At 71.3% G+C, this 230686-nt stretch carries 206 protein-coding genes and 2 pseudogenes (1 of these 208 cut by a window edge); 120 read left to right on the top strand and 88 right to left on the bottom strand.

The genetic code is table 11. The features are described from left to right. The 11 genes from fabG to ACFY9V_RS24130 all read left to right on the top strand — a co-directional run. On the top strand, positions 1-151 hold the final stretch of the coding sequence (gene fabG / locus ACFY9V_RS24180; protein ID WP_355335464.1) for a 3-oxoacyl-ACP reductase FabG. 635 nt of this gene lie to the left of the window's left edge; the window shows 151 of its 786 coding nt (coding positions 636-786); the start codon falls outside the window, past its left edge; it ends in the stop codon at positions 149-151. A 131-nt stretch (positions 152-282) separates the two neighbouring features. Further along, positions 283-1221, top strand: a complete 939-nt coding sequence (locus tag ACFY9V_RS24175; protein ID WP_355335462.1) for an aromatase/cyclase — start codon at positions 283-285, stop codon at positions 1219-1221. A gap of 2 nt (positions 1222-1223) precedes the next feature. Beyond that, positions 1224-2591, top strand: a complete 1368-nt coding sequence (locus tag ACFY9V_RS24170; protein WP_391162868.1) for an FAD-dependent monooxygenase — start codon at positions 1224-1226, stop codon at positions 2589-2591. After that, positions 2588-3355, top strand: a complete 768-nt coding sequence (locus tag ACFY9V_RS24165) for an SDR family oxidoreductase (RefSeq protein WP_391162867.1) — start codon at positions 2588-2590, stop codon at positions 3353-3355. The genes ACFY9V_RS24170 and ACFY9V_RS24165 overlap by 4 nt, the downstream gene beginning before the upstream one ends. Before the next feature lie 54 nt (positions 3356-3409). Next, a complete protein-coding gene (locus tag ACFY9V_RS24160) occupies positions 3410-4978 on the top strand; it encodes a carboxyl transferase domain-containing protein (protein WP_391051274.1) in 1569 nt (522 codons plus the stop codon). A gap of 13 nt (positions 4979-4991) precedes the next feature. Continuing rightward, a complete protein-coding gene (locus tag ACFY9V_RS24155; RefSeq protein ID WP_355335457.1) occupies positions 4992-5954 on the top strand; it encodes an LLM class flavin-dependent oxidoreductase in 963 nt (320 codons plus the stop codon). A 61-nt stretch (positions 5955-6015) separates the two neighbouring features. Next, on the top strand, positions 6016-7311 hold the full coding sequence (locus ACFY9V_RS24150; protein WP_391162866.1) for an MFS transporter: 1296 nt from the start codon (positions 6016-6018) through the stop codon (positions 7309-7311). Then, positions 7308-7901 (top strand): NAD(P)H-dependent oxidoreductase, encoded by a 594-nt coding sequence (locus ACFY9V_RS24145; protein ID WP_355335452.1) that lies wholly within the window; start codon positions 7308-7310, stop codon positions 7899-7901. The genes ACFY9V_RS24150 and ACFY9V_RS24145 overlap by 4 nt, the downstream gene beginning before the upstream one ends. Positions 7902-8071: 170 nt before the next feature. After that, positions 8072-8716 carry a hypothetical protein gene (locus tag ACFY9V_RS24140; protein WP_355335450.1) on the top strand — a complete coding sequence of 215 codons (645 nt, stop codon included), beginning with the start codon at positions 8072-8074 and terminating at the stop codon, positions 8714-8716. A 65-nt stretch (positions 8717-8781) separates the two neighbouring features. Beyond that, positions 8782-10143, top strand: coding sequence for a LuxR C-terminal-related transcriptional regulator (locus ACFY9V_RS24135; protein ID WP_391162865.1), 1362 nt, complete (start codon positions 8782-8784; stop codon positions 10141-10143). A gap of 196 nt (positions 10144-10339) precedes the next feature. Next, positions 10340-11518: an acyl-CoA dehydrogenase family protein gene (locus ACFY9V_RS24130; protein WP_355335444.1), complete on the top strand. Its 1179-nt coding sequence runs from the start codon at positions 10340-10342 to the stop codon at positions 11516-11518. Between the two features lie 114 nt (positions 11519-11632). On the opposite strand, the gene ACFY9V_RS24125 is transcribed toward ACFY9V_RS24130, so the two are convergent. Both ACFY9V_RS24125 and ACFY9V_RS24120 read right to left on the bottom strand, forming a co-directional pair. Beyond that, positions 11633-12316, bottom strand: coding sequence for a response regulator transcription factor (locus tag ACFY9V_RS24125; RefSeq protein ID WP_355335441.1), 684 nt, complete (start codon positions 12314-12316; stop codon positions 11633-11635). 235 nt (positions 12317-12551) lie between these two features. After that, entirely contained in the window at positions 12552-13295 is a 744-nt protein-coding gene (locus tag ACFY9V_RS24120) for a TetR/AcrR family transcriptional regulator C-terminal domain-containing protein (RefSeq protein WP_391162864.1), read from the bottom strand. Between the two features lie 198 nt (positions 13296-13493). Here ACFY9V_RS24120 and ACFY9V_RS24115 point away from each other — a divergent pair, with 198 nt between their 5' ends. The 3 genes from ACFY9V_RS24115 to ACFY9V_RS24105 all read left to right on the top strand — a co-directional run bounded on the left by ACFY9V_RS24115 (position 13494) and on the right by ACFY9V_RS24105 (position 16710). Then, the gene (locus tag ACFY9V_RS24115) at positions 13494-15041 is read left to right on the top strand and encodes a DHA2 family efflux MFS transporter permease subunit (protein WP_391162863.1); all 1548 of its coding nucleotides are present in this window, start codon (positions 13494-13496) and stop codon (positions 15039-15041) included. Beyond that, a complete protein-coding gene (locus tag ACFY9V_RS24110; RefSeq protein WP_355335433.1) occupies positions 15038-15895 on the top strand; it encodes an SDR family NAD(P)-dependent oxidoreductase in 858 nt (285 codons plus the stop codon). Before ACFY9V_RS24115 ends, ACFY9V_RS24110 begins: the two co-directional genes overlap by 4 nt. A 155-nt stretch (positions 15896-16050) precedes the next feature. After that, positions 16051-16710, top strand: coding sequence for a hypothetical protein (locus ACFY9V_RS24105; protein ID WP_355335430.1), 660 nt, complete (start codon positions 16051-16053; stop codon positions 16708-16710). A 71-nt stretch (positions 16711-16781) separates the two neighbouring features. Here the strand turns inward: ACFY9V_RS24105 and ACFY9V_RS24100 are convergent, their stop codons facing one another. Next, entirely contained in the window at positions 16782-17012 is a 231-nt protein-coding gene (locus ACFY9V_RS24100) for an acyl-CoA carboxylase subunit epsilon (protein WP_355335427.1), read from the bottom strand. Positions 17013-17443: 431 nt separating this feature from the next. Between ACFY9V_RS24100 and ACFY9V_RS24095 the strand changes: the two genes are divergently transcribed. Next, the gene (locus ACFY9V_RS24095) at positions 17444-18514 is read left to right on the top strand and encodes a WYL domain-containing protein (RefSeq protein WP_391162861.1); all 1071 of its coding nucleotides are present in this window, start codon (positions 17444-17446) and stop codon (positions 18512-18514) included. Here the strand turns inward: ACFY9V_RS24095 and ACFY9V_RS24090 are convergent. The 4 genes and pseudogenes from ACFY9V_RS24090 to ACFY9V_RS24075 all read right to left on the bottom strand — a co-directional run. Continuing rightward, positions 18430-19521: pseudogene (locus ACFY9V_RS24090) on the bottom strand (MFS transporter); the annotation flags it as partial. The gene ACFY9V_RS24095 and the pseudogene ACFY9V_RS24090 sit on opposite strands and share 85 nt — an antisense overlap. A gap of 203 nt (positions 19522-19724) precedes the next feature. Next, on the bottom strand, positions 19725-20390 hold the full coding sequence (locus tag ACFY9V_RS24085; protein WP_391162860.1) for a dihydrofolate reductase family protein: 666 nt from the start codon (positions 20388-20390) through the stop codon (positions 19725-19727). Next, a complete protein-coding gene (locus ACFY9V_RS24080; protein ID WP_391162859.1) occupies positions 20390-20902 on the bottom strand; it encodes an SRPBCC domain-containing protein in 513 nt (170 codons plus the stop codon). Before ACFY9V_RS24080 ends, ACFY9V_RS24085 begins: the two co-directional genes overlap by 1 nt. Further along, positions 20886-21248, bottom strand: coding sequence for a metalloregulator ArsR/SmtB family transcription factor (locus tag ACFY9V_RS24075; RefSeq protein WP_391048195.1), 363 nt, complete (start codon positions 21246-21248; stop codon positions 20886-20888). The genes ACFY9V_RS24080 and ACFY9V_RS24075 overlap by 17 nt, the downstream gene beginning before the upstream one ends. 151 nt (positions 21249-21399) lie before the next feature. Between ACFY9V_RS24075 and ACFY9V_RS24070 the strand changes: the two genes are divergently transcribed. From ACFY9V_RS24070 to ACFY9V_RS24060, 3 genes are all read left to right on the top strand, one after another. After that, positions 21400-22293, top strand: a complete 894-nt coding sequence (locus ACFY9V_RS24070) for an oxygenase MpaB family protein (protein ID WP_391162858.1) — start codon at positions 21400-21402, stop codon at positions 22291-22293. A gap of 79 nt (positions 22294-22372) precedes the next feature. Beyond that, on the top strand, positions 22373-22660 hold the full coding sequence (locus ACFY9V_RS24065) for a hypothetical protein (RefSeq protein ID WP_355335413.1): 288 nt from the start codon (positions 22373-22375) through the stop codon (positions 22658-22660). Between the two features lie 120 nt (positions 22661-22780). Continuing rightward, positions 22781-23935, top strand: coding sequence for a glutamate--cysteine ligase (locus ACFY9V_RS24060; protein WP_391048190.1), 1155 nt, complete (start codon positions 22781-22783; stop codon positions 23933-23935). 57 nt (positions 23936-23992) lie between these two features. Here ACFY9V_RS24060 and ACFY9V_RS24055 read toward each other — a convergent pair whose 3' ends face one another. The 5 genes from ACFY9V_RS24055 to ACFY9V_RS24035 all read right to left on the bottom strand — a co-directional run bounded on the left by ACFY9V_RS24055 (position 23993) and on the right by ACFY9V_RS24035 (position 29687). Beyond that, entirely contained in the window at positions 23993-26920 is a 2928-nt protein-coding gene (locus ACFY9V_RS24055) for a tetratricopeptide repeat protein (RefSeq protein ID WP_391162857.1), read from the bottom strand. 34 nt (positions 26921-26954) lie between these two features. Beyond that, a complete protein-coding gene (locus ACFY9V_RS24050; RefSeq protein ID WP_391162856.1) occupies positions 26955-27320 on the bottom strand; it encodes a hypothetical protein in 366 nt (121 codons plus the stop codon). 161 nt (positions 27321-27481) lie between these two features. After that, entirely contained in the window at positions 27482-28135 is a 654-nt protein-coding gene (locus ACFY9V_RS24045) for a DJ-1/PfpI/YhbO family deglycase/protease (RefSeq protein ID WP_391162854.1), read from the bottom strand. Between the two features lie 39 nt (positions 28136-28174). Further along, complete coding sequence (locus ACFY9V_RS24040) at positions 28175-29215, bottom strand: phosphotriesterase (RefSeq protein ID WP_391162853.1); 1041 nt, start codon at positions 29213-29215, stop codon at positions 28175-28177. Positions 29216-29249: 34 nt separating this feature from the next. After that, positions 29250-29687: a DJ-1/PfpI family protein gene (locus tag ACFY9V_RS24035; protein WP_391162851.1), complete on the bottom strand. Its 438-nt coding sequence runs from the start codon at positions 29685-29687 to the stop codon at positions 29250-29252. A gap of 178 nt (positions 29688-29865) precedes the next feature. Between ACFY9V_RS24035 and ACFY9V_RS24030 the strand changes: the two genes are divergently transcribed. The 5 genes from ACFY9V_RS24030 to ACFY9V_RS24010 all read left to right on the top strand — a co-directional run bounded on the left by ACFY9V_RS24030 (position 29866) and on the right by ACFY9V_RS24010 (position 34863). Further along, a complete protein-coding gene (locus tag ACFY9V_RS24030; RefSeq protein ID WP_391048182.1) occupies positions 29866-30621 on the top strand; it encodes an FCD domain-containing protein in 756 nt (251 codons plus the stop codon). 359 nt (positions 30622-30980) lie between these two features. Beyond that, complete coding sequence (otnK, locus tag ACFY9V_RS24025; protein ID WP_391162850.1) at positions 30981-32297, top strand: 3-oxo-tetronate kinase; 1317 nt, start codon at positions 30981-30983, stop codon at positions 32295-32297. Then, the gene (locus ACFY9V_RS24020; RefSeq protein WP_391162849.1) at positions 32294-32926 is read left to right on the top strand and encodes a class II aldolase/adducin family protein; all 633 of its coding nucleotides are present in this window, start codon (positions 32294-32296) and stop codon (positions 32924-32926) included. Before otnK ends, ACFY9V_RS24020 begins: the two co-directional genes overlap by 4 nt. A 3-nt stretch (positions 32927-32929) precedes the next feature. Next, positions 32930-33601, top strand: coding sequence for an aspartate/glutamate racemase family protein (locus ACFY9V_RS24015; protein ID WP_391162848.1), 672 nt, complete (start codon positions 32930-32932; stop codon positions 33599-33601). Then, the gene (locus ACFY9V_RS24010) at positions 33598-34863 is read left to right on the top strand and encodes an amidohydrolase family protein (protein ID WP_391162846.1); all 1266 of its coding nucleotides are present in this window, start codon (positions 33598-33600) and stop codon (positions 34861-34863) included. The genes ACFY9V_RS24015 and ACFY9V_RS24010 overlap by 4 nt, the downstream gene beginning before the upstream one ends. 100 nt (positions 34864-34963) lie before the next feature. Here the strand turns inward: ACFY9V_RS24010 and ACFY9V_RS24005 are convergent, their stop codons facing one another. Beyond that, a complete protein-coding gene (locus ACFY9V_RS24005) occupies positions 34964-35812 on the bottom strand; it encodes a cupin domain-containing protein (protein WP_355335383.1) in 849 nt (282 codons plus the stop codon). 293 nt (positions 35813-36105) lie between these two features. On the opposite strand from ACFY9V_RS24005, the gene ACFY9V_RS24000 reads away from it, so the two are divergent. The 8 genes from ACFY9V_RS24000 to ACFY9V_RS23965 all read left to right on the top strand — a co-directional run bounded on the left by ACFY9V_RS24000 (position 36106) and on the right by ACFY9V_RS23965 (position 45166). Then, positions 36106-37230, top strand: coding sequence for a C45 family autoproteolytic acyltransferase/hydolase (locus ACFY9V_RS24000; protein ID WP_391162844.1), 1125 nt, complete (start codon positions 36106-36108; stop codon positions 37228-37230). A gap of 153 nt (positions 37231-37383) precedes the next feature. Next, complete coding sequence (locus ACFY9V_RS23995; RefSeq protein WP_355335377.1) at positions 37384-38604, top strand: extracellular solute-binding protein; 1221 nt, start codon at positions 37384-37386, stop codon at positions 38602-38604. Positions 38605-38698: 94 nt separating this feature from the next. Further along, positions 38699-39763 carry an ATP-binding cassette domain-containing protein gene (locus tag ACFY9V_RS23990; RefSeq protein WP_391162842.1) on the top strand — a complete coding sequence of 355 codons (1065 nt, stop codon included), beginning with the start codon at positions 38699-38701 and terminating at the stop codon, positions 39761-39763. Beyond that, positions 39760-40701, top strand: a complete 942-nt coding sequence (locus ACFY9V_RS23985) for an ABC transporter permease (protein WP_355335372.1) — start codon at positions 39760-39762, stop codon at positions 40699-40701. The genes ACFY9V_RS23990 and ACFY9V_RS23985 overlap by 4 nt, the downstream gene beginning before the upstream one ends. 41 nt (positions 40702-40742) lie before the next feature. Beyond that, the gene (locus ACFY9V_RS23980; protein ID WP_391048170.1) at positions 40743-41573 is read left to right on the top strand and encodes an ABC transporter permease subunit; all 831 of its coding nucleotides are present in this window, start codon (positions 40743-40745) and stop codon (positions 41571-41573) included. Between the two features lie 111 nt (positions 41574-41684). Next, positions 41685-42428, top strand: coding sequence for an SDR family oxidoreductase (locus tag ACFY9V_RS23975; protein ID WP_355335370.1), 744 nt, complete (start codon positions 41685-41687; stop codon positions 42426-42428). 73 nt (positions 42429-42501) lie between these two features. Further along, complete coding sequence (locus ACFY9V_RS23970) at positions 42502-43461, top strand: fumarylacetoacetate hydrolase family protein (RefSeq protein WP_391162839.1); 960 nt, start codon at positions 42502-42504, stop codon at positions 43459-43461. 241 nt (positions 43462-43702) lie between these two features. Continuing rightward, positions 43703-45166, top strand: coding sequence for a DHA2 family efflux MFS transporter permease subunit (locus ACFY9V_RS23965; RefSeq protein ID WP_391162838.1), 1464 nt, complete (start codon positions 43703-43705; stop codon positions 45164-45166). A gap of 63 nt (positions 45167-45229) precedes the next feature. Here ACFY9V_RS23965 and ACFY9V_RS23960 read toward each other — a convergent pair whose 3' ends face one another. Further along, positions 45230-45856, bottom strand: coding sequence for a TetR family transcriptional regulator (locus ACFY9V_RS23960; protein WP_391162837.1), 627 nt, complete (start codon positions 45854-45856; stop codon positions 45230-45232). A 110-nt stretch (positions 45857-45966) separates the two neighbouring features. On the opposite strand from ACFY9V_RS23960, the gene ACFY9V_RS23955 reads away from it, so the two are divergent. The 15 genes from ACFY9V_RS23955 to ACFY9V_RS23885 all read left to right on the top strand — a co-directional run bounded on the left by ACFY9V_RS23955 (position 45967) and on the right by ACFY9V_RS23885 (position 62000). After that, complete coding sequence (locus ACFY9V_RS23955) at positions 45967-46767, top strand: IclR family transcriptional regulator (protein ID WP_355335360.1); 801 nt, start codon at positions 45967-45969, stop codon at positions 46765-46767. A gap of 152 nt (positions 46768-46919) precedes the next feature. Beyond that, positions 46920-47810, top strand: coding sequence for a VOC family protein (locus ACFY9V_RS23950; protein WP_391048161.1), 891 nt, complete (start codon positions 46920-46922; stop codon positions 47808-47810). 28 nt (positions 47811-47838) lie between these two features. Beyond that, entirely contained in the window at positions 47839-49197 is a 1359-nt protein-coding gene (locus tag ACFY9V_RS23945; protein WP_391162835.1) for a Rieske 2Fe-2S domain-containing protein, read from the top strand. Positions 49198-49212: 15 nt separating this feature from the next. Further along, positions 49213-49776, top strand: coding sequence for a 3-phenylpropionate/cinnamic acid dioxygenase subunit beta (locus ACFY9V_RS23940; RefSeq protein WP_391162834.1), 564 nt, complete (start codon positions 49213-49215; stop codon positions 49774-49776). A gap of 48 nt (positions 49777-49824) precedes the next feature. Next, a complete protein-coding gene (locus tag ACFY9V_RS23935) occupies positions 49825-50139 on the top strand; it encodes a bifunctional 3-phenylpropionate/cinnamic acid dioxygenase ferredoxin subunit (RefSeq protein WP_355335349.1) in 315 nt (104 codons plus the stop codon). Then, a complete protein-coding gene (locus ACFY9V_RS23930; protein ID WP_391162833.1) occupies positions 50136-51401 on the top strand; it encodes an FAD-dependent oxidoreductase in 1266 nt (421 codons plus the stop codon). Before ACFY9V_RS23935 ends, ACFY9V_RS23930 begins: the two co-directional genes overlap by 4 nt. Further along, positions 51398-52255, top strand: a complete 858-nt coding sequence (locus ACFY9V_RS23925; protein ID WP_355335344.1) for an alpha/beta hydrolase — start codon at positions 51398-51400, stop codon at positions 52253-52255. Before ACFY9V_RS23930 ends, ACFY9V_RS23925 begins: the two co-directional genes overlap by 4 nt. Next, a complete protein-coding gene (gene hcaB / locus ACFY9V_RS23920; protein WP_391162832.1) occupies positions 52255-53067 on the top strand; it encodes a 3-(cis-5,6-dihydroxycyclohexa-1,3-dien-1-yl)propanoate dehydrogenase in 813 nt (270 codons plus the stop codon). The genes ACFY9V_RS23925 and hcaB overlap by 1 nt, the downstream gene beginning before the upstream one ends. A 210-nt stretch (positions 53068-53277) precedes the next feature. Continuing rightward, positions 53278-54765, top strand: a complete 1488-nt coding sequence (locus ACFY9V_RS23915; RefSeq protein ID WP_391162830.1) for an MFS transporter — start codon at positions 53278-53280, stop codon at positions 54763-54765. Positions 54766-54952: 187 nt separating this feature from the next. Beyond that, positions 54953-55813, top strand: a complete 861-nt coding sequence (locus ACFY9V_RS23910; RefSeq protein WP_391162828.1) for a fumarylacetoacetate hydrolase family protein — start codon at positions 54953-54955, stop codon at positions 55811-55813. Beyond that, complete coding sequence (locus ACFY9V_RS23905) at positions 55810-56898, top strand: acetaldehyde dehydrogenase (acetylating) (RefSeq protein ID WP_391162827.1); 1089 nt, start codon at positions 55810-55812, stop codon at positions 56896-56898. The genes ACFY9V_RS23910 and ACFY9V_RS23905 overlap by 4 nt, the downstream gene beginning before the upstream one ends. A gap of 1 nt (position 56899) precedes the next feature. After that, entirely contained in the window at positions 56900-57922 is a 1023-nt protein-coding gene (gene dmpG / locus ACFY9V_RS23900) for a 4-hydroxy-2-oxovalerate aldolase (RefSeq protein WP_391162824.1), read from the top strand. Between the two features lie 366 nt (positions 57923-58288). Then, entirely contained in the window at positions 58289-59572 is a 1284-nt protein-coding gene (locus tag ACFY9V_RS23895; RefSeq protein ID WP_391162822.1) for a lycopene cyclase family protein, read from the top strand. A 59-nt stretch (positions 59573-59631) separates the two neighbouring features. Beyond that, the gene (locus ACFY9V_RS23890; protein WP_391162821.1) at positions 59632-60456 is read left to right on the top strand and encodes a class I SAM-dependent methyltransferase; all 825 of its coding nucleotides are present in this window, start codon (positions 59632-59634) and stop codon (positions 60454-60456) included. Next, entirely contained in the window at positions 60453-62000 is a 1548-nt protein-coding gene (locus ACFY9V_RS23885; protein ID WP_391162820.1) for an FAD-dependent oxidoreductase, read from the top strand. The genes ACFY9V_RS23890 and ACFY9V_RS23885 overlap by 4 nt, the downstream gene beginning before the upstream one ends. A 14-nt stretch (positions 62001-62014) precedes the next feature. Here ACFY9V_RS23885 and ACFY9V_RS23880 read toward each other — a convergent pair whose 3' ends face one another. The 4 genes from ACFY9V_RS23880 to ACFY9V_RS23865 are packed head-to-tail and all read right to left on the bottom strand — an operon-like array spanning position 62015 to position 66913. Beyond that, positions 62015-63022 (bottom strand): DUF5914 domain-containing protein, encoded by a 1008-nt coding sequence (locus ACFY9V_RS23880; RefSeq protein WP_391162819.1) that lies wholly within the window; start codon positions 63020-63022, stop codon positions 62015-62017. Continuing rightward, a complete protein-coding gene (locus tag ACFY9V_RS23875; protein ID WP_391048134.1) occupies positions 63019-64089 on the bottom strand; it encodes a squalene/phytoene synthase family protein in 1071 nt (356 codons plus the stop codon). Before ACFY9V_RS23875 ends, ACFY9V_RS23880 begins: the two co-directional genes overlap by 4 nt. Next, on the bottom strand, positions 64086-65624 hold the full coding sequence (locus tag ACFY9V_RS23870; RefSeq protein WP_391162818.1) for a phytoene desaturase family protein: 1539 nt from the start codon (positions 65622-65624) through the stop codon (positions 64086-64088). The genes ACFY9V_RS23875 and ACFY9V_RS23870 overlap by 4 nt, the downstream gene beginning before the upstream one ends. Further along, positions 65621-66913 carry a polyprenyl synthetase family protein gene (locus tag ACFY9V_RS23865; RefSeq protein ID WP_355335318.1) on the bottom strand — a complete coding sequence of 431 codons (1293 nt, stop codon included), beginning with the start codon at positions 66911-66913 and terminating at the stop codon, positions 65621-65623. The genes ACFY9V_RS23870 and ACFY9V_RS23865 overlap by 4 nt, the downstream gene beginning before the upstream one ends. Before the next feature lie 267 nt (positions 66914-67180). On the opposite strand from ACFY9V_RS23865, the gene ACFY9V_RS23860 reads away from it, so the two are divergent. Continuing rightward, a complete protein-coding gene (locus ACFY9V_RS23860) occupies positions 67181-68710 on the top strand; it encodes an SDR family NAD(P)-dependent oxidoreductase (RefSeq protein WP_391048129.1) in 1530 nt (509 codons plus the stop codon). A 3-nt stretch (positions 68711-68713) separates the two neighbouring features. On the opposite strand, the gene ACFY9V_RS23855 is transcribed toward ACFY9V_RS23860, so the two are convergent. Then, the gene (locus ACFY9V_RS23855) at positions 68714-70063 is read right to left on the bottom strand and encodes a nucleotide disphospho-sugar-binding domain-containing protein (protein ID WP_391162816.1); all 1350 of its coding nucleotides are present in this window, start codon (positions 70061-70063) and stop codon (positions 68714-68716) included. A gap of 217 nt (positions 70064-70280) precedes the next feature. Between ACFY9V_RS23855 and ACFY9V_RS23850 the strand changes: the two genes are divergently transcribed. Continuing rightward, positions 70281-72401, top strand: a complete 2121-nt coding sequence (locus ACFY9V_RS23850) for a glycosyltransferase (RefSeq protein WP_391162815.1) — start codon at positions 70281-70283, stop codon at positions 72399-72401. 140 nt (positions 72402-72541) lie between these two features. Here ACFY9V_RS23850 and ACFY9V_RS23845 read toward each other — a convergent pair whose 3' ends face one another. Continuing rightward, a complete protein-coding gene (locus ACFY9V_RS23845; RefSeq protein WP_391162814.1) occupies positions 72542-73567 on the bottom strand; it encodes a MerR family transcriptional regulator in 1026 nt (341 codons plus the stop codon). 168 nt (positions 73568-73735) lie between these two features. Between ACFY9V_RS23845 and ACFY9V_RS23840 the strand changes: the two genes are divergently transcribed. Both ACFY9V_RS23840 and ACFY9V_RS23835 read left to right on the top strand, forming a co-directional pair. Then, entirely contained in the window at positions 73736-74434 is a 699-nt protein-coding gene (locus ACFY9V_RS23840; protein WP_391162813.1) for a sigma-70 family RNA polymerase sigma factor, read from the top strand. Between the two features lie 153 nt (positions 74435-74587). Then, positions 74588-75136 (top strand): DUF4383 domain-containing protein, encoded by a 549-nt coding sequence (locus ACFY9V_RS23835; RefSeq protein ID WP_391162812.1) that lies wholly within the window; start codon positions 74588-74590, stop codon positions 75134-75136. Positions 75137-75139: 3 nt separating this feature from the next. On the opposite strand, the gene ACFY9V_RS23830 is transcribed toward ACFY9V_RS23835, so the two are convergent. Then, complete coding sequence (locus ACFY9V_RS23830) at positions 75140-75883, bottom strand: TetR/AcrR family transcriptional regulator C-terminal domain-containing protein (protein WP_391162811.1); 744 nt, start codon at positions 75881-75883, stop codon at positions 75140-75142. A gap of 106 nt (positions 75884-75989) precedes the next feature. Here ACFY9V_RS23830 and ACFY9V_RS23825 point away from each other — a divergent pair, with 106 nt between their 5' ends. Together ACFY9V_RS23825 and ACFY9V_RS23820 are read left to right on the top strand one after the other, a co-directional pair. Next, positions 75990-77678 carry a carboxylesterase family protein gene (locus tag ACFY9V_RS23825; RefSeq protein WP_391162809.1) on the top strand — a complete coding sequence of 563 codons (1689 nt, stop codon included), beginning with the start codon at positions 75990-75992 and terminating at the stop codon, positions 77676-77678. A 127-nt stretch (positions 77679-77805) separates the two neighbouring features. Further along, positions 77806-78516: a GntR family transcriptional regulator gene (locus tag ACFY9V_RS23820; RefSeq protein ID WP_355335293.1), complete on the top strand. Its 711-nt coding sequence runs from the start codon at positions 77806-77808 to the stop codon at positions 78514-78516. Between the two features lie 160 nt (positions 78517-78676). Here the strand turns inward: ACFY9V_RS23820 and ACFY9V_RS23815 are convergent, their stop codons facing one another. Further along, positions 78677-80131, bottom strand: coding sequence for an aminopeptidase P N-terminal domain-containing protein (locus ACFY9V_RS23815; protein ID WP_391162808.1), 1455 nt, complete (start codon positions 80129-80131; stop codon positions 78677-78679). Positions 80132-80355: 224 nt separating this feature from the next. Between ACFY9V_RS23815 and ACFY9V_RS23810 the strand changes: the two genes are divergently transcribed. From ACFY9V_RS23810 to ACFY9V_RS23785, 6 genes are all read left to right on the top strand, one after another. Beyond that, positions 80356-82092, top strand: coding sequence for an ABC transporter substrate-binding protein (locus ACFY9V_RS23810; RefSeq protein ID WP_391162807.1), 1737 nt, complete (start codon positions 80356-80358; stop codon positions 82090-82092). Between the two features lie 83 nt (positions 82093-82175). Continuing rightward, positions 82176-83153 (top strand): ABC transporter permease subunit, encoded by a 978-nt coding sequence (locus tag ACFY9V_RS23805; protein WP_391162940.1) that lies wholly within the window; start codon positions 82176-82178, stop codon positions 83151-83153. Continuing rightward, on the top strand, positions 83150-84136 hold the full coding sequence (locus ACFY9V_RS23800; RefSeq protein ID WP_355335283.1) for an ABC transporter permease: 987 nt from the start codon (positions 83150-83152) through the stop codon (positions 84134-84136). Before ACFY9V_RS23805 ends, ACFY9V_RS23800 begins: the two co-directional genes overlap by 4 nt. A 1-nt stretch (position 84137) precedes the next feature. Further along, positions 84138-85319: an oligopeptide/dipeptide ABC transporter ATP-binding protein gene (locus ACFY9V_RS23795; protein ID WP_391162806.1), complete on the top strand. Its 1182-nt coding sequence runs from the start codon at positions 84138-84140 to the stop codon at positions 85317-85319. Then, positions 85316-86455 (top strand): oligopeptide/dipeptide ABC transporter ATP-binding protein, encoded by a 1140-nt coding sequence (locus ACFY9V_RS23790; protein WP_391162805.1) that lies wholly within the window; start codon positions 85316-85318, stop codon positions 86453-86455. Before ACFY9V_RS23795 ends, ACFY9V_RS23790 begins: the two co-directional genes overlap by 4 nt. Before the next feature lie 565 nt (positions 86456-87020). Further along, entirely contained in the window at positions 87021-89561 is a 2541-nt protein-coding gene (locus ACFY9V_RS23785; protein WP_391162939.1) for a collagenase, read from the top strand. A gap of 181 nt (positions 89562-89742) precedes the next feature. Here ACFY9V_RS23785 and ACFY9V_RS23780 read toward each other — a convergent pair whose 3' ends face one another. After that, positions 89743-90732, bottom strand: coding sequence for an SUMF1/EgtB/PvdO family nonheme iron enzyme (locus ACFY9V_RS23780; RefSeq protein ID WP_391162804.1), 990 nt, complete (start codon positions 90730-90732; stop codon positions 89743-89745). Further along, positions 90729-92108 (bottom strand): ROK family protein, encoded by a 1380-nt coding sequence (locus ACFY9V_RS23775; protein WP_391162803.1) that lies wholly within the window; start codon positions 92106-92108, stop codon positions 90729-90731. The genes ACFY9V_RS23780 and ACFY9V_RS23775 overlap by 4 nt, the downstream gene beginning before the upstream one ends. Positions 92109-92330: 222 nt before the next feature. Between ACFY9V_RS23775 and ACFY9V_RS23770 the strand changes: the two genes are divergently transcribed. The 3 genes from ACFY9V_RS23770 to ACFY9V_RS23760 all read left to right on the top strand — a co-directional run bounded on the left by ACFY9V_RS23770 (position 92331) and on the right by ACFY9V_RS23760 (position 98719). Beyond that, positions 92331-93830 (top strand): sulfatase-like hydrolase/transferase, encoded by a 1500-nt coding sequence (locus ACFY9V_RS23770; RefSeq protein WP_391162802.1) that lies wholly within the window; start codon positions 92331-92333, stop codon positions 93828-93830. Between the two features lie 106 nt (positions 93831-93936). After that, a complete protein-coding gene (locus ACFY9V_RS23765; protein WP_391162801.1) occupies positions 93937-95418 on the top strand; it encodes a sulfatase-like hydrolase/transferase in 1482 nt (493 codons plus the stop codon). Between the two features lie 82 nt (positions 95419-95500). Then, a complete protein-coding gene (locus tag ACFY9V_RS23760; protein ID WP_391162800.1) occupies positions 95501-98719 on the top strand; it encodes a chondroitinase family polysaccharide lyase in 3219 nt (1072 codons plus the stop codon). A gap of 86 nt (positions 98720-98805) precedes the next feature. Here the strand turns inward: ACFY9V_RS23760 and ACFY9V_RS23755 are convergent, their stop codons facing one another. Then, positions 98806-99795 carry a Gfo/Idh/MocA family oxidoreductase gene (locus tag ACFY9V_RS23755; RefSeq protein ID WP_391162799.1) on the bottom strand — a complete coding sequence of 330 codons (990 nt, stop codon included), beginning with the start codon at positions 99793-99795 and terminating at the stop codon, positions 98806-98808. A gap of 21 nt (positions 99796-99816) precedes the next feature. After that, positions 99817-100992: a substrate-binding domain-containing protein gene (locus ACFY9V_RS23750; RefSeq protein ID WP_391162798.1), complete on the bottom strand. Its 1176-nt coding sequence runs from the start codon at positions 100990-100992 to the stop codon at positions 99817-99819. A gap of 246 nt (positions 100993-101238) precedes the next feature. Between ACFY9V_RS23750 and ACFY9V_RS23745 the strand changes: the two genes are divergently transcribed. The 6 genes from ACFY9V_RS23745 (at position 101239) to ACFY9V_RS23720 (ending at position 113385) form a co-directional block, all read left to right on the top strand. Further along, entirely contained in the window at positions 101239-102555 is a 1317-nt protein-coding gene (locus tag ACFY9V_RS23745) for an extracellular solute-binding protein (protein WP_355335257.1), read from the top strand. After that, positions 102552-103559: an ABC transporter permease subunit gene (locus ACFY9V_RS23740; protein ID WP_391162796.1), complete on the top strand. Its 1008-nt coding sequence runs from the start codon at positions 102552-102554 to the stop codon at positions 103557-103559. Before ACFY9V_RS23745 ends, ACFY9V_RS23740 begins: the two co-directional genes overlap by 4 nt. Before the next feature lie 14 nt (positions 103560-103573). After that, a complete protein-coding gene (locus tag ACFY9V_RS23735) occupies positions 103574-104461 on the top strand; it encodes a carbohydrate ABC transporter permease (RefSeq protein ID WP_355335253.1) in 888 nt (295 codons plus the stop codon). After that, the gene (locus ACFY9V_RS23730) at positions 104458-105948 is read left to right on the top strand and encodes a sulfatase-like hydrolase/transferase (protein WP_391162795.1); all 1491 of its coding nucleotides are present in this window, start codon (positions 104458-104460) and stop codon (positions 105946-105948) included. Before ACFY9V_RS23735 ends, ACFY9V_RS23730 begins: the two co-directional genes overlap by 4 nt. Next, positions 105945-107312: a sulfatase-like hydrolase/transferase gene (locus ACFY9V_RS23725; protein ID WP_391162794.1), complete on the top strand. Its 1368-nt coding sequence runs from the start codon at positions 105945-105947 to the stop codon at positions 107310-107312. Before ACFY9V_RS23730 ends, ACFY9V_RS23725 begins: the two co-directional genes overlap by 4 nt. A gap of 352 nt (positions 107313-107664) precedes the next feature. After that, positions 107665-113385, top strand: coding sequence for a family 78 glycoside hydrolase catalytic domain (locus ACFY9V_RS23720; RefSeq protein WP_391162792.1), 5721 nt, complete (start codon positions 107665-107667; stop codon positions 113383-113385). Between the two features lie 177 nt (positions 113386-113562). On the opposite strand, the gene htpX is transcribed toward ACFY9V_RS23720, so the two are convergent. Both htpX and ACFY9V_RS23710 read right to left on the bottom strand, forming a co-directional pair. Then, positions 113563-114465: a zinc metalloprotease HtpX gene (htpX, locus tag ACFY9V_RS23715; protein WP_391048225.1), complete on the bottom strand. Its 903-nt coding sequence runs from the start codon at positions 114463-114465 to the stop codon at positions 113563-113565. Between the two features lie 167 nt (positions 114466-114632). Then, positions 114633-115007, bottom strand: coding sequence for a MarR family transcriptional regulator (locus tag ACFY9V_RS23710; protein ID WP_391162791.1), 375 nt, complete (start codon positions 115005-115007; stop codon positions 114633-114635). 130 nt (positions 115008-115137) lie between these two features. On the opposite strand from ACFY9V_RS23710, the gene ACFY9V_RS23705 reads away from it, so the two are divergent. The 3 genes from ACFY9V_RS23705 to ACFY9V_RS23695 all read left to right on the top strand — a co-directional run bounded on the left by ACFY9V_RS23705 (position 115138) and on the right by ACFY9V_RS23695 (position 118520). Next, positions 115138-115806 carry an anti-sigma factor antagonist gene (locus tag ACFY9V_RS23705; protein WP_391162789.1) on the top strand — a complete coding sequence of 223 codons (669 nt, stop codon included), beginning with the start codon at positions 115138-115140 and terminating at the stop codon, positions 115804-115806. After that, on the top strand, positions 115706-116851 hold the full coding sequence (locus ACFY9V_RS23700; protein WP_391162788.1) for a permease: 1146 nt from the start codon (positions 115706-115708) through the stop codon (positions 116849-116851). Before ACFY9V_RS23705 ends, ACFY9V_RS23700 begins: the two co-directional genes overlap by 101 nt. A gap of 139 nt (positions 116852-116990) precedes the next feature. Continuing rightward, positions 116991-118520 carry a GDSL-type esterase/lipase family protein gene (locus tag ACFY9V_RS23695; RefSeq protein WP_391048066.1) on the top strand — a complete coding sequence of 510 codons (1530 nt, stop codon included), beginning with the start codon at positions 116991-116993 and terminating at the stop codon, positions 118518-118520. Here ACFY9V_RS23695 and ACFY9V_RS23690 read toward each other — a convergent pair. Beyond that, complete coding sequence (locus tag ACFY9V_RS23690; protein WP_391048064.1) at positions 118473-119297, bottom strand: helix-turn-helix domain-containing protein; 825 nt, start codon at positions 119295-119297, stop codon at positions 118473-118475. The two genes, ACFY9V_RS23695 and ACFY9V_RS23690, sit on opposite strands and share 48 nt — an antisense overlap. A 53-nt stretch (positions 119298-119350) precedes the next feature. Between ACFY9V_RS23690 and ACFY9V_RS23685 the strand changes: the two genes are divergently transcribed. Then, positions 119351-120595: an MFS transporter gene (locus tag ACFY9V_RS23685; RefSeq protein ID WP_355335231.1), complete on the top strand. Its 1245-nt coding sequence runs from the start codon at positions 119351-119353 to the stop codon at positions 120593-120595. A 96-nt stretch (positions 120596-120691) separates the two neighbouring features. On the opposite strand, the gene ACFY9V_RS23680 is transcribed toward ACFY9V_RS23685, so the two are convergent. Then, entirely contained in the window at positions 120692-121825 is a 1134-nt protein-coding gene (locus tag ACFY9V_RS23680; RefSeq protein WP_391162786.1) for a phosphatase PAP2 family protein, read from the bottom strand. Between the two features lie 84 nt (positions 121826-121909). On the opposite strand from ACFY9V_RS23680, the gene ACFY9V_RS23675 reads away from it, so the two are divergent. After that, entirely contained in the window at positions 121910-122089 is a 180-nt protein-coding gene (locus tag ACFY9V_RS23675) for a hypothetical protein (RefSeq protein ID WP_355335226.1), read from the top strand. Between the two features lie 15 nt (positions 122090-122104). Here the strand turns inward: ACFY9V_RS23675 and ACFY9V_RS23670 are convergent, their stop codons facing one another. Further along, positions 122105-122755 (bottom strand): CatB-related O-acetyltransferase, encoded by a 651-nt coding sequence (locus ACFY9V_RS23670; protein ID WP_355335223.1) that lies wholly within the window; start codon positions 122753-122755, stop codon positions 122105-122107. 97 nt (positions 122756-122852) lie between these two features. Between ACFY9V_RS23670 and ACFY9V_RS23665 the strand changes: the two genes are divergently transcribed. Further along, the gene (locus ACFY9V_RS23665; RefSeq protein WP_391162785.1) at positions 122853-123509 is read left to right on the top strand and encodes a TetR/AcrR family transcriptional regulator C-terminal ligand-binding domain-containing protein; all 657 of its coding nucleotides are present in this window, start codon (positions 122853-122855) and stop codon (positions 123507-123509) included. Between the two features lie 153 nt (positions 123510-123662). Further along, positions 123663-124025, top strand: coding sequence for a hypothetical protein (locus ACFY9V_RS23660; protein ID WP_391048055.1), 363 nt, complete (start codon positions 123663-123665; stop codon positions 124023-124025). A gap of 80 nt (positions 124026-124105) precedes the next feature. On the opposite strand, the gene ACFY9V_RS23655 is transcribed toward ACFY9V_RS23660, so the two are convergent. From ACFY9V_RS23655 to ACFY9V_RS23635, 5 genes are all read right to left on the bottom strand, one after another. After that, on the bottom strand, positions 124106-125077 hold the full coding sequence (locus tag ACFY9V_RS23655) for an aldo/keto reductase (protein WP_391162783.1): 972 nt from the start codon (positions 125075-125077) through the stop codon (positions 124106-124108). Positions 125078-125117: 40 nt separating this feature from the next. Beyond that, a complete protein-coding gene (locus ACFY9V_RS23650) occupies positions 125118-126209 on the bottom strand; it encodes an aldo/keto reductase (RefSeq protein WP_391162782.1) in 1092 nt (363 codons plus the stop codon). Positions 126210-126276: 67 nt separating this feature from the next. Next, the gene (locus ACFY9V_RS23645; protein ID WP_391162780.1) at positions 126277-127044 is read right to left on the bottom strand and encodes a glucose 1-dehydrogenase; all 768 of its coding nucleotides are present in this window, start codon (positions 127042-127044) and stop codon (positions 126277-126279) included. A 192-nt stretch (positions 127045-127236) separates the two neighbouring features. Then, entirely contained in the window at positions 127237-127641 is a 405-nt protein-coding gene (locus ACFY9V_RS23640) for a cupin domain-containing protein (protein ID WP_391162779.1), read from the bottom strand. Positions 127642-127826: 185 nt separating this feature from the next. After that, entirely contained in the window at positions 127827-128156 is a 330-nt protein-coding gene (locus ACFY9V_RS23635) for a carboxymuconolactone decarboxylase family protein (protein WP_391162778.1), read from the bottom strand. Positions 128157-128406: 250 nt separating this feature from the next. Between ACFY9V_RS23635 and ACFY9V_RS23630 the strand changes: the two genes are divergently transcribed. The 3 genes from ACFY9V_RS23630 to ACFY9V_RS23620 all read left to right on the top strand — a co-directional run bounded on the left by ACFY9V_RS23630 (position 128407) and on the right by ACFY9V_RS23620 (position 131167). Then, complete coding sequence (locus ACFY9V_RS23630) at positions 128407-129336, top strand: helix-turn-helix domain-containing protein (RefSeq protein ID WP_391162776.1); 930 nt, start codon at positions 128407-128409, stop codon at positions 129334-129336. Positions 129337-129429: 93 nt separating this feature from the next. Beyond that, complete coding sequence (locus ACFY9V_RS23625) at positions 129430-130479, top strand: NAD(P)-dependent oxidoreductase (protein WP_391162773.1); 1050 nt, start codon at positions 129430-129432, stop codon at positions 130477-130479. Between the two features lie 10 nt (positions 130480-130489). After that, the gene (locus ACFY9V_RS23620; protein ID WP_391162772.1) at positions 130490-131167 is read left to right on the top strand and encodes an HAD-IA family hydrolase; all 678 of its coding nucleotides are present in this window, start codon (positions 130490-130492) and stop codon (positions 131165-131167) included. Between the two features lie 387 nt (positions 131168-131554). Here the strand turns inward: ACFY9V_RS23620 and ACFY9V_RS23615 are convergent, their stop codons facing one another. From ACFY9V_RS23615 to ACFY9V_RS23605, 3 genes are all read right to left on the bottom strand, one after another. Beyond that, positions 131555-132088, bottom strand: a complete 534-nt coding sequence (locus tag ACFY9V_RS23615; protein ID WP_391162770.1) for a DUF2231 domain-containing protein — start codon at positions 132086-132088, stop codon at positions 131555-131557. Positions 132089-132243: 155 nt separating this feature from the next. After that, complete coding sequence (locus ACFY9V_RS23610) at positions 132244-134562, bottom strand: pyruvate dehydrogenase (protein WP_391162768.1); 2319 nt, start codon at positions 134560-134562, stop codon at positions 132244-132246. Between the two features lie 160 nt (positions 134563-134722). Beyond that, complete coding sequence (locus ACFY9V_RS23605) at positions 134723-136114, bottom strand: serine hydrolase (RefSeq protein WP_391162767.1); 1392 nt, start codon at positions 136112-136114, stop codon at positions 134723-134725. Between the two features lie 117 nt (positions 136115-136231). Between ACFY9V_RS23605 and ACFY9V_RS23600 the strand changes: the two genes are divergently transcribed. The 6 genes from ACFY9V_RS23600 to ACFY9V_RS23575 all read left to right on the top strand — a co-directional run bounded on the left by ACFY9V_RS23600 (position 136232) and on the right by ACFY9V_RS23575 (position 143838). After that, the gene (locus ACFY9V_RS23600) at positions 136232-137284 is read left to right on the top strand and encodes an alanine racemase (RefSeq protein WP_391162765.1); all 1053 of its coding nucleotides are present in this window, start codon (positions 136232-136234) and stop codon (positions 137282-137284) included. Positions 137285-137449: 165 nt separating this feature from the next. Continuing rightward, complete coding sequence (locus tag ACFY9V_RS23595; RefSeq protein WP_355335188.1) at positions 137450-138469, top strand: 1-aminocyclopropane-1-carboxylate deaminase; 1020 nt, start codon at positions 137450-137452, stop codon at positions 138467-138469. Next, entirely contained in the window at positions 138469-140145 is a 1677-nt protein-coding gene (locus tag ACFY9V_RS23590; protein WP_391162763.1) for a CocE/NonD family hydrolase, read from the top strand. The genes ACFY9V_RS23595 and ACFY9V_RS23590 overlap by 1 nt, the downstream gene beginning before the upstream one ends. Next, positions 140142-141833: a CocE/NonD family hydrolase gene (locus tag ACFY9V_RS23585; RefSeq protein ID WP_391162761.1), complete on the top strand. Its 1692-nt coding sequence runs from the start codon at positions 140142-140144 to the stop codon at positions 141831-141833. The genes ACFY9V_RS23590 and ACFY9V_RS23585 overlap by 4 nt, the downstream gene beginning before the upstream one ends. Next, on the top strand, positions 141817-142920 hold the full coding sequence (locus ACFY9V_RS23580) for a P1 family peptidase (RefSeq protein ID WP_391162760.1): 1104 nt from the start codon (positions 141817-141819) through the stop codon (positions 142918-142920). The genes ACFY9V_RS23585 and ACFY9V_RS23580 overlap by 17 nt, the downstream gene beginning before the upstream one ends. A 75-nt stretch (positions 142921-142995) precedes the next feature. Beyond that, positions 142996-143838: a M55 family metallopeptidase gene (locus ACFY9V_RS23575; RefSeq protein WP_391162758.1), complete on the top strand. Its 843-nt coding sequence runs from the start codon at positions 142996-142998 to the stop codon at positions 143836-143838. Between the two features lie 9 nt (positions 143839-143847). On the opposite strand, the gene ACFY9V_RS23570 is transcribed toward ACFY9V_RS23575, so the two are convergent. Continuing rightward, positions 143848-145488, bottom strand: coding sequence for a helix-turn-helix domain-containing protein (locus ACFY9V_RS23570; protein ID WP_355335176.1), 1641 nt, complete (start codon positions 145486-145488; stop codon positions 143848-143850). A gap of 320 nt (positions 145489-145808) precedes the next feature. Between ACFY9V_RS23570 and ACFY9V_RS23565 the strand changes: the two genes are divergently transcribed. The 8 genes from ACFY9V_RS23565 to ACFY9V_RS23530 all read left to right on the top strand — a co-directional run bounded on the left by ACFY9V_RS23565 (position 145809) and on the right by ACFY9V_RS23530 (position 156390). Then, on the top strand, positions 145809-147356 hold the full coding sequence (locus ACFY9V_RS23565; RefSeq protein ID WP_391048016.1) for an ABC transporter substrate-binding protein: 1548 nt from the start codon (positions 145809-145811) through the stop codon (positions 147354-147356). Positions 147357-147374: 18 nt separating this feature from the next. Beyond that, positions 147375-148388, top strand: a complete 1014-nt coding sequence (locus ACFY9V_RS23560; RefSeq protein ID WP_355335172.1) for an ABC transporter permease — start codon at positions 147375-147377, stop codon at positions 148386-148388. After that, positions 148385-149251: an ABC transporter permease subunit gene (locus ACFY9V_RS23555; protein ID WP_391162755.1), complete on the top strand. Its 867-nt coding sequence runs from the start codon at positions 148385-148387 to the stop codon at positions 149249-149251. Before ACFY9V_RS23560 ends, ACFY9V_RS23555 begins: the two co-directional genes overlap by 4 nt. A 35-nt stretch (positions 149252-149286) precedes the next feature. Then, the gene (locus ACFY9V_RS23550) at positions 149287-151137 is read left to right on the top strand and encodes a dipeptide ABC transporter ATP-binding protein (RefSeq protein WP_391162753.1); all 1851 of its coding nucleotides are present in this window, start codon (positions 149287-149289) and stop codon (positions 151135-151137) included. 170 nt (positions 151138-151307) lie between these two features. After that, complete coding sequence (locus ACFY9V_RS23545) at positions 151308-152606, top strand: FAD-dependent oxidoreductase (protein WP_391162751.1); 1299 nt, start codon at positions 151308-151310, stop codon at positions 152604-152606. Further along, positions 152599-154218 carry an amidohydrolase family protein gene (locus ACFY9V_RS23540; protein ID WP_391162749.1) on the top strand — a complete coding sequence of 540 codons (1620 nt, stop codon included), beginning with the start codon at positions 152599-152601 and terminating at the stop codon, positions 154216-154218. Before ACFY9V_RS23545 ends, ACFY9V_RS23540 begins: the two co-directional genes overlap by 8 nt. A gap of 28 nt (positions 154219-154246) precedes the next feature. Beyond that, a complete protein-coding gene (locus ACFY9V_RS23535; RefSeq protein WP_391162747.1) occupies positions 154247-155146 on the top strand; it encodes a dihydrodipicolinate synthase family protein in 900 nt (299 codons plus the stop codon). A 251-nt stretch (positions 155147-155397) separates the two neighbouring features. Beyond that, complete coding sequence (locus ACFY9V_RS23530; RefSeq protein ID WP_391162745.1) at positions 155398-156390, top strand: GNAT family N-acetyltransferase; 993 nt, start codon at positions 155398-155400, stop codon at positions 156388-156390. Positions 156391-156430: 40 nt separating this feature from the next. Here the strand turns inward: ACFY9V_RS23530 and ACFY9V_RS23525 are convergent, their stop codons facing one another. Further along, positions 156431-157339 carry an NAD(P)-binding domain-containing protein gene (locus ACFY9V_RS23525; RefSeq protein WP_391162743.1) on the bottom strand — a complete coding sequence of 303 codons (909 nt, stop codon included), beginning with the start codon at positions 157337-157339 and terminating at the stop codon, positions 156431-156433. Positions 157340-157422: 83 nt separating this feature from the next. Between ACFY9V_RS23525 and ACFY9V_RS23520 the strand changes: the two genes are divergently transcribed. Next, positions 157423-157794 (top strand): helix-turn-helix domain-containing protein, encoded by a 372-nt coding sequence (locus tag ACFY9V_RS23520; protein WP_355335155.1) that lies wholly within the window; start codon positions 157423-157425, stop codon positions 157792-157794. Here ACFY9V_RS23520 and ACFY9V_RS23515 read toward each other — a convergent pair. The 6 genes from ACFY9V_RS23515 to ACFY9V_RS23490 form a co-directional block, all read right to left on the bottom strand. Beyond that, entirely contained in the window at positions 157701-158438 is a 738-nt protein-coding gene (locus ACFY9V_RS23515; protein WP_391162938.1) for a hypothetical protein, read from the bottom strand. The genes ACFY9V_RS23520 and ACFY9V_RS23515 overlap by 94 nt on opposite strands. Before the next feature lie 46 nt (positions 158439-158484). After that, complete coding sequence (locus ACFY9V_RS23510; RefSeq protein ID WP_391162739.1) at positions 158485-159009, bottom strand: hypothetical protein; 525 nt, start codon at positions 159007-159009, stop codon at positions 158485-158487. 264 nt (positions 159010-159273) lie between these two features. Further along, positions 159274-159996: a glycosyltransferase gene (locus ACFY9V_RS23505; RefSeq protein ID WP_391162737.1), complete on the bottom strand. Its 723-nt coding sequence runs from the start codon at positions 159994-159996 to the stop codon at positions 159274-159276. Then, complete coding sequence (locus ACFY9V_RS23500) at positions 159993-160580, bottom strand: methyltransferase domain-containing protein (RefSeq protein ID WP_391162937.1); 588 nt, start codon at positions 160578-160580, stop codon at positions 159993-159995. Before ACFY9V_RS23500 ends, ACFY9V_RS23505 begins: the two co-directional genes overlap by 4 nt. 44 nt (positions 160581-160624) lie before the next feature. Continuing rightward, entirely contained in the window at positions 160625-161395 is a 771-nt protein-coding gene (locus tag ACFY9V_RS23495; RefSeq protein WP_391162736.1) for a PIG-L family deacetylase, read from the bottom strand. Further along, positions 161392-162459, bottom strand: coding sequence for an acyl-CoA dehydrogenase (locus ACFY9V_RS23490; protein WP_391162734.1), 1068 nt, complete (start codon positions 162457-162459; stop codon positions 161392-161394). Before ACFY9V_RS23490 ends, ACFY9V_RS23495 begins: the two co-directional genes overlap by 4 nt. 227 nt (positions 162460-162686) lie before the next feature. Between ACFY9V_RS23490 and ACFY9V_RS23485 the strand changes: the two genes are divergently transcribed. Then, positions 162687-162815 carry an LPFR motif small protein gene (locus tag ACFY9V_RS23485; RefSeq protein ID WP_355335140.1) on the top strand — a complete coding sequence of 43 codons (129 nt, stop codon included), beginning with the start codon at positions 162687-162689 and terminating at the stop codon, positions 162813-162815. A gap of 347 nt (positions 162816-163162) precedes the next feature. Next, positions 163163-163795 carry an NAD(P)-binding domain-containing protein gene (locus ACFY9V_RS23480; RefSeq protein ID WP_391162733.1) on the top strand — a complete coding sequence of 211 codons (633 nt, stop codon included), beginning with the start codon at positions 163163-163165 and terminating at the stop codon, positions 163793-163795. Positions 163796-163866: 71 nt separating this feature from the next. Here ACFY9V_RS23480 and ACFY9V_RS23475 read toward each other — a convergent pair whose 3' ends face one another. Next, entirely contained in the window at positions 163867-164820 is a 954-nt protein-coding gene (locus ACFY9V_RS23475) for a DUF5996 family protein (RefSeq protein ID WP_391162732.1), read from the bottom strand. Between the two features lie 401 nt (positions 164821-165221). Between ACFY9V_RS23475 and ACFY9V_RS23470 the strand changes: the two genes are divergently transcribed. Beyond that, positions 165222-166520: an amidohydrolase gene (locus ACFY9V_RS23470; protein WP_391162731.1), complete on the top strand. Its 1299-nt coding sequence runs from the start codon at positions 165222-165224 to the stop codon at positions 166518-166520. Positions 166521-166550: 30 nt separating this feature from the next. Here the strand turns inward: ACFY9V_RS23470 and uvrA are convergent, their stop codons facing one another. The 8 genes from uvrA to ACFY9V_RS23430 form a co-directional block, all read right to left on the bottom strand. Next, positions 166551-169019, bottom strand: a complete 2469-nt coding sequence (gene uvrA, locus ACFY9V_RS23465) for an excinuclease ABC subunit UvrA (RefSeq protein ID WP_391162730.1) — start codon at positions 169017-169019, stop codon at positions 166551-166553. A 209-nt stretch (positions 169020-169228) separates the two neighbouring features. Then, a complete protein-coding gene (locus ACFY9V_RS23460) occupies positions 169229-170743 on the bottom strand; it encodes an endo-1,4-beta-xylanase (RefSeq protein WP_391162729.1) in 1515 nt (504 codons plus the stop codon). 673 nt (positions 170744-171416) lie between these two features. Then, positions 171417-171905, bottom strand: coding sequence for a universal stress protein (locus tag ACFY9V_RS23455; RefSeq protein ID WP_391162728.1), 489 nt, complete (start codon positions 171903-171905; stop codon positions 171417-171419). A gap of 125 nt (positions 171906-172030) precedes the next feature. Then, a complete protein-coding gene (locus ACFY9V_RS23450) occupies positions 172031-173008 on the bottom strand; it encodes a carbamate kinase (protein WP_391162727.1) in 978 nt (325 codons plus the stop codon). After that, positions 173001-174023: an ornithine carbamoyltransferase gene (gene argF, locus ACFY9V_RS23445; RefSeq protein ID WP_355335120.1), complete on the bottom strand. Its 1023-nt coding sequence runs from the start codon at positions 174021-174023 to the stop codon at positions 173001-173003. The genes ACFY9V_RS23450 and argF overlap by 8 nt, the downstream gene beginning before the upstream one ends. Positions 174024-174078: 55 nt before the next feature. Continuing rightward, positions 174079-175398: an arginine deiminase gene (locus tag ACFY9V_RS23440; protein WP_391162725.1), complete on the bottom strand. Its 1320-nt coding sequence runs from the start codon at positions 175396-175398 to the stop codon at positions 174079-174081. After that, positions 175395-176882 (bottom strand): amino acid permease, encoded by a 1488-nt coding sequence (locus ACFY9V_RS23435; RefSeq protein ID WP_391047956.1) that lies wholly within the window; start codon positions 176880-176882, stop codon positions 175395-175397. The genes ACFY9V_RS23440 and ACFY9V_RS23435 overlap by 4 nt, the downstream gene beginning before the upstream one ends. A gap of 94 nt (positions 176883-176976) precedes the next feature. Next, entirely contained in the window at positions 176977-177834 is an 858-nt protein-coding gene (locus ACFY9V_RS23430; RefSeq protein WP_391162724.1) for an SPFH domain-containing protein, read from the bottom strand. Positions 177835-178171: 337 nt separating this feature from the next. Between ACFY9V_RS23430 and ACFY9V_RS23425 the strand changes: the two genes are divergently transcribed. Next, positions 178172-178723 carry a universal stress protein gene (locus ACFY9V_RS23425; RefSeq protein WP_391162723.1) on the top strand — a complete coding sequence of 184 codons (552 nt, stop codon included), beginning with the start codon at positions 178172-178174 and terminating at the stop codon, positions 178721-178723. Next, on the top strand, positions 178611-179231 hold the full coding sequence (locus ACFY9V_RS23420; RefSeq protein ID WP_391162936.1) for a helix-turn-helix domain-containing protein: 621 nt from the start codon (positions 178611-178613) through the stop codon (positions 179229-179231). The genes ACFY9V_RS23425 and ACFY9V_RS23420 overlap by 113 nt, the downstream gene beginning before the upstream one ends. Here ACFY9V_RS23420 and ACFY9V_RS23415 read toward each other — a convergent pair. Then, complete coding sequence (locus tag ACFY9V_RS23415; RefSeq protein ID WP_391162722.1) at positions 179122-179607, bottom strand: hypothetical protein; 486 nt, start codon at positions 179605-179607, stop codon at positions 179122-179124. The genes ACFY9V_RS23420 and ACFY9V_RS23415 overlap by 110 nt on opposite strands. 594 nt (positions 179608-180201) lie before the next feature. Between ACFY9V_RS23415 and ACFY9V_RS23410 the strand changes: the two genes are divergently transcribed. From ACFY9V_RS23410 to ACFY9V_RS23395, 4 genes are all read left to right on the top strand, one after another. Continuing rightward, positions 180202-180894, top strand: coding sequence for a PRC-barrel domain-containing protein (locus ACFY9V_RS23410; protein WP_391162721.1), 693 nt, complete (start codon positions 180202-180204; stop codon positions 180892-180894). Positions 180895-181176: 282 nt separating this feature from the next. Further along, positions 181177-181980 carry an alpha/beta hydrolase gene (locus ACFY9V_RS23405; protein WP_355335103.1) on the top strand — a complete coding sequence of 268 codons (804 nt, stop codon included), beginning with the start codon at positions 181177-181179 and terminating at the stop codon, positions 181978-181980. Then, entirely contained in the window at positions 181980-183284 is a 1305-nt protein-coding gene (locus ACFY9V_RS23400) for a SpoIIE family protein phosphatase (RefSeq protein WP_391162719.1), read from the top strand. Before ACFY9V_RS23405 ends, ACFY9V_RS23400 begins: the two co-directional genes overlap by 1 nt. Continuing rightward, a complete protein-coding gene (locus tag ACFY9V_RS23395) occupies positions 183281-183634 on the top strand; it encodes an anti-sigma factor antagonist (RefSeq protein ID WP_391162718.1) in 354 nt (117 codons plus the stop codon). Before ACFY9V_RS23400 ends, ACFY9V_RS23395 begins: the two co-directional genes overlap by 4 nt. A gap of 88 nt (positions 183635-183722) precedes the next feature. Here the strand turns inward: ACFY9V_RS23395 and ACFY9V_RS23390 are convergent, their stop codons facing one another. Both ACFY9V_RS23390 and ACFY9V_RS23385 read right to left on the bottom strand, forming a co-directional pair. After that, the gene (locus ACFY9V_RS23390) at positions 183723-183923 is read right to left on the bottom strand and encodes a hypothetical protein (protein WP_391162716.1); all 201 of its coding nucleotides are present in this window, start codon (positions 183921-183923) and stop codon (positions 183723-183725) included. 108 nt (positions 183924-184031) lie between these two features. Then, positions 184032-185222 carry an MFS transporter gene (locus tag ACFY9V_RS23385; protein WP_391162714.1) on the bottom strand — a complete coding sequence of 397 codons (1191 nt, stop codon included), beginning with the start codon at positions 185220-185222 and terminating at the stop codon, positions 184032-184034. 80 nt (positions 185223-185302) lie between these two features. Between ACFY9V_RS23385 and ACFY9V_RS23380 the strand changes: the two genes are divergently transcribed. The 5 genes from ACFY9V_RS23380 to ACFY9V_RS23360 all read left to right on the top strand — a co-directional run bounded on the left by ACFY9V_RS23380 (position 185303) and on the right by ACFY9V_RS23360 (position 187931). Beyond that, a complete protein-coding gene (locus ACFY9V_RS23380; RefSeq protein WP_266608394.1) occupies positions 185303-185692 on the top strand; it encodes a MerR family transcriptional regulator in 390 nt (129 codons plus the stop codon). Between the two features lie 703 nt (positions 185693-186395). Then, a complete protein-coding gene (locus ACFY9V_RS23375; protein ID WP_391162713.1) occupies positions 186396-186653 on the top strand; it encodes a hypothetical protein in 258 nt (85 codons plus the stop codon). 8 nt (positions 186654-186661) lie between these two features. Beyond that, positions 186662-186838: a toxin glutamine deamidase domain-containing protein gene (locus ACFY9V_RS23370; RefSeq protein ID WP_391162712.1), complete on the top strand. Its 177-nt coding sequence runs from the start codon at positions 186662-186664 to the stop codon at positions 186836-186838. Between the two features lie 21 nt (positions 186839-186859). Beyond that, positions 186860-187036, top strand: coding sequence for a hypothetical protein (locus tag ACFY9V_RS23365; RefSeq protein WP_391162711.1), 177 nt, complete (start codon positions 186860-186862; stop codon positions 187034-187036). Positions 187037-187418: 382 nt separating this feature from the next. Further along, positions 187419-187931 carry a hypothetical protein gene (locus ACFY9V_RS23360; RefSeq protein WP_391162710.1) on the top strand — a complete coding sequence of 171 codons (513 nt, stop codon included), beginning with the start codon at positions 187419-187421 and terminating at the stop codon, positions 187929-187931. 528 nt (positions 187932-188459) lie between these two features. Here the strand turns inward: ACFY9V_RS23360 and ACFY9V_RS23355 are convergent. Next, positions 188460-189221: pseudogene (locus ACFY9V_RS23355) on the bottom strand (transposase); the annotation flags it as partial. A gap of 11 nt (positions 189222-189232) precedes the next feature. On the opposite strand from ACFY9V_RS23355, the gene ACFY9V_RS23350 reads away from it, so the two are divergent. Together ACFY9V_RS23350 and ACFY9V_RS23345 are read left to right on the top strand one after the other, a co-directional pair. Beyond that, the gene (locus ACFY9V_RS23350) at positions 189233-189562 is read left to right on the top strand and encodes a substrate-binding domain-containing protein (protein ID WP_391162708.1); all 330 of its coding nucleotides are present in this window, start codon (positions 189233-189235) and stop codon (positions 189560-189562) included. 152 nt (positions 189563-189714) lie between these two features. Continuing rightward, positions 189715-191193: a glycoside hydrolase family 6 protein gene (locus tag ACFY9V_RS23345; protein WP_391162707.1), complete on the top strand. Its 1479-nt coding sequence runs from the start codon at positions 189715-189717 to the stop codon at positions 191191-191193. Between the two features lie 264 nt (positions 191194-191457). On the opposite strand, the gene ACFY9V_RS23340 is transcribed toward ACFY9V_RS23345, so the two are convergent. Further along, positions 191458-191865, bottom strand: a complete 408-nt coding sequence (locus ACFY9V_RS23340) for a copper chaperone PCu(A)C (protein WP_391162706.1) — start codon at positions 191863-191865, stop codon at positions 191458-191460. 122 nt (positions 191866-191987) lie between these two features. Between ACFY9V_RS23340 and ACFY9V_RS23335 the strand changes: the two genes are divergently transcribed. Then, positions 191988-192236, top strand: coding sequence for a hypothetical protein (locus ACFY9V_RS23335; RefSeq protein WP_391162705.1), 249 nt, complete (start codon positions 191988-191990; stop codon positions 192234-192236). A gap of 191 nt (positions 192237-192427) precedes the next feature. On the opposite strand, the gene ACFY9V_RS23330 is transcribed toward ACFY9V_RS23335, so the two are convergent. The 6 genes from ACFY9V_RS23330 to ACFY9V_RS23305 form a co-directional block, all read right to left on the bottom strand. Beyond that, positions 192428-192967 carry an EF-hand domain-containing protein gene (locus ACFY9V_RS23330; protein ID WP_391162704.1) on the bottom strand — a complete coding sequence of 180 codons (540 nt, stop codon included), beginning with the start codon at positions 192965-192967 and terminating at the stop codon, positions 192428-192430. A 789-nt stretch (positions 192968-193756) separates the two neighbouring features. Next, the gene (gene adh, locus ACFY9V_RS23325) at positions 193757-195274 is read right to left on the bottom strand and encodes an aldehyde dehydrogenase (protein ID WP_391162703.1); all 1518 of its coding nucleotides are present in this window, start codon (positions 195272-195274) and stop codon (positions 193757-193759) included. Positions 195275-195468: 194 nt separating this feature from the next. Beyond that, positions 195469-196701, bottom strand: coding sequence for a GAF domain-containing protein (locus ACFY9V_RS23320; RefSeq protein ID WP_391162701.1), 1233 nt, complete (start codon positions 196699-196701; stop codon positions 195469-195471). Between the two features lie 286 nt (positions 196702-196987). Continuing rightward, the gene (locus ACFY9V_RS23315; protein ID WP_391162700.1) at positions 196988-197434 is read right to left on the bottom strand and encodes a hypothetical protein; all 447 of its coding nucleotides are present in this window, start codon (positions 197432-197434) and stop codon (positions 196988-196990) included. Between the two features lie 177 nt (positions 197435-197611). Continuing rightward, complete coding sequence (locus tag ACFY9V_RS23310) at positions 197612-199510, bottom strand: coagulation factor 5/8 type domain-containing protein (RefSeq protein ID WP_391162698.1); 1899 nt, start codon at positions 199508-199510, stop codon at positions 197612-197614. 195 nt (positions 199511-199705) lie between these two features. Then, a complete protein-coding gene (locus ACFY9V_RS23305) occupies positions 199706-200125 on the bottom strand; it encodes a TOBE domain-containing protein (RefSeq protein WP_355335071.1) in 420 nt (139 codons plus the stop codon). 273 nt (positions 200126-200398) lie between these two features. Between ACFY9V_RS23305 and ACFY9V_RS23300 the strand changes: the two genes are divergently transcribed. After that, entirely contained in the window at positions 200399-200794 is a 396-nt protein-coding gene (locus tag ACFY9V_RS23300; RefSeq protein ID WP_188283203.1) for a molybdopterin-binding protein, read from the top strand. A gap of 60 nt (positions 200795-200854) precedes the next feature. Here ACFY9V_RS23300 and ACFY9V_RS23295 read toward each other — a convergent pair whose 3' ends face one another. The 4 genes from ACFY9V_RS23295 to ACFY9V_RS23280 form a co-directional block, all read right to left on the bottom strand. Continuing rightward, complete coding sequence (locus ACFY9V_RS23295; RefSeq protein WP_391162697.1) at positions 200855-202162, bottom strand: hypothetical protein; 1308 nt, start codon at positions 202160-202162, stop codon at positions 200855-200857. Positions 202163-202298: 136 nt separating this feature from the next. Beyond that, a complete protein-coding gene (locus tag ACFY9V_RS23290; RefSeq protein ID WP_391047884.1) occupies positions 202299-202646 on the bottom strand; it encodes a hypothetical protein in 348 nt (115 codons plus the stop codon). Continuing rightward, positions 202639-203172 (bottom strand): SigE family RNA polymerase sigma factor, encoded by a 534-nt coding sequence (locus tag ACFY9V_RS23285; RefSeq protein WP_391162695.1) that lies wholly within the window; start codon positions 203170-203172, stop codon positions 202639-202641. The genes ACFY9V_RS23290 and ACFY9V_RS23285 overlap by 8 nt, the downstream gene beginning before the upstream one ends. An 87-nt stretch (positions 203173-203259) precedes the next feature. Beyond that, a complete protein-coding gene (locus tag ACFY9V_RS23280; RefSeq protein ID WP_391162694.1) occupies positions 203260-203721 on the bottom strand; it encodes an SRPBCC family protein in 462 nt (153 codons plus the stop codon). 218 nt (positions 203722-203939) lie between these two features. On the opposite strand from ACFY9V_RS23280, the gene crcB (ACFY9V_RS23275) reads away from it, so the two are divergent. Both crcB (ACFY9V_RS23275) and crcB (ACFY9V_RS23270) read left to right on the top strand, forming a co-directional pair. Beyond that, positions 203940-204470 (top strand): fluoride efflux transporter CrcB, encoded by a 531-nt coding sequence (crcB, locus tag ACFY9V_RS23275; protein WP_391162692.1) that lies wholly within the window; start codon positions 203940-203942, stop codon positions 204468-204470. Next, on the top strand, positions 204467-204841 hold the full coding sequence (gene crcB / locus ACFY9V_RS23270) for a fluoride efflux transporter CrcB (RefSeq protein ID WP_391162691.1): 375 nt from the start codon (positions 204467-204469) through the stop codon (positions 204839-204841). Before crcB (ACFY9V_RS23275) ends, crcB (ACFY9V_RS23270) begins: the two co-directional genes overlap by 4 nt. Positions 204842-204854: 13 nt before the next feature. Here crcB (ACFY9V_RS23270) and ACFY9V_RS23265 read toward each other — a convergent pair whose 3' ends face one another. Then, positions 204855-205652: a hypothetical protein gene (locus ACFY9V_RS23265; protein ID WP_391162689.1), complete on the bottom strand. Its 798-nt coding sequence runs from the start codon at positions 205650-205652 to the stop codon at positions 204855-204857. Between the two features lie 75 nt (positions 205653-205727). Further along, complete coding sequence (locus tag ACFY9V_RS23260; RefSeq protein WP_355335053.1) at positions 205728-206603, bottom strand: LysR family transcriptional regulator; 876 nt, start codon at positions 206601-206603, stop codon at positions 205728-205730. A gap of 214 nt (positions 206604-206817) precedes the next feature. Here ACFY9V_RS23260 and ACFY9V_RS23255 point away from each other — a divergent pair, with 214 nt between their 5' ends. The 5 genes from ACFY9V_RS23255 to ACFY9V_RS23235 all read left to right on the top strand — a co-directional run bounded on the left by ACFY9V_RS23255 (position 206818) and on the right by ACFY9V_RS23235 (position 212399). Beyond that, positions 206818-208308 (top strand): FAD-linked oxidase C-terminal domain-containing protein, encoded by a 1491-nt coding sequence (locus tag ACFY9V_RS23255; RefSeq protein ID WP_391162688.1) that lies wholly within the window; start codon positions 206818-206820, stop codon positions 208306-208308. 1 nt (position 208309) lies between these two features. Beyond that, positions 208310-209536 (top strand): FAD-binding protein, encoded by a 1227-nt coding sequence (locus tag ACFY9V_RS23250; protein ID WP_391162687.1) that lies wholly within the window; start codon positions 208310-208312, stop codon positions 209534-209536. Further along, positions 209537-211219: a heterodisulfide reductase-related iron-sulfur binding cluster gene (locus ACFY9V_RS23245; protein ID WP_391162686.1), complete on the top strand. Its 1683-nt coding sequence runs from the start codon at positions 209537-209539 to the stop codon at positions 211217-211219. It begins immediately after the preceding gene. Between the two features lie 181 nt (positions 211220-211400). Further along, positions 211401-211757 carry a hypothetical protein gene (locus ACFY9V_RS23240; RefSeq protein WP_355335042.1) on the top strand — a complete coding sequence of 119 codons (357 nt, stop codon included), beginning with the start codon at positions 211401-211403 and terminating at the stop codon, positions 211755-211757. Positions 211758-212045: 288 nt separating this feature from the next. After that, the gene (locus tag ACFY9V_RS23235) at positions 212046-212399 is read left to right on the top strand and encodes a PRC-barrel domain-containing protein (protein ID WP_391162685.1); all 354 of its coding nucleotides are present in this window, start codon (positions 212046-212048) and stop codon (positions 212397-212399) included. A gap of 175 nt (positions 212400-212574) precedes the next feature. Here the strand turns inward: ACFY9V_RS23235 and ACFY9V_RS23230 are convergent, their stop codons facing one another. From ACFY9V_RS23230 to ACFY9V_RS23210, 5 genes are all read right to left on the bottom strand, one after another. After that, positions 212575-213855, bottom strand: a complete 1281-nt coding sequence (locus ACFY9V_RS23230; RefSeq protein WP_391162683.1) for an alpha/beta fold hydrolase — start codon at positions 213853-213855, stop codon at positions 212575-212577. Between the two features lie 10 nt (positions 213856-213865). Beyond that, the gene (locus ACFY9V_RS23225; RefSeq protein ID WP_391162682.1) at positions 213866-214618 is read right to left on the bottom strand and encodes a response regulator; all 753 of its coding nucleotides are present in this window, start codon (positions 214616-214618) and stop codon (positions 213866-213868) included. Continuing rightward, positions 214615-216846, bottom strand: coding sequence for a histidine kinase (locus ACFY9V_RS23220; protein WP_391162680.1), 2232 nt, complete (start codon positions 216844-216846; stop codon positions 214615-214617). The genes ACFY9V_RS23225 and ACFY9V_RS23220 overlap by 4 nt, the downstream gene beginning before the upstream one ends. A gap of 227 nt (positions 216847-217073) precedes the next feature. Beyond that, a complete protein-coding gene (locus tag ACFY9V_RS23215; RefSeq protein WP_391162679.1) occupies positions 217074-217280 on the bottom strand; it encodes a hypothetical protein in 207 nt (68 codons plus the stop codon). Positions 217281-217644: 364 nt separating this feature from the next. Further along, the gene (locus ACFY9V_RS23210) at positions 217645-218286 is read right to left on the bottom strand and encodes a GntR family transcriptional regulator (protein ID WP_355335028.1); all 642 of its coding nucleotides are present in this window, start codon (positions 218284-218286) and stop codon (positions 217645-217647) included. Between the two features lie 172 nt (positions 218287-218458). On the opposite strand from ACFY9V_RS23210, the gene ACFY9V_RS23205 reads away from it, so the two are divergent. After that, complete coding sequence (locus ACFY9V_RS23205; protein WP_391162678.1) at positions 218459-219319, top strand: MaoC family dehydratase N-terminal domain-containing protein; 861 nt, start codon at positions 218459-218461, stop codon at positions 219317-219319. Positions 219320-219369: 50 nt separating this feature from the next. Continuing rightward, on the top strand, positions 219370-220245 hold the full coding sequence (locus ACFY9V_RS23200; protein ID WP_391162677.1) for an aldolase/citrate lyase family protein: 876 nt from the start codon (positions 219370-219372) through the stop codon (positions 220243-220245). Between the two features lie 102 nt (positions 220246-220347). On the opposite strand, the gene ACFY9V_RS23195 is transcribed toward ACFY9V_RS23200, so the two are convergent. Both ACFY9V_RS23195 and ACFY9V_RS23190 read right to left on the bottom strand, forming a co-directional pair. Continuing rightward, positions 220348-221115 (bottom strand): enoyl-CoA hydratase family protein, encoded by a 768-nt coding sequence (locus ACFY9V_RS23195; protein WP_391162676.1) that lies wholly within the window; start codon positions 221113-221115, stop codon positions 220348-220350. 52 nt (positions 221116-221167) lie between these two features. Further along, entirely contained in the window at positions 221168-222106 is a 939-nt protein-coding gene (locus tag ACFY9V_RS23190) for a LysR substrate-binding domain-containing protein (protein ID WP_391162675.1), read from the bottom strand. Positions 222107-222193: 87 nt separating this feature from the next. Between ACFY9V_RS23190 and ACFY9V_RS23185 the strand changes: the two genes are divergently transcribed. Then, a complete protein-coding gene (locus tag ACFY9V_RS23185; RefSeq protein WP_391162674.1) occupies positions 222194-223636 on the top strand; it encodes an aminotransferase class III-fold pyridoxal phosphate-dependent enzyme in 1443 nt (480 codons plus the stop codon). Between the two features lie 123 nt (positions 223637-223759). Here the strand turns inward: ACFY9V_RS23185 and rpsR are convergent, their stop codons facing one another. The 8 genes from rpsR to ACFY9V_RS23145 all read right to left on the bottom strand — a co-directional run bounded on the left by rpsR (position 223760) and on the right by ACFY9V_RS23145 (position 230395). Beyond that, complete coding sequence (gene rpsR / locus ACFY9V_RS23180; RefSeq protein WP_391162673.1) at positions 223760-224023, bottom strand: 30S ribosomal protein S18; 264 nt, start codon at positions 224021-224023, stop codon at positions 223760-223762. Positions 224024-224082: 59 nt separating this feature from the next. Beyond that, the gene (locus tag ACFY9V_RS23175) at positions 224083-225243 is read right to left on the bottom strand and encodes a GTP-binding protein (protein WP_391162672.1); all 1161 of its coding nucleotides are present in this window, start codon (positions 225241-225243) and stop codon (positions 224083-224085) included. Next, positions 225240-225494, bottom strand: coding sequence for a type B 50S ribosomal protein L31 (locus ACFY9V_RS23170; RefSeq protein WP_355335009.1), 255 nt, complete (start codon positions 225492-225494; stop codon positions 225240-225242). Before ACFY9V_RS23170 ends, ACFY9V_RS23175 begins: the two co-directional genes overlap by 4 nt. A 62-nt stretch (positions 225495-225556) precedes the next feature. Continuing rightward, positions 225557-225727, bottom strand: coding sequence for a 50S ribosomal protein L32 (rpmF, locus tag ACFY9V_RS23165; RefSeq protein ID WP_391162671.1), 171 nt, complete (start codon positions 225725-225727; stop codon positions 225557-225559). Positions 225728-225900: 173 nt separating this feature from the next. Beyond that, the gene (locus ACFY9V_RS23160) at positions 225901-226260 is read right to left on the bottom strand and encodes a hypothetical protein (protein WP_391162670.1); all 360 of its coding nucleotides are present in this window, start codon (positions 226258-226260) and stop codon (positions 225901-225903) included. A gap of 526 nt (positions 226261-226786) precedes the next feature. Further along, the gene (locus tag ACFY9V_RS23155) at positions 226787-227395 is read right to left on the bottom strand and encodes a Fe-Mn family superoxide dismutase (protein WP_391047834.1); all 609 of its coding nucleotides are present in this window, start codon (positions 227393-227395) and stop codon (positions 226787-226789) included. 342 nt (positions 227396-227737) lie between these two features. Further along, complete coding sequence (locus tag ACFY9V_RS23150; RefSeq protein ID WP_391162669.1) at positions 227738-228517, bottom strand: FCD domain-containing protein; 780 nt, start codon at positions 228515-228517, stop codon at positions 227738-227740. 315 nt (positions 228518-228832) lie between these two features. Then, positions 228833-230395, bottom strand: coding sequence for an alkaline phosphatase family protein (locus tag ACFY9V_RS23145; RefSeq protein ID WP_391162668.1), 1563 nt, complete (start codon positions 230393-230395; stop codon positions 228833-228835). Positions 230396-230686 lie beyond the last annotated feature (291 nt).

Here is a 230686-nt window from a genome sequence, read left to right as displayed (position 1 = left end):
GATCCTCCAGAAGTTCCAGTCCAAGATCCCGCTCGGCCGATACTCCTCGCCCGAGGAAGTGGCGGGACTGGTCGGCTACCTCGCCTCCGACACCGCCGCCTCCATCACCTCGCAGGCGCTCAACGTGTGCGGCGGCCTCGGCAACTTCTGAGCCCTCGCCGATCTCCGGCCGATCTCCGGCCGATCCCGTTTGCCCTTTGCCCGACCCCTGACCGGCCCCTGACCGACCGCGGACGACCGCCCGGTCCCGCGGTCCTTTCCACCACCGATCGGAGCTGTGACATGACGACCCGTGAGGTCGAACACGAGATCACCGTGCGGGCCCCCGCCGCCGACGTCTACCGGCTGCTCGCCGAGGTCGAGAACTGGCCCCGGCTGTTCCCGCCGTCCGTCTACGTCGACTACCTCGAACGCGACGGGAACGAGGAGCGCATCCGGATCTGGGCCACCGCCAACGGCGAGGCCAAGAACTGGAGTTCGCGGCGGACGCTGGACCCCGAGGCCCTGCGTATCCGCTTCTGGCAGGAGGTCTCGGCGCCCCCGGTGGCCGAGATGACCGGCACCTGGATCATCGAGCGGCTGGGGGAGCGGGAGTCGCGGGTACGGCTGCTGCACAGCTACCGCGCGATCGACGACGACCCCGAGGGTCTGCGATGGATCGACGAGGCGGTCGACCGCAACAGCCGGGCCGAACTGCCGGGCCTGAAGACCAACTTGGAGCTGTCGGCGCAGGACGCCGGGCTGAGCCTGTCCTTCGAGGACAGTGTGCGGGTCGAGGGCGCGGCCAAGGACGTCTTCGACTTCGTCAACGAGGCCCACCTGTGGACCGAGCGGCTGCCGCACGTCGCCAAGGTCGAACTCACCGAGGACACCCCGGGCCTCCAGACCCTGCGGATGGACACGCTCACCAAGGACGGCTCGACCCACACCACCGAGTCGGTCCGGGTCTGCTTCCCGCACCACAAGATCGCCTACAAGCAGACCACGCTGCCCGCGCTGCTCGACCTGCACACCGGCTACTGGACCTTCGAGGAGGGCGAGGACGGGGTCACCACCGCCACCTCACAGCACACCGTCGTGCTCAACGCCGAGAACATCGGCAAGGTGCTCGGCCCCGAGGCGGGGGTGGAGGAAGCGCGCCGGTTCATCCGTGAGGCGCTCGGCAACAACAGCCGGGCCACGCTGAACCACGCCAAGGAGCACGCGGAAGCGCGGCGCTGAGCATGGCGGGCCCACTGGACACCGACGTCGTCGTGGTCGGAGCAGGCCCCGTCGGGCTGCTGCTCGCCGGTGAACTGCGCCTCGGCGGAGCGCGGGTGACCGTGCTGGAGCAGCTCACCGAACCGACCACCGAGTCCCGGGCGTCCACGCTGCACACCCGCACGATGGAGATCCTGGACGACCGCGGGCTGCTGACACGGCTGGGCACGCTGCCCAGCGGCGGCCCCGGGCACTTCGGCGGCCTGCGTCTCGACCTGACCGCGGCGGCTCCCGGCCACCGCTGGGCCGGGCAGTGGAAGTGCGCCCAGGCGCGTCTGGAGGCCGTGCTGTACGCCTGGGCCACGGAGTTGGGCGCGCGGGTGCTGCGCGGGCACGCGGTGACGGGCCTGCGTTCGCGTACCGACCGGGTGGAGGCCGGGTTCATCCAACTGGGCTCCCAACCGGGCGTCCTGACCGCCTCCTACGTGGTCGGTTGCGACGGCGAGCGCAGCACCGTACGGCAGTTGGCCGGATTCGAGGTGGACGGCGGGGACGGCACGCTGGAGATGCTCCGGGCCGACCTCGCGGGCATCGACATCCCCAACCGGCGCTTCGAGCGGCATCCGAACGGGCTCGCCACCGCCTTCCGCTGGCCCGACGGCAGCACGCGGGTGATGGTCCATGTGCACGACGAAGGCAGCGGTCCGTCCGCCGAAGCCGAAGCCGGCACCGGCACCGGCACCGGCACCGGCACCGGCACCGGAACTGGCACCGGCCCCGGACGGCGGACCGGCGCCCCGAGCCTGGACGAGGTCGTCCGGGCCTGGGCCCTGGTGACCGGCGAGGACATCGGCGCCGGCACCCCGGTCTGGCTCAACGCCTTCGACAACACCACGATCCAGGCCACCCGCTATGTGAAGGGCCGGGTGCTCCTCGCGGGCGACGCGGCTCACGTGCAGATGCCCGTCGGGGGCCAGGCGCTCAACCTCGGCCTCCAGGACGCCGCCGACCTCGGCCGCAAGCTCGCGGAACAGATCGCCAAGGGCGACGGGGGCAGCGAGGACAGCGGCTCTGCCCTGCTGGAGAGCTACCACGACACCCGCCACCGGATCGGCGCCGCGACGCTCACCAACATCCAGGCCCAGGCCCGGCTGCTGCTCGGCGGTCCCGAAGTGGACGGCCTGCGGTCGGTCTTCGGCCAACTGCTGGAGATCGACTCGGCCCGGCGCCATCTGGCCCGCGCGATCAGCGGCCTCGGCGCCGCCGCCCCCGACCCCGCCGAACCCGGTCCGGCCGACCCCGACCCCGTCGACCCCGACCCCGACCCGTCCGGCCCCGCGGCACCACACCAGACCACCACAGATGACGTCACCCCAGGAGAGGCATCATGAGCAGGCTTATCGGCAAGACGGCGCTCGTCACCGGCTCCAGCCGCGGCATCGGCCGCGCCATCGCCGTACGGCTGGCCAGGGAGGGCGCGCTGGTCGCCGTGCACTACGCCGCCAACGAGGCGGCGGCCCAGGAGACCGTCGAACTCATCGAGAAGGACGGTGGCCAGGCGTTCACCGTCCGCGCGGAGTTGGGCGCGCCCGGCGATGTGCACGAACTCTTCCTCGGCTTGGAGAAGGGCCTCAAGGAGCGGTCCGGCGGCACCACCCTCGACATCCTGGTGAACAACGCCGGTGCGACCAGCGCGAGCGGCATCGCCCCCGAGGACGTGACCCCGGAGCAACTCGACCTGTTCTTCGCGGTGAACGCCAAGGCCCCGTACCTCATCGTGCAGCGCGCCCTGGCGCAGATCCCCGAGGGCGGTCGCATCATCAACATCTCGTCCGGCCTGACCCGGGTCGCCAACCCCGACCAGGTCGCGTACGCGATGACCAAGGGCGCGATCGAGCAGCTCACCCTGCACCTCGCCCGCCACCTGGCGCCGCGCGGCATCACCATCAACAGCGTCGCGCCCGGGATCACCGACAACGGCAGCGCCGTCTTCGACATCCCCGAGGCGGTCGAGCAGATGGCTCAGCTCTCGGCCTTCAAGCGGGTCGGCAAGGCCGGTGACGTCGCGGACGTGGTCACCTTCCTCGCCACCGACGAGGCCCGGTGGATCACCGGCGCCTTCATCGACGCCACCGGCGGCACGCTGCTGGGCTGACCGCCCGGCGGAGCAGGAACCGACCGAATCGAACGGGAGAGGAGGTGGCCCGGCATGCCGACAGACGTCCCGGGAAGCATCGCGGACCGCACGTCCGAACTCGGCGCCCTGAAGGAACGGGTCCGGCAGGGACCCGATCCGCGGGCGACCGAACGACAGCACGCACGCGGCAAGCTCACCGCGCGGGAGCGGATCGAACTGCTCCTGGACAAGGGCAGCTTCACCGAGGTCGAAGGGCTGCGGCGGCACCGCGCCAGCGGCTTCGGCCTGGAGGCGAAGAAGCCGCACACCGACGGTGTGGTCACCGGCTGGGGCACGGTCGAGGGCCGGACGGTCTTCGTGTACGCCCATGACTTCCGGATCTTCGGCGGCGCGCTGGGAGAGGCGCACGCCGAGAAGATCCACAAGATCATGGACCTGGCCATCGCGGCCGGCGCCCCGCTGGTCTCGCTCAACGACGGGGCGGGCGCCCGTATCCAGGAGGGCGTCTCGGCGCTCGCCGGTTACGGCGGGATCTTCCGGCGCAACACCAGCGCCTCCGGGGTGATCCCGCAGATCAGCGTGATGCTCGGCCCGTGCGCGGGCGGAGCCGCCTACAGTCCGGCCCTCACCGACCTGGTGTTCATGGTCCGGGAGACCTCGCAGATGTTCATCACCGGCCCGGACGTGGTCCAGGCGGTGACCGGCGAGGAGATCACCCAGAACGGTCTCGGCGGCGCGGACGTGCACGCCGCGACCTCGGGGGTCGCCCACTTCGTCTACGACGACGAGGAGACCTGCCTGGCCGAAGTCCGCTATCTGCTCTCGCTGTTGCCCGCCAACAACCGCGAACTGCCGCCGCGCGCCATCACCGCGGATCCGCCCGACCGCGAGTCCGAGGCACTGCTCGACCTGGTGCCCGCCGACGGCAACCGGTCCTACGACGTCCGGCGGGTGATCGAGGAGATCGTCGACGACGGCGAATTCCTCGAAGTGCACGCCGCGTTCGCGCCCAACCTGGTCTGCGCGCTCGCCCGGCTGGAGGGCCGGGTGGTGGGCCTGGTCGCCAACCAGCCCGCGGCGATGGCGGGCGTACTGGACATCGACTCCAGCGAGAAGGGTGCCCGGTTCGTCCAGTTCTGCGACTCGTTCAACATCCCGCTGGTCACCCTCGTCGATGTCCCCGGCTTCCTGCCCGGCGTCGACCAGGAGCACAACGGCATCATCCGGCGCGGCGCCAAACTGCTCTACGCGTACTGCAACGCCACCGTGCCGCGGGTCTCACTGATCCTGCGGAAAGCGTACGGCGGCGCGTACATCGTTATGGACTCCCGTTCCATCGGCGCCGACCTGGCCTTCGCCTGGCCGACTAACGAGATCGCGGTCATGGGCGCCGAGGGCGCCGCCAACGTGGTCTTCCGGCGCGAGATCGCCGCCGCCGAGGACCCGGCCGCCATGCGCGCCCAGAAGATCGCCGAGTACCGCGACGAGCTGGTCCATCCGTACTACGCGGCCGAACGCGGCCTCGTCGACGACGTGATCGACCCGCGCCTGACCCGGCCGGTGCTCTGCCGCGCCCTGAACATGCTCAGCGCCAAGGGCGCCGACCTGCCGCACCGCAAGCACGGCAACCCACCCCAGTGAAAAGGATCGTGGCATGGACGTCGGACTCCTCTTCGACCTGCGCAACCCCGAGCAGTGGCACCGGCCGTGGGCCGACCACTACGCGCATACTCTGGAACTCTGCGAAGAGGCCGACCAACGCGGTGTCGGCGGCCTGTGGTTCACCGAGCACCACCGCTTCGAGGACGGCTATCTGCCGCAGCCGCTGACCGTCGCGGCGGCCGTCGCCGCGCGCACCCGGCGGGCCCGAATCGGCACCTCGGTGGTGCTGCCCGCGCTGCACCACCCCGTCGACCTCGCCGAACAGGCCGCGCTCGTCGACCTGATCAGCGGCGGCCGGCTCGAACTCGGCCTGGGCGCCGGGTACCGGGTGCCCGAATACGAGCTGTTCGGCGCGGACTTCGGCCGCCGGTTCGCGGGCACCGGCCGCAACATCCGCGAGATCCTGCGCCTGTGGCAGGAGCGGGTGATCTCGCCGCTGCCGATCCAGGACCCGCCGCCGCTGTGGGGCGGTTTCTACGGTCCGCGCGGCGCGAAGCTCGCGGGCGAGCTGGGCATCGGGCTGCTGCACATCTCGCGCCCCATGTTCAAGCACTACCGCAAGGGCCTGGTCGAGGCCGGCCACGACCCGCAGGCGGCCCGGGTCAGCGACCTGATGCCCCTCATCCTCGCCGAGGACCCGGAGAAGGCGTGGCACCAGGTCGCGCCGCACCTGGCCCACCAGGTCAACTCCTACCGGCAGTTGTCGGTGGAGGGCCGGGAGAAGTCCGAACCGCTGCTCACCGCCGAGGATCTCCGCGACCCGAACGCCGAGGACACCCGTGGCCTGCTCGACATCCTCACCCCCGAGGACGCGGCCGTCCGGATCAAGGAACTGACCGGTGACCTGCCGGTCAAGCACCTCATCTTCTGGGCGAGCATCGCCGGGATGCCGGACGAGCTGGTCGCCGAGAACATCCGGCTCGTCACCGAGAAGCTGCCCGCGCTGCTGCCGTGAGCCGGACCCGACGCCGAAGCCGACACCGCGACCCCATCCGACACAGACACGGCGGCCCCTCATGACAGCTCCCTCGTGGACCGACTCTTCCGATGCCGATGCCGATGCCGATGCCGATGCCGAGGCCACGGGAACGGCCACGGGAACGGGCACAGGACCGGCGGCGGAATCGACGCGCTGGGACGCCCGGCTCTGGACCGTCCTCCTGATCCTGTCGGCCAACATGATCCTCGACGCGATCGAGGTCTCCCTGGTGCTCGTCGCGCTGCCCTCCATCGGCGCCGCGCTCGGCCTTGACCTGTGGACGGCGCAGTGGCTGATGAGCGGCTTCGCCGTCGGATTCGCCACGCTGCTCGTCCTGGGCCCCCGGCTCAACGCCCGACTGGGCCGCAGACGGGTCTACCTCGCCGCGATGCTGCTCTTCGCCGCCGCCTCGGTGGTCGGCGGACTCACCGACAGCGCGGCCCTGCTGATCACCACCCGGGTGGTCAAGGGGCTCAGCGCGGCGCTCACCGCACCGACCGGTCTCGCCATCATCGGCACCACCTTCCCCAGCGGACCGCAGCAGCGGCGGGCGGTGTCCGTCTACGCCCTGTTCGGCGCGGCCGGTTTCACGGTCGGACTGCTGCTGTCGGGCGCGCTGCTGACCGAGAGCTGGCGCTGGACCTTTCTCTTCCCGGCGCCCGTGGCCCTGATCCTGCTGGTCTTCGCCCTGCGGATCATCCCGCGCGACCGGGGCGCCGTCCCGGCCCCGCGCGTCACCCCCGCGCTGCTGCGCAACCGCCAACTGCTGCGCTCCGCCGTCGGCGCGGCCTGTCTCAACGGCACGTACCAGAGCCTGTTGCTGCTGCTCGTCTTCCAGACCCAGCGCCAACTGGGCTGGTCTCCCTGGCAGTCGGCGGTCGCCCTGCTGCCCGCGTGCGTGCCGCTGGCCGTGACCGTGCCCTTCGCCGGAGCCATGACGGCGCGGTGGGGCACCGGGCGGCTGATCGCCCTCGGCGCGACCGCGCCGCTGCTGGGCTACGCCCTCTACCTGTGGCGGCCCGACAGCGGTTCCTACCTCACGGGAATGCTGCCGACGCTCCTTCTGGTCGGCGCCGGGTTCGTGCTCTCCTTCGCGGCCCTCAATCTCCAGGCGACCGGGGCCCTGCCGCCCGCCGAACGGGCCGCGGCCGTCCCGCTGTTCCAGACCGCCGTGCAGGTCGGCGCCGTCGTGATGCTCCCGGCCACCGCGGCGCTGCTCGGCTCCCACCACGGTCACCGCCCGGCGCTGACCCTGATCACCGCCGTCTCCGGGATCGGCCTGCTGGCCGCACTGACCGGACTCCGTACCCCTCACAGACAGGTCGCACCATGACGGATGACCAGCTCTCCCTCGCCATCATCACCGCCAGCGTCCGCGACGGGCGGCTCGGTCCCGCCGTGGCCGACTGGTTCCTGTCCCAGGTCAAGGAACGCCCCGAATTCACCGTGCAGAGCGTCGATCTGATCGACCATCCGCTGCCGCTGGTCCTGCCGGGGCCCGGCAAGGACGTGTCGCTGGAGACGGCCAGGACGCGCGAAGCGCTGCGTTCCGTGCTCGTGGCGGCCGACGCCTTCGTCGTGGTCACGCCCGAGTACAACCACAGCTTCCCGGCCGCGCTGAAGAACACCGTCGACTGGTTCTACGAGGAGTGGACCGCCAAGCCGGTCGGCTTCGTCTCGTACGGCGGCCTCAGCGGCGGCATCCGCGCCGTCGAGCAGCTCCGGCAGGTCTTCGCCGAGGTGCACACCCTGACCGTACGGGAGAACGTCGCCTTTCCCCTGGCGGGAAACCGTTTCGACGAGGCGGGCCGGCTGATCGACCCGGAGCCGAGCGTCCTGTCGGCCGGACTGCTCCTGGACCAACTGCACTGGTGGGGCAACGCGTTGCGGGCGGCCCGCGCCGAGCGCGCGTACCCGCGCTGAGCCCGCGCTCGATCCGTACCCGCGCTGAGCCCGCGCCCAATTCGTACCCGCGCTGAGCCCGCTCTCGATCCGTACCCGCGCTGAGCGCGCACCCGGCCGGTGACTCCCCACGCACCGCCCGCTTCCCGCCCCGAACCCCCGGACCCCGGTCCTCTGGAAGGACGACGGCAATGACCCAGCAGATCTCCTCCGCACCGCCGGACATCCGGCGCGCCGACAGCACGGCCGCGCACGTCGCGCAGTGGCACGTCCCCGACCGCGAGTCCGGGGTCGAGGCCGTGGCCGAGACCGTCGAGCAGTGGCGCGCCGCCGACTGGCCGACCGGGCTCCTGTCGGCCTCCGCGTATCTCAGCACCGAGGACGACACGGTGCTGACCTACCTCCAGACCTCGCGAGCCTCGGCCCACCGCGACTTCACCTCGGGGCTGACGGGACTGGCGGGCGCCGCGACGGTCGCGTACACGCTGCGCCGCGCGATCGTGCTGCACAAGGGGCCGCTGGTGCCGTCCAGCTTCGTGGTCGCGACCTTCGACGTGGACGGGCCCGCCCCGCAGGAGCACATCGTCGAGTCGATCGCGGGCGCCCTCGAAAGCGCCCCCGGCGCGCAGCACCCCGGCCTGCTCTCGGCCAACTTCCACCTCAGCACCGACGGCACCCGCGTCCTGAACTACGCCGAGTGGACCAGCGACGAGGCGCACATCTCGTTCCTTGAGGGCGCCACGCGGGCGGCCACCCTGCGCGCCACCCACGACACTCCCGGCGTCCGGCCGATCGGCTTCAAGCGCTACCACCTCCTGCACAGCCTCACCGCCTGACACCACGTCACATCCGCGCGCCCCATCGGCCCACCGGCCCACCGACCTACCGAACGGAGTCCACCGTGCAGGGCGGAAGGAACGAATCCGCGCCGCTGCGTCTCGCCGAGGCACCCTCGGCGGTCGCACGGTGGCGTCACGAGGAATACGCGGCGGCGCACCCGCCCGCACCGGGCATCCGCCGCGCCGACGACGGCGAGCGCGCGCGTCCCGACGAGACCGAGGTGTCCGCGGCCCCCCGCGTCCTCGAACTGGCCCACCGCGGGGTGAACCGCTCCACGGCGATGCGCCAGGCCGAGCGCCTGCTCGCCGCGGACGAGCGGCGAGCCGACGCCGACAGCGTGTGGCAGGCCGTACTGACCCTGCTGTACGCGGGGGACACCTCGTCCGCGAGCGCGCACTGCGCCCGGCTGGCCCGCGAACCGCTCTGGTCGGGTTCGGTCCGCCACCGCCAGACGCTGGCCCTGCTGCGCGCACGGATCAAGCTGCTCGGAGGGGATACGAGCGGGGCCGTACGCATTCTGCGCGCGGTCCTCGCCCGGGGCCGGTCCGGTACCCGCGTCCCCCTCGCCGCGGTCTGGCTGACCGAGGCGCTGGTCGGGACCGGCGACCTCGACGGCGCGTGGACGGTGCTCCAGGAGAACGGCATGGTCGGCGCGCTCGACCTCGAAGGCCACGACCGGGCCCACGTCCTGGCGGCGCGCGGCGCGCTGCACCTGGCCGCGGGCCAGTTCCGGCAGGGGATCGACGACTGCCTGAGCAGCGGCCGGCTGCTGGCCTCGTACGGCATCGACAATCCCGCGGTGGTCGCCTGGCGTTCGGCGGGCGCGCTCGGGGCCGCGGTCGCGGGCCGCCGTGACCTCGCCGTCGCCCTGGCCGAGGACGAACTCGTCGCCGCGCGGAAGTGGGGGTCGGCGCGCGTCCTGGGGACGGCCCTGCGCGCCGTCGCCGTGGCGCGCCGCGACAAGACCTCCCTCGTACTGCTGGAGGAGGCCGTCGATCTGCTCCGCCTGGCCGACGCCCAGGGCGAGGTGGCTCAGGCCCTCTACGACCTCGGCTCGCTGCGGGCCGAACGCAAGGACGCGGCCGGGGCGCGGAGCCGGTTCACGGCCGCCGCCGCGGTCGCGCGCACCTGCGGCAACACCTTCTGGGCGCACCGCGCCGAGTCCGCGCTGCGCCGGCTGGGCGGACCGGGCGCCCCGCGCGGACTCACCCCGCAGGAGGCCAGAATCGCGCAGCTGGCCCGCGCCGGATACAGCAACCGGCGCATTGCGGAAGCCCTTTTCCTCAACGTCAGAACCGTCGAATTCCATCTGTCGGGCGTCTACCGCAAACTCGCCATCTCCGGCAGAGGCGAACTCGTCATGGTACTGAGCGCGGTCGGGGAATCCCCGGCAGTGCGACACAAACCTGCGGGCGAACCGTAGGTTTCCCCGGCTCCTTCGCCGCCGCTTCGCCGAGGGTGCGAGGATCGGGAAAACGGTCGGTCGGTGATCAGAGCACCGAACGCATTCCGTTCTCAACTCCCCTTTCCCGCCGGCGATGTCAGCGCGCGGACCGTCCGGAATACCGGTGCCCGGCAGCGGGCGCGTCAAGTGCTACCCACATCGGGAGGAACCCATCATGACCACCACCGCGCCGTCCCGGGACGATCTCGTCGAGGCCGCGGGGAAACTCGTGCCCCTGCTGCGCTCCCGGGCGCTGTGGATCGACGAGAACCGCAGGCTCCCGCAGGACGTCATCGAGGCGATCGAGGCGTCGGGTCTGCTCAAGATGCAGGTGCCCACGCAGTACGGCGGATACGAGTCGGACGCGCGCGCCTTCGTCGACGTGCTGGCCGAAGTCGCGAAGGGCAACAGCTCGGCCGCCTTCGTCCTGTCCATCTACGCCTCGCTGACCTGGATGGTCGGCCTGTGGCCCGACGAGGCGCTGGACGAGGTGTTCGCCGAGCCCCATGTCCGCGTGACGGGCACGACGGCCGCGTCCGGCAAGGCGACCCGGGTCGACGGCGGCTATCTGTTCAACGGTAGCTGGGGCTACAACAGCGGCGTGCTGCATGCCCACTGGAAGATCACCGCGGCGATGCCCGAGGGACCCGCGGGGGAGACCCTGCCGGTCTTCGCCCTCATCCCGATCTCCGAACTGGAGATCGTCGACGACTGGAACACCATCGGCCTGGCAGGCTCCGGCAGTGTGACCACCGTGGCGAAGGACGTCTTCGTCCCCGACCACCGGGTGATCTCCGGCGCCGACTTCTACCAGAACGTCTCGAAGTCGCAGGCCAACGCGGCCAAGGGCGCCTACCGGGTGCCGATGCTGGTCAGCGCCACGGTGATACAGACGGGCCAGCTCGTCGGCGCCGCCAAGTACGCCCTGTCCAGCTTCCTGGAGCGGCTCCCCGGCCGGCCGCTGACGTACACCAGCTACCCCAGCCAGTTGGAGGCGCCGATCACGCATCTCCAGGTCGGCGAGGCGGCCCTGCTGATCGAGGACGCCGAGGCCCGCGCCCACCGGTTCGCCGATCTGCTGGCCGACAAGATCCGGCGGGACGAGCCGTGGTCCCAGGACGACCGGGTCTTCTCCCGGGTGCAGATCGGCTGGATCGCCAAGCAGACCAAGCAGGCCGTGGAGATCCTCGCCGCCGCCAGCGGCGGCTCCTCGATCTTCCGGGACGTGCCGATCACCCGCATCCAGCGGGACGTGCACGCGACGTCCCTGCACGCCCTGATCACGCCGAGCACCAACATCGAGCTGTACGGCAGGTCCCTGACCGGCCTTGAGCCCAACTCGCTGTACCTGTGAGCGACATGCCGCGCTGAGCGGAGCGTGACGCGGGCGCGCGTACGGCGGGGCCCCCGCCGTACGCGCGCTTCCGCTTCCTTTTCCGTTGCCGTGCGGGCGGGTCCGGGGGTCGGATCAGCCGAGGCCGACCCGGAATCCGACCCCGCGGACGGTGACGATCCAACTGCTCCGGCCCAACTTGTTGCGCAGCGAGTTGACATGGGTGTCCACCGTGCGGCTGGCCTGGTAACCGACCGCGAGCACCGTCGGGATCTCCCATATCTCGGCGAGCAGCCGCTGCCGGGTCACGACCATCTCGGGGTGCCGCGCGAGGTAGTACAGCAGGTCGAACTCCTTGCGGGTCAGCTTCACCGGCTTCTCGTGCACCTGCACCTTGCGCGAGGCCGCGTCGATCCGCAGACCGCCGATCGACACCGTCGTCTTGGGGGTGACCACCGGTCGGCGCGGCTCCCGCCGCCGCATGACGGCCTCCATGCGGGCCGCCAACTCGCGGATCTCGTACGGCTTGTCGATGCAGTCGTCGGCGCCCGCCCGCAGTCCCAGGACCCGGTCCAGCTCGGTGCCGCCGCTGGCGAACGCGATGACGGGGATGTCACCCGTCTCCCGCATGCTGCGGCAGACGGCCAGGCCGTCGATGTCCGGGAGATCGAGGTCGAGCAGGACGAAGTTCGCCTGCCGGAAGGTCTCCAGAGCCGCGGTTCCGGAATCCACGGTCGTCACCTCATGGCCGTACCGCTCCAGATTGCGGGCCAGGGCCGCGGCTTCGTGCTCCTGCGCCTCCACAACGAGTATGCGCACGGTATCTCCCTTGGAGTTGTACGGACCGAAGGTGGATTCACGGCCGCAAGCTCCATTGCCTGCATAGCTGTTAGGTGGACACATCCATCTAGTGCTGATCCGCGGCGCGGATTCTCAAACCGTTCTCATCGATTCGAGCCAGGGAGTTCATGCGAGGACACACGGACTTCGCGGATCCGCTTCGGAGATATCCGTTCGCGGGAAGGCGCGGTAAACCGTGTCGAATCGTCAGAGGTCAGGGAGCGGTCACCGGCAGGGAGCGGTTCTGCTGGACATCTCGGAACGCGCGCAGGAATGTGTCGACCGCGGCGTCGGCCACGGTGTGGAGTTCGGTGTCCGGTACGGGTCGGGTGCCGAGTTGGGACCGCGCCTCCATGGGGCCCGTGAGCAGAGCGAGGAACTGCTCCGCGGCCTCGACGGGGTCGCAGGGGCGCAGCAGACCGGCCAGGGAGAGCCGGGCCATCCGGTCGGCGAGGGTCTGCCGGAGCCGGTCGGCGCCGCGCCCCCAGACGACTTCGAGCAGTCCGGGGAAGCGGGTGATCTCCGCGTGCAGCAGTCGGCGCAGCGCCCAGGAGCGGGGGTCGCAACACTGGAGCAGCATGCGGTATCCGACCTCCTCCAAGCGGGACCTGACCGGGTCGGAGCCCTCGCGGTCCCCGCTCTCCTCGTCGGCCTCGCCGTTTCGGCCGTTCGCGCCGCCCTCGACCGTCAACTGCTCGGCCAGGGCGAGGTTTCCGTCCATCACCGCGTTCCCCGTCGCCTCCATCGCGGCGTGGAAGAGGTTCTCCTTGTCGCCGAGGTGGTTGTAGACGGTGTGCTTGGCGACGCCCGCCACTTCGGCGATCTCCTCCATGCACGCACCGGCGTACCCCCGCTTGGCGAACACGGCGAAGGCCGCGTCGAGGATCGCCTGACGCTTGTCGATGCGGCCTCGCGAGGCCGTTCGGTTGCCTGATGCCGATGTCGCAGTTCCGCCCACCCTCGCAGCGTACCCGATACGGGCGTTGAGTTACACCAGCCGGTGCAGTTTGTTGCCCACCGACGTTGTCAGCGTCCTGAGTGGTGCCCTAATCTGCACTGGCGAGTGCAATTTGGCTCGCTGTCATCTGACGTGCCGCCATCTGACGCGCGGCCACCTCACGCCACCTCATGCCACTTCACGCCACCGGAGAGACTCATGGCGCATCCGTCGAACGAGGGCCTTGACCCCGCGCTGCGGCGACTGATCGGAGTGATCCTGTTAGGCGGGATCATGGGGATCCTCGACGGCTCGATGATCGCCGTCGCAGCGGACACCCTGGTCAAGGACTTCGACACCTCACTCAGCGCGGTCAGTTGGGTGTCCACGAGCTATCTGCTCGCCCTGACCGTGAGCATCCCGGTCACCACCTGGGCCGTCGACAGGTTCGGCGGCCGACGGCTGTGGCTGCTCGGCCTGGTGATCTTCCTCGCCGGTTCCATCAGTTCCGGACTCGCGTGGAACATCGGCAGCCTGATCGCCTTCCGCGTGCTCCAGGGACTCGGCGCGGGTCTGCTCGACCCGTTGATGCTGACCCTGCTGGCCCGTTCGGCCGGACCCAGCCGGATCGGACGGGTCATGGGCCTCATGGGCGTCGTCGGCTCCAGCGGCCCGGTGTTCGGCCCGGTGATCGGCGGATTCATCCTGCAAGGCGTGTCCTGGCGCTGGATGTTCCTGGTCAACGTCCCGATCGGCCTGCTCGCGCTGGTGCTCGCCCTGCGGGTGATCCCGGACGACAAGCCGACCGGCGAGCAGCCGGTGGGCAAGCTCGACACCGTCGGCGTCGCGCTGATCGGCCCGGGCGTCGCGGCCGCCGTGCTGACCTTGTCGCAGTACGCCGAGCGGACCGAGTTCTCCGCCTGGCAGGTGCTCGTCCCGCTGGTCGCCGCGGTCGTGCTGCTCGGCGCCTACGCCGTCCACGCGCTGCGCGAGCGCACCACGCAACCGCTCATCGACCTGCGGCTGTTCGCCTCGCGCAGCTTCTCCGCCAGCGTCACCGTCGGCGCCCTGGTCGGTCTGGCCACCTTCGCCAGCCTGTTCGCGCTGCCGCTGTACTACCAGCAGGTACGCGGCCACGACACCTTCGCGTCCGCGCTGCTGCTCGCTCCGCTCGGTGTGGGGTCGGCCCTGTCGATGCCGCTGACCGGACGGCTGTCCGACAAGGTCGGCTCACGGACCCTGGTGATGTGCGGCGGCGCGGTCGCCACGCTGAGCGCGCTGGCCTTCACCCAGCTCAGCGCGGACACGTCCCAAGTCTGGACGGCCGTGGTGGCGTTCACGATCGGCCTCGGCCTCGGCAGCGTGGGCGCGCCCACCATCGCCTCCCTCTACCGCACGCTCCCGCCGCATCTGGTGCCTCAGGGCAGCACCGTGCTGTACATGCTCAACCAGCTCGGCGCCGCGATCGGCATCGCGCTGGTGGCACTGCTCGTCCAGAGCGCGGGCAGCGGCGACGCCCTCGGCGGCTTCCGGCACGCATACTGGGGCGTGACCGGCGCGCTCGTCCTCGCCCTGATCGCCGCGACCCAACTGCCGGGCCGTCCCAAGCCGCAGGAATCCGACGGCGGTACGCCGCAGGAACAGCACGCCGACGTGAACTCCGACGTCACCGCCGACGTCCACTCCCATGCCGACTCCGCGGTCGGCTCCGACATCCGCTCCGCGGAGGCTCCCGCCTCCCTGGCCGCCCAAGGGGACACCCTGTGAAGACCATTGTGATCGCCGGTGGCACCGACGGCATCGGAAAGGCGCTGGCGGCCACCCGGCTCGGCAACGGCGACACCGTCGTCGTCATCGGCCGCAGCGAGGTGAAGGGGAAGGCGTTCCTGGAGACCGCCGCGACCGTCGGCGCCCAGGACCGGGCCTTCTTCATCCCTGCCGACCTCAGCCTGCTGGGCGAGAACGAACGGGTGCTCAAGAAGCTGCGCGCGCGGTTCCCGACAATCGACGCCCTGGTCCTGTGCGCCCGCCACTACCGCACCGAGCGCGCCCTGACGGCCGACGGCATCGAGGAGAACTTCGCGCTGTTCTACCTCAGCCGTTACCTGCTCGGACACGGCCTGGTCGACACGCTGTCCGCCGCCGAACAGCCCGTGGTGGTCAACGTGGCCGGTCCCGGCGCGAGTCTGAGCGTGGTCCGCTGGGACGACCTGGAGCTGCGCCACGGTTACCACGGCGGCGCCGCGCTCGGCCAGGGCGGAAAGCTCAACGACCTGCTCGGCGTCACCTTCGCCGAGCGGTACGGGGACAGCGGCATCCGCTACGTCCTGATCCACCCGGGCGTCACCGCGACGAGCTTCTCCGGCGAGTACGACGATGTGACGCTGCGTCAGATCCTGTCGATGCAGTCGTTCGCCAAGCCGGTGGAGGCCGCCCTCCCGCCGATCGTCGACGCCATCGACGCCCCTCCCGCCGAGCCGTTGAGCGCGTTCGTCGAGGGGCTTCGGATCGGGGTGAAGGACCGGTCCTTCGCGCCGGACGCGGCCGAACGCCTCGACGCGGCCACCGAGCGGATCCTGGAGGAGCACCGGGGTCGGACCGGCGGTCCCGGCGGGAATTGACGGTCTCCAGAAGGTGTCACAAGCGGAATTGATGTTCTTTTCACAATCCTGAGCCGGGATTCCTGGGCGCGGGTCACCGCTGGTCGGAGAATGTTCCGTACCACGCCGTGGCCCGCGCCTTTCGTGGAGCCACCTCATTCCCGAGGAGCCGAAGAATGTCCCACGCGTCCACCTCGCGGCCCGTCATCGAGAATCCCCAGAGCGACATCGTGCTCGTCGGCACGGTCCCGACGGAGAGCGGAAAGGCGGCGCAGACCGCGGAAGCCGTCGTCGCCCACTGGCGGTCCGGCGAGTGGCCGCCGGAGCTGCTGTCGCTCACGGTCTACACGAGCAGCGAAGGCGACTCGGTGCTGACCTACGCGCAGTGGTCCGCGGAGGAGCCGCTGCGGCAGTCCCTGAAGGAGGAGGGCAGCCTCTCCGACACGGCGTCCGCCGTCCCCGGCGCCCCGGCGCCCGTGCCCTACCGCCTGTACCGCGCGGTCCGCGGCTCCGGCATCGCCGACCCCGCCCCCGTCGCCGAGTCCTTCCCCGTGGCCTTCTTCGGCGCGGAGAACGACCAGGCCGCCCGCGCCTTCGTGGACGCCCTGTTCGCCGGCGAGGAGGCCACCGAGGGCCAGGACCGCGACTACCCCGGCGGGATATCGGCGAACATGCACATCAGCGTGGACGGCACGAGCGTCCTCAGCTTCTCCGAATGGGTGACGGAGGCCAACGCCGTCGCCCACATCGAAGCCGTCTGGGAGCCGGTCCTGAAGGACCTCGGCGGCACCGGTCTGCTCTACCGGCACTTCAGCACCCTGCTCCCGACCGCCTGAACACCCCACCGGCCGGCCCCCGCCCTCGGGCGGGAGCCGGCCGGTTCCTCATGGCTCAGGACCTCAGCGGCTCATCCGGCCGCGCGCGCGTACGCGTGCCAGACGCGAGGCGCGTCGAACAGGTGCACCCGCTCCGACCGCCGCCACCGCGCGGCGGGCACCGACACCACGTCCCCCGGCACCGGCAGATCGGGCCCCGCCGCCGTACGGGCGAAGAGCACGGCGACAAGCGCGGCCAGTTCCTCAGGAGTCGCACAACCGCGCACCACGCGCAGCTGACGAGAATCGATCGAGTCGGTCATCACACATCCTTCTTCGCGCGGTCGGAAAAGTCGAGGCCACACCGGCAGCGGAAATGCGCCGCACCTCAACCTCAAGGTTCCAGGGAAACCGGTCCCCGCTCAAGACACCCCGATTCAGGACTCCGTCAGATTCCACAAGTCCTCGCCAGCCGAATTCAGCGACCGCCAGCCGAATGTCAGATCCCCTTGACCCGGCCCGCCTTCCGCGCCGCGGGGACGGAGCGTCAGGCGAAGGACGGCCAGCGATGGCCGGCCCAGTGGCGCCAGTCCGTCCAGCCGGGCGGTGGGCCGGTCGGCCGGTCGGGCGGATAAAGCGGTGGCCGCCCGACCGCCCGACCGCCTGACCGCCCTCACCGCCCCGACCGCCCCGGCCGCCCGGGCGGTCCCCGTCGAATCGGCGCACCCGCTCCCGGACCTGGAATCATCGGGCCATGCGCGCCGCCCGGCTCCTCTCGCTCATCCTCCTGTTGCAGAACCGGGGGAGGCTGACGGCCGGTGAGCTGGCGCAGGAGCTGGACGTCTCGGTGCGGACCGTCTACCGGGACATCGACTCGCTGAGCGCCGCGGGCATTCCGGTGTACGGGGACGCCGGGCACGGCGGGGGATACCAGCTGCTCGGCGGGTACCGGACCCGGCTGACCGGGCTGCATGTCGACGAGGCGGAGTCGCTGTTCCTGGCCGGACTGCCGGGCGCGGCCGACGACTTGGGCCTGGGGGAGGTGCTGGCGGCGGCGGAGCTGAAGCTGACCGCGGCCCTGCCGCCACCGCTGCGGGACCGGGCCGGGCGGATCCGTGAGCGGTTCCACCTCGACGCGCTCGGCTGGTACCGGGAACAGGACTCCCCGTCCGCTCTCGTACCGCTCGCCGACGCGGTGTGGAATCAGCGGCGGATCCGGGTGCGCTACCGCCGCTGGACCGCGCCGCAAGAGGTCGAGCGCGACCTCGACCCGTACGGCCTGGTCCTCAAGGCGGGGGTCTGGTACCTCGTCGCCGCGGTGGACGGCGCGGTGCGCACGTACCGGGTGTCCTCGATCCTCCGCCTGGACGTCGGGACGACCGGCTTCGAGCGGCCGGACGGGTTCGACCTGGCCGCTCACTGGCAGGAGTACCTCGCCGTCTACGACGCCCGAAGGCTGCGGCTTCAGGGCTCCGTACGGATCGCTCCCGCGCTGCTGTCCGCGCTGCCGGACCGCCTGGACGCGGCTCTGGTCCGCGCGGTGGAGACCTCGGCGGGGCCGCCGGACGCGGACGGCTGGGTGACGGCGACGGTGCCGCTGGAATCGGTCGAGCTGGCGGTGCCCGTACTGCTGTCACTGGGCCCGGACATCGAGGTGCTCGGCCCCGAGGAGCTGCGCCGCGCGATCGCGGAGAGGGCGGCGGCCGTGCTCGACCGGTACCGGCCGGCGGACTCGCCCGGCCGGGCGGGGGCCGACGAGCGCAGCAGCACTCCGGCGGACAGGGTCGCCAGCAGGGCGAGAGCGGCGAGGACCCCGAAGCCGTAGCGCGTGTCGGTGCTGTCGGTGACCTTCCCGACCAGGAACATCACCGCGACCGTGGCCGCCAGCCCGCCGCCGTTCGCCAGCCCGAAGACCCGGCCCACCGAGGCGTCGTCGGCCGAGGTCATCAGCATGGTCCGCGAGGCGATCCGGGCCTGCCCGAAGAAGAACGCGCCCACCGGCACTCCGACGAGATAGCCGGCGATCCCGAACTGGCTCTGGAGTACCAGGCCCACGGCGCAGAGCAGGAAGCCCACGAGGGCGATGCGGAGGTCGGGACTGCGTCTGCTGACGATCCGGTACGCGCCGGCCGCCGCCAGGAAGCCGAGGCAGCCCAAAGCGTCCACCGCGCCGAACGTCCCCGCCCCCAGGTGGAGTTCACCGATGACCGCGGTGGGCAGCAGGGCGTTGAAGACCGTGACGACCACGCTTCCCTGGGCGTAGAGCAGGATGAAGTGCCGCATCCGCATCGGTGTCCGCGTCGGCGTACGCGCCGCCACCGGCGCCGACTCCCCGGCGGCGGCGGCCGTCGGCGCCCGTTCCGGGCGACGCCCCACCGCGGCCACGCACAGCGCCGAGACGGCGAAGGTCCCGGCGTTGAACACCAGCAGCGGCACGGCGCCGAACGCCTGGACGGACAGCCCGCCGACCGTCGCCGACAGCAGCATCCCCGCCTGGGTCCCCATCTCGTAGCGGGCGTTGAACCGCCGCAGCCGGTCCGCCGGGACCCGTTCCTTGATCAGCGCGGAGCTGGCGGGGAAGAACAGCGCGCCGACCACGGCGAGCGCCAGGTTGGCGCCGTAGATCCCGGCTCCCGGAGAGCCGCCGCAGACCAGCCAGAGCGGCAGGGCCAAGGCCAGCGCCGTACTGGAGAGATCGCAGCCGATCCACAGGGCCCGCCGGTCGAAGCGGTCCGCCAGCCGCCCGAAGAAGGGTGACAGCAACGCCTGCGGCCCGGCGACGGCGATGAAGAGCCAGCCGACGGCCATCATGGTGCGCTGTTCCCTGATCATGAGCAGCGCACCGACGATGAGCTGGACGTTGTTGCCGAGAGCGGTGGCGAAGGCAGCGGGTACGAGCAGCCGCTCGGCCCGCCGGGAGTGCCGACTGAGGATCATGGCACCACTGTCCGGCGCTTCGCTGACATCCTGTGTCAGTGAAGTCTCTCCGCACCCGGTGACGTCTTCGCACCGCCCCCGAGCGGCCGGGCCGCCCGCTACCGCCGCTTGACGGTGTAGGTCAGGTGGGTCACCCGGGACGACGCGTCCGTGCGGGTCTGGTCGAGGGCGAGACGGTCGGGGTCCACGCGCTCGAACAGGCGGATGCCGGTGCCGAACAGCACGGGCGCGAGGGTGATCGAGAACTCGTCGACCAGGCCGGCGTCCAGGTACTGCTGGATCGTCTCGGCGCCGCCGGAGATACGGATGTCGCGGTCGCCCGCGGCCTCGCGGGCCCGGTCGAGCGCGCTGGAGATGCCGTCGTTGACGAAGTGGAAGGTCGTGCCGCCCGGCCGCTCCCACGGGTCACGCTCGACGTGGGTCACGACGAACACCGGGGTGTGGAACGGCGCATCCTGGGGCCACGCCAGCTCTCCGGCGTCGAACATCCGCTTGCCCATGACGCTCACGCCGGTGCGCTCGTACGTCGCCCGGGCGATGTCGTTGTCGATCCCCTCCTCGCCGCCCTCGCCGAGCTTGAGGTTCTCGCGGAACCACCGCTGCGGGAAGATCCACGCCTGGAGCTCCGACCACTTCGCCATCCAGCGCCGGACCCCGGGGTCGCTCTGGCCTTCGGGCGAGAAGACGTCCTCGACGGGCACGGCGTCCGGCGCCATGAAGCCGTCGAGCGACATCGTCACACTGAAGAACACCTTGCCTGCCATCAGTCGTCCGCTCCCTTCGACGCGGTCCCGTTCCCGGTGAGTTCGGCGACGTAGACCGCCAGATTGCGCAGCGTCTGCTCGCCGCCCTCGACCGCGTGGTACTTCTCCGCCGCCTCGTCGCGCAGCTCCCTGGTGGGGAACACCGTGCGCATCACGAGCCGGGTCTCCTCCTCCGCCGTTTCGAAGGTCAGGACCGACTCGAAGGTGTGGGGGTCGTCGCGGGACTCGCCGTGCAGCAGCGCGATCCGCCGCGACGGGACGATCTCGGTATAGGTGATCCACTCCTGGTAGTCGGTCCCGTCCGGCCCGTGCATCACGAAGTCCCAGACCCCGCCGACGCGGAAGTCGAAGGACCGCGTCGTGGTCGTGAACCCTTCGGGGCCCCACCACCGCGAAAGGTGCCGGACCCGTGTGAACGCCTCGAACACCAGCTCCCGTGGGGCGCCGATGGTCCGGGAGACCACGATCTCGCGGTCCGCCGCCGCCTCGTCGCCGCTATTGGCCGTCGTCATCCGGTGGTTCCTCCTGCCTTGCCTGTTTCAGATCTCGTACGTACGTGTCCAGCCGGTCGAAGGTCCCGTTCCAGAACTCCTCGAAGCCGCCCGTCCACTCATGGATCGGCCGCAGCCCGCGGGCGTCCAGTCCGTAGAGCCGCTGCTTGCCCGCGCCGCGGACCCGCACCAGCCCGACCTCGCGGAGCACCCGCAGGTGCTTGGACGCCTGCGGCTGGGTCATCCCCAGCTCCCGCGCCAGCTCGGTCACGGGCCGCTCGCCGCCGCGCAGCAGCGCCAGGATCTCCCGCCGCTGCGGCTCGGCGATCGCGTTGAACGCGTCCGAGGTCGTCGCCGCTCGTGCCATGACTCCATCGTATGCCTATATCAGCATGCGTCAACCGCGGCATGCCGCTCCTGAGGTTCCGCGCCCTCGGTGCGGGCCGCTCGTCCTGGCCGCCGCGCCCGCCGGGCGGCTCGGTACCCTCGGCGGAGGGAGACGGCCCCTGGAGGCGCTGGTGGGACTGCGGGAACGGATCGCGAGGGAACTCACCGCGACCATGCACGGCGGGGACCTCGAACTGGGACGGTACGCGGCGCCGCCCGGTGATCCCGGACTGTTCGGGATCGCGCCGGGGGACCCGGTGTGGCGGGTGCACGGGCACGCCACCGGGATGCTCACCGGCGGATTCGCCGCGCTCATGCTCCAGTCGCTGCATCCGCTGGCCATGGCGGGGGTCGACGACCACTCCGACTTCCGCGCCGATCCGGTCGGACGGCTGAACGGCACCGTACGGTTCATCACCACGACCACCTTCGGCTCCTCGGCCGCCGCCCGCGAGGTGATCGACCTCGTCCGGCGGATCCACACCCGCGTGCACGGCACCGCCCCCGACGGCCGCCCGTACCGCGCGGACGACCCCGATCTGCTCACCTGGGTGCACACCGCCGAGGTACGCAGCTTCCTCGCCGGCCACCAGACCTACGCGCCCCGGCCGCTGCGGCTGACTCCCGCCGAGTGCGACGCCTACTACCGCCAAGCCGCCCCCGTGGCCGAGGCGTTGGGCGCGCGGAACATACCGCGCACATCCCTCGAAGCCGAGCGCTACCTGGCCCGCATGCGCCCCCAACTCCACGCCACCGCAGCCGCGTTGGACTCGGTACGGTTCCTGCGCCGCTTCGGACGCACACGACGGGAGCGGCTGGTCGTCGGCCGGCTCATGAACGCCTCGGTCGGACTCCTCCCCGGCTGGGCCCGTACCGAATTGGGCGTTCACCGCCCGGTCGCCGTCCGCACCGGCTGGGACCGGCCCCTCGCGACGGCCGTGGGCCGCACCATCGAATGGGGGCTCGGGCCCTCCCAGATCCAGGCCGCCGCGCGAGGGCGGCTGGCGCAGGCGCCACAGGGATGACGGGGGCGCGGACCGGACCGCGGCCGACGTACGGGCCTCACGATCCGGGGGCGCGCGACCCGCGTGGGATCATCGGTCCATGAGCAGCGACCTGGAAGTGAGCGCTCTGGCGATCAACGTGACGATCCCGCGGGAGCTCCGCTGGACGGACACCCGACGCGGCGAGGAGTTCACGCTGACCACACTCAACGTCCGGCTGCTCCCGGACGGTCGACTCGCCGCCAAGGCATACGGCCGGCCGGTCGGCGGCGGCAGGGGCGCCTACGTCTCCTTCCCCGTCCCCGACAGACCCGAACTCGCCGCCCTGGTCGACGCCGCCGCCGGCCGGGCCGGGGCGCTGTGGGCCGCCCATCGCGGTCTCGGCTGAACCCGTTTCGCCGCGAGGGGGAGAGGGCTCGCAGGGGAGTGCGGCCCGAGACGCCGATCGATGCCAGGTCTGCTCCGTGACGAGGCCGTTCTGGGGTAGCAGACGGCTATGACGACAGGCGTGACCATTGGGGTCGAAGAGGAATTCCTGCTGCTCGACCGCAGGACCGCACTGCCGGCGCCACGCGTCGGCCAGCTCCGGATCGCGGCGGAGCGCGAGCCCGACCTGGGGAGCGAGGAGGTCGACACCGAGCTTCTGCAGTCCCAGGTGGAGGTCGCGACCCCGGTCTGCTCCGACCTGGACGAGGTCGCCGCGCATCTCACGCGGTTCCGGAAGTCGCTGAGCGCCGCGGCGCGCAGCGTGGACTGCCGCCTGGCGGCGACGGGCGGCGCACCCCTCATGGCCGAGGCGTCGGTGCCGGTGACCGGTGAGCAGCGGTACCGGGACATGCGGGTGGACGCGGCGCGACTGGTCGACGAGCAGTTGATCTGCGGTATGCACATCCATGTCGCCGTGCCCGACCGCCAGGCCGGGGCCGCCGCGCTGGGCCGGATCCGTCCCTGGCTGCCGCTTCTGGTCGCGCTGGGAGCCAACTCCCCGTTCTGGGACGGGCGGGACACCGGCTTCGCCAGCTGGCGCACCGTGATCTTCGGCCGCTGGCCGGTCAGCGGATCGCCGCCGTTCTTCTCCGGCGCCTCCCATTACGAGGAGCGGGTCGACGCCCTGCTGGGCACCGGGGTGATCGCCGACCGGCACCAGCTCTACTGGCACGCCCGGCTCTCCGACGAGTACCCGACGCTGGAGGTCCGCGCCCCCGACGTCCAGCTCGACGTCGACAGCGCGATCACCCTCGCCGGGCTCGCCCGCGGCCTGGTGGTCACCGCACTGCGCGAGGGCAGCGTCGGCGGCCGTCCCCTCGACCCGCCGGCCAGCGTCCTCCAGGCCGCGGGCTGGCACTCCGCCCGCCACGGCCTGACCGCCAACCTGGTCGACCCCCGCACCAATGAGCCGTCCCAGGCCGCCGACGTGCTCGGCGCCCTCCTGGACTGCGTCACCCCAGCCCTGAAGGAACTCGACGACCTCGACCGGGTGACCTCCGGCGTGCGACGACTCCTCGACAAGGGCACCGGCGCCGCACGCCAGCGCGCCGCCCTCGCGCACGGCGGCACCGAGGAACTCCTCGACCTGATAGCACCCGAGCCCGTCGATCCGGCGGACGGTGACGACGCCCGGCAGCCGGAAGCGCCCGTCATCGCCCGGGCGGGACGCCCGTAGGGCATGGAATCGGCGCCGGCTCCCGGCGACGGGCGGCAGCCGTGCGCCGATTCCCCGCTACGCCCCGGACGACCCGCTGAGGCGGCTCGCGAGCAGGAGCGTCGCGGCCACGGACTTCACGGGGATGTCGCCGAGCTTCTGGCAGAGGGTCATCGCCTGTCGCAGCGCGAGGTCGGCTTCCGCGGGGTGTCCGGAGGCGAGGAGGTGTGAGCCGAGGTTGGTCAGGACGATCGCCTCGCGCTCGCTGTCGCCGCGTTCACGGAAGACGGCGAGCGCCCGGCGAAAGGCCGCTGTGGCGTCCGCCTCCTGACCGGTCTTGGACAGGGCCAGGCCCAGGCGATTCTGCGATTCCGCTTCGCCCGCGCGCGCACCGGCTTTCCGGCTGAGCGCGATGGCCTGCCGGAGGTGGTCGGCCGCCTCTTCGTAGCGCCGCGCCGCGAGCAGTGTCGCGCCGAGGCTGTCCAGGAGGACGGCCTGATTCGGTTCGTCGTCCTCTTCGCGCCGTACGGCGAGCGCCCGGCGGAGGGTCTTCTCGGCTTCGTCGTACCGGCCGAGCCAGTGGAGGGCCGCGCCGTGCGCGGCGAGCCGTCGGCGTTGGTTCGAGGCGCTGCCGCTCTCCTCGGCGCAGGCGGCGGCTTCCTCCAGCGCCCGTAGGGCCTGCGCGAACCGGCCCACGCGCACCAGGGCCTCGCCGATGTCCCCCTGGATCTCGCCTTCGACGCGGCGGTCGCCGATGTCGCGGAAGATCGAGACCGCCTGCTCCAGGGCCTCGATGCCCTGCTCCTCCTGTCCGTTCCGGCCGTGGACGAGACCGAGGAAGCCCAGTATTCTCCCCTCCCCGAAGCGGTCGCCGCTCTCCCGGCAGATGAGCAGGCCCTTGCGGAGGGCCGCGACGGCCTCGTCGTCCTGTCCCGTCCGGGTCAGACACGCGCTGTCAACGACGACGGCTCTGCCCTCGGCGGCGCGGTCGCCGGTCCTCCGGTGGATGGCCAGCGCCCGCTGGTTCGCCTCCTCCGCTTCCGCCGCGCGCCCCGTATGGGCCAGGGCGAGCGCCAGATACGTCAGCGCCGACGCCTCGTTGTCATCGGCGCCGGCTTCCCGGAAGAGCGAGGCGGCCGTCCGGAACGGTTCGACGGCCTCCTGCTCCCGCCCCGGCAGCAGCACGGACAGCCCCAGAAGATGCTGTGCCCAGCCCTCCGCCGCCCGGTCACCGGTCCATCGGCAGACCGGCAGGGCGACGGCCGCCAGAAGGGTCATCTCCTCGAAGTGGAGGCGCAGGGAGCAGAATTCGGCGAGGCAGTACGAGAGGGCGACGGGCACGGCGGGGTGGCCGAGTCCCGTGGCGAAGGCGGCGGCACAGATCAGGTTGGCGAATTCGTCCTCCAGCCAGGACAGCGCCTGCGCGCGATCCCGGACCAGGGGCGCGGGCGACGGTACGGGGCCCTTGAGGTGTGCGTCGGCCGCGACCGCGGTCCGTACGTAGTAGTCCATCAGCCGGGCCAGCGCCGCCTGCGCCTGATCCGCGTCGGCGCGCGCCGCGCCGCGTTCGTCCGCGTAGAGGCGTACGAGACCGTGCATGCGCCAGCGGCCCCAGGTGCGCGCGGGTTCGATGAGGTGGGCGCGGGCGAGGTCGCGCAGCATGACCTCCGCGGTCGTCTCGTCGGCGCCGCACAGGTGGGCCGCCGCGCTGGTGCCGATGTCGGGGCCGCTGTTGAGGGGGAGCAGCCGGAAGAGCCTGGCGCACGCGGGGGAGACCTGTTCGAGGTGCTGGTGGGAGAGGTCGAACGCGGCCCGTACCGCCCGGTCCTCGCGGGTGAGGTGGTCCAGGCGGCGCTGGGCGTCGGCCAGTGCCTGGGCGAGGGACGCGAGCGGGCGGCCGGGGGTGTCGGCGAGGAGCGCCGAGCAGATCCGCAGGGCGAGGGGTAATCGCCCGCAGTATTCGGCGATGCGCAGGGCGTCGTCGGGTTCGTCGGCGACGCGGGTGTCGTGCGGGCCGCGGGCCTGCCGCAGGACACTGCGGATCAGGTCCACCGAGGCGTCGGCGGCGAGAACGTCGAGTTCGCACAGGCGGGCGCCGACGTCGAGGGTGTGGCGCGAGGTGACCAGGGCCGCGTTGCGGCCGTCGCCGGGAAGCAGCGGGAGCACCTCGTCGGCGCTCGAGGCGTTGTCGATGACGACCAGGACCCGGCGGCCGTGTTCCGCGCAGGCGGCCAGCACCGACCGGTACAGCGCGACGCGGGCCCGCGGATCGGCGGGAATGTCCGCGTCGGCGATGCCGAGAGCGCTCAGCCATGGGCCGAGGACACGTTCGGGGAGCAGACGCAGGTCCCGGTCGTAGCCGAGGAGATCGGCGAAGAGGACACCGCCGGGGAACCAGCCGGGTTCTGCGGTCGCCCGCGCGGCGGCCTGGAGGACGAGCTCCGTCTTGCCGACGCCCGCCAGCCCGGTGACCACGGCGGCGACGGGTCCGTCGTGCCGCTCGGTCCGTGGCCGCAACAGGTCCAGCAGCTCGGCGAGTTGCTTGTCCCGGCCGGTGAAGTTCGCGGCGCGGACCGGCAGTCCTGACCCGGCCAGGGGAGTCTCGCGCGGCACCTGCACGGTGATGTCCCGGCCCTGGAACACGGCGCTGAAGAACGTACCGCCGTGCACGTGGTTGGCGACGTCGCTCGCCGAACCGGGGGCGGAGGCGGGGTCATTGGGCTCGTCCCGGCTCCCGCGCGGCCAATCGTCCAGGCCCGCGCGGAAGTCCGGATCGACGGCGGCGCGCTCCGCGAGTGCGACGCTGAGCGCCTGCGCGCGTCGCAGGTCACCCGGTGCCCGCTCCAGCGCCCGCAGCTCCGCCGACGCCGAGCTGACCGGGAGCGGTGAAGCCGGTCGCTCCGGGACGGGGCTACTGACGAGTTCGCCCAGCTCCCGCCAGGCAGCCCGCGCCTCGTCCCGCCTGGCCGACAACTCCGCCAGCCGTCGCGCCGAGATCACCTCCACACGCGCCCCGCCCCGGTCACCGCGTCCGCCGTGGCTACGCGTCGGAGGGCCGGCGGAGTGTGTACCAGGCCGCTCCCGCCAGGGCGGCGGCGGTCACGGCGAGGGCCGCGTGCGGCAGGAACCGTCCCGGCCGGCTGGCCTTACGGTGGGCCAGCACGGCGCCGTTGGACTGCCAGCTCAGCGCGGAGCGATTCGACTGGCCCGACAGCAGCGAGCCGGCCGACTGGAACGAGCCGATGGACGTCGCGGACATCACCGATCCGAGCGACCCGATGGACAGGACCGACGCCACCGAACCGATCGACAGGACCGACCCGGCCGAGGCGATGGACAGCACCGAATCCGTGCACCCGATGGACAGCAGCGAGTTGTGTGACCCTGTCGGCCAGCGTGAGGACATACGGACACTGTCTCACCCCGCACCCTGTCGCGCCCCGCATTCCCGGCCGCGAGACAGCCCCCGGCAGCTTCGGCGCCGCACCGCTCGCAGAGCCGTGACGACGCCCTCGCCCGGCCCCGCGCCGGACCGATCGGCCCGGTCACCGGACATGTGCGAGCGTGCTAACCCACCGCGTAGGCGCGGTAGTTCGCGGAGCCGGGGCCCGCGGCGCGGTTCTTCAAGGTGGCGGACCGCTGATAGGTCGCGGACGAGTGGGGGGCCGAGACGGGCGGCCGGTCGGGGGTGAGCTGCTCCGCGGCCCCGAGCGCCGTGATGATCGTGGAGACGAACACCGGCAGGTCGTCCGGCAGCGGTGACGTGATGAGATTCCCGTCGACCACGATCGGCTCGACGACGTAGTCGGCCCCGGCGTGGATCAGGTCGTCACGGATCGGCGCGACCGAGGTGACGCGGCGGCCCGAGACGATTTCGGCGGAGGCGAGCAGCCATCCCGCGTGGCAGATCGCCGCGACGATCCTTCCCTGCCGGTCCACTTCACGGACGAGCGCGACGATGTTCTTGTCGCGTCGCAGGTATTCGGGCGAGAACCCGCCGGGGACGACGAGCGCGTCGATGTCCTCGGCCACCAGGTCCGCGACGTTGACCTCGGCTCGGGCCGGATAGCCGATCTTGCTCGCGTAGACCGCGTCCGTGGCAGGTCCCGCGATGACGACCTGGGCACCCGCCTCGCGGAGCCGGAGCACCGGGTACCACAACTCGAGTTCCTGGTAGAGGTTCTCGACAAGGACGACGACTCGGGCGTCTTGAATTCTCATGTGCTTCCCTCTTGGGCGACGGATCGATTGCGGGGCGGCTCAGACGTCGATCGCGAAGATCCGCCGCGGGTTGTGAATCATGAGCGCGTCGAGCTGCTCGTCAGTGACGCCCTTGGACTTCAGGCGCGGGACGAAGCTGGTGAACATGTAGCCGAGGTCGACCTTCTCGTTGAGCAACTGGGGGTCGGACTCGGTCACCCCGGCGCGCGGATTGAAGAACCAGCGGTCGAACGAGATGACCACGTTGTCCAGGTATCCCTCGTCGATGAGCGTCACCAGGGCGTTCGCCATGGCTTCGTCCAGTTCCTCGGCGCTGCCGACGCGCCAGGGGATGCCGACGTGGTCGAGCTGGACGTTGGCGCCCATGGCGAGGATCTCGCGCATCATCTCGACCTGCGGGGGGACGAAGGCGTGGCCGATGATGACCTTCGCCAGGTCCATGCCCTCCTCCGCGAGGATCTCCAGTTGCTCGCGGCCGGGGTTGGTCACCTCGAAGTCCATGGGGTCGATGTGGGTGTTGATGGCGCAGCCCACCTGCGTCGCCGCCCGCGCCGCGGCGCGGATCACCCGGTCCTCCACCTCGTGGATGTGCCGACCGTGCGGGCCGAGCGGGCTCGGCTTCGGCGTGACGCTCTCCTGGCCGGTCGCGATCTTGATGGCACCGGCCCGGTAGGGGGTCTGCTGCCAGGCGAAGACCATTCCCTCGGTGAGGTCCTTGACGAAGAACTCGGTCAGCTCCTCGACGGTCTGGCGCCGCCAGTAGTACGGCACACCCATCCGCTCGGGGAAGAAGCCCGTGATGGCGACGACGTTCATGCCCGTCTGCTTGGCCACGTCGACCATGAACTGCGGGTGGCGGCCTACCTCGGGCGGGGTCATGTCGACGATGGTCCCGTAGCCGTAGCCGTCCATCCCGCGCTGGACCTGGCCCGCGACGAAGTCGACCGCGGCGCTGTAGTCCAGCACGGTGCGGTGGTCCAGCTCCGCTCCGGGGTAGCCGTAGAGCAGGTGCTCGTGGCTGAGGATCTTGCCCGAGTTCTCCGCGGGCACGTCACCGAGGACTGTTCGTAGAATCTTCAACGTTTCTGCCTCCTGCTCTCGAATGCGGTCGTCGTCACTTCTGGGACCAGCGGCTGAACAGCTCCCGGTACAGCTCGGGCATGCCGTCGGCGTCCGGCGCGGTCAGCCAGTTCGGGCTGGTGAAGCCGGGGCCCAGCAGTGAACGCACGAGGTCGGTGCCGGTTCCGCTGGAGACCAGGTGGCCGTGCCGGACGGAGAAGTCGCCGATCAGGGCGCGCTGACCGGCCGAGGCGACCGGTACCGCGCCCACGCCGCCCGGCACCACCAGGGCGTCGATGGTCAGCCCCGCCAGGTGTTCGACGGTCGAGGTCGGGACGACGGGGTAGCCGAGGTGGCTCTCGCAACCCTCCGGGTCCGACGTGACCAGGTGCAGGTCGGCGCCGGCCTCCCGCGCGCGGAACACCGGGTACCAGAACTCGACCTCCTGGTACCCGGGGAACGACAAGACGACGACTGTCCGGGACTGGGGCATACGACTTTCCTTCGGGTTGCACACGGCAAATGAACCTGGCTGGTTGTCTTACAGGTTGAGTATGCGGGATATGTTCAAGGTTCCGCAAGGTTTGTGACCCGAGGTGGGGGAGTGTCCGCGGAGTATCCGGCGGGCTGGTGATTGCGCTCGACCCCCTGACTGGCGCAGACTAGGGTCCGTGGAAGAGCAGCCAGACAGTCTGTCAATACCGGTCCGGGAGCGGCAGTCGCGCAAGCTCGTGGCGATGAAGCGGGTGGCACGGCACAGCGCTGTCGATGTCGTACGCAATCAGCTCGTCGAGCTCATCGAGCGCGGCGAGATTCCCGTGGGGGACTGGCTGCCCTCAGAGGCGGAGATGTCGCGCGCGTTCGGGGTCAGCCGGCCCGCCCTGCGCGAAGCCCTGGGCAGCCTGCGGGCGTTCGGCTACATCGAGTCCCAGACCGGCCGGGGTTCGATGGTGGTCTCCAACCGGGCTTCCAGCTCACTGACGTTGAGCCAGTACTCCTCGACCGATCTCAACGAGGTGCGCCGCCACCTGGAGGTGCCGACGGCCAAGCTGGCCGCGACCCGCCGGTCCGAGGAGGAACTCGCGGTCATCGTGGAGGCCTGCGAGGCGTACGCGGTGGAGGCGGACCCGGAGATCAGGGTCCGGCTGGACAGCGAACTGCACATCGGGATCGCGTCCGCGACGGGCAACCCCCTCTTCCCTCGGCTGATCAAGGACATCCGGTCGATCCTCGAGGAGCAGTCGCTGGCGCTCTCCGTGTCCGCCGAGCGCTGGCGGCACTCGACGGAGGAGCACTTCGCCATCTGCCGGGCGATCCGCGACCGCGACCCGGACCGCGCCTCCGAGGCGATGGTCGCCCACCTGCGCGCCGTCGAGGACGCGGTCAGCATGCTGCAACGACCGGAAACTCCGCTGTCGTCGAACTGAGGTGACCGCGGCGCCACGAGAGTGGCGTCGTCGCGGTCGTGAGGGCCGGAACGCCCCGAAGGGGCGTACGGTCGGCTCGCACTCCACGTCCTAGCTGTCTGACAGGTCAGCCCGGACGTCGTCACGGGACCCGGCTCGCCGTCTGTCGCCGAGCCGAGCCGCGCCGCGCGTTGGTGTGCGCCGCCGCGCCGCCCTCCGGTATGCGTCCCATGCCCCATGCCCCATGCCCCGTGTGCCCGTTACCCCGTGTCCGGGTACGCGTCGGCGCGCGCACCGCCGCGACCTGTGACGCGCCTGCTCACCGCCGCGTCGCCGTGCTACATTTCAACCTGTCAGACTGCCTGACCTTTGGGGGAAATGTGGGTGACTCGGAAGTGATCGGGATCATCGCGGACGACATCACCGGCGGGTCGGACGTGGCCGCGGCGCTCAGCGCGGCGGGCAGACGGACGGTCCAGGTGGTGGGCGTGCCCGGCCCCGACCTCGAACTGCCGCCGCATGACGCCGTCGTCGTCTCGCTCAAAACACGCAGCGTGCCGCCGGAAGAAGCGGTCGCCGAATCGCTGGCGGCACTGCGCCGGCTGCGGGACCTCGGGGCGCGCCGGATCGGCTTCAAGATCTGCTCGACGTTCGACTCCACGCCTCGCGGCAACATCGGACCCGTCGGACTCGCCCTCGCGGACGCGCTGGACAGCGGGATCACGCTGGTCTGCCCGGCCGCACCGGCCAACGGCAGGACCGTCTACCAGGGAAACCTGTTCGTCCACGACCTGCCGCTGGCGGAGTCCTCGCTGGCCCGGCACCCCCTCAATCCGATGACCGACTCCAACCTCGTACGGCTGCTGACCGCCCAGACCACCGCCGCGGTCGGTCTCGTGGATCACTCCCTCGTACGGTCCGGCGCCCCGGCCGTACGCGCCCGGCTGGCGGACCTGCGCGCGGCCGGTGTGCGTTTCGCGGTCGCGGACGCGATCTGCCGTGACGACCTGCTCGTCCTCGCGGACGCCATCGGTGACGCGGCCTTCTGGATCGGAGCGAACGGTCTGCACGCGGCGGCCGGGGCGGCGGCTCAGGACAGCGCGACCTCGCACAGCGCGGTCCCGGCCGACGGGGTCGGCCCCGGCCCCGGCGACTTCGCGGACACCATCGCGGGACCCACCTTCATCGTCGCGGGCAGCTGCTCGGACGCCACTCGCGGCCAGATCGCCGCCTTCCGCGAGAGCGGCCCGGCCATCGCCCTCGACCTCGCACGGGTACGGGACGACGCGGGGTACGCGGCCGAAGTCGTCGCGCGTGCGCTGACCTTGCTGTCGGACTCGCCTGCGGTGCTGGTCCACAGCGCGGCGGACGCCCGCCAGCCGACCGAAGAAGCCGAGGCCGAAGCCGGGGCCGGAACCGGGGCCGGCTCGACCGACCTGGGCTCCGCCATCGAGACCTTCCTCGCCGAACTGGCCGCCGGAGCGGTCGACGGCGGGATACGGCGTCTGGTCGTCGCCGGAGGCGAGACCTCCGGCGCGGTGCTGCAACGGCTCGGCGTACGGGCCCTCCAACTGGGCGGCCCCATCGATCCGGGCGTGCCCTGGATGCGTTCGCTCGGCCCGACCGAGCTGGCACTCGCGTTGAAGTCCGGCAACTTCGGCGGACCGGACTTCTTCCTCAAGGCCGTGGCCCGATGACGCCGACAGCCGCGGGCGACCTGGTCGCGTACGCCAAGCTCCTGTCCGACCGCGGGCTCGCGCACGGCCGTACCGGAAACCTGAGCGTGCGCACGGCGGACGGCGTGCTGGTCACCCCGACCGGCTCGGCGCTCGGCTCGCTGACCGAGGACGGCCTCGCGCACGTCGACGAGCGGGGCGCCCGGTTGTCCGGCCCGCCGCCGACCAAGGAACTCCTGCTGCACCTGGCGGTGTACCGCGCCCGCCCCGAACTGCGCGCCGTCGTCCACCTCCATTCCCCCTGCGCCGTCGCGGTCTCGCTGCTGCGGGACACCGATCCGTCCGACGCGATCCCCCCGCTCACCCCCTATTACGTGATGCGGGTCGGCTCCCTCCCGGTCGTGCCGTACTTCCGGCCCGGGGACCCGGCCATGGCCGTGGCGGTCGGCCCGCTGCTCACGCGGTCCCACTGCCTGCTGCTGGCCCACCACGGCACGCTCGCCGGAGGCGGCACGCTCGCCGACGCGGCGGAGGCTGCCGAGGAGATCGAGGCGACCGCCAGATTGTGGCTGGCCGTCCGGTCCCATGACATATCCACTCTGACCAGCGACCAGATCGGTGCCCTGCGTCCGGCCGACCCGAACAGGTGACCCATGTCCGACCGTCCTGTCATCACCATGATCCACACCGTGACCACACTGCCCCCGGTCTTCACCGCCCTGGCCGCCGAGTCGCTCCCTCACGAGATCGAGCTGCGCCACATCGTGGACGACAGCCTCCTCTCGGTGACCCGCGCGGAGGGAGGAGTACGCGCCGGAACCGCCCGGCGCCTGCTCGGGCATGTCTGGTCGGCGGCCGACGCTGGCGCCGACTTCGTACTGGTCACCTGCTCGTCGCTCGGCGAGGCGGTGGAGCTGACCAGGCCCTTCAGCACGGTTCCGGTGCTGCGGATCGACGAGCGGATGGCCGAGGAAGCCGTACGGAGCGGTCCGCGGATCGGGGTGATCGCGACCCTCGGCACGACGCTGGCCCCGACCGCGAATCTGATCCGCCGGGCGGCCGAACAGGCCGATGCGCCGATCGAACTGGTCGAGACGCTGTGCGTGGGCGCCTTCGAGGCGCAGGCGGCCGGCGACCCCGCCGCCCACGACGCGCTGGTCCGTGACGCGCTGGGCGAGCTGATCCCCCGGTGCGACGTCATCGTGCTCGCTCAGGCGTCGATGAGCCGCATCGTCGCGGAACTCGACGAAGCCCCGCGGATTCCCGTACTGGCCAGTCCCCGGTCGGCGCTTGAAGCGCTCGCCGACCGGCTGCGCCAGTCGTGACGGGTACGGCCGAGGACCGGGAGGCGAGCCCGGCCACGCGTATCCGGGCGCGGTGGCTGTACGGGGGAGCGGGCGTCGCGCGACGGGGCGCGGCGATCCTGGTCCGCGGCGACAGGATCGCCGCGGTCGGTCCCGACGCCGATGTTCCGCACACCGGCGGTCCCGAGCTGACGTTCGAGGCGGCGACGGTACTTCCCGGCCTGATCGACGCGCACACCCACCTTCTTCTGCCGTACGGCCGGGATCTGACGCGGGTGGACAGCGGTTCCGCCGCCGCGACGGCCGCCGCGCGCGCCGTCGCCGCCCGTCTGCTGGGCAGGGGCGTCACCACCGTCCGCGATCTCGGCTCACCCGGGACCGACGGCCAGGCCCTGCGGGACGCGATCGGCGCGCGGCCCGCGGACGGTCCCACCGTCGTGGCCGCGGGCCGCCCGATCACCTCACCCGACGGCCACTTCCGCTCGTTCGGCATCACCGTCGAGGGGGCCGCCGAGGCGGCCGGGGCGGTGCGGCTGCTGCACGACGAGGGAGCCGACCTCGTCAAGATCGCGGTGACCGGCGGTTCGCTGACCCCGGGTACCGATATGAGCAGGGCGTATCTGGGGCGGTCCGAGATGGCCGCGATCGTGGCCGCCGCGCACGCCCGCGACATGCGGGTCGCCGCCCACGCGCACGGCACCGAGGGGATCGAGATCGCGCTCGCCGCCGGGGTCGACACGATCGAGCACTGCACCTGGCTCGATGCCCGCGGCCGGATTCAGGCGCCGCCACCTGAGCTGCTGCGCGCCCTGTGCGACCGGAAGCAGTCGGTCGTTCTCGCCGGTCCGATCGAGCCGGCGATCGCCGATCTGCTGGACACGCCAGTGCCGTCCGGCGCGGATTCACCGATGGCGCCCGGCCTGGAGCGGCGGCTGCGGATCTGGCGGAACGGACGGACGCTCGCCCGCGCGGGCGTGCCGGTGGCCCTGGGATCGGACTCGATCTACGGGCAGTTCCCCGACTGCCGCGACCTGACGGTCAGGGCGCGCGCGATGGTCGCGTTCGCCGGATGGCGACCGGCGGAGGCGCTGGCGGCGCTGACCTCCGGAGGCGCCCATGCCCTCGGCCGCGCCGGTGAGGTGGGCACGATCGCGCCCGGCGCGTACGCCGACCTCCTGGTTGTCGCGGGAAACCCGACCGAGTCGATCGGCGACCTCGACCGGGTCGTCGCGGTGTTCAAGCGGGGCCGCCGGGTGGCGCGGGACGCCCCCGTGAACGGCTGACGTTTCTCTCCGCCCAAGAACACGGACGGCGACCGCCGCCTACCCGAGGGTAGTCGGCGGTCGCTCATGTCCTGCCGCTGCGCCGGCGGTCGGCCTGGGGTCAGCCGGTGGCCGGCAGGTAGTCCGGGGCGACGCAGAACACCGCGCGGGCCCCCTTGGCCGCCACGTTGTAGAACGAGTGCGGCGTACCTTCCGGGATCTGGCACGAGTCGCGCGGGCCGAGCTCGAAGAAGACGCGCGTCTCCGGGAACTCGACATGGACGGTGCCTTCTTCGACGAAGAACAGCTTGTCGCCCTGGTGGGTGAACACGTCGCTGCGCTGGCCCGGCAGGAAGCGCTGCTTCCCGATGGTCACGTGCTCCGTGCTCAGCATGATGCCGGTGAGCAGCTCCCGGCCGCGCTTGTGCCCCTCCAGGCGCCACAGGATGTCCTCGTCCCTGGCCGCCCACATGGTCTTCGCGGCGTCGGCCTCGGCACGCGCCATCGGCCAGCGGCCGATGTACTCGTCCTGCTTGTGCTTGTAGGTGGTGATGTTCTCGTGGGTCTGCGCGTACGGCTGGCCCGTGCCGGTCTTGGGCGAGGGGTGGAAGAACTCCACGAACCGCAGCTCGGTGTCGCTGTAGTTCCACTGGTGGTGCCAGGTGTCCTTGCGGAACCAGGCCGCGTCGCCCGCCTCGATGACGAGGACTTCACCAGTGGTCGGGTTCGACTGGACCATCGTCCCGTCGAGAACGTAGAAGAACTCGTCGGATCCGAAGATCGACCGGTTCTCGTCCGAGTGGATGACGGCACCGCCGACCGGGATGGCCACGATGTTGACGCTCATCTTCTCGTCGCTCGCCAGGAACCAGTCCGGCAGCTTCCCTGACTCGTCGTCGCCCCACACCAGTCGCAGTGCGTCCCGGTAGGGCACGAGGCGAGGCTGTTTGCCTTGGTCGGTCTCTGTCATGTCACTTCTTTCTGCTTGCGGCGGTTCCGTGCGAACTGCCGGCGAACCCAGAACACGTCGTGCGCGGAGGCACCACGTGACCGCGCCTCGCGTCCTGCCTGGCTGTCAGACAGCAGTGTCATAGTGCCATGGGCTGAGCTTGGCTTGCAATCACCTTGCGGTCACGGTTCGTCCGATTGGGCCCCGGTGGAAGTCCAGGTGAATCAAGTGCGACCTGGCTCTTGACAGGCCCGGCGGACGGACTCATCGTTACCTGCCAGGCAGCCAGACGACTTTTGAAATGTCAGAGAGACGTGGACTCGGTGAACTACGAACCCGGACATATTGCCGCATTTCGCACGATCTGTGTGGAGGGCGACCCGCGGAGACGCGGGGAGTCATACGGCCGCGCCGCCGCACCGGAGATCAAAGAGTCAATCCACCGCTACACCAGGGTCTTCCGGCACATGGTCGGCTGGGACTGGCAGCAGGTGCGGAAGTTCGCCCTGCGGTACGAACGGCCGATCGGCGACTTCTCTCCCGCCATCGGTGAGGAGATCGCGGGCATCGCCGCAGGTGCGGGGGTCGAGTTGAGCGACATCCTCGCGCTCAACGCGCGGAGCGAGATCATGTTCGCCGCCGCCCCGGCCCGCGCCCGTTCGATGCCGGCGGAGTGCACGTCCTTCGCGCTCATGCCGGAACGCACGGGCCAGGGCATCGTCACCGGGCAGAACTGGGACTGGCTGACCCACGCGCGACGGACCACGGTCGTCCTCGACGTCCGGCGGACCGACGCGCCCAACTTCGTGACCGTCGTCGAGGCCGGGCAGTTGGCCAAGGTCGGACTGAACTCGGCCGGCGTCGCCCTGTGCACCAACACCCTGATCGGCGACGTCCGCACCGACGGAGCCGGCGTCCCGTACCACATCCTGCTGCGGTCGGTCCTCGACGCCGGATCGGGGGCGGAGAGCGCGGAGCGGATAGCGACCGCCGACCGGGCGATGTCCGCGAACTACCTGATCAGCGACGGCACCGGCTTCTGCCAGAACCTGGAGACGCCCGCCAGCGACGGGGCGCCGGAGCGGATCATCCCGCGCGACGGGGTGTTGACGCACACCAACCACTTCCTGTCCGCCGGGCTCACCACGACGGACGACTACGCCAGGCGGAAGCCGCACACGCTCGACCGGCACCGCAACATCGAACTGCGCCTGCGCGACCCTCGCGTACGCACGATCCACGAGGTCAAGGAGGCCCTGTCCGACCACCACGACTGGCCCGGCAGCATCTGCCAGCACCCCGATCCCTCGATCGCGATCGAGGAACGGACCTGCACCATCGCCGGATTCATCATCGAACCCGACCGCGGCGTCATTCAGTACGGCGCCGGCAACCCCTGCTCGACCCATTGGCGGCAGCGCACCGTCTCAGGTGCATAACGTCCGTCGCCGCACTGGTGCGATGTAAGGCTGTCAGACATAGCGTAGAGGCGGAGAAGGTTGGACGTAACCGCCCTAAACGACCTATAGGCACGGCCGTCGAGTATTCCGGCCACCACATCAACGACCGAAGTACCGACCCAGGAGGTCACGTTGAGACGTTCTTCCCGGTGGCGAGTCGCCCTCGCCGGACTCACCGTCATCAGTGTCATCGGCGTCGCGGGATGCGGCAGCCCAGGTTCCAAGAGTGTCGAAGAGACCCCGGCCGCCGCGGACGGCAAGTTCCCCGCGGCCCCCAAGAAGCCCGTCACGCTCACGATCATGGACTCGGCCGGCGGACTGTCCGTCGCCAAGCCGCTGATCGAGGAGTTCGGGAAGAAGCACCCCGAACTGGTCAGCAAGATCAACTACACCACGACGACCTCGCCGGAGATGCCCGGCAAGCTCAAGGCCCAGCAGAACGCCGGCCGGGTAGGTGTGGACATCGTCCTGCTGGGGCCGGACAGCCTCGCCGCGGGCGTGAGTCAGAACCTGTTCACCAAGATCTGGCCCGAGTACAAGGACGGCCTGCCCGATCTGGAGAACACCTACCTCGACAACGCGAAGAAGCTCTGGAAGAACGCGCACGGCCAGGCGCTGATCTACGACACCGGCACGTTCGGCCCGCTGCTCGAGTACCTGCCGGACAAGCTGTCCGACCCGCCGAAGACCGCGCAGGAACTGCTGGAGTGGGCGAAGCGGAATCCCGGCAAGTTCCAGTACGCGTCCGTCGCCAACTCCGGACCGGGCTCGGCGTTCCTCCAGGGCCTGCCGTACCAGCTCGGCGACTCCGACCCGAGAGACCCGGAGAAGGGCTGGGACAAGACCTGGGCCTACCTCAAGGAGCTCGGCAAGTACATCGACAACTACCCGGCCAAAACCAGCGAAACCTACGCCAACCTCACCAATGGAACAGTGAAGCTGGTACCGTCCACCTTCGGATGGCACGTCCAGCCCCGTGCGGACAACCTGATTCCCGAGTCCGCCACCTTCACGGTCCTGGAGAACACGAAGTTCATCCTGTCCGGCGGATCGGTGGCCATCCCGAAGGGCGTCTCGGCCGACCACCTCGCGGTGTCGCTGCGGCTGCTCGGATTCATGCTCCAGCCCGAGCAGCAGGCCATGACCTTCGACCACGGTTACGTCTATCCGGGCCCGGCGATCAAGGACGTCACGGTCGACATGGCACCGCCGGAGATGGCCGAACTCAACAAGAAGTACGGCGTCGCCGACTACGACGACTACATCGCCAAGTATCCGGGCGCGGACCCGCTGCCCGCGGACGTCCTCGTCGCCGCGTACGACAAATGGAACCGAATCATTGGTGGTAAGTGACGTGAGAGCAACCCAGCGACGCGGTGAGTTCAGCGAGCTTCGGCTCGAAGGTCTGACCTGTGTCTACAACGGGAGCGTGGTCGCACTGGACTCCATGACTGCGACGATCAAGGCCGGAGAGTTCACCGCGCTGCTGGGTCCTTCTGGCTGTGGAAAATCCACCCTCCTCGGCTGTCTGGCCGGACATGTCACGGCCACCGAGGGCCGGCTCTGGGTGGACGACGAGCGGATCGACCAGCGGCCCGCGGAGAAGCGCGGCTTCGGCATGGTGTTCCAGAACTACGCGCTCTTTCCGCACCTGTCCGTCGCCAAGAACGTCGCGTTCGGACTCGAAGTACGCCGCATGCCCAAGCCTGAGGTGCGCGAGCGGGTGAAGTGGGCGCTGGACCTGGTCCAACTCCCCGACTACGCCGACAATCTGCCCGGCCGCCTCTCCGGCGGCCAGCAGCAGCGGGTCGCCATCGCGCGGGCCCTCGCACCGCGCCCGTCGATCATGCTGATGGACGAGCCGCTGTCCAACCTCGACGCCAAGCTCCGCTTCGAAATGCGCTCCGAGATCCGGCAACTCCACGACGAGCTGGGGCTGACCACCGTCTACGTCACGCACGACCAGGAGGAAGCCCTCTCGATCGCCGACCGGATCATCGTCCTGCGCAAGGGAAAGACCGTGCAGGACGGTACGCCCCAGCAGATCTACAGCGAACCGGAGGCGGATTACGTCGCCGACTTCGTCGGCTACCGCAACCGGCTCCAGGCGCACGTGGTCGGGGGGACCGGCCGCGAACCCGTCGTCGAGGGGCACGGCATCACGCTGCGCGCCACGTCGAGCACCGACCTGCGGCCCGGACAGTCCGTGACCGTGCGGATCCGGCCGGAGGAGGTGAGCGTCACGGATTCCGCCTCCGCGGTGAACACGTTCGAGGCGGTGGCGCGCTCCACGCAGTACCACGGCCGCGACTTCACCGTGCAGGCCGAACTGCCGGACGGCGCGACCCTGTCCGTACGGACACCGGTGCGGCCCGAAACGGGCACGGTGCTCAAGCTGTCGATCCCGGTGGCGAGCGTCCGGGCCTTCGCCGCGGGAGAGCCCTCCACCGCCCCGGCGGAGGGCTCCGACGACGGCGAGTCCACGGCTCTCGAACCGAGCGCGCTGTCATGACGGCGACCGTGGACACCACACCGGCCCGCGCCGACCGGGCGCCGGGAGGCCCGCCCGACTCGGGCGACCGCCGACGGGCGTGGCTGCGACGTCACGGACTCCACTGGGGGCTGTTGGCCATGCTGCCCGCGGTGGCGCTGATCGGGGTGCTGTTCCTCTACCCGATCGCCTACGGCATCGGCCTGTCGGTGACCCCCGACAAGGGCGGGACCTTCAGCAGCTACCAGCGGTTCTTCGAGGATCCGTATCTCCGCGAGACGATCTGGAAGACCCTGCGGATCGCGGTGGTCGTCGCCGTGATCAACACGGTGGCGGCGATGATCTTCGCCTACCCGCTGCGCGGGGCCGGACGGCGGAAGAAGTACCTCTCGACGGCCTTCCTGATCCCGATGACCCTCGGCAACGTGCTCGTCTCCAACGGGATGATCGCCTACATGTCCCCGCGGGGCTGGCTCAACCGGACCCTGATGAAGATCGGGGTGATCGACGAGCCCCTGATGCTGCTGCACAACTACACCGCCGTCGTGATCTCGATGGTCATCACGGGTCTGCCGCTGGCGTTCCTGCTGACCATGAGCCATCTCGCGTCCATCGACACCCTCTACGAGCGGGCCGCCGCGTCACTCGGCGCGGACCGGTGGACCCGGTTCCGGCGGATCCTGCTCCCTTTGTGGGCCCCGGGTGTGACCGTGGTCCTCTGTCTGACCTTCGTCCTGGGGTTCTCCGTGTTCGCCAGCGCGACCCTCGTGGGTGATCCCGCCGGCTCCACCCACGTCATCTCGGTCGAGGCCTACTTCCAGGCGTACCGGACCCTGGACTACTCGATGTCCATGGCGATGGTGGTCATCTCCGCCCTGGTCCAGATCCTCATCGTGGGCGCGATCCTGCTCCTGCGTTCCCGCCTGTACACGGGCCCGAGTTCCGGTCAGAAAGGGTGATCGCGGTGTCCGAGTCGTCTCCTACCGCACTGCGGAGCCGGATGCATCGCACCTGGGCCGGTGTCCTGCCCCGGTGGTTCTACCGCCTGCTGGTCGCCGTCTTCCTCGTCAACATCGCCGGGCTCGTCGCCTCCGTGACGGTCAGCTCCTTCGGCCGCCAGTGGTTCACCGGGTGGCTCCCGAAGGGGTACACGACGGACTACTACCGGTCGTCGTGGAACGAGTACGACCTCTCCCACGTCATGGTGATCACGGTCACCGTCGCGGTGGTCGTGGCCGCGCTCGCCGTGATCATCGGCGCTCCGGCGGCGTATGTGCTGGCAAGGGGGAACTTCCCGGGCAAGAAGCTGCTGATCCTGGCCTTCCTGCTGCCGCTGATGCTGCCGCCGGTCACCTACGGTCTGCCGCTGGCGACGCTGCTGTACCGGCTCGGCCTCGGCGGCCATCTGTCCGGGGTGATCGTGGCCAACCTGGTGCCGTCGGTGCCCCTGGTGGTCCTGCTGATGATCCCGTACATCCAGCAGCTCGACACCAACCTGGAACGGGCCGCGCGCTCCTGCGGGGCGAACGGTCTTCAGACGGTCCGGCGGGTGCTCGCGCCGCTGCTGCTGCCCGGAATCCTGGCGTCGGGTCTGCTCACGCTGATCCACACCGCGGGCAGTTTCGAGCTGACCTTCTTCAACTCGGGGCCGGGCAGCGAGACGCTCGTCGTCGCCCTGTACTCCGCCCTGTGGACGCCGGGCTTCCGCCCGCAGCAGTCGATCGACGCGATGTCGGTCATCTACATGCTCACCTGCCTGGTCCTGCTGTTCGTCGCCCTGCGTTTCGTCAGCCCAGGCCAGATAGTGACGCACTCGCGCGAAGACGACTGACGCCCGCGCGAGGACGACCAGCCACAGCCCCTGGTGCCGCGAGCGGCCATGTCTGCCCCGCTCGCGGCACCAGGCCCATCAGCCCGTGCCCGTTCCACCGAGGAGATCACCATGCCCGCCGTCATTGTCGCCGGAGGCGCCACGGGAATCGGACGCGCCTGCGTACGCCGCCTGCGTAACCGTGGTGTCGACGTGTACCTCGCGGACATCAACATGGCGGCCGCCGGTGAACTGGCCGCCGAGGAAGCACCCGGCCGCCTCGTCATCGGCGAACACGACCTGTACGACGTGGACGCCGCCCGGGCCATGGTCGACGCGGCCTGCGCGCGGTTCGGCGGCCTGGACGGACTCCTCATCACCACCGCGCTGCTGCGCGAGGCGCCCGTCGCCCGGTACCCCCTGGAGGACTGGACCGCGACGATGGACCTGAACGTCCGCGCCGCGTTCCTGCTGGCCCAGGCCGCGATCGGGCCGCTGAGCCGGTCCGCCGCGCCGCGGATCGTCTTCACCGGCTCGACCTCCGCGTTCCGGGGCGGCTTCGGGTCCTTCGCGTACGCCGCGTCCAAGGGGGCCCTCGTCAGCATGACGCGGGCGATGGCGGTCGAGTGGGGCGCGCTGAAGGTCTGCGTCAACTGCGTGTGCCCCGGCTGGATCGACACGCCGTTCAACGACGAGCACTGGAAGCACTCCTCCGACCGCGACGCGGCGGTCGGCGAGCTGGAGGCGAAGATCCCGCTCGGCCGCCAGGGTGAGCCCGACGAGGTGGCCGCGATGATCGACTTCCTGCTCTCCCCGGCGGCCGGTTACGTGACCGGTCAGGCGATCGTGGTGGACGGCGGACTGCTGTCGTGGTGAGAGGAACCGAGACCGTGCCGAACGCGGCGGCGCCGCTCCACAGAGAGGCGCTGCCGTGCGGATAGGAACATGCGTGATCGACGGACGGCCCGAGCCGGTCGTGTTCGATCCGGCCGGCCGGGCGGTCCCGGTCGGCGACCTCGTCGGCGGCCCCGGCCTCTACGGCGTGCTGACGCTCATCGAACGCTGGGACGACCTGCGCCCGCGCCTGGCCCGCGCGCTCGGGACGGACCGGTCCCCGGCCGCCACCAGCGTGGCCGAGATCGACCGGCTCGGCGCCTGGCTGCCGCCGGTCCCGCGGCCGGGGAAGATCCTGGGCGTCGGTTTCAACAGCCCGGTGTTCGCCGCGTTCGCGTCGAGCGTCCCCGACCATCCGCCGTTCTTCTCCTCACCCGGTTCCGCGCTGGTCGGACACCGGCAGCCGATCCGGCTGCGACCGTCGTTCGGACTCGTCCATCCCGAGCCGGAGCTGGCCGTGGTGATCGGACGGCAGGGCACGCGGATCGACCCGGCCGAGGCACTGGACCACGTCTTCGGGTACACCCTGATCGACGACGTGTCCGCGCCCGGGTTGCGGGCCGGTGACACGGTGGTGGTACCCGGCTCCATGGCGGGGAAGCTGGACCGGCGGCACAGCGGCCGGCCCCGGGCCGCGTCCGGCTTCGAGCACGGGGACATGAGGGTCACCTACCACCTGCGGGCCAAGGGCACCGACAGCTTCAAGCCGTGCGGACCGTGGATCGTGACCAGGGACGAGATCCCCGACCCCGACCGGCTCGGCATCACCCTGGCGACCGGCGACGACGTACGGATCGAATGCCGGACCGAGCGTCTGATCTATTCGGTGGCGGAAGTCATCGCGCACGCCAGCGACCATCACACCCTGTTCCCCGGCGACATCATCCACGTGGGCACCGACATCACGGGGACGCACACGCTGCGGGAGATCGACTACCAACACCGGATCGGCGCGACGCGAACGATCGAGTGCGAGGCGATCGGCACGCTCGTGAACGAGATCCGCACGGTCTGACCCGGCACCACCGGCCGAGGCCGCACCACCCGGCACCCGTACGTCCTCGGTCGGACCACGGGCAGCCCGGTTCTGTCTGACGGAACGACGCGGCACCGCATCGGGATCGGAGAGCGGACACTCTCCGAAGGCGGTGCGGCCGCGCCTTTTCGGATGACACGCGCCGCGAGAAGTGTGCGGTGCGATCGGAGACTCGTTGAACGACGTCGGCTCTCAAAAGGTGAAGGTCTTCGACCGACGCATGACTCTGGTCGCGACGGTCACGATTCTCGGCTCCCTGATATCCATCTTCGACACGACGATCGTCCAGGTGGCCGTGCCGTCGTTGGTGAGGAGTTTCGACACCTCGCTCGCCACCGTCCAGTGGGTCAGCACGGTCTACCTTCTCGCCCTCGCCACGGTGGTGCCGCTCACCGGCTGGGCCAACGACCGATTCGGCTCCAGACGGGTGTGGATCGCGTCCATGGCCATGTTCCTGTTCGGCTCGCTGCTGTGCGGACTCGCCAACTCGATGGCGCTGCTCATCGTCGCGCGCGCGGTTCAAGGGATCGGCGGCGGGATGCTGCTGCCCACCGGGCAGACGATCCTCGCCAGGGAGGCGGGCCCCGGCCGCCTCGGACGTGTCATGGCCGTGGTGGGGATTCCGTCCATGCTGGGGCCCCTGTTGGGGCCGATCTTCGGCGGACTGATCCTCTCCAGCCTGTCCTGGCGGTGGATCTTCTTCGTCAATCTGCCGCTGGGCGCTCTCGGGATCGGCTTGGCCTGGGCCGTCCTCGACCGCGGCGAACTGGGCGTGCCCCGGAAGCTCGATCTCATCGGACTGGCCCTGCTGCCGCCGGGACTCGCGCTGCTTGTCTACGGCATCTCCGACTTCGGCGATGCCGGGCGCGTGTCCCCGTCCGTCGCGCTCACCGGAGGTCTGGGAATCGCCCTGACCGCCGCGTTCGTCGTGCACGCGCTGCGGGCCGCTCATCCGCTGCTCGACCTGCGGCTGTGGAAGCACGCGGCCCTCAGATCGGCCCAGACCGCGATGTTCCTCTACCTCGCCGGTACCAACGCGGTGCTGTTCCTGGTGCAGCTCTACTACCAGTTCGCGCGGGGGGACAGCGCCATCAAGGCGGGCCTGCTGGTGGCGCCGTCGGCCTTCGGCGCGATGCTGGTGCTGACGACGGCCGGCCGGGTGATGGACAAGCGCGGTCCCCGGGCGGTGATCGTCTTCGGCCTGCTCATGGTGACCGCCGGAGTGCTTCCGCTCACCATGATCGGGCCCGACACCAGCGACGTATGGCTGTCGGTGTGCTGGTTCGTCCGCGGCGTCGGGGTCGGCGCCACGGCCACGCCGCTGACCGCCGCCGGATACGCCGGTTTGCGCGGCCACGAGATCCCCGGCGCGTCGACGCTGATGAGCATCGTGCAGTACGTCGCCGGGGCCATGGGCACCGCTGTCGCGGCGGTTCTGCTCCAACGTCGGCTCAGCGGCTTCACCGGCGGCGGCGGGGTCCAGTCCCTGGCCGCGCTGAGCGACACCGCGCGACAGCGCCTGGCACCCGAACTGGCCGACGCCTTCGGCGGGTTGTTCTGGCTGGCCGTCGCCCTGTCGGTGCTCGCGATCGTCCCGGCCGTGATGCTGCGCACGCGGGCGCCGACCGATGTCGAACGGGACGGGACGGGAGCGTCGAAGACCGCCGACACGCTGACGGGCTGACGCCTGCGGCACGTCGTCGGCCCGGTGCGCGCCGCCGCGGGCCCCCGGCCGTGAAGGCGGCGGTCACGGCCGCGGCGTGAGACCTTCGAGCAGCACATTCAGCGCGTGGTGTGCGTCCAGGGCCCGGGCAGCGGACGCGGACGCGGAGCCGCCGAGCGTGTGGACGGCCAGGGTGATGCCGGTGAGCAGCGCCACGAGCTGGCCGGCGGTGAGGTCGTCGCGGATCGCGCCGAGCTCCTGGGCGGGCCGCAGCAGCAGATCCGCCGCCGACACCAGCAGCGACTGACCCCACTCGGTGTTGGCGACGGGGTCGGTCTCACGGAGCCCCTGCGCGAGCAGTCCGGCGAGGACTCCCTGCGCCTCGACTCCCAGATCGACGAACTGGCGCAGCCAGTTCAGGAGTGCCGCCGTCGGCTCGTCGCGCTGCGCCAACTCCGTTGCCATGGAGGCCAGTCGCGCGACGCGACCGCGGTAGACGCCCTCGAACAGATGCATTCTGCTCGGGAAGTGCCGGTAGAGGGTGGCGGGCGCGACCCCGGCCTCCTTGGCGATCTCGTCGAGGGTGACGTCGGGCCCCTCGCGTTCGATCAGGGTCTGGGCCGCCGCCAGGATGCGATCGACGTTCCGCCGGGAGTCGGCGCGAGGTGCGCGCTTGCGTACCGGTACCGGTGCTGCGGACTCGTCCGGCAATCTCCGCTCCCCACTCTTGCGATGCGACTGCGGGCAGCCTACTGTGACGGCTAAGTGAGAGTTTACTCCCATTTAACGGCTGGTGACCTCGTACCTTGAGGAGGAACCCGATGCCTGCTCCGGAAAGCCCGCGGCGGGTGCACGACGCCGCCGCGGCGGCCGGCGAAGTGCGCGACACATCCGTCGGCAAGGCGCTCGCCGTGCTCGACACCCTGTCCGGTTCGCGGAAGTCGCTGGGCGTCTCGGAGATCGCCGCCCGCACCGGGATGGCCAAGTCGACCGTCCACCGGCTGCTGAGCGCGATGATCGAGCACGGTTATGTGGCCAAGGAAGGCGAGCGGTATCTGCTCGCCGAGCGCGTCTTCGAGCTGGGCAGCCGGGTGCAGGTCGGCGCCGCGAAGGACCTGCGCGAACTGGCCTCTCCCTATCTGGCGGAATTGTTCGCCCTCACCCGGCAGACCATTCATCTCGCCATTCTCAGCGGCGCCGACATCCTGTACATCGACAAAGTCTCCGGACTGGGCGCGCCGAGAATGGACACGCGTATCGGCGGACGCAGGCCCGCTTATGCCACAGGGCTCGGGAAGGCGCTGCTCGCCTTCGCTCCCTCCCTGCATCTGAGGACCGTTCTCGACGGATCCTTCAAGCGGTTCACCGCGTACACCATTCCCGACGCCCAGCGGATGAAGCTCTCACTGCTCCGGGTGCGCGAGACCGGTATCGCGACGGATCACGAGGAGTCGTTCCTCGGCGTGGCCTGCCTGGCGGCGCCGGTCTGGGCCGCTGATCACAGCCGCGCGGTCGCCGCGGTCTCGCTTTCCTGCCCGGTGCTCGGCCGCACCCCCGCCCGCTACAAGTCGGTGCTCGTCGACACCGCGCAGCAGCTCTCGTCCGCGCTGCGTCGCAAGTGACCCGGGGGAGCACGCCGGAACAACTGCTTTCCGTCTGACGGAACAGGATCCTGGCTTCTTTTCGGGCGCTCAATACAGTTATGCGCAGGCCCTTCCCCTGTGTGTTTTCCGAGGGCTTCCGCGTCATCCATTGGGAATCGGAGGAATCGCGCGTGAGTTATGTCAAAGCGCTCGGTTACATCGGCATAGGTGCGCAGGACCTCGACGCGTGGGAGGACTTCGCGGGCGACATTCTGGGCCTGCACGTCACCCGCGGACGGGACGCCGACGACGTCGAAACGCTGTTTCTGCGGATGGACGCCAGGCACCACCGCATCGCGGTACGCGCCGGGGACGACACGCTGTCCTACGTCGGATGGGAGGTGGCGACCGAGGAAGACCTCGACGCCCAGGTGCGGGACCTGGAGAGCGCCGGGGTCGCCGTCACGGAGGATCCGCACCTCGCCGACCTGCGCGGAGTCCGCCGACTGGTGCGGTTCGCCGATCCGGCCGGTTTCCGGTTGGAGCTGTTCTACGGCGCCGTCACCGTGTCCTCCGCGTTCGTCTCGCCGACCGGCGTCCGGTTCGTGACGCGCGACGACAAGGGCAACGACCTCGGGGTCGGCCACATCGTGCTCGTCTCGTCCGTCGTGGACGAGATGGTCGCCTTCTACCGCCACGTCCTCGGTTTCAAGGTGAGCGACTACATCACCTTCAAGCCCCTGGTCCTGACGTTCACCCACGTCAATCCCCGGCACCACTCACTCGCGTTCGGTCCCGCGCCGGACGGCAGGAAGCCCTTCATCGACCACTTCATGCTCGAGGTCGACAGCGTCGACGGAGTCGGCCGCGCACTGGACCGGGTGCGCGCGAAGGAGATCTCCCTCACCGCGACGCTCGGCCGTCACACGAACGACGAAATGCTCTCGTTCTACATGAAGTCGCCGTCCGGGATCGGCGTGGAGTACGGAACCGCCGGCAAATTGATCGACGACGAGACCTGGACGATCACGAATTGGGACGCTGCCCAGTTCTGGGGCCACGACCGCAATCACACCCACTGACGGTGACGTGTACGCCAAGGAGAACACCATGAACGACTCCCCACGCGCGGTGGACCAGCTCGATGACCTGGTCTCGCTCGAAAGAGGCGAGATCGACCGGCGCATCTTCAGCGACCAGGAGATCTTCGATCTGGAGATGACACGGATATTCGGCCGGGCCTGGCTCTTCCTGTGCCACGAGACGCAGATCCCCAAGCGCGGCGACTTCTTCGAGGCCCCGATGGGATCGGACAACGTCCTCGTGGTCCGGCAGCGGGACGGCTCGATCCGCGCCTTCCTCAACACCTGTTCGCACCGCGGTAACGCGGTGTGCCGGGCAGAGGAGGGAAACGTCCGCAATTTCATGTGCACGTACCACGGGTGGACCTTCGGACTGGACGGCGAACTCATCGGCGTGCCCGGCAAGTCCCTCTTCTACAAGGACAAGCTGGACCTGTCCAAGCACCCGCTGCGCAAGGTGGCCCAACTCGACTCCTACCGCGGCTTCGTGTTCGCCACCATGGACGCGGACGCGCCGCCCCTGGAGGAGTACCTCGGCGCGACGGGCCGGCTCGGACTGGACCTGCTCGCCGAGCGCGGCGACATGGAGGCCGTTCCCGGCGTCCAGAAGTTCACCGTCAGGACCAACTGGAAGTTCACCGTCGACAACGTCTTCGACTACTACCACCCGCAGATCACGCACATGTCGGCCTTCGCCGTCGGTCTCATCCCGGCCCCGCCGGACGAGTTCGTCGACGGCGGGGCCAGGACCGAATCCGGCGCCGACCTCGAAGTCCCCTTCCTGCCCAGCGACTTGCACAACGTCGTGATGGTGGGCGAGTACGGGCACGCGATCTCGGGTCCCGACCAGGAGTCGCTGGAGGTGACAGCCGGGGGCCGGGAGCTGTTCGAGTGGCGCTACACACCGCGGACCCAGGCCAAGCTCGGGCGGCACGGAAGCCGGGTGGGCGGCCACCCGCACATCTTCCCGACCGCCTGGGTCACGGCGAACGCGCAGCTCAGCCTGCGGGTGCCGCGCAGCCCCGACGTCACCGAGATCTGGTGGTACTCCTTCCGCGACAAGAACGCCTCGCCGCAGGAGCAGGCCGCCGCGCTGCACGCGCAGATCCACTTCTTCGGGCCCGCAGGAATGCTCGAACAGGAGGACGGCGAGAACTGGGCGCAGTCCACCCTCCAGACCAAGGGCACCAAGAGCCGCGAGATCCCCCAGCTTCTGAAGATGGGTCTCGGCACGTCCGAGGTCGTCAAGGACGACGGCCTCGCCGTCATCGACGCGCCCATCAACGAGCACGCCCAGTTGTGGACCTACCACTCCTGGCGCGAGTGGCTCCGCAACCCCACGTGGGAGGGGCTGCGCAAGAGCACGGCTCCCCACGACCGCTACTAGGCCCAGGAGCCCGCGATGACGACCCACGCCGTACCCGCAGCGCGTGCCGTGCCCGCCGCGCACCCCGTCGACCTCGACACGCTGCTGCGGCAGCACGAGGTGGAGCAGTTCTACTCCTACGAGTCGGCGCTGCTCGACGCCCACCAGTACGAGGAGTGGGTCGGCCTCTTCACCGAGGACACCCACTACTTCATGCCGCTGCGGCGGACGATGACCAGGCGGCAGTTGCACCTGGAGTTCACCAAGCCCGGCGAGATGGCCTACTTCGACGAGGACAAGCAGTTCCTCCGGACGCGGGCCAAGAAGTTCGCCACCGGGACCTCGTGGGCCGAGGACCCGCCGTCCCGTACCCGGCACCTCATCACCAACGTCCGGGTGACCGAGGACAGCGGCGACGAACTCGTGGTGCAGAGCAATTTCCTGCTCTACCGCACCCGGCTCAAGAGCGACACCGACCAGTGGGTCGGCCGGCGCGAGGACACGCTGCGGCGTACGGAGAACGGGCTCGCGATCGCCAAGCGGTTCGTCTACCTCGACCAGACGGTGCTCCAGTCCGGCAACCTCAGCAACTTCTTCTGACCCCGACCCGCCCCGCGCGCCGTCCCGCGCCTACCGAAAGGTGCAGCAATGCCGTGGATCCGTGCCTGTTCCGTCGACGAACTCGACGACGGTGACGCACTCCAGATGCCGACGGTGCCGCCCGTCGCCGTGTTCAGGGCGGACGGCGAATTCTTCGCCCTGAACGACACCTGTACGCACGGCCAGTCCTCGCTGGCCGACGGGTACGTGGACGGCGACCAGGTCGAATGCGCCTGGCACTTCGCGAAGTTCGACCTCAGGACCGGTTCTGTGCTGTCGCCGCCCGCGTCCCTCCCGCTGTGCACCTACCAGGTGAAGCTGGACGGTGACGACGTCATGGTCGAGATACCGGAGCGGAGTTGAGCACGTCGGCCGTCCCCGGCCAGAGCTGCGTCATCGTCGGGGCCAGCGCCGCCGGAGTCTGCGCGGCCGTGGCCCTGCGCGGCCACGGCTACCGGGGCACCGTCACGCTGGTCGACGCGGACCCCAACCTCCCCTACGAACGGCCGCCGTTGTCGAAAGGACTGCTCGACGGGGAGTCGGCCGGTCTCGTGCCCATCCAGCCCCCGTCGGTCTACCAGGACCTCGACATCGCGCTGCGGCTCGGCGAACGCGTCGTCGGCATCGATCCGGCCGCGCTCACCGTACGGCTGAGCGGCGGCGACGTCCTCGGCTGCGGGCGACTGGTGCTGGCGACCGGTGTCGCGGCGCGCCGCCTCACCACGCCCGGCGCCGACGCCGACAACGTCCTGTCGCTCCGGGACGCCGCCGACGCGGTACGGCTCCACGCGCGGCTGGCCCGCGGCGGCCCGCTGGTCATCATCGGCGCGGGCTTCATCGGCCTCGAACTCGCCGCCGTCGCCCGTCGGCGCGGCATCGAGGTGACCGTGGTCGAAGCGCAGCCGTATCCGCTGGCCTCCGTGCTCGGACCGGCCGTGGCGGACCTGATGACGCGGCTGCACCGCGACCACGGGGTGCGGCTGCTGACCGGCGTCACGGTCACGGAATTCCTCGGCTCCCCGGCGGGCGTGGAGGCGGTGCGTCTGTCGGACGGCCAGCGCGTACCGGCCGCCACGGTCGTCGTCGGGATCGGCGTACGCCCGCGGACGGAGCTGGCCCGTACGGCACGTATCGACGTCGACGACTGGGGCATCCCCGTCAACGAGTTCGGCCAGACCAGCCGGGCGTGGATCTACGCGACCGGCGATGTCGCGAGCCAGCCGCACCCGCACCTGACCGCCCGCGGCCGGCTCGAGCACTGGGAGGCGGCGCAGCGGCACGGTGCGGCGGTGGGCAGCACGATCGCCGGCAGCCCGGTGCGGTACACCGCGCCGCCCTACGCGTGGTCGGACCAGTACGACACCACGTTGCAGATCATCGGACGGCCCCGGCGCAGCGACGACTTCGTCCTCCGGGAGGGCGCGGTACCCGACCGGTTCCTCGCCTTCTGGCTGCGCCACGGCCGGATCGCGGCGGCAGCGGGCATGGGCGCCGCCCGCGAGGTCGGCGTGGTGAAGCGGCTCATCGCGGGAAACGTGCCGGTCGACAGCCGACTGCTGTCCGACCCCGGCCTCGACCTGCGCGGAACACTCAAACAGCACCTCGTGAGAAAGAGCGCGCAATGACGACCGTCACCTCAGAGATCACCCACGACTCCACCTACCGGCTGGTCGACACCGCCGACTACCAGATCCAGATCAACGAAGCCGGTGACGGCGATCCCGTGTTCCTGATCCACGGCACCGGGCCCGGCGCCACCGGCTGGTCGAACTTCGAGGCCAACATCCGCGCACTCGCCGCCGACTTCCGGTGCGTCGCCGTCACGATGCCGGGATGGGGCGACTCCAACCCGCAGAGCGTGGCGACCGGACGCGACCAGGGCGCGGCCGTCACGCAGTTGATGGACGCCATGGGCATCGACCGCGCCGCCTTCGTCGGGAACTCCATGGGCGGCGCGATCGGGATGGTCATGGCCACCGAGCACCCCGAGCGGGTCTCGCACCTGGTGACCATGGGCTCGGGCATCTGGGGCGTCAACGTGATGGCGCCGAACGGCATGTCCGAAGGCATCCGGATCATCTTCGACACCTACGAGGACCCCTCACCGGAGAACTTCCAGAAGCTGGTCGAGGTGATGTGCTTCGATCCGGCCCACGCCACCCGCGAGTTGGCCGAGGAACGCTCGCGCACCGCCGTGAGCAGGCCGGAGCACCTGCGCAACTGGCTGGAGGTGATGCGCGCGGGCGTCGGCGCGACCGGCTTCGCGCAGGCGGGGGAGAAGATGGCGCGGTCCGACGTGCCGACGCTGATCATCCACGGCCGGGACGACCGTACGGTGCACTACGAGACCAGCCTGCGCGCGCACGCGGTCATCCCGGACTCCCGGCTGCTGATGTTCGGCCGCTGCGGTCACTGGGCGCAGCTCGAACACGCCACCGAGTTCAACGCCACGGTCAAGCACTTCCTGGAACACCACTGATGGCCGCCGGACAGGGGCGTCTCGCCGGGCTGTCGGTGCTGGTGACCGGTGGCGGCTCGGGACTCGGCCGGGCCGTCGTCGACCGCTTCGTGGCCGAGGGCGCGACGGCCACGGTGCTCGAACGGTCGCCGGAGAAACTGGACAACCTGCGGGAGGCGCACGGCGACCGCGTACGCGGCGTACGAGGTGACGTCACCTCGGGAGAGGACAACACCGCCGCCGTCGAGGCGGCCGTGTCGGCCTTCGGAGGACTCGACACGTTCGTCGGCAACGCGGGCCTGTGGGACTTCGGCCGGGCGGCGCTCGACATGTCGATGGCCGAACTGGAGAACGGCTACGAGGAATTGTTCGGCGTGAACGTCAAGGGCTACCTGCTCGGCGCCCGGGCGGCGGCCCAGGCGCTCGCCGAGCGGCGGGGATCGATGATCTTCACCCTGTCCAACGCCGCCCTGTACCCACGCGGCGGCGGCGTGCTCTACACCGCGTCCAAACACGCCGGAGTCGGACTGGTCGCGCAGTTGGCCTACGAACTCGCGCCGCGCGTGCGGGTGAACGCCGTCGCGCCGGGCGGGATGGCGACCGATCTGCGCGGGCCGCGCGCCATGGCGCTGGGCGACACCTCCATCAGCGACATGCTGCCGACCGGCGACCGGCTCCGTCGGTACTCCGCCCTCGACCTGGCCCCCAGCGCCGAGGACTACGTCGCCCCGTACGTCCTGCTCGCCTCGCGCGAGGAGTCCGCGACCGTGACCGGCGCGGTCCTCGACGTGAGCGCCGTGGGCACCCCGCGCCGCCCCGACCCCGCGCCGTAACGCTGTCCCGCGCGCCGTCCCACCGCTCCCGGCGGTGACGTGTTTCGGCCGCGTTCCCCCAGGCAGAACGTATTGCTGGCCGCTCACCTGGCCGAATCACATACTCCGGTCACCGGTCGCTCGCCGAGCGGCCCGCCCTCCGCTCGCAGGTGCCGACACCGCGGCGGGGATGGCCCCAGGGGCGTTCATGACATGAGGAGAGGCAGTGCGATGACGCACAGCGAAACACACCACCAGGAAAGACCGCGCGTCGAGAGACCCGTCCGTACCCGCGGGAGGAATCCCCTGATCGCCGTGGCCGCGCTGCTCGGCTTCACCTCGTCCGCGGTGACCTTCATGCTGACCCCGCTGCTTCCCGTGGTGCAGCGCGAGTTCCACCTGACGGTCGGCGACGTCGCGTGGGTGCTCACCTTGCTGCTGATAGGCGGCGGCGTCAGCACGATCCTGCTGCCGCGGCTGGCGGACGTGCTCGGCGACCGCGGAGCCGCGACACTGGGCGCCGCGCTCCTCGCGACCGGCATGCTCGTGCCGGGCATCTCGCACACCTTCCCCGCGATGCTGATCAGCGCGGCGGTCATGGGACTCGGCTCCGCGGCCGGTCAGCTCGGCGTCGGCGTCCTGCGCCGCCACCTGGCGGGCTCCTCGGTGCACACCGCGGTGATCGTCAGCCAGGTCGCACAGGCCGTCGGGGCCGGAGTCGGGCTCGTCGCCGGGGGGCTGGCGCTGAGCCGGGTCTCGATGCAGGACTTCTTCCTGGGCGCGACCGTCGTGTACGTCGTGGTGGGGATCTGCGTCTGGGCCGTCATCCCGTCGAGTTCCCGCGACGCCACGGCCGCGTTCGGCATCGGGAATGTCATCGGCCTGGTCGCCTGGATCGTCCTGCTGCTCTACGGCATCAAGACGGCCGGATCCGACGGCATCTCGTCGGCGAAGGCGATCGGCTTCGCCGCTGCCGGTCTCGCGGGCGGGGCCGTGTGGGTGACGCTGGAGAAGCGGTCGAAGACCCCGGTGTTCCATCTGGCTCTCCTGAGGTCCGGGACCGTCGCGCGGACGGTCGTGGCGGGCTTCACGATCGGCATGGCGATCCAGTCGGTCACCTTCCTCATCCCGTTCTACGTCCAGACGCCCTCCGCCGCGGGATACGGCCTCGGGTACGACGCCCTGGACACCGGGCTGTTGCTGCTGCCCTACTCGCTGCTCGGCGCGCTCGCCGGTATCGGCGCGGGCGTCCTCGGCGCTCGTACCAGGCCGCTGCTGGTGGCGGGGGTCGGCGCGACCTGTCACTGCGCCGCCGCGCTGACCTTGATCCTGGCCATGTCCGGGGGCGCCTCCGTGGCGTCGTTCCTGGTCGCCGCGTGCGTCTACGGCGTCGGCAGCGGCCTGGTGGGCGTCGGACTGTTCAGCTCCATCCAGAGCAGCGTCCGTGCGGAACTCACCGGAATGGGGATCGGCATGATCGGCATCATCATGACGATCTCCGGGTCGCTCGGCCCGGCGGTCTATTCGAGCATCCTCCAGTCGAAGAGTGTCGCCGCCGTCCCCGGGGTGCCGGCCGAGGACCGGTTCCGGATCTGTCTGCTCGTCGCGGGCTGCTGCGACGTCCTGGTCGCCTTCATCTGCTACTCCGCCCGCCGCGGACGGGTGCCCGCGTCCGCGCAGCCGTCCGTCGGCGCACCGGCCGACCAACTGACCAACTGACCTCGTGACCTCCTGACTTCCTGACTTCCTGAGGAGGGGCCGGGCCGGGCGACGCTGCCGCCCGGCCCGGCCGGTCACCACCGCGTCGGATGCGCGGCGAAAAGGCACCGACGACAACCTCTGCCAATCATTCGGCCGTCGCCACCGGATCTCCGGTGGCCCCTGTTCTGTTGGGTGGCACACCAGCATGGTTTCTTCCCGATCATCCACACGCCCGCACGGGGCCGGCGCACCCCGTCGGCCGGCCGCGGCCGACGAGGCCGCCGTCGCCGCCGCGGCGGCCCGGCTCATCGACGCCGCGGCGCGCGGCGTGCCCTGCGCACCGGTCCGCGACCTGATCGGCGCGGACGACCTGCCGGGCGCCTACGCCGTACAGGCCGCCGTCGCCGCGCACCGCCTGCGGGGCGGCGCCCGCGTCGTGGGGCGCAAGATCGGCCTCACCTCACCGGCGGTCCAGGAGCAACTCGGCGTCGACCAGCCGGACTTCGGCGTCCTCTTCGACGACATGGCGTTCCTCGGCGGTGACACCGTCCCGATCGACCGCGTGACACAGCCGCGGGTCGAGGCCGAGATCGCGTTCATGCTCGGCGACGACCTGACCGAAGGCCCGCTCGACCACGCTCAGGTCCGGGGCGCGATCGCCTGGGGTTCGGCGGCCCTCGAAGTGTGCGGGAGCCGGATCGCCGACTGGGACATCAGCTTCGCGGACACCGTCGCCGACAACGCCTCGGCCGGGGCGTACGTCATCGGCCCGCGGCGGCTCTCGCTCGACGCGTTCAGCCCGGTGGAGCAGCGGATGTCGATGTCGATCGGCGGCGACGAGGTCTCCACCGGCACCGGAGCCGCGTGCCTGGGCGACCCCGTCGCGGCGGTCGTCTGGCTCGCCCGGACCGCGCGGGAACTCGGCGATCCGCTGCGCGCGGGGCAGCTCGTGCTGTCCGGCGCGCTCGGTCCGATGCGTCCCGTCGTCGAAGGCGACGTCGTCGTCGCCCGGCTGTCCGGGCTCGGCGCGGTGCAAGTGCGGTTCGGCAAGGGAGAGCGGGCATGACGAAGACAACGGGCACGCCGCGTACGACGGACGCGACGAAGACAGCGGGCGCGCCGCGCACGACGGACGCGACGGAGACAGCGGGCACGACACGTACGACGGACGCGACGGCGGCAACGGGCGCGACGCGTACGGCGGGTGCGGCCAGGACGAAAGTCGCCGTCATCGGATCGGGCAACATCGGCACCGACCTCATGATCAAGGTGCTGCGCAACGCTCGGCACCTGGAGATGGCGGTCATGGTCGGCATCGACCCCGCCTCCGACGGGCTGGCGCGCGCGGCCCGCCTCGGGGTCGCGACCACCCACGAAGGCGTCGACGGTCTGCTGCGGCTGCCCGGCGTCGAGGACATCGCCATCGTCTTCGACGCCACGTCGGCCAAGGCCCACGAAGCGAACTCCGCCAAGCTGGCACCGCTGGGCAAGCGGCTCATCGACCTCACGCCCGCGGCGATCGGGCCGTACGTCGTCCCGGCGGTCAACCTCGACGAGCATCTCGCGGCGCCCAACGTGAACATGGTGACCTGCGGAGGCCAGGCCACCATCCCGGTCGTGGCCGCCATCAGCAGGGTGGTGCCGGTGCCGTACGCGGAGATCGTCGCCTCGATCTCCTCGAAGTCCGCGGGGCCCGGCACCCGGGCGAACATCGACGAGTTCACCGAGACCACGGCCGCCGCCATCGAGCGGGTCGGCGGGGCGCGGCGCGGCAAGGCGATCATCATCCTGAATCCCGCGGAACCGCCGCTCATGATGCGCGACACCGTCTTCGCCCTCGTCCGGGCGCCCGACGCGGAGGACCGGGAACGGATCAGCGCGTCGGTGGAGCGGATGGTCGCCGACGTCGCCGCCTACGTGCCCGGCTACCGCTTGAAGCAGCGGGTGCAGATCGACCGCATTCCGGCCGGGCAGCCCGTGCACAGCCTGCTGGGCGCCGCGGCCGACAGCCCCACCCACCAGGTGTCGGTCTTCCTGGAGGTCGAGGGAGCGGCGCACTATCTCCCGGCCTACGCCGGGAATCTCGACATCATGACCTCGGCGGCCCTGCGGGTCGCCGAGCGGATCGCCGCGGCGAAGGCAGGAGTCTGAGATGTCGGCTGCGATATTCGTACAGGACGTGACACTGCGGGACGGCATGCACGCCGTACGCCACCGCATCACCCCCGAGGACGTGCGACGCGTCGTCACCGCCCTCGACGCCGCCGGAGTCGACGCGATCGAGGTGGCGCACGGCGACGGACTCGCCGGGGGATCGGTGAACTACGGTCCCGGATCCCACACCGACTGGGAGTGGATCGAGGCAGCCGCGGACGTCCTGCGGCACGCCCGCCTGACCACCTTGCTGCTCCCGGGCGTCGGAACGATCCACGAGCTGAAGCGGGCGTACGAACTCGGTGTGCGGTCCGTGCGCATCGCGACGCACTGCACCGAGGCGGACATCTCCGCGCAGCACATCGCCGCTGCGCGCGAACTCGGCATGGACGTCTCGGGCTTCCTGATGCTCTCGCACCTGGCCCCGCCCGAACAGCTCGCGCGGCAGGCCAAGTTGATGGAGTCCTACGGTGCGCAGTGCGTCTACGTCACCGACTCCGGCGGCCGGCTCACGATGGCCGACGTCGCCGCCCGCGTACGGGCCTACCGGGACGTCCTCGACGACGCCACCGAGATCGGCATCCACGCACACGAGAATCTGTCGCTGTCGGTCGCCAATTCCGTCGTCGCGGTGGAGAACGGCGTCCGGCGCGTGGACGCCTCGCTTGCGGGCCACGGCGCGGGAGCGGGCAACTGCCCGCTCGAAGCCTTCATCGCCGTCGCCAACATCTCCGGATACCAGCACCGCTGCGACCTGTTCCGGCTCCAGGACGCCGCCGACGACATCGTCAGGCCCTTGCAGGACCGCCCGGTGCGCGTGGACCGGGAGACCCTGACCCTCGGATACGCCGGTGTGTACTCCTCGTTCCTCCGGCACGCCGAGGCCGCCGCCGCCCGCTACGACATGGACGTCCGGACCATCCTCATGGAGTGCGGCAGCCGACGCCTGGTCGGCGGCCAGGAGGACATGATCGTGGACATCGCGCTCGACCTGGTGGCGGCCCAGAGCCCGTCCGTCTGAGACGGCCGCGACCGGCGCGGGCCCGCAGCTGCCCTGCGCGGTGGGGGAAGCCGGATCGTCGCGGCGGCTGCCCACCGCGCGGGACACCGCTGTCCGGGCGGCGTCGCTCGCGGACTCCATCGCGCGGCTCTCGTGTGAGGCCCGCCGCCAACAGCCGCGCCCAACACCCGCTCTCCACAGTTGCCTTGCGCGATTACCAGGGCGGCCGGTACCGGGGGATCGCTCCTCGTACGGCATCCCCATTCGCGTGATCGCCGCTCGCCGCGCGCCCCGCGTGCATCCAACCGGGCCTTCGCTGCGGAAAGATCTGCAACGCGGCAGCCGGGCCCGGACGGTCAGGTGTTCGTCGCGCCGGGAGGAGCACGAGTGCGGGACGCGGACGTCGTGATCGTGGGTGCGGGCGCGGCCGGGCTCTCGCTGGCCCACCGGCTGTGCGCGCCCTCGGCCGCCCGGCACCGGCCCGCCGTGGTGCTGGTCGACGCGCCGTCCGGTCCGCTGCGACCGCCCGAGCGCACCTGGTGCTTCTGGGAGCCGCCCGGCGGCCCGTACGACGCGGTCCTGGCCGCCTCCTGGGACCGGTTGCGGGTCCGGGGACCCGACGGCTCGGCCACCGTGGCGGATCCCGCGCCGTTCCGCTACAAGATGCTGCGGTCGGGCGCCTTCGAACGGCTGGTGGACGAGCGCCTGTCGGGACCGGACGGCTGCCGCCGGATCGAGGCGACGGTCGAGTCCGTGCAGGACACGGCCACCGGCGCGCGGGTCTCCGGGCACGACACGGCAGGTCGGCCCCTGGAGCTGAACGCCCGCTGGGTCTTCGACTCCCGCCCGCTCCCACGGCTCCCCGCGGCCCGCACGACGCTGCTCCAGCACTTCAGGGGCTGGTTCGTCCGGACCGCGGACGACGCCTTCGCCCCCTCGGTCGCCGACCTGATGGACTTCCGCACACCGCGTCCCGCGCACGGGCTGTCCTTCGGCTATGTGCTGCCGCTCGGGCCACGGCAGGCGCTCGTGGAGTACACGGAATTCTCCGCCGGGGTCCTGGACACGGCGCGGTACGACGCGGCGCTGCGGCACTACACCGACGACGTGCTGAGGCTCGGCCGGTTCGAGGTGACGGGCGTGGAGCAGGGCGTGATCCCGATGACCGACGGGCGGTTCACCCCGCGCGCCGGGCGTTCGGTGTTCCGGATCGGCACGGCGGGCGGCGCGACCCGCGCGTCGACCGGTTACACCTTCGCCGCCGTCCAGCGGCAGACCCGGGCCGTCGCCGACGCTCTCCTGACCGGCGATCCCACGGTCGGCGGCCGGCCGCGCCGCGCCCCCGTACCGCCCTCCCCGCACTCGCGCCGCTCCCGGGCGATGGACGCCGTCATGCTGCGGGCCCTGGACACCGGGCGGGTGGACGGCGCGGACTTCTTCACCGGGCTGTTCCGCCGGGTGCCGACCGAGCGTCTGCTGCGCTTCCTCGACGGCGGCTCAGGACCGGGGGAGGACTTCCTGATCGGCCTGAGCACCCCGGTCGCCCCGATGCTGCGGACCGTGGCCGAACTGCCCTTCCTGCGCAGGCGCGAGCCCGGCGAATCTGTCGCCCGCAGACCCGCCCCGCCTCCCGTCGCGCCCGTGAGCCGCCGCCCCGGTGCGGCCCCTTGATGCCGCCCCGCCCCGACGCCGCCCGCCCCGATGCCGCCCCCCAACAGGAAGTCCGCCCCATGCCCCTGCTGCGAGACGACGAGTTGTCGTCGGCGTTCGACCATGGCTCCGCCCGCTACGACCGGCTGACCGCGATGAACCCCGGCTACCACGCGCACCTGCGCCGCTCCGCCCGGCGGCTGCGGCTGCCGCACGGCGGGGCCGGGCTGCGCCTGCTCGACCTCGGCTGCGGCACCGGCTCCTCGACCGCCGCGCTGCTCGCCGCCGCTCCGCACGCCGAGATCACGGCCGTGGACGCCTCCGCCGGGATGCTGGAGCGGGCAGCCGCCAAACGCTGGCCCGCCACCGTCTCCTTCCTCCACGCGCCCGTGGAGAAGCTGGCCGAAGGGGGCTTCGTCACCGGGCGGTTCGACGCCGCGTTCGCCGCGTATCTCGTGCGCAACGTCGCCGACCCTGACCGCGTCCTCACCGCCGTCCGCGACCGGCTCCGCCCCGGCGGCCGACTGGCCGTGCACGAGTACGCGCTCGGCGGGAGCGCCGCGCACCGGGCGGTCTGGGCGGGGGTGTGCAAGGGCGTCGTGCTGCCCGCAGGACGGCTCACCGGCGACGCCGGTCTCTACCGCCACCTCTACACCAGCGTCGTCGCGTTCGACACGGCCGCCGCCCTCGGCGACCGGGTGCGCCGCGCCGGATTCGGCTCCGTCCGTGTCCTGCCGCTGCCCGGCTGGCAGACCGGCATCACCCACACCGTGCTCGGCCGCGTGCCCCAGGACCCGCCGCACGCCGAGCCGGAACAGGAGCCACCCCACCCGCCCCGAAGTCTGGCCCAGCCCCAGCCGCAGCCGCAGCCGCAGCTCCGCAACCAGCACGGGGACCCGCGGTGACCGGGCGCCCCGCCGCGCCCCGCCGTGGCCGCGACCGGCGCGCCCGGACGATTCCCGCGCCGCCCGGCCGCCCCCGCTTCGGCGCCGACGCCCCCGAGGTCGCCGTCATCGGAGGCGGTATCGCCGGGCTCGCCGCCGCCACCGGCCTGGCGGAGCGCGGCGCCCGGGTCACCTTGTACGAGCGCGAGCGCGGCCTCGGCGGACGCTTGGCGGGCTGGTCCACCGACTTGGCCGACGGCTCACCGGCCACCATGAGCCGCGGCTTCCACGCCTTCTTCCGCCAGTACTACAACCTGCGCGGCCTGCTCCGCCGCGCCGACCCTTCCCTCGGCATGCTCACCGCGCTGCCCGACTACCCGCTGCGGCACAGCAGCGGCCTGTACGACAGCTTCGCGCGCGTCCCGCGCACCCCGCCGTGGAGCGCCCTCGGCTTCGTCGCCCTCAGCCCCGCCTTCGGCTGGCGGGACCTGCTCCGGATGAACCCGGCCGCCGCCCTGCCCCTGCTGGACGTGCGCGTGCCGCAGGTCTACGCACGCCTCGACACGGTCAGCGCCGCCGACTTCCTGGCCCGTATCCGCTTCCCCGACGCCGCGCAGCACCTCGCCTTCGAGGTGTTCTCCCGCAGCTTCTTCGCCGACCCGCGTGAACTCTCGGCCGCGGAGCTGGTCCTGATGTTCCACATCTACTTCCTCGGCTCCAGCGAGGGCCTGCTCTTCGACGTCCCCGACGAGCCGTACCCCCAGGCGCTGTGGGAGCCGCTCGGCCGCTACCTGGAAGGCCACGGCGCGGACGTGCGCACCGGCACCGAAGTGAGCGCGGCCGGGTCGTCGGGGCCCGACGGCCCGACGGTCACCGCCGACGGCAGGACGCGGCGCTTCGACGCCCTCGTCCTCGCCCTGGACAGCGGCGGCCTGCGCCGCCTGGCCGCCGCCTCGCCCGGCCTGTGCGACGCGCCGTGGCGGGAGCGGGCCGAACGGCTGCGCACCGCGCCGCCGTTCCTCGTCTCCCGGCTCTGGCTGGACCGCCCGGTCGCCGCCGACCGGCCGGGTTTCCTCGGCACCAGCGGCTTCGGCCCGCTCGACAACATCAGCGTGCTGGAGCGCTGGGAGGGCGAGGCGGCGCGCTGGGCGGCCAGGACCGGCGGCTCGGTGGTCGAACTGCACGCGTACGCCTACGCTTCCGACGACCTGCCCGCCGCCCAGGACCGGCTGGTGCGGCAGATGCACCGGGTGTATCCCGAGACGGCGCACGCCACGATCGTCGACCAGCGGCACGAATGGCGCGCGGACTGCCCGTTGTTCCCGGTGGGCGGCTTCCACGACCGGCCCACCGTCCGCACCCCGCACCCGACCGTCACGGTGGCGGGCGACGCGGTCCGCACCGACCTTCCGGTCGCCCTCATGGAACGCGCGGCGACCACCGGCTTCCTGGCCGCCAACGCCCTGTTGGAGCGGTGGGGCGTGCGCGGCCAGACGCTCTGGACGGTCCCGGAGCGGGGCCGCTCGGCCGTACTGCGGGCGCTGGCGGCACTCGGGGACACGTGACGGGCCGCGCGCCGTCAGCCCGGGAAGCGGCCAGCGGCGCGCAGCGCCCACCGCCGCTCCGCGTACGCCAGGTCGTCGCGCCACAGCCGCCCGGCGGCCCCGCGCATCAGCGGGCGCAGCACCGGGGCAACGGCCCGCGCGACCGCGAACCCGCGGCGGTCCGACGCGGCGACCACCGCCTCCACCACCGCGGTCCGCGGACGCCCCGACCGGTCGGGGCCGAGCGGCGTGGCGTGCGTCTCGACCACGGAACCCCGCCCCTCGCCCTCGGTGATGTGCATGACCACGGTCCTGGGTTCCGGCGCCGTGAACACCGCGCGCACCGGCACCACCGCCCGTCCGGCGACCTTGAAGGACACGTCCACCGCGAAGGCGTCGTGCGCCGCGTCGGCATCGCCAGTGGGTGTGCCGACCACCGTGAGGTCCACGAACGAGTACGGGTGCAGCCATCCGCCGTGCCACGGGTCGAGCCGGTTGGCGACCACGTCCTCCGGTTCGCACACCCCGAAACCCGTATAGACCGCGGCCAGGGCGCCCGCGGGCTCCGGCCGGACCGGCACCAGCGGGGCGGCCGTCGGCTCCTCGCCGCCCACCCCGTCCAGCCGCACCCAGACCAGCAGCCCGTCGTCGTGCACGGGGTACGGCTCCCAGCCCGCGAACGGCGCGCCCTTGAGGGACAGGCCGTGCCAGTGGCAGATCAGCGTCCCGCAGCGCACCGAGCTGTCCTTGAGGGGCGCGCCCAGGTGCGGGCAGGCGCCGGGGCCGCCGCGCAGTGTGCCCGCCGCGTCCCGCCACAGCACCACCTCGGTGCCGCCGACGGTCCTGCCGTACGGGCGGCCGTCCTTGACGGCGCGGGAGCCGCCGACGACGAACCAGTTGCCGGACGGCCGCGCCAGGGCCCGCTTCAGGGCGTCGCCGATCAGCCGCGGCGCCGCGTCGCGCCAGGTCGGCCGCTGCTGCGCCCAGCCGGCCGGGTCGCGGCGCAGCCGCAGCGGAAAGCGGCCGGGCCGGTGGTCGGTCACGACATGTTCTCCTTCTCCCAGCGGGACCACGACGGGCCCACCGACGACGGCCGTTCACGCGGTGGTTGACGTGGCCGCCCCTGCGTCCGTGAAGCCTGCCCTCGGTCCTTCGGCTCCGGTGCCGTCGCGCCGCCCCGGGCGCGCAGCCGCGCCGCGCCCAGCCGGACCAGCCCGTCGAGCGCCACCGCCGCGCGCCGCTCGCGCGGTACCACCGCACGGCGGTGCAGGACCGCGTACCCGTCGTCCTCGATCGCGTCCAGGATCCCGCCGTAGAGCACGAGAGCGGTACGGATGCACGGCCTGGCCACCGGGTCGAGCATCGGCAGGCCGGGCGCCGCCTCCCGGTAGACGCCGCGGGTCAGTTCCGCGGCGGCCCGCAGCGCCTCGGTGATCCGTGCGTCGCGGGCGCCGGTCGTCCGGCTCCACAGCAGCAGGCCGCGGTCCACGCCGTGCGCGGCGAGCAGGTCCGCGGGCAGATAGACCCGGCCGCGGTCCAGGTCTTCGCCGACGTCCCGCAGGAAGTTGCTGAGCTGGAAGGCGACACCGAGTGCCGCGGCGTGCGGGGCGGCCTCCGCGCGGGGGACGACCGTGCCCAGCACCGGCAGCATCTGGAGGCCGATCACCGCAGCCGACCCGTGCATGTAGCCGCGCAGGTCGGCGTACGTCGGATAGTCGCGCACTTCGAGGTCGCTGCGCATCGCCGCCATGAAGTCGGTGAAGTGCCGGTGGTCGATGTCGTACACGGCGGCCGTGTGCGCGAGTGCCCGCACCACCGGCTCCCTGCTGTTCCCGTGCCGCAGCCCGGCCGCCAGCTCCTCCTGGAGCGCGTCCAGTGCGGCGGCCCGCTCCTGGAGGGTCCGCGTCCGGTCGAGGCTGTCGACGATGTCGTCGGCCCAGCGGGCGAAGCCGTACAGCGCGTGCACGGCCGGTCGCCGCTCGACCGGGAGCAGCCGGGTGGCGAGGAAGTACGTCTTGCCGTGCCGGGCGTTGAGCTGTCGGCAGCGCGCGTACGCGGCGCGCAGCGCGGGCGCGTCGATCCCGGCCGCGTCCAGCTCGCGCGCGGTCACGCCGGGGTGCCTTCCGTCGCGAGCCGGGTCCGGGCGGGCGGGGACGGCCGCCGCGGGCGCGGCCCGGTGACGCGGGCCGCGGCGAGCTTGCCGGAGATGAGCACGGTCGGCACGCCGACGCCCGGCGTGGTGCCGCAGCCGGCCAGCACCGCGTTCTCGGTGCCTCGCACCAGGTTCCGGGGACGGAACGGGCCGGTCTGCGCGAAGGTGTGGGCCGCGGAGAACGGCGTACCGGCCGCGTGCCCGTCCGCCGTCCAGTCTGCGGGCGTCACCAGGGACTCCTCCTCGATGGCGGCGCCGATCCCGGTCAGGCCGCGCCGCTCCAGCTCGGCGAGGAGGCTGTCGCGGTAGCGCGGCGAGAGCTCTCCCCAGGCGTGCGCGTCCGGCCCGATGGCGGTGTTGGGGCACGGCGCCAGGACGTAGTGCAGATGTTTGCCGGGCGGGGCCAGTCGCGGGTCGGTCGCCGTCGGCCGGGTGATCAGCAGCGACGGGTCGGACATCAGGGTCCCGGCGCGGGTCAGTTCGTGGAAGGTGTCCTTCCACGCGGCGCCGAAGGAGATCGTGTGGTGCGCCAGCTCCGGCCAGGTGCGGTCAGTGCCCGCGTGCAGGATCACCGCGGAGGGCGAGTGCCGCAGCGGGACCGCCCGGCGCGGGGTCCGGCCGAGCAGCCGGTAGGCGACCGGCAGATCGGGGGTGAGCACCACCGCGTCGCAGGCGATCCTGTCCTGGTCCGTGACGACGGCGGTGATCCGGTCGCCGGACCGCTCCAGCCGGGTGACGTCCTGCCCGTACCGGAAGTCGGCCCCCGCGTCGGCCGCCGCGTCCGCCATCGCCCGCGGCAGCGCGTGCATGCCGCCGCGCGGGAAGTAGACGCCCGCCACGGTGTCCATGTAGGCGATCACCGCGTAGGCGGCGAGCGCGCGGGCCGGCGGTACGCCCGCGTACAGCGCCTGGAAGGTGAAGACCCGGCGCAGCCGCTCGTCGGAGACGAAGTCGCCGATGCGGGCGTCGAGTCGGCCGAAGCCGCCGAGCGCCGCGAGCCGGGCCAGGTCCGGGTGGACGAGCTGGAGCGGCGAGTCGAAGTTGGCGTCGATGAACCGCCGCATCTGGACCGCGTAGAGGTCGGTCAGCCAGCGGCGCAGCCGCCGGTAGCCCGCCGCGTCCGCCGGACCGGCGAAGCGTTCGATCTCCGCCTCCATGGCCTCGGCGCCGGTGTGCACGTCGAGGCGGCTGCCGTCGGCGAACAAGGCCCGGTAGGCCGGGTGCAGCGCGATCAGGTCCAGCCGGTCGGTCATCGTCTCGCCGACGGCCGCGAACGCCTCCGCGACCAGGTCGGGCATGGTGAGCACGGTCGGACCCGTGTCGATCCGGTAGCCGCCCCGCTCGATCCTGCCCGCCCGGCCGCCGGGCAGCGCGGCGCGCTCCACAACCGTCACCCGGCGTCCCGCGCCCAGCAGGTGCAGCGCGGCGGACAGCCCGGACAGCCCGGCCCCGACCACCACGACATGGTCGGTGCGTCCCGTCACTGTTCTCATCGGTGGTCTCCTGCGGCAGCGGCTTCCCGCGGGCCCGGTCCGGCGGCTGCCGGTCGGTCCTGCGGGTGCGGGGCGTGGTGTACGGACCGCCCGTCCGGGCATACGCCCGCGGCGCGTTGGAAGAGGTCGAGGAGCCGGGCCCTGGCAACCGGTCCGACGCGCGTCGCGCCCGCCAGGAACCGGGCGCTGTCGGCGGCCAGTTTCTCGATCCGGTGCTCGACGGCGGCCCGCGCGCCGGTCGAGACGAGCAGGTCCCGTACCCGGTCCAGATCGCCGTCGGACAACCGCGGGTCGCCGACGGCCGTGTCCAGCAGGGCGAGGGCCCGCCGGTCGTCCGCGGCCTCGGCGTGGTCGCGGGCCACCGCGATCAGGTAGTTGGGCTTCCCGTCGCGGATGTCCTCGCCCGTCGGCTTGCCCGTGTACGCGGAGTCGCCGAACACCCCGTGCAGGTCGTCGCGCAACTGGAAGGCGATGCCCGCCTGTCGGCCCGCCGCGCACAGCGCCCGGGTGGTCTCCTCGTCCGCGCGGGCCAGAGCGGCCCCGAGCGCCAGCGGGCGCTCGACGGAGTACAGCGCGCTCTTCAGCCGGGCGGTGCGCAGCGCCCGCGCGGCCGACCGCGCACCGGTGGTCTGCCCGTGCAGATCCAGGTACTGCCCGGCCACCATCTCGGTGCGCATGGCCTGCCACAGCACGCGCACCCTGCGGGAGGTGTCGCCGGGCAGGGCGGTGGCCGCGACGGTGTCGTCGGCCCAGGCCAGCGCGAGGTCGCCGACCAGGACGGCTGCCGCCCGGCCGAAGGGCTCGGCGGGGCCGGAGCGGCGCGCGCAGGGGTACTGCGCGTCGAGGTCGAGATGGACGGCGGGCTGTCCGCGCCGCAGCGCGGAGCCGTCCATCACGTCGTCGTGCACCAGCGCGCAGGTCTGGACGAGCTCCACCGCGGCGGCGATCCGCAGCGCCGCGTGCACCTGTTCGGCGGACCCGCCGCCGCCCGCGGCCCGCAGCCCCCACCACAGGAACTGCGACCGGGTGCGCTTGCCGCCGCCCAGGGTGAATCCGGCGACCCGCTCGGCGAGGTCCCGCGCGAAGACCGCGTCGATCGCCGCCGCTGCCGCCACCCGCTCGCCGAGCTCATGGGCCAGCACCCGCCCGACGTGGTCCGCGACGTCCGCGTCCACGGCCGCGGGGTCCGGCGGGCGGGGGACAAGGACGCGTGCGGAAGCGTCGTACGGGGCGCCCCGGGCCGCCTGCTCACCGGGGGAGGGGTGCTCGTCCGCCGCGATGCGCCTCATCGACTTCCTCTCCTCGCGTCGTTCGGCTTCGTCTTCGGTCATTCCGTCCGGGACGCCCCCGCGGATGCAGCGGACGTCCACTGCTGCCGGGAGGGGCGAAAACACCTCACCACGAGTGACCCATCGTGATCACGCCGCCACATCGGGTCACTGTCGACGAATCTCCGCATGCGGGTGGTCCGGCCCGCATCCGGCCGACCGGGCCGCGCGGAAGAGACCGTGAAGGGGGACGGTGGGGGGAACACAACGCGCGGAACGGAGCTGCTCATGATCAGCGATGCCACCGAACCCGGGCCGCTGTGCCTGGTCACCGGGGCCTCGGGCTACATCGGCGGACGCCTGGTGCCCGAACTGCTGGCCGCCGGGTACCGGGTCCGGTGCCTGGCCCGCTCACCCGGAAAGCTCCGCGATCACCCATGGGTGCACGACACCGAGGTGGTCCAGGGCGATGTCACCGATCCCGACTCGGTGGCGGCGGCGATGCGCGACGTGGACGTGGCGTACTACCTCGTGCACGCGCTGGGCACCGGCTCCGGCTTCGAGAAGACCGACCGGGAGGCGGCCCGGGTCTTCGGCGAGCAGGCCCGCGCCGCAGGGGTGGGACGCATCGTCTACCTCGGCGGCCTGACCCCCGGCGGAGTACCGGAGGCCGAACTCTCGCCGCACCTGCGCTCGCGCGCCGAGGTCGGCCGCATCCTGCTGGACTCGGGGGTGCCCACCACCGCGCTGCGCGCCGCGGTGATCATCGGATCGGGCTCCGCGTCGTTCGAGATGCTGCGCTACCTCACGGAACGGCTGCCGGTGATGGTCACCCCGAGCTGGGTCCGTACCCGTATCCAGCCCATCGCCGTCCGCGACGTGCTCCGCTACCTCGTCGGGAGCGCCGCCATGCCGCCGGAGGTCAGCCGCCCCTTCGACATCGGCGGCCCGGACGTCGTCACCTACCGGGAGATGATGCAGGGCTACGCGGCGATCGCCGGTCTGCCCAAACGCCTGATCGTCCCGGTCCCCGTCCTCACCCCACGGCTGTCCAGCCACTGGATCGGACTGGTCACCCCGGTGCCCCGGTCGATCGCCCGCCCGCTCGCGGAGTCCCTGCGGCACGAGGTGGTCTGCTCCGAGCACGACATCGCCCGCTACGTGCCGGACGGCGAGGGCCAGCCCTTCCCGCTGCGCCGCGCCCTGGCCCTGGCCCTGCGGCGGGTCCAGGACGCACAGGTCACGACCCGCTGGTCCTCCGCCTCGCTGCCCGGCGCGCCCAGCGACCCGCTGCCCACCGACCCCGACTGGTCCGGCGGCAGCCTCTACACCGACCGCCGCGAGCAGGTGGTCGACGCCTCACCCGAGGCGCTGTGGCGCGTGATCGAGGGCATCGGCGGCACGAACGGCTGGTACTCCTTCGGCCTGGCCTGGGCGGTCCGCGGCTGGCTCGACCGCCTCGCGGGCGGTGTCGGGCTGCGCCGCGGACGCCGTGACGCCGTTCATCTGCGGAACGGGGACTCCCTGGACTTCTGGCGGGTCGAGGAGATCGACCGCGGCAGGATGCTCCGGCTGCGCGCCGAGATGCGACTGCCGGGCCTGGCCTGGCTGGAGCTGCACGCTGACCGGGACGACCAGGGCCGCACCCTGTACTGGCAGCGGGCGCTGTTCCACCCGCGCGGGCTCCTCGGCCACGCGTACTGGTGGAGCATCTCGCCCTTCCACGCGTTCGTCTTCGGCGGCATGGCACGCAACATCGCCAAGGCGGCGGAACAGGGCAGGTCCGCCCCGAGCCCGCGGCCGGTCACCACCCACTGACCGCTACGGTGCGACCGGCCGCTCCTGGCGGGCGGCCATCACGGCCCGCAGCCGGACGGCCGCCCAGTCAGGGCCCCGCTCGCGGACCCGGGCGGACAGCCGCCCGAGTCCGGGCGGCGGCGCGGTGAGCAGTGAGGCCACGGCGTCCCCGATGTCCCGCCCGGTCGCCGCGGCCGGGTCCAGGACGACGGCCGCCCCGGCCCGCTCGGCGTCGTGGGCGACGGCGAACTGGTCGCTGGAGAACGGCAGGACGAGCGCCGGGACGCCCGCGGCGACGCACTCGGTGAAGGAGTTGTTGCCGCCGTGGTGCACCATCGCGTCCACCTCCGCCAGCAGCGCGCGCTGCGGCACGGAGGCCGCGACGCACACCCGCGGGCCCGCCAGATCCGCGAGCGCCGCCGTACGGTCCCCGGCCGCCAGGACGACCGCCGCGTCCGGACAGCGCTCCAGCACGCCGCGCGCCACGGTCCGCAGCACGTCGTCCCTGGCCGACAGGAAGGTGCCGAAGGCGACCAGGACGACCTTCCCCGCCGCCGCCCGCAGCCGGTCGGCCGCACCGCGCCAGTACGGGTCCAGGACCGGCGCGTCCTGCGCGGTGCAGTGACCGGCGTAGAGGGCTTCGCGCCCCTCGGGCGGTACGGGCAGGCCGGGAAGCGGCGGGTAGCAGTAGACGACGGCGTGCGGTGAGGTGAGCGCGAACGCCCGGCCGGGCGGCGGCCGGTGCGGGGCGTGGAGTGCGGCGAAGTCCGCGAACAGCGAGGTGAAGGCCGCGTCGTTCGCCCGTACCGCGGTGCGCAGCGCCGCCCGCTCGGCGAGGCGCGGCCGGATCCCGGCGGGCCAGGCACAGGGTTCGCCGAAGAAGGCGTCGGGGCCCGCTGGCAGGTAGCCGGGATGTCCGGGACAGTAGGAGGCGTACGACAGACCGAGGCAGTGCAGGGCGAGCGTCACCGGGTAATTGAGCTGGTCCACCAGGTACCAGTCCGGCCGCAGCCGGTCGTGCAGAATCCGCAGGTCCGCCAGGATCCGCTCCGGGTCGGCGAGCATGTCGGCGCCTCGGTGCCGGGCCTGGGCGAGCAGCGCGGGCACCGCGCCCGCCCTGGTGGCGTCCAGGAACTCGGTGAGACGCGCCGCCTCCGCCGTGTCCTGCTCGGTCGTCTCCGCGATCCCCGTATTGGCGTTCCGCGTCACCGTGAGCGGCACGAAACCGATGTCCGCCTCCCGCGCCAGCTCCTCGAAGGCGGGCGCGCACGCGAAGTGCACCTCGTCGCCCGCCCGCCGCAGGGCTCCCGCCAGGACCGACAGCGGCCGGGCGTGCGACTGGAAGGGCGGGCTGACCACCACGATCCGGGCCATGGGACTCCTTCGGTCGAGCGGTGTCCGCGTACGCCGACGCGGCCCCCGCGGAACTCCACGACGGCGTGCGGCGCGGCTGCGACGGCAGATCCTGCCAGGTCAGGGGCGTGCGCGCTGTGAGGCAGAACCGGCGCCCGAAGTGCATCCAATCCGCTCGGCCGTACGGAAGCGATGACTGTGCACGATCCGCAGCCCCATTCGCACGGGAGAGGCCGCCATGGAAGACATCGCACTGCCGACCGCCCCCGCGGCGGGCTCCGCCACGGGAGCGGCCGGCGACGGGACGGTTACCGGGAACGTCTTCGCCGGTCCGGGCGCTCGCACGGGGCCCGCGCCGGACGACGACGTCTTCGTCGACCTCCGTTCGACCTTCTGGACCGGCCGGATCCGGCCCGCCGCCGCGGGCGCGGGCGCCGGGGCGCTGCTGAACCTCACGCAGGCGGAGTACGGCTGGCCGTTCCCCGAGGGCATCGCCTGGGAGGCGGAGGACCTGTCACTGGCGCGACTCCGCCGCGCCTGCCGGATGGGCCTGGCCCACAGCCCCGAGACGCTGACCGGCCACGCCGGTGGCTCGGACCGGCTGCGGGCCGCCGCGGCCGAGGCGTGGCCGGACGCGCTGCGGGTGCACGGCGCGGACAGCGCGCGCGACGCGCTGCGCGAGGCGCTGCGCCACCGCCCGGCCGGGGCCGCGACGGCGGCCCTGCTGGACGTCGCCACGGCCCGGGGCCTGCGGCCGCTGGAGCCGGAGGAGGCGGCCGAACTCGCGGCGGCCGGTGACCGCGCGACCCGCCACGCGGCCTGGCGCTACCTCGCCGGTGTGCCGGGCGGCGCGTCCCTGCTGCCGGTCTCCGCCGAGGCGGAAGACCCGTACGAGCGGCTGATGCTGCTCCCCGGCCAGGACCCGCTGCTGCCCGCGGCGGCGCGCAGGCCGGGTCTGCTCGTCGCCCAGCCGATGCTGCTCGGCGGCCTCGACACTCCGGGGGAGGGGCTGAGCGGCGGCCTGAGCGTGCTGCTCAGCGGCCTCGGGGACGCGCTGGCCGACACCGGCGCGGTCGCCGCCGTCGTGACGGTGGTCACCGCCAGCCGCAGCGAACTGGCGCGCGACGACAGCCTGTTGCACGCCCGGGGCCCCGGGCACTGGGTGCTGCGGCTCCCCGTGGACGCGGAACATCCCCTCGGCCAGCACGAGATGGGCGCCCACCGCGAGGCGCTGGCCTGGTGGGCCGTACGGCTGCTCGGCGGCCTCGGCGCACGGCTGGACGTCCTGCACGCGCGCTATGCCGACGACGGCTCGCTCGCCATGGCCCAGGCCGCGGAACGCCTCGGAGCCCGGCTGGTGTTCACCGCGACGCCCGATCCGCACCGGCAGATGACCGCACGCCACGGCCGGGCCCCGGCCGCCTCCGACGACCTGCGCGACGACCTGCACCGGGTGTTCGTCGCCGACCGGCTGGTCGAACGGGCCGCACGCGTGGTCGCCATACCCGGACAGCAGGGCGACGCCTCCGAACTCGTCCGCCACTTCCCCCAACTGGCCGCCGCGCGGGACGGCGCGGGCCCGGCCGCGCCACCGGAGGGCATCCAGCCGTACGTACCGGCCGCGTCCGAGGCGTCCGACCGGGCGGATCTGCTGGGCATGGTCCTCGGCGGGGGCGGTAGCGGCGGCGCGCGGCGGGCGCCGCTCGGCCCGGACGCCCTGCGGGAGCCGCTGCTGCTCTGCGTGGGACGGCTGCACCCCGTCAAACAGCAGGACATGCTGGTACGGGCCTGGCTGGAGCGGGGCCTGTACCGGCGGTCCTCCCTCGTGCTGATCGGCGGCGCCTCCGACCGTCCGTCGGCCGCCGAGACCGCGATGCGCGCCAGGATCGGCCGCCTGCTCGCCCGGCACCCCGGCGCGGCCCACCGGCTCGTCCTGCTCACGGCCCTGTCCAACACCCGCGTACGCCGCCTGGAGCGGGCGCTGGCCGACCCGGCGTCGGGGGCGCGGGCCTGGTACGTCTGCCCGAGCGCCAAGGAGGAGTTCGGGATCGCGGTGCTCGAAGCCATGGACGCGGGACTGCCGACCGCTGCCCCCGAACGCGGGGGAGTACGCCACTATCTGCGCGACGGCGACAACGGCGTACTGCTGGACACCTCCAGCGCACCCGCCCTGGGCCTCGGCCTCGAACGGATGCTGGACATGCCGCCCTCCGCCGCCCGCGCCCTCGCCGCGCGGGGCCGCGCCACGGTCACCTCCGGCTACACCCTCACCTCTACGGCTGCCGCCTTGGTCGAGGAATACCTGGCCACCACCCCGCCCGGAACCCCGGCTGACGCCCGAGCCGCGACGCGCGGCTGACGTATCTCCTCGGCCTGGCGGCGAGCCGCCCACCGGCCTGCGGCGGTGTCGGCTGAGGACTGGCCGGGGCGTTCACGGGCTGCCGCTGAGCCTGCTTCGGCCTCGGCTGAGGACTGTTCCGGGCGTCCCCCCGGAGGGGGTCAGGGGGCCGCGGTGGGTGGTGGGGTGGGGGAGCCGATGCGGCTCAGGGCGGACAGGGCGTCGCGCAGGCCCTGGGGTCTGAGCATGCCGGGCATCAGGGGGCCGGCCCAGCCGGGACCGGCGAGGAAGACCATCGGATGGGTACGGGCGCCCTTGACGCCCCAGCTGGTGGCCGCGACATGCCGGGCGAGCGGGCGGTCGGCGGTGGAGCGGGACTGGGACCACAGCACGACAGCCGCCGGGCCGATCCGGCGTACGGCCTCGTCCAGGGCGTCGACCGGCACCGCCCCGCCGAACATCCGGGTCGACAGGCCGAGCTCTCCGAGCCCCGCGGTGAGCGCCTCCAGCGGAAGCGTGTGGTGGTCGCCGGGCACGCACGCGAGCAGTACGGGCGCCGCCCCGGTGACGGCCGGTGCCGCGCGGACCCGCCGCAGCGCCGACGAGACGTGCCAGGACAGCAGGTGCTCGACCTCCACGTACCGCTCCCCTGAGGTCTGCCACTTGCGGCCGACGGCGCGCAGGGTCGGCGCCATCACCTCCTCCCAGGCGACGACCAGCCCGTGCCGCTCGACCAGGTCGGTCAGCAGGGCGTCCACCGCCGGGCCGTCCAGCCGCACCGCGGCCCGCGCGAGCCCGCGGCACTCCTGCCGGACATCCCCGAGCGGCAGGCCGCTCCCGGCGGCCGGTTGCCGAGTGGCGGGCCGGGGCGGCCCGGCCGACGCCGGGCTCGTGGGCGCGGGCGCGGTGCCGGCGGCGGCCTGAGCGGCGCGGGCCGCCTCCGCGGGCGGCACGCCCGAGGCGGTGAGCCGGCACATCTCCTCCAGGACGGCCACGTCCCGCGGGGCCCAGCGCCGGTGCCGACCGTCCGAACGGACCGCCGGACCGATCCCGTACCGCCGGTCCCACGACCGCACCGTCGTGGCGGACACCCCGAGCCGCCGCGCCAGCGCACCCGTGGCGATCCCGGCCTCGACAGGCTCCCGCGCTCCCGACGCCCCCCGCGTCCCACCCGTCTCCTCGCTCATCTCTTCACTATACGACGCAGAAACGGTGCGAGTTGCTCCACCTGGCCGGTGATTCGCACGCTAGGACGAGCCGACCCCGCCGCATCGGCGGCAAGCGGCCCCGCGCGCCGGGCTTCCCGGCGGCTCGCGACCCGCCCGGCAGGAACCCGACCGAAGAAGGGCAGCTCCATGACCGTACGCACCGTCGCGGAACCCGCGCACGAGCCCGCGTCCGCATCCGCTGCCGCCGCACCCGCTCCCCCCGCCGTACCGGTGCCCGCCCGCTCCGCCGACGGCCGGGGCGGGTCCGACGCGCCGCTGTGGGAACCGGCCGAGCTGGGCCTGGCCGACTCGGAGCTGGCGGCCGGTCTGGTGCGGGGCAACGAGGACTGCGTGGCCGCCGCCTACCACCGCTGGGGCGGGCTGATCCACGCGCTCGCCCGCCGGTCGCTCGGCGACGCACGCGAGGCCGAGGACGTCACCCAGCAGGTCTTCCTCGCCGCGTGGCGCGGCCGGCACGGCTACCGGCCGGACCGCGGGTCCCTGGCCGGATGGCTGATCGGCATCGCGCACCGGAAGATCGCCGACGCGCTCTCCGCCCGCACGCGCCGCTCCGTACTCGTGGCCAACGCCGGTTCCGCCCTGCCGCCCGAGCCGGACGCCGACGCTCAGCCCGACGCCGCGCTCCACCGGGTCTTCGTGACCCGTGAACTGGCCAAGCTGCCCGCCGCCCAGAAGCAGGTGCTGTGCATGGCCTTCTACTGGGACCTCACCCACGCCGAGATCTCCGAGCGCACCGGTCTGCCGCTCGGCACGGTCAAGAGCCATTCGCGCCGCGGGCTGCTCAGACTGCGGGCGCTCCTCCATGCGGACGCCGCGCTCGGCTGATGCGGGGCGGCCCCGGAGGCCGTAGCGCCCATGACACGACACGCTGCAAAAACGCTGCGTGATGAGAGATGCGGACAAAAGGGCCACCCTGGAGTGTGTGAAAGCAGTGCATCCGCGACATACGGATCTGCCCGCCCCACAGAGGAGACGGCGATGAAGCTGCAGGACGAACTCCCGCACGATCACCACCTGGCCACCGTCTACCGCTTCGGCGCCGCCTTCTGCGGCCTGGTGCTGATCGTCTTCGGAGCACTCGGGTTCGCTGACGCGCTGGGCTTCTTCGACACCCACGGGTCCAAAGTCGCCGGTCTGAGCACCAACGGCGCGCTGAGCGTGATCTCCCTGGTGGTGGGCGCCGCCCTGATCCTCGGCGGCATCGTCGGCGGTAACTTCGCCTCCACCTTGAACATGACCGTCGGCGCCCTGTTCCTCCTGAGCGGCTTCGTCAATCTCGCCGTCCTGGACCGGTCGGCGAACGTGCTGAACTTCCGTATGCCCAATGTCATCTTCAGCTTCGTGATGGGCCTGCTCATCATCACGTTCGGGATGTACGGCCGCGTCAGCAGCCGCCTCCCGCACGACAACCCGTACTGGCGCAGCCGTCACCCCGAACAGGCCGACCGCGAGGCCGCCGCCGCTGCCCCGTCCGCGGCGCCCCGCCCCGCCCTCGCGCCCCGCGCCCCCGGCGCGCAGCCGCGCTGACGTTCAGCGGGCCGTCGTCCGCCGGGTGATCAGGACCTCGATTCCGTCCAGGATCCGGGTCAGGCCGAAGTCCACGTCGTCGTCAGCGATGTCGTCGTCGTATTCCTCGCGCTCCATCATGGCCGCGAGGATGGGATATCCGTGCTCGTGCAGGAGCGGCTGAAGGAAGCGCGCCACGGCGGCCGACTGCACCGGCGCCGCGGTGCTGTCGCGCACGTCGCGGCGGGCGGCGGCGATGCGCCGCGCGTAGCCGTCGAGCAGCAGCGCGCACCCTAGCGATTCGGCGGTGCTCAGCCCGGCCCCGGTGAGCGCTTCGAGCAGCACTTCCGTCCAGCGCAGCAGGTTCGGGGTCGCGGGCGCCCCGCGGATGGGCAGGTCGGGCAGCCACGGGTGCGTGTCGCAACGCCCGATCATCGCCCTGGTCCAACGGGCGGCAGCCGCTCGCCACTGGTCCGCGCCGGTTTCCAGCTCCGGCGCCGGGCCCCACGCGGTCTCAGCGACGAGCACCAGCAGCTCGTCCCGCGAGCTGACGTACCGGTAGACCGCGTTGGCGGTGAGTCTCACCCGCCTGGCGATGTTCGGCATGGACAGGGCCGCGAAGCCTTCCGCGTCGGCCAGCGCGACCGTCGCTTCGACGATTCCCTCCACGCTCTGCGAGGGCTTCCGGCCCAGCCGTCCCGTCTTGGGGGCCAGTCCCCACGCCTGGGCGAGGCCGGGCGGCAGCGCCTCGTCGTCACCGGTCGTCATCGGGCTCATCTCCATGTCTCGTCCCCGGGGGAAATTGACTTTGTGGGCGCCTCACACTTTATATTAGTGTGGACCACACACGAATTGTTTGAGGATGTGAACGCCGATGAATCCCCCAGGTCAGAACCGCGCCCCAGGACGTCGCAGGCCACAGGTCAGGGCGCGACCGCGCCTACGGGCCCTGCTGACCGCTCTGCTCGGCGCCGTCATGACCGGCTGCGCCATGACCGGCTGCGCCGCCGGACACGCGCGGCCGGCCCAGCGTGCGGAGGGCGGCCGAGGCGGTCCCGCCACCGTGGTCAGGACGGACACCGGCCTGGTCGAAGGCCGCCTCGGCGCGGACACCCGGATGTTCCAGGGGATTCCTTACGCCGCCCCGCCGGTCGGGCGGTTGCGCTGGGCGTCGCCCCAACCGGCCGCGTCCTGGCCCGGCATACGGACCGCGACCGAGCCCGGCAACCGATGCGCACAGTCGGCGGGGCTCATCGACGAGCAGAGCAACAGCGAGGACTGCCTCTACCTGAACGTCACCACGCCCGCGGGCGGCGGCGCCCGCGAGCTGCCGGTGATGGTGTGGATCCACGGCAACGGCTTCATCAACGGCGCCGGAAGCCTCTACGACGCACAGCGCCTGGCCAGTCAGGGCAAGGTGGTCGTGGTCAGCGTCAACTACCGGCTCGGTGTCTTCGGATTCCTCGACCATCCCGCCCTCGACCACGGCCCGGCCGCGCACCTGTCGGGCAACTTCGGACTGGAGGACCAGCAGGCGGCGTTGCGCTGGGTGAAGCGCAACGCGGCGGCATTCGGCGGCGACCCGGCGAACGTCACGCTCTTCGGCGAGTCGGCCGGCGGCACCAGCGTCTGCGCGCATCTCGTCGCGCCGGGGTCAACGGGCCTGTTCCAGAGGGCGATCCTGCAAAGCGCCGAGTGCACGGGACGCAACTGGTCACCGGGCCCGCCCACCTGGTTCCCGCTGCCGCGCGCGGAGCGCGAGCGGCACGGACTCGACGTCGCGGCAAAGGTCGGCTGCTCCGACCTCCGGACAGCGGCGGCCTGTCTGCGCGCCGCACCCGTGAACGAACTCCTCAAGTGGTCCGACGACGGAGTCGGGTCAGGGCCGACGGTCGGCGGCGGCGTACTGCCCGTGAGCCCGGAACAGGCGTTCGCCACCGGCCACTTCAACCGGGTCCCCGTCATCCAGGGAACGACCCGGGACGAACACCGGCTGTTCACCGCGGCCATCGAAGCCGTGACCGGCCGGACGACGACCGACGCCGACTACCGGCAGCAGATCCGGACACTGTTCACCCCGGCCGACGCGGCCCGCGTCCTGGCCCGCTACCCCGCCGACCGCTTCACGTCCCCCGGCGAGGCGCTGTCCGCCGTCGTCACCGACTGGGCCTGGGGGTGCACCGTCCTCGACCGGGACCGGGCCCTGGACCAGCACGTGCCGACCTACGCCTACGAGTTCGCCGACGACGAGGCACCCTGGTTTAGCACCCTCAAGAAGCCCGACTTCCCCACCGGAGCGTTCCACGGCAGCGAGTTGCAGTATCTCTTCGCCGACGAGCAGCTCCCCGGTCCGGCCACCCCCGCCCAGCGCCGACTCGCCGACACGATGATCCGCTACTGGGCCCAGTTCGCCCACACGGGCGATCCGAACGGCCCCGGCACGGCGCCCTGGCCGCGCTTCGGCACCGGCCGGCACGTCCAGTCCCTGCAAGCGGGGAAGACGGAGCCGGTCGACCTCGCCCGGGAACACCAGTGCGGCTTCTGGCGGACCGTCGGCGGCTGACCGCTGCCGCGGCGCCCGTCCCCGCCGGGCTCACGGCCCGGCGGGACTCCGGATCCGGAACCCGGTCCCTCCCTGTAGGGCAACGTCACATTGTATGCTGGGAGTTCGTGTGTCTGGAGGATCGGTCATGGCTCATTTGTCGTCGCGCGGCGTCATTCCCGTACGGGAGCACTTGCGCGACCAGGTGGCCAACGCTCTGCGTGCCGCTCTCATCGCGGGCGAACTGCGGCCCGGTGCGGTGTATTCCGCGCCCATTCTGGCCGCCGAGTTGGGCGTCTCGGCCACCCCGGTCCGCGAGGCGATGCTCGACCTCGCCAAGGAGGGACTCGTCGAGGCGGTGCGGAACAAGGGCTTCCGTATCACCGAGATCACCGAACGCGATCTCGACGAGTACACCGAGATCCGCGCGCTGATCGAGGTCCCCACCATCGGGCGGGCCACCGCGGTGGCCACCCCCGAGCAGCTGGAAGCGCTGCGACCGCTCGCCCTGGAGATCGTGGAGACGGCCCGGGGACACGACCTGATCGGTTATCTGGAGGCCGACCGCCGGTTCCATCTCGGACTGCTCGCCCTGGCCGGGAACGGCCATCTGGTGGAGGTCGTGAGCGACCTACGGAAACGTTCTCGGCTGTACGGGCTGAACTGGCTCGACGAGACCGGTCGACTGGTGGCGTCCGCCCAGGAGCACATCGAACTGCTCGACCTCATGCTCGCCCGCGACTCCGAGGGCGCGCAGGAGTGCATCAGCCGCCACCTGGGCCACGTTCGCTCACTGTGGGCGGACGGCGCCGAGGGGGCGGCGACCGCGCCCAACGGACTCCAGCTCGGGACCGCCTGACGTACGGGATGGCCCGACGTACGGGATCGCCTGACGTGCGGGATGGCCAGACGTACGGGATGGCCTGACGTACGGTCCGGGGCGTCGCCCGGCAGCGGACGAGGCCGTCACCGACGGGAGCGTCCGGCGGGCGTCGCCGCCGGACGCCGACCCCGACCGCTCAGGGGTTGAGGAGTCCGCCCATCCACTCCTCGATCGCGTCGGGGGTCCGTGGCAGCGCACCGGACATGAGCCTCGCGCCGTCGGCGGTGATCACCAGGTCGTCCTCGATCCGCAGGCCCATGCCGCGCAGTTCGCGCGGCAGCGTCTCGTCGTCCGGCTGGAGATACAGTCCGGGCTCGACGGTGAGCACCTGCCCCTCCTCCAGAACGCCGTCGAGATACGTCTCGGCCCGTGCGCGCGCGCAGTCGTGCACGTCCATGCCGAGCATGTGACCACTGCTGCACAGCGTCCAGCGGCGGTACACGCCGCTGTCGGGGCTCAGCGCCTGTTCCGGCGGGATCTTCAGGACGCCCCAGTCGTACAGCCCCTCGGTGATGACCCGCATCGCGGCCAGGTGGAAGTCGCGGAAGCGCGCCCCCGGGCGCAGCGCGGCGATGCCCGCCTCCTGCGCCGCCAGCACCAGTTCGTACGCGGTGCGCTGGGCCGGTGAGTAGCGGCCGGACAGCGGCAGGGTGCGGGTGATGTCGGCGGTGTAGAGGGTGTCGGTCTCCACTCCCGCGTCCAGGAGCAGCAGTCCCGCGGGGTCCAGCGGGCCGTCGTTGCGTATCCAGTGCAGGACGCAGGCGTGCGCGCCGGAGGCGGCGATGGTCTCGTAGCCGACCCCGTTGCCCTCGGCGCGCGCCCGCAGGGCGAACACTCCCTCGATCCAGCGCTCGCCGCGCGGGTGCCGCAGCGCCTGGGGCAGCGCCCTGACCACGTCCTCGAAGCCGCTCGTCGTGTGGTGGACGGCGAGTTGCAGTTGGCTGACTTCCCAGGGGTCCTTGACCAGCCGGAGTTCGGCGAGGACGGTCGCCAACTCCGCGTCACCGGTGGACGGGTGGTTCCCGGAGCCGACCAACTCCTCGACGGCCGGGTCCACTCCGGTCAGCAGCCGGACCGGAGGGGAGGCTCCGGTCAGCGGCTTGACCAGGTCGTCCAGGTGCTCGCAGCGCAGCCCGCTGAGGGCGGCGGCCTCGTCGAGGTCGGGACGTCGGCCGACCCAGAACTCGCCGTAACGGCGGTCCCGGTAGAACTCCTGGCCGGTACGGGGCGAGCGGGGCCGCAGGTACAGCACGGCCTGATGGCCGCTGCCCGCCGGCTCCATCAGCAGGACGTTCCCCGGCTGGTCCTCGCCGGTGAAGCCGGTCAGCCAGGCGTACGCCGTGTGCGGGCGGAAGCGGTAGTCGGTGTCGTTGGACCGTACGGCGAGCCGTCCCGCCGGAATGATCAGCCGCTCGCCGGGGAACCGGGCGGACAGCCGGGCGCGGCGACCGGTCGTCAACTCCTCTGCGGGCAACCGGGTTTCCGGCGGGAGAGGGCTGGGCGCCCAGGCGGTGGCCATGAAGTCGCCCAGAGCGGAGGACACCGGCAGATCGTGGCTGCCGGTGTGCGGTGGGGTGGTGGGTTCGGTCATCGGTGCGCGACTCCTTCGGGTCGGTGCGCGAACGAGGAAAGAGGCCGAACAGGGCGAACGAGGAGGGTGAGGCACGGATCGGTAACGAGAGAGCTGACGGCTTGTCAATGCAATGTCACATTACTATGTTACGAGTCACATCGCACAGGTGTCCTGGCGGCCGCCCTTTTCTCACCCCTTGAAGGCGGTCGCGGTGCCGGGAACTCACAACGGAGTGACACACCATGACCAAGCGCATCAGCGTCGCGTTGGCGATCGGCATAACGACCTCGCTGGCCCTCGCCGCGACGTCCTGCTCGGCCGACACCAAGAGCAGGGACGGAGAGCACAAGGCCCCGGGAGTGGCCACCGGCACCGTCATCGGCGGTACTCCCGAGCGCGGCGGCACCCTCACCGTGCTGTCCAATCAGGACTTCGACCACCTGGACCCCGCCCGCAACTGGGTCATGCCGACCATGGACTTCGGCACCCGGCTGCTCTACCGGACGCTCACCACCTTCAAGGCCGCGCCCGGAACCGCCGGCGGCACGATCGTGCCGGACCTCGCGACCGACCTCGGACGCTCCTCGGAGTACGGGCGGGTGTGGACCTTCACCCTCAAACCGGGCCTGACGTACGAGGACGGCACCCCGATCAGGGCGCAGGACGTGAAGTACAACGTCGAGAGGTCGTTCTCGCCGGATCTGACCGGCGGCCCCGACTACGCCCGGCAGTACCTGGCGGACACCGACGGCTACACCGGGCCGCTGACCGGCAAGGAGCTGGACTCCATCCGGACGCCGGACGACCGGACCATCGTCTTCCACCTCAAGCGGCCGGTCGCCGAGTTCTCGTACACCGTCACCCTGCCGACCTTCTCGCCGGTCCCGAAGGCCCGCGAGACCGGGGTGCGGTACGACCTGCGGCCGTTCTCCTCCGGCCCGTACAAGATCGAGAGCTACAAGCGGGGCAAGGAGATGGTGCTGGTCCGCAACGCGCGGTGGAGCCCCGGGACCGACCAGGTGCGCAAGGCGTACCCGGACCGCATCGTGGTCACGATGGGTCTACAGGGCGGACAGATCGACGACCGGCTGATCGCGAGCTCGGGCGCGGACGCCTCGGCCGTCGAATGGGCCAATCTCAGTGCGGCCAGCGTCGCCAAGGTGCTGCCGAACCGGTCGGTACGGGAGCGGCTGTCCGCCGAGCCGACCGGCTGCACGGACATGCTCTATCTCAACACCGCGCGCGGGCCGTTCACCGATCCCACCGTGCGCGAGGCCATGCAGTACGCCGTCGACAGGTCGGCGCAGGTCACCGCGGACGGCGGACCGGCGCTCAACGACATCGCCACGCACTACCTGCCGCCGCTGCTGACCGGCGGGTTCGTCGCCCCGGTGTACAACGTGCCGCCGTCCGGCGACCCGGCGCGCGCCAAGGAGCTGCTGGCCAAGGCGGGCAAGCCGTCCTTGGACGCCACGCTCACCGTCGCCACCGGGGACAAGACCAGGGCCGAAGCGCTTCAGGCGTCGCTGTCCAAGGCCGGGGTGAAGGTGAGGATCGACGTCGTGGACCCGTCCGTCTTCTACGACACGGTCGGTGACACCGCCCACGCACCCGACATGACGCTCAGCGGCTGGTGTCCCGACTACCCCTCGGGTTCGACCTTCCTGCCCTTCGTCTTCGACGGGCGCACCATCAAGGCCAAGGGCAACCAGGGCAACTTCTCGCAGTTCCGCGACAGCGCGGTGGAGCGGCGGATGGACCAGATCGCCGCGATGTCCAACGCCAACCAGACCAAGGTCGCCTGGATCGGCCTCGACGCGACGATCATGCACAAGTCGCCCGCCGTACCGCTGCTGTGGCAGCGCAAGCCGCTGCTGGTCGGCACCAACGTGGCGGGCGCGTTCGGCCACTCGGCGTGGACCGGGCAGTTCGACTTCGCGGTGATCGGTCTCAAGGACCCCGCTAAGAGCCAGGGGTGAAGGGCGCCACCGGCATGACCACAGAGCGGAAGACCGCCCGGCGTCGGCGCGCCGGGCGGTCGCGGCCCAGCGGCTCCACCGACCTGCCGAATCCGATGCATCCGACCGATCCGAATCTATCTGACGAACCATCACGTCACCTGTCCGGCGGCTTAGTTGACACCAGCGGCGGCCCGTGGCGGCGTGCCTGGCGGCAGTTGTGGCACGAGCCCGCCGCCCGCTGCTCCCTCGTCGCGGTCGTCGTGCTGATCGTCGTGTCCGTCGCGGCGCCGCTCCTGGCCCGACTGGGCGGTTGGCGCCCCGACGAGTTCGACGAGAGCGCCATCGACCCCTACCTCGGCGGCATGCCCCGCGGTTCGTTCGGCGGCATGAGCGCCGACCACTGGCTGGGCGTCGAACCCGCCACCGGACGCGACCTGTTCGCCCGCGTCGTGTACGGCGCCCAGGTGTCGCTGATGATCGCCTTCGCCGCCACGGCCATCGTGGTCGTCGTCGGCACCGCCGCGGGCATCACCGCCGGTTACTTCGGCGGGCGGGTGGACAGCGTCCTGAGCAGGCTGATGGACCTGACCATGTCCTTCCCCTCCCTCATCTTCATGATCGCCATGATGTCGGTGGCCCAGGACGTCAACCGCGTCGCGCTGATGACCGGCGTCATCGGCCTGTTCGGCTGGCCCGGTATCGCGCGCATCGTCCGCGGCGAGACGCTGTCGCTCCGGCACCGCGAGTACGTCGACGCGGCACGGGTCGGCGGCTCCACGGCGCCGCGCATCCTGGCCCGCGAGGTTCTGCCCAACGTGTCGGGGCCGGTCATCGCGTACACCACCCTGCTCGTCCCCGGCATGATCAGCACCGAGGCGGCGCTCAGCTTCCTGGGCGTGGGTGTGCGGCCCCCCACCTCGTCCTGGGGGCAGATGATCTCCCAGGCCGTCGTCTACTACGACACGGACCCGATGTTCTTCGTGATCCCCAGCGTCTTCCTCTTTCTGGCGGTCCTCGCCTTCACCGTCCTGGGCGACGCCCTGCGCGACATCCTCGACCCGCGGGGAGGGCGGTCGTGACGCTCTACGTGATCCGCCGGCTGATCGGCGTGACGGGCGTGCTGCTCGCCGTCTGCGCCATCACCTTCACCATCTTCTATCTGCTGCCCGCCGACCCGGCCGCGGCGGCCTGCGGAAAGTCCTGCAGCACCGAACGCGTCGAGCAGGTCCGCCACATGATGGGTCTCGACCGGCCGGTCTGGCGGCAGTTCGCGGACTACCTCACCGGTATCTTCGCGGGCCGCGACCTGGGCAGCGGCCCGCACGCCGTGCACTGCGGCTTCCCCTGCTTCGGCTACTCCTACGAGAACTCGCTGCCGGTGTGGAGCCTGCTCACCGACCGGCTCCCGGTGTCCGTCTCGCTCGCGGTCGGCTCGGCCGTGCTGTGGCTCGTCCTCGGGCTGGGCGCGGGAGTCACCGCCGCCCTGAAGAAGGGGTCGCTCACCGACCGCGGACTGATGGTCGGCGCGGTCGCCACCGCCTCGCTTCCCGTCTACTTCACCGCCATGGTGCTGATCTGGGGAGCGGTCCGAATCGCCGGGGTGCTGCCCTATCCGTCCTACGTGGCCCTCACCCGCGACCCCGTGCACTGGGCGTCCAACCTGCTGCTGCCCTGGATCGCCCTGGCCCTGCTGTACGCGGCCATGTACGCCCGCCAGAGCCGCAGTTCGATGATCGAGGCGATGGCCCAGCCGTACATCAGGACCGCGCGGGCCAAGGGCATGCCCGAGCGCACGGTCGTGCTCAAGCACGGGCTGCGCTCCGGGATGACACCGGTCCTGACCCTCTTCGGCATGGACCTCGGCGGCCTGCTGGCGGGCGCCGTGATCACCGAGAGCATCTTCGGCATTCCCGGTGTCGGACAGCTCTTCTTCGACGCGCTCCGCCGTTCCGACCAGCCGGTGATCCTCGGCGTCACGCTGCTGGCCGCCTTCTTCATCGTCGGCGCGAACCTCGTCGTGGACCTGCTCTACGCCGTCATCGACCCGAGGGTGAGGTACTGAGATGGACCAGGACACCGCCGCCGCGGCCACGCCGCCGCTGTTGCGCGTGGACGGCCTCACCGTCTCCTTCCGCACCAAGCGCGGTCCGGTACGGGCCGTCGACGGCATCGGCTTCACCGTCGAGAAGGGGCGGACCCTCGGCCTGGTCGGGGAGTCGGGCTCCGGGAAGTCCGTCACCTCGCTCGCGGTCATGGGACTGCACGAGGACGCCGAGGTCACCGGTTCCATCGCGCTGGGCGGCCGGGAGCTGACCGGTCTGAGCGGTGCGCGACTGAGCGCGCTGCGCGGGCGCCGGATGGCGATGGTCTTCCAGGACCCGCTGTCCAGCCTGCACCCCTACTACACGGTGGGGGAGCAGATCGCCGAGGCGCACCGGCGGCACTTCCGCTCCGGCCGGGCGGTCGCCCGGCGCCGCGCGGTGGAGATGCTCGGCGAGGTCGGCATCCCCGAACCCGCCCGGCGGGTCGCGGAGTACCCGCACCAGTTCTCCGGCGGCATGCGGCAGCGCGTGATGATCGCCATGGCCCTGGCCTGCGAGCCGGACCTGCTCATCGCCGACGAGCCGACCACCGCGCTGGACGTCACCGTGCAGGCGCAGATCCTCGAACTCATCGCCCGCATCCAGCAGGAACGCGGTCTGGGGGTGGTGATGATCACCCACGACCTGGGAGTGGTGGCCCGCGTCGCCCACGAGGTGCTGGTGATGTACGGCGGCAGGGCGGCCGAACAGGCCACGGTGGACGCGCTGTTCGCCGAGCCCGCCCACCCGTACACCCGCGGGCTGCTCGACTCCCTTCCCCGGCTGGACGACGCGGACGACGCGCCGCTGCGTACCGTCCCGGGCTCACCGCCCTCGCTGCTCAGCCTGTCCGAGGGCTGCGCCTTCCTGCCCCGCTGCCCCCGGGCGGCGGTCGCGTCCGAGCCGGAGCGGGAGCGGTGTGCCACCCGGCGCCCGGCCCTGGAGGCGGTGCGGGGCGCGGGGTCGGCCCCGCCGGGGAAGGGCGGCGGGGGAGTGGCCGCCGGGGTCCCACGGGTCCCCGGGGACGAGGGAGAGGCTGCCGCGGCCCCGCCCGGCCCGGCGCATCTGACCGCCTGTCATCTGACGACGGCGGCGCGGTCCGCCGCCGATCCGCCCGCGGACGCCCGGAGCGGGCCGCCCCTCACCGTCAAGGAAACGCGATGAAGCGCACGGACCGAGCACGACCGGCGACGGGATCAGGCCCCGGTACGGGGGCGGCCGTCGCCGATACGAACGGACAGCGCGCCGGGACCGCCCCCGACCGGCGATGGCACCTCGAACCCGTCGCCGCCGCGGACGGCGGACCGCCGCCCGCCCTGGAGCCGGGCGGCGAACCGCCGTTGCTGTCGGTCCGCGGCCTGGTCAAGACCTTCCCCGGACGACGGCGGCTGGGCAGGGCGACGGCCCCGGTGCGCGCGGTGGACGGGGTCGGCTTCGACCTGGCGGCCGGTGAGACGCTGGGGCTGGTCGGCGAGTCGGGATGCGGCAAGTCCACCACCGGACGGATGGTGGTGCGGCTGCTCGAACCCACGGCCGGCAGTATCCGGTTCGCGGGACAGGACATCACGCATCTGGGCCAGCGGCGGCTCCGGCCGCTGCGGCGGCACATCCAGATGGTCTTCCAGGACCCGTACTCCTCGCTCAACCCCCGGCAGACCGTGGCCCGTATCGTCACCGACCCGCTCCTGGCGCAGGGCACGTCGGCAGGCAGGGCCAGGATCCGCGCCGCCGAACTGCTCGACCTCGTCGGCCTGTTGCCCGAACACCTCGACCGGTATCCGCACGAGTTCTCCGGCGGGCAGGCGCAGCGGATCGGCATCGCCCGCGCCCTGGCCACCGAACCGCGGCTGGTCATCGCGGACGAACCCGTCTCGGCGCTCGACGTCTCGGTGCAGGCGCAGATCGTCAACCTGATGGAACGTCTCCAGGACGAACTCGGCCTGGCCTACGTGTTCGTGGCCCACGACCTCTCGGTCGTCAAGCGGGTCTGCGACCGGGTGGCGGTGATGTACCTCGGCCGTGTCGTCGAGATCGGTGACAAGTCCCAGGTGTACGAGCGCCCCGCGCACCCGTACACCGCGGCGCTGCTGTCGGCGGTGCCGGTACCCGACCCGGCGGTGGAACGCGTGCGGCAGCGGATCGTGCTGCGCGGCGATCCGCCCAGTCCCGCGGCGCCGCCGTCGGGCTGCGCCTTTCACCCGCGCTGCCACAAGGCACAGGAGATCTGCGGCGTCACCCGCCCCGAACTGGCCGGTCCGCCGCGCCGACAGGTCGCCTGCCACTTTCCGGACGCCGATTGAGGGAGCCGATTGACGGGGCCGCACGACCACGCCGACTGACGGGGCCGGTCGACCGCGCCGCTTGACAGAGCCGCACGCTCGGACCGCTTGACGGGGCCGCCTGACCGGCCGAGGCACGGGTCAGGTCGGCAGGGCTGCTCCGTGCGCCGGACAGCGGGGTCGAGCGACTCCGCCGCGTCCGCCTGCGCGCGGTCCGCCCGCGGTCCGGGCGCGGGGAATTCCTGGGCGCGGGGGAGCGGGGAAACGGCCTGGGGCCACCGGAATTCCGGTGGCCCCAGGCCGTTTTCGCGAGTTCTCCACCCAGGGTTCCCAAGCGATGTGACATGTGCAATGGTACATGGCGCACAACCTGAAAGCCGTGCTCATGCCAAAAGCTGAGGCACGGCTCGCGGTCCGTCCGGGACCGCACCGCCCACTCCCCACAGTGCCGGGCGGGCCCGGACGGGTGCACCGCGAATCCCCCCTCGCCGCGCAACGGAGCGCGGCACACACCGCTGGGAGGCGGCACGTGAACACCCAACCGGTACGACGAAGTCTCACCGGGTTCCTGATACTCGCCCTGGCCATGTGCCTGGGCATCGGCATGCTGATCCACCCGGAACGGGCCGCGGCAGCGCAGCCGAAGCCCGCCGGGACCGCGGCCACCCGCCCCGGCCCGGCGGCCCAGCCCGCCACGGTCGCCGCGGCGAAGTCCGACCACACCGGAGCCGGTTCGCTCAGCGCGGCCGACCGGGCGCCGCTGCCCGCGTCCAAGGACGCGCTCAAGCAGGACTACGACGCGCCGACGGCGCCGGTGGTCAGCCACTCCGCGCCGTCCATGAAGGCCGCGGCGCGGGCCAAGGCCAGGGCCAACGGCCTGACCGCGGCGGCGACATGCAACGCCTCGGACTTCACCGGCCGGACCGGCAGCGCCCTCGTCGCCCAGATCAAGGCGTCCACCACGGACTGCGTCAACACGCTGTTCAACCTGACCGGCACCGACGCCTACAACGCCTTCCGCGAGGCGCAGATGACCACCGTCGCCTACGCCATGCGCGACGGCTCGGCCGCCTACCCCGGTGACAGCAGCACCGGCATGCCGCAGCTCGTGCTCTACCTGCGGGCGGGCTACTACGTCCAGTACTACAACTCCTCGGCGGTCGGCAGTTACGGCACCGCCATGGTCACGGCCATCCGCAGCGCCCTGGACGCCTTCTTCGCCAGCGCCCACTCCGGCGACGTCACCGACGCCAACGGCGAGGCCCTCGCCGAGGCCGTCACCCTGATCGACAGCTCCGAGCAGGACGCCCGCTACCTGTACGTCGTCAAGCGGCTGCTGAACGGCTACAACAGCTCGTACGACGCGTCCTGGTACATGCTCAACGCCGTCAACAACGTCTACACCGTGCTGTTCCGCGGCCACCAGTTCCCGGACTTCGTCGCGGCCGTCGTGGCCGACCCGAGCGTGCTGGACACGCTGTACAACTTCGCCGGCTCGCACCTGGCGCTGCTGAGCACCGACCAGGCGTACCTGACGTCCAACGCCGGGCGTGAACTGGGCCGGTTCCTCCAGGAGTCGGCCCTGCGCGCCAAGGCCAGCCCGCTGGTGGCCGCGCTGCTGAGCCGGACCGCCATCACCGGACCCACCGCGGCCCTGTGGGTCGGCCTGGCCGAGATGACCAGCTACTACGACGCGTCCAACTGCTCGTACTACGACACGTGCAACCTCGCCGACCGGCTCAAGAGCTCGGTGCTCACGTCCAACTACACGTGCAGTTCCAGCATCCGCATCCTCGCCCAGGACATGACCGCCGCTCAGCTCAGCTCCTCCTGCGCCAGCCTGCGCGCCCAGGACGCGTACTTCCACGGCCTCGTCCACGACAGCGGGCCCGTCGCCAACGACAACAACTCCACCATCGAGGTGGTGGTCTTCAACTCCAGCACCGACTACCAGACATACGCCGGGGCCATGTACGGCATCGACACCAACAACGGCGGCATGTACCTGGAGGGCGACCCCGCCGCGGCCGGAAACCAGCCCCGCTTCATCGCCTACGAGGCCGAGTGGGTGCGCCCGGACTTCCAGATCTGGAACCTGAACCACGAGTACACGCACTACCTCGACGGCCGGTTCGACACCTACGGCGACTTCACCGCGAGCACCGCCACGCCGACCACCATCTGGTGGATCGAGGGCTTCGCCGAGTACGTCTCCTACTCCTACCGCAACGTGGTCTACACCGACGCGCAGAACCAGGCCGCGACGCACGGCTACACCCTGCGGTCGATCTTCGGCAACACCTACGACTCGGGCCAGACCCTGGTCTACAACTGGGGCTACCTCGCGGTGCGTTACATGCTCCAGTCGCACCCGGCGGACGTCACCGCGCTGCTCGCCGACTACCGCAGTGGCGACTACGCCGCCGCGCAGACCCTGCTCACCAGCACCATCGGCACGCGCTACAACAGTGACTGGGACGCCTGGCTGACCAAGTGCGCGGTGGGGAACTGCGGCAGCATCGGCGGCGGCAACCCGCCCGGCAACCAGGCGCCCACGGCCGCCTTCACCTCGACCGTCAGCAATCTGACCGCCGCCTTCACCGACAAGTCGACGGACAGCGACGGCACCATCGCCTCCCGCGCCTGGAACTTCGGTGACGGCACCACCTCCACCGCCGCCAACCCGTCCAGGACGTACACGGCCGCGGGCACGTACACCGTGACACTGACCGTCACCGACAACGGCGGCGCCACCAACACCACGTCGCAGACGGTCACGGTCGGCAGCGGCACGGCGCCCGAGTGCACCGGCGCCGACGTCAACCAGCTCGGCAAGAACTGCAAGCGCGGCAATCTGTCGGCGCCCACCGGCGACTACGCCTACCTGTACCTCTACCTGCCCGCGGGCACCACGACCCTGAAGATCACCTCGGCCGGCGGGACCGGCAACGCCGACCTCTACTACAGCAACACCGGGTGGGCCACGACCGCCAGCTACACCAGCAAGGCCACCGGCAGCGGCAACGCCCACACCCTGACCGTCACCAACCCGGCGGCCGGTTACGTCTACGTCAGCCTCTACGCCGTCCAGGGCTTCAGCGGAGCCTCGGTCACCACGTCCTACTGATCCCGGCCGCCTGCCGGTAGCGGGCGCACGGAACAGGAGGCACCACGGTCCGAAGGGGCGGACAGCGGTCACCACCGCTGTCCGCCCTCCGGGCCGCCCGTACCCCGGAAGCGGGGCGACCCCTCGCTTCCGGCCGGTCGGTCAGTGGGTAAGTCGGTCGACAAGGCGGTCGTTCAGCCGGTCAGTCGTCGACGGCGCACCGGAAGCCGCCGTGCGCCGTGGTGCTGTCCGGAGTGTTGGAGGTACGGGCGGCGACCCGGTAGCGGTTGCAGTAGGAGTGGTGGCACAGATACGAACCGCCGCGCAGCACCCGGTTGTCGCCGACGGGAGGACCCACCGGGTCTACCCGTGTCTCGGGCCGGGGCGCGGCGTGCCAGTCGGGGGAGAACCGGTCCGCGCACCACTCCCAGACATTGCCCGAGGCGTTGTGGAGCCCGTAGCCGTTGGGAGTGAAGGCGTTGGCGGGCGCGGTGCCCAGATATCCGTCCTCGCGGGTGTTGCGGACCGGGAAGTCGCCGCGCCAGATGTTGCAGCGGTGCCGCCCGTTGGGGGTCAGCTCGTCCCCCCAGGGGAAGCGGGCCCGTACCAGTCCGCCGCGTGCGGCCTTCTCCCATTCCGCCTCGGTGGGCAGCCGCTTGCCCGCCCAGGCCGCGTAGGCGACGGCGTCGTGCCAGGAGATGTGCACCACGGGGTGGTTGCCGCGCTCCCCGATCGAGGTGCCGGGGCCTTCGGGCGAGCGCCAGCAGGCGCCCGAGACCGCTCGCCACCACGGCGCGCCCGGCACGCGGCCGGGAAGCACCGCGTGCCGCGCCCGCGGAGGCACGAAGCCGCCGAAGACGTAGGACCAGCCGCTCAGTTCGGCCTGGGTGCGGTAGCCGGTGGCCTTGACGAACACGGCGAAGCGGGAGTTGGTGACGCATGTCGCGTCGATGCGGAAGGCGCTGACCGTCACCTCGCGCACCGGCCCCTCGCCGTCGTCGGGGAACGCGTCCTCGTCGTCGCCGCCCATCAGATAGGGGCCTGCGGGCACGGCGACCATGCCGCGCAGCACCTCCGCGCGCGGGCGGTCGGGAACGGCGAAGTCCCGTGGCGGAGGCGTGAGTTCGGACCCTGTCCCGGCTCCGGCCTCGGCCGTTCCGCCGTGACCGCCGGGGCCGCAGCACGCCGTCACCGGGCACCACCGGCGTCACCCGTGCCACCGGCCGGATCGCCGCGGCGTCCCGGCGGCGGCGCACCGCCGTCCACGAGGGCGTCGACCCGCTCGCCCGCCGCGTGCAGCAGCATCGCGACGGCGCCCTGGGCCGCGGCGTCGTCGCCGAGCGTGGAGGCCCTGACGGGGATGGTCCGCGCGGCGGCCGGCAGGGAGAACGCCGTGAGCTGCTCGCGGACCGTGTCGAGGACCGGAGCGCCGAGGGCGGCGAGTTCACCGGCGATCACCACGCACGCGGGGTCCGTCTGGGCGGCGAGCGCGGCGAGCACACGGCCCGCCGCCGTCGCGGCCCCGGCCACGACGTCGGCCGCCGGTCGCTCGCCGGACGCGGCCCGCGCCACCAGTTCGCGCGCGTCCCGGAGGCTCGCCCCCCTGGCGCGGCACTCGGCCAGCAGCGCGGGGATGCCGATCACGCCCTCCAGGCAGCCGCGGCCCCCGCAGTAGCAGTCCGCTCCGCGCGGGTCGCAACTGGTGTGGCCGATCTCGCCCGCCGCGCCGTGCGCGCCGCGTACCAGTCGGCCGTCCACCACGAGCCCGCCGCCGACCCCCTGCGACCAGTGCAGGTACACGATGTCGGACAGGCCGCGCGCCGCGCCCCAGGTGATCTCGGCCAACGCGGCCAGCCGCGTGTTGTTGTCCGTGACCACCGGCGCCTCGAAGTGGTCGCCGAGCCCGGCGACGATCCGGGCCGCGGAGGCCGCCCGGTCCGCGGGGTCCGGCGGACGCTCGTCGTCCGGGCGCCGCACCGGCCCCGGCAGGCCGAGGCCGACGCCGGTCACCGGGGCGAGGCTCACCCCGTGCTCCGCGACCAGTTCGCCGACGGCGGCGACGACCGCGGCCACCCGCTCGTCGGGTCCGGCCTCCGCCCGCAGCGCGGTGCTGGACCGGGCGACGACCTCGTGGGCGTGGTTGGCGATCACGATCTGCAAGCGGGTCGGAAGCAGCCCGATGCCGATGAGCTGCGCGCCGCGCGGGTTGAGGGAGACCGCCATGGCCGGGCGGCCGGGACCCCTCGGCGGCCTGGTGCCGGTGCGGGCGCCCGCGTCGGCGGTCGGGTCCGGGGCGCCGTCCGCCGCGGACGCGGTCGCGGCGGCCGTCCCCGTACCGCCGCCGGAGCCCGCCGCCCAGGTGCCGTCCGGCGCGGTCATCGGCCGCTCGACGACGGCCTCGCGGGCGAGCAGGTCCGAGACGATCGTGAACAAGGTGGTGCGGGAGAGCCCCAGCCGCTCGATCAGCTCCGCGCGGCTCAGCGCTCCCGCGCGCCGCAATTCGCCGAGCACCGCCGCCTCGTGGGCGGCGCGCAGTCGGTGCAGTGCGGCTCCGCGTCGGTCTGGCATGTCCGCATGATCGGACCGCGCCGTGGATTCTGTCAAGTTTCGGGACTAATCCATCCGCGCTGGTCAGTGCCTTCGGCGGTGAGGTGCTCGCCGGATTCGGGGACCATCGGCCGGTGATTAGTCCCGAGGGTTGACCAAAATGCCGGGCCGTCCTTACGGTGCACGGGAGCCGACCAAGCGACGACAGCGCCGCGAGCGGCGGGAGCGGAGGGGCGGCGGCCGGTGAGCCCGCACAACATCCTTTTTCTGATGACCGACCAGCACCGGGTGGACACCCTCGGCGCGTACGGCAACACCGTCGTCGAGACCCCGGCCCTGGACGGACTCGCGGCGCGGGGGACGCGGTTCGACCGGTTCTACACCCCGACGGCGATCTGCACACCGGCACGCGCGTCGCTGGCCACCGGCCTGCACCCGTTCCGGCACGGCCTGCTCGCCAACCCCGAGCGCGCCGCCGGCGGCCAGGACGAGCTGAACGAGAGCCAGCCACTGCTCTGGCCCCAACTGCGGGCGGCCGGTTACCAGGTCGGCCACGTCGGCAAGTGGCACATCGGCCGCGAGCACGGCCCCGAGCACCACGGCCTGGACGGCGAGCACCTGCCCGGCGCGCTCAACCCCGTACGCCACCCGTCGTACCAGCGATGGCTGGCGGACCGCGGCCTGCCGCCGTTCGCGGTGACCGACCCCGTCTTCGGCACCGCCGCCAACGGCGTCGGCCGGGGCCACCTCATCGCGGGTCGGCTGCGGCAGCCCGTCGAGGCCACCGTCGAGGCGTTCCTCACCGACCGCACCCTCGCGCTGCTGGAGCGGTACGCCGCCGGCCGGCGCACGTCAGGGCGGCCGTTCATGCTGTCCTGCCACTGGTTCGGACCGCATCTGCCCTATCTCGTGCCCGACCACTACTACGACCTCTACGACCCGGACGATGTCGTCCTGCCCGAGTCGATGGCCGAGACCTTCGCGGGCAAGCCCGACGTACAGCGCCGCTACAGCGAATACTGGTCGGCCGACGCCTTCGACGCGGACGCCTGGCGCAAGCTGAACGCCGTCTACTGGGGCTACGTCACCATGATCGACCACCAGATCGGCCGGATTCTGCGCGCCCTGGAGGAGTACGGCCTGGGCGACGACACCGCCGTGTTCTTCACCGCGGACCACGGCGAGTTCACCGGTGGCCACCGGCTGAACGACAAGGGCCCGGCGATGTACGAGGACATCTACCGCGTCCCCGCCATCGCGCGGGTGCCGGGCGGGCCCGCCCAGGTCTCGGACGCCTTCGCCACGCTCACCGACCTCAACCCCACTCTGCTGGACATCGCGGGCCTGCCCGCCTCCGAACCCTGCGACGGAGACAGCCTGTTGCCGCTGCTGACAGGCGACACCGGGGGAGCGCGCGCGGTCCTGGACCGGACCGAGGTCGTCGCCGAATTCCACGGCCACCACTTCCCGTACTCCCAGCGCATGATCCGGGACCGCCGGTACAAGCTCGTCCACAACCCGGAGAGCGTGCACGAGCTGTACGACCTGGACCGCGATCCGCACGAGTTGCGCAATGTCCACGGGTCCCCGGCGTACGCCGACGTCAGGCGGGAGCTGACCGGGCGGCTGTACCGAGAACTGCTGCGCCGCGGCGACCCCGCCCACAGTTGGATGGGCTACACGGCCGACATCGGCGGCCACCGCGCACCGGACCTCGACGGCGTGGCCGACGACCTCGGCTGAACCGGCCGGTCACCCGGGCCCGGCCCTCCCGCACCGGCCCGCCCCCGACCGCTGGGCCCGTCCGCCCGCGCCCCACCTCACCATCCGCCCACCAGGGAGACCCACCATGGCAAGCCACGATCCGCGGCGCCCGAACGTCCTGCTCATCCTCAGCGACGACCAGGGCCACTGGGCCCTCGGCTGCGCGGGCAACGACGAGATTCTTACCCCGTCCCTCGACGCGCTCGCCGAGAGCGGCACCCGGCTGGAGAACTTCTTCTGCACTTCCCCGGTCTGCTCACCGGCCAGGGCCAGCCTCTTCACCGGCCAGATCCCGTCCCGCCACGGCGTGCACGACTGGCTCTCCGGCGGCCACGCGGGCCCGGACGGCCAGGACTTCCTCGCCGGACAGCGGCTGTTCACCGACGAGTTCGCCGACGCCGGCTACCGGCTGGGCCTGTCCGGCAAATGGCACCTCGGCGCCAACGACCGGCCGCGCCCCGGGTTCACGCACTGGTACGCGCACGAGAGCGGCGGCAGCGCCTACCACGACGCGCCGATGTACCGGCACGGCACGAGGGAACCGGCCGCCGGATACCTCACCGACGTCCTGGCCGACGACGCGGTGGACTTCCTGAACGGCGAGGCCGGACGGGAAGAGCCCTTCTACCTCTCGCTGCACTTCACCGCCCCGCACAAGCCCTGGAAGGGCCAGCACCCGCCGCAGGTCGAACGCCTCTACGCGGACTGCGCGTTCGACACCTGCCCGCAGGAGGAACCGCACCCGTGGCAGCCGCTGGTCGACGGCGTACCGGTCGGCGGCGAGGCCGACGTCCGGGCCGCACTCGTCGGCTACTTCGCCTCCGTCACCGCCATGGACACCGCCGTCGGACAGGTCCTGCGGACCCTCGCGGACCTGGGCCTCACCGACAGCACGCTGGTGGTGTTCTCCAGCGACAACGGCTTCAACTGCGGCCACCACGGCATCTGGGGCAAGGGCAACGGCACCTTTCCGCAGAACATGTACGACAGTTCGGTCAAGGTCCCGGCGATCATCGCGCAGCCCGGCCGGATCAGCGCGGGCTCGGTGCGCCACGAACTGCTGTCGGCGTACGACTTCGCCGCCACGCTGCTGGAGTGCGCCGGGCTGGACGCGGAACCGTTCGAGACCGGACCCGGCAGATCCTTCGCGCCACTGCTGCTGACCGGCCGGCCGAGCCAGCCGCCGCCGCCCCGGCCCGTGGTCGTCTACGACGAGTACGGTCCCGTCCGGATGATCAGGACCGCCGAGTGGAAGTACGTCCACCGGTACCCGCACGGTCCGCACGAGCTGTACGACCTGGCCGCCGATCCGGGCGAGCGCGTCAACCTCGTCGCCGACCCGGCGCACCGCGAACGCGTCGGCGACCTGCGGCGCCGGCTCGACGCGTGGTTCACGGAACACGGGGACCCGGCGCGGGACGGCAGCCGCCTGCCGGTCACCGGAGCCGGGCAGCGCGCGCCGCTGGACGCCGGACGGGGCGGCGCCGACGCTCCGGACGCGGACCCGCTCGGCGCCTTCGACGACCCCGAGTGGCAACCGCCGCATCCGCCGTTCAGTCCTTCTTGAATCGTTCTGTCCCCGGCCGCTGTGATGCAGGCGAACCCCTCCCCTCACGGGAACCCGGCGAGGGAGTACCGGAGGACAGACCATGCCAGAGCAGGCCCAAGGATTCACGCGACGCAAGGCGCTGATCGGCGCCGCACTCGGATCGGCCGCCGCCGCGCTGCCCGTCGCGGCCGCACCGGCGGCGGCCGACAGCCCGGCGGCGAACGGCGCCGCGGCCGGCCCCCCGGGGCAGGCCGCGGACGCGCCGACCGTCGAGGACCAGGCACTCGCCCTCGACCCGCCGGTGTTCCTCTTCGAGACCCGGATACCCGAGCACCTGCGCACCGGGCCCGGCTCGCGGGTGAGCATCAGCGCCGCCACCGCCCGGATCGGCCCGCACTCCCTGCGCTGGGACTACCGGCCGGGCGCCGAACTGGAGATCCGTACCCCGCTGCGCTACGCACCCGACGCGTATCGCGACGGCGACGACCAGGCGACCATGGGGACGGTCGACACCTTCGCCGTGTGGATCCACAACGACCGGGCCCTCGACGACGTGCTCCGGGTGGAGTTCGGGCGCGGCCGGCGCGCCGACGCGTGGTGCGACATCCACCTCGGCTTCACCGGCTGGCGGACCGTGTGGATCCGCTACGGGTACGACCTGTCGGGAAAGCCGCGCGCGGGCATGGACACCCTGCGGTTCGTCGCGCCCCGGCGCTCCGGCGCGGGCACCTTCCACCTCGACCAGCTCATCGTCAACACCGAGCTGCGCCCCGACCATCCCACCCGTGACCGGCAGGTGCCGTTCGTCAACCGCGAGGGCGACCGGGCCGCCAACGCCCATTGGCTGGCCCTGCTCTCGTACGCCGACCGGCTCGCCGCGCACCCGCTGCCGACACCCGAGCCCACAGCGGGGGAGAGCGCCTCGCTCGCCGAGGTGACCCGGCGCTATCACGCGGTCCTGCGCAAGTCCCTCACGGTGGACGACGCGGCGGTGGCGGCGCTGGCCGCCGCGACCGACGGCCTCGGTGTGCCGTACCCCGGCGAGCGGGCGCCGGGCCGGGCCGTCGACTCCTACCAGACGGAGATCTACCCGCCGCGGATCGCCGCCGCGCTCAACGCGTTCGTCGCCGGCAGCCCGCTGCGCCAGGTCACCGACCTGATGTACCAGATCGCCTGCGCGTACGACGCCGCGTCGCACGACGCGCACCGGACCCGGCTCACCGATCTGTACGTACGGATCCTGGACCACCTCCGCGAACAGGGCTGGGCGGCGGGGAGCTGCCAGGGCACGATCCACCACCTCGGCTACCAGTTCCGCGGTTTCTACGACTCCGTCCACCTGATCCGTGACGCCCTGGCCGAGCGGGGGCTGCTGGACGGTGTCCGGGAGGACCTGGCCTGGTTCACCGGACTCGGCCGACTGCTCCAGGACTTCGGCGACGCCGAGTCCTACGGCGGCATCTTCGACATCCTCAACACCAACCTCCAGGGCATGCTCGGCACCGCCCTGCTCATGCCGACCCCGGCCGGGCAAGTGGCGCACCTGCACGCGCTGCGGCGCTGGCTGGACGCCGCCCTGACCGTCTCGCCCGGCATCATGGACGGCTTCAAGGCCGACGGCTCCGTCTTCCACCACCTGGGCATGTACCCGGACTACGCCCGCGACGGCTACAAGGGGTCGGCCCCGACCGTCGACATCCTCAGCGGCACCGCCTTCCGGGTGGGGGAGGCGGCACACGGCCGCTACAAGGACGCGTTGCTGCGGATGCGCGTCTACGCCAACGCCTCCGACTGGCCGCTGTCGCTGGCCGCCCGGCACCCCACCGGTCTGACCGCGCTCGCCCTGCCGCCCTACCAGTCGCTCACCACCGCCGGGTCCCCGGACGGCTCGCGGGAGCTGGACCCCGAGGTGGGCGCGGCGTTCCTGCGCCTGCTGCCCGCCAAGCCGAGTTCCGTGCAGAAGGCGCTGGCCCAGCGGTTGGCCGCCGCGGGCGTCACGGCGGAAGCCGCGCCGACGGGCAGTTGGGCGATGAACCACAGCGCGCTGGCCCTCCACCGACGCGACAACTGGCTGGTCGCGGTCCGCGGCCACAGCCGCTACCTGTGGAGCACCGAGATCTACGCCACCGACAACCTCTACGGGCGGTACACCACCTACGGCCAGATCCAGGTCCTCGGCCGCGGCGACCCGGTCGACAACCTCGCCAGCGGATTCCGGCAGCCCGGCTGGGACTGGAACCAGTGGCCGGGCACCACGGCCATCCGCCTGCCCTACGAAGAGCTGCGGTCCAACCTCGCGGGCGCGATCGAGCAGATGCCGCTCACCGAGTCGCGGTTCGGCGGCGCGGGCACCATCGACGACCGGCACGCCGTCTTCGCGATCGACCTGCGCGAACACCCCGTCTTCAACCCCTCGCACCGGGCACGCAAATCGGTGTTCCTCTTCGACGAGCGGGTCATCGCCCTCGGCTCCGGCATCCGCAACGACGACTCCGTCCACCCGACGCGGACCACGCTCTTCCAGTGCCACCTGGCCGAGCCCTCGGAGCCGGTGATCCACAGCGCCCTGGGCGCGGTCGCCGACTTCCCCTACGCCGTCGACCGCACGCCGTCCGACCCGACGTGGCTGATCGACCCGGTCGGCAACGGCTACTGGATACCGCCGGGCCAGCGGCTCGCCCTGACCCGCGCCTCCCAGACCGCTCCCGACCAGAGCACGGGCACACCCGGTACTGCCGACTTCGCCACCGCGTGGCTCGACCACGGGAGCGCGCCGCGCGGCGGCCGTTACGCGTACGCCCTGATCGTGGACGCCACACCGGAGGACATGAGGGAGTTCGCGGCGCGGATGGCCGACCCGACGATCGCGCCGTACTCGGTGCTGCGCCATGACGACGGCGCGCACGTCGTGCACGACCGGGCCACCGGGATCACCGCGTACGCCGTCTTCGAGCCGCAGCGCACCCTGGCGGCGGGCGGCCCGATCGCGGCGGTGGACACGCCCTCGCTGCTGCTCGCGCGCCCGGACTCGGGCGGCCTCGTGCTGTCCGTCACCGATCCCGACCTGCGCCTGTACGAGGGCCGGGACCGGGACCAGTACGACCGGAACGGCGCGTTCGTCGGTGTGCTCAGCCCGTTCTCCAGGCCCTGGCGGGACAGCCGGGGCGGCACCCACCGGCTGCGGCTGGTCCTGCGTGGCGCCTGGCGGACCGCCGAGCCCCACACCGAGGTCCGCACCGCCGTGCACGGCGGCCTGACCTCGGTGGACGTCCGGTGCCACCTCGGCCTGGGGGTACAGATCCGGTTGCGGTCCGCGTGAAGGCGCCGGGTGGCGGATGAGCGGGCGACGGAAAGGGCCGGTGCCGGGGGTTTCCTCCCGGGCACCGGCCCTTTCGGGCGTCGGCGTCAGACGCTCTGCGCGGCGCCCACTCCGACCGGCTCTCCGGTCGCGGCCGAGGTGTACGACGCCAGGACGAGTTCCACGATGTGGCGGCCGTGTTCCGGGGTGACCCGGGGGGCGGCGCCGCCGACGGCCGCGACGAAGTCGGCGAGCTGCTCGCGGAAGGCGTCCGGGATGTCGGTACCACTTGGGGTGTGGATCTGCCGGGTGCGGCCGTCGATGCGCAGAAACGTTCCCGCCCGCGGGTCGGCGACCACCGAACCGCGTTCGCACACCACGGTCAGCTCGTCGACCTTGTGGGGCGGGTCGGAGATCACCGAGACACCGGCCAGCCCGCCGTTGGCGAGCCGCAGCGCGACGGTGCCGTCGGTCTCGACGGGCGCGCCGAACCGCTCGGTGACGGCCGCGGTCAGCGAGACCGCGGGCGCGCCGCCCAGCCAGACCGACCGGTCCAGGCAGTGGGCGCCGATGTTCATCAGCGCGCCGCCGCCCGCCAGTTCACGGGAGAAGAACCAGGGGGAGCGGGTGCCGGGCCGGTAGTCCGTGCTGCGGTAGTCGTGCACGGCCAGCGGCGCGCCCAGCACACCGTCGGCGATCGCCCGCTCGGCGGCGCACTTGTCGGGCAGGAAGTGCTGGATGTGCCCGACGGCCAGGGTGACCCCGGCCTGAGCGCAGGCCGCGGCCATCGCGTCGCAGTCGTCGAGGGTGGTGGCCATTGGCTTCTCCACCAGCACATGCAGGCCGTGCGCGGCGGCGTCCAGGACCATCCGGCTGTGGAGCGCGTGCGGGGTGTTGACGATGACCGCGTCGACCGAGCGGCAGGCGAGCAGGTCGCGGTAGTCGGTGAAGGTCGCGGCCCCGTGCGGGGCGGCGACCCGGCGGGCCGCCGATTCCTCCAGGTCACAGACCGCCGTCAGGCGGGTGTCCGCGATCCGGTCCGCGGCCAGGGCGTGCAGGTCCGCGACCGCGCCCGCGCCGATCAGTCCGATACGCATGGAACTCCTTGTCGGTGGGATTCAGGACATCTCGGGGAGCGGTCGCGGCTCCGCGTGGAGCGCGGCGGCCCCGCAGGAGGCGCGCACGACGATCCGCGGGCGGAGCAGCACTTGGTGCAGGGGACAGGCGTCGCCCTCGGAGAGCCGGCGCAGCAGCACCTCGGCCGCCATCCGGCCGACCCGGTACTTCGGCGGGGAGACCGCGGTGAGCGGCACCTCCGCTATGTCCGCGGTCTCGTCGTCGTACGAGACCAGGGCCAACTGCCCCGGGATCTGCGTGCCGTGACGTCGGGCGGCGGCCTCCAGCAAAATCGCCTCCCGGTCGCCGAAGACCAGGGCCGCGGTCGTCCTGGACTCCATCAGGTCGGCGATCATCCGGTCCGCCAGCGCGGCGGTCCACTGCGCCTTCTCGGCTTCGTGGCGGAAGCTCCCCGACAGCCCGAGGTCGTCCATCGCCCGCCGGAAACCCAGTGCGACGGCGACCCCGGTCGGATTGCGGCTGCGGGTGATCAGCGCGATCCGCTCGTGCCCCAGCCGGTGCAGATGCAGCACCGCGTCGTACGCGCCGCCCAGATGGTCGGAGCAGACGTGCTCGGTACGGTCACCGGGACCCGCGTCGATGAGGCGGCGCTCCAGCAGGACCGCGGGCACCGGCAGCGACATCAGCTCACCGGCCCGGACCCCGGGGTCCTCGATTCCGGTCAAGGTGGGTACCAGCAGCAGCCCGTCGACGCCGGATTCCAGCAGGAAGCCCAGGTCGCGGTCCTCCTCGGCGCGGTCGTAGTGGTACGTGGCGAGTTGCAGGCCGACACCGGCCGCGGACAGCGCCTCCTCGATGCCCTGGAGCACCCGGGGGTAGTACAGCTTGGTGTCGGGGACGAGCACGCCCACGGTCCGCCGGGTGCGCGGCGCCTGCTGCCGGGGGCTCGCCACGAAGCTGCCCGAGCCCTGCCGCCGTACCACCAGACCCTCTTCGACCAGCAGGTCGAAGGCGCGCCGCACCGTGGTCAGCGACAGGCCGGTCTCCTGGGACAGCCCGCTCTCGGTCGGCAGCTTCGCGCCGGTGGGCCAGTCGCCGGCCAGGATGCCGCGGCGCAGTTCCGCCGCGAGCGACTGGAACTTGAGGTTGCGCGCGGCGGTGTCCCGCACCGAGCCGGTCCTGCGGCGGCTGCCACCGGAACGGGATGAATCGGCCATGTCGTCCCTCTGCTGGAGTGTCGCCGAGCGTGGTCCGCTCCGATTGTCGCGCCCGGCAGGAGAGCAATAAAGGACTAATCAGGGACGGCTTCATGACGGACCGGCGGACTTCTCCGGTGACGGCGGAGCATCCGCCGACTACCAAGCGGATTCGGGACGCAATACGTCTTGAATGCTCTCTTCCGCGCTCGTGACAGTGGGCCGCACAGAGCAGTCATCCACTGCCCTCATCCAGAGGCGGGAAGTATGGGCACGCATATCTCAGGTCATCGCTGGCAGCTCCCGGTCGCGCTGGGCGCCGTGGGCGTCCTCCTGTGCGCCGCGACGGCGTGCTCGGGCGCCACCTCCTCGTCGGGCTCGTCCCGGCAGTTCACCTACTGGTCGATGTGGAAGGAGGGCGAGCCGCAGCAGAAGGTGCTCGCCCTGGCCGTCACCGACTTCGAGAAGCAGACCGGCATCAAGGTCAAGGTCCAGTGGCAGGGGCGGAACAACCTGCAGAAGCTGGTGCCCGCGCTGAACACCAACAATGTGCCCGACCTGGTCGACGGTCCCTATGTGAAGCTCGTCCCCGCGCTGGTGGCCACCCAGCAGTCGCTCGGCCTGACCTCGGCCTTCGACACCGAGGTCGACGGCTCCACCGCGGGCAAGCTGATCCCGGCCAAGTACCTCAAGACCATCGACATCGACGACGCGGCGGGCCGGCCCTGGATGGTGCCGTACAGCATCACCTCCGACGCCGTCTGGTACGACGCCGCGGCCCACCCCGAGCTGAGACGCGAACCGCCCCGTACCTGGGACGAGTTCATCGCCCTGCTCGACCGGATCAAGAAGGACGGCCGGACCCCGCTCGCCGCGGACGGCGACGTGACCGGCTACAACGCCGCGTTCCTGTCCACCCTGATCGTCCGCAACCTCGGACCCGGCGGGCTCAAGAAGGTCGCCTCCGACCGGACCGGCAAGGCGTGGCTCGACCCGGCCGTGCTGGACGCCGCCAAGAAGGTCGAGCAACTCGTCCGCGGCGGCTACCTGATCGACGGCTACAAGGCGAGCAAGTGGCCCGCCGAGCAGCAGAAGTGGGCGAACGGCAAGGCCGAGCTGATGTTCAACGGCTCGTGGCTGCCCACCGAGTCCGCCACCTACGCGGCCAAGGGCTTCGCGTACGCGGCCTTCCCCTTCCCGGTCACCGCCGCCGGTCACTCCAGCATGCGCGCCGACTTCGTGGGCTTCGCCGTACCGAAGAAGGCCGACGACGCCAAGGACGCGCAGCGGTTCGCCGCCTTCCTGCTCGGCAAGAAGTACCAGGACGCGATGGGCCGGCAGGCCAAGGTCATCCCGGTCCGCGCGGACGCGGCCACCTCGCCCGAGATGGCCGACGTGAAGAAGGCACTGGACCAGGCGGACTCCTTCCACCAGCAGAACGACGGCGTGGCCTTCCCCGGCTACAACGAGAAGCTGTTCTGGGCCAAGGACGACGAACTCTTCTTCGGCAAGATCTCCGCCGAGGAGTTCGTGCACCAGATGCAGGGGGCCCAGGCCACGTACTGGAAGGACCAGCCGCAGTGATCAGGACCGCACCGGCCGGTCCCGACACCGGCCCGGCCGCCGACTCCGCGACCGGCCAGGAGCCAGGACCGGTGCGGCCCGAGCGGGCCCGTCCGGGCGGCACCGCGGCGGGCGGAACGCTCGCCCGGCAGCGACGGCGGCTCTTCGTGCCGTTCGTCGGCCCGGCCCTGCTGCTCTACACCGTGGTCTTCGTGGCGCCGATCGGCGGCGCGGTCTGGATCAGCCTGCACAACTGGGCCGGCTCCGGGCCCATGACCTGGGCGGGACTGCGCAACTACACCCGGCTCCTCCACGACGACCTGTTCATGGAGTCGCTCGGCAACACCCTCAAGCTGCTCTTCCTCGTCGGCATCGCGGTCTTCGCGATCAGCTTCGCCCTGACCCTGATCCTGCGGGACATGGCGGGCCGCAAGGTCGTCCGGTCGATCATCTTCTTCCCGCACCTGGTCAACGCCCTGGTCTACGGAGTCCTGGTCGGATTCATCTTCAACCCCGACGGTCTGGCCAACTCCCTGCTCGCCCACCTCGGCATCCACTCCCCGCCGCAGTGGCTGTCCCAGGACAACATGTTCCCGCTCATCATGGTCACGATGACCTGGATGACGACCGGTTACTTCACCACCATCCTGATGGCCGGTGTCGACCGCATCCCGGTCAGCTACTACGAGGACTGCGCGCTGGCCGGCGCCGGCGCCCTCCAGCGGCTCCGCTACGTCGTCCTCCCGCTGACCTGGGACGTCTTCGGAGTCTGCGCGGTCCTGTGGACGATCTCCTCGGTGAAGATCTTCGAGATCGTCTGGATCTTCGGCGGCAGCAGCGGCAACGGCATCCCGCCCACCAAGACCTGGACCTCCGCCGTCTACACCTACGCCACCGCCTTCTCCGGCGACTCGGTGCCCTCCTACGGGGCGGCCACGGCGTCGGCGATCCTCTCCCTCCTGCTGGTCACCGTGCTCGTCGTGCTGTTGCGGCGCCTGATGCGCAGGGAAGCCGTCGAGTTCTGAAAGGCGCGTACCCCATGAGTTCCCTCTTGCAGGTCAGACGGCCGGCCGGGCCGCGCGGCCGGACACCGCTCGGCGGACGCAGCCCGCTGCGCACCGCGGGCGTGGCGGTGACCTGGCTGTTCGTCGCCGCCAACGTCGCCGGACTGGTCTGGCTGGTGCTCCAGTCGTTCCGCGACACCCGGTCCATCCTCTCCTCGCCGTGGGGTCTGCCGCACTCGCTGTCCGCGCACAATTTCGTGCACGCCTGGACGGTCAGCGGATTCGGGCGGGCGGCGTTCAACTCGGTGGTGGTCACCGGGATCTCCTCGGTGCTGACCGTCGCCGTCGCCGCGCCCGCCGGGTACTACCTGTCCCGGCAGGACACCCGACTGAGCCGCGGACTCACGCTGTTCTTCGTGCTCGGCCTCGGTGTGCCGGTGCAGGTGATCCTCATCCCGCTGTTCGTCATGCTCAACCGCGTCTACCTCACCGACAGCCTGCTCGGCCTCAATCTGGTCTACATCGGCGTCTCGCTGCCCTTCACCGTCTTCCTGCTGACCGGCTTCTTCCGCTCGCTGCCGAAGGAGTTGGAGGAGGCCGCGGCCCTGGACGGGGTCTCCCCGGCCGCCACCTTCTGGCGGATCATGCTGCCCGTCGCCCGCGGCGGCATCGTCACCGCGTTCGTTCTCCAGGTCATCGCGCACTGGAACGAGACGCTGCTCGCCCTGACCCTGCTCCAGTCCACCGACAACTACACGCTGCCGATCGCGCTGATCTCCTTCGTGCAGCAGCAGACGTACAGCGGCGCCGACTGGGGCGGCCTGTTCGCCGGGCTGTGCATCGTCGTCCTGCCCATGCTGGTCGTCTACATCTGGCTGGGACGGCGGCTCACCGAAGGTCTCACCCTGGGGATGGGCAAATGACGCCGGGGGAGGACGGTTCCGTACGGCGCCCCAATCTCGTCCTGGTGATCGCCGACCAGTGGCGGGCCGGCTGCCTCGGCTTCCTGGGCGAGGACCCGGTCCGCACCCCGGCCCTCGACGAACTGGCCGAAAAATCCAGGGTGCTGACGCAGGCGGTGAGCAACTACCCGGTGTGCAGCCCCTGTCGGGCGATGCTGATGACCGGACGCTACCCGTACGGCAACGGCGTCCACCTCAACGTCAACTCCGCGACCGCCGAACTCGGCGTGGGGCTGCGGCCGGAAACACGGTGCTGGTCGGACGTCCTCGCCGACGAGGGGTACGCGCTCGGCTACATCGGCAAGTGGCATCTGGAGGCCCCGGTGCCGGCGGACGCGGCGGCCGGGGAAGGCGTCCGCGAGGACGGCCGGGTCTGGGACGCGTACACCGCGCCCGACCGCAGGCACGGCTTCGGCTTCTGGTACTCCCACGGCTGCTGCGACGACCACGCCCGGCCCCATTACTGGACCGGCGACGCGCCCCGCGAGGCCCCGGTCAGGGTCGACCAGTGGTCGGCCGAGCACGAGACCGATGTCGCCCTGTCCTTCCTCGACGGCGCGGCACGCGACTACCACCGCGGCGGCACGCCGTTCGCCCTCGTGCTGTCCTACAACCCGCCGCACCAGCCCTTCGACCAGGTGCCGCAGCGGTACCTGGACGGCTACTCGACACGGTCAGCACGGGACCTGCTGCCCCGGCCGAACGTCGACTGGGACCGTCCGGAGGCCGCCGAGGCCGCACGCGCCGCGCCCTCCTACTACGCCGCGGTCACCGGCGTGGACCACCAGATCGGCCGGGTGCTCGCCGCCCTGGACGAGCACCGGCTGACCGGCGACACATTCGTGGTGTTCACCTCGGACCACGGCATGCAACTGGGCAGCCACGGTCTGATGTACAAGAACGTGCCCTACGAGGAGTCGATGCGCGTGCCGTTCCTGGTCTCCCGGCCCGGCCACGTCCCGCCCGGCCGCGACGACCTGCTGCTGAGTTCACCCGATGTCGCGCCCACCGTTCTGGGCCTGCTCGGCGTGGCGGACGCGATCGTCGAGGGCACGCAGGGGCGCGACCTGTCAGGGGCGCTGCTCGCACCGCCCGGCGACCGGGCCGCCGTACGGCCAGGGGCCGCGCTGTATCTGGGACCCGCGGCCGGGCCCGGCGACCCCGACATCCGCGGCCTGCGCACCCGCACGCACAAGCTGGTGGCCGCGTACGGACCCGAAGGCACGGTCACGGTACGGCTGTTCGACCTCGCGGCGGACCCCTACGAGCGCACGGACGTCGTCGTGGACCGGTCCGCCCAGGCGGTCGCCCTCGCGGCGGCGCTGACCGGCGAACTGGACCGCACCGGCGATCCGTGGCCGGGCCGGTCGGCCCTGGCGGCGTGGACGACGCGAGCGCGGAAGCAGACGGAGGACCACGGGCAGGCGCCCCGTGGCGCCGCGCGATGAAGGCCCCCGCCGGGGCCGAACGCCCCAACATCCTCGTGCTGCTGACCGACCAGCACGCGGCGCACATGCTCGGCTGCGCAGGCGCCGGGCATGTCTCGACACCGCACGTGGACCGCCTCGCCGCGCAGGGCACCCGTTTCGACCGTGCCTACACCACCTTCCCGCTGTGCGTCCCGGCGCGCGGCAGCCTGCTGACCGGGCGGTACCCGCACGAACTGGGCGTCAACGGCAACGCCCCGGCATCCTCCGCCCCCGGCAGCGATCCGGGCCGTCGTCCCGACAGCCTCGGCCACCTGCTCAGGGCCGCCGGTTACGACACCCTCTACGCGGGCAAGTGGCACGCGCGGACTGCGAGCGCGACGCCCGAGGACGGCTTCACCGTGCTGCGCCCCTTCGGCGACGCCGGTCTGGCCGACGCCTGCGCGCGCTGGCTCACCTCCCGCGTGCCCGGCGACCGGCCCTTCGCCCTGGTCGCCTCCTTCGACGATCCGCACACCGTCTGCGAGTACGCCAGGGACCAGCCCATGCCGTACGGGGACGTGCCCGCGGTTCCGGTACGCCGAGCCCCGCCGCTCCCGTCGAACTTCGGCCGGCATCCCTACGAACCCGAGGCCGTCCGGCACGAACAGGCCGTCCAGGCCGCGGTGTACGGGACCGCCGGCTACACCCCCGACGACTGGCGGCGGTACCGCCACACCTACGCCCGCCTGGTCGAACGGGCCGACGCGGCACTGGGCACCGTGCTCGACGCGCTGCACTCCACGGGCGCGGCCGACGACACCCTGGTGGTGTTCACCAGCGACCACGGCGACGGCGACGCGGCCCACGCGTGGAACCAGAAGACCGCGCTCTTCGAGGAAGCCGTCAGGGTCCCGCTCGTCATCCGGCCGCCGGGCGGTCGCGGCAGCGGCGGCGTGAGCGACGCGCTGGTCTCCGTCGGCCTGGACCTGCTGCCCACCCTGTGCGCCGCCGCGGGCGTCCCGGCCCCGCCCGGACTGCGCGGCAGGAACCTCCTGGCCGCCCCCGAAGTATCCTGCGGCCACGACCACATCGTGGTCGAGACGCTCTTCGAACGTCCGGACCCGCCCCTGACGCGCGGGCGCTCACTGATCACCGCACGCCACAAATACACGGTCTACAGCTGGGGCCGCTGGCGCGAACAACTCCACGATCTGCGTGCCGATCCGGGCGAGACCCGGAACCTGGCGGTGGAGGAGAGCCACGACGCCCTGCGCGAACGGCTGCGCGCGACGCTGCTCCAATGGTGCCTGGACACCGGGGACACGGACTTCCTCAAACGCCTCGTCCTCCCCGACGGCGTCGCGAGCCAGACCCGCGACCGCGTCTTCGCGATTCCCTACTGAGACCTCGCGCCCCGATCCGTCGCCCGGCCCTCCGGGAAACGCCTCGCTCTGCTGGTCCAGCTCAATTGTGTGTCGTTTCAATCGGCGATGAACGTGTGTCAGGTGGTGCGGTCGCGCACCTTGGCACGGTCAAGCGCGTGCTGATCTTGTCCAAACTCTTGACATGAGACGGCCGTCACATCATTTTTGGAACGTTTCACCTCGTGGCGAGAGCCGCGAGGGCTTTCTCTTGCCACGAACTTGCCACGAAAGGCCCGTCGACATGACGCCTGCCAGACCAGTTGCCGGACTTCCCGCTCCACCCGCCGCGTCCGGAGGGCGACGCCTGATCGCTCTGCTCGCGGCGCTCGTCATGCTTGCCGTCGCCTTCCTGGCCGCCGACCCGGCGGCCGCCGCGGCGCAGGGGAACGGCCTCACGGTCGGCGCTCTTCAGACGAATGCCCGGACCAACCCGCTCGGCATCGCGGGCGACGCCCCGACGTTCAGTTGGAAGTCGACGTCGAGCGCCCGTGGCGTGGTGCAGACGGCGTACGAGGTCCGGGTCGGCACCAGCGCTGCCGCCGACGACGTGTGGTCCTCGGGGAAGGTCGCGTCGAGCGACCAGCTCGATGTGCGGTACGGCGGGCCGAAGTTGACCTCGCAGACCCGCTACTACTGGCAGGCCAGGGTCTGGGACGGAGAGGGCCGGGCCAGCGACTGGAGCGCTCCCGGCTGGTTCGAGACCGGCATCCTCGACGCGGCCGAGTGGACCGGCGACTGGATCGGCAAGTCCGCCGGCGGTGAGATCGACAAGTGGAACGACTACACCACGGACATCGACTTCACCCTCGACAACCTGGCGCTGGGCGTCTACCTGCGCGCGTCGGACACCGGCAACGCGTACATGTGGCAGATCAGCACCGCGGACGGGACCGGAGTCCCGAAGTTCCGGCCGCACAAGAAGGTCAACGGCGGCTTCTCCCTGCTCGGGAACATCCCGATCACGACGCTGACGTCCGCCCAACTGCTCACCGGCACGCACCGCCTGTCGCTCACCGTGGACGGCCCGACGATCACCACGAAGCTCGACGGCGCCCAGATCGACAGCCGGACCGACACCACCTTCGCCAAGGGCTTCATCGGTTTCCGCCAGGACCTCGCCAACGAGGGACCGGAGGCCGCGCACATCCACGCCGTCAAGGTCACCTCGAAGGCCGGTGACGTACTGTTCCGGACCGACTTCTCCGGGACCGAGAACCCGTTCACCGGCGGCGCCCTGACGCCGGACGGGCTGCTCGTGGAGAAGAAGCTCGACGTGATCCTGCGGACCAGCGACAGCAATCTGCCGCTGCTGCGCAAGGAGTTCACCACCGAACCCGGCAAGACGGTCGCGCGGGCCCGGGTGTACGCCTCGGCTCACGGCACCTACGAGCTGGAGCTCAACGGCAAGAAGGTCGGCGACCAGTTCCTGGCCCCCGGCGACACCGACTACCGCAAGCGCGTCCAGTACCAGACGTATGACATCACCGACCAGGTCGGCAACGGCCGGAACGCGATCGGCGCGGAGCTCGGTGACGGCTGGTGGGCCGGCAAGGTCGGCATGTGGGGCCCCGGCATGTTCGGCAACTCCGTCGGCCTGATCGCGCAGGTGCGCATCGACTACACCGACGGAACGCACCAGATCGTCAAGACCGACAGCACGTGGAAGAGCCACTCGGGTCCCTACGCGGCCGCCGACAACATCGACGGCGAGACGTACGACGCGCGGGCCGAACAGCCCGGCTGGGACCGCCCCGACTACGACGACGCGGCGTGGAACCCCGTCACGATCGGCGCCTCCGACACCGCCAAGCTCGTGGCCCAGCCCGATGAGCCCGTGCGCGTGACCGGCGAGCTTCCGGCGCTGACGCGGACCAGTCCCGCCGCCGACACGTACATCTACGACCTCGGCCAGAACATGGTCGGCGTCGCCCGGATGCGCCTCCAGGGTGTCGCGGGACAGACCGTCAAGATCCGCTACGGCGAGGTCCTGAACAAGGACGGGAGCCTCTACACCGCCAACCTCCGCGCGGCGAAGGTCACCGACTACTACACGTTCAGCGCGACCGGCACGGTCGTCTACGAACCGAAGTTCACCCAGCACGGCTACCGCTACCTCGAGATCTCCCACATCAAGAGCGCACCCGCGCTCGGCGACGTCACCGGCGTCGTCTGGGGCTCCGACCTCAAGGCGACCGGAACGCTGACGACCTCCAACGCGATGCTCAACCAGCTCCAGAGCAACATCTCGTGGGGACAGCGCGGCAACTTCCTGTCGATCCCGACCGACACCCCGGCCCGTGACGAGCGCCTGGGCTGGACCGGAGACATCAACGTCTTCGCGCCGACCGCGAGTTATCTGCGTGACACCCGCGCCTTCCTCAACAAGTGGACGACCGACCTGCGGGACTCCGCCTACAGCGACGGCAACTACCCGGGCATCGCGCCGTCGGTGCCGACGATCGACCTCGGCAGCGGCCTCGGCTGGTCCGACTCGGCCGTCACGGTGCCGTACGCGGTGTGGCACGCGCAGGGCGACAACGCCATCGTGCGGGCCAACTACGCCTCGATGACGAAGTTCCTGGGCTTCGTGAAGAAGGGCGCGGGCGACGACCTCATCGACTCGGCGCGCGGCAACTGGAACGACTGGCTCAACCTCGACGACAACACCGGCACGGACGTCCTCGGCACCGCGTACTACGCCGAAGACGCGCGCATGCTCTCGGAGATGGCCAAGGCGATCGGTGAGGACGCCGACGCGGCGACCTACGCCAAGCTGTCCGCCGATGTGCGCGCCGCGTTCACCGCGAAGCTCGTGGCGGCCGACGGCACCGTCCAGGGCGGCAGCCAGACGGCGTACGCCATGGCGCTCGGCATGAACCTCGTGACCGATCCCGCGCTGCGCGCGAAGGTCGCCGAGAAGTTCGTCGCCAAGCTCAAGACCACCGACTACCACCTCACGACCGGCTTCCTCGGAACGCCGTGGCTGCTCCCCGCGCTCACCAGCATCGGGCGCTCCGACCTGGCCTACACGATGATCCTGAAGAAGGACTACCCGTCGTGGGGCTACGAGATCGAGCACGGCGCCACCACGATGTGGGAGCGCTGGAACTCCATCAACCCCGACGGCAGCTTCGGCGATGTCAGCATGAACTCCTTCAACCACTACGCCTACGGCGCGGTCGGTGACTGGATGTACCAGAACATCGGCGGCATCTCGGCGCTCAAGGCCGGTTACAAGGAGTCGAGGATCGCCCCGGCCGTGGGCGGCGACCTGACCAGCGGTCAGGGCACCTACGAGTCCGTGTACGGCACGATCGGGTCGAGCTGGAAGAAGACCGACCAGGGAATGTCCCTGGACATCACGGTCCCGGTCAACACGACCTCGCGCGTCAGCGTCCCGGCCCGCAACATCGAGGCCGTGACCGAGGGCGGCACGCCGATCACGAAGGCCGAGGGCGTCAGCGACGTCTCGGTGGCCGACGGCGTCGTCACGTTCACCGTCGGCTCGGGTACGTACGCGATCCACTCCGACGCCAAGCGCGCCCTGTTCGGCGACATCGTCACCGAGATCCACAAGACCGACGCGCACGCCGGTGACCTGGCGGCGGCGGGCGACCTCGGCGCGGACGACCGCGCCCGTGTCGGCGCCGCGCTCGACACCGCGAGCGGCAAGGTCGAGGACGCCGTCGCGGCGGACGTCGCGGGCGACTCCGGTCAGGCGTCGCAGCGTCTGAGCGAGGGCGTCGCGCCGATCCGTACCCTCAGGACCTGGCTGGCCGGCTCGTCGGTCGACGGACCGGTCAAGAACGACCTGACGGCGCGCCTGGACGCGATCGAGGCGCTGTTCGGCAAGGCGGTCGCCGCGAATCTCGGAATCTCGGTGGTCGTCCCGCCCGTCGCCGAGCCCGGCGGCCCCGGCGCGAACATCCCCGGAACGGTCGAGATCGCGAACGCCGGTACGGCCGCGATCCGCGACCTGAAGGCCGTCGTGACGGTCGACGACTGGAATGTCGACCCGACCGCTTCGGCCAAGGACACGCTGGGAGCGGGCGACCGCGTCCAACTGCCGTTCACGGTCCGCGTGCCGAAGCACCAGAAGCCCGGCACGTACAACGCGTCGGTCAAGCTGACCTTCACCAGCCAGTACGGCACCTTCACCCTGAACGACTCGACGCCGTGGGTCTCGGTGACGTCGGGCGTCGAGATCACCACCGTGACGTCGGCCGGTCCGGTCGACGGCTCGGACGAGAAGGCGACCCTGACCGCGACGGTCAGGAACAACGGCGGTTCGGCGGTGTCGGGCCAGCTCACGGCGGCCGTGCCGGACGGATGGAAGACCCCGCCCGCCTCCGACCGGGTCACGATCGAGCCCGGGGCGACCAAGACCGTCGTCCTGCCGCTGTTCCCCGGACTGGAGACCGTCGCGGGTGACCAGGCCGCCGAGGTCCACTTCGTCGACCAGGGTGTGACGCTCGCCGACAAGGCCGCGAAGATCACGGTCAACCTCCCGGCGCCGCCGACCCAGGAAGTCCTCGACTACATCGACTTCGGCAACGCGGCCTCGGAGAAGGCCCACGCGATCATGGCCGCACCGGCCAGCGGGACGAACACCGAAGCCGGTTTCGACCGACGTTACGCGAACTCGGCCAACCCGGGCTCGTGGTACTCGGCCGTGGCGCACGTGACGCCGGGCAAGCCGTTCATGCTCCGCAACCGGGAGACGTTCGACGGCGCCAGGACGAAGAAGTACAACATCTACGTCAACGACACCCTGGTGAAGACGTACACGCTCAAGCGCACCGAGACCGGTATGGGCACGAAGACCTACCAGACGGTCATCGACACCCCCGCCGCGCTCGCCAACGACGGCACCGTACGCATCAAGTACGAGTTCCCGCTCGACGCCTCGGGCTACTTCGACCCGTCGATCGCCGACAGCTGGGTGCTGCCGGTGCCCGCCGACAGCCTGGCTCCGCTGGCCTCCGCGACGGTGACCAGTGCCGCCGCGCCCGGCGACAACGGCTGGTACCGGGGCGACGCCTCGGTGGCCGTCACCGCCGTCGACAACCGGGACGCCGCTCCCACGGTCGAGGTCGGCGGGTCCGCCGGCTGGCAGGCGTACGTCGCTCCCGTCCTGGTCAGCGGGGACGGCAAGCACGCGGTCTCCTACCGGGCGAAGGACGCGGCCGGCAACTCCACCGGTCAGCGGACGGCGTCGGTGTGGATCGACGGGACCGCTCCCGTCACCAAGGTCGCGGTGACCCGCAAGTCCGGGACGGCGGAGGCGGACCGGGCCACGGTCGGCCTCACCGCCCAGGACGCGCTCAGCGGCGTCGCGTCGACGACCTACCGGATCGACGGGAGCGCCTGGAAGGTGCTGGCCGGGGAGACCCCCTCGGTCAAGGGATTCGGCCGGCACACGGTCGACTTCTTCTCCACCGATGTGGCCGGCAACCCTGAGCCGGTGCACTCGGTGGTGGTCGACCTGGCGGACGTGGACACCATCAAGGCCCTGGTCGCGCCCCAGATCGGCGGGACGCCGAAGTACGGTTCGGCGCTGACCGCGACCACCGGTTCGTGGAACACCACGGGCCTGTCCTTCCGCTACCAGTGGCGGCGCGACGGCCGGCTGATCGGCGGCGCGACCGCGTCGGCCTACCGGCCGGTCAAGGCCGACATCGGGCACCGGCTGTCGGTGACGGTGACCGCGTCCAAGTCGGGCAAGGCATCCGCGTCGTCGACCTCGCCGCAGACCGCCAAGGTCACCGCGGCGAAGTCGCGGGTCGCCGTCGGGCTCTCCGCGACATCGCTGAAGAAGAACCAGTCGGTGACGCTCAAGGTCACGGTCTCGTCCACGGCGGGCACGCCCGGCGGGAACGTAGTGGTCTACGAGAACGGGCGCCGGGTCAAGACCCTCAAACTCACGGCCCGAGGCACCGCCTCGGCTTCGCTGAAGATGACCACCCGGGGCCTGCGCACCCTGAAGGTGGTCTACGTCGGCAACTCGTCGATCGAGGGCTCCTCCACCCAGACGCACATCCGCGTGCGCTGACCCGCCGTCGGCCACCGGCCGACCAACCCCCATGAAGACCGCCCCGCGCCCACGGCCCGCCACCTCAGCTCTGGCACCGGCCGTCGGCGCGGGGCGCTCTTCTGCGCCGGTCCGACCCCAGGCCAGGCGTCCGGGCGCCCGCTCATCCCGACGACCTCGACGGGCGGCGCCGACCGCTCAGGCGCGCAGGCCCATCTCGGTGGAGAGCTTCGCCAGGGCGTCCAGGCGGCGTTCCAGGCTGGGGTGGGTGGAGAAGACCGAGGCGAGGGCCGAGCCCTCCTTCAGGGCCGGGGTGAAGAAGAAGGCGTTGAAGGCCCGGACGGTGCGCAGGTCCTCGGTGGGGATACGGGCGATGGTGCCGCTCACCTTGACCAGCGCGGACGCCAGTTCGGAGGGGCGTCCGGTCAGTTCGGCCGCGCTGCGGTCGGCCGCCAGCTCGCGGTACCGGGACAGCGCCCGGATCAGCAGGAAGCTCAGCCCGTACACGACCACGGACACCGCCATGATCATCGCGAGCAGCGCCGCGGTGTTCTGGTCGCGGCGGCCCCGGCCGAACAGTTCCGAGTAGAAGACGAAGCGCACCAGCAGCCCCGCGAGCACGCCCAGGAAGGAGGCGATGGTGATCACCGCGACGTCCCGGTGGGCGACGTGGGACAGCTCGTGGGCGAGCACGCCGTCCAGCTCGCCCGGTTCCAGGCGCCGCAGCAGACCGGTCGTCACGCAGATCACGGCGTGGTCGGCGTTGCGGCCGGTGGCGAAGGCGTTCGGCAGGTCCATCTCGGAGACGGCCACCAGCGGCTTCGGCATGTCGGCCAGGGCGCACAGCCGGTCGACCGCGCCGTGCAGTTCGGGCTGCTGCTGCGGGGTGACCTCATGGGCCCGCATCGCGAACAGCGCGATCCGGTCGGAGAACCAGTACTGCGCCGCCAGCACGCCGGCCGCGATGACCACCACGACCACCACGGACTTCAGCAGCGCGACCAGCACGGCGATGAAGGCCACGAACACCAGGCCCAGCAGGAACATCACCGTCACCATGCGGACCGTGAGCCGCCAGTCGGGCGCGAACCGGGAGCGCACCACCGCTCACCACCTCATCTCAAGCGAGCCGGACCCGGCCCGCCGACCCGCCGTGTGCGGCGGTCGGCCGCCGTGGTCCACTACCTCCCAGTATGCTCCGCGAGGTCGCCCGCGAGACGGTGCCGGACAGCCGGGCCCCGGCCCCGGGGGGTGCCCGTCGGCGCAGGTCAGCGCGCTCCGGACTCGGACCCGGCTGCGGGCTCGGGCTTGGCTGCGGGCTCGGGCTCGGGCTCGGAACCGTTCCGGTGGACGGTGAGGATCGACAGCAGGTCCGCGACGGTCGGGCCCATGTCGGCGGGGTGGCGCAACACCGTGCCGGCCGGGATCTCGTAGAGGTTGGAGCGTCCGACCCGGGTGTGCGTGAGATACCCCTCGCTCTCCAGGTCGGCGATGATCTTCTGTACGGCGCGCTCGGTGAGCAGGCAGCGCGCCGCTATGTCCCGCACCCGGCTCCCGGGGTCGCGGGCGATGACGGCCAGGACACGTGCGTGATTGGTCAGGAACGTCCATCCGGTGGCGGGGCGCGGCTCAGAATCGTCCATCGCCCTATCGTAGGATCTCCGATTCACGATCTGCAAAGCATGAACACAGATTCACGTTTTGCTTGACGCCTCTGCTGCCCGCCCACAAACTTGGTGTCGCCACCGGATCGGGAAGGCGAGGGCCCTCGACATGTCCGAATTGGATCGCGGACTCTCCGCGCACGACGACGACGCAGGCGCGGCGGTCCACACCTCCCGGATGATCACCCATCCGACCGACGCCCTGGCCGTACGGGTGAGCCAGCGCGCCGGCCACACGGTCGTCACGGTCAGCGGCGAGATCGACTTCACCGGCGCGGACACCTTCGCCCGCGTCCTCATCGACCATCTGCTGTGCGAGAGCGACAGCCTGAGCCTGGAACTGAGCGGCGTCGCCTTCTTCGACTGCGGCGGGCTCAACGCGCTGCTCCGGGCCCGGCGCGTGGCCGAGTGCACCGGAGCGGTACTCCGGCTGACCGCCGTCAGCCCGGCCGTCCAGCGGGTGCTGGGCCTGACCGGCGCCGACGGGCTCTTCGACTACGCCGAGGGCGAGGGGCCGCCGCCGGATCCGGGCAGCCCGCCGGAAGCGGTCCGTTCCGCCGATGGAAGGCCGCTCCGTATGACGCGGGCGGAAACGTCATTGCCCGGATGGCAGGCCCCCACCCACGAGGATGGGGGCCATGCACCCACTCCTGCACGCGTTGTCCATCACCGGGTCGATGACGTGGGAGATCACGTGGGCGCTGATCCTGGGATTCGCGTTGTCCGCGGTGGTCCAGGCGGTCGTGCGCAAGTCCACGGTCGTACGACTGCTCGGTGACGACCGGCCGCGTACGCTCCTGCGGGCCTCGGCGCTCGGGGCGGCGTCCTCGTCGTGTTCGTACGCGGCCGTCGCGCTGGCACGCTCGCTCTTCCGCAAGGGCGCGGACTTCACCGCGGCCATGGCCTTCGAGATCGCCTCCACGAATCTGGTGGTCGAGCTCGGCGTGATCCTCGCCCTCTTGATGGGCTGGCAGTTCACCGCCGCCGAATTCACCGGCGGCCCGGTCATGATCCTGGTACTCGCGGTCGTCTTCCGGCTCACCCTGCGCGAGCCGCTGGTGCGGCAGGCCCGTGAGCAGGCCGGGCGCGGGCTGGCGGGTTCGATGGAGGGGCACGCGGCGATGGACATGTCCGTGCGGCGGCAGGGCTCCTTCGCCCGGCGGCTGCTGTCCGGCGAGGGCCTCACCTCCGTGGCGCACGTCTTCGTCATGGAATGGGCGGCGATCGCGCGCGACCTGGCGATCGGTCTGTTCGTCGCGGGGGCCGTCGCGGCCTGGGTACCCGACGCCTTCTGGGGCGCGTTCTTCTTCGACGGCCACCCGCTGGCGTCCAAGCTGTGGGGCCCGCTGATCGGTCCCGTGGTGGCGTTGCTGTCCTTCGTCTGCTCGATCGGGAACGTGCCGCTGGCGGTGGTGCTGTGGAAGGGCGGCATCAGCTTCGGCGGGGTCGTGGCCTTCCTCTTCGCCGACCTGCTGATCCTGCCCGTCCTGAACATCTACCGCCGGTACTACGGCGCCCGCATGGCGCTGTACCTGCTCGGCGCCTTCTACGCGGCCATGGTCGTCGCCGGATACGCCGTCGAGTTCGTCTTCGGCGGGCTCGGCCTGATTCCCGATCAGGCCGACGCGAGGATTCCCACCGCCGGGATCTCCTGGGACTACACGACCTGGCTCAACATCGTCTTCCTCCTGGTCGGCGCCGCGCTGGTGATCCGCTTCTGGCGGACCGGCGGAATCCCCATGCTCCGCATGATGGGAGGGGCGCCCGAGGGCCCGGACGGTCAGGGCGGCGTCCGGGGACACGACGGCGGACCGGCCCGCTGACGCCGAATCGGCCCGCTGACGGCGGAACGGATCACCCTCCGCAGACCCACCGACGCGACATCCCGCGCGGTGGACGTCGTATCGTCCATATAACGGATGATGTGCGATCAGTGGCCGGCGCCGCCGGAGAGCGAGGGACATGCCGAAAGCAGAACTGCCGATCCTCCAAGAACGCCGGGACGACGAGGCGGTGGCCCGCCCCCGGCGCGGCAGCGCGAAAGGCCGCTGGCTCCGGCGCGGCCGGAACAGCCTCCTGGCCGTCGTCGCGCTGCTCGCGGTCTGCGTCGCGTCCATCTGGCTGGCGGTACGTCTCACCCCGATGCAGTCCGTCACCGCGGCGGGCCAGACCGTCGAAGTGGGCGCCGTCGCGCCCGACCTCAGCCTGTCAGGACCCGGCGAACTCGACCTGTTCGGAGAAGCGCTGGCGACCGAGCCGCACTTCCAGGGACCGATCCGGCCGCGCCTGAAGCTCGCGGACATCAGCATCAACTCGCAGGTCAACCAGATCGTCCGGTCCGACGACCACGACACACTCCAGCTGACCCTCAGCCGGCAACTGGCCGCCGGGTGGATCCGCTACTGCGTCTGGGAGCTCCTCATCGCGGCCGGCTGCGCGGCCGTCGTCGCGGTGGCCGTGGCCGGAATCCGGCGCGCCCCGCGCCGTACCACGCTGACGATGGTCGGTGTGTGCGTCCTGACCGTGAGCGCCGTCAACGCGCTCGGCGTGTACCTCATGGCGTCCGGCACTCCTCAGGCGCTCCGGCAGGTGCGTACGCTCGACGACCTGGTGGGGCGCGCGCCGACGGAGCCGGTCGCCCCGGCCAAGGGACCGCAGCTGACCGGCGTGCACGCCGTGGTGCTGGGCGACTCCACCGCCGCGGGAATCGGCAACCAGCCGGTCGAGGACCCCAGCGCGCTGGACAAGACCTGCGGGCGCAGTTCCGACGCGTTCGCCGCCGTTCTCGGCCGGGTCAACGACTGGAACGTGCTGAACCTCGCCTGCCAGGGCGCGACCGTGACCGACGGCCTCCTCGGCGTACAGCTCCGCGGCGACCAGGCCGTACCGCCGCAGCTCGCGGTGGCGCAGCGCGCGTCGAGCGCGTCGGTGATCATCGTCAGCGTCGGGGCCAACGACATGAACTGGGCCGTGCTGACGGGCCTGTGCGCCAAGGCGCCCGTCTGCGACGACAAGGCGTCCACGGCGTACTTCAAGGAGCAGCTCTCGACGTTCTCGCAGAACTACCTCGATCTGCTCCAGCAGCTCTCCGACCTCCCTCACCACCCCGACGTGCTCATCAACCAGTACTACGAGCCCTTCGGCCCCGACATCAGGTGCCTCGAAAAGGACGGCCTCACCGAGGCGAAGGTGAAGGTCCTCAAATCCCGCCTGGCCAACCTCAACGCCGTGCTCCAGCAGGGCGCGGACGCCTTCCACTTCGCCACCGCCCAGCCGGACTTCGAAGGCCACCGGCTGTGCAGCGAGCAGCCCTTCGTCCAGAACGCCGCCGACCAGGCTCCGCTGCACCCTACGGCCGCCGGTGAACTGGCCATCGCCCTCGCCGACCAGCAGGCACTCGCCGAGCTCCGCAACACACCGAGCGACGCGCCCACGGACGGCACGTCACCCGGTACCACGGACAGTTCCTCGCCCTCGGCTCCGGTGCGGTGAGGCGATCGGCCGCCGGGCGTCGGGATCGTGCCGGTAGCGGGCGGGGGTCGCTCCGAGGGCGGCGGTGAACGCCTCGATGAAGCTGGTCGGGTTTGCCCATCCGCACGCCGCCGCGGTGTGGGTGACCGTGTGTCCGGCGGCGAGGAGGGTGAGGGCGTGGTGGAGGCGCAGTTGGGTACGCCACTGCCGGAAGCTCATGCCGAGCTCGTCGTGGAAGAGCCGGGTCAGGGTCCGTTGGCCGGCGCCGACCCGCGTGCCGAGTTCGGTCAAGGTGGCGTTGTCGGCGGGGTCGTCGTGCAGGAGGCGGCTGAGCGCGCGGAGCCGGTCGTCACGTGGCTCGGGCAGGTGCAACGGTTCCTCGGAGGCGGGCACGAGCTCGTCGATGACGACGGCGCGCAGCCGGTCGAGGGCCGTCGGTGACCGGGGCGTGTCGGTGTCGTCGGTCAGGGCGAGCAGGACCTCGCGGACCAGGGCCGAGACGGCGAACACCGCGGGGCGGTCCGGGAGGCGGGCGGCGAGGGCGGCCGGGAGGAAGATGACCCGCATGTCGGTGAACCCGTAGGCCCGGTGATGGTGCTCGAAGCCGCCGGGCGTCCAGGCCAGCCGGGTCGCGGGTGCGATCCAGGTGCCTTCCCTGGTCGTGACCGACAGCACACCGGTGGCGGGGTACACGAGATGGCCCTGCCCGTGGCGGTGCGACGGGACACGGTCGCCGTGCAGGAGCGGCAGGCTGCCCATCTCCAGCGCGTTGTCGACGATGTGGCTACTTTCCGGCATCACCTGGCACTATACCGGTGGTAGGTCGGGCGGGGAATGACGATCTTGGACTCATGACCGTTTCCACCACCGGGCAACCCGTCGCCTCACTACGACCGGTGCCCTCTCCGCGCCATCACCATTTCGGCTTCTGGGCCGCGACCTGGGTCTTCCTGGCGGTGCTCGCCTTCTCCACCGCGCCGAGCCCGCTCTACGTGCTCTACGCCGACCGGGATCACTTCTCGTCGCTGATGGTGACGATCGTGTTCGCCGCCTACGCGGTGGGCGTGGTCGCGAGCCTGTCCCTCGCCAGTCACCTCTCCGACGTCCACGGCCGCCGCGTCCACCTGCTCGCCGCCGTGTGCCTGTCGAGCGTCAGCGCGGTGGTGTTCATCTTCTGGCCCGGCCTGGCCGGGCTGTTCGTCGCGCGCGTCCTGACCGGGGTGGCCGTGGGTCTCACCGTCTCCACCGCCACCGCCTACCTCAACGAATTGCACACGGGACACCGCCCCGGGACCGAGACCGTCCGGCGACCCCAACTGGCCGCCGCGGGCGCCAACTTCGGCGGGCTCGGCCTCGGCGGACTGTGCGCGGGCCTGCTGGCCCAGTACGCGCCGCACCCGCTCGTCCTGCCCTACCTGGTACTGCTCGCCGCTCTGGTCGTCGGGGCGATCGCCCTGATCGCGTCACCCGAGACCCGCCACCGGCCGCGCCCCCTGCCGCCGTACCGCCCCCAGCGGGTCTCGGTCCCGATCCATGCCAGGCCCCGGTACTTCGGGCTGCTGGTCGAGGTGTTCGTGGCCTACGCCGGAGTCGCCATCTTCCTGGGCCTGGCCGGGACATTCCTGGCCACGGTGATCGGCGACACGTCGCTGGCGATGGCCGGGCTGGCGATCTTCATCGCGTGCGCCGTCGGCATCGTGGCCCTGGTCGCCACCGGCACGTGGCCGGTCAGGCGACTGCTCGTCGTCGGCCTCCCGATCGACCTCGCCGGCCTGGCGATGGTCGTCGTGGCGGCCTGGCTGCCCACTCCCAGCCTCGGTCTGTTCCTGGCCGGCGGCGGCGTGATCGGCGCCGGGGCCGCGATCCTGTACAAGGGGACCCTCGGCAGCGTCGTCGCCCTCTCGCCTCCCGACAAGCTCGGCGAGAGCCTTTCCGGGTTCTTCCTCGCCGGCTACGTCGGGCTCTCGCTACCGGCGGTGGCGGGCGGCATCGCGCTCCAGTACCTCACCCCTCGGACCACGCTGCTCGTCCTCGGCGCGGCGGCCGGGGCCGGGGTCCTCGCCTCTTCCTGGCTGGTCCTGCGCAAGCGTGCGTAGGCGAGCGCAGGAGCGGGGTTCGGCTGTTCTGCCCCGCAGGGAGCCGCACCGCGCCGCACCGCTGGGGAAGCGGGTCAGCGGCGCGGCGCGCGGGGCTCAGTCGAAGTGGCGGACTTCCGTGCGCGGTTCGGTCCGTGCCTCCGCCGGTGCTTCCACCGGCGGTTCGCTGAGCGCTTCGGCCCGGGCTTTCGTCGCCTTGTGGCGGCGGATCCAGAGGAGTCCCGCGCCTCCGGCGCCCAGGACGAGGGCGGCCCAGGCGACGGTCCACACGGCGGCGCGGGCCGTGGGGTGGGCCGTCAGGAGGGCGATGGTGATTCCCGCGACGTAGACGAGGGCGCCCAGCACGTAAAGGCGCTGGCCCCATCGGCGGGTGCCGCGGTCGGGCTCGGCGGCGGGCGTGAAGGGGGCGGGGGAGAGCGGGGAAGGGCTCGTGTGGTCGGCAGGCTGCGTCATACGGGGGCGTCTACCCGGTGCGGGGAGCGCGACTCCGCGCGGGCGCGGGGCGGCCGAGGGGATGATCAGGATCGCCAGACCCAGCAGAGCGCAGCCCACGGCGCAGTCGAGCCAGTAGTGGTTGGCCGTGCTGACCACCACCAGGAGAGTGATCAGGGGGTGGAGCAACCACAGCCAGCGCGCCCGGGAGCGGTGGGCGGCGATCATGCCGACCGCGATGGCCAGGGCCCAGCCGACGTGCAGGGACGGCATCGCCGCGAACTGGTTGGACATGGAGTGGTTCTGCGGGGTGCCGTGGTAGACGGCGGGACCGTAGCGGGCCGCGGTGTCGACCATGCCCGAGCCGGTGAGCATCCGGGGCGGGGCGAGCGGGTAGAGCAGGTGGCCCACGAGCGCCAGCGCGGTCTGGACGACGATCGCGCGGCGGATCCACACGTAATGCGTCGGGCGGCGCAGGAACATGTAGCCGAGGAAGAGCGCCATCGCCGGGAAGTGCACCGTCGCGTAGAGGTAGTTCGCGGCGTGGATCACCGTTTCCCAGTGCATGGCGGCGCGTTGGACGAGCCGTTCGCTCGGCAGGTGCAGGGCGCGCTCCAGGCCCCACACCGAGTGCGCGTGGGGAAACGCGTCGTCCGTATGGCCGTTGGCGATTTTGCGGCCGTATTTGTAGCCCGCGTACACCGCCGCCAGCAGGGCCGCCTCGGGCAGCGCGCGGGCCAGTCGGCCGGGCCCTGGTCGGTTGACGGTCGCGATCGGCAGAGCGACGTTCCCGAACACGTTCTCCCCTGTCTCCCGGTGGCGACGTCGTACGTGACGCGTACGAGTTCGTCTGCCCTCGGTCGGCGGGTTCAGTGGCACCGGGTGGGACCGCGGCGCGGCTACGTATCGCGGCCGGGCCGCGGCCGGGCCGCCGCGCCGGTGATCTACCAGATCGATGACCTCGACGAGCACGGGGAATACCTGATGGCGCCCTCGCGCGCCCTCACCGACCGGATCGACCTGCGGCTGCTGGACGGTCGGCCGGATCGTCGTCGTAGGTGACCTGTGTGCGCGGTGTCAGGGCTGGTCGGTCGGCGCGGCGGCCTCCAGGTCGGCGATGGTCCCCGACATGATCGTCCGTACCTGCCCGGTGATGTGCCGCATCGGCCAGTCCCACCACGCCACGGCGAGGAGCCGGGCGATGTCGGCGGCGTCGTAGCGGGTGCGGATGAGCCGGGCGGGGTTGCCGCCGACGATGCCGTAGTCGGGGACGTCGCGGGTGACCACGGAGCCCGCGGCGACGATCGCGCCGTGACCGATGCGTACGCCGGGCATCACCGTGGCGCCGTGCCCGAACCACACGTCGTTGCCGACGACCGTGTCGCCCCGGCCGGGCAGGTCGGTGATCAGGTCGAAGTGCTCCGCCCAGGAGCCTCCCATGGTGGGGAACGGGAAGGTGGAAGGGCCGTCCATACGGTGGTTGGCGCCGTTCATGATGAACCGGGTGCCCGCCCCCAGCGCGCAGTACTTGCCGATGACGAGCCGCTCGGGACCGTAGTGGTAGAGAACGTTGCGCGTCTCGAACGCGGTCGGGTCGTCCGGATCGTCGTAGTAGGAGAAGTCGCCGACCTCGATCAGCGGCGACTTCACCAACGGCTTGAGCAGCACCACGCGGGGGTGCTCGGGCATCGGGTGGAGCACGGTGGGGTCGGCGGGAACGGGCGGCATCGTGGAGGCGGTTCCTCTCCGGCGGTTAGAGCGACAAGCGTCGCGTTAAGATGCTGGCACGGCCCTGCCGCCTGGATCAACCGGATAATGACTGCCGATGACAGACCCGCTGAACACGACATCGGACCGCCGTCCCGGCGGTCGCACCGCCCGCGTCCGCGCCCAGGTTCTCGACGCGGTGCGAGCCGAACTGGCCGAGAGCGGCCACGAAGGACTCACGATCGAGGGCGTCGCGACGCGGGCCGGAGTGCACCGCGCCACGGTCTACCGGCGGTGGCGCGATGTCGGCGGCCTGCTCGTCGACGTCATCGGCGCCGCCGGCGAGATCGACTGGATACCGCCGGACACCGGCTCGCTGCTCGGCGATCTGACCGCCCTCAACCAGGAGATCCAGGAGTCCCTGGTCGTACAGCCGTCGTTCGCCGTCGCCCTGATGGCCGCCTCGTTCCACTCCGAACAGGCCGCGCTGGCCCAGCGGCAGCTATGGGTCGACCGGTACGCCCAGTGCGAGATCCTCGTCGAGCGCGCCGTCGAGCGCGGCGAACTCCCCACCCCGCACACGGACGCGCGGAGCCTGCTGATCGCCGCCACGGCGCCCGTCTACCACGAGCTGGTACTCCTGCGCGCCGACCCGGACCCCCGACTCCCCGAACGCGCCGCGCACACCGCGGCCCTGGCCGCCGCCGCGGGTGCCTTCTCCACCCGTCGAGCCCCGACCGCGCCACCCCACCCGCCCCCCGCCGCCACGCCATGAACCGCGCGGGACCGGCGGCGGGGCCCCTTCCGTCCGGCCTTCCGGCCGACGCGCGCAGGAAGTTGCCATCGTGGGCGTCTGGAACCGGGCGGGTGGGCCTTCCCACAATGTCGGTGACGGCCGACGCGCGTTCGGCCGCAGCAGGGGGAAGCCATGAAGCACATGCAGCGCGCCACCGCCCTAGCGGTGGCCGTGGGATCCGCCGCCGTCCTCGCCCTGGCCGCCGTACCGTCGGCCGATGCCGCGACCGCCGTCAACTGTTCGGGCGGTTCGGTGAGGGCCGCGGGCAACCCCAACAACATCACCTCGCCGCTGACGACCACGACCACAGCCTGCCCCGGCTGGGCGGACTCCGGTCCCACGTACGTCTTCCACCTGGCCAAATTCGTGGAGGAGGTGCTCATTTCCGGGCGCTGGGTGCCCTTCAACGCCTCCAACGTCATCGCGACCTGCTCGCTGGCAGCGGTGTCCGGCACCACGATCACCGCGGGCGGCTGCGCCTACGCCGCCGGCTGACGCAGCGTCATGTCCGGTGCGCGCGGGCGCGGAAGGGTCCGACGCGGCAGAACCGCACGCCCCGTCACGCGGGTCCGTGATCAGAACCAGGAAGGTCCGGCGTTGACGTAGGGGGCCTCCAGCGCGGCGGCTTCCTCGTCCGACAGGCTCAAGTCGAGCGCGTCCACGGCCTGTTGAAGGTGGTGGGGCCGCGTCGCGCCGACGATGGGCGCGGAGACGAGCGGGTTGCGGAGGACCCAGGCGAGTGCGACGTGGGCCATGGGCACGCCGCGGGATGCGGCGACCTGCTGGACGGCGTCGATGACGGGTCCGTCGTGGGGGCTGTCGAAGGACCGCACGACGTGATCGGTACGGGAACGGGCGCTCTGTTCCCCGGCGGGGCGGGCGAGGCGGCCCTTGCCGTTCGGGGAGTAGGGAACGAGCCCGACGCCCATGTCGCCGCACATGGCCATGAGTTCGGGTTCGTCCTGGCGCCGCAGCAGGTTGTACTGGTTCTGCATGGACCCGAAGCGGGTCCATCCGCCGAGGTCGGCGGCGTGCTGGAGCTTGGCGAACTGCCAGGCGTACATCGACGACGCGCCGAGGTAGCGGACCTTCCCGGCCTTCACGATGTCGTGCAGCGCCTCCATCGTCTCCTCGACCGGGGTGTCGTCGTCGAAGCGGTGGATCTGGTACAGGTCGATGTAGTCGGTGCCCAGCCGGGTCAGGGAGGCGTCGACCTGTTCGAGGACGGCCTTGCGGGACAGGCCCTCGCCGCCGGGACCGTCGTGCATCCTGCCGCGGACCTTGGTGGCGAGCACGATGTCGTCGCGTCGCGCGTACTCGCGGATCGCGCGGCCGGTGATCTCCTCGGACGTGCCCGCCTGGTAGACGTTGGCGGTGTCCCAGAAGGTGATGCCCAGGTCGACGGCCTGCCGGAAGAACGGTCCCGCCTTGTCCTCGGTCAGGGCCCACGGGTGGGCGCCGGGCACGGCCGGGTCGCCGTAGCTCATGCAGCCCAGCGCGAGCCGGCTGACCTTCAGGCCGGTGGCGCCGAGGCGGACGTACTCCATGATGGAACTCCCTTTCGTGTGCTGGACGTCCGTGGACGGATCAGTGCTGCCCCGCGCCGCCGGATTCGGCGTGCTGGTCGATGAGGGCGCCGAGTGCCTCGGGGTCGTTGGCGGTGCGGTCGCGCTGGGCGGAGCCGAAAGGGCCGTAGGGGTACGGGGCCGGGTCCGGGTCGCTCGCGGTGTCCAGCGCGGTGACGGAGTCCGGGTCCAGGCGCAGGTCCGCGGCGGCGAGGTTGCCGGTGAGCTGCCGCACGGTGCGGGCGCCGACGATGGCGGAGGTGACGCCGGGGCGGTTGACGACCCAGCTCAGGGCGGCCTGGGCGGGCGTGACGCCGTTGTCCCGGGCGACCTCGCGCAGCGCGTCCATGGCGTCCCATGTGCGGTCGGAGTGCTCGTAGTTGGAGGAGGTGTACTGGTAGAGGGCGTGGTCCTGACCGGCCCTGGTGTCGGCGGACCGCCGCGCGCCGCGCTCGTACTTTCCGGTGAGGAAGCCGCTCGCGAGAGGGGACCAGGCCAGGATGCCGAGTCCGTTGTACCGGGCGGCGGCGGTCATCTCCCACTCGGTCTGGCGGGTGGCGAGGTTGTACTGGGCCTGGAGGGTCACCGGCACCGGGAAGCCGTACGCCCGCGCGGTGGAGACCGCGAGCTGGAGCTGCCATCCGGTGAAGTTGGACAGGCCGACGTAGCGGATCTTCCCCGCGCGGACGGCGGAGTCGAGGAAGGCCAGCGTCTCCTCGATCGGTGTCAGGGGGTCCCACGCGTGGAGCTGGTAGAGGTCGACGGTGTCGACTCCCAGCCTGCGCAGGGACGTGGTGAGCGCCCGGTCCAGGTGGCGGCGCGAGGTTCCGGCCTCGTTGGGGTCGGTGCCGGTGCGCGTGCGGCCCTTGGTGGCGAGGACGACGCGGTCGGTGACCTCGCTCGGGCGCGCGGCGAGCCACCGGCCGACGGTCTCCTCGGCCACTCCGCCGTTGTAGACGTCGGCGGTGTCGAGCAGATTGCCCCCGGCGTCGAGGAAGGCGTCCATCTGCGCGAACGCCTCGTCCTCCGGCGTCTGCGGGGTGCCGAAGTTCATCGTGCCGAGGGACAGGTTGGACACCAGCGTTCCGCTGGTGCCGAGACGGCGGTACTCCATGACGTGGGCTCCTTACGTGGCGCGGGGGCGGGCGGCTGCGCGGCGCCGCCGCGTCGGACGGCGGTTGTCAGTGGGTGGTGAAGCCGCCGTCGACGGGCAGAGCGGCGCCGATGACGAAGCTGGCGCCGGGGCTGCACAGCCACAGAACGGCTTGCGCGATCTCCTCGGCGCGGCCGAGCCGTCCGATGGGCTGCTGCTTGAGGATCTCGGCCATGGCGTCCGCCTGGCTTTCGAGCATGCCGGAGACCATCGGGGTGTCGATGGTGCCGGGGCAGACGGCGTTGATACGGATGCCGCGGGGCGCGTATTCGACGGCGGCGCTCTTGGTGAGGCCGATGACGCCGTGCTTGGAGGCGTGGTACGCGGCGCGCTCGGGCAGGCCCACCAGGCCGCCGAGCGAGGAGCAGTTGACGATCGCGCCGGAACCCTGGGTGCGCATGTGGCGCAGTTCGTGCTTCTGGGCGGCCCAGACGCCGCGCAGATTGACGGCGTTGACGCGGTCGAAGTTCTCGGCGCTCTCGTCGGCGGCGTCCGTGGGAGGGGCCTGGATGCCGGCGTTGTTGAAGGCCATGTCCAGGCGGCCGTAGGCGTCCACCGCGCGGTCGACAGCGGCGGCGGCCTGGGCCTCGTCGGTGACGTCGCAGACCACGCCGAGGGCTTGGTGACCGGCGTCGGTGAGTTCCTTGGCCGCCTTGTCCACGGCGTCCTTGTCGACGTCGGCCAGGACGACCGCGGCGCCCGACCGGGCGAAGGCGCGGGCGGTGGCCAGGCCCATGCCGGAGGCGGCGCCGGTGACCAGGGCGACCTGCCCCTCGAAGCTGTACCGGGGGTTCACGGGAGGGTTTCCAATCTCCGGGCCGGTGTCATTCGCGGCCCGTATGGCGCGGGGGAGGAGGGCGGTGTGCGGAGCAGGGCGGTCCGGGGCAGGGCGGCGGGCCGTGGACGCGCCTCGGCGACCGCGCCGGGTACGGGGGGCGCCGTCGGCGGGGGGCACGCGGACGTACGCGGTGACCGTGCGGGCCGTTGGTCAGGAGGTGCGGGCGGGGCGCCGGGGGCCGGTGTACTCGGCGTCGCCGACGTGCTCCAGCCAGTCGACGTCGTCGCCCTCCCACAGCGCGATGTGCGCCATGAAGCGGTCCGGCGCGGCGCCGTGCCAGTGCACCTCGTTGGCGGGGGTGACGATGACGTCCCCGGGGCGGGCCTCGACGATGTCGCCGCCGCGGGACTGGACCAGGGCGATGCCCTCCACGATCCAGAGGGTCTGGCCCAGGCCGTGCGAGTGCCAGGCGGTACGGGCGCCGGGCGCGAAGCGCACCATGTTCATCCGCACGCGGGAGGGGTCCTCGCCGCGGTGGATCACGTCCGCCCACGCGTCTCCGGTGAACATCTCCGGCGGCAGCTTCGCCGTCGCGGGAGGCTGGATGATCTCCATGGTCGTCTCTCCTTGTGTCCGTAAAGCGGCGGCCGACTCACGCGCGGCGGGTGACGGCCGCGCGCGGAGCGAAGCCGGGCCGGGCGGTGTCGGCGAGTGCCTGCCGGGCCCTGCGTCAGGCGGTGTCGGCGAGTGCCTGCCGGGCGGCGGGTCACGCGGTGTCGCGTGTGCCTGGCGGCCCCGCGTCAGGTGCCGTCGGCGAATACCTGCCGGGCGACCGTGAGCGCGGACATGGCCTTGGGCCATCCGGCGTAGAACGCCAGGTGCGTGACCGTCGCGATCAGCTCCTTGTCGCTCAGCCCGTTCTCCCTCGCCCTGCCGAGGTGGAACGCGAGCTGCTCGGTGCTGCCGCTGCTGATCAGACTGGCCACGGTCACCAGGCTGCGGTCGCGCGAGGACAGGTCCGGGTCTTCCCACACCTGCCCGAACAGCACGTCCTCGGTGTATCCGGCCAGTGCCGGGGCGATGTCCCCGAACTGCTGACGCGGTCCTCCGGGCTGCTGGTCCTCCGGCATCACGGTCTCCTTCCACGGGGGCCCGGCGCCTTCTCATGCGACGGCGCGGGTGCCTTCTCGAACGACGGCGCGGGCGTCTGTCCGCTTCCATTCCGCCCTGCCCTCACCGGGGGTGCCAGCGCAGCGGCGGACGGCCGTCAACCGGCCTGTCAACGATGAAACGGCAGGTCGCAGGCGTGCGGAAGGACCCGTTGATACGTGTACTGGCAGTACACCCCTCACCGCTCGGGATCGTCGTAGCCTCGAAGGCATGGACAACCGCAGCGAGGTCCGCGAGTTCCTCACCAGCCGCCGCGCCAGGATCACCCCCCAGCAGGCCGGTCTGCCCGCCGCAGGCCACCGCCGGGTCACCGGGCTGCGCCGCGAGGAGGTCGCGTTGCTCGCCGGGGTCAGCGCCGAGTACTACGCCCGCATGGAACGCGGCAACCTCTCCGGCACGTCGGAAGCCGTCCTGGACGCCCTCGCCCGCGCCCTCCAACTGGACGAGTCCGAGCGTGCCCACCTGATGGACCTGGCCCGTACCGCCAGCTCCACCCGGCGCCCCGCACGCCGCCGGGCCGCACAGCCCGTCCGGCCCGGTCTGCGGCAACTGCTGGACGCGATGACCGACGCACCCGCGTTCATCCGCAACGGCCGCCTCGACATGCTCGCCACCAACCGCCTCGGCAAAGCCCTGTACTGGCCCCTCTTCCAGGACCCCGCCCGCCCGGTCAACATGGCCCGCTATCAGTTCCTCAATCCGGGCGCCGACCAGTACATGACCGAACTCGACACGCAGCGCGCCTCCGCCGCGGCCCTGCTCCGCACCGAAGCGGGAAGGGACCCCTACAACCGCGAACTGAGCGACCTGATCGGCGAGTTGTCCACCCGTAGCGAGGCATTCCGTACGCTGTGGGCCGCGCACAACGTCCGCCTGCACCACACCGGCGTCAAACGCTTCCACCACCCCGTCGTCGGCGACCTCGACCTCGCCTTCGAGGCCCTGCCCGTACCCACGGACCCCGGCCTCACCCTCACCGCGCTCAGCGCCGAGCCCGGCAGCCCCGCCCACGACGCGCTGAAACTGCTCGCCACCTGGTTCGCCACCCTCGAACCCACCGGACCCGACCCTCGGCCCTCCGTCGGCGCCGAGCACCATTCCCCCGGCGGCGCGGAGCATGGCGGCCACCTGCACCAGTGAGCCCCGGCGCCACCTGGCCACTGGCGCCAAGCCAAGGGCGGCGGACCGTGACCTGGTCGTCCGAAGTACCGACGTACGTACGCGAGGAGCCCTATGAGCACGCCCGCCCCGGACCCAATCCCCGCACCCGCCAGGCCAGTTGTGGTTCTGCGCCCCGCCCCGCAGCGCACGGACCGCATCTTCACCCCCGCGGCCCTGGGGTCGCTCCGCGACCGCTTCACCGTGGTGGACCTGGAGAAGGACCCCTCCGAGGAAGCGCTGGAGGAGGTTCTGCCCGACGCCTTCGCGATCGTCGGACAGCCCGACCTTCCGGCCCAACGGCTCTCCCGCGCGGGCAGGTTGCGGGCTCTGCTCAATGTCGAAGGCAACTTCTTCCCCAACGTCGACTACGCGACCTGCTTCGAGCGCGGCATCCACGTCCTGGGCTGCGGCCCCGCCTACGCCCCGGCCGTCGCCGAGTACGCGCTCGCCCTCGCGCTCGACCTCGCCCGGGGCATCAGCCGGGAGGACCGCGCCTTCCGCGCGGGACGGGAGCGGTACGTCTCCGACGGCAACGCCGACGCCGTACTGCTGCAAGGCTCCGACGTGGGCCTGGTCGGTTTCGGCAACCTCGGCCGCGGCCTCAACCGCCTCCTCGCCCCCTTCCGGCCCACCATCCGTGTGTACGATCCCTGGCTGCCGCCCGGCGTCCTGGGCGAACACGGTGTGCTGCCCGCCTCGTTGGACGAGACCTTGTCCCGCAGCCGCTTCGTGTTCGTGCTGGCCACCGTCACCGACGAAAGCCGCCACCTCATCGGCGAGCGCGAGCTCCACCTGCTCCCGGACGGCGCCCGGCTCGTCCTGGTCAGCCGCGCCCCGGTCGTCGACTACCCGGCGCTCCTCTCCCACGTCGCGCGCGGGCGCCTCATGGCCGGCATCGACGTCTGGCCGGACGAACCGGTCGCCCCCGACGACCCGGCCCGCTCCCTCGACGGTCTCGTCCTGTCCGCACACCGCGCGGGCGGCATCCCGGCGGCCTTCGAGACCATCGGCGACATGGTTCTCGACGACCTCACCCTCATCGCCCAGGGACTCCCGCCCGCCCGGATGCAGACCGCCGCCCGTGAACTGGTCGGCCGCTACCGCAACCGCCCCGTGACCTGAGGGACCGTCCATGACCGCACAGCCCCACCCGGCCTCCGCGCTCGACATCCCCTGCGACGGCCTGCTCTTCGACAACGACGGGGTCTTGGTCGACTCCGATCACGGCGTCGACCGGGCATGGAGCCAATGGGCCCGTGACCGCGGCCTGCCGCCGGAACAGGTGACCGCCATGGTGCACGGCCGCCGGTCGGCCGACACCGTCGCCCTCCTGGTGACCGACCCGGACGAGCGGCCGGCGGCACTCGCCGCGATCGACCGTATGGAGGTCGAGGCCGCAGGCACCACCACAGCGCTCCCCGGTGCCCTCGGCCTCCTCACGAGCCTGCCGCGCGAGCGGTGGGCGGTGGTCACCTCCGGAGTCACCCTCCTGGCACGGGCCCGCCTCGCGGCGGCGGGACTGCCCACTCCGCCCGTGCTCATCACCGCGGACGATGTCAGCCACGGCAAACCAGCCCCTGACGGCTACCGCGCCGCGGCCCGGAAGCTGGGCTTCGCCCCGGCCCGGACGGTCGTCTTCGAGGACAGCGCCGCGGGGGCGGCGGCCGGAGCCGCGGCAGGCGCGGTCGTCGTCGGGGTCGGGCGGCGCGCACTGGCCACCCACGCCCCCGTCGTCGTCCGCGACCTGCGCGGCCTCGCCTGGCACGACGGCGTACTCAGTCTCGCCGCCGCGGACCTGCTGCGCCGGTGAGCGGAGTGATGGACGGGACCGCGCCTCAGTACCCGCCTCCGCCGCTGGCGGAGCCGGTCGACGGTGAGGCCGACGTGGAGGCCGCGGTGGTGACCGCGAGGCCGCTGGGGCTGACCACGTATCTGACCGAGCGGCGAGTTCGCTGTCTTCACCGTGGCGGCGCCGCCGGTCGACGCGGAGGCACTGGCGCTCGCGGTGGTGGCGCCGGCGCTGGAATGGGGGGTGAGGGACGTCGGGGAACTGGAGCTGCCGCATCCGGAGGCAGTGGCCGCAACGGCGGCCACGCCAACGGCGAGGGAGATGACGCGCTTCATGACAGACCCCTTGACCTGGGGGGATGGACATCAGCCGATCGGAGTCCTTCGGTGCCGAGGTGCGGAGTGCCCGTCAGCCGTTGTGTCCCGACGGGTGCTTGTCGTAGTTGTCGTTCCAGGACGCCTTCGCGCCGGAATCACCGATGCGGTACACGTCGACGACCGCGCCGGCGGACACGACCACCGCGAGTACGGCGGCGGTCGCGCGCAGAGTCGTCGGCAGGCTCCGCCGCGCGCCGGCGGACGGAAGGCTCTCGGCGGCCGGGTCCCCGGACCGTGCGGTCCGGCGCCCCAGCCACCAGACCCCGAGCGTCACGAGAAAGAGCCCTATCGCCCACGGCAGCAGACCGTCGCCCAGTTCCGCGTGCTTACGCACCAGAGGATCGTCGCCCACACGGGCCTTGAGCCACTCCCCGGCATGCGTCGTGACCGGCACCAGCGCCAGGGTCACCAGCCCCAGCAGCGGAAGCGACAGCCCCATGCGCCGGGCATACCGGGGCTGGACCGCGCAGACCACCGCGGCCAGGGCCGTCAGCGGCACCAGCACCACCACGAAGTGCACGAACAGGACGTGCGCCGGAAGGCCGTTGATATGCGTAAGACTCATGGGGGGCTTCTCCACGGACGAGGACGTGCGCAGCGGGCCCACCGGGCAACCCGGCCGCCGCTGCTCGGAAGGAGATCGCAGCCTTCCACGCCAACTTCTCAAGTCCTTCTGAAATACGGCCCGCCGGCAGCCGTCCGCCCAGAGGAGTCCCCGGCTCAGCGGCCGGTCAGGCTGAGCGCGACATCGACGATCGTCGCTGTGTCGATCCCGTGAATCCTGTAGGCGTCTTGGAGGGCGGACGACTGGCCGAACTCGGTGACGCCGAGGTTTTTGGTCCGGTCACCGCGCAGCCCCGCGAGGAAGGCAAGCGTGTGGGGGTGGCCGTCCATGACGGTGAGCAAGGGGGCAGGGCTCTCCGAGGGAAAGAGAGCCGAGGCGATATCGCTCCCCTTGCCTTGCGCGGACCGGAAGATGAGGTCCGGGCTCGTCAGGCACACGATGCCGGCGGTCACACCGAGCCCGGTCAGGGCATCGGCCGCCGCCACGACCTCAGGCATGATCGCTCCCACCCCGACCAGGGTGACCCGCTCGTCCGCGAGGGGATGATCGGTCAGGCGGTAGCCGCCGGCAACGGCATGGCGTCGGCGGCGCTCCAGCAGGAGAGGGTCCTCGGGCAAGCGGGCAAGCGCTTGGTCCACCGGGCGGGTCGAGAGCCGGAAGTACGCCGACGTCCCGCCGGGGACACCCACGTGGTCGATCGCGTCCAGGAAGCACCACTCGAGGTCCTGGGCGAACGCCGGCTCCCACGCGACGCAGCCCGGCTGCTGCAAGCCGATCGACGGAGTCGTGATCGACTGGTGCGCTCCTCCCTCGGGAGCGAGGGTGACGCCCGACGGCGTGCCGACGATGATCGACTGACCACCGGCGTAGATGCCGCAGGACCAGGGTTCCAGGGCTCGTGAGAGAAACGGGTCGTAGATGGTGGCGATCGGGACCAGCCGCTCGGCCCACCGCGACCAGGTCGAACCGAGCTCGCTGAGCAGGCTCACCAGGTTGACCTCGGCGATACCGAGCTCGATGTGCTGACCACCGGCGCCCTCGGACCATTTGAGAACCCGTTCGGGGTCATCGGCGAACCAGTCCGGTCGGTCCGCGACCGACCAGACCCCCGTCTTGTTGATCCAGCCGCCGAGGTTGGTCGAGGACGCGACGTCCGGACTACAGGTCACCACACGGCGCGCCACTTCCGGTGCCTCGCGGGTCAGATCGGTGAGAAAACGACCCAGAGCCGCCTGGGTCGAGACCGGAGCGCGGTGCTTCCGGGACAAGGCGGCGGGAACGGCGTCGGGCCGAGGATTCGTGACAGCGGCGCGCCGCCGCAGGGCGTGCCCGCGCTCCGCGCACAGCGTCGCCGCGAAGGACCCGTCCTGGAACCGTCGCCACGGGTCGGCCGGGTTCGCGCCGACCGACTCGGCGAGCGCCACCATCTGGACGTCGGTGAGCAAGACCGAGTGGTTGTTCGGATGCCCTTCCGTAGGCAGGCCGCGCCCCTTCACCGTGTAGGCGAAGACGACCGTCGGCCGATCCGGATCCACGTGGGCGAAGGTGTCGAGCAACAGGCCGATGTCGTGCCCGCCCAGGTCCCGCAGGGCCACCGCGAGTTGGTCGGAGGGTACCGACCGCAGTAGCTCGCGCAGCGCTTCGGACCCGTCGTCGCCGACGATCCGGTCGGCGATCTGCTCGGCGTCGACACGCAGGAGGCGCTGGTACTCCTCGTTGGGCATCGTCTCCAGCCGCGTACGCAGGTCGTCCCCTCCGGGACGGTCGAAGAGCGCGCTGACCTTCCGCCCCCACTTGAGCGTGATCACCTGCCACCCGGCTGCCTCGAACATGCCCATGAGGCGGTGGATCTGGACGTCGGGCACGATGCGGTCGAGCGACTGGCGGTTCAGGTCGACGACCCACAGCAATTCGCCCATCTTCGCCGTGGAGGGGTCCGCGACGGCCTCCCAGACCGCGCCCTCGTCGAGCTCGGCGTCCCCGAGAAGGCTGATGAAGCGGCCTGCCTCGGGCGTGGAGTCGAAGTGCGAGGTCAGATAGCGGTGGGACATGGCCGCCCAGAGCGCGGCAGTCGCCCCGATGCCGACCGAGCCGGTGGAGAAATCCACGGTGTCGGGATCCTTGAGCCGACTGGGGTAGGACTGCAACCCGCCCTTGGAGCGAAGTGTCGTGAGGTACTTGGCGTCAAGGTCGCCGATGAGGTAATTGATCGCGTGGAGTACGGGGGACGCGTGCGGCTTGACCGACACCCGGTCGTTCCGGGTCAGCTCGGCGAACCAGAGCGAGACCATGATGTCGACCATCGAGGCGCTGGACGATTGATGGCCCCCGACCTTGACGCCACTGGCGTTGGGACGGCCGCGGTTCGCCGCGTCGACGATCGACGTGGCGATCCAGAGCACCTTGCGGGCGATCTCTCGCAGCACCTCCTCCGCGGGAGCCGCCGATGCCACGGAAGAGGAGGTCACGGTCATCGGATTGCCTCGCAGACATGCGGTGGACGCGCGCGGTGTACGCGCCGCGACGGGGTGGGATGACACGGACGACGACGTCCGGGGCGCGCCGGACCGCCCGGCCGCCGCGCGGCCCGCGTACCGCCGGCCATCACGGCGCAGAGGACTCCGACCGGGGCCGTCACCGCGAAGAGGCTTCCGACCGGGGAGCGACCCGCATCTGCGACGCGAGGTGGGTCGCGGGTCCGCCGGGCCCGTCCGCCCAGAGGAAGGTGGCCGCCACCTGCTCGGTCACGGGCGGCATCGACATGAGGAACGTCGTTCCGCCCGCGTAGGTCATCGGCGTCGAGAAGTCCCCGTGGAAGTCTGCCCACCGGCCGCTCGTCGTGAAGGACGCGATGAGACCCGATGCCTCCGCCCGTACGTCGATCGTCGCCTCGTCGCTCATCCGGAACCGCCCGACGTACGGCGTGACGTCGATGTCCGCGTCGACCGGGCCCGGCGTGGTCGGCAGGCCGACGCCGACCAGCTCCCGCAACAGCTCGGACACCAGCTCGTCACCCATGCCCTGGATGTCACCGCTCGCCATGACGCAGACGGCGACGCCGTGGTCGGGCGCCAGGACCAGCCGGGACTGCTGACCGCAGGTGCTCCCGATGTGGCCGACGATCCGCGGCTCGAGACGCTCGATCGACCATCCCCAGCCCCACGCGGGACCCCGGCTCGGATCCGGCTGCGCGATGTGGGGCTCCCGCATGGTCCGCGCGGTCCGCGGACTCATGAGTCGCGCGCCCGAAGGCGCCAGACCGTCCTCGAGGTGGTGCCGGGCGAACGCCAGGAGGTCGGCCGGGGTTGCCGCCAGCGTCCCCCCGCACGGCCCCGACGTCCTGGGGTCGAGCCAGGTCGAGACCGGCGTGAGATCGTACGACCCCGGCGCCGCCGGCACGTGGCCGACCACGAGCGGTCTCGTCATGGTCTCCTCGGGAAGCGTCGAGGTGCTGCCGAGCCCCAACGGTTCGATGAGGCGCGTCCGCAACGCCTCGTCCCAGGTCGATCCGGTCACGCACTCGATGAGCCGGCCCAGCACGTTGTACCCGGAGTTGGAGTAGGAGAACACCGCTCCCGGCCGGTGCAGCTGAGCCAGGCCGCTGTAGCTTTCAACGATCTTCTCGACGGCGTCGTCGCTCCGGACGTCCGGCTCGGCGGCATCGCCGAAGAACCCGCCGGAGTGCGAGAGCAGTTGTCCGACGGTGACGGTGCGCGCCACCTCCTCGTCCTCCAGCCGCAGCGGCGGCGTCAGGTAGTGATTCACCGGCGAGGACAGGTCGACCAGCCCCTCGTCCACGAGCTGGAGGACGAGCGTCGCGGTCCACACCTTGGTGATGGAGGCGAGCAGGAACACCGAGTCCGTCGTCACCGGAACGGTCGTACCCAGCTTTGCGATCCCGGTGGCGACGACCGTGGTCCTCCCGTCGACCAGCACGCCGGCCGCCGCCCCCGGGACGCCGTACCGATTCGCGAGATCGTCCAGGCGCTGCTGGAACTCCCGTCGGTCCACCCTTGGTGTCGTCATATCGGACAGTGTGCCGGGCCGCTGCCCTGGATTCGTTGTCCGGCCGTACGAAGAGCGCCGCTTGTCTTCGGCGCCACTCACCAATCACGCCGTCGGAGCGGCGAGGAGGATTCGGCCATGCCCAACACCCCCTACCTGCACGTCGACCTGGATCGGCTCGACCGGAACATCCGGCGAGTCGCACAGTGGGCCGCGACGAACGACCTCGCGCTCCGCCCGCACGCCAAGTCCCACAAGTCGCCCCGGATCGCCCGGCGCCAGATCGCGGCCGGCGCCGTCGGACTGACGGTGGCGACGATCGGTGAGGCGGAAGTCTTCGCGGACAGCGGCGTGACCGACTTCTTCATCGCCTACCCCCTGCACATCGACGGCCAGGCGGCCGGCCGGCTCGGCGCTCTGGCGGACAGGGCCCGCATCGCGATCGGCGTGGACTCGGCCGAGGGCGCCGCCCGGGCGGGTCACCTGGTCGGCCGCCTCGGCGTGGAGGTGGTCATCGAAGTGGACTGCGGTCACCACCGCAGTGGTTGCCGCCCCTCGGACGCGGGCCTGGTCGCGACCGCCGCCGCGCTCTCGGGTGCCAAGGTCGCGGGAGTCTTCACGTTTCCGGGACACAGCTACGCCATGGACGCCGGGGCGACGGCCGCCGCAGACGAGGCACGAGCGCTCTCGGTCGCGCGCGCGGCCGTGGAGGACGCCGGAATCGAGGTCGCGGTGGTCAGCGGCGGATCGACGCCGAGCCTGGCCGACACCCGGCCAGAGGCGGTCACCGAGGTGCGCCCCGGCGTCTACGTCTTCGGGGACGCGCAGCAGTGGGAGCTGGGGACGACGCATCCCGATGACGTCGCGCTGACCTGTCGTGCGACGGTCGTCAGCCACGCCGGAGGCCGTGCGGTCCTGGACTCCGGCAGCAAGGTGCTCGCCGCCGACAAGGCTGCCTTCAACACCGGAGGAGGACGTCTGCTCGACCACCCGGACGCCCGGATCGTTCTCGTCTCCGAGCACCACGCCGTCGTGGACCTGGGCGGCGCCCCGTTGCCTCCGCTGGGGAGCCAGGTCGCGGTGGTGCCCAACCACTGCTGCGCGGCCGTCAACCTGGCCGAGCGGCTATGGATCGACGAGGGAGGCGGCCTGCGCCCCTGGGCCGTCGCCGCGCGAGGGCGCAACAGCTAGAAGACTTCCCGCGCCGCAGGTCCTTGTGTGGTGAACCCGCACCAATCCCCGCCCGAGGTTCGGTCTCATTCACGAAACGAGGCCGCCGGGGGAGTGACAGTTTGATCGCTCGAGGCACCTTGACGGCCTCGTCGTCGATCGCCAATCCGCGAAGGAGAACGCGCTGTGTCCATCGAGGACTTCGCCCGCCACCCGCTCACCTTCGGCCCCAGTCCGGTGCACCCGCTCCCACGTCTGAGCGCCCACCTCGGCGGTGCCTCGATCTGGATGAAGCGGGAGGACTGCAACTCCGGGCTGGCCTACGGCGGTAACAAGACCCGCAAACTGGAGTACCTCATTCCCGACGTGCTGGCCCAAGGGGCCGACACGCTGGTGTCGATCGGGGGCCACCAGTCCAACCACACCCGGCAGGTCGCCGCGGTCGCCGCCCACCTCGGGCTGGAGTGCGTCCTGGTCCAGGAGAACTGGGTGCCTTCCTGGACCGATCCGCTGAGCACCGAAGTCGGCAACATCCTGCTCAGCCGGGTGATGGGAGCAGAGGTACGACTCGACCCCGCCGGTTTCGACATCGGCTTCCGTGACTCGTGGCGGCAGGCCCTCGACGACGTGGAGAAGCGCGGCGGCAAGCCCTACGGCATCCCCGCCGGCGCGTCCGACCACCGCCTCGGCGGTCTCGGCTTCGCCAACTGGGCGTACGAGGTGGCCCGGCAGGAGCAGGAGCTCGACACCTTCTTCGACACCGTCGTGGTCTGCACCGTCACCGGTTCGACGCACGCGGGCATGATCGCGGGCTTCGCGGCACTCGAAGACGCGGGCGGCCGACCCCGCCGGGTCATCGGCATCGACGCCTCGGCCACCCTCGACAAGACGGTCGACCAGGTCGGTCGGATCGCCCGGAACACCGCGGATCTCATCGGGCTGAGGCGTGACCTGCGGGACGACGAGATCACCGTGCTCCCCGGCTGGGCCGGAGACGAGTACGGGGTCCCGGTGCGGTCGACCCTCGACGCGATCCGCCTCACCGGCAAGACGGAGGGGATCATCATCGACCCCGTCTACGAAGGCAAGTCGATGGCGGGCCTCATCGACCTGATCCGCGACGGCGACATCCCGAAGGACTCGAACGTGCTGTACGCGCATCTCGGCGGCCAGCAGGCACTGAACGCGTACGCCAAGGCGTTCTGATGCCCGCGCTGAGGGGGAGCACGAGAGAGGTCCGAGCCCTGTGGAACTGCCGGATCCCGATGCGCGACGGCGTCGAGCTGGCCGCCGACATCATGGTCCCGGCCGGTGACGGCCCGTTCCCGGCCGTGGTGACACGAACCCCGTACAACCGCAAGCCGGGAATCTGGATGCGGCGGCTCGTCGCCGCCGGTTACGCCTACGTCATGATCGACATGCGCGGACGCGGCGACTCCGGCGGTGACTTCCAGCCCTTCGTCCAGGACAGCGACGACGGCTACGACAGCATCGAGTGGGTCGCCGACCAGACCTGGTGCACGGGCCGGGTCGGCATGGTCGGGCTCAGCTACGAAGGTCTCACCCAGTGGTGGACCGCTCGGGCCCGGCCGCCGCACCTGCGGTGCATCGCGCCGATGGCCATTGGAGTCGCCGGCCTCGGCCCGCGGCCGAGCTTCAACACCGGTGTCCCGCACCTCTACTGGAGCTGGTGGTTCCACCAGGTGACCGGACGTACCCAACAGCACTACGGCGCTCCCTCATGGGGGCACAACATCAGGCACCTGCCGCTGCGCACCCTCCACGAGCAGGTCGGCACCGGTGGACGGTGGTGGCCCAAGTACGTGGACGGGGAGATCGACTACCTCGGCGAGGCGTTCGTGCTCAGCGACGACGACTGGGCGAACCTCGACCTGCCCGTGCTCGTCACCGTCGGCTGGTGGGACGACCAGACCACGATGGCGACGTGGGCCCGGCTGGCGCGGTCGCCCGCGGGCGCCAGGGCCCAGCTCCTGATCGGAGCCTGGGACCACGGAGGGAACCGGTCGCCGAGCCCGGTGCTGGGAGGACTGGATGTCTCCTCGTCGGTCATGGACACCGTCGGACACGTCGAGCGCTTCCTCGCACGGCACCTCAGGGACGACGACGAACCCGCTGATGCCCACCCGTGCCGGGTCTTCCGGACCGGGACGATGCGGTGGGAAGACCTGGACGAGTGGCCGTCCGCCGCGGTCGAGCCGACGAGTTGGTACCTGGCCAGCGGCGGCGACGCCCGCACACTGAGCGGAAACGGCCGGCTCACGCGGACTCCGGAGAAAGCCGCCCGCGACACGTACGTCTTCGACCCGGAGAACCCGGCCAGGGACTTCACCAACCTCGACCTGTTCGCCTGGAGCGACCCGCCCCACGACCATCGCTACCTGCTGCGCCGCCCCGACGTCCTCGTCTACCCGGGTCCGGCCCTGGACGAGCCCGTCCACGTGAGCGGCCAGGCCGAGCTGGACGTCTTCGTCTCGCTGGACGCGCCCGACGCGGACCTGAGCGTCCTGCTGCTCGACGTCCATCCCGACGGCCGGATGATGCTCGTCGGCAGCGAACTCGGGTCGTGCGGGCTACAGCGGATCTCGATGCGGTCCGGGCCCGGCTCACCGCCCGTCAGCCCCGGGGAGATCGTCGGCCTGCGCATCCCGCTGGTCTGGCTCCACCACACCTTCCTGCCGGGGCACCGCATCGCGCTCGCGGTGACCGCGGGCGCGTTCCCCGCCTTCTCACGCAACCTCGGCACCGGGGAGCCCTGGGCCGACGCCGTGGATTCACGCGTGGTGAGCGTGACCGTTCACCACGGCCCGGAGCACCCCTCGCGGCTCGTCCTGCCCGTCGAGAACAGCGGGGGAGCGGTATGAGGTTCACCGATGTCTCCCGTGTGCGCTCCCGCTTCGACGTACGGGTCGAGGCGAGCGACGGGGTCGACCTGTCCGTCGACGTCTACATGCCGCCCGTCCCCGGTGATCACCCGGTCCTCGTCACCCGCACGCCGTACGACAACAACCGCGCGGACCAGAAGCCTCCTGCGAGCACGGCGCCGCAGGTCCCCTCGGACCGCTTCAAGCTCCTTGCCGCGCGCGGATACATCGTGGTCGCGGGTGACGTGCGCGGCCGGGGTGACTCGGACGGGGATTTCGAGCCGTTCCTCCACGAGGCCGCAGACGGCGCCGACATCGTCACGTGGGCCCGTGACCTTCCCGGGTCCAACGGCCGCCTCGGCTGCTTCGGCGCGGGCTACGCCGGGTTCGCGGCGCTCGCCGCCGCGTCGGCGGCTCCGGTGGACGCGCTCGCCGTGTGGTCCCCGTTCGCCGCGGCCGAGGGCCTGCCGTCGCGGGGCGGTGCCGTGCGACTGGACTGGTTGTTCTGGATGCACCTCGTCGGTGGCCGGGTACGAGGACCCGTCGACGCGCCGCCCTGGAAGTCGGTCTTCAGCAGCAGGCCGCTGGCCGGTATGCACGAAGCGCTGGGCAGACCGGACGCGCCGTGGCCCGACTGGCTCGCCCACCTCGCCCCCCAGGACCCGTACTGGAGCAGCCTGGCTGTGGGCGGCGGGACGAATGCGAGCGCGCCGACCCTCCTGGTCTCCGGCCGGTGGGACAGCGGGCTGGGCGCCACGATGGCGCACTGGGAGACCGTCTCCTCCGCCGGAGGGGAGCACTCGCTGGTCGTCGGCCCGTGGGACTCAGCCGGAACCCGGAGACCGGTGAGCGTTGTCGGCGGGGTCGAATGGGGGCCCCGTTCCGTCGTCGACCCCGACGAACTGCTCCTCGAGTGGTTCGACCACCACCTGCGGGACGACCCGTCGTCCTGGGCTCCCGCCCCCGTGCGCGTCTTCGTCACGGGCCGCAACGCCTGGGAAGACCTCGACCGGTGGCCGGTGGCCGACGAGGTCGAGACCTTGTGGCTGACCTCCGAAGGGCGGGCGAACACCCGGATCGGGGACGGACGACTGACGCGCGACGCGACGCCGCGCGAGGCGGCCGATCACTTCGTCCACGATCCCGGGAATCCCGTTCCGTGGCAGCCGGATCACGGGTCCTTCTCACGGACCGGCCCAGCGGGATTCACCCTTGAGACATCGTTCGCGACCAGCCGCGACGACACGCTCACGTACACGGCGGCGACCGTCGACGTTCCCACACTCGTCCGCGGCACGCCGGTGGTCCATCTGTTCGCCGGGACCGATCGCGATGACGCGGACTGGATGGTGTCCCTCGAGGACGTGTTCCCGGGCGAGACGAGAACGGTTCACCTGGCACACGGGGTCGTGCGCGCGGGATCGGTGCCCGCGTTCCGGACAGGTGTGCCGGTCGGCTACAGGATCGCGATGACGGACGTGGCGCACGAGCTCCAGCCGGGGCACGCCCTGCGCCTCGTGGTGACCTCCAGTCTCTTCCCGCTCTACGCGATCAACCTCGGCTCCGCCGACTACCTCGGTGCGACGGAGGCCGAACGCGGTACGCACTCCGTCTTCCACGGGCCCCGCCTGCCCAGCAGGATCGAGCTCCCCCTCCACCGAATGGAGAACCATGACCAGGCTCCGTGACCTCGGCATCGAGATCGGGATTCTTCCCTCAGGACCCCGCAACGCCATCAGCGACGTCTCCGGCGTCACCGTCGGTCACGCCACCGTCATCCGCGACGACGACGTCATCGCCCGTACCGGCGTGACCGTGATCCGTCCACGGCCGGGACACGTCAGGACACATCCGTTGTTCGCGGGCTGCGCCACGCTCAACGGCAACGGTGAGATGACAGGTCTCGAGTGGGTTCGCGAGAGCGGTCTGCTCACGACCGACGTGGCCCTCACGGGCACCCACAGCGTCGGCGTCGTCAGGGACAGCCTGGTCGCGATCGAAACGGCGCACGACACCTTCCGCAACGCCTTCTCCCTGCCGGTGGTGGGCGAGACCGCGGACCTCGCCTTCAACAGCGGGAACGCCCAGTTCGTCACCGGCGAACACGTCCGAGCGGCCTACGAGTCGGCGTCCGCCGACGTCGAGGAGGGGAGTGTCGGAGGGGGAACCGGCATGGTCTGCCACGGGTTCAAGGGCGGGATCGGAACGGCGTCGCGTCGTCTCGACGCGTCCGCGGGCGGCTGGACCGTGGGTGTGCTCGTCCAGGCGAACCACGGGACCCGCCCCGACTTCAGGGTCGACGGCCGGCCCGTGGGCCGTGACGCGCGCCTGGCACACGTCCCGCTGCCGGCCCGGACCCAGCCGGGCGGAGACCCGCCCATGCCGCCCGGCTCGGGTTCGATCATCGTGATCGTGGCGACGGACGCTCCGCTGCTGCCCGGCCAGTGCCGTCGGCTGGCCACCAGGGCGAGCATCGGCATCGGCCGGGTCGGCGGCGGCATCCAGGACTCGAGCGGTGACATCATGCTCGCCTTCTCCACGGCGCCGCAGAACGTGCCCACCGAGGGCTACGCGGGCGGTCACCCGCTGGTGGCGCCCCATTCCGCGGTTCCGCACCAAGCCTTGGACGACCTGTTCCGCGCCGTCGTCGAGGCCACCGAGGAATCGATCATCAACGCGATGCTCGCCGCTCCCACGATGACTGGTGCGCGCGGCTTCACGGCGTACGGGCTCGAGCCGGACGCACTCCTCGCGGCCTTCCCATCGGCGACCTGAGGCAAGCCGCCCCCGGTTCGGCTGGCAACCACCCGGTGAACGGCCGGGTCAGACCAAGGAAGAAGGGACGGTCCCATGGCCGGTTCTGTCTACATCAGCGTGGACATGGAGGGAGTCGCGGGTGTTTCGCGGCTGCACAACACCGTCCCCGGGCACCGGACCTACGCACGCGGCCAGGAGCTCATGACCGAGGAGGCCAACGCCGCTGTGGCGGGGGCGTTCGACGCGGGAGCCACCCACGTGGTGGTGGCGGACAGCCACGGGCCGATGGACAACATCCTGCCCGCCCTGCTGGACCCGCGTGCACGTCTCGTCAACGGCAGCCCCCGTACCTGCGGCATGGTGCACGGCCTGCACGGCGACTTCGACGCGGCCCTCTTCATCGGCTACCACGCGGCCGCGGGAGCGCCCGGAGTGCTCTCACACACGTTCACCGGATTCTGGTCGGAACTCCGGCTCAACGGTCGGGCCGCGTCCGAGGCAGACGTCAACGCCCTCTACGCCGGCCGGTTCGGAGTCCCGGTGAAGCTCATCACCGGAGACGACCGGACCTGTTCGGCCGGTCTCGCCGGAGTCGAGGCGGTCCACCGCGTCGAGGTCAAGCGCTACCTCTCCTACAACTCGGCCGACGCCCTCTCCCCGGCCACCGCCAGGGCGCACATCCGGGAAGGCGCGGCGCGAGCCGTGGCGGATTCGTCGATCCGGCCGCCGGTCGTCCCTCACGACCTGGTGGTGGAGATCGACCTGAAGCTGTCGACGAGCGCTGATCTGATCGCCATGATTCCGACGGCCGAGCGCTCGTCGGAGTACACCGTGCGGATCCGGTGCGCCACCGTCGACGAGATCTACGACTTCGTCAGCGTCGCCGGAGCACTGGCCGCGCACGTGGTCGCCACTCAGGCGACCGCCTCGCCGTGACGCGGCGAATCACTCGACGGCGGGGTTCATCAGACGCATCTGGAGCATCAACGCGAATCTCTCGTCCGGGTTCTCCAGGTCGATCTTCCCGACCTCGCTGAGCCGCTTGAGCCGGTAGCGGAACGTGTTGTGGTGCACACCGGCCGAGGCCGCGGCGGCGTGGATGTCGCCGAAGGCGTTCAGCCAGCACTTGAGAGTTGCCAGGAGGCTGCCGTTGCGCCGCTCGTCGTACTCGAGGATCAGGCTCAACGGGCCGGTCACCGGGTCATGGCGTGCCAAGGACAAGTCCTGGAGCTCCAGCACCAGCGCGTCTATGTGCACCTCTGACATCGTGGCCGCGGTGCCCGCCGTCCCTCGCGTACGCAGTACGCGCAGCGCACGGTCGGCCCGCGTCCGCGACTCGTTCAAGCGGATCGGGTCGCTGATCGCGGTGCCGATGCCGATGACGGCCGGCACCCGCGTCCCCGTCCGCTTCAGGAAGTCGGCCGCGAGCCGCTTGGCGCGCTGCTCGTTCTGGTCGGCGTCCCCGGTGAGCGAGACCAGCCCGTACGACACGTCGCCGAGCAGGGCCGTCGCCGACCGCGGCGCGACCGAGGTGAGGTGCATCGCGAACGCGTCCGCCAACTGCTGGCGTTCCCTCGCCTGCCGGGAGGGATCGGTCTGTCCGTCGCCGTGGTCGACGATGTCCATGGCGACGACATTGACGGTCTTCCCGAGCAGCCCGAGGCGGCCGAGCGCGTGCGCGGCTTTGGGCCCGCCTTCGAGGGCGGTGGCCACCAGGTCGGAGCGCAGGCGGTGGTCGACGTCGGCTCCGGCTCGTCGGCGCAGCAGGTGGAGGGCGACGAGCTTCGCGGCGTCGGCCAGGGCCTGCGACCGCTCGGTGGACGGCGGTCCGGTGACCGCCGCCCAGATCGATCCCAGGATCTCGTCACCGGCACGCACCGCGATGGCCAGGCGCGGGATCTCGTTCTCGCTGATCTTGGAGGCCTCGATGTACAGCGGCTCCTCCGTTTGGTAGAGGGCCTTGAACACCCCCCGGTCCTCGTCCTCGCGGAGGTAGACCTCGGGCACCTGGCGGTCGAGGATGGTCCGGATGCGAGCGGCGTCGGCCTCGTCCTGCCGTCCCGAGAACGCCAGCACGCGGTACCGGCGGTCCTCGATGGTGACCGGCGCGTCGATCAGTGCCGCCACGGCGTTGGCGAGGGCGAAGAGGTCGCCCGCGGCGACACCGCCCAGGGTGCTCGTCACCTCGTCCCCGACATCGTCCTGGGCCACGATGGTCCGGAGCATGTCCGCGAGCTGAAGCCAGTCCGCGTTCTCCGCCAGCGCGAGCAGGGCGACGCCCGCGTCGCGGGCGGCGTTGAGCACCTCTGGCTCGCGGTCCACGGGCGCCCGCACGATCAGGGCCGCGGCGCTCTGTGTCCCGAGAACGCGCAGCAGCTCCGCGATGTCGGACGCGCCGTACACCCCGATGCCGAGGACCAGCGCCTTGGGCAGGAGCGTGTGGTTCTGTCCGTGGTCGTGGACGACGACGGCCCCGACCTGCTCGTGGGCACTCACGTCGGCGACGACCACGTCGAGGAACGTACCGCCGAGGTCATTGAGGATCCTCGACAAGCTCGCACGCTGCGGTTTGGACGTCTCGCTCATATCCGCCGGAGTCTACGGGACGCTCCGCCACGCGTCTTGGGAAGAACGAACGAACGCGCGGCCTCCGTTCGTTGACCGAAACCGAGGCGTGGCCGGGCCGTTGTGCGCCTTCGTTACATTGAACGATTCCAGGCGGAAAATTGGGCGGATCGTCACCAGGTCCGCGCCGTTCGACGGCCATAGCCTCATCCAAACCCGTGAGCCTGATCACACGGGCGGCACACAACCGGCTGGGGGCTGGACCTCTGGCCCGAGGAGGACGGGTCATGAAGCGTAAACGGTCCATCAGACTCGTGGCGGTCAGCGCCACCGTTGTCTGCTTGGCAGCGCTACTGGCTGCCTGCAACGGCGCCGAGAAGCCGGGAGCGACCGGCGGCAGGGCGGACCTCCTGCGGTGGGGCATCGTCGCGGACAGCCTCGACAGCATCGACCCGCTCACGCTGACCTCGGGCAACAACCTTCTCGCCACGGTCTACGACGCCCTGCTCACCGCCGACCCGAAGGGCCAGCTGGCCCCGGGGCTCGCGGAGTCGTGGGACACCCCGGACCCGCGCACGTACATCTTCCACCTGCGCAAGGGCGTCACGTTCTGGGACGGCACCGAGATGACGTCCGCTGACGTGGTCGCCTCGCTGGACTACGAGCGCCTGGCGCCGTCCCCGTACGAGTCGCTGTTCGTGAACGTGAAGGACGTGACCGCCAGGGACGCGAACACCGTCGTCGTCACGCTCAAGCAGGCTGATTCCAGCGTCCTGTCGCTCCTCGCCAGCGTGGGAGCGAGCATCTTCCAGAAGAAGTTCTACGACGAGCACAAGGCCGACTTCGGCAAGCCGGGCACGCTGACCATGGCGACCGGGCCGTACCGGCTCGACCGGCTGAACCCGACCGAAGGCGCGGACCTCACCGCCAACCCGGACTGGTGGGGAGGCAAGCCGGCGATCCAGAGGGTGTCGGTCAAGCCCTTCAAGACCGTGACGAGCGCCGCGCTCGCCTACCGGTCCGGCCAGCTCGACGCCGCGTACCCGCTCGCGGACCCGCGAGCCTTCGCCGCCAGCTCCAAGGCGAAACTGGTGAAGGTCCCCGGGTGCAAGCAGACGTTCATGTCACTGAACACCCAGGTCGCCCCGTGGGACGACGTGCACGTCCGGCGCGCCTTCGCCTACGCGTTGGACCGCAAGGGCCTCGCCGCCGCCGAAGGCGACGGCGCCGTCACCTATGACAGCCTGTTCCCGGCCCAGGTCCTGGCCAAGGTGGCCGACAAAGCGGACATCGACACCATGATCGGCTCGCTCCCGCCCTACGCGTTCGATGTGTCCAAGGCGAAGGAAGAGATCGCGAAGTCGAGCCACCCGGGCAGCGTCAAGGGAACCTTCGAGGTTCCCGACGACGGAATCCGCCCCAAGATCGCTCAGGCCATCGCCGGAATGGTGGCGAAGGCCGGCATCGAGCTGGACGTCAAGGTCCTCTCCGAGGCCCAGTACACCCAGCGCGTCGGCGAAGGAGCGGCCAAGAAGAAGATCCAGCTCACGATCCAGCGACTTGACTGCTCGGAGGAGCCGAACACCACGGCCAGCTATCTCCTCGACAGCTCGCAGGCGGACATCGCCTACGCGAACTACGCCGCGTACAGCAATCCGGAGGCCGACAAGCTGGTCAACGCGGGGATCTCCACGGCCGACCGGGCGGGACGGTTCCAGGCGTACTCCGCCCTGGACAAGCTCGCCGCGCAGGACGTTCCCTACATCCCGCTCTACCTCGGTGAGAACGTCCTGGCGCTGTCGGACACCTTCACGTGGCCCGAGCTGAACCCGTTCTCCTCGGCCTACGGTCCGGCCGCGTGGGTGGCGCAGGTCAAGCCCGCGTCGTGACGGTGCCACGCGGCCGCGGTGACGCCGGCCGCGTGGGCCGCGAGCCCCAACGAGAAAAAGGCAGCGATGCAAACACGAGCAATTTTCTTCCTAGTGCTGAGTCGGGTCCTGGTGTGCGCCGCGATGCTGGTCCTGATCTCGTTCGTCATCTTCTCTCTGCTGTACATCACGCCCGGCGACGCCGTGAGCAATCTGCTCGGCACCCGGAGGCGGACTCCCGAGACAGAGGAGCTGCTCCGGCAGCAGTACCACCTGAACGACCCGTTCCTCACCCAGTACTGGATCTGGTTGAAGGACGCCGTCCGGTTCGATTTCGGAAACTCGTCGGTCTCGACGCTTCCGGTCACGGACGAGATCAAGGCGCGGCTGCCGAATTCCCTGCTCCTCGCGGGCGTGGCCTATCTGCTGACCATGCTCATCGGAATCCCCCTGGGGCTGGCCGCGGCGGTGAAGAAGTCGACGTTCGTCGACCGCGGGATCGTGGCGTCGGTGATCGTCGGATTCAGCACACCGGTCTTCGTGGGCGCCGTGGCCCTGCTCTACGTGTTCGGGGTCCTTTTCGGATGGTTCCCGGTCTTCGGGGCCGGCAGCGGTTTCGTCGACAAACTGTGGCACCTCACCCTCCCGGCGCTCGCGCTCGCGATCTCCGGCGTCGCGCTCATCGTCAAACACACGCGGGCCGTGATGATCAAGGTGCTCGACCAGGACTACGTGACCTTCGCCCGGGCACGCGGGATGTCGTCCCGCCGGGTGTTCCTGTTCTACGCGCTGCGCAACGGCATGATCCCCGTGATCACGGTCAGCGTGCCCCTGCTCGCGTCCTTGGCCACCGGAGCGGTCCTCGTCGAGGTCACCTTCTCGATCCCGGGGATCGGCGACCTGCTCGTGCGGTCCGCGTCGAGCCAGGACCTCCCCACACTCCAGGCCATCGCGCTGCTGGTGGCCGCGCTGATCATGTTCGCGAACCTGGCGGCAGACATGCTCTACCTGGCCGCGGATCCACGCATCAGGCACGGAAGGCCGACCGCATGAGTGCCGCAGTCCCGCAGCTCGAAGATCCCGCCAGGCCCACGCGTCGCTCGGCGCGCCCGTCCTGGACCGTACTGGCCTGCCTGGTGATCGTGGTCGGGGTCGTCGTCATGACCGTCCTCGGATCGGTCCTGGCCCCCCAGGACCCCGGCGCCCAGAACGTCTCGGACGTCCTCGCCTCGCCCAGCGCCGGGCACTGGCTCGGCACGGACGAACTCGGCCGGGACGTCTTCTCCAGACTGATCGCCGGAACACGCACCGCGTTCATCGGCCGGCTGGTCATCACCGTCGGCTCCATGCTGATCGGCAACCTGCTGGGTCTGTGGAGCGGGTACAAGAGAGGTGCCGTCGACGCGGTCGTCATGCGCTGGGTCGACTTCATGTGGGCGCTCCCCGGACTTCTCGTCATCGTGGTTGTCGCCGGTGCGTTCGGCGGCGGCTATTGGATGGCGGTGGCGCTCCTTCTCGTGCTGACGATCCCCTTCGACACACGCGTCATCCGAGGCGCGACACTGGAGCAGGCGCTCCTGCCCTACGTGGAAGCCGCGCGTGCGCTGGGCCTGTCGAACCGACGGATCATGCTCTTCCACATCTGGCCCAACGTCTCCGCGACCGCCGTCGCCAACGCGTTCCTGACCTTCGCCGGCGCCATCGTGACGCTCTCAGGACTGTCGTTCCTCGGATTCGGGGTCGACGCCGGTTCGCCGGACTGGGGTCTCATGCTCAAGGACGGAACCAGCCTGCTCTTCGAGAACCCCGCGGCGGCGCTCGGGCCCGGCGTCATGATCGTGGCGACGGCGATCTCGATGAACATCATCGGCGACTGGATGTACGAGGCGCTCTCGAGTCGTGGAGGAAGCAAGTAATGGCCCCCGAACAGTCGGACCGCATGACGCGAGGGATGACCTCGGACACGGTCCTGAAAGTGCGCGCCCTCGGCGTTGACGCGGTCGGTCCCGACGGTACCCACCCGATCGTGACGTCGTTCGGACTCGACCTGTCCGCGGGAGAGACGATCGGGATCGTGGGCGAGTCCGGAAGCGGCAAGACCATGACCGCCCGCGCCATCATGGGTCTCCTGCCCGGATCGCTCGTCGCGCGCGGCGAGGTCGAGTACGACGGCCGCAATCTGCTGGAGCTGTCAGAACGCGAGTGGAGTCACGTCAGAGGACGGGAAATCGGGCTCGTACTCCAGGACCCGTTCACGATGCTCAACCCCGTGTTCCGCTGCGGGCGCATCATCGAGGAGTCGCTGATCTGGGAGGGCCGTCGGCGCCCGCCGCGGTCCGAACGCAGGGCGGAGGTCAACCGCCGGCTCGCCGAGGTCGGACTCACCGACCCCTCGGTAGCGGATCGGTACCCGTTCCAGCTCTCCGGAGGCATGCGTCAGCGCGTCGCTGTGGCCGCGTCGCTCGCCCGCGACCCGAAGATCCTGATCGCGGACGAACCGACGACGGCTCTGGACGTCACGACCCAGAAGGAGATGCTCACCCTCCTGCGCGGTGTCCAGAAGTCGCGCGGAATGAGCGTCGTACTGATCACGCACGATCTGCGGGTGGCCTTCGCGATGTGCGACCGCGTCTACGTGATGTACGGCGGATCGCTCATCGAGGTCGCGCCCGGCTCCGACCTGGAGACCAAGCCGCTGCACCCGTATACCCAGGGCTTGTTGCTGGCCGAACCGTCGGTCGACCGTCGGGTCGCCGAACTCCCCTCCATCCCGGGGTCGGTCCCCAAGGCCCGGGAGACCACGGGCTGCTGTGCCTTCGCCACCCGGTGCGAGTGGGTCACGGACCAGTGCCGCCAGGGACCGCCGCCACTGATCGAGGTCGCCGACCTGCGGTATTCGGCCTGTGTCCGCCTGCCGGAGATCAGTTCCGACATGGCGGCGAAGCGGGCCAGGATCGACGTCGTGGAGGCTCCGGTGCGAGACGTACGGGCGGAGCGGCCGCTGATCGACATCCGGGACCTGCGTAAGGAGTTCCGCGTCGGGCAGCGCACCGTCCACGCGCTCGCCGGGGTGTCGCTACAGGTGAACCAGGGGGAGAGCGTCGCCGTCGTGGGGGAGTCCGGTTCCGGCAAGACCACCCTCGCTCGCACGCTGCTGGGACTCGAGCGGTGCACCAGCGGCGACATCATGATCGACGGCATTCCCGCGCACGACTGGTCGCGGCTGAGCGCGGCGGATCTCCGTCGCCTCCGCGGAACCGTGCAGATGGTCTTCCAGGACCCCTACGCGAGCCTCAACCCGATGCGGAGCATCGGCTCGGCACTGTCCGAGGCGATCAGGTCGCACGAGAGCGCCACCAAGCACGCTTCGGGCGCGGTGGCCGACCTGTTGAAGACGGTCGGTCTTCCGGCCTCGTACGCGCAACGCAGGCCGTCGGCCCTCTCCGGCGGAGAGCGTCAGCGCGTCGCGATCGCCAGGGCCCTAGCCGTCAACCCACGGCTCCTGGTCTGCGACGAACCCGTCTCCGCCCTGGACGTCTCGGTGCGAGCCCAGATCATCAACCTCTTCGCGACGCTCCAGCGCGAACGCGGAGTCGGTTTCGTCTTCATCACGCACGACCTCTCGATGCTGCGGCAGATCACCGAGCGCGTCTGCATCATGTACCGCGGACGGCTCGTCGAATCCGGTCCGGTGGACCAGATCCTGGACCATCCGACCGATCCGTACACGATCAAACTGCTGCGGTCGATCCCCCGGTCGGACGCCGACTGGATCGACGCACCCGTGTCGACCGAGGTCTGACCGACCGATCCGCGCGCGATCCGCGGCGAAATCCGCCGGTTCGCCGCGGCGCGCCGCGCCCGGCCCGTCTGTCCGGGCCGACATGATCATCCGGCTTTCTGGTCCGAATGAACGAACAACGCGTCCGGAAGCCTTGGCAAAGTCCCTCCTTGAGCAACTGACGCACACGAGTGGAAGGGCTGCCGATAGTGGTGAATGGCGAGCATTGCGTGGTCGTTGGCGCCGGCGCCGCCGGCTTGTGGACGGCTTGGGCGCTGACCGAGGTCGGAATGCGCGTGACGGTGCTCGACGCCGGTGCCGCGGCGGCCGGCGCGTCCTGGGGCAACGCGGGCTGGATATGCCCCGCCCAGGCCGGGCCGGTGCCCGAGCCCGGCATCATCATGCACGGCCTCAAGGACCTGACCCGGCGTGATTCCGCGCTCCACTTCTCGCCCGCGGCCCTCCTGCGCCTCGGACCCTGGATCGCGACGTTCGCGCGCTACTGCAACGACCGGTCGTACTCCGACGGGCTGGCGGCGTTGTCCACGCTCGGGTACCCGTCCTTCAAACTCATCGAACGGCTCGGCCTCGACGAGCACTTCGACAAGACCGGTCTCCTGACCGTCTCCAAGAACCCCGCGGACATCGAGCACTTCATCGAGAAGATCGCGCCGCTGGCCAAGTTCGGGCAGGGAACCACGACAGAGGTCCTGACGGGCGGCGCGGTCCAGGACCTGGACCCCACGGTGCCACGAGGCCAGGCGGCAGCGTTGATCGGCAACCACTGGCAGATCGTTCCCCACGCCTACATGGCGGCGCTGATCGAGAAGGTGGTCGCCGCAGGTGTCGAGATCCGCGAGCACGAGCCCGTCGAGCACCTCCACGCGCAAGGCGGACGGGTGCGAGCGGTGCGCACGAACCGCGGTACGTACGAGGCCGACCACGTGGTTCTCGCGGCGGGAGTGAACACCACCGCGCTGGCACGCTCGATCGGCCATCCCCTTCCGGTGATCGGCGGCAAGGGCTACAGCTTCGACGTCCGGCCGGGGCGGATGCCGAGGCAGGCGATCCAGACCCTCGACACGCACCTGGCGATCTCGCCGATGGGCGGCACGCTTCGCGTCGCCGGGGCGATGGACTTCACCAACTCACCGACCCGCATCCCCCCACGGCGCGTCAGGGCGATGCGGCGCTCGGCTCAGGCCCTCCTCGGGCCGTGGACCGACGAGTCGGCCGCCTGGTCGGGCCTGCGCCCCGTGGCTCCTGACGGCCTCCCCCTGATCGGCAGGCTCGCGCCGGACTCGAACGTGTTCGCCGCCACCGGGTACCAGATGCTCGGCATGACGATCTCACCGGCCGCCGGAGTGCACCTCGCAGAGGCGATCGCCTCGGGGGACGACGGTCGTACCGGGCCGTTCTCGGCGCAGCGGTTCGCCCGCGGGAAGACGCGCAAGACGATGAGGGCCCAGGAGGGGAGTCGGGATGCGTAGTGATCTGGTGGTGCGCGGCGGCCTTGTCGCCGACGGCACCGGCGCACCGCTCAGGCGTGCGGACGTACTGGTCCGGGGTGACCGGATCGTTCTCGTCGGCGAGGTCCCCGACACCGACGTGCCCGAGGTGGACGCCGCCGGCGCGTTGGTCGCGCCCGGCTTCATCAACGTGCTCAGCCAGGCCTACGAGTCGCTCCAGCGTGACCCCCGAGGTCTCTCCGACCTCTACCAGGGCGTCACGACCGAGGTGTTCGGCGAAGGCTACTCGCTCGGCCCCGTGGAGGGCCGGATGCGCGCCATCGCCAAGGACTACGCCGAGCGGACCCACGTCCGGCATGAATGGCCGCGGATCAACGACTTCCTGAACCACATGGCCGACGCGGGCGTCGGACCGAATGTCGCGAGCTTCGTCGGGGCGGACAACCTCCGCATGGCCTTCGCCGGTCAGCAAGACCGTCCGCTGACGCCTGACGAGCTGGCCGCCGCCCGCCGGCTCCTCGACGAAGAACTGGCGGACGGCGCGCTGGGTCTGGGCTCCGCTCTCATCTACGCCCCGGGCATGTACGCCTCGACCGAGGAGCTGACCGCCTTCGCGGAAGTGCTCGCCGAGCACGACGCGCTCTACATCTCGCACATCCGCAACGAGTCCGACTCCCTGCTCGAAAGCCTGGACGAGCTCATCGGGATCGCCGAGAGGTCGGGAGCGCGGGCCGAGGTCTACCACCTGAAGGCGGCAGGCCGGGACAACTGGCCCCTGATGGCCTCCGCGATCCAGCGCATCGAGGAAGCCAGGGCCGGCGGCCTCGCCGTCACGGCCAACGTCTATCCGTACGAGGCGGGCGCTACCGGCCTGGACGCGTGCGTCCCCCCACGATTCCACGACGGCGGCCCGGACGCTTTGCGCGGCAAGCTCGCGCATGAGGACTTCCGGGAAACGGTCAAGGAGGCCATCCGGGCCCCGGGCGCCGACTGGGACAACTGCTACAAGAGCGCGGGCGGCGCTGACGGAATCCTGCTCCTGGGCGGCAACACCTCCGAGTGGAACGGCATGACACTCGCGCAGGTCGCGACGCGGCGCGGTGACGCGGATCCGCTCGACACGCTTCTGGACATCGTCGTGGCGGACTCGCAGATGATCATCGCGCTGTTCGAGATGACGGAGGAGAACGTCCGTCTCGCCCTGCGGAGCCCATGGGTCTCGGTCTGTTCCGACGCCGAAGCGTGGACGGCCTCTCCGCCGTACACCGACGCCCCGACGCATCCGCGGGCCTACGGGTCCTTCGCCCGCGTCCTCGGTCCGTACGTCAGGGACGGCGTCCTGCGGATCGAGGACGCCGTCCGACGGATGACGAGCCTGCCCGCGCGGACGCTGCGTCTCACCGACCGCGGCGTCATCCGCGAGGGCGCCTTCGCGGATCTCGCGATCTTCGAGCCCGACAGGGTCCGGGACCTCGCCACCTACTCCCACCCACACCAGTACGCCGACGGGATGCGGCACGTGATCATCAACGGCGTCGTCGCGTTCCGCGGGGGAAAGCCGACCGACGAGCTCGGCGGGCGCGCGCTACGACGCGGGACCCGGCCGACGACGAGCGGCTTCCGAGCCCGGTGAACCCGTCGACGAACGACGAAGGAGAGCGATGACAACGCCGTTCAGCGGCATACTCGCGGCAGTGGTGACCCCCTTTCGCGCTGACGGTTCGACCGTCGACGCCGGGGGAGTCCGTCGCCAGGTCGAGCACATCGTCGGTGCGGGCGTGCACGGCGTGGTGCCCTTGGGCAGCACCGGCGAATTCACGACGCTCAGCAACGCGGAGCGGAAGGAGGTCGCCGACCTCTACCTGAGGGCTGTGGACGGTCGGGTGCCCGTCGTCGTGGGCACCGGAGCGTTGACCACCGGCGAGACGATCGACCTCACCCGGCACGCGGCTGACGCCGGTGCGACGGCGGTCATGATCGTGCCCCCCTACTACGGCGCTCTCGGCTGGGAGGAGGTCGTGGCGCACTACGGGGCCGTCTCCGACGCGGTGGACATCGACATCATGTTCTACAACCTGCCGGACGCCACGGGACTGGACATCTCGGCCGGGCGGTTGGCCGAGCTCGCCCGGAGCACCCGCGTGACGTCGTTCAAGGACACCGGGGGTGACGCGGTGAAGTTCGCCACGGTCCTTCACCACTACGCGGACGTCATCCAGCCGCTCAACGGCTACGACACCCTCACGTTCTCCGGCATCGCCGCCGGCGCGCGGGCGGGAGTCTGGGGAGCGGCGAGCGTCATCCCTCAACTGTGCGCGGACTTCTACGAGACCCTCGCGGTCCGCGGCGACATCGCCGAGGCACGGGAGCAGTGGACGAAGATCTTTCCGATCTGCGAATTCCTCGAGGCGCACCCGTACGCAAGCGCGATCAAGACCGGCCTCGACCTGGTCGGCGTCCCCAGCGGACCTCCCCGACTCCCGGCCCTCCCCCTCACCCCCGAGCACGCGACCACCTTCGCCCGGCTCCTGCGCGAAGCCGGGATCGACCTGGCCCGCTGAGGGGTTCTTCACATCGACCTCGTACATCACCACCGGCGTGTTCGTCTCGCACCGCAAACGCCTCGGGCCGGTCACAGGTGCCCGGCGGAGCAGCAGCCGACGCCTCGGATGCGACTGCGCCGGGTCCTGAGCCGGGACCGGCCGAATTCGCTTCGCCATGACGCCACTTCATGCGCTCCTGCATCCGACGGGTTGTCAGGACAGGCTTTCCGCGGAGCCCTGTGAACGCCTGTTCAGTGGGAGGTGAGCGCGTGACCGCGCCTGCTCAAGCGGGGATCGAGATCGTGCGGGCGACTTCGGCGCATGTCCCGATGATCTTCGCGTTGGCACAGTCCAGGAATCTGGACGGAATCGACCCGGTGGAGGCCAGCCGGGACGGATTCCTGGTGTCGGAGTACACCGACGAGATGTACCAAAGGCGACTGGTGAGCGCCGAGCACTTCTACGTGGCCGTCAAGGGAACCGACGTCCTGGGATTCCTCCTGGCCTACAGCGACGCCCAGATCGAACCTGACGAGTGGTTGAACCACCGGATCAAGACCACGCTCGGCAGCTTCCTGGTGATCAAGCAGGTGTGCGTGGCCCGTGACGCGTCGCGGCAGGGCGTCGCGTCACGCCTGTACCACCATGTGCTGGAGCGCTGGACGGCCAACCCGGTGATCGCCGCGGTGGTCAACGAGCCGCTCAATGAGGCGTCGAGCCAATTCCACCGGAAGCTGGGCTTCGAGGAACTGACACGGTTACGACCGCCGGACGGCCGTCTGCGCGTGGTGTGGGTCTCGCGCAAGCCGCGTGAGTCGATGTTGCAGACCCAATACGAGATCGCGGTCGACTTATACAAGCATGAGGACCTCCTCAACTGGAACAAGCTCAATAACTTCCTCTACATCACCGCGGGCCTCGCGGCCACCTTGGCGTTTACCCTCGGTAAAGAGGGCGCTCAGTCAAGGGAAGTGGCCCGCGGCGTCGGAGCGGTCATCACGGTGATCGGGTTCGTTTCCGGGCTGGCGTTCGCCGTCATGCTGCGCTATGGACGCCGCTATTTGCAGACCCGCAAGAGCACGGTCGTGGAGCTGGAAGAGCACATGGCGTGGCACGGCGGGCAGCGGATAGTGGGACGCCGGCTGACAGAGCCGGGATCAGGGTGGCTCCAGGCGTCCCCGACCGGTCTCGTGATGGTGCTGCTTCCCGTCTTCGTCTCACTGGGCTGGCTGGCGATGCTGGTGGTCGTGCTGACGAACTGATGCTCCCTCAAATACCCCTCTACGACGGTGCCGTGTGGGGTCAGTGCGGCTTTCGGATGCTGTCGATGATGCGGGTCCAGTTGTCGCTGCCGTGGCCGTTGTCGATGGCGCGGCGGTAGTGGGCCTGGACGGCCAGGGGGAGCGCGGGGTCGAGGCCGAGTGACGTGCTGGTTTCGACGATGTGGTCGGATGTCGCGCCCATCATGGTGACCGTGCTGAGGCCGCCGGGGTGTTCTCCGGCGTCCAGCGCGGTGCCGGGGGTCGCTTCGCCGGCCCTGAGGATGGCGCCGATCGAGTCGGCGGAGGAGAGCAACTCCGGCAGTGCTTCCTTCGCCGTCATTCCCGCGGTGCCCAGCATCGCGGTGGCGTGCATCAGTGCGGACAAGGTGGTGAGGAATACCGTGAGCTGGGCTTGGTACATCATCTGGGCGAGACCCGGATCCACGCCCAGATACTTCGGTGCGCCGAGCAGCGCCAGTGTCGGCCGGTGGCTCTCCATCGCCTCGGTGGGGCCGCTGTAGTAGACGTGGGCCGCGTCCGTGCCGACCATCGGTGCCGGGACCATGACACCACCGGTGAGGAAGGTGGCGCCGTGGGCCGACGCCCAGGATGCCGCTTCGCGTGAGCGGTCAGGGGTGTCGGAGCTCAGGTTGACCAGCGTCCGGCCGGCGAGCGACGCGGTGGCGCTGTCGAGGATGTCGTACATCGCCTGGTAGTCGGTGAGGCTGAGGATCACGAGGTCACTTGCCTCGACCGCCTCGCGGGGTGTCGGTACGAGGACCGCTCCGTCGGCGACGACGCCGTCGGCCCGGCCGGCGGTGCGGTTCCAGACGGTGACCGGGTGGCCGGCGGCGAGGAGGGTACGGGTCATCGCCTGGCCCATCGGGCCGAGTCCGATCACGGTGACATTGCTGTGTTGCCTGGTGGTGCCGTGCTGTTGTTCGTTCACCTCTTCATGCTCGGAGAGGGCCACTAATCTGGGAAGTACCCACTATTTTCTGCGGTACTTACCTTTTAGTAAGGGGATCAGCGATGGCGAGGGCGCCGAGGTGCGGGCCTTACATCTGCGGCATCGACGCCGCGCTCGACGTGGTGAGCGGCAAGTGGAAGGGACTCATCCTCTGGGAACTTGACGCCCATCGTGTGCGCCGCTTCGCCGAGCTCCGTCGCGGCCTGCCCGGAGTGAGCGAGAAGATGCTGACGCAGCACCTGCGCGAGATGGAGGAGGACGGACTGGTGCACCGGAAGGTCTTCGCCGAGGTGCCGCCGCGGGTGGAGTACTCCCTGACCGAGCACGGGCGCACGCTCAATCAGGCGCTCGGGCCGCTCGGCGTCTGGGGGAGCGAACGGATGCGTCGCGAAGGCTCCGAAGTGGTCGAGGTGGCCGAGATCTCCCACGGCTGAGGGCTGTCCGGTACAGATCCTGACCTCGTCTCGGGCACGGTGAGCCGCCCTGCGGCCGTACCGGTGGTTCTTCGGCCCGGTGCGCTTCGGCGGGGCCTATGGGCCTGCGGCGCGTCCTCCCGTCGTACGCCGGACAGTTCGTCGGGGGTCAGCCGCAGCAGCGGCCTGGGGCGGCCGTGTCCTCCCGCGGCGAACAGGTGCGTGGCGCCGGTGAGGAACAGCAGGATGTTCGCGTCCAGTTCGACGGCCAGCAGCGCCGCCGTCCGATCCGGGTCCACCGTCACCGGTACGGTCCGCAGGCGCGCGGTGCCGCGTTCCCGTAGGACGGGGATGCCGCCGCCGCAGACCACCACGGTGCCGTCGGCCAGCAGTTCCCGGACGACCTGAGCCTCGGGAACGGCCTGCGGGCGTACGCGGGGCCGGTCCGGCACGCTCACCTGCGGGTCGTGGGCGCCGACCTGGGCGTGGGTCACGAGCGCGACCACGGTACGGCCGACGAGCACGGAGTCCAGCGCGCGTACCAAGCGCGATCCGGTGACGGCCTGGGTCTCGGCGGGAGCGCCGTGGACGATGACGACCTCGTGACCGGCCCGGAGGAGCTCGGCCAGCGACGCGGCGCAGCGTCCGTCGCAGGAAGGCGGCAGCGCCTTGCCGGCCGGGCCCCGGCGGACAGCCGGTGCGGGACAGGTCTCAGCCGGCCGGCTGCAAAGCCCAGTAGTGCGGGTCGATGGGGGCTTGCCGCACCACGATGCGGCCGGTGACGTCGGGGCTGTCGACGAGTTTCCCCCACGAGTTGGAGTGGTCGCTGGGGGTGTGCTCGATGTCGGCCCAGACGACGCTGCCAGGACCTGCGGAGCCGTAGGAGACGGTCCACTCGGCGTACTTGTCGGAGCAGGTGTCGGTGACCTTCACGTGGTAGTCCGTCGTCAGGCCCAGGCAGGTGCGCGGGTCGGAGTCCGGTGTGGAGACCTCCATGGTTCCGTTGGGGCGTTGCCGTACCTGCCAGTTCGCCGACGTGGAGGCGGTGTCCGTGCAGGCGCCCAGCGCCACCATGCCGATGCGCGCCTTCGTTTTGGGCCAGGTCAGGCACATGCCGTCCTTGAGGGCCGCGAAACGGTAGACCCCGTCGACGAGCGGGCCGGCGTGGGCGGGTTGCGCGAGTGCCGCCGTGGCGGCGGCAGCGGCGGCCATGATGGCGATGACGCGTGAACGCATGGGGTGGGACTCCTCGAACAGCCGTGGTCGATCTGATCGCGCGTCACGGGCGCGCGGTCGACGCGCGGCCCGCCGGAGACGGCGGCGGCACCGATCCTGGAGCACCGGCCCGCCCGGCGGCAGCCCGCGGTGGCCGCTGTCACCCGGCTGGCTGAGCCGCGTCACCCGATGGCGTGGCGGCGAGAGGTCCCCGCGCTGTCGCGGGTGCCAGCGGTGTCGGTCGTCGGTGGTTCCACGTACCCCTTGGCCGATACGCCGCGCCGGTCAGCTCGCCGGTTCGCTGCGGGCGGTGCGTTCGGCCTGCGCGGCGAGGAAGTCCGCGAAGCCGCCGCGGGCGCGGCCGTGCAGACGGGGCGAGGTCATGACAGGGGCGGCGGAGGTGCGCAGGACGCGATGACCGCGGCCGACCAGCGCGGCGACCAGTGCGTGGTCCTCGCCGACGTCGAGCGGCGGGAACCCGCCCACATCGCGGTAGGCGCTGGCACTCAGGCCCAGGTTGGCGCCGTGGACATGGGGGTGGTGCCAGTGGGCGCCGTCGGCCGGGCGGGTGGCTTCGTAGCTGAGCTGGTGCCGGACGGTGAGGGCGGTCGCCGTCGGCACGGTCACGGTGCCGACCACCGCGTCCCACCCGTCACGGGCGAGAGCGCTGTGGTGTGCCAGCCAGTGCGGGGGTACGGCGCTGTCGGCGTCGGTGGTGGCGAGCCACACCCGATCGTGCGGGACGGCGATCTCCGCCAGCGCGTGCTCGGCGCCCTCGGCGCGCGCCCGGCCCGGACTGCGGAAGCCGACCGGCACCACGAGGGCTCCGGCCCGGTGCGCGATCCGGGCCGTGCCGTCACGGCAGGAGTCCGCGACGACGACCGTGCGAATCCGCACGGCGGCGAGTGCGGGGTGGCGCGCGGCAGCCGCGACCGCCTCCAGCGCGGCGGGCAGGAGCGCCTCCTCGTTGTGCGCCGGGATGACGACGGCGATGGCCTCGACCCTCACACCAGACCCTCGCGCTCGGCGGGACCGGGCGGGCTGCTCCCGTCGGCCAGGTCACGGCCGTGGACCTGGAGGACGAAGTCGGCCTCGCGGTGATCGGCGAGCAGTGACAGCCCGGGCAGGCCGGTCACGCGGTCCGCGATCTCGATGCCCGTCCACAGGTGTTCGGGCACCGGGTGGTTCCAATGCACGGTGACGAGATGCCCGCCGGGCTCCAACGCCGTCCGGGCCCGGTCCAGAAGCCTGTCGAGATCGGGAGCGGCGAAGTAATAGAGCACTTCGGACAGCACGATCAGATCGAAGGAGCCGTCCGGCCACTCGTCGGGCAGCGTGAGCTGACGTACCGTCACATTCTCTGCTGCGGCGGTACGTTGCCGCGTGGTCGCCACGGCGGACGCGACCCGGTCGCAGGCGAGTACCTCGTCGCAACGGGTCGCCAGTCGGCGAGTCAACTCACCGACCGAGCAGGCGGGTTCGAAGGCCCGGCGGTAGCGCGGCAGGGGGAGCGCGGCCACGGTGATGTCGTACTTGCGCCGCTCGTACCAGCGTTCGGCGAGGTGCCAGGGGTCCTCGCCCCCGCCGTACATCGTCTCGAAGTAGGCGGCGGGCGTACTCGCCGCGTTCGTCCGGCTCACTGGAACATCACCTCGTGCGCGCGGAGGTGGTGGGCCACCTCGTCGGGCGGCAGGACCGCGGCGTCCTCCGGCGCGGGGCCGATGGGCTCGACCTGGGTGGCGAAACGGGCGACCGCGGCGCGCTTGCGGGCCTGGACATCCGCGGGCAGGGTGACCCGGTGCGCGGAAGGCCACGGGACACGCGGGTCGCCGGGGCGCGCCCAGTGCCACATCCACACGGGATACATCAGGCAGGGCACGGAGGCCTGCGCGGCGGCGGCGAGCGCGGCCCGTCCTGCGGCTTCATGGTCACCGTGGACGTCGCCGATCCACGGCGCGAGGCACAACGAGGCGCCCTCCAGCACCGGGACGAGTGCCTTGACGATCTCGTCCTCGTGGAAGGCCACCCGGGTGTCCGGCACTTGCAGCCGGACGACGTGGGCCGCGCCCGTGCCCAACGCCGCGAGGGCCTGGCGGAGTTCTTCGGCCCGCAGCTGTGTCAGCCGCCGGGGCGTGACGGCTTTGCTGTCGGCGTGCGACTGCTCCCCGTCGGTGACGGAGACCACGGTGAGGGCGGTCCCCGCGTCCGCCAGCATCGCCATCGTCCCGCCGGCGCCCAGCACTTCGTCATCGGGATGCGCGGCCACCACGACCACCCTGCCCGCCTCGGGCAGCCGCAGCTCGGGAAGCGCGCGCCAGCCGTCCCAGTCCCGCCAGAGCGCCTCGTCGGTGCCCGGCGCCTGGATGGGGTTGGCGTATGCGGGCGGCGGGCCTGGTTGCTCGCTCACGACGGCTCCTTGCGGGCGGCGAGGCCGCCCAGTTCGGCGAGGTTGCGCTCGGCGTGGTGTTGGCGGATGTACACGGTCAGGTCAGCGGTGTTCCGGGCGTGGCGTTCGTCGTGGCACAGCGGACCGGCGCCGGTGGCCCGTCCCACGTGCGTGAGGACGTCGGCGCACACGGACTCGACGAACGCGCGGGTGCGCAGGCTGCGCATCCGCGCGGTGCCGCCGGTGTCGGACGGATCGCCGTCGATCTCCGCTGCGGCCTGCTTCAGCACGGCCGCCGCGGCATGGAGCAGCATGTCGACCGCGCCCATGTGCGCGTCGGTGTGCGGGTCGGGGCCGCGATCGGCGGCGGCGCGCAGCAGAACGTCGGCGACGGCGCGGGCCCCGCCGTACCAGCAGGCTGCCACGCCGATACCGCCGTGCTGGAACCCCGGCCGCTTCAGATAGCCGCCGACGTCGCCGACCGGCACACCGGGCACATGGTCGAAGCGCACGTCAGGGGTGTCGCTCCCGGCCATCCCGACGGCCTGCCAGGTGCCCGGCACCGGGCGGCAGCCGTCGGCCACCCCCGTCCGTACCGCGAACAGCCGCTTTCCCCGCTCCGTCGCCGCGGTGACCAGCGCGTGGGTGCAGCTGTGGGCTCCCGAGCAGTACTGCTTGAGCCCGGTCAGCACCCAGCCGTCGCGGTCACGGGTGGCGTGCAGTCCTTCGCCCGGCGGTTCGGCCGCCCACACGCCCCACCGCTCTCCCGGCCGGGGCGGGGGCGCGTCCAGTTCCGCCAGGATCGCCGCCGCGTCCACGTGTCCTTCGAAGAGCCGGGCCGCGCACAGATCCCGCTCGGCCACCGAGGTGAGGACGGCGAAGCGCTCCGCCGTACGACCCGAGCCCGGCAACGGGCAGTCCAGCGCTCCCGACGTCAGAGCGGCCACCAGCTCCGCGAAACGCTCCGCCGACTCCCGGGCCGCCGCCGCGACGGGAAGACCCGTCGCCGCGTCGTGGGCCGCCGGATCAGGAGCGGTCGCCGGTGGAGCGGTGGCGGGCCCGTCCTGCCGCGTGGTGCTCCGCATGTGTGGTGGCCTCCCTCGGTGACGACTCGTACGCATTCACAGCCTCACCCGGGACAGTGGCGTACGCATCCGGATGCCCCGCGGGGGCCGTCCTACACGGCTGCGCGGACAGTTCCCATGAGAACGAGCGGGAGAGCCCATGGGCGGCCGCTATCCGGGTAGGGGACCAGGTGAGGCTCCACACGCGGTGCCGGACAACCGCACCGCGTACCGAAGGAGGGTGAGCCATGTTCAAGGCCATCGCAGATGTACTCGGAAAGATCGGCAGCGCTGTCGCCACGGTGGTGTCCCTGCCGTTCCGGGCCGTGGGCCGCCTGTTTGGCGGAGCGTCCGACACAGCCCACGGTCACCACTGACACATCGGGCACCCTGGCGTCGCGCCGCGGGGGCTTGTCTCGGGTCACCGCTCCGGATGCGGGCGTCCGCCGCTTCCCGCAGGATGACAGGGTCGCCGACGTTCTCGGGACCGTCCTGAGCTGGGCTTTTCAGAGGGCGCCGCAGCGTGGCGGGACCGGAGCAGCGTCGCCTCGGCCGCGACCGGTGCCGCGGGGTGCGTACGGCCCGGTGTGCTCTGGCCGTACTCGACCGTGATGAGCCGGTCGCCGCGCGCCCCGAGCACGGAGCCGGACGGTGCCGGCCTTATACCCCTCTCCGGGCGCTCGGTCGCGGCCCTCGTCGGCCTTGACGGAAGAAGGAGTCAGCCATGCAGATCACGATCGTCGGTGCGGGCAACATGGCCCGCGGCATCGCCACCCGCGCCCTCGCGGGCGGCCACCGGGTCCGTCTCGTGGACAGCAACCGGGCCAAGGCGGACGCCCTCGCCGCCGACCTCGGCGCGGACGCGAGCGGCGCGGACTTCGACGCGCTGGACGGCGCGGACATCACCGTGCTCGCCCTGCCGTTCGAGGCGGCGAAGACGGTGGCCCGTGAACACTCCCGGGCCCTCGCGGGCAAGGTCGTCGTGGACATCTGCAACCCCGTCGACTTCTCCACCTTCGACTCGCTCGTCACCCCGCCCGGCGTGGCAGCCGTGACCCTCGTCGCGGCCGAGGCTCCGCAGGCCCGCTTCGTCAAGGCGTTCAACACGACCTTCGCGACCACGCTGGTGGCCGGCGAAGTGGCCGGTCAGCCTCTGGACGTGTTCATCGCCACGGATGACGACGACGCGCGGGCGACCGTCACCGAATTCGTCACGAGCGGCGGCCTGCGCCCCCTCGACGCCGGACCGCTGCGCCGCGCCCTGGAACTGGAGGCGTTCCAGTTCCTGCACATGACGCTCCAGGACCGGCTCGGACTGAAGTGGTCCAGCGCGATCAAGATCATTCCCGAATCCTGAGGTGTCCCCATCATGTCCGCCGCGAAGGGCTGCCCGGGAGCTCGCGTCTCAGCCGGCCGAACCAGCTCGGTTCAGGGGCGCAGGCCCCGGACGGCGTCCGGCCGCGTCCGGCTCATGTACCAGCCGTCGACGCGGGGCCCGATGAGGTCGGACGGCCAGCCCGACAGCCCGACGGCGGCGTCGTAGACGGCGTCACCGAACGTCACGATGGCCTGGTGCGGGTCGGCCGTCTCCCCGAGCCTGTCCCACGGCAGGAGAACCAGACCGGCGTCGGGATTCCAGACCGCCCCGTCGACACCCCAGGACCGGCCGTCGAGGCCGTCCGGCTGAGGCCAGATGTAGGCGTACATACCGGCACCGGGCGCTGTGGCGTCCCCGAAGGAGAATCCCACCGCCACGTACTCCCGGAGCTGGGCGTTCTGCATGAACGCCGGACGATCGGGCGGCGGCTCGGTGGGCCGCGCCCGGTGCCGCGTCGCGGACAGGTCGAAGCCGCCCCACATCACCCCGACCCGGGGGCGGTGCCCGAGGAAGGGCGCCTGCCACGTTTCGAGTCCGCCGGCGGCGAGGTTCAGCGCTTGCCACATCAGCCGGGCGACGCCGGGATCCCAGGCGCGTTCGACGTGATCGTCCTCGAAGGTCGGCTCGCAATCCGGAATCTCGCAGATCAGCGAGGTACGCGGCCGGGTTATGCCCAGCTCGGCCGCCGCGTCGCGGAACGCCGCGTAGAACGCGGCGACTGATCCGTCCGACAAGGGCACCGTCCGCGAGCCCGCGTCGGCCTCGACGACCATGTCACCGTCGAGCAGGCGGTAGTGCACCGCGAAGGTCACCCCTCGCCGCCGGAACGTCGGCGTCCTGAGCCCGCGGGGAGTGACGTCGAGGACGACGTTTCCCCAGCCGACTTCGAAGGGCTCGTCGAGGGTGTACTTGCCCGCGACCTGCACCACCCGGTTGACGTATCCGACCATGGCCGCCATGTCCTCGTGGACCAGCGTCGGCCATCCATTGCGACGTTCGCTCACCGAGAGCCTCCCAGTGCGTCGATCGGGTCGGCAGAAGGGATGCATCGTGGATCGCGGGGGCTTGCGGATCGTGGCGCGATCGTAGGGCCATTTTCGCACGCGGGTCACGGCGCTGCCCGCTCGGTCACGGCGCTTCCCGCCCGATCACGGTCTGATCGACGCCGAGCCGACGCGTGCGTATACGGCCGTCCGCGCGTCGTGGCGCGCCCGTGGAAGGCGGAAGGCGGAAGGCGGCCGGTGCGGGTACGCGGGCGGCGGGCGGCCCCGGCTCACCCGGCAGCGGTGATCACGAATGCCAGGTCAGGCAGCACGGCAGGGGCCGGGTTACCGTCGGGTCATCGAGCTGGTCGACCAGCTGGTCGACCATCCGGGCAACCCCCATCGGCGAGGAGCTGGCGGCTGTGGCGATCGACGATTCCACTGGTACGGCGGCTCCCGCGGACGTCGTCCTGGCCGGACTGCCGGAAATCCGTTCCGAGCTGGAGGACGTCTACCGGGACCTGCACGCCCATCCCGAGCTGGGCCACCAGGAGCACAGGACCGCGGCCCGGGTGGCCGAGCGCCTGACGGAGTGGGGCTACAGGGTGCACGCGGGTGTCGGCGGCACCGGCGTGGTCGGCGTACTCGCCAACGGCGACGGGCCGGTCGTCCTGCTGCGGGCCGACATGGACGCGCTGCCGGTCCGGGAGGACACCGGTCTCCCGTACGCCAGTACGGCCACCGCCACGGACGAGTCCGGCCGGGACGTCCCCGTGGCCCACGCCTGCGGCCACGACATGCACGTCACCTGTCTGCTGGGCGCGGCCAGGCTGATGGCGGCCTCCCCGACGTCGTGGCAGGGCACGCTCGTCGCCCTGTTCCAGCCCGCGGAGGAACCCGGGGACGGCGCCGACCGCATGCTCGCCGACGGTCTCGCCGACCGCGTCCCCCGCCCGGACGTGGCGTTCGCCCAGCACGTACTGCCCTATCCCGCCGGGACTCTGGGCACCCGCTCCGGGTCGTTCCTCTCGGCGGCGGACAATCTGAAGATCACCGTCCACGGCCGGGGTGCCCACGGCTCCGCTCCCCAGGCCGCGATCGACCCGGTGGTCATGGCATCGATGATCGTGGTACGCCTTCAGACGATCGTCTCCCGAGAGCTGGCCGCGACCGAGCCCGCCGTGCTGACCGTGGGTTCCGTCCACGCCGGTACGACCGGCAACGTGATCCCGGACACGGCCGAGATCCAGCTCAATGTGCGCACCTACGACGAAGGCACCCGTGAAGCCGTCCTGGCCGCCGTGCGGCGCATCGTCACAGCCGAGTGCGACGCCTCCCGCGCGACCCGGGACCCGCAGTACGAAGAGGGCGGCCGCTTCCCGCCGACCGTCAACGACGAGGCCGTCACCGCCGAAGTCTCCGCCGCGTTCACCGCCTACTTCGGCGAGCGGGCCCGTACCAGCGCGTTGCAGAGCGCCAGCGAGGACTTCAGCCGCGTCCCTGACGCCTTCGGCACCCCGTACACCTACTGGGGCATCGGCTGCACCGACCCCGACGCCTACCGTGCGGCCGAGCGGCGCGGCACCGTCGCCCAGGACATCCCCGTGAACCACAGCGCCCGCTTCGCCCCGGTCCTTCAGCCCACCTTGGACACCGGCGTGCAAGCCCTGGTCGTCGCCTCCCTGACCCGGCTCGCCCGCCCCGACGACCGACGCGGCTGAAGCGCCGGCGGTCAGCGGTTCGCTCCGTCGTCAGGAGCGCGCGAGGCGGGCCGCGAGGTAGGGCGCGGTGGCGCTGCCGCGGGCCTTCGCCACCTTGTCCGGCGGGCCCGCCGCGACCACCCGCCCGCCCGCGTCGCCGCCGCCCGGTCCGAGGTCGATGACCCAGTCGGCGGTGGCGATCGTGTCGAGGTCGTGCTCGACGAGGACGACCGTGTTGCCGGCGTCCACGAGCCGGTGCAGCTGTCGTAGCAGCAGCGCGATGTCCGAGGGGTGCAGCCCCGCCGTCGGCTCGTCGAGCAGGTAGAGCGCGTGCCCGCGGCGGGCCCGCTGCAATTCGGTGGCCAGTTTGATGCGTTGCGCCTCGCCGCCGCTGAGTTCCGTCGCGGGCTGCCCCAGCCGCAGGTACCCGAGTCCCACCTCGCGCAACGTCTCCAGACTGCGGGAGGCTGCCGGGACGGCGGACAGGAACCCGGCGGCGTCGTCGACGGACATTCCCAGCACTTGCGCGATGTTCTTGCCGCGGTAGGTGACTTCCAGCGTCTCGGCGTTGTAGCGGGCGCCCCGGCAGGTCGGGCACGGCGCGTAGGTGCCGGGCAGGAACAGCAGCTCCACCGCGACGAATCCCTCGCCCTGGCAGGTCTCGCACCGCCCTTCGGGCACGTTGAAGGAGAACCGCCCGGCCGAGTAGCCGCGCGCCCTGGCCTCCTCCGTCCCCGCGTACAGCCTGCGCACCGCGTCGAACATCCCCGTGTACGTGGCCAGGTTGGACCGGGGAGTCCGGCCGATGGGCCGCTGGTCGACCCGGACCAGCCGGTCGAACGACTCGACCCCCGACGCGTCCTGGACGTCGACCTCCAGCTCCGCCTCGTCGGGCTCCTCGGGTACGAGCCCGAGGTGGCCGCGGACGACCTCGGCGAGCACCTGCGTCACCAGCGTCGACTTCCCGGAACCGGACACGCCCGTCACCGCCGTCAGTACGCACAGCGGCACGTCGACCGACACATCGCGCAGATTGTGGCGTGAGACGCCGCTCAGGCGCAGCCAGCCGTGCGGTGTGCGCGGGCGGTGTTCGATCGGCTGGGCGCGCCCGAACAGGTACTGGCTCGTGGCCGACTCCGCGACCCGCTCAAGACCGGCGACCGGGCCGCTGTACAGCACGCGTCCGCCGCCCTCACCCGCGCCGGGGCCGATGTCGACCACCCAGTCCGCCCGCCGCACGACGTCCATGTCGTGCTCCACGACGAACAGCGAATTGCCCGCCGCCTTGAGGCGGTCCAGCACGTCCAGCAGCGGTTCCGCGTCGGCCGGGTGCAGCCCTGCGGAGGGCTCGTCGAGGACGTAGACGACGCCGAACAGCCCCGAGCGCAGTTGGGTGGCGATCCGCAGGCGCTGCGCCTCGCCGGGCGACAGGGTCGTCGAGCGGCGCCCGAGGCTGAGATATCCCAGGCCCAGGTCGAGCAGTACGTCGATCCGCGCGACGAGATCGCCGCAGATCCGGACCGCGGCCTCGGTCGTCTCCCCGGACCGGGCGGTCGACGTGGTGGCGTCGGCCCCGGACCGCCCCACGACGGGCCGCAGCAGCGCCACGACCTCGGTGAGCGGCATCGCGTTGATCTCGGCGATGGAACGTCCGGCGAAGGTCACCGCGATTGCCTCGGGCCGCAGTCCGCTGCCGTGGCACTCGGGGCAGGGCACACTCCTGACGAACCGGAGCGCCCGTTCGCGCATCTTGTCGCTCTTGGAGTCGGCGAGGACGTGCATGACGTGCTTGCGCGCGCTCCAGAACGTGCCCTGGTAGCCGTAGTCGACGCGGTCCTCCTGCGGCTGGATGTACACGGAGGGCTGCTCGTCCGTGTACAGCAGCCAGTCCCGGTCCTTCTTCCTGAGCCTGCGCCACGGCCGGTCGATGTCGATCCCCAGGCCGCTCACGACACTGCGCAGGTTGGCGCCCTGCCAGGCGCCCGGCCAGGCGGCGATCGCCCCCTCGCGGATGCTCAGCGAGGGGTCCGGGACCAGCAGGTCCTCGGCGACGTCGTGCACGACGCCCAGCCCGTGGCACTGCGGGCAGGCGCCTGCCGCGGTGTTGGGTGAGAACGACTCGGCCTCCAGCCGCACGGCCCCCGGGGGGTAGGTGCCGGCGCGGGAGTACAGCATGCGCAGCAGATTGGACAGCGTCGTGATGGTGCCGACCGTCGAGCGCGAGCTGGGGGAGCCGCGTCGCTGCTGCAGGGCGACGGCCGGTGGCAGTCCGGTGATTTCCCGCACATGCGGAGCGCCGACCTGTTGCAACAGCCTTCGGGCGTACGGTGCCACGGACTCGAAGTAGCGCCGCTGGGCCTCCGCGTAGAGGGTGCCGAACGCGAGCGAGGACTTGCCCGAACCGGAGACGCCGGTGAAGGCGACCATCGCGTCCCGCGGAACGTCGACATCGATGTTCCGCAGATTGTTCTCACTGGCGCCCCGGACATGCACGAAGGGGTCGGTCGCGTCCTTGTCCACTGTTCCTGACTACCCGATCGCGCCCGCATTCGCGCGACAGGCGCCGCCACCGGGCCTAGGTTCTGTCCGGCGGATCACGAATGGCCCCTTCGGCGACCGTGCTCCGGGCGCCGCGCGGGCCCCGTCTCTCCACGCGACGGGACGTCTTCCGGCGCGGCCCCATGGCGCCGGAAGACGTCCCTCACCTCATCGGATGAAGTGGGGCGCGATCAGTTGCCGGCCCATGTCCATTTCTGGTTGCTGCCGCCGGAGCAGGAGTACATCTGGATCTGGGTGCCGTTGGCGGTCCCGGTGCCGACCGCGTCCAGGCAGAGTCCCGACTGGGTGCTGGCGATGGAGCCGTCGGAGTTCAGGCGCCACTTCTGGTTGGCGCCGCCCCAGCAGGAGTAGATCTGCGCCTTGACGCCGTTGCTGGTGCCGGCCGCGTCCAGGCACTTGCCGAGGGATTTGAGTTCGCCGTCCGACGTCAAGGTCCACTTCTGGTTGCTGCCGCCGGAGCAGTCCCACAACTGGACCTGCGTGCCGTCGGTCGTCGTGGAGTTGGGCACGTCCAGGCACCGCCCCGAACCCGTCCCCTTGATCTGACCGTTGCTTCCGCCGCCCGGCGGGGTCGTGGGAGGAGTGGTCGGGGGCGTGGTCGGAGGTGTGGTGGGAGGCGTGGTCGTGCCACCTCCGGCCGCGTTGAGAGCGTTCAGGACGGCTGTGTACGCCGCCTTCTTGTTGCCGCTGCTGTCGAACAGCAACGGCGTGTCCTGGCTGCGCCACGAGTCGCTGTCCCGGACGCCCCATACCGTCATGCCGAGGCATCGCGAGACCGCCAGGCAGTCGTTGGTGATGTTGGCGTACGTGGTCGGCGACGCGCCCTGGACGTCCAGCTCGGTGATGGCCACGTCGACGCCGAGAGCGGCGAAGCTCTGGAGCGTGGTACGGAAGTTGCTGTTGTACGGGCTGCCGCTGTTGAAGTGGGACTGGAAGCCGACGCAGTCGATCGGAACGCCGCGGGCCTTGAAGTCCTTGACCATGTTGTAGACGCCCTGCGTCTTGGCGTCGTTCCAGTTCTCGATGTTGTAGTCGTTGTAACAGAGCTTCACGTTCGGATCGGCCGCCCGCGCCGTCCGAAAGGCGACCTCGATCCAGTCGTTGCCGGTGCGCTGGAGGTTGGAGTCGCGTCGTCCACCGGAACCGCCGTCGGCGAACGCCTCGTTCACCACGTCCCACTGCGCGAGCTTGCCCTTGTAGTGACCAACCACGCCGTTGATGTGGTTGATCATCGCCTGGCGCAGCGCGCTGCCGCTGAGGGACTGCATCCAGCCCGGCTGCTGGCTGTGCCAGGCCAAGGTGTGGCCGCGTACCTGCTTGCCGTGTTGTACGGCCCAGTTGTAGACCTGATCGCCGCCGTTGAAGTTGAACTGGCCCTGCTGGGGCTCGGTGGCGTCGATCTTCATCTCGTTCTCGGCCGTCACCATGTTGAACTCGCGGTCGGCGATCGTCGTGTAGGCCGAGTCGCCGAGCTTGCCCGAGGAGATGGCGGTGCCGAAGTACCGCCCGCTCTGCGCGGCTGCCGCGCCGAGGGACGTCGCGGCGGCGCCCGAGGGAGCCGCCGCGACCAGGACCGCCGTGGCCGCCACGACCGAGCCGGTCGCGACGGCGACGACGGCCCGGTGGACACGGCTGAGCCGTCGTCGGGTCCCGGGCGGGGGTGGGGGTATGGCCTTTGTGCTCATCGCAGAGCCTCCGTAACCGATTCACAGAACGTGGGGGGACGCGCGGGACGCACCCGCGGATTCGTAGGCGTCGACCGTTTCGGCTCCACCGAGTCGGCAGGGCCGTCGCCTCGGGGACTCAGTGTGGAAACGCCCGCGAAACGTGTCAACACTTTCGGAGAAGTTTCGGAAACTATTGCTGGTCAGGGTGATAGCTGGACGGCTTCTGAGCACGTCCGAGGCACCGAAAGTTTCGATCCCATGGGTCACCTCGCCGCGCTCGCCCAGCCGCGCCAGATGTTCCGGTCCCACCGGGCCGGGTGCGCACGGCAACGAGCAGCCGCACCGCAGGCGGCAGCCCGTACACGTCGAGGCCGGTGAAGCTCCTGCGGCGCTGCCGCGCTCGCGCCCCGGCAGAACGGAGTTGGGGCTCGGGCATCCTCCGGGCCTGGGCTTCAGCAACGTCGTTCTCCCGAGCCCTGGCTTTCGCGATCGAGGCGAGCTGCGCCTCGTACGTCCGCGGGTCTGACATCTGCAGGCCCCGCCCTGTTCGGGCGAACCAACGCAGATCGGCGAGCCGTCCTGGATAGTCCCGGTCACCGGGGCTGAGCCCGCGCCAGTTCGGGAAGCTGGTGCCGGTTCTGCGGCGTGCGGGCGCGGTTGATCGAGGTGGGATCACCTACTTCCTGCGAGGTTATTCGTCGGCCGGGTCGCTGGTCGCGACCGGCTGCGGAACGACTACGACGGGGCAGGACGCGTGCTGGACGCAGTGCTGGCTGACGGAACCGAGCAGGACGCCGGCGAAGGTGCCGTGTCCCCGGGTTCCCACCACCAGCAGCCGGGCGTCGCGCGCGGCGTCAGTGAGGACTTGTGCCGGGTGCCCCTCCACCGAGTGGGTTGCCACCTGGACCGTGCTGCCGTTCTGGTTCTTCACGACGCGCGCGACGGTTTCTTCCAGGCATTTCTCGGCCGAAATGGCGAAGTTTCCGCCGTCGGGCATGGACGGCAAGTAGCCCCAGGAGTATCCGTACATGCTGGGGTATTGCCATGCGGCGACCGCCGAGAGCGACGCCCCCACCTGTCGGGCGTACTCCATGGCCCAGTGCAGCGCGGCCTCGGACCCGGCAGAGCCGTCCACTCCCACGACGATCCGGTCGGTCTGGTCCACGGGCAGATCTCTCATCGGAACTCCTGCTGATCGTTTGCGTTCGGATCTCAAGCTCGGATCTCAAGCTCGGACCTCAAGCTCGAATTGTGCGGGCCATGCCCTTTGTTCGGTCTCAGCCGACCGTCCGCTCTTCCTTCGAGTCACCCGTCCACCGAGGCGCGTCGGCCACCGTTTCGGGAGCGCGCGTCCACTTGTCCGAGCCGGTGTTCGGCGATGGTGGTCCCGGCGCTGCCGTTCAGGACCGCGGCGGCCTGGGACAGCGAGCCGATGGCCGCTTTCCGGCCGGTCGCGATGACGAATCGGGCGCAGGCGGTGAGTTTGGGGCCCATGGAGCCGTCAGGGACGGATATCCGGCTCATGTCGTCCACATTGATCCGCCTGCGCAGCATCGCCTGGGGTGTGGCGAAGTGTTCCATCACGCCCGGCACGTCCGTGAGGACGAGCAGCCGGTCGGCGTTCACCTTGATGGCGATCAGCGCCGCGGTGAAGTCCTTGTCGACGACGGCCTCCACGCCGTGGATCCGTCCGGCGTCGTCTTCGGCGACCGGTACTCCGCCGCCGCCACCGCAGATGATCACGGACTGCTGCCTGAGCAAGTGGGTGATGGTGCCCTGTTCGAGGACGCGCTGCGGGTGGGGCGAGGACACGACGCGTCGCCAGCGTCCGCCGTCGGGGGCGATGTCCCAGCCGTGGAGTTCGGCGAGCAGGCGGGCCTGCGGCTGGTCGTAGACCGGTCCGACGAACTTCGTCGGTCTGGCGAAGGCCGGGTCCTCCGCGTCCACGACCGTTTGGGTCACGATGCTGAGGATCGGCTTGGTCACCCCGGCGTTGCGCAGTTCCTGGACCAGCCAGTAGCCGATCATTCCCTGGGTCTGGGCGACGAGTACGTCCAGCGGGTAGGGGCGCGTCAACGAGGTGTCGCTCTCGCTTTCGAGCGCGAGCATGCCGACCTGCGGTCCGTTTCCGTGGCAGATGACCAGTTCGTTCTCGGCGGCGAGCGGGGCGAGGGCCTCAGCCGCGGCGCGGATGTGACCGATCTGGAGCGCGGCATCGGGCTTCTCGCCACGACGCAGGAGCGCGTTGCCGCCGAGGGCGACGACGATGCGCACCTCAGTCACCCAGCGCGGCGACGAGGACGGCCTTGATGGTGTGCAGGCGGTTCTCCGCCTGGTCGAAGACGATCGATCGAGCGGATTCGAAGACCTCGTCGGTGACCTCGGCGCCGGTGAGCCCGTACTGGTCGTTGAGGCGCTGACCGAGTGGTGTGCTGCTGTCGTGGACCGAGGGCAGGCAGTGCAGGAATTTGGTGTCGGGCTTGCCGGAGCCGAGCAGGACCTTCTCGGTGACGCGGTACGGCAGGAGCAGCGGAATGCGCGTCTTCCACTGCTCGTCGGACTCGCCCATGCTGACCCACACATCGGTGTAGACGAAGTCGGCGCCCGCTGTGGCCTGCTCGACGTCCTCGGTCACCAGGACGCGCGCGCCACTGTTCGTGGCGAGGTTCCGGGCGGTGGCGATGACGTCGTCGGGGGGCCACAGTTCGCGCGGCGCCGCGATCCGCACATCCATGCCCAGCAGGGCGCCGGTGACGAGAAGCGAACGGGCGACGTTGTTGCGGCCGTCCCCGAGGAAGCAGTACGCGATCTGCCACATGGGGCCGGGGTGGTGTTCGGTCATGGTGAGCACGTCGGCCAGCGTCTGGGTCGGGTGCCAGGAGTCGGTGAGCCCGTTCCATACGGGGACGCCGGCATGGTCGGCGAGCTGCTCCACGGTGTCCTGGGCGAAACCGCGGAACTCTATGCCGTCGAACATCCGGCCCAGCACCCGCGCCGTGTCGCGTACCGACTCCTCACGACCGATGTGGGAGCCCTCGGGCCCGAGGTAGGTGACATGGGCGCCTTGCTGGTGTGCGGCGACCTCGAATGCGCAGCGGGTGCGGGTGGAGCTCTTCTCGAAGACCAGCGCGATGTTCCGGCCTGTCAGCGCGGGCCGTTCGGTGCCGCCGGCCCTGTCGCGCTTGAGCTGCGCCGCGCGCGTGATCAGCGCGAGGAACTGCTGCTTGTCGAGGTCGGTCTCCTTCAGGAGCGAACCGGGATGCCGAAAGGCGGTGGTCGGGGCGGTGGTCGTCGTCATGGGGCGGACCTCGTTTCTGAGCGGTACGGCGGCGTGCGGGCGGGGCGGAGGCGGTTCAGATGCCGTCGCGCTGAGTGGGACAGGTCATGCACCGGGCTCCGCCGCGGCCTCGGCCCAGCTCGCTGCCGGGGATGCTGATGACCTCGATGCCGTTGTCGCGCAGCATGCTGTTGGTGACGGTGTTGCGTTCGTAGCCGACGACGATGCCGGGGGCGATGGTGAGGAAATTGTTGGCGTCGTCCCACTGCTCTCGCTCGGCGGCTCGCGCGTCCTCCTCGGCGGACAGGACGCGTAGTTTCTCGATGCCCAAGGCGTCGGCGATGGTGGCGAAGAGGTCGTCGCGCTGCTCCACGTGCAGCGCCGCGGTGTCGTGCTCGACGACCTCGTGCGGGTCGGCCGGCTCGATCACCCAGGTGCGCATGTCCTTCGGGTCGAGGTTGGGGTAACGGACGAAGGTGTCCGTGTCGATCATGGTCAGGACGGTGTCCAGGTGCATGAACGCGTGGGACTTCGGGAGCTGCACGGCGATGACGGTGGTGGCCTGACCGGTCCGGAAGAGCTCTCGGGCCAGGATTTCCACGCCCATGGGGGTGGAGCGCTCTCCCATTCCGATCAGGACGGCGCCTCGCCCCAGGACGTGGATGTCACCGCCTTCCAAGGTGGCCGGCTGGTGATTGCTGTCGTCGTCTCCGTAGTAGCGGGGAAACGTGCGGTCGGCGAAGAGCGGATGGAAGTCGTACACAGCCCTGCTGTGCAGCGATTCGCGCTGCCGGGCGGACTTGGCCATCGGGTTGATGGTGACGCCGCCGTATATCCAGGCGGAGTTGTCGCGTTGGAAGAGCGTGTTGGGCAAGGGCGCCAGTACGAAGTCGTCGGCGTCCAGGGTCTGCCAGCGCAGGCTGCGTACCCGCAGCGGTGACAGGTCCGTGCGAGTGACGCCCCCGATGAGCAGCTCGGCCAGTGTCGCGGAGTCGGTGTCGTCGGCGAGCGCCCGCAACGGGGCTGCCAGGGTGGGTCCGACCTGCTCGGGCGTGCAGACGCGGTCCAGCACGAACGCCCGGGCCTCGGGGAGTGCCAGTGTTTCGGCGAGCAGTACGTCGAAATGGTGCACGGTGACGAAGCGGTCGCGGAGGGCCTGGGTGAACGCGTCGTGTTCTTCGCGGGCTCTGGCAGCCCACAGCACGTCGTCGAAGAGCAGTTGGTCGCAGTTGCGGGGAGTCAGGCGGCTGAGTTCCAGCCCGGGACGGTGGACAACGGCTTCACGCAGTTGGCCGACTTCGGAGTGGACTCCCGGCGTGCGGGTCGACCTGGTCTGCCCGGCGGCTCGGTCGGCGGGGCGCTCGGCGGCGGGAACAGCTTGTGTCGGTCGCGTCATGACGGGATCTCTCCGGTGTCGGTGGTGCGGGTGGCGGGCGCCGGGGTGAGCCGACTGCCCACCGGGGTCTCAGGGACCTCGGGAAGGGCGGCGCTGTCGAAGGGCACGACGAGGCTCTCGCCGTACTCGCCTCGCCCCGACTTCAGCCAGATGTAGACGGGCAGACCCAGCAGGACGCAGAACAGGCCGTAGTAGACGGCCTGGTACCCGCTGCCGGCCAGCGACCAGAAGGAGAAGACGAGGGCGACCGCGGAGACTCCGCAGTCGCGGACCAGGTGCTGCCAGTGGGTCTGCCGGCCGCGCGTGAGGAGCCAGTACAACTGCGCGGCAGCGCTGAACAGATAGGGGATGACGGCGGTGACCACGGAGAGCAGGACGAGCGTGGTGAAGACCTTCTCGAAGCGCGTGTAGCTGACCACGGTCAGGACCGAGGCGAGGAAGGTCGAGCTGATGATGCCGAACGCGGGTATGCCGCGTCGGCCGCGGGCGAACACCGCCGGGAACAGGCGGTCCTTCGCGGCTGCCATGGGCATTTCGCCGACGACCAGGGTCCAGCCGATCAGAGCGCCCAGGCCGGAGACGATCGCCGCGACGGCGACGGTCTGGCCGGCCCAACGGCCGCCGAAGATGGCGTCGGCCGAGTCGGTGAACGGCGCTGTGGACTTCTGCAGGGCGGCGTTGGAGACCGTGCCGAACACGGTGACCGTGCCCAGGATGTACACCACGGCGCAGCCGATGGTGCCCAGCACCGTGGCCCGTCCGACATTGCGCCGAGGGTCACGTACGCGGCCGGCCACCACCGAGGCGGTCTCGATGCCGATGTAGCTGAACAGCGCGATGGCCGCGGCGGCCGAGATCGCCGCGGTCGCCGAGGTGCCGGTGGGGTTGAGCGGCCCGAAGTTGTGGGCCTTGATGAACAGCAGCCCGACGGTGGCCATGAACAGCAGGGGAATGAATTTGAGCACGGTCGTGACGTTCTGCGTGATGGCGATGTTCCGCACCCCGGAGAGATTGATGACCGCGGGTATCCACAGACCCGCCATGGCGATCACGACGGACCAGAGCTTGGCGTGCCCGGTGTTCCAGAAGACCTCGACGTATCCGACCCACGCGACGACGATCGCGGCGTTGCCGGCCCATGCGGTGATCCAGTAGGACCACGCGTTGAGGAAGCCGCCGAAGTCCCCGAAGGCGTCTCTGGCGTAGACATACGGGCCGCCGGAACCCGGCACTCTCTTCGACAGCGACCCGAAGGTGAACGCCAGCGCCAGAGCGCCTACGGTGACCAGGACGAACGCGACCAGACTGATCGGGCCGTACGGCGCCAAGGCACTCGGCAGCGCGAAGACTCCCGTGCCGATCACCGATCCGATGACCAGTGCGGTGGCCGTCGGCAGTCCGAACTGCCGCTTCTTCGCCGTCTTCTGCGTACTCGTCGGGTGCGAGGTTTCTCCGGACGCCTCATCGTGCACCTGCGTACTCAACTGAGTTCCTCCTCGCCTCTGTTCACGACGGCCCACGCTGGGGGCTCGGCAGCGGCAGTCCGGCGGTCCACGTCGGGCTGCCGCTACCGGTCGCTCACACCGATGCGTTGGCGTTGGAGCCGTTCAGTACGGGGACGGGGACGGTCTTCACCATGCCGGTCGCCGGTACGGGGGCCGCGGCGGCTGCCTTCTCACGGGCGAGGAAGGATCCGAGCTCGCCGATGGTGCTCATGAGGGGGGCGGGGAAGACCACGGTCGTGTTCTTGTCGACGCCTATCTCGACCAGGCTCTGCAAGTTGCGGAGCTGGAGCGCCAGCGGGTGGTCCATCATGATGTCCGAGGCGTCGCCGAGCGCGGCGGCGGCCATCGATTCGCCTTCGGCGTTGATGATCTTCGCTCGCTTCTCCCGCTCGGCTTCCGCCTGGCGGGCCATCGCGCGCTTCATGCTGTCGGGCAGTTGGATGTCCTTGAGTTCGACCAGGGTGACCTCGACGCCCCATTCGGTGGTCGTCACGTCGAGGATCTCGCGGATGTCCAGATTGATCCGGTCAGTTTCCGACAGCGTCTGGTCGAGGGTGTTCTGGCCGACGACCTTGCGCAGGGTCGTCTGCGCTATCTGATTGATCGCCGTGTTCACGTTCTCTATCGCGATCACCGATTTCACGGCGTCCGCCACTCGGAAATAGGCGACGGCCGACACATCGACGCTCACATTGTCCCGGGTGATGATGCCCTGGGACTGGATGGGCATGGTGACCGTCCGCAGCGACACCCGGTGCAGGACGTCGACGAACGGAACGATGAACCGCAGCCCCGGCGGACGAGCACCGACCAGCCGCCCGAACCGGAACAGAACTCCCTGCTCGTACTGCTTGATCACCTTGACCGCCATGGCGATGGCCACGATGGCCAGGATGACCACGATGACGAGAAGGAAAATCAGAAGTGCCATTGCGTTGCTCCTCAGAAAGGATGGCGGATTCCTGGTCCAGGACATATCGACTGGCAGGACCGCGGGCAGTGCGTGACGGGCGGAGAGGATGTGACCGGTGGAGGTCGTATCAGCAGCCCTCAGACGCTCCCGTTCGTCCAACTCGTCTGCGCAGTCCTGTAGTTCATATCCGCATCGTCGCCGCGCCAGATCGTCGTCGGTAGGGCCGGGTGGTCCCTCCTCACCGGCTCAGCGGCCCCCTGCGTCCACCGGATTCTCCTGAGGACTGGCCGCAAATCCATTTCGGAGAGCCGGTCGGCTCTTGGCCGCCGTACTGGTGCCGCACCATCGTGGAGTTATGAGAATCCAAGAGACCAACCTGAGGGAATTTTCCGGAGCGCGGCCGATCGTCGTCGGGGTGAACGGTTCCCGTGCGTCCCTTGCTGCCTTGCGATGGGCCGTGGCGGAAGCGGAGGCACGCAAGGTACCCCTGGTGACGGTGCACGCCTGGGAGCCGTCGGTACGTCGGCGTGCGCCGTATGCCACCGTGGCGGAGCGCCGTACACCGGCCGAGGACCGGGAGTCCGGGCAGAGGCTGGTCCAAGTCGCGGTGGCCGCAGTCCGGATGGCCCATCCGGGCGCTGACGTGCGGGCGGTGCTGGCCGAGGGGCCGCCGGTCGCGGTACTCCTGCGCTACAGCGACGACGCTCTCCTTCTGACGCTCGGGCAGAGCCTGTACAGGGACGGCTCGCCGACCGAACTCGGGCCGGTGACCCGCGCGTGCGTCAGGGAATCCCATTGCCCCGTCGTTACGGTTCCGGAGCTCCGCGCCACAGCCCGGCACAGCGAACTCCCGCCCGTGGCCCCCGTGGCCCCCGTGGCCCCCGTGGCGACGGCCTTGGCCGGCTGACCTCCTGCGACCGCGGCGCGAGCAGTTGGGGCTGAGTCGCGAGGAGGTCGCCGGACGGGCTGGTTCCGCGGGTGGCTACCTCCAGTTTGTGGAGGAGGAGGCCACTGTGCTCGGCGTCACGTTCCTGCCGCGGTTGGCGAACGCGCTGGAGACGACGGTCGCGGAGCTGGTTGCGCAGGGCAATGTGTCGTTCAGAACCGCACCGGACGCGCTGCCCGCACAGGCGGCGGGCACGGATACCGCATTCGAGGCGGATCACCATCGTGCCGAGGCGGGTCACCGGTCGCAGGATCGCCGTGCGGCAGAATCCCGCCGCGGCGGGGCCGTCAGGAAAACCGCGGTGAGACGCGCCGTCGGGGGACCGGTTCGTCCGCTTGCGACCTCAACGCCGGACAGGGTCAATCGCGGCGGACGGGGACGGTCGGGAGACCATGGAGTACGGAGCGGACCGAATCGCCGTCGCACGGGGCGAACAGGGCCGACAACCCCGCGTTCAGGCGGACGCTGACGGAGCGTTCGGAGACTCCGAGCCGCTGCGAGGCGTCGGCGCAGCTCTGGTCACCGATCAGCATCAGCGCCAGCTCCACCCGGTCGAGCGCGACTGACGCCGTCTCGGGGCACCGGTCCCTTATGTGGGGGACGTGAGGTGGGACAGGTGAAGAGCGCGTCCGATGCGTTGTGATGACGGAGTCCGGTGCGGCGAGCACTTCGGCCATGGCGGCTTCGACCACGACCGGATCGTCCGTCATCAGGGCTGACAGGGCGTGGATGGCGATCAGGTGGCGGTCGCACCAGATGATGATCGAGCGTCGGCGGGCGAGGAGTCGCTCGGTTTCGCGGTTCCGGGTGGAAGCGGCGGCCGGCCTCGTTCTGCGCAGAGTCACTGCGGACCTCTTTTCGAAGCGCGGGTCCCGGTCACCGGGCGCGGGCGCTGAATTGAGCACGAGTTGAGCGAACCTGCGGAAGGAATGCCGCGCGGTGCCGCGCTCCGGTCACGCGGTGCCCGGGCACTGGTGCGGAGCCTGTGGCGAGGCATGCGGCCCGGTTACGCGAGTGGAGGCAACCACGCCAACAGCGCAGTCCGGAGGCGACAGGGCCGGTCCGGAAGCTCGCTCGGAAGCACTCGGATGGTCGGGCGATGGATCATCGTCTCACTCGCCTCAGGTACGTCCGTATCGACTGTGCGGTATGCCGCCGGGGTCACGGACGTCACGGCAACTGTAGCGGCGTTCGACCACGTCGACCATGGCCCGAGGTGATAATCCCATCGGACGCATCCATCCGCGACGGTGGATCGACGGGAACTGCCGAGCAGGGCCCTTCGGCCCCTGGAAGGGCCGTTCGGCATCTGCGCGGACCGCGGGTGCGCGGGACAGACTGCGCAGCGGGGCCGGACGTACGACGTACGCAACCGACCGCCCCGGCGCCCGCACTGATCTCACTGGGCGTCCGCACACGATGCGGAACGAGGAAAAGCCATGACACTCACGACGAGGCCCTTCACCATCGGCGCAGAAGTCTCCGACGAGGACGGCGCCTTCGGGGTCCTGCGCCGGGTGGTCGTCGACCCGGTCGCCAGAACCCTCACTCACCTGGTGATCGAGCCCAAGTACCACCACGCGGCCGGCCGCCTCGTACCTGTCGGTCTGATCGACCAGTCCGCCGCACGGATCGCACTGCACTGCACCACGGCCGAGTTCGAGGCTCTGTCGAGCGCCGACGAGAAGCATTTCGTGCCCGCACCGGACAATGAGTGGGGCTATGCGGGCGGCGAGATTTTCGCTCTCCCCTACTACGGACTCGGTATGGGGACAGGCGCGGTCGCCATGAGGCCCGTTCTCCCGGTTCCTGGCCCGCGCCTCATCACGCGGGACCGTATTCCCACCGGCGAGGTGGAGATCCGCCGGGGTGACGCCGTGCACGCGACCGACGGTGAGATCGGCCGGGTCCAGGGCCTGGCCGTGGACACCGGTGATTACCACGTCAGCCATGTGCTGCTGGACGAGGGCCACTTGTGGGGAAAGCGACGCGTCGCGATCCCCATCGACGCGGTCGTCAGCGTCACCGGCGACGTCCGGCTCAGGTTGACCAAGGACGAGGTACGCGACCTGCCGCCGGTCGACCTCGCCCATGACCCCACACCGACCGTCGCCGACGGAGCCCCTGTCTGAGCCGCAGGGGGGCAAGCCTCCGCTGACCGGCACGGCACGAGCCGCGACCCTGTGTCGACGTCTCGGCTCCTGCGGTGCCCTCAGGCGTTCACGCGGACCAATGGCTGCTCTCGCCCCTGACGGCCAGGGAACAGCAGAGCGGCCGATCCGGGCGGAACGGGATCGGAGCCCCCCTTCGCACGGCGCTCCGCCGGACGGCGGTGATGGAAGCCGCGGCCCGCAGTCCGCCACGGCCTCGGGCCGCTGCCCGGGGTGGGGCGGGGGGATGGGAAACTGGCGGGTATGGATATCCGTCGCAGGAACAACGTCACCGTCACCGGCTGTGCAGACGGGCCGGTGCTCCTGCTGGCGCACGGGTTCGGCTGTGACCAGAACATGTGGCGCACGGTGGTTCCCGCATTGGCTGAGAGCTACCGGGTGGTGCTCTTCGACTACGTGGGTTCCGGCCGGGCGGACCCGTCGGCCTGGGACGAGCGGCGTTACAGCTCCCTGGAGGGCTACGCGCGGGACGTACTGGAGGTCTGCGAGGAGCTGGACCTGCGGGACGTGACGTTCGTGGGGCACTCGGTCAGCGCGATGGTCGGGGTGCTCGCCGCGGCGAAGGCCCCGCGGCGTGTGTCCCGGCTGGTGATGGTCGCGCCGTCGCCCTGCTACATCGACGACGACGGTTACCGGGGCGGGTTCAGCGCCGAGGACATCGACGAGCTGCTGGAGTCGCTGGAGTCGAACTATCTGGGCTGGTCGGCGGCGATGGCCCCGGTCATCATGGGCAACGCGGACCGCCCGGAACTCGGCCAGGAGCTGACCGCCTCGTTCTGCGCGACCGACCCGGACATGGCTCGCGTCTTCGCCCGCACGACGTTCCTGTCCGACAGCCGCGAGGACCTGAAAACGGTCACGGCGCCGACGCTGGTCCTTGAATGCAGGCAGGACGTGATCGCGCCCCGGGAGGTCGGCGCCTACGTCCACGCGGCGATCCCCGGCAGCCGCCTGGTCACGCTGGAGGCGACGGGTCACTGCCCGCAGCTGAGCGCGCCGCAGGCCACCGCGGGCGCGATCATCGAGTTCGTCGGGACGAGCCGGTGATGTGCAGGACCGACCAGGCGCCCGAGCCGGGCGAGGAGCAGGACGTGGACACCACGGACGCGGTGTTCACCTCACTGCTGGAGGACAGTGCGGAGGAGCTGTACGAGCAGGCCCCGTGCGGATATCTGTCGACGCTGATGGACGGCACCATCGCGAGGATCAACACCACCCTGCTGGACTGGCTGGGCATGGAGCGTGCGCAGGTGGTGGGGCGGATGCGGTTCACCGATCTGCTCACTGTGGGGGGCAAGCTCTATCACGAGACGCACTTCGCGCCGCTGTTGCAGATGAAGGGCGAGGTCAGCGGCATCGCCCTGGACATCAGGGCCGCCGGAAAGGCGCGGATGCCGGTGCTGGTCACCTCGAAGGTGAAGACCAGCGAGGACGGCGAGCCCCTGCTGATCCGCACCACCGTTTTCGACGCCCGCGACCGCCGCGCCTACGAGGCGGAGTTGCTGCGCGGCCGCGAGGCGGCTGAGGAAGCCCACCGGCAGGCTGAAGCGGCGCGCCGGCGGGCGGAGGCTGATCGCGTCCGGCTCCAGGAGGCGCTCGCCGTTCTCCAGCAGAGCCTGCTGCCCTCGCAGCTGCCCGCGATCCCGGGCCTGGAGGCCGGTTCCTACTACCACACGGCATCCCCGGATCTGCTGGGCGGAGACTTCTACGACCTGTTCCCCCTGGACTGCGGCCGGTGGGCGTTCTTCCTCGGGGACGTGTGCGGCAAGGGGCCCCAAGCCGCCGCGGTCACCTCACTGGCCCGCTACACCCTGCGCGCCGCCGCCCTGCACGATGCCGACCCGGTCACCGTCCTCACCACCCTGAACACGGTGCTGCACGAGCGGTACGCCAGCGGCGAGGGCCGCTACTGCACCGCCGTCTTCGGTGTCCTGGAAACCGATGAGGGCCACGTCGGCGTGCACCTGGCTTCCGGCGGACACCCGTCCGCGGTGATCCAGCGCGCGGACGGCAGCACCGACTACGTTCCCACTCCGGGCGGCCTGCTCGTCGGCGTCCTGCCGCAGGCCCCGTTCACGGCCGCCCGCGCCGATCTGCTGCCCGGCGACACCCTGCTCCTGTACACCGACGGCCTGACCGAGGCCCGCACCGGGCCGAACCGTGAACTGTACGGCGAGGACGCTCTGTGTGCTTTCATCGCCGCCCAGCCGCCGACGGGCCCGCAGGCTCTCATCACCGCCCTGAGCGGGCTGCTCGCCTCCTTCGGCGACGGGCTCGACGACGACACCGCCCTGCTCGCCCTCGGCATGCCCGCCCCGCTTCCCACCACCGCGAGTGACGAGCTGACATGAACCCTCTGACGATCACCGCCCGAGCCACGGCCACCGGTCCCGTCCTGGAGATCACCGGTGACCTCGACTACGCGACGGCACCCGAACTGCGCAGGGCCGTAGACGGCCTGGCGGTCGCCGCGGGGCAACTGCTGGTCCTTGACCTGGCCGGCCTGGACTTCTGCGACTCCAGCGGGATCAGCGCTCTGCTGTCGGTTCGGAGTCTGGCTATCGAACACGGCGGCGCCATGACCCTCGCCGCGGTTCCCGCGAACACCGCCCGCATCCTGGGCATCATCGGCCTGGACCAGGTTTTCACCATCCACCCGGACGCCACGACGGCCACCGCCCACGACTCCGCCGCCAGTTGATCCTGCTCCGGACAGCGTCAGCCAAGGGGGTCAGCGGCCGGGTGGCCGCGCTCTGCCGCCTCCGCCAACCCCGCTGCTGCGCGTTCCATTACTTGCCGCCTGCCTGCTCCAGGGCGGCCTCGTAGGCGTACAGCGCGGCGATGACCGTGGCGCGGCCGGCGGGGTCGAGACCGCGCATGACGCGTTCCCACGCAGAGGCGCTGGCAGAAAGCCATTCGCCGATCGGTGCGGCGTAGGCGGGGGCGATGGCGACGATGCGGCGGGGGAGTTGGACGGCGATGCCGCCCACGCCACCCGCCGCACCGGTGATCAGAACGTTGACTGGTGGGTGCGGCCGCCAGCGGCCGGGCGGGCAGGGAGACCCGCTCGGCCCGGGTACCGCAGCCGGGACGGGGAATCAGGCGTTGATCGAGGCTTCGTGTCCGGCGTCCTTCGCCGATGTCCGTGTCCGGGGCAGGACGAGATAGGTCAGGGCCAGTCCGATCAGGCTCAGGACCGCGCCCGCCAGGCCGGTCCACCGCAGAGCACCGGCGGCGACGATCGCGCCGCCGATGACCGAGCCGGCTGCCGCACCGAGGTTGAAGGCGCCCACGTTGACGGAGACCGCCAGGCTCGGCGCGGCGCCCGCGTGGTGCAGGATCAGTCCCTGTAGCGGGGCGATGGTCGCGGTGGCGAACAGACCGAGTACCAGGACTGCCGCCACGGCGGTGGGCTGCCACACCACGGCGAACGGGATGAGCGAGAGCGTCGCCGCGAGCCCGCCGAAGACCCCGCGTACGGTGGCGCTCATCGACTTGTCGGTCAGCTTTCCGGCGGTGAGGTTGCCGAGAAAGCTACCCGCGCCGTAAGCGAGCAGCAGACCGGAGACCGCGTCGGCGGAGAAACCGGAGACCCGGGTCAGCAGCGGCGCGATGTAGGTGAACAGTGTGGCGACCCCGGAAAAGCCCACCGCGGTGGTGGCGATGGCGAGCATGACCGGCCGACGGGTCACCACGCGTATCTCGTCACGCAACCGCGTGGAAGGGGCTTCCTGACGGGGCAGTACGGCGGCCAGGAGCACGGTGCCCACCAGGGACAGAACGGTCAGCGCGGCGAATGGAGCCCGCCATCCGGCGCTTTGCCCGAGCAGTGCCCCCAGGGGCACTCCGAGGAGCGTGGCCACGGTGAAGCCGGAGGCCACGGTGGCGATGGCCGAGCCCGTCTTCTCGGCCGGGACCACCCGAACCGCCGTCACCAGCGCCAGCGCCAGGAAAGCGGCGTGACTCAGCGAGGACACCACGCGGCCCACCAGGAGCAGGCCGAACGACGGCGCCACGGCGCTCGTCGCACTGCCCGCCGCGAACAGCAGCATCAGCCCGATGGCGAGGCCCTTGCGCGGCAGACGCGAGGTCAGCAGGGCCATGAGCGGCCCTCCGACCACGACTCCGAGCGCGTATGCGGTCACTGCCTGTCCGGCGGTTCCCACGGAGACGTCCAGATCCTCGCCGACCTGGGGCAGCAACCCGGCGATCAGGTACTCCGAGGTACCCACGACGAAGACGCTTGCGCACAGTGCGGCGAGCGTCGCGAAACCCTTGTTCACCTTCATGCCGCAGACGCTAAAGTCTCACATGGGTATGAGAGTCAAGCCCGAACGGGCAATGTCCGCGCGACTGTCAGGAGGTCCCTGTGCGTATCGGTGAGTTGTCCCGGCGGACCGATGTGGCCGTGTACTTGTTGCGCTACTACGAGGAGCAGGGTCTCCTCCATCCGCAGCGTCGTCCCAGCGGTTACCGGGAATACGTCGAGGAGGACGTCGCCGTGGTCCGCCGCATCCGCAGCCTGCTGGCCGCCGGCTTGGGCACCTCCACCATCACCGCGGTCCTGCCGTGCCTGCGGGATACCGGCGACCGTCTCGTCCCCACCTGCTCGGACCTGCTCGCCGACCTCCACCAGGAACGCGACCGCATCGCTCAGGCCATCAGCGACCTTCAGGCTTCCATGGACGCGCTCAACAACGTCATCGCTGCGGCCCCAGCCGACGTCACTCGCAGGGCACTGGCTTCACTCGACGTGTGAACGAATCGCCTCTCACCGCCGTACCCCGACGGCGCTGAGGTCCCCAAGGTGGCGCCCGGCCTGTCGAAAGGGTTACGGAGTTGGCCCGCATATGGCCCGGATCTTGGTGACGGACTCCCGCCAGATGCCGAGGAGTGCCCGCACCTTTACTTGTCCTCGCGGCGCCCGGATTACCACCGCGGTCCTGCCCGTGGAAGCGCACCGTCGGACAGGTGCGAGGCAGAAGCGGCCGTGCGGTATCGCGGTCACCGTCGAACAGCCGAGGCCGTGCGAACTGTCCAGGAGCCGCCGGGTCGTCGGGGTCCCTGTGAACGTCTGTCTCGGCTGCGAGCCCATGCTCCATGCCGGCCCAGCAACCCCATTCTGATTGCGGAGAACGCCGTCCGTCCGCGGGGGCCGGGGTGGTCGTATGGGCTGATATGCCATACCGCCCATTAGGCGCAGACCAGCGCGTCGGCTACGAAGGGGCTTTGTGCCTGTGCAATGGCAGAGTCGAGGCCGAGGTGGTCGCGCCTGTGCTGCCGTAGCGAAGGTGTGGAAGCAGCGCGGCCAACCGCGGGCAGGCCCGATATTCTTGGTACCGGCCGTATCGGTTCGTAAACGGCGCTTGGCGTCTCAGCGGGTCCGCTCGATGACGCAGCGGCCTCGCCGGAGTTCGGTTCTCCCGGAGTGCCGTAGAAGTGAGCGTCCCAGCCGATCGGCTGTGGCTGAGCCTGGCGAACTCCGCGGCGAGATTGTGGACTTCTCCGTTGTGGATCAGGGGGAATATGACCTGACCTCTACCGCGCTGCCCCAAATGCTCTGTCAGCAAAGCTGTGACCAACTCGCCGACGAGTACGCTGCCGCAGACCAACTGGTTCAGCAGATTGCCGTAACTGTTCTTGGCGGGGCCAAGGGCGGCAGGAGAGGATCGGCCCTGCTGACGACCGTCGGCCTCTTGGATTTGAGGGGGCGCGCTTGAGTGGCGTCATGAAGGACGTACTCCTCTGGGGCCCGGGTGGTCGCGTTCTCGTTGCTGTTACCAGAGGCACGGGATCCAGAATTGGTCACGTCTTCAATGTGGTCAACGTGGACGGTAATATCGTCTTCCTCGACTACCAGTTAGGAAAGGCCCAGCCGGTAGGCTGGGGGAGTGCTAACTCATGAGGATGAACTGACGAGCTGTCAATGATTGAAGTGCTGGGCGCGACCTCTACTTTGTTGGTGCAGGGCGGTGCGGGCCGGGACCCGGAGACGATGAGGCTTGAGCCGGAGCACGCCTACGTCGAGGACGGGCACGCAGTCATTCCCTACAACTCCCGAGCCTTTTTTGACGAAGGCCGCAAAAGGGAGCGGCTGCTGTGAAATCTACCGGTCTTGGTAGATCTCTCTACTGGAGTGTGCCGATACATGACCATCCAGGAAGTACTGGCAAGCCCAGAGGCTCAGGGCAGCGAATGATACGGCGATGAGTTCGCCTTGCTTGGCCGGACGGCCCTGCCGTCCGACGGCGTCGTAGCGGTACTGCGCCACGGCTGTGGCTGTCGAGGCGCTCGCGCCGTCGGCGGTTGCCCACAAGTTGATGGCTGAGACTTGTCCCGTGCATCACTCGCCGGTCCTCCCGCCGCAGCGGGCAACCGGCCTCCCGCGATGCCGAACGCGACTGATCGTTCTCAAGGGCACCACGGTCACCCTGGCACGAAGCGACCCTGACCCTGGGCCCCGAGGCCACTTTTCCATAGAGTCCGTGAACGTGACCATAGTCCTGAACCTCGCCACCATAGTGATCGCCTCTCTGGCATTGCTGCTGGCCCTGCGGCAGAACCGCCTCAGCAACGGAGGGAACCACCTGCCGGTGATCCTCGAAGCCTTCAAGTTAGTCCACGGCCCGGAGTCGACCTACCTCGAAGATGAGAAGTATGTCTTGAACGATCTAGCCCGGCACTCCGTCGACTGCCGCGTTACCGAACTTCCCGACGAAGCTCGCCCCCATGCATTGAAGATAGGGATGTTCTTCGACGACCTCGGCAGGCTCGTCGCCCACGGCATAATCGATCAGGAACTGGTTGTCGGCTCCTTCGGTACGGGAATCGTCCGCATGTGGGACGCCCTGGCCCCGTACGTCTACCAACAGAGACGCGTCCACAACAACCACTTCTGGATCTACTTTGAGGACCTCGCAGCCCGCACCGCTGCTACACCGAACACCCTGGTCTACGCTGCCTTGGGCCTGCGTTCACGCCCACCTCGGAGCCGGTGACACCCAGCGTCATCGCCCGCCCCACCCAGCACAGCATCCGTCACGGAACTTCAAGCAGGCCCTCAGAACCGACGAGTTCTTTGCCCGCGGGCTCGCTCAACCCGACCCCCGCCGCGCCACGCCCGGCTGCGGTTCGAGGAGAAGGATCGAAAACAGCTTCTGACCTTGTTCTTTATGGTCTGAGCCGCTTTGAGAGTGCGTGATACGACTCGTTCAGCTGCTGAGTAGGGTTGTGGTCATGGCCAAGGGGATGGGGCGGCGGCCCAAGGCGGATCTGGACAGCCGCATCGAGGACGTGACGCTGTCCATCCTGGAGTGGCTTGGCGAGCAGGGAGTCGGTGCCATGATCCGGGTCGACGCGGAGCGCATGCGTGACGGTCAGCCGGCGTGGACGTTCGCTGCTTCAGGTGGGCCGCTGGGCGGTGGGATGAGGGCGGACGGGGCCTCGGTCGCCGAGTGCATGGACGTGGCACTGCTTCGATTGCGCGAGGCCGGGCTGGCTGTTCCATTCTGACGTTGTACTCCGTCTCTGAGCTGATCGTGTTCGATGATGCTTTCGGGGCGTCTGGTGGTCTTGCCCACGTCGTAGCGGGTGGCGGGGTGCCGGTTTTTCGAGCCGGGTGGCCTGCCGGGGCCCGGCTGGCTTGGTTTGGGTGCACGCGCCGGGCAGGGCAGGTTCGGGCGGAGGTTCCTGAACCCCCGGCGGACTCGGGCCGGGGTGAGTCGGCCGGGCCCGACGGGCTTCTCCCAGGGGTGGCGTAAGCCGGCGGCGGCCTCGCGCAGGAGGCGGATCTGGGTGTGGGCGGCGATGATCAGCCAGGTCCAGCGCTCGTCGGCCTCGGGGGTTCGCAGCTTCGGACGGGTCCACCCGAGGGTCTGTTTCATCAGCCTGAGGAGGTGCTCGATGTCGAACCTCCTCAGGAACGCCAGCCAGCGCACGTCGACGTCCTCGCTGTCCAGGCTGGTGGCGGACGACCAGAGCCAGAGCGGGAGTGGGTCGCCTCCGCCGGGCAGGCGGTCGACCTGGAGGCGGATCAATGTGCCTTCGATGACGGGGAGTTCGCCGGTGTGGTCGATCCGGGCGGGGCGGATGGTAAGACGGGGGTGGGTGCGGTCCCAGGCCATCGCGCGGGCGGTGCCGTACCGGTCGGTGACCTGCTCGGTTGCCGCGTCCGGCTCGCCCCAGGTCTCCGGCTTGGCGAAGCGGAGCTCCTTGCCGTGCTTCGGCGGTCGCCCGCCATGGGGGTAGGACAGGGCGTACTCCTTGAGCGAGGGCGTCGGCCGTCGCACCTGCCAGGGACATGGTGCACGACGGCCTCGACTTCGACGGTGTCTTCTGCGCGACCGGCACGGTGGCGATGGGCGTGCCGCGCGGCCTCGCCGACTCAGGGGTGCGGGTGCCCGGTGAGGTCAAGCTGATCGGCCTCGACAACGTCGAGACGAGCGCATACCGCGCCCCCTCCCTGTCCACGATCGACCCGGACGACGACGCGAGGGCACAGTCCGCGGTCGGCCTCCTGGCCCGGCGGTCGCGTCGTCGGTCAAGGACGAGGAAGGGATCGTCAGCCGCTTCGCTCCGGTGGCCAGGGAATCGACCTGCCGATGAGGCCAGATGGACCGCGGCAGAGTGAGCCGGCCCGAAAGTGTCCCGCGCAGGGGATGACGGGCCCTCGTCGTACTCGCTAGGCTCAATCCAGCAGTGGGAGCGCTCCCACTTACCCCGTCGCATCTGGCCCTCGCTCCCTGAGGGCCCTCTCCCCCCACGAGAGCACGGAGGAAAACTGTGACACCCCCCATCGGTACCCCACGCCCGGCCGAGGCGGTCAAGGCTCCCGCGCGCGGGTCGCGGCTGCGCAAGGCCATGGCGCTCGGCGTAGCCGCAGGTCTCGCCGCCACCGGCATCGTCCTGAGCACCGAGATCACCGCGGGCGCCGCGGCGCAGGGCAGCCTCCCGACCGGGACCCAGCTCTACGCGGACCCCAACTCCCAGGTCGTCCGCTGGGTTGCCGCCAATCCCGGTGACTCCCGCCAGCCGGTCATCGCCCGGCGGATCGCAAGCCAGCCGCAGGCGATCTGGTTCTCCAACTACCGCCCCTCCACCGTCACCGGCGACGTCCGGGCTGTCACCACGGCCGCGGCCACCGCCGGACAGGTGCCGGTGCTGGCCGTGTACGAGATCCCCAACCGTGACTGCGGCGGCGCGTCCGCAGGCGGCGCACCGGACCTGGCCTCGTACGACGCCTGGGTGCGCAACTTCGCCGCCGGGCTGGGCAGTGGCCGGTCGATCATCATCTTGGAGCCCGACTCCATCGCCCTGACCACCTGCCTGACCGCACAGCAGCAGGCCGACCGGTTCGCCTCGCTCTCCCGGGCGGGAGCCGCCATCCACGCCGCCGCACCCAACGCAAAGGTCTACCTGGACGGCGGCCACTCGGCCTGGAACAGTGCCTCGGAGCAGGCCAATCGGCTGCGCAGCGCCGGCATCCTGACGAATGCCGACGGCCTCTTCACCAACGTCTCCAACTTCAATACCACGGCCAATGAGGTCAACTTCGCCAAGAACGTGCTGGCCGCGCTCGGCAACCCGGCCAATCTGCACGCCGTGGTGGACACCAGCCGCAACGGCAACGGTCCAGCGGGCGGCGGGGCATGGTGCGACCCGTCTGGCCGGGCGATCGGCGCCTATCCCACGACCAACACCGGCGACGCGGCGATCGACGCGTTCCTCTGGGTGAAGCCGCCAGGAGAGGCGGATGGCTGCGCCGGCGCCGCAGGTACCTTCCTGCCGGACGTGGCATACGCGCTGGCATCCGCCGGAACCTCGGACCCCGTTCCGCCGACGACCCCGCCGACCACCGCCCCGCCGACCACCGTTCCGCCGACTACCGCCCCGCCGACGACCCCGCCGACCACGGCCCCGCCCACGACCCCGCCGCCGACAGGTGCGGCCTGCTCCGTCAGCTACAAGATCGTCAGCGCCTGGACGGGCGGCTTCACCACGGACGTGACCCTGCGCAACACCGGCGGCAGCGCAGTCAACGGCTGGTCGCTCAAGTGGACTTTCCCTGCCGACCAGAAGATCACCAGCGCATGGAACGCCACGACCACCCAGTCCGGCGCCACCGTGACCGCCACCGACCTGGGCTACAACGGCGCCGTCCCCGCGGGCGGCTCCACCAGCTTTGGTTTCCAGGGAACAGGCTCCGGCACCACCTCGCCCACCGCGTTTACGCTCAACGGCTCTGCCTGCACCGTCTCCTGACGCACCATCCGCTCTACGGCGGTGGCCGGCCCGGAATCTTCCCGGGCCGGCCGCCGCGGTACGCCCGGCACGGGCGATTGATTGGACGAGCCCCCGTGCGGGGGGAAAGCGGTATTGATCGCGCCTTTGAGTCTGACTGGGGCCGGCCCTGCCGGCACCGGCTGACAAGGTCAGGCGAGAAGCCGGCGGATCAAGGTCGGGGCCCGGTACGCGGGATGATTCCCAGAAGGTGTCTGCGGTTGGTCCGCCCACGACCCAACCCTGTCAGTCCGTCACGAACATACCTTCGGGGAAGAACGTGCCCCCGACGGGAACGTCGACCTCGAAGAGCTCGTTCGTGGACAGGACGAACCGCAGAGGTTCGTTCTCGCCGCAGTGTCGGGATGAGGGGCCCAGCAGCAGGAAGTGCTCGTGGGGCCTGAACTCGAACTCGCCCTTGGCCGGGATGACGACCTTGTCCAGCCTGCCGGCCTCCATCTCTTGGTCCCGGGCGATGGCCTTGTGCATCGTGACGGACATGAAGGTATCGGCGAACACCAGGTGGATCTCGATGTCCTTGTCGTGGGAGTTCTTCAGCTTGAGGAAACCTACGCCTTTCGACCCCGGCCCGGGGGAGACCAGAGAGTGCTTGAGGTCGGCGGAGATATGGGCGGTCGGGGGGTGAGTGACCATCGGGGCGGCCTGCCTTCCACACGTGGCTTCGCCCGGCGACGGATGTCTCCGGGCCACCATGCCTGACGACCAAGTTCGTCTGGGTCACGCCTGTCACTTCGCACGACAACCGCGCATATGCGGTGAAGACCGCCTACACCACGTTCAGCTCGCAACTGATGCACCAGAGCGACGACGGCCGCCTGTCCAAGGAGCAGTTCGTCACCGAGCTGCACGCCCGGCTCGACGACTCCAGCCGTGCGGACGTGATCGAGATTCTGTCCGAGGCCCTGTTCAACATCGCGGACACAGCGCGAATCAACGAAGTGAGCAAGGCGGAGTTCGTGGACCTCGCCACGGCCGTCGGCGATGCCGCCCCGTCCATTGCATGAGAGGCATTCACCCAGCTCGACGTGGGACAGGGACGGCGTGATCCGCCGCAAGGAGTTCGTCCACAGCGTCCGCGAGTTCCTGACCAACCCGAATGCCCAAGCCGGCGCCGACGGCATCATCCTCGGCGCGGAGTAGGCGTCGGGCAACCCGCCCGGAGTGGGCCCGAAGATCACCCTCACGCGGTCGCGCCCTATGCCGCCGTGCGCTCGGGAACGGCGGCAAGGAGCCAGCTCCCCGGGACGCCGTCCGGTGCAGTGAAGAAGCCGTGCGCCGCCGCTTGGAGGTCGCCGAGGGTGAGGAAACCGTCATGGTCACGGTCGAGATGCTCGAACTCGTAGCCGACGGTGTCGACGGAGGCGTCGGCGTGGCGGGCCTTCAGGTACTCCTCGAACGCGGCCCTGCTGACCTTGCCGGACCTGTCGGTGTCCATGACGGCGAACACCGTGGAGACGAATTCGCGGATGTAGTCGGGAAGGGTCTCGGGAGTCGTCCCGACCATCGCCTTGTCCACGTAGTTGAGCAGTTCGATCTTGCTCACCTGACCGTCTTTGTTCGCGTCGCTGTGCCGGACGAAGCCCTGGACCAGCCTCTGGGTTCCCAGGGCCAGTGGCGTCGGCCGGGAACTCGAAATACCTTCGACGTACGCCAGATCGCGCGGGTTGATGCCGCCGCTTCCGTCCTTGTCGAGCCGCTCGAACAGTTCAAGAACCCTCTGCGTGTACGCGCCCATGATTGGCATCCTTGAGTGTGAAGGGTGCTGCTGCCAGCCTTGCTGACGAACGTAGTCCGGCGATCATCAGCGCTTCCGCAGCACTCAGCTGGTGTCCACCGATCGGGTGACACCCCGCCGGGCCGGATCCGGAGCGGGCAGCCCGACCGCGCGGTCGAGGCGATCGAGATTGCCCGGCGCGACGGCCGGCGGCCCGTCTGAAGCGGCGTGCCGCCAACGCCACTCGGCTTGTGCCGATTCCTCCGCCGTTCGTCGTCATGCTGCGCGCGTATGTGGACCGGTTCGACATGGCACCGGACGGTCGGGTCTTCCGGAACGCGGCTGGCGGTTACGTCGACGCCGGGGCTTAGGGCATCACGTGGGCCAGGGCGCGCGCCGGTGCGCTCACAGCGGAGGAGCAGGTCTTGATGCTGGCGAAGCGGCCGTATGACCTTCGGTACGCGGGCGTCTCCTTCTGGCTGGCCTCCGGTGTTGATCCTGCCGAGTGGGCCCGAAGGGCCGGGCGTCCAGGTCATGTTCAGCTGCTGCGCCACGTTCCTTGCTGGAGCGCAGGACTACGCCGACGGTCGCATCGAGGAATCGGTGCGGCTCTGGGGGCAGATGGCGGAGACCGTCGACGGCGGGCCTTGGGCGGCCCGGTCCGGAAATAGACCGGGACAGCTGGTCAGAGGGGGGAGACCAGGGGGAGATGTCGGGAGAACACCGGGCGCCGTACACCGACGGCGCTGAGGACACCAAGGCGGCGCCCGACCTGGCGAAAGGCCAGGTCAGGCGACATATTTGAGGAGTCTAGAAGAAGCCGAGCTTCTTCGGGGAGTACGAGACCAAGAGGTTTTTGGTCTGCTGGTAGTGCTCGAGCATCATCTTGTGGTTCTCGCGGCCGATGCCGGAATTCTTGTAGCCGCCGAAGGCCGCGTGGGCCGGGTAGGCGTGGTAGCAGTTGGTCCAGACGCGGCCCGCCTTGATCTCGCGGCCGAGCCGGTAGGCGGTGTTGCCGTCGCGGGTCCAGACGCCCGCGCCGAGGCCGTACAGGGTGTCGTTGGCGAGTTTGAGGGCCTCGTCGGTGGAGTCGAAGGTGGTGACCGAGACGACCGGGCCGAAGATCTCCTCCTGGAAGATCCGCATGTTGTTGGTGCCGCGGAAGATCGTCGGCTCGATGTAGAAGCCGCCCTCCAGGCCGGGGACGGTACGGCTGGTGCCGCCGGTCAGGACCTCGGCGCCCTCCTGCTTGCCGATGTCGAAGTACGACAGGATCTTCTCGTACTGGTCGTTGCTGGCCTGGGCGCCGAGCATGGTCGCCGGGTCCAGCGGGTCGCCGCCGACGATGGCGCGGGTCCGCTCCAGACAGCGGGCCATGAACTCGTCGTAGATCGAGGAGTGGATCAGCGCGCGGGACGGACAGGTGCAGACCTCGCCCTGGTTGAGGGCGAACATCACGAAGCCCTCGATCGCCTTGTCGAGGTAGTCGTCGTCCGCGGCCATCACGTCCGGCAGGAAGATGTTCGGGCTCTTGCCGCCCAGTTCCAGCGTCACCGGGATGATGTTCTCGCTGGCGTACTGCATGATCAGCCGCCCGGTGGTGGTCTCACCGGTGAAGGCCACCTTCGCCACCCGCGGGCTCGACGCGAGCGGCTTGCCCGCCTCCACGCCGAATCCGTTGACGACGTTGAGCACACCGGCGGGCAGCAGGTCGGCGATCAGCTCGATGACGACCAGCAGGCTGACCGGGGTCTGCTCGGCGGGCTTGATGACCACGCAGTTGCCCGCCGCCAGCGCCGGCGCGAGCTTCCATGTGGCCATCAGGATCGGGAAGTTCCACGGGATGATCTGGCCGACCACGCCCAACGGCTCGTGGTAGTGGTACGCGACGGTGTCGGCGTCGATCTCCGAGATGCTGCCCTCCTGGGCGCGCAGCGCTCCCGCGAAGTAGCGGAAGTGGTCCACCGCCAGCGGCAGGTCGGCGGCCAGCGTCTCGCGGACCGGCTTGCCGTTCTCCCACGTCTCGGCCACCGCCAGCCGTTCGAGGTTCTCCTCGATCCGGTCGGCGATCTTGTTGAGGATGTTCGCCCGCTCCGTGGCCGAGGTGCGGCCCCACGGACCGGCGGCCGCGTGCGCGGCGTCCAGGGCCAGCTCGATGTCCGGCGCGGTGGACCGCGCGACCTGGCAGAAGGTCTCACCGGTCACCGGGGACGGGTTGTCGAAATACTGTCCCTCGGCCGGTGCGACCCAGCCGCCCCCGATGAAGTTGTCGTACCGCTGGGCGAAGCTGACGATGCTGCCCTCGGTGCCTGGCTGCGCGTAGACCATGGCGGCGCTCCTCGGTGTACCGGTGTGCGGGTTACGGTGTCAGCACTCACTGTGGTGGCCCGAGGTTGGCAAAAGGTTGGCGCCGCGGGGCCTGTGCGGACACCGGGGCGCGCATGGTTGGCGGCGCGGGGCCTGTGCGGACGCCGGGGCGCGCGGACGCCGCTTCCCGCACGGCACGGCCGGAGACCGTCGCGTCAGCTCCGCAGCGCCGCGTTCAGCCGGCTCGCCGCGATCCCGCGCCGCGCGTCGCCGGGACCGAGCAGCCGCAGCGCGTGCTCGTGCACGGCTGCGTCGTACGGCGCCCGCTCCCCGTACCGCAGCGCGTGCTCGGGGCGGGTGTCGGCGAGTACCGCCTCGCGGACCACCACTTCCAGGTGCTCGCGCCAGGCCACGATCCCCGGCGCCTCCGACATCGGCAGCAGCGGCCCGCGGTAGTGGCCGACGGCCGCCGCGATGTCACCGCACTCCAGCGCCCGCAGCACCTCGGCCGCGTCACAGCTCACCGGCACCGTCAGCGCGTACCGCCTGGTCGCCACCCCGCCGTTCAGCGCGCGCCGCAGATGCGACAGCTCGGCCTTGAACGTGGACGCGGTCACGCAGCGGTCGCCGTACAGCGACGCCCGCAGCCGGTCGGGCGCGAAGCCCTCGGGCTCCAGGGCGAGCAGCGTCAGGATCTCCAGTTGGCGCGGCGGCAGATGCAGCGGCTCACCGTCGCTGGTGGCCTGCGCCGTACCGAGGCAGCGCAGTTCGAGACCGGCGGGGCGCTGCGGCTCCGGAGCGCCGTCCAGCAGCCGGGCCTCGATGGCGGAGGCCAGGGTGCGTACGGTCGGCAGGGCCAGCGGGTGCGAGCGGTCCCAGGTGGTGGAGAGGTCGAGGACGCCCAGCACCCGGCCGTCGGGGGCGTGGATGGGCGCGCAGTAACAGACCCAGCCGTGCAGGGCCGCGACCAGGTGCTCGGCGGAGAAGACCGTGCTCGGGCGGCCGGTCCGAAGCGCCAGGGACAGCGCGTTGGTGCCCATCGCGCGCTCGTCCCACCGCCCGCCCGGCGCGAAATTGACCCGCTCCGCCCTGCGCCGCATCAGCCTGCCGCCGCACGTCCACAGGATCGTGCCGGACTCGTCGGTCACCGCCGCGACGAAACCCGCGTCCTCGGCGATGCTGTGCAGTTCCCCCGACAGGTCGGCGACCGGCGCGCGCAGCGGCGAACCCTTCCACCGCGGATGGACCGCGCCGTCCTCGGAGACCGGCGCGCTGTCCCGCGCGGGATCCACCGTGCCGACGCTGCGCACCCAGGAGTCGGTGACCTCACGGCGCAGCGGTGCCGGGCCCGCCGGATAGCCCCCCGCCGACCTCAACTGCGGTACGCGGCGGGCCCATTCGTTTTCCAGTACGGTCCTGCGGTGCTGGAGCGCACCCTGCTCTGCCATGGCCTTCCCGACTTCTGTGTCGTCTTCGTCGTCGACATGGATGTCCGGGCACTGCCGGGTGCCACCTCGTAGGGGAGGCGGCGTGATCCGCATCATAATCGGACACCTCGCCCGCAGGAAGGCTGTTCGCGGCAGTCCGCACCGCGTTCGCGTCCGGTCGGCAGCAGAACGGCTCGGGCCGCTCGTACCGCTCGCGCGCCTCGTACGGCTCCCAGGACGCGACGGAGGGCGGCGCCCCCCGTGTCACGGGGGCGCCGCCCTCACGGCATCCGAGGACCGCGGTCGGTCAGTGGCCGAACAGGTGCCGCGCGTGACGGTGCCGCGGTGCGGCCGCCGTCTCGGAACCGTCGGCGCTGTCGGCCGCCGTGGAACCGCCGTACGCGTAGTCGGTCCCGGCGTCCCCGGCCGGTGCGGCCGTGGTGTCCGCCGTCTCCAACCGGGCCGCCAGCGCGTCACGTTCCCTGGCGTTGTCCTTCGCGGCCCTGCGGGCCTCGGTGAGCTTGCGGGACTTGCGCCGGTGGCTCACTCCGCCGCCCATCGCCATCGCGGCGCCGAGGCAGAAGATCAGGGCGAGCGCCAGACCGGCGCAGAAGATCTGAAGGGTGTTCATGGTCGCGATGGAGTGCCCGAGCACCGACACGTTGTACTCGGGACCTCCCGACGTGTTGTCGGCGATGGCGAGGCCGGTGAAAGCACCGGCACCGGCCAGGAGCAGCAATCCCAGGATCAGCATTGCGGTCACCTCCGATGGTGAGCTGCGTACCCCTCGGCTACCCGCCGGACGGCATCACATACGTCCCGCCCGTATCGGCCGCCGATCGTCCGCCGCACGCGCCGCCCCGGTGACGCGGCGCGTCACCGGGGCCCGTCACCACGCGTCACCGCCCGCCACCCGGGCGTGCGCGAGACGTCAGTGCGTCGGCGGGTAGCTCACCACGTCCACCGGGACCGTCGCCGAGCCCTGCGCCGCCGCGCCGTAGTCGTTGATGACGTGGTCGATCACGCCGTCTCCGTTGAGCGAGACGGTCAGCAGGTCGTGGAACCGTACGCCCGGCCGGTCGGGCACCTCGAAGCTGTGGGCGTTGTGGATCGTCGGGTCCACGTTGAAGAAGCAGTAGCTGCCAAGACCCCAGCCCTCGTGGTGCCGGACCGAATCCGCCACCTTGTACGCGGCCCAGCCCGCGACGCCGTGATGCCCGTAGGCGGCCTGATTCGGCGGGTCGTACGGCAACTCGTTCTGGAACATGACCGTCCGGCCGTGGTCGCCGTTCCAGATGACGTTGTACTTCTGGTAGTGCTCCACGAACAGGCCGGTGGCCAGGACGTGGTCACCGTTGACGACCACGCCGGTCTCCGCCGTGTTCACCGTCCAGCCGACGCCCGTACCGTGGTCCGCGCGCCAGGCCCAGATGTGGTCGAGCAGCACATTGTCGCTGTTGACGACCAGGCTCGTGGTGGCCTTGCCCGCGCCCGCGCCGCCGATCCGGAAGAACACGTCCTGGAGCGAGGTCGGGTCGCGCGGGTCCGTACGGCCGCCGCGCCTGCTGCCGACCTCCAGCAGGGCGGGGGAGTTGGTCTTCCCCGCGTCGAAGAGCAGCCCCGCGACGCGGACGCCCTTGACGTCCGCGACCGTCATCGGCACCGCTCCGCCGACCGGCGTGAGGGTGGGGAAGCCCAGGCCGAGCACCACCGTGCCCGACCACTTGACCTTGATGGACTCCGCCAGCCGGTAGACGCCCGGCGTCAGGAGCAGGTGCTTGCCCTGCGCCAGCGCGCGGTTGATGGCGCGCACCGAGTCCGTGGGCTTGGCGATGAAGAACCGGTCGATGGGGACCGAGGTGCCCTCGGTCGTACCGCCGGACCAGGACGCGCCGACCGCGTCGTGCCGCAGCGACGGCAGGAACACCCGGTAACGGCCCGCCGAGTCGACGTACAGGAAGGGCTTCTCGCGGCTGAGCGGGCTGGTGGCCAGCGTCGTGTACGGCGGGTCGGGGAAGGACTGCTCGGGGGCGCCGACGACACCCGCGAAGACCTGGTTCCACACGCCGTTGGACCAGGAGCCGACCGAGCTGTCCCGCGTCAGCCACTGCTGCTGCGAGGCGTTGATCACCTGCCCGTCCACCACCGAGTCGGCGATGAAGCCGCCGCTGGAGTAACCGCCCTGCCGGGGGAAGAGGAAGAGCTGGCCGCGGATGTGCACCCGGCGCAGCGGCGCGGCCTGCGACACCGCCCACCAGTTGATGCCGTCGGTCGGGTTGACCGCCAGATTCTCCGCCGAGCGCCAGAAGTTGGTGAGCGCGCTGTCGCCGCCGCCCGGCTGCGCCTGCCCCTCGACGCGCACCGCGCCGTTGATGGTCACGTCGTCGGGCGACAGCCCGAGGCCCGCGACCGAGGTGTAGTAGCCGAGTTGCGCGTCGACGTCGTACGTGCCCGGCTTGAAGAGGAAGGCGAAGCGCTGCGTGCCGAATTCGTTGGCGACCTGTACGGCGGTGGCCGCGTCCAGCGCGGCCTGGATGTCGGCGGCGGGCATGCTCGGGTCGAAGACGGTGACGTTCGGGCCGAAGTCGGGTTCCGTGGACGGCGAGTGGCCGCCGGGGGAATGGGAGCCGGGGGAGTGCGCGCCGGCCGACCGCGCCGCGGCGGGGGTCGCGGCACCCGCCAACGGCACCACACCGGCGAAAGCGGCCGTGGCGATCAGCGAACGGCGGCTCAGACCGCCGCGCTCCCCGGATGTGTGCTGCGACTGCGATGGCGCCTGCGGCTGCTGCGAGTTGGGAAGTGCACTGTCTGCGGCCCTGAACGAAGACATGAGCTACGACCACCTTCTGACGGCGAGGGGGGAATTGAGAGCGCTCTCTTGGAGACGTACCCTCGCGGGCCGCGCGACTGGGTGTCAAGCACGAAGAGAGCGCTCTCTCGCAGCGAATCGGCTGGTGACTCCACCGGGTTCACCAGCACACCACTGGCCTCAGGAGTGCTGCCTCGGCCACCGGCGGACGGGTCGTCAGACGGTCGCGAGCGAGATCTCCGTCGACTTGATCAGGGCGGTGACGGCGGTGCCCTGGGCGAGTCGGAGGTCGACGGCCGCGTCCTTGGTGATCGCGGAGGTCAACTCGCCGCCCTCGACGGAGATCTTCACCGCGGCCATCGCGCCGCCCGTGGCGATGTCCGTGACGGTGCCCGGCAGTTGATTGCGGATGCTGAGCCCCGAGACCGGGCCCGTGGCAAGGGAGACCTCGGTGGACTTCACCAGGGCGCGGACCGCCGTGCCCTCGGCGAGGCCGAGTTCGTCCGCCGCCTCCAGGGTGATCGCGGCGGTGATGTCCTGGCCGCCGTCCAGCCGTACCTTGACGGTCGCCATCACCTCGCCGGGGGTCACGGACGCGACGGTGCCGGGAAGTTGGTTGCGGATGCTCAGGCTCATGGGGATACGCCTCGATCTCCGTATGGAATGTCGGATTTGCCGGGTGCGGCTCTGGCACTCTAACCGGGCGCCGTACGCGCGCCGGGGCGCGAACCGGCACGGCGCGTCCGCCGTGTCGCCGCCGCCTGCCGCCCGCCCCCGTGCCGCCCGCCCCCGTGCCGCCCACCCCCGTGTCGCCCGCCTCTGGCGTCCGCCGGAGTCCATTGAGGGGCCGCCGTGTCGCCGCCCGTGGTGTGCGGAGCCGGGTGGCGGGCTGCGCTTATTGTCTTCCCCATGCAGTCCTACACGATCGGCCAGGCCGCGCGGCTCCTGGGCGTCAGCCCCGACACGGTCCGCCGCTGGGCGGACGGCGGCCGGGTCGCCACCCACCGCGACGACAACGGCCGCAGGCTCATCGACGGCCGTGACCTGGCCGCGTTCTCCGTCGAGATCGCGCAGTCCGACAGCGCGGACGAGGACGCCTCGTACACCTCGGTCCGCAACGCCTTCCCCGGCATCGTCACCGCCGTGAAGCTCGGCGACGTCGCTGCCCAGGTGGAGATCCAGGCCGGGCCGCACCGGCTGGTGTCCCTGCTGACCCGCGAGGCCGTCGAGGAACTGGGCCTGGAGGTCGGGATGCAGGCCACCGCCCGCGTGAAGTCCACGAACGTGCACATCGACCGGGTCTGATCCGCCGCGCCTTCGTCCGCGCCACCGTCGCGCCTCAGCGTGTCGTCGCGCCCGCTGGTGTCAGCCCGCCCACCGTCCCGAGGTGAAGGCGACCGTGAGGACGGTGGCCAGCGGCGCGGCGACGCACACGTACGCCGTGGTCAGCCAGGGGCGTCGTACGCTCCAGGCGGCCAGCCCCGTCCACAGCGGCCACCACAGCAGTGAGGCGCGCGGCACGGACATGTACCAGTACGAGGTGCCCAGCGCCCACAGGCTGAGCCCGAGGTAGACGGCCTCCGGCCAGCGGCGCCGCTTGAGCAGCAGGCAGAGCAGCGCCAGACCGACCGCCATGGCGACGAGTTCGAACTGGAACAGCAGCGCGTACGGCGTGGCCTGCGTGTGGTCGAAGGCGCCGTCCCAGGTGTGCCGCCACGCCTGCCACGGCGAGTGGAACGTCCGGTACCAGCCGCGTTCCTCCGCGTGCTTCCAGGCCATCCAGTCGCCGGTGCGCGCGTGCAGATACCAGGCGTAGACGAGCGCGGGCAGCGCGGAGAGCGCCGGCCAGTGCAGCAGCCGCAGCCGTTTGGTCAGCGGCCCGGAGGTCAGGAGCTGGACGACGAGCGCGGCGCCGAGGAACAGGCCGCTGATCCGGACGGTGGTCGCGGCGGCGGCCAGCGCGGCGGCGAGCGGCCAGTTCCCGCGCTTGGCGGCCAGCCAGCAGGGCAGCGCGAAGGCGAGGAACAGCGCCTCGGTGTACCCGGCGGCGAGGAAGACCGCGCAGGGGGAGAGCAGCAGGAAGAGCACGGCGCGCGATCCGGTGCCGTTCCCGTCGTCCGGGAGCCGGTCCGCGCCGCGCCCGGCTACGGACGTACGCGCGGACCGGCCGTCCAGCGCGGCGATCCGGGCCAGCGACAGCACGGCGACGGCCCCCGCCACGAACGAGATCAGCAGCCCCGCGGCGGTCCAGTCGCGTATCAGCAGGTGCACGGCGCGCAGCAGCAGCGGGAAGCCGGGGAAGAACGCCTCGCGGTTGTCGGGCGTGGCCGCGCCGCTGCCGAGAACGGCTCCCTGCACCGGTGCCGGGAAGTAGCCGTCGCGCGCGATGTGCAGGTAGTAGCCCCAGTCCCACTGCTCCCAGCGGGACATCATCGAGGGCGCCCGCTGTGCCTTGCCGTCGCCGGTGAACAGCCGCCCCGTGCAGTACGCGGTCGTCCAGACGCCGACCCGCGTGAGCGCGTACAGCCAGAGCACGGCGCGGTCGGTGGGGCCGAGGCGGGGGAGCGGCAGACGCCCCGGGAGCCGGTGGCGGAGCGGGACGGTACGGTCCGGCGGCTCGGACGGTACGGGGCGGGGCGCGGTCGCGGGCGGGGAGAAGGCGCTCTTGGGCATGGTCGTGCTCCTGAGGGGGCTGCCACGGACCGCTCGGGCGACGGCGCGGGCGACGACGTACGGGTGACGGTTCCGGGCATGCCGGACTGCCCGGCCGGCCGGTGCGGCCGGGGCGGGGTGCGACGGGGGGGAGTGCTTAGCGGGCTGTCGTCATGTGGACCGTGCCGGTCGGCGGGTAGGTGCGGACCGGGTAGTCGGAGGTCGCGGTCGACGACGGGAGGCCGTTCGGGCCGGTGGTGGCGGGCCCCGGGCTCGTGGCGGGCGGGACGGCGCCGCCGTCACCGGGCAGCAGCGTGACCAGCGACGCGGTCGTACCGCCGATCAGGACGCAGGCCACCGCGGCGACCGTCGCGAGCCGCTGCCTCCGCTTGCGGTCGCCGCGGGCGCGGACGACGGTCGGGGGCGCGGGCGTCGCCGCGCGGCGACCGTCCGCCGCGGCGTTCTTGAACGCGGACCTCAAGCGCTCCTCGTGGGTATCAGGCACCAGGGGGCTCCTCTGCGTGCGGTTCCGGCAGATGCTGGGCGAGCGTGGCCCGGCCCCTGACCAGGTGCGTCTTGACGGTGCTGCTGGACACACCGGTCTCCGCGGCGATCTGGTCGACGGACAGGTCGCACACGTAGTGCAGGGTGACGCTCCGCCGCTGTCCTGGCGGCAGTTCGCGCAGCGCGGAGACCAGGGCGACCGTGCCGGGGCCCGGTTCCTCGACGGACGGCGGGCCGCCGTACCGCTGCCACGCCTCCTCCGAGCGCCGACGGCCGCGCCAGCGGCTGACCGCGAGCCGCCAGGCGACCGTACGGATCCAGCCCTCCGGGTTGCCGTCCCTCGCGAGCTGCCGCCGTCGGCTCCAGCCCCTGACGAACGCTTCCTGCACCACGTCCTGCGCCTCCGGCAGATCGCCGAGCATCACATAGAGCTGACCGGTGAGCCGTCTGACCGCGTGGGCGTAGAACTCTTCGAACTCCTCAGCGGTCAACAACGGCTCCCAGTTCTCTTCGGCCTCATCACGCATACGCCTGGGGCCGGACGTCCGGTCGACATCCACGGGAGAGAATCTGCTGTGACGGCCGCCACATGAGGTGGCGGCGCGCCGTGGCCGCTACTCCGCGGCGGGCAACTCGGCGCGTTCCTTGAGGCCGCGGGCCTCCATCTCCAGGTACCTGCGGGTCAGGCCGCCCGCCACCAGGCCGACCAGGCCGGACAGCGCGCCGCGCTGGGTGAGCACCAGGGTGAGGCGGGTGCCGTCGCCCTCCGGCTCGACCAGGTGGTCGCCGCTCGTGGTCACTCCGGGAACCGCGGACCGCCATGAGAACCGGGAACCCTCGTCCAGCGCCGTGACCGTCCACACCGCCTTGCGCAACTTGGGCTGCTCGACCGCGAATCGGCGTCCGACGGCGACGACGTGGTCCGCGCTCCCGCTCCGGCTCGCGCCGTCCGCGTCGAGCGGGCGGACGGAGGTCATGGACGCCGTGAGAGCGGGCCAGTCCTCGACGGCGACGAGCACCTCCCAGACGCGTTCGACGGGAGCGTCGACGGTGATCGAGGTCTGGTAGGTCGGCACAGGGACTCTCCCTCGCGGTCGCGTGGCTCCGGCAGGAGACAGACTCCCACGCGCCCCTCGTACCGCGCCGGGTAGCATGGCGGTCTGCGGCGCTCCCCGGAGCACCGCGCGGCGGTGGGGCCCGCCGTACCCGAACCACGGCGACACAGCCGTCAACGGTCCCTACTTGCGACGCGCGCACGCCAAGCTTGGGCGTGCCCGGTGAGTAGGAGACGAAAGTGGCAGAAGTCCGGCCCGTGACGCCCGACGAACCCGTGGACCCCGACATCGATCTGCACGACCCGGCACAGCGCGAAGCGTCGCGCGAGGGCCAGGCCCCGGTCGTCGCCGTGGTCGCGGTCGGCGGCGCGATCGGCGCGTGCGCCCGCTACGGGGCCGCGCTGCTCTGGCCGACGGCCTCCGGCGCCTTCCCGTGGACGACGCTGATCGTCAACGTCGTCGGCTGCGCGGTCATCGGTGTCCTCATGGTGCTGATCACCGACGTCTGGAACACGCACCGTCTGGTGCGGCCCTTCTTCGGCACCGGCGTGCTCGGCGGCTTCACCACCTTCTCCACCTACGCCACCGACATCCGGGCCCTGATCGACGGCGGGCAGGCCCGTACCGCGCTCGCGTATCTGGCGCTCACGCTGCTCGCCGCCCTCGCCGCGGTGTGGCTGGCGGCGGCCGCGACCCGGCACGTGGTGCTCGGGCGGCTCGCGGACCGGGCCGAGCGGGCACGGCGGGCCGACGAGGCGGAGGCGCGATGAACTGGCTGCTGGTCATCGTCGGGGCCATGGTCGGCGCTCCGATGCGCTACCTCACCGACCGCTCGGTCCAGAGCCGGCACGACAGCCTCTTCCCCTGGGGCACCTTCACCGTCAACGTCGTCGGCTGTCTCGTCCTCGGCGTCGTGACCGGCGCGGTCACCGAGGGCGCCGCCTCGTCCCAGGTCCAGGTGCTGCTGGGCACCGGCCTGTGCGGCGCCCTCACCACCTACTCGACCTTCTCCTACGAGACGCTGCGGCTGGCCGAGAGCGGTGCCCGCTTCTTCGCCGCGGCCAACGCGGTGGCGAGCGTGGCGGCCGGGCTCGGCGCGGCCTTCGCCGGTACGGCGCTGGCGCGGGCGCTCTGGGGCTGAGCCGCGGGGTTCGTCAGCGCGCCGACAGCACGCTCATCAAGTGACGTACGGCGCGGGGCAGTTGGGCGCCGAACCGCTTCGTGTCGACATGGGGCGGGGGTTCGGGTGAGCCGTCCGCGTCCGTCGGGCGCTCGCCCGCGCCGATCCACTCCTCGGTGGCGCCGGCCTCGATCGAGAACACGGCGCCGCCGTGCAGGACGTCCACGGTCTGGCTCGTGGAGTCACCGGTGAGAAAGGCGCGGTCGCCGAGGCCGGTGACCGGCCTGCTCGTCCGCGGGTCGTGGACCATGACCACGCCGCTGCCGGCGGCCGGCTCGGCCGGGTCGGCGTCCCGCGCCTTCAGTCCGTCCTCGAACTCCGTCCGGGGGTCGGTCTTCTTGTGCAGGTCGACGCTGACCGAGATGGTGTACGAGGTGATCCAGCCGTCGTTCTCCGACGTGTTGCCGACCAGGCGGCACGCGATGTGGTCGAGCGTCCTGCCGACGTTCGTCGGTCCGGGGATCTCGCTCATCGAGGACAGGCCGATCATGTCCACGAGGGGCTGGAGCGCCGCCACGGTGCACGGATCCGCGAGGCGGTATCCGTGCAGGTCGGGCGGGGCCGTACGGCCGTAGTCGGCACCCCGCAGCGCGCCGGCCCAGGCCGCCGACGCGACGACGGCCCCGGCGAGCGCCCAGACCCAGGGCCCGCGCCGCCGGCGCACACCGGACAGCCGTCCGCCGCGCGGCTCCCGCGGCCGGTCGTCGTCGCCGATGACATCGACGGGCCGGTCGTCGCCCGACCCGTCCGTCAGCTCGGGCTCGGTGATCACGCCGCCCCCCTCGTCGCGTTGGGGCCACCCTATGGCGGGGGCACGGCGCGCGGACGGGGGACGGGCGTGATCCGGTCAGCGGTCCAGGTACGACAGGAGTTCCCGCGCGGCCGGTCCTGGCCGGTCGTCGTCGGGCAGGGCGACGGAGACCGGCCAGCCCGGGTCCTCGGCGCCGGTGATCGGCACGGCGCACAGCGACGCGGCCGACTCCTTGCGGGCGATGGGGCGCGGGACGACCGCGATGCCGAGCCCGTAGCGGACCAGGTCGATCACCGTGTGCACGTCGTACACCTCGAGGGCGACCTGACGGGAGGCGCCGCAGGCGGCGAAGGCCCGGTCGGTGAGCTGCCGGGCGCCCCAGTCGGCGTGGAAGTCCACGAAGGTCTCGCCGTCGAGGTCCGCCCACTTCACCTGCGGCTCGCCCGCCAGCCGGTGGCCGGGGTCGCAGAGCAGCACCATCGGCTCGGTGGTCAGCGGCAGCAGGCGTACGCCCTCGGGCGGCGCTCCCGGCAGGGTCACGAAGGCGACGTCGAGATGGCCGTCGGCCACGTCGCCAGCGAGCACGGTCGAGCCCGCCTGGCGCAGCCGGACCTCGACATTGGGGTGCCGGGCGCGGAAGCGGGCCAGCAGGTCGCCGATGTCGATGGTCACGCACTGCTCGATGCCGACCGAGAGGGTGCCGCGCAGGAGCCCCTGCACCGCGGCGACGGCCTCCCGCGCGGCGCGGGCGCCGGCCAGCGTACGGGTCGCCTCCACGAGCAACGCCCGCCCGGCGCCGGTGAGTTCGACGCTGCGTGTGGTACGGACGAACAGCGGCGAGCCCAGCTCGCGCTCCAGCGCGCGCACCGAGGCGGACAGCCCGGACTGGGAGACCAGCATGCGCTGGGCTGCCCGGGTGAAGTGCCGCTCCTCGGCGACCGCCACGAAGTATTCGAGCTGGCGCAGTTCCATGATTCAGCACTCTAGCTGCTGAATCGAGCCCCATTGTTCCAAGCCCGGACGGACGGCGGCGGTCGCGGCCGGTGGCCGTCTGGGGCGGGAGGGGTGGTCCGTGCGGGGGTGACGAATGCCACCCGCCACCCTTGACGTGCTCGGAAGGCGACGGCATTCTTCCATCATTCGGTATTCAGTTACCGAGGAGTGGAATCAAGCGGAGGAGTGCGCGATGACCGCCGTCCCGGCCGACGCGGACCGGCCCACGCCCAAGGCGCCAGGGCTCGCGGCCCGGCTGCGCGCCTCCATCGGCGCGGAGAAGGTCCTCACCGACCCCGCCCAACTGCGCACCTACGAATGCGACGGCCTGACCAACTTCCGGGTACGGCCCGCCGTCGTCGTCCTCGCCGAACACCGCGACGACGTCGTGGCGGCGGTGCGGCTGTGCGCCGAGGCCGGAGTCCCGTTCGTCGCCCGCGGCTCCGGTACCGGGCTGTCCGGCGGCGCCGTCCCCGTCGCCGACGGCGTCCTCATCGTGCTGTCCAGGCTCCGCCGGATCGTCTCCGTCGACCCCGACAACGCCCGCGTCGTCGTCGAGCCCGGCGTGATCAACCTGTCGGTCACCCGCGAGGCCGCCCCCTACGGCCAGGCGTACGCGCCCGACCCGTCATCGCAGCAGGTCTGTTCCATCGGCGGGAACGTCGCGGAGAACGCGGGCGGCGCGCACTGCCTCAAGTACGGCTTCACCGTCAACCACGTCATGGGCGCGGAAGTCGTCCTGCCCGACGGCGAGGTGGTGCACCTCGGGGGCACCGCGCCCGAACACCCGGGCCTCGACCTGCTCGGCGCGTTCGTCGGCAGCGAGGGCACGCTCGGCGTCGCCACCGAGGTCACCGTCCGCACCATCCAGGCGCCCGAATCCGTGCAGACCATGCTCGTCGGCTTCCACACCGTGGAGGACGCGGCGGGAGCGGTCAGCGACATCATCGCGGCGGGCATCCTGCCCGCGGCCATCGAGATGATGGACGCCCTCGCCATCGAGGCGGCCGAGGCCGCGGTCAACTGCGGTTACCCGCGGGGCGCGGTCGCCGTCCTCGTCATCGAACTCGACGGCCCCCACGTCGAGGTGGACGAACAATTCGTCCAGGTCGAGCAACTGGCCGCCGCGCGCCACGCGTTCGAGACCCGCATCGCCCGCGACGCCGCCGAGCGCGCCCTGATGTGGAAGGGCCGCAAGTCCGCCTTCGCGGCCGTCGGCCGGATCAGTCCCGCCTACTACGTCCAGGACGGCGTCATCCCGCGCACCCGGCTGCCCGAGATCCTCACCGAGGTCGGCCGCCTCGCCGAGCGCGCCGGGATCCGCGTCGCCAACGTCTTCCACGCGGGCGACGGCAATCTGCACCCCCTCATCCTCTTCGACGACACCGTCCCCGGCGCCGCGCACGCCGCCGAGGAGCTGGGCTTCGCCATCCTCGACCTGTGCGTCGACGCGGGCGGCTCCATCACCGGGGAACACGGCGTCGGCCTGGAGAAGAAGTCGCGGATGACCCGGCAGTTCACGGACGAGGACCTGGACACCATGCAACTCGTCCGCTGCGCCTTCGACCCCGACAACATCGCCAACCCCGGCAAGCAGTTCCCGACCCCGCGGCTGTGCGGGGAGCGCCCCGGCGTCCGCACCGCCGCCGACACGCACGATCCGGCGCTGGGCGAGGTGTTCTGAGATGACCGCACCGCACCGCGCGCGTCCGGACACCGCGCAGGCGGGCGCCGTACGGTCCGAGACCGTCGAGACCGTGGCCGCCGCCGAGGTCGCCGAACCCCCGACCGCAGCGGAGACCGTCGAACCCGCGACCGCAGCGGAGACCGTCGAACCCGCGACCGCCGCTGAGGTCGCCGAGATCCTGCGGAGCACCACCGGCACCGTCGTCCCGGTCGGCGGCGGTACGAAGACCGGCTGGGCCGCCCCTGCCACCTCCTGCGACCTGCTGCTGCGCACCGCGGGACTGGGCCGGGTCGTGGAGTACGCGCCCGGCGACCTCGTGGTCGTCGCCGAGGCCGGGGTGCCACTGGCCGACCTGCAACGACAGCTCGCGGAACACGGCCAGACGCTCGCCCTCGACCCGCCGGAAGCGGGCGCCACGCTCGGCGGGATCGTCAGCGCCAACGCCTCGGGGCCGCGCCGACTGCGCTACGGCACCGCCCGCGACCTGCTCATCGGCGTCACCGTCGCCCTGGCCGACGGCACGCTCGCGCGATCGGGCGGCAAGGTCGTCAAGAACGTGGCCGGATACGACCTCGGCAAGCTCTACACCGGAGCGCACGGCGGCCTCGGCGTCCTGGTCTCCACGACCTGGCGCCTCCACCCGCTGCCCCCGGTCACCGGCGCGGTCACCGTGCCCGTACAGGACAGCGCCGAAGCGGGCAGGTACGCCGCGCTGCTCGCCCGCTCCACGCTCACCCCCACCGCCGTCGAACTCAACTGGTCTTCGCGGGCGGGGGAGTTGACCGTGCTCTTCGAGAGCAGCGCCGCTTCCGTACGCGCCCAGTCGCGTGCCGCGATCGCGTTGCTGGGGGCGGGGGCGCACGCGGACGAGGTCCCCGGCTGGTTCGGAGCGCGGCCGACCGGCGGCCTCGTCCTGCGGCTTGCCCACGAACCCTTCGCGCTGCCCCGCGTGCTCGACGCCCTCCCGGACGGCGCTTCGGGCACCGCGTCGGCCTGCACGGGAGTGGCGTACATGGCGGTGCCCACCGACACCGACCTCGCGGCGCTGAGGGCGTCGATCGCCCCGTACGACGGCTCCGCGGTGGTGATCGCCGCCGACGACGCGCGCGCCGCGCTCGACCACTGGGGGCCGGTCGCCGACTCGTTCGACCTGATGACGCGGGTCAAGGACCGCTTCGACCCGGAGCGGCGCCTGTCGCCCGGCCGACTGCTCGGAGGACTCTAGATGGCCGCGGACACCCCCAACGGGCCCCTTCCGCACGGGAATTCGGCGCATACGTCCAAGGACGCCTTTAAGGGCTCCTCCAAGGACGCTTTCAAGGGCTCCTCCAACGGGTCGCTCCCGGACGGGGGTTCAGCGGGCGCCTCCAACGGGTCGCTCCCGCCACGGGGTTCTGGGGAGCCCCCGGTCCCGGTGCCGCCCGTACTCGGTGTGTCCGTCGCGCCCAGCGCGGGCGCCGCCACCGTCGCCCTCGGCATGCCGGGCAGCGCGCCGCCGCCCGGCAGCGCCTTCGACGCCCACCACCCGCCGGACGCGGCGCTCGTCGGGGACTGCGTGCACTGCGGCTTCTGCCTTCCCACCTGCCCGACGTATGTGCTGTGGGGCGAGGAGATGGACAGCCCGCGCGGACGCATCGACATCATGAAGGCCGGACTCGAAGGTGACGCTTTCGACGCCGGCAGCGTGCGTCACCTCGACCAGTGCCTCGGCTGCATGGCGTGCGTGACGGCCTGCCCGTCCGGCGTGCAGTACGACAAGCTCATCGAGAGCACCCGCGCCCAGCTCGAACGCCGGGTCCAACGGCCGCGCGCCGAACGGCTGTTGCGCGCCCTGATCTACGGCCTGTTCCCCTACCCCCGCCGTCTGCGCGCCCTGCGCGGACCGCTGCGCGTCTACCAGGCGAGCGGTCTCGGGCGGCTGCTCGCCCGCGGCGGAGTGCTGCGACGGCTGCCGCGCCCCCTCCAGGCCATGGAGTCGCTGGCCCCCAGGCTCGGCCACGTCGACAAGCTGCCGGAACACACCCCCGCCGTCGGCGCCCGCCGCCGTACCGTCGGCCTGCTCACCGGCTGCGTCCAGGGGACCTTCTTCCCCGACGTGAACGCCGCGACCGTACGCGTCCTGGCCGCCGAGGGCTGCGACGTGGTCGTACCGCGACGTCAGAGCTGCTGCGGCGCGCTGTCCGCGCACGCGGGCCGGGCCCCCGAGGCGGAGGGCTTCGCGAAGTCCGTCATCGAGACGTTCGAGGCGGCGGGGGTGGAGACCGTCGTGGTGAACGCCGCGGGCTGCGGGTCCAACCTCAAGGAGTACGGCCACCAGTTGCGCGACGAGCCCGACTGGGCGCGCCGCGCGGAGGCGCTGGCCGCCAAGGTCAAGGACATCACCGAACTCCTCGACGAATTGGGCCCGGTGGCCCCCAGGCACCCGCTCCCCATGACCGTCGCCTACCAGGACGCCTGCCACCTGGCGCACGCGCAGGCCGTACGCGACCAGCCGCGCCGACTGCTGCGGGCCGTTCCCGGCCTGGAGACAAGGGAGTTGGCGGAGGCCGAGATCTGCTGCGGCAGCGCGGGCACGTACAACCTGCTGCACGCGGAGCCCGCACGCGAACTCGGCGAACGCAAGGCCAAGGCGGTCCTGGCGACCGGCGCGGACATCATGGTCACCGCGAACCCCGGCTGCTGGATGCAGGTCGCCACCACGTTGGCCCGCATGGGCGAGCGGCTGCCCGTCGCCCACACCGTGCAGGTGCTCGACGCCTCGATCCGGGGTGTCCCCGTCGACCGGCTCCTGGCCCGGGCACTCGAAGGACCCGGCACCGTCATCTCCTACGCCACCCCCGGGACCCGCGCCACGCGGCGGAGCTCTCGTGAGGCGGAACCGCCCGGGCGCGCCCCGGTCGGCCGATGACGCGTTGACATGCGGTGACGCCCGGAGTTCACTGGCCAGTACGGCGTAGGGCGGTACGCGGCGCGCCTTCGGCACGCCACAGCCTTCAGCTTCCACCGATCTCATGGTGTTCGGGTGGGCGTCGGCACGACACCACGGCCCGGATCACGACCCCGCACGGCAGAGAGAAGTGGCACTTCACATGATGTATGACGCCGAACGCGCACGGCAGCCCGCGACCGGGGCGGAGAATCCGGCGTTCACCGAACGGTGGGCCAAGCGCGAGTCCCGGCCCGAGCCGCTGCTGCCGCAGAAGGAGCGCGACGACTCCGCCGCGCTCCTCCAGCGGGCCGCGGGCTCCTTCGGCGAGAGTCCGCGCCAGGCGCTGGACGAGGCCGACCAGGCCCTCGACGCGGCCAGCGGCCACCTCGCCGAGGTGCTGGCCGAGCGGCTGCGCGTCCTGCGCGCCCGCTGGCAGGACGCAGACGGCGTCCCGGATGGCGCCGTGGGCCTGCTGCGCGACTACCGCGAACTCACCGAGCGCCTGCTGCGCCTCTGACCGAGGGCCCGAGGGCCGCGCGAAGCCCGCTGGCGGAGAGCGATTCTCCGGCCCGGCGGGCTTTTGTCGTGACCCCGATCACACCTCGACGCCGGGCGTCCGGCCGGAGCACCACGCCGTTTCCGCTGCTCAGACGAATATTTGCCGCACGGCAATAATCTTCGGCATATGAGGTGTGCGTGCGGGACGGGCGGGCACGCGACGGTGTGAGTAAGCGTCACTGACTATCGGATGACACAACGTCACTACCGCGAATCGGGACGGAAATTGCGATAAAGGAGCCGCGACATGAGTGACAATATCTGGGGCTACGAGCAGACCTCCGGCCACACGGCGGGAACCGACCTGATCGGATACAAGGTCGAGGCGACCGACGGCCACATCGGAAAGGTCGACAAGCACTCCGATGACGCCGACTCCGCATATCTGGTGGTCGACACGGGTGTGTGGATTTTCGGCAAGCACGTACTGCTCCCGGCCGGCACCGTGAGGTCGATCGACGCGGCGGACCAGAAGATCTTCGTCGAGCTGACGAAGGAGCAGATCAAGAACTCCCCTGAGTTCGACAAGGACAAGCACGTCGGCGACGCCGGATACCACCAGCAGGTGGGCGAGTACTACGGCAGCCACCGTAACCGCTGACACAGCGAGCGGCAGGGAAATTTAGGGCCGCCCCGGCACTCGCCGGGGCGGCCTTTTCCCGTGGGCACGTGAATTCCGTGGGAGCGTGAAATGCCCCCGGGGGTTTGTCGTTTGTCACCGCACGGGCATCGCACGCTGGCATCTCACGGGCATCTCACGGCATCTCACGGGTGCCTCACGACGGCGGAGCCGTCCCGGTGTAGGGCCGCAACGGAAGCGGCCGGTCCAGCAGGAAGGCCACGAGCGCCGACTCGTAGACCGCGGGCCGGTCGATCGCGATGGCGTGCCCGGCGCCGGGCACGTACACCAGGGTCGCGTCGGGAAGTGTGCGCTTGTAGTCGTAGGTGACCTCCCACTTCTTGTAGTCGCACTCGCCGCGCATGATGAGCGTCGGTATGCGCGCCGTGCGCAGCCGGGGACGCGGGTCCGGCAGGTGCTTGGCGTCGTCGATGGTGAACTGGTTGACGTAGAAGCCCGTGCGGTTGTCCGGGAGCCGCGCCGGGGGCCGGCCGGGGCACTGGGCGGCGGGCAGTGACGTGGTGAGGATCTCCCGGAAGCGCTGGTCGGCCTCCCGGTCGCCGACCAGGTGGTGCGCCGCGTCGGGGTTGACCGACTGGAGCAGGGCCATGGCGATCATCCGGGGAGTGTTGGTCAGCTCGTCGACCCGCTTCCTGGCCTCCGGCGTCAGCCGGTCCCACAGCTCACCGGTCTCGCCGTCGGGGAAGGCCCCGTACCAGAGCACGCCCGGCGAGCTGAGGACGGCCTTGGCCACCCGGTCGGGATGCGCGGCCATGTAGTGGGCGGCGAGCGAGCCGCCCCAGGACTGGCCGACCAGGATGATCTTCTCCGCGCCTATCGTCCGGCGGATGGCGTCCAGATCCGCCACCTGCCGGGCGACGGTGTACTGCGTCACGTCGCGCAGCCTGCTGGAGCGTCCCGAGCCGACCTGGTCGTACGCGTAGACGTCGAAGCCGTCGGCGGCCAGCGCGCGGCCCGCCTGCGAGATGTCGTCATTGGCGGTGCCCGGACCGCCGTGCAGGAAGATCACCGGTGCGGGCCTGGCCGTGCCCGTGGCCGCCGCCTCGCGGTACGCGATCCGGGAGCCGGTCGGCAGCGCCCAGAAACGCACGTCCGGCGGTACCTTCTCGTCCGCGGGCCGCGGCATCGGCCGCAGGACGGTCGCCCCCGACAGCGCCGCGGCCACCACGGCGAGCACGGTGGCGGAGATCACCGCGGCCCGGCGCCGACGGGCGACGCCGAACAGTACGAAGCCGGGCCACGCCACGAGGAAGGTGACGCCGAACAGGACGGCGAGGGCCGCCGCCACCAGGAGCGGGACGGAAGCGGTGGCCGCGCCCGCGCCGACGAAACCGGCCACGGCCGCGGCGAGCCCGAGAACCGCGGCCACCAGAAGGAGCAGGACGCCAGCGGTGCGGCGTAGGAGTGTCTGTGCCATGTCGGAAACGCTATGAGCGCCCCTGGCCGCGTTCCTCCTGCTCAGGGGCCGGATCGACAGGGGGGCGCGACGGCCGGACGGCGGGGACCGACCCCGCCGTCCGGCGGGGTCGGCGTACGCCCGGCCGGATCAGCCCCGACTCGTACGCGGCGATGGTGGCGTGGACGCGGTCGCGTACGCCCAACTTGCCCAGGACGACGGCGACATGGTCCTTGACGGTGGCCGCGCTGATGCCGAGCGCCTCGGCGATCTCCGCGTTCGTCCCGCCGCGCGCCACCTGGACGAGCACCTCGGTCTCCCGGGGCGTGAGCGCGGCCAGCGGCGCCGCGTCGTCGGGACCCGGCGCGGACGTGAAACGGTCGATCAGACGGCGGGTGATGCCGGGGTCCAGCAGGGCGTCCCCCGCGGCGACGACCCGCACCGCGTCGATGACGCGCTCGGGTTCGGCGTCCTTGAGCAGGAACCCCGCGGCCCCGGCCCGCAGCGCGGCGAACACGTACTCGTCCAGGCCGAAGGTCGTCAGCACCAGGACGCGGGTCTGCGGCACGTCGGCGGTGATACGCGCGGCGGCGGCGATGCCGTCGAGCCTCGGCATGCGGATGTCCACCACCGCCACGTCGGGCCGCAGTTCGGCGGCGAGGGCCACGGCGGCCTCCCCGTCGGCGCACTGGCCGACGACGCTCAGATCGGCCTCGGCGTCGAGCACCGCGGCGATACCGGCCCGCACCACGGCCTGGTCGTCCGCGACCGTCACCCGGATCATGCCGGCACCACCTCGGGAAGCCATACGCGGACCGTGCCGTCGCCGGTCGTCGCGAGCGTACCGCCGACGGCGTCGGCCATCGCGTGCAGCCGCCGCAGCGACGGTCCGGCCTGGGGTCGGCGATGGACGACGACCTCGACCCCGTCGGCCGCGTAGTGCACGGTGACCCGCGCCTCGTCGGACATCAGCGCCTCCGCCGACCGGTAGGCGGCGACCTCCATCGCGGCCGGAAGCGACCGCACGCGCCCGGTCAGCCGGGCCGTCGCGCGGTGCCTGGCGGCCAGGGCGGCGATGCCCGCCACCGTGGGCGGCGGTACGTCGTCGTCGGCGTCGAGCGGTTCGCGGACCTCGGTCAGCAGCTCACGCAGCGCCCGCAGGCCGCCGCGCGCCTCGGCCAGCACCTGCGGCAGGTCGTCGGCGTCGGCCGCGGTCACCATGGCCGCCACCGGGCGGCGCGCCGTGGCGCGCAGTTCGGCGGACAGCCGCAGCCGTTCGGCCCGCGCCGCCTCGGCCGCCGCCCGGTTCAGCGCCGCTCGCCGGGCGCTCTCGCTGTCGGCTCCGGTGCGGCGGCGCCCGCAGGACCGGACCCCGCACGCCCAGACGGCCGCCGCGGGCACCGCTGCCAGCGCGCCGAACACCGCCCAGCCCAGCGCGACCCGCCGCACGTCCTCGCTGACCATGGCCAGCCCCGCCACCGCGGCGACGCCGAGCACCGCAGGCCAGGTCCGCCGCGCGCCCGGGGCGGTCGGCGCGCGGGCCGCGACCGAGTACAGCAGCACCAGATCGCCCCACCAGCACCACAGCAGCAAGTCCGTGGTGTGCGGCGCGGTGACGCCCAGCCGGTCGCAACCGAGCCACAGCAGCACCACGGCCGAGGCCGCCAGCAGGCCGCTTCGCGGAGCCGTACGCCGCCGGGCGAGCGGCAGCGCGTGCAGGACGAGCAGGGCGAGGAGCACGATGTGGCCGGTGGCCCCGGCGCCGCCGGGGAAGACGTCGGGGCCGCCGCCGGGCAGCAGACCGGCGCCCAGCGGAACCGCCAGGGCGAGCAGGGCGAGGGCCGCGTCCAGTGCCGCGGGGCCGCGCCGACCGGACCTGAAACGGGCGCTTTCTCGTACGGCGGTCGGCCCGGTCGCCAGCGGCAGCCGCGCGCTGACCCGCCACCCCGTGCCCACCGGGCCCGCCGTCAGCCGCCCGCCGTCGGCCGCGACCGCCTCGGCCAGCGCGGTCAGGCCGCTGCCGCTGCCGAGGTCGGCGACCGCGAGCGTGCCGCCGCTGTCCCGCACATGGACGACGAGGTCGCCGCGTTCGAGGGCCAGCCGCACCTCCACCGTCGCTCCGGCCGCGTACCGGACGGTGTTCGTCAGCGCCTCACGGACGACGCGGAAGGCCAGCGAGGCCGTGGCGGGCTCCACCGCGGGCTCAAGGGCGGCGACCGTGCGGGTGTAGCGGACACCGGGGAAGGCCGCCACCAGGGCGTCGACCTCCTCCAGACGGCGGGGCACCGCGAGCGCGTCGGCCAGCGCGTCGAGTTCGAGGAGCGCCAGCCGCCCCTCGTGGCCCGCGTGCCGGGTGGCCTCCGCCATCAGGTCCTCACGTCCGAGCCGCAGCGCGGCGGCGGCCGACACCGTGACACCCGTCAGCCGGTGCGCCACCACGTCGTGCAACTCGGCCGCGAAACCCCGGCGTTCACCGCGCGCGGTGTGCCGGAGCAGGTCGGGCGCCCGCCGGGCGTACTCCTCCCGCGCGGAACCGAGTGCCCGGCGCCATCGGCGGGACCGGCCCCGTACCCATACGGCCGCCGCGCCCGCACAGGCCAGCAGGGCGCCTGCCGCGACGATCCGCGGCTGCGCGCCATGCCACAGCACGAGGCAGCCGACGGTCAGGGCGGCGAGGAGCGCCCCGAGCGCCGACGCGCCCGCGGTACGGCGCAGGGCCAGTGAGTACAGCGCGACGAGCACCGCCGGAACGGTCACCGGCGCCCAGGCCAGGACCCGCGAGACGTCCGCGCCCACCACGGCGGCGACCGCGGCGGCCAGGGCCGCGGCCGGGGCGTCACGCCGGACCGCCATCGCACCGAAGGCGACCGCGACGGCCGCCGCGGCCAGCGCCGTACGGACCGGACCGGGCGACGCGTCCCGCCCCAGCGCGGCCACAGCCCACCAGAGCGCCTGAAGGACAGCCAGGATCCCCGGCACCAGACGCGCCGAGCGCTCGCGATGCTCTCCCATGGCCCGGAGATTACCGGCCGGGCGACGCCCAGAGCGGAGGGTTCGGGGCCGTACGACGCCATGCGGCGCGGACGCGGGGCGAGCCTTCCGACGATGTCGATCAGGTGCTTGGCACCGCAGCGGTCGCAGATGCCGCCGTCTCGGGTGCGGCTGGGCGGTCGAAGCGAGGGGAAGGGCGTGCGCTCCGGCAGGAAGAGTGCCTGCGCGGGTGATCTCCCTGCCACGCGTCAGAAGAGCGGTGGCTCGCCGCGGGTCCTGCGGCCGACGAGCCGGGAGCGGATGTTGACCCTGCTGCTCGCCCGCGGGCCGCCGCACCGCGCCGGGTCGGTCCGCCACGCGGGCGTGTCCCGGACGACGGCCGCCACGATCGTCAGCGGTCTGATGGCCGGTGTCCGGGCGTCGAGTCCGGCGCGGCGTGCCCCGACGGACTCCACGGGCGGGTCCTCGAACGGCTGGCGGTCAACCCCTCGCCGCCGTGGTCGTCGGCATGAACCACACCTTCGACGTGTCCGGGGCACCTCGGCGAATGGTCCACCGGGAAGATCGCGGGCGAGGGCGCGCCGCTGAATTCGGGGTCCGGCCGCGCGGAGCGGATCGCCGCCGGGTCGGCATCCTTCGACGGCTGCTGAACGACCACGGCCCGCGCCGACGCGGCGCCGCCGTCGCCCGGATCGAGATCGCCCGACCTGGCCGCCGCCCTCAACCGGGTCGACGTGCGCGAGGCCACGGCCCGACGTCCCTGCTCTGTCGGCGGGGAGGAGCTCAACACCGGCTCCCCGCACCGGAGTCGGGCTCGCGTCAGCGGCTCTCGTGGTGCCGGGCCAGCAGTTCGCCCGCGTGCCGGACGTGGTCGGCCATCGCCGTACGGGCCGCGTCCGGATCGTGGTCCGCCAGTGCGGTCAGGATCGCCTCGTGGTCGTGCGCGGACGCCTCCGCCCAGCCGTCGACGCCGGAGAAGAACATCCGGGGCGCGTAACGCGACGCGGTCCGCAGGAACCACAGCAGGCGCGGGGAGCCCGCGGCCCGGTTGATCTCGCGGTGGAAGAAGTGGTTGAGCTGTTCCACCCGCGCGGCGTCACCTGCCCGGTGTGCCGCGACGAGCTCTTCCTGGAGCGCCACGAGCCCGTCCAGCGCCTCCGCGGTGAGGCGACGGCTGGCGAGCGCGGCCAGTTCACCCGAGACGAACGCGTGCACCCGGTAGATGTCCTCGATGTCCGAGCGGGACAGCGGCAGCACGACGAAGCCGCGGTTCGGCTCCAGTTCCACGAATCCCTCGCCGCGCAGCAGACCCATCGCCTCGCGTACCGGCGTGACGCTCAGCCCCAGCCGCTGGGCGAGCGGTTCGAGCCGCAGGAACTCACCCGGCGCGACCCCGCCCGAGACAATCAGATCGCGTACGTACGAGGCGACGTCGTCGGACCTCCGGCGCCCGTCCGTCACCGGCCGCACCCACTCTCTCCGCTGATCCTCTGCCGGGTTCTCCGCCGGTTTCCCCTGCTGGGACGGCGTTCACCCTACATCATGTACGATCTGGAGAAATCATATATGAAAGGCCGGTGGCCATGGCGTCGAGCGTGCGGGTGCGCGGCCCGGTCGTGGGCAGGAGAGGCCGTTGACCGCCCCCGAATTCGAGAAGATCGCCGCCACCTGGCGACCGGAGCCCGCGCAGGTCAGCGGCGCGGTGGAGCGGGGGACCACCGACAAGCTCGCCGCGCTGCTGGACGTACCCGCCCCCGAGGACGGCGCCGAACTGCCGCCGCTCTGGCACGAGGTGCTGCTGCGCGACGCCGTCGGGATCGAGCGGATCGGCGCCGACGGACACCCTAAGGGCGGGGCGCTGCTGCCCCCGCTGGCCGACCGGCGGCGGATGTTCGGCGGCGGCACGGTGGAGGTCGTCGCGCCGCTGCGGGTCGGCGACCGCGTCGACCGCATGAGCCGCGTCGCCGACGTCCGGGTGCGCGAGGGCCGCTCCGGCGTGCTGCTGCTGGTCACCGAGGACCACGTGTGGTCGGTCGCGGGCGAGGACCGGATCAGGGAGCAGCGCGACATCGTCTACCGCCGCGCGGCCGACATCGGACCGCCCACCGCCACCACCGGAGGCGCGGTGTCCCCGGTCACCCCGTCGGCCACCCATGTCCCCGACGAGCGCTACCTGTTCGCGTACAGCGCGCTCACCTACAACCTGCACCGCATCCACTACGACGCCCCGTACGTCCGCGAGGTCGAGCACCACCCCGGCCTCGTCGTCCACGGCCCGCTGCTCGCCCTCTGGTGCGCCGAACACGCCCGGTACCGCCTCGGCGCCGCGCCGACGCACCTCACCTACCGGCTGACCTCGACCGCCTACGTCTGCCAGGAGGTCACCGTCGGCTCGGCCGGGCGGGAGGACGGCGCCCTGTCCATCGAGGCATGGTCACAAGGGCGTTGCTGCGTACGGATGACCGCGCGGGACGCCGCACCCGCCGCCGACTGAACCGGCCGCGCCGTCGCCGCCGGGCACCATCGAAGGAGAGCGGATCAGCCATGGCACCTTCCGAGGACAACGAGAGCGCGGGCCCGTACGGCGGAGGCGACCGTACGGGTGTCGCGGACGCGCTGGGCCGCGCCCGGTCCTTCCTGTTCGTGCCGGGCGACCGGCCCGAACGGTTCGACCGGGCGCTCGCCGGCGGTGCGGACGCGGTCGTGGTCGACCTGGAGGACGCGGTGCCGCCCGACGCGAAGGAGGCCGCGCTGGCCAACGCGACGGCGCTGCTGGGTCGCGCGCCCGGCGTGGTGATCCGCGTCAACGACCCCCGCACGCAGCGTGGTTCGGCGGATCTGGCGGCGCTCGGCGCGGCGGGCGCGCCCGTCGCGGTCGTCGTCCCCAAAGCCGAGGACGCGGCCACGGTCGCGGCGGTCCTGGCCGCCCTGCCGCCCGGCTCCGCCGTGCTCCCGCTGATCGAGACGGCGGTCGGCGTCCTCGACGCCCGGCTGATCGCGGCGGCGCCCGGCGTCGTCCGGCTGGTCTTCGGACACCTCGACCTCTGCGCCCAGTTGGGGCTGCGGCCCGACGACACCGCGCGGCTCGTCCCCGCCAGATTCGCCCTGGTCGCCGCCTCGGCCGCCGCGGGACTGCCCGCTCCCGTGGACGGCGTCTGCACCGAAGTCCGCGACCGGGAAACGGTGTTGGCCCAGGCCCGTGCGTCCCTCGACAGCGGCTTCACCGGCAAGTTGTGCATTCACCCCGCCCAAGTGCCCGCCGTCCACGAGGCCCTCGCCCCCGACCCGGACGAACTCGCCTGGGCCCTGCGGGTCCTCGAACTCACCACGGAGGACGAGGTGAGGCTCGTGGACGGCCACATGGTCGACCGCCCCGTCCACCTGCGTGCCCGCTCGATCGCCGCCCGCGCCGATCGGTGACGTGTCGGCGTGGCGGCGGTCCACGGTGGTCGGCGGCGGAAGCGAAGGTCGGCACCGAGACACCGGCCACGCCCAGGCGGTCCGTGGCCGTACCGCGCGGAGTCACCCGGCGGCGCGCCACCGGGGCGGGCGGCGCTCCATGAACGCGCGGATGCCCTCCTGCGCCTCCTCGCTGGCGAACAGCCGCGCCGACAGGGCGGTGAGGTCGCTCGCGTCCGCGGCGATCCGCCGCCGCCGGTCCGCCGTCAGCAGCTTCTTCGTCTCGGCGGAACCCTGCGGTGAGGTCTCGCGGACGGCGGCGGTGAAGCGGGCGACGGCGGCGTCGATCCCGTCGGCCGGGGCCGCCGAGGTGATCAGGCCGATCTGCGCGGCGCGCGCCGCGTCGAAGGTCTCGCCGGTCAGGTAGTAGTGCGCGCCCGCGCGCGGTTCCATGACGTCCAGCGTGCACAGCGAGATGATCGCGGGCGTGACGCCGATCCGCGCCTCGGTGAAGGCGAAGGACGCGCCCTCGTCGGCCACCGCGATGTCGCACGCGCCGACGATGCCCATCCCACCGGCCCGTACATGCCCGGTGACCCGCGCGATCACCGGCTTGGGCAGCTCCACGATCAGGCCGAGCAGCGAGACGATCGCCTGCGTCGCCGCCGTCATCGAGCCGCCGCCCGCCTCCGACAGGTCGGCGCCCGCGCAGAACGTACGCCCGGTGTGGGTCAGGACGACCGCGCGCACATCGGTGTCAGCGCCCGAGGACTCCAGGGCCTCGGTCAGCTCCGCGACCAGTCGGGAGGAGAGCGCGTTGCGGTTGTGCGGCGAGTCGAGAGTGATCGTCGCGACCTGGTCGCGTACGACGTGACGGACGAGCTGCGTCATGGAGGACACCTCGGGTTGGCGGCGGTCGACGGTCCCTGCGGTCGGGACGATGCTAGGGCGTGTCCGGTGGCCCGGCCACGGAGCCGGGGAGGGGCAGGGGGAGGTCCGTGATCTGGCGCAGGGCGTCGAGGACGACGTGGACGGCCGCGCGGGGCGGGGAGCCGCGGCGGATCGCGGCGGTGATGGTACGGGACACGGGGGTCGCGAGCTCGCGGGTGGCGACGCGGTAGCGGCTGTGGGCCACGGTCAGGCCGGGGAGGAGGGTGATGGAGAGCCCGGCCTCGACGTGCTGGAGGGTCATCATGTAGTTGCTGAAGCGGCAGACCACGCGCGGTTCGAACTGGGCCTGGCGGCACAGCCGCAGGGCCAGCCCGGCCATGTACGACTGCGGCATGTCCAAGGACCACGGCTCGTCCGCGTACGCCGCGAGGTCCGCGGCGCCGCGTCCCGCCGCGGGGTGCTCCGGCGGTACGACCAGCAGGATCGGGTCCCTGGCCAGCGGGACGAGGTCGAGGTCGGGGCCCAGGGGCAGCTCGTCGAAGTCGGTGGTGGTGATGATGACGTCCGCGTCGCCGCCGCGCAGCGCGGGCATGCTCTCGTGCGGCTCCAGTTGCAGCAACTCGATGTCGAGGCGCGGGTGTTCACGGGCCAGTCGGGTCACGACCGGCACGGCCATGGTGTGGATCGCGCTCTGGAACGCGCCCAGGCGTACGAGTCCGGCGGGCTCCTCGCCGAAGCCGTGCAGCTCCGCCTCGACGCTGTCCATGTGGTCGAGGACGGCGCGCGCCCGCCGGGCGAGGATCAGCCCGGCCGAGGTCAGCCGCACCCGGCGTCCGGTGCGTTCCAGAAGCTGCGTACGGGTCTCGGTCTCCAGCACGGCGAGCTGCTGCGACACGCTCGACGGGCTCAGGCTGGCGGCCTGGGCCACGGCCCGGATGGTGCCGAGCGTGTCGAGCTGGGTGAGCAGCCGCAGCCGCCAGGGATTCATCATGGGGCCATTCTTGTGCGGATCTACCGAACAGGACAGCTGGAAATGTGCGATGGACGTGTCGCTCGCGGGCCGCCTACCGTCGAGGCCATGGCTGCTTCCCGCACTGGCACCCCCACGTCCACTACCGGCGCCTCAACCGGCACCTCCACGGGCGCTTCCACCGGTACGACCGCGGGCACGACCCCCGGCGTGATCACCGGCCCCGCGGCCGTCCCGTCCGCCCCGCCGTCCGCCGAGAGCTTCTGGGCCGACGCCGAACGGCATCTCGTGCGCTACGGACCCGAGTTCACCCCCGAGATCATCGAACGCGCCGCCGGAAGCTTCGTGTACACCGCCGACGGCCGGAAGATCCTGGACTTCACCTCCGGCCAGATGAGCGCGATCCTCGGGCACTCGCACCCGGCGATCGTCGCGACCGTCCGGCGGCAGATCGCGGACCTCGACCACCTCTACAGCGGCATGCTCAGCCGGCCGGTCGTCGACCTCGCCCGGCGGCTGTCCGACACCCTGCCCGCGCCCCTGGACAAGGTGCTGCTGCTGACGACCGGCGCCGAGTCCAACGAGGCCGCGATCCGGATGGCGAAACTCGTCACCGGCAAGCACGAGATCGTCTCCTTCGCCCGCTCCTGGCACGGCATGACGCAGGCGGCGGCGTCCGCCACGTACAGCGCGGGCCGCAAGGGGTACGGGCCGGCCGCGCCCGGCAACTTCGCCATCCCCGTACCGAACGCGTACCGGCCCGACTTCACCACGCCCGACGGCGCGCTCGACTGGCGCCGCCAACTCGACTTCGCCTTCGACCTGATCGACGCGCAGTCCACCGGCAGCCTGGCCGCGTGCCTGGTCGAGCCGATCCTCAGCTCGGGCGGTGTCATCGAGCCGCCGCCCGGCTACTTCGCGGCCCTGCGCGACAAGTGCCGCGAGCGCGGGATGCTGTTGATCCTGGACGAGGCCCAGACCGGTCTGTGCCGCACCGGGACCTGGTACGCGTTCGAGCGCGACGGCATCGTCCCCGACATCCTCACCCTGTCCAAGACGCTCGGCGCGGGACTGCCGTTGGCGGCCGTCGTGACCAGCGCCGCGATCGAACAGGAGGCGTACGACCGCGGGTTCCTGTTCTTCACCACGCACGCCGCCGACCCGCTCGTGGCGGCCGTCGGCAACACCGTCCTCGACGTCCTGATCGCCGACAGGCTCGACGAACGCGCCCGCGCGCTCGGCGCGTTCCTCCGCGAGGGCCTGGCGGAGATCGCCGAACACCACGCTGTGGTCGGCGACATCAGGGGCCGTGGCCTGCTGACCGGACTCGAACTCGTCGTCGACCGCGACACGAAGCAGAGCTCCGACGAGCTGGGCGCACGCGTCACCCGCCGCTGCCTCGAACTCGGCCTGCACATGAACATCGTCCAACTCCCCGGCATGGGCGGGGTCTTCCGCATCGCCCCGCCCCTGACCGCCACCGAGGACGAACTCTCCCTGGGCCTGGCCGTCCTCGACCAGGCGATCGGCGACGCGTCCGCCACGCTCTGAGCCGCCCTCACGCTCTGAGCCGCCCTCACGGCCTGAGCCGCCCTCACGCTCTGGACCAGCGCCATGCTCTGGACCACGCCCCCCGCTCCGAACGACCGCCGCGCGAGCGGCTCGTGCGGCGGTCTAGCGCGGGGAAGCGCTCCCCTTCGGCGGAGTCGAGGCGTGGGGGAGCAGCGCCATCTCACGGGCGTTCTTGACGGCCTTGGGGATCTGGCGCTGCTGCCGCGCGCTGATCCGGGTGACGCGGCGGCTGCGGATCTTGCCCCGGTCGGAGATGAACCTGCGCAGCAGATCGGTGTCCTTGTAGTCGATGTACTCGATCTTCGCCGCGTCCAGCGGGTTGGGCCGGGGCGTGGGGGCCTTGCGGGGATCGGGTCGGCGGGGCATGGGCGGCACTTCCTCGGTCGGTTCGGGTCCCGGCCGCTCCGGCCGGGGGAAAGGGCGGATCAGGACAGCGGGGAGAGCAGTTCGTCGAAGGCGGCCGGGAGGGTCCGCCATCCGGCGCGGCCCGCCGCGTACTCGGCGTCCGTCAACAGGCAGGAGTCCAGGAGGTCTTCGAGTCCCGACCGGTCGAGGCCGGGGGAGGTGAAGACCAGATGCTGGCAGCGGTCGCCGTGCTCCGGGTCCCAGTCGAGGGACGCGGCGGCCGTACGGACCGGGGACTCCAGCTCCCAGGCCGCGTCCGGCAGCGACGCCAGCCACGGGCCGACGCTCTCCACGCACAGTGCGCCACCGGCCGCGTCCCACGCCAGGAGCGTGTCGGGCCGGTCCGCGAGCCAGAAGCGGCCACGGCTGCGGGCGGCGGCGCAGGCCAGATCCTCCAGTGCCGCGTACAACCGGCCGGGGTGGAAGGGGCGGCGCCTGCGCCAGACCAGGGTGCCGACCCCGGCCTCCTCCGCTTCCTGCGGCAGCCGTGAGCAGGCGGGGTGCTGCGCGGCGGCGGCGCCTGCGACGTCGAAACCGGCGAAGGCCATCCTGGCCAGCTCGGTGGTGCCCGCCGCCACCTGCCGCGCTGTCGGGTGGAGTTGACGCAGCAGGGCGCGCTCCTCGTCGGTCGGCTCCTCGTCCTGGACGACCACCAGCACCGGCGGGTACTCCAACTGGCGGGCCCAGGTGTCGCCGACGGTGCGCCGGTCCTGCGGCGCCACCGCGAGGCCCGCGTCGCCGAGGTCGTCGCCGTTGGCCAGGCAGGGCAGGACGAGAGCGGGGTCGACCGCCGTCATGACACCGGCCAACTCCAGGAAGCCGGAGCCCAGTTCGGCGATGATCTCGGCCATCCCCTGCGGCTCGACGGAGTCCCACAGCTCCACCACCGCGAGCCGCGTCAGACCGCTCGCGGCCAGCCGCTCCAGCTCCGGCACCAGGTCCTCGCGCAGAGCGCAGCACGCGCAGTCGTTGACCAGCGGTGTCTCGCCCTCGGACACGAGGCCGTCCGCGTCGTGCACCGTACGGTGCACGACACCGCGTTCCGCGGCCCGCGACAGGTCGTGGTGCAGGGCGACGCTGTCGGGGACCATCGACAGCAACTGCCCGACGACCGTGCGGCGCGCGTCGCCGTGCATACCGGCCACCACGACGACCGGCAGCCGGTCGTACCCCCGCGTCATCGCGGACCCCGCCGCGCGTACCGGCGCTCGAAGCGCTCGACGCGGCCCGCGGTGTCCAGGACGCGGGCGGTGCCGGTGTAGAAGGGGTGGCTCCGCGAGGAGATCTCCACGTCGATGACGGGGTAGGTCCTGCCGTCCTCCCACACCACCGTCGTGTCGCTGGTGGCGGTGGAGCGGGTGAGGAAGGCGAAGTCGGCGGCCTTGTCGCGGAAGACGACCGGGCCGTACGGGGGATGGATGTCGGGCTTCATGGAGGTGTCCTCGTGGTGAGTCGTCGGCTGCGGGGTCCGGTTTCTCCGGCCGCGGTGTCGGGTCAGCGCGCGGGGTCGAGCAGGCCGCGCTCGTAGGCCCTGGCGAGCCGCCGGGGGACCGCGTACGCGACGCCGTCGATGGTGACGGTGACCAACCGTGGTGCGACGGCCTTCCATTGGGCGCGCCGGTGCCGGGTGTTGCCGCGAGACATCTTGCGTTTGGGAACGGCCATGACGGTCCTCCGTGAGGTGGGCGGACGGGCGAGCCACCACACTATATGGAGATGGATATCGTTTTCAATAAGAGGTGCGTGGACGGGCGCGATCCCGGACACGCCGGTGCGCCGGGACCCTGTGCGCGGGTCCCGGCGCACCGGTCGAGCGGTTCGGACGTGGCCAGGCGCGGTCAGGCCGGTTGGGCGTAGCGGCGGCGGGCGAAGTACCTGACGACCGGTTCGACCTCGCCGGGCCCGCGCAGGCGGCGCACCGCCACCAGGGTGTACGTCTCATGGCCGTCGACCACGTGGGTGCGCGGCAGGGCGAACCTCTCTCCGGGGACCGGCCAGACCAGCAGCCACAGGTGCCTTTCCGAGGTGTACGGGCGCGGACCGACGGTGACCGCGGCGATCTGGTCCCAGCGAAAGACGAGGTCGGTGGCGCCGAAGTCCCGCATCGCGATGCCCTCGGGGCCGATCCGCAGGCGCAGCGGACGCAGCCACCGCAAGAAGAGCCAACCGCTGCCGTACAGACCGCTGAGCCCGGCCAACGGCCCGAGGGCGACGGCCTGTTGGACGCCCCCGACGGGTCCGCCGGTCCGTAGCGCAGCCCGACCCCTTCGATCTCACCCCAGCCCAGCCGGTGCTCATCGAGGGTGATCCCGTACTCGTCCACCCGCAGCCGGAACGGCCGACTCGCCCTCCGCGGCGACCGCGCACCCGCGAGGACGGACAACACCGCCAGGAGCGGGGCGATATGCGCCGTCTGCCGGGAATCGCCGCGCGCGAGCACCGCCCATACGACGGCGCCGACCGCCGCCGGTGCCCCCCACCCCACCCGGCGTCTGCCGCTGCGGCGAAGCCGCCCGCTCCTGGTGAACTCCACCGTGCCGCCCCCCTGTTGCCGTCCCTCGGCGCGTCCGTCGCGACGCGTCAGGGGAGACGACGGGACCGCGCGCGGCAGTTCCTGGCCGCGCGGGAACGGTGGGGGAGTGACAGGGAAGCGGCCGGGGGCACCGCCGTGGTCGGCGGTGCCCCTGCGGCGTACGGCGTCCGGTGTGCGGCGTGCTACGAGGGTCAGGCGCCGGTGGCCTTGGCGTAACGGGCGCTGACGTCGGTCCAGTTGACGAGGTCCCAGAGCTTGGTGACGTAGTCGGGGCGGACGTTCTTGTACTGGAGGTAGTAGGCGTGCTCCCAGGCGTCGAAGACCAGCAGCGGGGTGGCGCCGTGGCCGACGTTGCCGTGGTGGTCGTAGACCTGTTCCACGATCAGCCGCTTGCCGAGCGGCTCCCAGGCCAGGACGCCCCAGCCGGAGCCCTGGACGGACGCGGTGGCGGCGGTGAGGTGCTTCTTGAACGCCTCGAATCCGCCGAGGTGCTCCTCGATGGCGGTGGCCAGCGCGCCGTCGGGGCGGTCGCCGCCGTCGGGGGACAGATTCTCCCAGAAGATCGAGTGCAGGACGTGGCCGGAGAGGTTGAAGGCGAAGGTCTTCTCCAGGCCCACGAGCCGGGCCGGGGCGAGCTGTTCCTTCTCGCGGGCCTCGGCGATCTGCTCCAGCGTGTCGTTGGCGCCCTTGACGTAGGCGGCGTGGTGCTTGGCGTGGTGCAGCTCCAGGATTTCGCCGGTGATGGCCGGTTCCAGAGCGGAGTAGTCGTACGGCATGTCAGGAAGCGCGTAGGTGCCCATCAGGCACGGCCCCTTTCGACAGAGTGAGAATACGTGCCGCGACCCACCCTATGACCTTATTGCGAGAGAGTTGCAATAGCGGCACAGGTGCAGCAGCATGGTGTCGGGCGGGGTCGGCCCGACAGCATCCCGGGAGAGTCGCTTCCTCGACGCTGATCGTCTTTCCAACCGGCAACCCGCCGGCCCGCCGGTCCCGCCCGCCGACGTACTGCTGTGCCCGCCGCCCGCGCTCCGATGCCGCCGACCTGGGCGGGCGGGGGGGGGCCGGGAACGCCGGAGCCCCCTTCGGCGCGGATCTCCGCGTCGAAGGGGGCTCGGCCACGCGTGCCGGAAGCCGGCCTCCTACTGCTTCTTGCGCCGCCCCGCCGCCTTGGGTTCGTCCAGGCAGAGCCGCTCCGCGGTCCTGCTCAGGTGCTCGCGCATGATTCGCTGCCCGGTCTCCACGTCGTCCGCCCGGATGGCCGCGATGATCGCCCGGTGCTCCTCCATGCCGCGCTTGCCCCTCTCGGGCGCTGTCCGCTGCGCGGTCGCCGGTGATATCAACTGCGGCCCGTGGAAGGAGTGGATCAGCATCTCGAACGCGGTGTTGTGCGTGCTCGCCGCCAGCCGCGTATGGAATTCGGCGGACAGCGACACGTCGTAGTCGCCGCCCGCGACCGCCTCCTCCTGCCGGTCGCAGATCGCCTGGAGCGCGGCGATGTCCTCGTCGTCCGCGGTCGCGCACAGCAGCGGCATGATGCCGACCTCCAGGACCAGCCGGACCTGGGTCACATCGGCCGCCGACACCGAGGAGAGCGTGAGCAGATCGGTGATGCTCGCCCCGATCCGGTCACTGGTCGGCGTGGTGACGAACGCCCCGCCGTGCGCGCCCACCCGGATCTCGACCAGTCCGCCCGCCTCGAGCACCCGCAGCGCCTCGCGCACGGTCACCCGGCTGACCCCGAACCGCTCGCACATCTCGCGTTCCGGAGGGAGCCGGTCGCCCGGCGTCAACTTGCCCTCATGGATGAGCGAGCGCACCTGGTCGACGATCAGCGCGGAGATCCGGCGGTCGTTCACGGGGCTGAGGAGCCGGCCGGACTGACCGTCCTCGGTCCTCGCTGTCGGACGGCGAGCGGCCATAAGGGTTCCTTCCCTAGACGCGGACGACCCCATAGTAACTGATTAAGGTATGACCAATAGGCCCTGGTCGGGGCCCGGCGCGTGCTCCCCCGTGAGGTCGGCCTCCGGGCCTTACCGACTCCGTGTGCCCCGGTATTGAGCCTTTCCCGCCTCCCGGCGCGCGGATGTTCTCCCGGTGTGTTCGATCGCGCCGCCCGGCCCCCTCCCCGGTCTCCTGGCGATGGCGGGCGCCCTGCCGCCGGCCTGGGCGCTGACGGCCTGCGCGGGCGACGCGGCCCGTTCACAGCCCGAGATGGACCCGCCGCACCCGGCGGGTCAGCGCGGGGGAGGGAAGGACTGGGTGGCGCCCGGTCGCGCGGGCATGGGCTGGGTGGAGGCCGCGGTCTGGGCGGCGAGGTGGGCGGCCGTCGTGGCGGGGGCGAATTCCGGGCTGGTCGGAGCGGGTTTGCGGTCCTGGAGGCGGAGGGCGCCGGTGAAGTCGCCGAAGGTGCGGCGGCGCCACTTGCTGATCGGGGTGAAGGTCACCGGACCGTGGCCGGACAGGCCGCCCGCCGCGGTGATGGTCTCGATGAACCGAAGCGCCGAGGTGTGATCGGAGACCTCGGAGAAGATCCGGCCGCCCACGGTCCAGGGGGAGACGATGACGCACGGCACGCGGAAGCCCGCGCCGACCGGCAGCCCCCCGCCCGGAGTGCCCTTCGGCGACGTCAGGTGGACGAACTCCTCCGGGTACGTACGGGGGTTGGGGACGGGCGGCGGGACGTGGTCGAAGAAGCCGTCGTTCTCGTCGTAGTTCAGGACGAAGACGGTCGAGTTCCACAGCTCCTCGTTGGAGGCCAGCGCCTCCAGCTTGGACGCCAGGTACTGCGCGCCGGCCGCCGGGAGATTCGGCGGGTGCTCGTCGGCCTCGCTCGGCATGTAGAGCCAGGACACGTCCGCGAGGACGCCGTTGGCGCAGTCCTCCTCGAAACCGAGCGCCGGGTCGGACGCCGGGGACGGGTGGGTGGGATCGCCGACCCGTCCCGGTGTGCCGTCGCCGTAGAGCGTGCCGCCGGTCATGACGGCGTTGTGGAGGGCGACGGGCAGGGTCGCCTTGTTCTTGAAGCTGGCGAACCAGGCGAAGACGTTGAACCCGCTGGTCGCCCCGGAGAAGTACGTCTTGACGCTGTACCCCGCGTCGTGGAGGATCTCCGCCGCCGACGGGTGGGTCATCGGGTTCGGCGTGACCGTCTCCAGCACGGGGCCGCCGAATTTGCCCTCCGGGTCATTGGTGCCGGACATCCACACCAGCCGGTTCGGGTCGGTCGGGCCCAGAACGGAGCAGTGGTAGTTGTCCAGCAGCGTGAAGGACTCGGCGAGCGCCCAGTGGAACGGGATGTCCTCGCGGGTGAAGTAGCCCATCGTGTACGCGCCGTTGACCTCGCCGTCCGAGGCGATGTGCGCGGACAGCCAGCCGTCCATCGCGCCCTGGTTCCACGAGGCGTGCTGGTCGCGCCAGTCGTGGGAGAGCGACGGGATCGCGGCGGCGCCGGTGCTGAGCGTGGACATGTGGAACGGTTCGAGGTACCCGTCGGGGTTGGCCGGATCGGGTTGCCGGAAGACCGAGTCGCCGTTGGGCAGCTTGATCGCCGTCTTGTCGTTGAAGCCGCGGGCACCGGGAAAGGCGCCGAAGTAGTGGTCGAACGACCGGTTCTCCATCATCACGTACACGACGTGCTTGATCTGGGACAGGTCCCCCTCGGCCGGCCCCGCGGTCGCGGCCCGCGCGAGGTTCTCGGGCAGCACGCCCGCCACTCCGGCGGCACCCGCCAGCGCGGCGGCGCTGGCGACGAAGCGGCGCCGGGAGATCCCCGAGCGGCCTGAAGCGGTGTTGCTCATCGTCTGTCTTCTCTCCGTCTCGTGGGACCCGGTCAGGACTTCTGCGGGGCGGGACCGCGCGGGGCGGCGCCGCGACCGCGCGGAGCCGTCGGCCCCGCCGCGCCACCGGACCGGGCGACACCGAGCACCTGGGCGACCGCGCTGTTGCGTGTGTCGGCGAGGTACAGCAGGTCCGAGGACCGGTCGACCGGAGGTCGCCGCGCCGCCGTCGCCGGAGAACGCGCCGAGGCCGTCGTCCGCCTTGTCGGCAGTATGGTCGCCCGCCACGGTCGTGATGGTCCTGGTCCGCGC

It is taken from the genome of Streptomyces sp. NPDC008317, from assembly GCF_042955955.1.
GTDB lineage: Bacteria > Actinomycetota > Actinomycetes > Streptomycetales > Streptomycetaceae > Actinacidiphila.
The sequence above is the reverse complement of the archived record's forward strand: the minus strand, read 5'-3'. Positions and strand labels throughout refer to the sequence as shown.

Bases quoted from the DNA above. Each gene is read 5' to 3' on its own strand.
- ACFY9V_RS24165 (WP_391162867.1), top strand. From the start codon at position 2,588: ATGAGCAGGCTTATCGGCAAGACGGCGCTCGTCACCGGCTCCAGCCGC.
- ACFY9V_RS23670 (WP_355335223.1), bottom strand. From the start codon at position 122,755: ATGCCGCCCGTTCCCGCCGACCCCACCGTGCTCCACCCGATGCCCGAG.
- ACFY9V_RS23720 (WP_391162792.1), top strand. From the start codon at position 107,665: ATGCTTGCCGTCGCCTTCCTGGCCGCCGACCCGGCGGCCGCCGCGGCG.
- ACFY9V_RS23700 (WP_391162788.1), top strand. From the start codon at position 115,706: ATGACGTGGGAGATCACGTGGGCGCTGATCCTGGGATTCGCGTTGTCC.
- ACFY9V_RS23150 (WP_391162669.1), bottom strand. From the start codon at position 228,517: ATGGCCGCTCGCCGTCCGACAGCGAGGACCGAGGACGGTCAGTCCGGC.
- ACFY9V_RS23175 (WP_391162672.1), bottom strand. From the start codon at position 225,243: ATGACGCGGGGGTACGACCGGCTGCCGGTCGTCGTGGTGGCCGGTATG.
- ACFY9V_RS23865 (WP_355335318.1), bottom strand. From the start codon at position 66,913: ATGAGGCGCATCGCGGCGGACGAGCACCCCTCCCCCGGTGAGCAGGCG.
- ACFY9V_RS24100 (WP_355335427.1), bottom strand. From the start codon at position 17,012: ATGACCGACTCGATCGATTCTCGTCAGCTGCGCGTGGTGCGCGGTTGT.
- ACFY9V_RS23340 (WP_391162706.1), bottom strand. From the start codon at position 191,865: ATGGTCACTCACCCCCCGACCGCCCATATCTCCGCCGACCTCAAGCAC.
- ACFY9V_RS23580 (WP_391162760.1), top strand. From the start codon at position 141,817: ATGACCAGGCTCCGTGACCTCGGCATCGAGATCGGGATTCTTCCCTCA.
- ACFY9V_RS23550 (WP_391162753.1), top strand. From the start codon at position 149,287: ATGACCTCGGACACGGTCCTGAAAGTGCGCGCCCTCGGCGTTGACGCG.
- ACFY9V_RS23455 (WP_391162728.1), bottom strand. From the start codon at position 171,905: ATGAGAGATCTGCCCGTGGACCAGACCGACCGGATCGTCGTGGGAGTG.
- ACFY9V_RS23490 (WP_391162734.1), bottom strand. From the start codon at position 162,459: ATGCGGAGCACCACGCGGCAGGACGGGCCCGCCACCGCTCCACCGGCG.
- ACFY9V_RS23295 (WP_391162697.1), bottom strand. From the start codon at position 202,162: ATGCCCAAGAGCGCCTTCTCCCCGCCCGCGACCGCGCCCCGCCCCGTA.
- ACFY9V_RS23575 (WP_391162758.1), top strand. From the start codon at position 142,996: ATGGCCGGTTCTGTCTACATCAGCGTGGACATGGAGGGAGTCGCGGGT.
- ACFY9V_RS24085 (WP_391162860.1), bottom strand. From the start codon at position 20,390: ATGGCAGGCAAGGTGTTCTTCAGTGTGACGATGTCGCTCGACGGCTTC.
- ACFY9V_RS23815 (WP_391162808.1), bottom strand. From the start codon at position 80,131: ATGACCGAACCCACCACCCCACCGCACACCGGCAGCCACGATCTGCCG.
- ACFY9V_RS23585 (WP_391162761.1), top strand. From the start codon at position 140,142: ATGAGGTTCACCGATGTCTCCCGTGTGCGCTCCCGCTTCGACGTACGG.
- ACFY9V_RS23320 (WP_391162701.1), bottom strand. From the start codon at position 196,701: ATGGCAGAGCAGGGTGCGCTCCAGCACCGCAGGACCGTACTGGAAAAC.
- ACFY9V_RS23635 (WP_391162778.1), bottom strand. From the start codon at position 128,156: ATGCCGGAGGACCAGCAGCCCGGAGGACCGCGTCAGCAGTTCGGGGAC.
- ACFY9V_RS23870 (WP_391162818.1), bottom strand. From the start codon at position 65,624: ATGAGAACAGTGACGGGACGCACCGACCATGTCGTGGTGGTCGGGGCC.
- ACFY9V_RS23910 (WP_391162828.1), top strand. From the start codon at position 54,953: ATGGTTTCTTCCCGATCATCCACACGCCCGCACGGGGCCGGCGCACCC.
- ACFY9V_RS23260 (WP_355335053.1), bottom strand. From the start codon at position 206,603: ATGGAACTGCGCCAGCTCGAATACTTCGTGGCGGTCGCCGAGGAGCGG.
- ACFY9V_RS23710 (WP_391162791.1), bottom strand. From the start codon at position 115,007: ATGGACGATTCTGAGCCGCGCCCCGCCACCGGATGGACGTTCCTGACC.
- ACFY9V_RS23915 (WP_391162830.1), top strand. From the start codon at position 53,278: ATGACGCACAGCGAAACACACCACCAGGAAAGACCGCGCGTCGAGAGA.
- ACFY9V_RS24150 (WP_391162866.1), top strand. From the start codon at position 6,016: ATGACAGCTCCCTCGTGGACCGACTCTTCCGATGCCGATGCCGATGCC.
- ACFY9V_RS23990 (WP_391162842.1), top strand. From the start codon at position 38,699: ATGACTGCGACGATCAAGGCCGGAGAGTTCACCGCGCTGCTGGGTCCT.
- ACFY9V_RS23650 (WP_391162782.1), bottom strand. From the start codon at position 126,209: ATGGAGTACCGCCGTCTCGGCACCAGCGGAACGCTGGTGTCCAACCTG.
- ACFY9V_RS24140 (WP_355335450.1), top strand. From the start codon at position 8,072: ATGACCCAGCAGATCTCCTCCGCACCGCCGGACATCCGGCGCGCCGAC.
- ACFY9V_RS23200 (WP_391162677.1), top strand. From the start codon at position 219,370: ATGGCACCTTCCGAGGACAACGAGAGCGCGGGCCCGTACGGCGGAGGC.
- ACFY9V_RS23750 (WP_391162798.1), bottom strand. From the start codon at position 100,992: ATGGCCGATTCATCCCGTTCCGGTGGCAGCCGCCGCAGGACCGGCTCG.
- ACFY9V_RS23305 (WP_355335071.1), bottom strand. From the start codon at position 200,125: ATGAGCCTGAGCATCCGCAACCAACTTCCCGGCACCGTCGCGTCCGTG.
- ACFY9V_RS24050 (WP_391162856.1), bottom strand. From the start codon at position 27,320: ATGTCCTCACGCTGGCCGACAGGGTCACACAACTCGCTGCTGTCCATC.
- ACFY9V_RS23655 (WP_391162783.1), bottom strand. From the start codon at position 125,077: ATGGAGTACGTCCGCCTCGGCGCCACCGGCCTGAAGGTCAGCCGGCTC.
- ACFY9V_RS24045 (WP_391162854.1), bottom strand. From the start codon at position 28,135: ATGAGAATTCAAGACGCCCGAGTCGTCGTCCTTGTCGAGAACCTCTAC.
- ACFY9V_RS23735 (WP_355335253.1), top strand. From the start codon at position 103,574: ATGAGTTCCCTCTTGCAGGTCAGACGGCCGGCCGGGCCGCGCGGCCGG.
- ACFY9V_RS23765 (WP_391162801.1), top strand. From the start codon at position 93,937: ATGGCAAGCCACGATCCGCGGCGCCCGAACGTCCTGCTCATCCTCAGC.
- ACFY9V_RS23790 (WP_391162805.1), top strand. From the start codon at position 85,316: ATGAAGCGCACGGACCGAGCACGACCGGCGACGGGATCAGGCCCCGGT.
- ACFY9V_RS23480 (WP_391162733.1), top strand. From the start codon at position 163,163: ATGCAGATCACGATCGTCGGTGCGGGCAACATGGCCCGCGGCATCGCC.
- ACFY9V_RS23955 (WP_355335360.1), top strand. From the start codon at position 45,967: ATGCCTGCTCCGGAAAGCCCGCGGCGGGTGCACGACGCCGCCGCGGCG.
- ACFY9V_RS23690 (WP_391048064.1), bottom strand. From the start codon at position 119,297: ATGCCGGAAAGTAGCCACATCGTCGACAACGCGCTGGAGATGGGCAGC.
- ACFY9V_RS23535 (WP_391162747.1), top strand. From the start codon at position 154,247: ATGACAACGCCGTTCAGCGGCATACTCGCGGCAGTGGTGACCCCCTTT.
- ACFY9V_RS23395 (WP_391162718.1), top strand. From the start codon at position 183,281: ATGAACCCTCTGACGATCACCGCCCGAGCCACGGCCACCGGTCCCGTC.
- ACFY9V_RS23830 (WP_391162811.1), bottom strand. From the start codon at position 75,883: ATGACGACCGGTGACGACGAGGCGCTGCCGCCCGGCCTCGCCCAGGCG.
- ACFY9V_RS24145 (WP_355335452.1), top strand. From the start codon at position 7,308: ATGACGGATGACCAGCTCTCCCTCGCCATCATCACCGCCAGCGTCCGC.
- ACFY9V_RS23155 (WP_391047834.1), bottom strand. From the start codon at position 227,395: ATGGGCACCTACGCGCTTCCTGACATGCCGTACGACTACTCCGCTCTG.
- ACFY9V_RS23890 (WP_391162821.1), top strand. From the start codon at position 59,632: ATGCCCCTGCTGCGAGACGACGAGTTGTCGTCGGCGTTCGACCATGGC.
- ACFY9V_RS23590 (WP_391162763.1), top strand. From the start codon at position 138,469: ATGCCCGCGCTGAGGGGGAGCACGAGAGAGGTCCGAGCCCTGTGGAAC.
- ACFY9V_RS23365 (WP_391162711.1), top strand. From the start codon at position 186,860: ATGATTGAAGTGCTGGGCGCGACCTCTACTTTGTTGGTGCAGGGCGGT.
- ACFY9V_RS23300 (WP_188283203.1), top strand. From the start codon at position 200,399: ATGCAGTCCTACACGATCGGCCAGGCCGCGCGGCTCCTGGGCGTCAGC.
- ACFY9V_RS24155 (WP_355335457.1), top strand. From the start codon at position 4,992: ATGGACGTCGGACTCCTCTTCGACCTGCGCAACCCCGAGCAGTGGCAC.
- ACFY9V_RS23460 (WP_391162729.1), bottom strand. From the start codon at position 170,743: ATGAGCACAAAGGCCATACCCCCACCCCCGCCCGGGACCCGACGACGG.
- ACFY9V_RS23605 (WP_391162767.1), bottom strand. From the start codon at position 136,114: ATGACGACACCAAGGGTGGACCGACGGGAGTTCCAGCAGCGCCTGGAC.
- ACFY9V_RS23255 (WP_391162688.1), top strand. From the start codon at position 206,818: ATGACCGCCGTCCCGGCCGACGCGGACCGGCCCACGCCCAAGGCGCCA.
- ACFY9V_RS23630 (WP_391162776.1), top strand. From the start codon at position 128,407: ATGGACAACCGCAGCGAGGTCCGCGAGTTCCTCACCAGCCGCCGCGCC.
- ACFY9V_RS24065 (WP_355335413.1), top strand. From the start codon at position 22,373: ATGAGCAGCGACCTGGAAGTGAGCGCTCTGGCGATCAACGTGACGATC.
- ACFY9V_RS23905 (WP_391162827.1), top strand. From the start codon at position 55,810: ATGACGAAGACAACGGGCACGCCGCGTACGACGGACGCGACGAAGACA.
- ACFY9V_RS23975 (WP_355335370.1), top strand. From the start codon at position 41,685: ATGCCCGCCGTCATTGTCGCCGGAGGCGCCACGGGAATCGGACGCGCC.
- ACFY9V_RS24095 (WP_391162861.1), top strand. From the start codon at position 17,444: ATGCGCGCCGCCCGGCTCCTCTCGCTCATCCTCCTGTTGCAGAACCGG.
- ACFY9V_RS23285 (WP_391162695.1), bottom strand. From the start codon at position 203,172: ATGCGTGATGAGGCCGAAGAGAACTGGGAGCCGTTGTTGACCGCTGAG.
- ACFY9V_RS24075 (WP_391048195.1), bottom strand. From the start codon at position 21,248: ATGGCACGAGCGGCGACGACCTCGGACGCGTTCAACGCGATCGCCGAG.
- ACFY9V_RS23410 (WP_391162721.1), top strand. From the start codon at position 180,202: ATGACACTCACGACGAGGCCCTTCACCATCGGCGCAGAAGTCTCCGAC.
- ACFY9V_RS23485 (WP_355335140.1), top strand. From the start codon at position 162,687: ATGTTCAAGGCCATCGCAGATGTACTCGGAAAGATCGGCAGCGCTGTC.
- ACFY9V_RS23745 (WP_355335257.1), top strand. From the start codon at position 101,239: ATGGGCACGCATATCTCAGGTCATCGCTGGCAGCTCCCGGTCGCGCTG.
- ACFY9V_RS23695 (WP_391048066.1), top strand. From the start codon at position 116,991: ATGCCGAAAGCAGAACTGCCGATCCTCCAAGAACGCCGGGACGACGAG.
- ACFY9V_RS23855 (WP_391162816.1), bottom strand. From the start codon at position 70,063: ATGGCCCGGATCGTGGTGGTCAGCCCGCCCTTCCAGTCGCACGCCCGG.
- ACFY9V_RS24020 (WP_391162849.1), top strand. From the start codon at position 32,294: ATGACGCCGACAGCCGCGGGCGACCTGGTCGCGTACGCCAAGCTCCTG.
- ACFY9V_RS23230 (WP_391162683.1), bottom strand. From the start codon at position 213,855: ATGGCACAGACACTCCTACGCCGCACCGCTGGCGTCCTGCTCCTTCTG.
- rpmF (WP_391162671.1), bottom strand. From the start codon at position 225,727: ATGGCCGTTCCCAAACGCAAGATGTCTCGCGGCAACACCCGGCACCGG.
- ACFY9V_RS23685 (WP_355335231.1), top strand. From the start codon at position 119,351: ATGACCGTTTCCACCACCGGGCAACCCGTCGCCTCACTACGACCGGTG.
- ACFY9V_RS23540 (WP_391162749.1), top strand. From the start codon at position 152,599: ATGCGTAGTGATCTGGTGGTGCGCGGCGGCCTTGTCGCCGACGGCACC.
- ACFY9V_RS23810 (WP_391162807.1), top strand. From the start codon at position 80,356: ATGACCAAGCGCATCAGCGTCGCGTTGGCGATCGGCATAACGACCTCG.
- ACFY9V_RS23725 (WP_391162794.1), top strand. From the start codon at position 105,945: ATGAAGGCCCCCGCCGGGGCCGAACGCCCCAACATCCTCGTGCTGCTG.
- ACFY9V_RS23785 (WP_391162939.1), top strand. From the start codon at position 87,021: ATGTGCCTGGGCATCGGCATGCTGATCCACCCGGAACGGGCCGCGGCA.
- ACFY9V_RS23620 (WP_391162772.1), top strand. From the start codon at position 130,490: ATGACCGCACAGCCCCACCCGGCCTCCGCGCTCGACATCCCCTGCGAC.
- crcB (WP_391162691.1), top strand. From the start codon at position 204,467: ATGAACTGGCTGCTGGTCATCGTCGGGGCCATGGTCGGCGCTCCGATG.
- ACFY9V_RS24080 (WP_391162859.1), bottom strand. From the start codon at position 20,902: ATGACGACGGCCAATAGCGGCGACGAGGCGGCGGCGGACCGCGAGATC.
- ACFY9V_RS23730 (WP_391162795.1), top strand. From the start codon at position 104,458: ATGACGCCGGGGGAGGACGGTTCCGTACGGCGCCCCAATCTCGTCCTG.
- ACFY9V_RS23985 (WP_355335372.1), top strand. From the start codon at position 39,760: ATGACGGCGACCGTGGACACCACACCGGCCCGCGCCGACCGGGCGCCG.
- ACFY9V_RS23835 (WP_391162812.1), top strand. From the start codon at position 74,588: ATGAAGCTGCAGGACGAACTCCCGCACGATCACCACCTGGCCACCGTC.
- ACFY9V_RS23220 (WP_391162680.1), bottom strand. From the start codon at position 216,846: ATGGGAGAGCATCGCGAGCGCTCGGCGCGTCTGGTGCCGGGGATCCTG.
- ACFY9V_RS24175 (WP_355335462.1), top strand. From the start codon at position 283: ATGACGACCCGTGAGGTCGAACACGAGATCACCGTGCGGGCCCCCGCC.
- ACFY9V_RS23250 (WP_391162687.1), top strand. From the start codon at position 208,310: ATGACCGCACCGCACCGCGCGCGTCCGGACACCGCGCAGGCGGGCGCC.
- ACFY9V_RS23840 (WP_391162813.1), top strand. From the start codon at position 73,736: ATGACCGTACGCACCGTCGCGGAACCCGCGCACGAGCCCGCGTCCGCA.
- ACFY9V_RS23370 (WP_391162712.1), top strand. From the start codon at position 186,662: ATGAAGGACGTACTCCTCTGGGGCCCGGGTGGTCGCGTTCTCGTTGCT.
- ACFY9V_RS23350 (WP_391162708.1), top strand. From the start codon at position 189,233: ATGGTGCACGACGGCCTCGACTTCGACGGTGTCTTCTGCGCGACCGGC.
- ACFY9V_RS23190 (WP_391162675.1), bottom strand. From the start codon at position 222,106: ATGATGAATCCCTGGCGGCTGCGGCTGCTCACCCAGCTCGACACGCTC.
- ACFY9V_RS23145 (WP_391162668.1), bottom strand. From the start codon at position 230,395: ATGAGCAACACCGCTTCAGGCCGCTCGGGGATCTCCCGGCGCCGCTTC.
- ACFY9V_RS23935 (WP_355335349.1), top strand. From the start codon at position 49,825: ATGCCGTGGATCCGTGCCTGTTCCGTCGACGAACTCGACGACGGTGAC.
- ACFY9V_RS23660 (WP_391048055.1), top strand. From the start codon at position 123,663: ATGAAGCACATGCAGCGCGCCACCGCCCTAGCGGTGGCCGTGGGATCC.
- ACFY9V_RS23850 (WP_391162815.1), top strand. From the start codon at position 70,281: ATGGAAGACATCGCACTGCCGACCGCCCCCGCGGCGGGCTCCGCCACG.
- ACFY9V_RS23185 (WP_391162674.1), top strand. From the start codon at position 222,194: ATGGCTGCTTCCCGCACTGGCACCCCCACGTCCACTACCGGCGCCTCA.
- ACFY9V_RS23440 (WP_391162725.1), bottom strand. From the start codon at position 175,398: ATGACGCGACCGACACAAGCTGTTCCCGCCGCCGAGCGCCCCGCCGAC.
- ACFY9V_RS23245 (WP_391162686.1), top strand. From the start codon at position 209,537: ATGGCCGCGGACACCCCCAACGGGCCCCTTCCGCACGGGAATTCGGCG.
- ACFY9V_RS24115 (WP_391162863.1), top strand. From the start codon at position 13,494: ATGGCGCATCCGTCGAACGAGGGCCTTGACCCCGCGCTGCGGCGACTG.
- hcaB (WP_391162832.1), top strand. From the start codon at position 52,255: ATGGCCGCCGGACAGGGGCGTCTCGCCGGGCTGTCGGTGCTGGTGACC.
- ACFY9V_RS24170 (WP_391162868.1), top strand. From the start codon at position 1,224: ATGGCGGGCCCACTGGACACCGACGTCGTCGTGGTCGGAGCAGGCCCC.
- ACFY9V_RS23775 (WP_391162803.1), bottom strand. From the start codon at position 92,108: ATGCCAGACCGACGCGGAGCCGCACTGCACCGACTGCGCGCCGCCCAC.
- ACFY9V_RS23945 (WP_391162835.1), top strand. From the start codon at position 47,839: ATGAACGACTCCCCACGCGCGGTGGACCAGCTCGATGACCTGGTCTCG.
- ACFY9V_RS23845 (WP_391162814.1), bottom strand. From the start codon at position 73,567: ATGAGCGAGGAGACGGGTGGGACGCGGGGGGCGTCGGGAGCGCGGGAG.
- argF (WP_355335120.1), bottom strand. From the start codon at position 174,023: ATGACGACGACCACCGCCCCGACCACCGCCTTTCGGCATCCCGGTTCG.
- ACFY9V_RS23610 (WP_391162768.1), bottom strand. From the start codon at position 134,562: ATGACCGTGACCTCCTCTTCCGTGGCATCGGCGGCTCCCGCGGAGGAG.
- ACFY9V_RS23755 (WP_391162799.1), bottom strand. From the start codon at position 99,795: ATGCGTATCGGACTGATCGGCGCGGGCGCGGTCGCGGACCTGCACGCC.
- ACFY9V_RS24005 (WP_355335383.1), bottom strand. From the start codon at position 35,812: ATGACAGAGACCGACCAAGGCAAACAGCCTCGCCTCGTGCCCTACCGG.
- ACFY9V_RS23195 (WP_391162676.1), bottom strand. From the start codon at position 221,115: ATGACGCAGCTCGTCCGTCACGTCGTACGCGACCAGGTCGCGACGATC.
- ACFY9V_RS23615 (WP_391162770.1), bottom strand. From the start codon at position 132,088: ATGAGTCTTACGCATATCAACGGCCTTCCGGCGCACGTCCTGTTCGTG.
- ACFY9V_RS23385 (WP_391162714.1), bottom strand. From the start codon at position 185,222: ATGAAGGTGAACAAGGGTTTCGCGACGCTCGCCGCACTGTGCGCAAGC.
- ACFY9V_RS23235 (WP_391162685.1), top strand. From the start codon at position 212,046: ATGAGTGACAATATCTGGGGCTACGAGCAGACCTCCGGCCACACGGCG.
- ACFY9V_RS23240 (WP_355335042.1), top strand. From the start codon at position 211,401: ATGATGTATGACGCCGAACGCGCACGGCAGCCCGCGACCGGGGCGGAG.
- ACFY9V_RS23315 (WP_391162700.1), bottom strand. From the start codon at position 197,434: ATGCTGATCCTGGGATTGCTGCTCCTGGCCGGTGCCGGTGCTTTCACC.
- ACFY9V_RS23405 (WP_355335103.1), top strand. From the start codon at position 181,177: ATGGATATCCGTCGCAGGAACAACGTCACCGTCACCGGCTGTGCAGAC.
- ACFY9V_RS23640 (WP_391162779.1), bottom strand. From the start codon at position 127,641: ATGGAGATCATCCAGCCTCCCGCGACGGCGAAGCTGCCGCCGGAGATG.
- ACFY9V_RS23330 (WP_391162704.1), bottom strand. From the start codon at position 192,967: ATGGGCGCGTACACGCAGAGGGTTCTTGAACTGTTCGAGCGGCTCGAC.
- ACFY9V_RS23170 (WP_355335009.1), bottom strand. From the start codon at position 225,494: ATGAAGCCCGACATCCATCCCCCGTACGGCCCGGTCGTCTTCCGCGAC.
- ACFY9V_RS23520 (WP_355335155.1), top strand. From the start codon at position 157,423: ATGGCGAGGGCGCCGAGGTGCGGGCCTTACATCTGCGGCATCGACGCC.
- ACFY9V_RS23600 (WP_391162765.1), top strand. From the start codon at position 136,232: ATGCCCAACACCCCCTACCTGCACGTCGACCTGGATCGGCTCGACCGG.
- ACFY9V_RS23510 (WP_391162739.1), bottom strand. From the start codon at position 159,009: ATGCGTTCACGCGTCATCGCCATCATGGCCGCCGCTGCCGCCGCCACG.
- ACFY9V_RS24160 (WP_391051274.1), top strand. From the start codon at position 3,410: ATGCCGACAGACGTCCCGGGAAGCATCGCGGACCGCACGTCCGAACTC.
- ACFY9V_RS23425 (WP_391162723.1), top strand. From the start codon at position 178,172: ATGAGAATCCAAGAGACCAACCTGAGGGAATTTTCCGGAGCGCGGCCG.
- ACFY9V_RS23625 (WP_391162773.1), top strand. From the start codon at position 129,430: ATGAGCACGCCCGCCCCGGACCCAATCCCCGCACCCGCCAGGCCAGTT.
- adh (WP_391162703.1), bottom strand. From the start codon at position 195,274: ATGGTCTACGCGCAGCCAGGCACCGAGGGCAGCATCGTCAGCTTCGCC.
- ACFY9V_RS24015 (WP_391162848.1), top strand. From the start codon at position 32,930: ATGTCCGACCGTCCTGTCATCACCATGATCCACACCGTGACCACACTG.
- rpsR (WP_391162673.1), bottom strand. From the start codon at position 224,023: ATGCCCCGCCGACCCGATCCCCGCAAGGCCCCCACGCCCCGGCCCAAC.
- ACFY9V_RS23705 (WP_391162789.1), top strand. From the start codon at position 115,138: ATGTCCGAATTGGATCGCGGACTCTCCGCGCACGACGACGACGCAGGC.
- ACFY9V_RS23400 (WP_391162719.1), top strand. From the start codon at position 181,980: ATGTGCAGGACCGACCAGGCGCCCGAGCCGGGCGAGGAGCAGGACGTG.
- ACFY9V_RS23940 (WP_391162834.1), top strand. From the start codon at position 49,213: ATGACGACCCACGCCGTACCCGCAGCGCGTGCCGTGCCCGCCGCGCAC.
- ACFY9V_RS23980 (WP_391048170.1), top strand. From the start codon at position 40,743: ATGCATCGCACCTGGGCCGGTGTCCTGCCCCGGTGGTTCTACCGCCTG.
- ACFY9V_RS23310 (WP_391162698.1), bottom strand. From the start codon at position 199,510: ATGTCTTCGTTCAGGGCCGCAGACAGTGCACTTCCCAACTCGCAGCAG.
- ACFY9V_RS23570 (WP_355335176.1), bottom strand. From the start codon at position 145,488: ATGAGCGAGACGTCCAAACCGCAGCGTGCGAGCTTGTCGAGGATCCTC.
- ACFY9V_RS23760 (WP_391162800.1), top strand. From the start codon at position 95,501: ATGCCAGAGCAGGCCCAAGGATTCACGCGACGCAAGGCGCTGATCGGC.
- ACFY9V_RS23925 (WP_355335344.1), top strand. From the start codon at position 51,398: ATGACGACCGTCACCTCAGAGATCACCCACGACTCCACCTACCGGCTG.
- ACFY9V_RS23430 (WP_391162724.1), bottom strand. From the start codon at position 177,834: ATGGCACTTCTGATTTTCCTTCTCGTCATCGTGGTCATCCTGGCCATC.
- ACFY9V_RS23825 (WP_391162809.1), top strand. From the start codon at position 75,990: ATGAATCCCCCAGGTCAGAACCGCGCCCCAGGACGTCGCAGGCCACAG.
- ACFY9V_RS23965 (WP_391162838.1), top strand. From the start codon at position 43,703: ATGACTCTGGTCGCGACGGTCACGATTCTCGGCTCCCTGATATCCATC.
- ACFY9V_RS24105 (WP_355335430.1), top strand. From the start codon at position 16,051: ATGTCCCACGCGTCCACCTCGCGGCCCGTCATCGAGAATCCCCAGAGC.
- ACFY9V_RS23820 (WP_355335293.1), top strand. From the start codon at position 77,806: ATGGCTCATTTGTCGTCGCGCGGCGTCATTCCCGTACGGGAGCACTTG.
- ACFY9V_RS24130 (WP_355335444.1), top strand. From the start codon at position 10,340: ATGACCACCACCGCGCCGTCCCGGGACGATCTCGTCGAGGCCGCGGGG.
- ACFY9V_RS23795 (WP_391162806.1), top strand. From the start codon at position 84,138: ATGGACCAGGACACCGCCGCCGCGGCCACGCCGCCGCTGTTGCGCGTG.
- ACFY9V_RS23500 (WP_391162937.1), bottom strand. From the start codon at position 160,580: ATGTACGGCGGGGGCGAGGACCCCTGGCACCTCGCCGAACGCTGGTAC.
- ACFY9V_RS23225 (WP_391162682.1), bottom strand. From the start codon at position 214,618: ATGATCCGGGTGACGGTCGCGGACGACCAGGCCGTGGTGCGGGCCGGT.
- ACFY9V_RS23860 (WP_391048129.1), top strand. From the start codon at position 67,181: ATGATCAGCGATGCCACCGAACCCGGGCCGCTGTGCCTGGTCACCGGG.
- ACFY9V_RS23555 (WP_391162755.1), top strand. From the start codon at position 148,385: ATGAGTGCCGCAGTCCCGCAGCTCGAAGATCCCGCCAGGCCCACGCGT.
- dmpG (WP_391162824.1), top strand. From the start codon at position 56,900: ATGTCGGCTGCGATATTCGTACAGGACGTGACACTGCGGGACGGCATG.
- ACFY9V_RS24035 (WP_391162851.1), bottom strand. From the start codon at position 29,687: ATGCCCCAGTCCCGGACAGTCGTCGTCTTGTCGTTCCCCGGGTACCAG.
- ACFY9V_RS23665 (WP_391162785.1), top strand. From the start codon at position 122,853: ATGACAGACCCGCTGAACACGACATCGGACCGCCGTCCCGGCGGTCGC.